This window comes from Humitalea sp. 24SJ18S-53 (assembly GCF_050632385.1).
GTDB lineage: Bacteria > Pseudomonadota > Alphaproteobacteria > Acetobacterales > Acetobacteraceae > Humitalea.
Genome location: NZ_CP192599.1, coordinates 1,062,369 through 1,286,934, shown reverse-complemented (window position 1 = coordinate 1,286,934; position 224,566 = coordinate 1,062,369). Strand labels below are relative to the sequence as shown.

Below are 224,566 nucleotides of genomic sequence, written 5' to 3'. Positions count from 1 at the left end.
GCGATCGTGCTGGTGATGCTGCCGCAGGCGCTGCGGGCGACCGTGGCGCCGCTGGCGTCGAACGCGCTGGAACTGGTCAAGGCGACCTCGGTCGCGGCGCTGGTGTCGCTGCCCGACCTGCTGCGCAGCGCGCGGGTCGCGCAGGAACAGACCTACAACCCGACGCCGCTGATGGCCGCGGCGGCGATCTATTTCGTGCTGCTCTGGCCCTTTGCCCGCATGGTCGGGCGGCTGGAACGGCGGATGCTGGCAAGGGGAACCACGTGAGGCTGAAGAACCGGGTCGTCCTGATCACCGGCGGTGCATCGGGCATCGGCCGCGCCATCGCCCTGCGCTTCTGCCGGGAGGGCGCGCATGTCGTGATCGGCGACATCACGACCGAGGTGCTGGAGGGCGGCACCCCCACCCATGAGATCGCGACGGCCGAGGGCCTGTCCTGTTCCTGGCTGCGCTGCGACGTCTCCGACGAAGCCGATTGCGAGGCCGCGATCGCCCAGACGATCGCCCGGCATGGCCGGATCGATGTGCTGGTGAACAATGCCGTGGCGCGGCTGGGCAAGCCTCTGCTGGATGTCTCCCGCGCCGAATGGGATCGGATGATGGCGGTCGGGCTGACCGGGGTCTTCATGATGACCAAGGCCGCGGTGCGCGCCATGGTCGGGCAAACGCCGCCCGAAGGCGGCCTGCCCGACGTGCGCGGCCGCATCGTCAACATCAGCAGCCAGCACGGCATGGTCGCGAGCCCCGAGGACATCGCCTATGGCACCGCCAAGGCCGGCGTCGTCTACATGACCCGCCAGGTCGCGGTGGACTATGCCAAGGCCGGTATCGTCTGCAACGCGGTCGCACCGGGCAAGATCATGACCGGCAAGGGCGGCCGCGCGATCGAGCCGCGCTGGGTCGACTACAGCCATTCCCGCACCCCCTGGCCGCGCCTGGGCACGCCGGAGGATGTCGCGGGGTCCGCGCTGTTCCTCGCATCGGATGACGCGGCCTATGTGACCGGGCACAATCTTCTCGTTGACGGCGGATGGATGGCCTTCTGATGACCTACACGGTGCAGCGCGATTTCATCGGCTATGGCCGGACCCCGCCGGACCCGCAGTGGCCGGGCGGTGCGAAACTGGCCCTGAACATCGTCATCAATTTCGAGGAAGGCTCCGAGCCCTCCATCGGCGATGGCGATCCGGCGACCGAGCAGGGCGTGTCCGACGCGCAGGGCATGAACCGCGGCGTGACCGGACGGGATCTGGCGGCCGAGGGCATGTTCGAATACGGCGCCCGCGCCGGTTTTTGGCGGCTGATGCGGATCCTGGCCAACCAGGGCGTCGCTCCGACCATCTTCGCCTGCGCCCTGGCGTTGGAACGCAACCCGCCAGCGGCGGCGGCGATCCGCGAGGCGGGCCTCGACATCTGCTGCCACGGCTGGCGCTGGGAAAACCATTTTCACCTGACCGAGGAAGAGGAACGCGCCCGGATCGCGCGCGCCGTCATCAGCCTGAAGCAGACGCTCGGCGTCATGCCCGACGGCTGGTACTGCCGCTACAGCCCGTCGGAGAACACCCGCAGGCTGGTCGTGGAGCATGGCGGGTTCTTGTACGATAGCGATTCCTACGCCGACGACCTGCCGTTCTGGACGCAGGTCGGCGACACGCCGCATCTGGTGGTGCCGTATTCGCTGACGAACAACGACGGCAAGTTCACCAGCACCACCGGCACCGCCGATGACTGGTTCGGCTTCATCCGCGACGCCTTCGACATGCTGCTGTCGGAAGGCCGCGCCGGGCAGCCGAAGATGATGAACATCGGGCTGCACATGCGCATGATCGGCCAGCCGGCGCGCGCCATGGCCCTGGTGCGCCTGCTGGACCATATCGATCGCCACCGGTCGGAGGTCTGGATCGCCCCGCGCAATGCCATCGCGCGCCATTGGGCGGCGGTGCATCCGGCGCCGAAGTAGTCAGGACACAGGGGGTCGGCACGCCTCCGTGTCCCTTGGGCGCGGCGTGAGAGACCGGCTTCATGATCCTGCACCCAGGGCGCCCGTCCTGCCCATGGGCGAGGACGCCAGCGGTCAGGGGAGCAAGGTCGCCTTCAGCGTGACCTCGGCCTTCAGCAGCTTCGAGACGGGGCAACCTGCCTTGGCCTTGGCGGCGAGGTCCTGAAACACGGCATCCGTCACGCCCGGGATACGCGCGTCCAGGGTCAGGTCCACCCGGGTGATCGCAAAGCCGTCGGGTTGCTTCTCCAGCGAAACCTCGGCCTTCGTGGTCATCAGCTCGGCGGTGAAGCCGGCCTCGCCCAGGATCAGCGACAGCGCCATGGTGAAGCAGCCGGCATGCGCGCCGCCGATCAATTCCTCAGGGTTGGTTCCCGGCTTGCCTTCGAAGCGGCTCGCGAAACCGTAGGGGTAGCTGGACAGCGCGCCGCTGTGGGTCGAGATCGCGCCCACGCCATCCTTGATACCGCCCCGCCAAACCGCCGTTCCGTTGGTCTTCATGTCTGTTTCCTCAAAAGGATCGAACGGCCGCCGGCAGGATGCCACGGCGGCGCTGCGATCCGGGCGACATCCTGGCACAGATCATCCGCGTGCGGCGCGTGCCGCCAGCCGGCCAGATGACGGCGTCCGATCGCCGAGCGCAATCATGCTTTCGTAGAGGGCAGGCCTCACTCAGGCCGACGCGAAGGCCAGCAGATCGGCGTTGAGTTCGTCGCGTCGGGTATCGGCCAGTGCGTGGCTGCCGCCCTGGTAGATCTTCAACACCGACCCCCGCACCAGCTTCGCCGAGACTGGACCGGAGGCGACGATCGGCACGATCTGGTCGTCGTCGCCGTGGATGACCAGCGTGGGCACGTCGAATTTCGCCAGGTCCGCGGTGAAATCCGTCTCGGAAAAGGCCTTGATGCAGTCGAGCTCACTCTTGAGCCCACCCATCATGCCCTGGAACCAGAAGGCGTCGCGCATGCCCTGGCTCACCTTGTGGCCGTCGCGATTGGCACCGAAGAAGGGCGTGGTCAGATCCTTGAAGAACTGCGAGCGGTCGGTGGCGACGCCCTTGCGAATCCCGTCGAACACCTCGATCGGCAGGCCGTTCGGATTGGCCGCGGTCCTGAGCATCAACGGCGGCACCGCCCCGACAAGCACCGCCTTCGACACGCGCGCGGTGCCGTGGCGCCCGATGTAGCGCGCGACTTCTCCGCCGCCGGTGGAATGGCCGATCATGATCGCGTCGCGCAGGTTAAGGGCGGCGAAAAGCGCTGCCAGGTCGTCGGCATAGGTGTCCATGTCATTGCCCGACCACGGCTGGCTGGAACGGCCATGGCCGCGGCGGTCATGCGCGATGCAGCGAAAACCGTTCGCGGCCAGGTGGACCATCTGCGCGTCCCAGGCGTCGCCGCAGAGCGGCCAGCCGTGGCTGAAGACGACAGGCTGACCGGCCCCCCAGTCCTTGAAGTAGAGCCGGGTGCCATCGGCGGTGGTGATCGTGCTCATCGGTTGCATCCTTCTGCTGGGGTGCTCGTTTCCGCGGCGGCCGTCGCGACCTGTCCGCCGGTCACGCCGGCGCGCCGATGGCGGCGCCAGGTGCTGGGCGTGCAGGCCTCACGACGGCGGGACTGTCGCGAAAGATGCGCCCGGTCGGCAAGCCCGCAGACGATGGCGACCGCTGCCGGGGACCGTTCGGACAAGGAGCGGGCCTTGCTTCGATCGGCCGCACGGCGCGCGCTGCAGCATGCCCGGACGATGCGCCTGGGATGCCCCAACGGCGTGATCTACGTAATCGAGCGCCCGCTGCCCCGCCGATGCGTGGAGGTTTCCGCACCCCACGCCCGAAATTGCTGCACTGCGGCCAAATGCATGGCACGCTGTATTCGCACGGGGAACGATCACCCAATCCCCCCCCATCCCGCGGACGATGATCGCAGGCAGGGCCAAACCTCCCCACGCACAGGAGTTCCGACGATGTTCGACATGACCACCCTGACTGTCCTGCATACGGCGATCAGCCTGATCGCGACCGCCGCAGGGTTCGTCGTCGTCGCGGACCTCATGCGGGCACGATCCTCCGCGGCCTGGTTGCCGGTGTTCCTGGTCACCGCCTTCATCACCAGCGCCAGCGGCTTCCTGTTCCCCTTCAACGGCGTGTTGCCATCGCATGTGGTCGGCGTTCTCGCGCTGGTGACTCTGGTGCTGGTCGTGGTCGCGCGCAGGGCCAGCCCCCCCTGGCGTGGCGTCGAGGTGGCGGGGCTGGTGGCCAGCCAGTTCTTCCTGGTGTTCGTGGGTGTCGCACAACTCTTCACGAAGGTGCCCGCCTTCCAGCAATTGGCGCCCACCCAATCTGAGCCCCCCTTCGCCGTCGCGGTGCTGCTGGTGCTGGGCAGTTTCGTCGCGGTCGGCATTGCCAGCATCAGCGCGCTGCGGCGGGCGTCACGTGGCTTGACGGCCTGACGATCGGGCCCGCTTTTTCCCCGCCTGCTAAACCGCGATGCGTTCGCATTCGCTCACACATCGCGGTCTAGCTTGTTGTTCTGTCGCGTGATTCAGCCCTGCGGCGCATTCGCGCCTACGGCCATCACGCTCTAGCTTGTTGCTTTGTCGCGTGATTCAGCCCTGCGGCGCATTCGCGCCTACGGCCATCACGCTCTAAGCTTCCTTCGGCGTCTTCACCTTGGCGGCATCGGCCGCGCGCCACAGGTACCAGGCGGCGGTGGAGCGAAAGGGCGCCCAGGCCTCACCGATCGCGGCCAGGGCGCGGGGTTTGGGCTGTTCGTCCAGCCCGGCGCAGACGCGGAACCCCTCGCGCACACCGAAATCATCGACGGGCAGCACGTCCGGCCGCCCCAGGGTGAAGATCAGCAGCATCTCCACCGTCCAGCGGCCGACACCGCGAATCGCGACCAGGCGTTCGATCAGGTCGGCATCGCTCAACCGCGCCGCCGCGCGCCGGGTCGGCACATGGCCGCCAGCGGCGTGGTGCGCGATGTCGATGATCGCCGCGACCTTGGATCCGGAAAATCCGCAGGCCCGCAGCGCGCCGTCGGGCATGGCCAGGATCGCGGTCGGCAGCGGGAAATCCTGCCCGGGGAAATGCGCCAGCAAGCGACCCAGCATCGCATCGGCCGCGCGGCCATGGACCTGCTGGTGGGCAATGGCGCGCACCAGCGCCTCATAGGGTTCGCGCTGCACGGTTTCCAGCGCGCAGCGCCCGATGCGGGGAATCAGCGCGGCGAAGATCGGGTCGCGCAGCAAATGCGCACGTGCGTCACGGATGGCCATGGGTCAGGCTAACCGCCAACGGCCTGGCGCATCAACGCGACGCCCACCCAGCCGACGCACAGGATGGCGGCGAAGGACGGCCAGAGCAGCCGCCAGACCTGCACAGGGCGGGTGCCGTCGCCGAGCAAGCCGCAGATCAGCGCAACCACGGCAAAGCCCATGCCCGAGGCCGCGGCCCCGGCGAAATTGTGCAAGGCCGCCGCCGGCAGGGCCGGCAGCCCCGCCGCCGCCGCCAGCGCCACCTGCACCGGCAGCAGCGCCGAATTGCTGCCGACATTGCTGCCGGTCACCAACCCCGCCAGCAACCCAAGCGGCGGCATGGCAAAGGGCGCCAGCACGCCCAGGGACGCCTCCAGCGCATGCGCCAGCCCCGCCGCCGCCCCCGATCCCGCCAGCCAGCGCGCCAGAAGCACGTACAGCAGCATGGCGACGACCGGCCGCCGCGCCCGGCCAAGGGCGGCCCGCGCGCGCAAAAGCCCGTCGGGAAGGCGCAGCAGCAGCAGCCCCGCCGCACACCACAGCACCACCGCGACATGGGTGACCGGCACCGAGGGCAGCGCCGGATAGGGCCGCCAGGCCGGCGCCCCCTGCCACGACCGCGCCAGCAACAAGGCACAGGCCAACCCCGCCCAGGGCGCGAGCACGGTCACCGCCGCCCGCCAGGCCGCGGCATCGCGCGGCGGGTTCCGGCGCCATAGCGCCCAGAGCAGGATCGGGCCGGTGGCGAGGATCCCCGCGGCCTCGAACGGCCCCGCCACATGGGCCGCCAGCAGCAAGGCACCGAGCAGCGCCATCATGGCCATCTGGGCCACCGCCTCGGCCGGGGTCACGACCAGGCCCGCGCGGCGCATCAGCCCCCAGCCGAGCGGCACCAGCATCAGCAGCCAGGGCACCTGGAACCAGCCCGTGACGAAAGCAAAATCCTGCGCCGGCTGCCCGGCCAGCGCGGCCCCCAAGGCCGTGCCGGGCCCCAGCCCACCCCATGGCACCAGGCACAGCGACAACAGCGCCAGCGCGCCCGCGACCGGCCCCCGCACGCCCATCCCGCGCAGCGAGGCCAGGGCGAAGACCGCCCCCACGGCAAAGCCCGTGACGCTCTCGACAAAGGTGCCGCCGAGAAAACAGGCGACGAAGACGCCGCGCGCATCGGCTGGCGACTCGGATTCACGCGGTGCATCGGCGGCGGCGGCGTGGAACAGCAGCCCGCCGGTGACCACGCCGATCGGCTGGGCCGCCAGGAACAGCGCGCGCAAGGCTTCCTCACCGAGAAAGCCGGCCAGCCCGCTGCCTTCGGGCAGCGACACCGCCACCGCCGGAATCGCGGCGACCAGCGCCACCAGGCAGGCGACCGCCGGCGAGGCACGGCCCGACAGGAGCAATGCCAGCAGAAGCAAGAGCGGCGTGGATTGCAGGGCTGTGATCATCGGGGCGATCCTTGCCGCGCAGCGCGGGCTTCGCCACCTTTGGCAGCGCATGACCGATACGCTCTACGCCGCCTATGGCTCGAACCTGAACCGCACGCAGATGGCCGCGCGGTGCCCCGCGGCCGTTTCGGCCGGCGGCGTGCTGGTGCCCGGGTGGCGCCTGGCCTTCAACAAATGGGCGCTGATCGAGCGCGACCCGGAGGCCGAGGTCGCCGTCGGGCTATGGACCGTAACGCCGGCCTGCCTCACGTCGCTCGATCGGTTCGAGGGCGTGCCGCATGCCTATGTGCGCGACCTGTTGCCCTTGCCCGATGGTCGGCAGGCCGTGGTCTATCACGACGTGGCCGCCCGCCCCGGCCCGCCCAGCCTTGCCTATGTGCAACGCATCCGCGCCGGCTACCGCGATTTCGGTTTCGACCTGTCGGGGCTGGCGGCGGCCTTGGCGCGGATCGACTTTCGGCGTTAGAGCGTGATGGCCGTAGGCGCGAATGCGCCGCAGGGCTGAATCACGCGACAAAACAACAAGCTAGACCGCGATGCGTGAGCGAATGCGAACGCATCGCGGTCTAGCCGCGCCGGATCGCGCGGGCCTCGGCGATCGTGATGATCACGGCGCCCGCCAGGATCACCGTCGCCCCCGCCCAGGCGACCGCATCCGGCACCTCGCCCAGCACCATCCAGCCGAACAGCGCGACCATGGGCAGCCGCAGGTATTGCAACGGTGCGACGGCCGAGGCTTCGCCCGCCCGATAGGCCTCGGTCAGCAGCCAGATGATGCCAGGCGTCACGCAACCGAAGACCAGCAGGATGGCGGCATCGCCCAGGCCGATCGGCTGCCAGTACCAGATCGCGAAGGGCAAGGTGCCGCAGGTCGTCACCAGCCCGACCCAGGCGACCACGGTCTGCGTCCGCTCGGTGCGGGTCAGGACGCGCGAGGTCAGGGTGATGCCGCACCAGGCGATGGCCGACCCGATCGCCAGCGCCGCGCCGAACGGGTCGATGCCTGTCCCCGGCCGCAGCATGATCGCGACCCCGGCAAGGCCCAGCAGCGTGCCGGCCCAGCGCGCCAGCCCCACCCTTTCGCCCAGCAGGGGTGCGGCCAACAAGGTGGTGAACATCACGTTGGTGAAGGACAGGACCGTTCCCGTCGCCGCATCCAGCCAGACGAAGGACAGGAAATACAGGCCCCAGCAGATCAGCGAACAGGCGCCACGGAAGACATGCATGGCCGGGCGCCGGGTGCGGAACAGTGCCACGCCCCCCGCGGCCAGCGCGGGCAACAGCCAGACGAATTGCCCCGCGCTGCGCGCGAGCAACTGCGTCGCGATCGGGATGCCGCGGGCATTCATCCAGCGGATCGCCAGCACCTCGGCGGCGAAGATGAAGGCGGCCAGGCCCATCAGCACCATGCCGCGCAGATTGCCGTGCAGCCCCGCCCAGGCCGCACGCAGTCGGGCCTGGGTCATAGGCGCGGCGGCACCGCCCTCATGCCGCCACCAACAGCCCGGCCAACAACCGCGCCCGGGGCACCAGGCTGTCCAGCCGGATGTGTTCATCCAGCGTGTGGTATCCAGCCCCGAGCACGCCCAGCCCATCCAGGGTCGGCACCCCCGCCGCACCCGTGAAATTGCCGTCCGACCCGCCGCCGGCACTGGCATGCGGCAGCGCATGGCCCAGGCGGGACGCCAGGGATTCGGCCAGGGCATGCAGGGCCATCGTACCGGCATCGGGTTCCCAGACCGGGCGGGTGACGCCACGGGTGACGGCCAGGGACACGCCCTCGGTGCCGCTGCGCAGGGCGAGCATGGCCTCGACGGCGGCATCCAGGTCCGGCTGGCGGCGCGCCATGGAAAGGGACTCGGCCTCGCAGGTCGTCGCGACGCAATTCACCCAGGTGCCGCCGCGGATGACGCCCACGGAAAAGCTCGCGGCCTCGGTGGTCATCGCATCGATCAGCGGCACCAGGCGGCACATTTCCCGGATCGCGCTGCGGCCTTCGCCGGGGGTGGAGCCTGCATGGCTCGGCCGGCCGGTGGTGGCCAGGTTGAACCGCGCGATGGCGTAGCGGCCGGAGACGACGCCCCCCATCGCGGAACCGCCGGACGGGCGGGCCGGTTCGGGCACCAGCACCGCGGCATGGGCGGCGGCCTCGGCCTCGATGATCGCGCGGGTGGAGGGGCTGCCGATTTCTTCATCGCCGGTCAGCAGCACGGTGACCGGCAGGCGCGTCGGGATGCCGGCGGCGGCCAGCGCCAGCAGCGCCGCGACGGCGAGGTATGTGCCGCCCTTCATGTCGCAGATGCCCGGACCCCAGGCACGTTCGCCGTCGCTGCGGAACGGCAGCGCGGCCAAGGTGCCGACCGGATGCACGGTATCCAGGTGCGCCATGACCAGCAGCCCCGGCACGCGGCCGCGATCGGGGTGGGGCAGCGCGATGCGGCGGGTGTCGGCCAGGCCCAGGGTGCCGGGGAAGCGCGTGACCTCACCCAACAGCGGGGCCAGGTCGGCGACCGCCAGGTCCAGCATCCGGTTCACCGCGCCCGCATCGAAGGTGGGGCTTTCGCACAGGACCCAGGGGCGCAGGCCCGCCAGCAGGGCGGCGGTGTCGAAGGGCAGCGCCAGGGCGCGGTCTGTGTCTTGCATCGCACCAAGGTGGCTGCCGGGGGGCACGACGTCCAGCGGCGCCGATTTGCCGCTTGCCGGACAGGCGGCAGATGAAGACAGTCGCGTGACACTATCTGGAGGACCCGCAGTGCCATGAGCCTTGCCCAGACCACCGCCCCCCATCGCTTCAGCCACCCCGACCTGCCCTGGGCGACACGGCGCCTGGGCACACGCGTCGAGGGCATCGACCTGGAAAACCTGTCGGATGCGGATTTCGCCAGGGTCGAAACCGCCTTGCTGACCCATTCGGTCATCGTGCTGCCGGACCAACAATTGTCGGTGCCGGGCCAGGTGCGCTTCACCGAACGCTTCGGCGAGCCGGAGATCAGCCTCTACACCGAATTCACCCACCCCGAATTCCCGGCGCTGCTGACGCTGTCCAACGCCAAGCGTGACGGCAAGGCGGTCGGTGCCGCCCGCGTCGGCAAGCATTGGCACACCGATTTTTCCTTCATGGAACGCTGCGGCTACGCCACCATCCTCTACGGCATCCAGGTGACGCCCGAGGGCGGGCAGACCGCCTTCGCCGACATGTATGCCGCCTATGACGCGCTGGACCCGGAGATGAAGGCGCGCGTCGACCAGATGGACGTGCTGCATTCCTACCGGCTGCGCTATCGCAACGGCGGCATGTCGGCGGAAAAACTGGCCCGCACGCCGGATGTCGTGCACCCGCTGGTGCGCACCCATCCCGACACGGGGCGGCGCTGCCTGTTCCTGGGCTGCACCGAGAGTTCCTTCGCCATCGGCATGGAGCTGGAGCCAGGCCAGGCGTTTATGCGCGCGCTCATTGCCCATGCGACCAGCGAGCGGTTCCTGCACCTGCACAGCTGGGCGCCGAATGACGTGCTGATCTGGGACAACCGGGCGCTGATGCACACGGCGATGCCCTTCGATGAGGAAAAATACGACCGCATCCTCAACCGCACCTCGACCATCGGCGACCGGCCGTTCCGTGGCGGGGCGCCGGCGGCGCAAATCTGACGCAGGCTGCATCCGGTGGGGTGCCTGGCGCGTAACGCCCAGGCATCCGCCAGCCCGGCGGTTCAAAAGGGAATCCGCCACATGTCCGAGCGCATGCTCAACACGGCCTCGGTCCTGCTGCTGATCGCAGCCCATGCCATGGCCGCCGAGGATTATGGCGCCTGGCCCACGTTGCAGCCCCTGTTCCCCAGCACCGGCGGCGGCGGCATCATGATCGGCGAATACGACCCGGTTATCTTTGGCGACCGCTGCGTGACGGCGTTCACCGCGATCGAGCCGAACGGCACCGTCCACCGCAACACCGTGGCGTTCGAAGCGGTGCCGGAACAGGGCGGCATCCTGTGCACCAACGGCCGCTGGCGGTCGGAGGATGGCACCGCGACGGGGACCACCCCGTTCCGCGTGTTTATCCGCGACGGGGTGAAGCGGGGGTCGCCTTAGGACCCCACCTTCAAGGTCGCGGTCAATCCGCGCAGGCAGGCCAGGATCGACAAGGGCGTGATCTTGCCGGTGCGGGGGTTTTCCTCCGTCGGCACGTTCTCGATCGTCATGGTCAGGCGGGCGGCGGCGGCTTCCACGCGGATCGTGTGCGTGTTGCGGGTCACCGACGGGTCGGCCCAGATTTCGACCATGGTGCGCTCCGGCCCGATGCCGGCCAGGGCCAGGGCGGCGGCGACGTTCACATTGGCCGGGAAGCCCTGCGCGGCGTCGAAGGCATTGCCCTTGAAGACCAGCGTCTTCTCGGTCATCGACGCGACATCGATGCCATGTTGCTCGAGGTAGGGTGCGCCCACCAACCCGCGCGGCGGCTTGCGGGTTTCGATGGTGATGGCGGAGACATCGCCCTCGGCCGCGGCGCGCACCGCATCCAGCCCCAGCAGCGCGCCGGTCGGCACGATGATGCGCGCGCCGGTCTGTTCGGCCCGGGCGACCAGGTGCATGCGCGGCAGCAGGGCGCCGACGCTGGAGGGGATGAAGATGCGCCCCGCCTCGATCGCGGCGGCAGCGACGGTTTCGAAGACGGCGGCGGGCGCGGCCTCGACCACGACATCGGCTTCGGCGAGGTCGGCCAGGCCGACCAGGCGCGGGGGGCTGCGGAAGCCGGCCAGGTTGGCCGCGGCTTTTTGCTGGTCGCGCGCGGACACCGCGATGAGGCGCAGGCCAGGCACGCCGGCATCCAGCGCGCGGGCCAGATGCAGCCCGATGGCGCCAAGGCCCGCAATCCCGACCGTCAATTCCCGCGCCATGCGATGTTCCCCTGCGAAGCCAAGCGGGCTTAGCAGCGGAGAGGACGCTGGGCTACTGGCCCGCCATGGCGCGCGTGGCGGCATCCCGCGTGGCGACCAGGGCCGCCAGCATCAGCCCCGCCTGCTTCACCGCGGCGGGTTCGCTGGTGTCGGCGTCGGCCACCTGTTCCTCGGCATTCTCCACGCCGGCGACGATCTGTTCGCGCAATTCGCCCAGCCATTCCTGGGTCTCGGTCGGGTCGGCCTCGGGGGCGATGCGCCAAGCCGCGGCGATCGCCTCGACCTCCCGCGCCATGCGGCCGGGCGCGACGCCTTTGCCGGCCAGGTCCATCAGGCGCCGCAGGGCGGCATCGACCGGGCGGATCCGGGCCGGTTTGCGGGCTGCCATGGTGATGTCGACTCCGGGGAATGGCGGGTTAATTCTCTTTTTGTTCTCACTCGCCCCGCCATGCGATGCAAGCCCCAAGTCCAGGGCCTGCATCAAAAACCCGTCAGTACCGCTTATAGGACAGGAACTTGCCAGTCATGGTGATCTTCACCCGGTCGCCCTTCTGGTCCGGCTGGCATTCCAGGGTCATGTCGTAGTCGATGGCGGACATGATGCCGTCGCCGAATTCCTCATGGATCATGTCCTTCCACGAGGTGCCGTAGACCAGCACCAATTCGTAGAACCGGTAGATCAGCGGGTCGGTCGGCGGCATCGGCACCGCACCGCGATAGGGGATTTCGCAGAGGGTCGCGGCGTCATCCTCATCCAGCCCCAGGATATCGGCGATGCCGGCGGCATGGAGCGGTTCGGCGCTCATCTGGCCCATGCAGAGGGCGCAGGTCCAGACTGGGCTCATCCCGATTCGGGCGGCGATATCGCTCCACTTCAGGCCGAGGGATTTCTTGATCTTCAGGATCTTGTGGCCGAGGGCGGTTTTCGCGTCGTTCATGATCGTCCTTCCTTACAGCCGCACTTCCGGCACCGCGCGCGGCGACCAGTTGGCGGGGGGTGCGTCGGCCCGAAAAGCCTTCGACCGGGTGATGAGAAAATCCAGCACATGCTCGCGCAAGGGGTGATAGCCCGCCATGTGGTGCAGCGTCGCCCTGGTGCGCGGCTTGGGCAGGGTGTTGACCACGACTTCGGCGATGCGGGCGCCGGGGCCGTTGCTCATCAGCAGGATTCGGTCGGCCAGCAGGATCGCCTCATCCACGTCATGGGTGATCATGAAGGCGGTCTGGTCGGTTTCAGTGACGAGGCGCGCGACCTCCTCCTGCAAGGCACCGCGGGTCAGCGCGTCCAGCGCCGAAAAGGGTTCGTCCATCAGCAGCATTTTGGGCGCCAGCGACAGCGCCCGGGCGATGCCGACGCGCTGCTTCATGCCGCCCGAGAGTTCGGACGGCTTTTTGTCCCCGGCCTGGGCCAGCCCGACTTTCTGCAGCGCGGCCAGGGCCGCCTCCATCCGTTGCGCCCGCGACCAGCCGGGGTGTTTGCAGCCCTGGGCAAAAGCGACGTTTTCCGCCGCGGTCAGCCAGGGCAAAAGTGCGTGGGACTGGAAGATGACCGCCCGATCCAGCGACGGTCCGGACAGTTCCTGGCCGTCCATGATCAGCACCCCGTCGTCGGGGGGTTCCAGCCCCGCCAGGATGTTCAGGATCGTGGTCTTGCCGCAGCCGGAATGCCCGACGAGGCAGACGAATTCGCCGCGCTCGATGCCGAACCAGGCATCGGCGAAGATCGTGGTCGCGCCGTAGCGGCGGGCGATGCCCTCGACCGAAACATAGGGCTTCTTCACTCCCGCCACCCCACCGCCGCCTGGACCCAACCGAGGGCACGGTCCAGCAGCAACCCCACGATCCCGATCAGCAGGATCGCGATGATGATGTCGGCGATCGACAGGTTGTTCCACTGGTTCCAGACCCAGTAGCCAATGCCGGTGCCGCCCACGAGCATCTCCGCCGCCACGATCACCAGCCAGGCGATGCCGATGGAAATCCGCATGCCGGTGACGATAGTGGGGGCGGCCGCTGGCAGGATCACGCGGATGGCGGTGCGCCAGGTGCCGGCTTCCAGGGTGCGCGCGACGTTCAGCCATTCGCGCCGCACGCTCATCACGCCAAAGGCGGTGTTCAGCAGCATCGGCCAGAGCGCGCAGATGAAGATCACGAAGATCGAGGAGATCGCGCTGTCCTTGATCGAGTAGAGCGCCAGCGGCATCCAGGCCAAAGGCGATACCGGTCGCAGCACCCGGATATAGGGGTTCAGCGCCGCGTTCAGCAGCGGCGACATGCCGATCAGGAAGCCGAGCGGCACCGCGACCAGCACCGCCAGGCCGAAGCCCAGGGCCACCCGCCCCAGCGAATAGCCGATCTGGATGCCAATGCCGCGGTCGTTCGACCCCCTGATGTAGAAGGGATCGGACAGCAATTCCCACAGGCGCACGGCGACCGCGCCCGGCCCCGGCATCGGGGTGGTGCCACCTTGCGCCGCCGCCTGGCCGAGCAGGGCCGCGTATTCCGGATCCATCGCCGGCCCCGTCGGTGCCGACGGCAGCACCGCGATATGCCAGGCGGCCAGGAACAGCACGAACAGCGCCAGCGCCAGCGACAGCGCCGCCGCCCGCCAGTTGAGGCTCATCGCTTGATGGCGAAACTGTTCAGATAGGCCTCGGGTTCGGCCGGGTCGAAGCGCTTGCCCAGGATCATCGCCGGGCGCTGGGTTTCGGTCGGCACCGGCAGGCCGAGGTCACGCATGGCGCGCCCTGCCTCCATGGTCAGGAAGACTTGGCGGGAAATGGCCTGGTAGTCGACGTCGCCGCGAATCTGCCCCCAGCGCTTCATCTGGGTCAGCATCCAGATGGCCATGGATTGCCAGGGGAAGGGTTCGAAGTTGATCCGGTCCGGCACCCGCCGCACCTGGCCGAGGCCATCGGCGAAGGTCCCGGTCAGCACCTGTTCGACCACCGTCGCCGGCTGGTTCAGGTAGTTCTGGGCGCTGATCGCCTGCGCGACCTCCCGCCGGTTCTCGGCCTTGCTCGCATAGGCCGTCGCCTCGACGATCGCCCGCATCAGGGCGGCGAAGGTATTCGGCTGGGTGTCGATCATCGCCTTGGGCACGGCGAAGGCGCAGCACGGATGGCCGTCCCACATCTCCTTGGTCAGGATGTGGATGAAGCCCACCCCGTCGAAGACCGCGCGCTGGTTGAAAGGGTCCGGACCCAAAAACCCGTCGATGTTGTCGGCCCGCAGGTTGGCGACCATTTCGGGCGGCGGCACCGAGCGGATCGAGATGTCGCGATCCGGGTCCAGCCCCGCCTCGGCCACATAGGCACGCAGCAGGTAGTTGTGCATCGAATAGTCGAAGGGCACGGCGAAGCGGAAGCCACGCCAGTCCTTGGGGTCGCGCTTCTCGCGGTGCTTGTTGGCGAGCGTGATCGCCTGCCCGTTGGTGTTCTCGATGGCAGCCACGGCAAAGGGCTGGGGTGCTGGGATGCCGACGCCCATGCTCATCGCCAGCGGCATGGGGGAGAGCATGTGTGCCGCGTCGAATTCGCCGGCGATGGCGCGGTCGCGGATCACGGCCCAGCCCGCCGTGCGGATGACCTCAACATTCAACCCATGGCGCTGATAGAAGCCCATCGGATGCGCCATGATGATCGGGGTGGCGCAGGTGATGGCGATGAAGCCGATCTTCAGGTCGCGCTTTTCCGGGGCGGCCGGGGCCTGGGCGAAGGCTTCCCGCGCATGGTCCAGCGGGAAGACGCTGGCGACGGCGCCCAGCACCGCGGCGGCGCCGTAGCGGGCCAGCATCGCGCGGCGCGTCGCCTCATGCGGCAGGACGGCGCGTAGCACGGCGGCGTCGGCGGCCTCGGTGAAGGCGGCTTCGGTCGAAACAGGGGCTTCGCAGGTGAACCCGGCGTGGTTCCGGCCACAGGCGCAGGGGGCGAAGGGATCGGCGTGGCGCATGTCGTGTTTCCCGGCCTGTTTCCGGTTCGGCCAGCAATCGCCGTGCCGGGGCGTTTTTGGAAGCGCTTGCGGGGCGCACGTACCGGTGGTCCGGTGCGGAGGCGACAACCAGGGATTGTGCCCAATGCTTTATGCCACGCTGATGCTTCTGACACTGGCGGGGCTTTGGGCGTCGTGGCGCGGGCACGGTGCCGCCGTGCCGCTGTTGCTTGTCGTGATCGCCTGGACGGTGATGGCCTTTGCGCTCGACATCACCATGCCGCTGACGATTTCGCTGTGAGCCGGCTCTACCTGGCGGCCGCCGCAGCCAATGCCTGGGTGCTTTTGGCGATCCTGGCGGGTGCGTTCGTCATGCAGTTCATCGCGGGAGACCCGCCCTGCCCGCTCTGCATGATGCAGCGAATCGCGATGCTGTTGGCCGCGGTCGGATGTTGCCATGTGTTGGCAGCGGGGCACCGGGGCGTGCTGACCGCGCGCGATATCGGTGTCGGCGCGGGGATCACCTTGCTGGCCTGCCTGCTGGGTGGGGCGATCTCGATCCGCCAGGTGCTGCTGCACATCCTGCCCGGCGATCCCGGGTTCGGGCCGGCGGTGCTGGGGTGGCACACCTACACCTGGGCCGCCGTCATCTTCGCCTGCAACCTGGTCGCGACCGGGCTGCAATTGGCGAGCCTGGCCTGGTTCACCGAGGCGCCGCCGCGCCCCCTGCCCTTGGCGCGGCCCACCATGCTGGCGGTGGCCGCGATGCTTGTGGCCAATATCCTGTCGGTCGTGGCCGAATCAGGCTTCGCCTGGACCCTGCCCGAGAATCCGGTCGGCTACCTGCTGTTCCGGTAACGCGACCTGCGGTCAGACGACCGGGGTGCGGCCGCCATCCAGGTTGATGGCCGTGCCGGTCGTGTAGGCGGAGGCATCGGAGGCCAGGAAGGTCGCGAGATTGCCGAATTCCTCGGCCTTGCCCATGCGGCCCAGCGGCACGGCGCGGCCGGCTTCGGCCAGCCAATCCTCCCAGGACTGGTTGCTGCCGGCGGCCACGGCGGCCGCGTGGCGGCGGCGCCATTGGTCGCTTTCGATGATGCCGATCAGGATGGCGTTGACCAGGATGCCGACCGGCGCGCCTTCATTGGCCAGGATCTTGGTCAGCGACAGGCCGGCGGCGCGGGACACCGCGGTCGGCGCGCCATTGGCCGTCGGCACTTTTGCCCCGGTGTTCAGCGTGTTGATCACCCGCCCCCAGCGACGCTCCGTCATGCCCGGCCAGACCAGGCGGGTCAGCCGGATGGCACCGAAGAGCTTCAGGTCGAGGTCGGCCTGCCACATCTCGTCGGTGACGCTGGGGAACGGGCCGCGCGTGCTGGTGCCGGCGTTGTTCAGCAGGATGTCGATGCCGCCGAAGGCAGCCTCGGCCGCGGCATAGGCGGATTTGCAGCCATCGGCGGTGGCGACGTCGGCCGCCACGGCGATCACGGGGCCGAGGGGCGACAGTGCCTCACGCGCGGCTTCCAGGGCCTCCGCGCCACGGGCGACCAGGGCCACGCTGGCGCCGGCCTTCAAGAAGCCCTCGGCGGCGGCGTAGCCCAAACCCTTGCTGCCCCCCGTCACCAGGGCGCGGCGGCCAGAAAGGCTGATCTGCATGGGGGGCTCCGTTCGGGAGAATATTGATGGGGCGACCAACGGGGCTCGAACCCGTGACATTCGGCACCACAAGCCGACGCTCTGCCAGCTGAGCTATGGCCGCCACATGGCGTGCGGAATAGGGCGTGTGGGGCGCCCCCGTCAACCTATGCGACCTGGGAAGCGGTCCCGCCGGCGCGGCGGCGTTGCAGCCAGGCCCCGATCCGCGCCAAGGCCTCGTCCAACAGCGCATCCTGCTTGCAGAAGGCGAAGCGGGCGTAATGCGCCGGCGCGTCAGGCCCGGCGTAGAAGGCCGAGACGGGGATGGCCGTCACTTTGGCTTCCACCGTCAGCGCCTGGCAGAAGGCGACGTCATCGCCGTGGAACCCCACCGGGCGCACATCGGCGGAGACGAAATAGGACCCCCTCGCCTCCAGCACCCCGAATCCGAGGGCGGCCAGGCCGGCGGCCATCCGGTCGCGCTTGGATTCCAAGGCGGCGGACAGGCCCGCGAAATAGGCATCGTCCTTGGCCAAGCCGATCGCGACCGCGCGCTGCAGGTTGGGCGGCGTGGTGAAGGTCAGCAGTTGGTGCGCCTTGGCGACCGTGCCGGCCAGCGACCGATCGGCCGTCACGTAGCCGATCTTCCATCCGGTCAGCGAAAACGTCTTGCCGGCGCTGCCGATGCGCATGCAGCGTTCCCGCATCCCAGGCAGGGTCATCAGCGGGATGTGGCGCCAGCCGTCGAAGGTCAGGTGTTCATACACCTCGTCGCAGATGGCGAAGCAGTCGTGGCGCTGGACCAGATCGGCGATGAAGGCGAGTTCGGCGGACGTAAAAATCTTGCCGGTCGGGTTGCCGGGGGAATTGAGCAGGATCGCCTTGGTCTTCGGCCCAAAGGCGGCAGCCAGTTCCTGGCGCGGCAATTCCCACTTCGGGGGCGTCAGGCGCACCAGCTTGGGGATCGCGCCGAGCATTTTAACGACGGGCAGGTAGGTGTCGTACAGCGGTTCGATCAGGACGCATTCATCGCCCGGGTTCAGCACCGCCATCAGGCAGGCGGTGATCGCCTCGGTCGCGCCGGAGGTCACGACGACCTCGGACGCCGGATCGACGGTGATGCCGTAGAAGCGGGCATTCGCCGCGGCGACCGCCTGGCGCAATTCCAGCACGCCGGTCAGCGGCGGATACTGGTTGCGCCCGTCGAACAGCGCATCGGCGGCGGCCTGGAGCACGTCGCGCGGCCCGTCCACATCCGGGAAGCCCTGGCCGAGGTTGATTGCCTGGTGCTCCGTCGCCAATGCCGACATCACGGTGAAAATGGTTGTGCCGGTGCTGGCCAGGAGCGTGTTCTGCGACGGCATGGGGCGGTTCCAGGATAGGCCAGAAGCGGCCCGACAAGGGGGGCGGACCCCCCGCCCCGGCCTCGGGCAGCCCGACAAGATGCGATCGGCGGCCAAATCCCGCAATGCCCAAACCGGGATCCTGGTCGCCCCCTGCCCGCCAAAAAGGCAGGTTGCACCCGCCATGGGCGCGCCGCGCGGCCGGCTTCGGCATTTTCCCCCGTGGCTGGCGTTGCCGCGCCGGCACGGAGCATGCAACACAGGGACTGCACGGACGCGAAGGGTCGGCTCGGCCACTGCGTGCGACCGTCACCCGGCAAGGAGATCGGAACGCGCATGAAAAAGATCGAAGCCATCATCAAGCCGTTCAAGCTGGATGAGGTCAAAGACGCATTGCACGAGATCGGGCTGCAGGGCCTGACCGTCGTGGAAGCCAAGGGATTCGGGCGCCAGAAGGGCCATACCGAGCTCTACCGAGGCGCCGAATACGTGGTGGACTTCCTGCCGAAGGTGAAGATCGAGGTGGTCTGCAGCGACGACCTCTGCGAACGCGCGATCGAGGCGATCACCGCGGCCGCCCGGACGGGGCGCATCGGGGACGGCAAGATCTTCGTGTCGGACATCAACGAGGTCATCCGCATCCGCACCGGCGAACGCGGCGAGGAAGCCGTCTGACCCACTTCGGCCGCGGCCACCCGGTGACGGGGTGCCGTGGCCTTCCCGGGGGCAACCCCGGGGCCCCCTGACGGCAAGGCCGTCAGGACTTCAAGCACCCCTGGCGGCATGGCCGTCAGGACTTCAACCGCCCCCTGGTGGCATGGCCGCCAGGACCGCAATCGATAGTGACGACGAAAGAGACAGGGGAACAGGATGGCGAAGAAGCCCAGCAGCGCACCGGCCGTGCCGGATGGCGTCTCCAAGGTCATGGACATGATCAAGGAGAACAACGTCGAATACGTGGACTTCCGCTTCACCGACCCGCGCGGCAAGTGGCAGCACACGGCGCAGCACGTCTCCACCGTGACGGAGGAAGTGTTCACCGACGGGCTGATGTTCGACGGTTCGTCGATCGCCGGTTGGAAGGCCATCAACGAATCCGACATGATCCTGATGCCGGATACGCTGAATGCCTGCATGGACCCGTTCAGCGCCAAGCCGCAGCTGATCCTGTTCTGCGACATCATCGAGCCCTCGACCGGCCAGCTCTACAACCGTGACCCGCGCGGCACGGCCAAGAAGGCCGAGGCCTACCTGAAGGCGACCGGCATCGGCGACACCGCGTTCTTCGGCCCGGAAGCCGAGTTCTTCATCTTCGACAGCGTGAAGTTCGGCACCGGCGGCAACTTCGGCCACTACAGCCTCGACAGCATCGAGGGGCCTGGCGCCAACATGAAGGACTACCCCGAGGGCAACATGGGCCATCGGCCCCTGGTCAAGGGTGGCTACTTCCCGGTGAACCCGGTCGACAGCGAAGTCGACCTCCGCGCCGAAATGCTCTCGACCATGATGGAAATGGGCGTGATCGGCGAAAAGCATCACCATGAGGTGGCGCAGTCGCAGCACGAGCTCGGCACCAAGTTCGGCCCCCTGCTGACGCAGGCCGACCACATGCAGATCTACAAGTACGCGATCCACAACGTGGCCCACAGCTACGGCAAGACCGCGACCTTCATGCCGAAGCCGATCTATGGCGACAACGGCTCGGGCATGCATGTGCACCAGTCGATCTGGAAGAACGGCAAGCCGCTGTTCGCCGGGACCGCCTATGCCGATCTGTCGATGGAAGCGCTGTATTACATCGGCGGGATCATCAAGCACGCCAAGTCGCTGAACGCGTTCACCAACGCGTCCACCAACAGCTACAAGCGGCTGATCCCGGGCTTCGAGGCTCCGGTGCTGCTGGCCTATTCGGCCCGCAACCGCTCGGCGTCCTGCCGCATCCCCTATGCGACGAACCCCAAGGCCAAGCGCGTTGAGGTCCGTTTCCCCGACCCGACGGCGAACCCCTACCTCGCCTTCGCCGCGATGCTGATGGCCGGCCTCGACGGCATCAAGAACAAGATCCACCCGGGCGACCCGATGGACAAGGACCTGTACGACCTGCCGCCCGAGGAGCTGAAGGACATCCCGACGGTGTGCGGTTCGCTGCGTGAGGCCCTGGGCGCGCTCGCTGCCGACCACGACTACCTGCTGGCCGGCGACGTGTTCAGCAAGGACCAGATCGAGAGCTACATGGAGATCAAGTGGCAGGAGGTGTACCGCTTCGAACACACCCCGCACCCGGTCGAGTTCGAGATGTACTACTCGGTCTGATCTTGCGATCCGATTGAACGGAAACGGCCGCCGGGCAACCGGCGGCCGTTTTTGTATTTGGCGGACCGCCTCGCCCCACGAGGGCCCTGGGCAGCGCCGCATATGCAAGGATACCATCACGTCGCTGCGAGGCGGCGGCTGAGGCTGTTACAGGGCGATCGGCCATTCTGTCGCGATCGTTATGTTGGAAGGCCGGGTGAACGGTCTGCCTCATGTAACGCCGGGTCGCCCCTGTTGCGGTTTGCAGTGAATGATCTGGTTCTGTTGCATATTTCAGAAGGACGACGGCGCCGTAGCCCCTTACCGCAGATGTTACAGCCCGTGGAAAAGCGCTTCAGGACTGTCATCGACGTAATCCTATCGTTAAAGGACACCGCCTCGTGCTGACAAAAGCGACCTTCGCGACCGTGAACGATTGGGGCGCCGGCTTCATTGGCCAGTTCACCCTGACCAATGGTCCCACCGCGCTGAACGGCTGGACCTTCGCCTTCGATGCGCCGTTCGAGATCACCAATATCTGGAACGCGAAGATCGTCAGCCACGTCGGCAATCGTTACGTTGTCACCTCAACCGATGGAACCAACATCGCAGCCGCCGGTGGAACGCTGACCTTCGGTTTCCAGGCAGGCCCGGGCGGGAGCACGGCGCGGGTCGATGCGGTCGACCTGGCCCCGGTGACGACGCCGGTGGAGATCCTGCCAGCCGCCAGCATCACCGATGCCTCCATCGTCGAAGGCGCCTCGGGCACCAAGATGATGGTGTTCACCGTCACCCTGTCGGCACCGGCAACGGGCGATGTCTCCGTGGGCTACACGACCCGGGACGGCACGGCGGTCGCGGGGTCGGATTTCACCGCGCAATCGGGGACGCTCGTTTTCACGGCGGGCCAGACCAGCAAGACCATCAGCATCGCGGTGCTGGGCGACACGCTGGTCGAAGCGAATGAGACCTTCGACATCATCCTGCGATCGCCGGTCGGCATGACCCTGGCGGATGACACCGGGCGCGGCACGATCACCAATGACGATGTCGCGGCCCCGACCCTGTCGGTCGGCGACGCCCAGGTGACCGAGGGCAATGCCGGCACGAAGTTGATGCTCTTCACCGTCACCATGTCGAAGGCCGCGACCGGTCCCGTCACGGTCGGCTACGCGACCGAGGCCGGCACCGCCACGGCCGGCAGCGATTTCGTCGCCGCGAGCGGCACGCTGACCTTTGCCGCTGGCGAGACCAGCAAGACCGTCGCGATCACCGTGAACGGCGACACCACCGTCGAAGCGAACGAGAATTTCAACCTCGTCCTGCGCACGCCGGTCGGTGCGACGCTGGCCGATGCGACCGGACTCGGCACGATCACCAATGACGACGTGGCGCCGCCGAGCCTGACGGTCGCCGATGCCCAGGTGGCCGAGGGCAATTCCGGCACCAGGCAGATGGTCTTCACCATCACCCTTTCAAAAGCGGCAACGGGCGCGGTCACGGTCGGCTATGCGACCGAGGCCGGCACCGCCACGGCCGGCAGTGACTTTGTTGCGGCCACCGGCACACTCACCCTCGCGGCCGGCGAGACCAGCAAGACGGTCGCGATCACCGTGAACGGCGACACCACCGTCGAATCGAACGAGAGTTTCAACCTTGTCCTGCGCACGCCGGTCGGCGCGACGCTGGCCGATGCGATCGGGCTCGGCACGATCATCAATGATGATGTGGCGCCACCGAGCCTGTCGGTCGCCGATGCCCAGGTGGTCGAGGGCAATTCCGGCACCAAGCAGATGATCTTCACCGTCACCCTGTCCAAGGCCGCCACCGGCCCCGTCACGGTCGGCTATGCGACCGAGGCCGGCACCGCGACCGCCGGCAGCGATTTCGCCGCCGCCACGGGCAGCCTGACCTTCGCCGCCGGCGAGATCAGCAAGACGGTCGCCGTCACGGTGAACGGCGATTCAGTCGTGGAGGCGAATGAGGTCTTCGACCTGGTCCTCGGCACCGCGACGGGCGCGACGATCCTGGACGGGCGCGGCCGCGGCACCATCACCAATGACGATACCGCCCCGGTGCCCGCGACCGGCGATACCGTCGCCTACCGCGTCGCCAATAGCTGGACCGGCGGCTTTGTCGGCGAGATGACGGTGGTGAACGATGCCACGGCGATGAATGGCTGGACCGTGGTGTTCAACGCGCCCTTCCAGATCAGCAACATCTGGAACGCCGAGATCGTCAGCCACACCGGCACCCAATATGTGGTCAAGAACGTGGCCTGGAACGGCAGTCTCGGTGCCAATGCGACCGCGACCTTCGGCTTTCAGGCGGCCGGCGATGGCGCGCCCACGGGTCTTTCGGTCAATGGCGCCGCACCGCCGCGCGTGCCGCCAACGATCAGCATCGCCGATGCGACGACAACCGAGGGCGAGGGCCTGAACGGGACCATGCTGTTCACCGTCACCCTGTCCAAGGCCTATGACCAGGCGGTGACGGTCGACTACACGACGACGAACGGGACCGCGATCGCCGGGAGCGACTATGCCAGCGGCTCGGGCCGCGTGACCTTCGCGGCGGGTGAGACCAGCAAGACCATCAGCGTCACCGTCCTGCACGATGATGCGATCGAGACCAATGAGAGTTTCGGCATTGTCCTGAGCAACCCGAGCGGCGCGACGCTGCTGGACGGGACCGCGGTCGGCACCATCCGCGACAATGATGGGGTCGCGCCGCCGACCTCGGCACCTGGCTACTACTCGACCAGCGGCAACCAGATCGTCGACTCCGATGGCAATGCGGTGCGGTTGCAGGGGGTGAACTGGTTCGGGATGGAAACCGGTCGCGGTTCGCCGGACGGGCTGCACGCCCGCAACTGGCAGGACATGATGGACCAGATGCTGGACAGCGGGTTCAACATGATCCGGCTGCCCTTCTGCCTGGACGCGCTGAAGCCGGGCGCGATGCCGAATGACATCAACTACGCCAAGAACCCTGACCTGCAGGGCCTGACCAGCCTGCAGATCATGGACAAGATCGTGGATTACGCCGGCGACATCGGGATGAAGATCCTGCTGGACAATCATCGCAGCGCCGCCGGCGGTGGGCCGAACGGCAATGGGCTTTGGTACGACGGCGGCTATACCGAAGCGAATTGGATCGATTCCTGGAAGATGCTGGCCGCGCGCTACGCGGGCGATTCGACGGTCATCGGCGTGGACCTGCAGAACGAGCCGCATGGCGCGACCTGGTCGGAATGGTCGGCCGCGGCCGAACGCGCCGGCAATGCGATCCAGTCGGTGAACCCCAACCTGCTGGTGATCGTCGAGGGCGTCGGCGCCTACCAGAACGATTACTACTGGTGGGGCGGCCAGTTGGAAGGTGTGCGCGACGACCCGGTGGTGCTGAACGTCGCCAACAAGGTGGTCTATTCGCCGCATGACTATCCGAATTCGGTCTATGCGCAGCCGTGGTTCCAGGCAGCGGACTTCAAGGACAAGCTGGCCGAGGAATTCCGCGAGCATTGGGGCTATATCTACGGGGAGAACATCGCCCCGATCCTGCTGGGTGAATTCGGCACCAAGTTGCAGGATGCCAAGGACATCGCCTGGCTGGACGAGATCACCCAGTACCTGAACGGCGATTTCAACACCGACGGCACCCGGGACGTAGCCGCAAGCAAAGAAGGCATGAGCTTCGCCTATTGGTCGTGGAACCCCAATTCGGGCGACACGGGCGGCATCCTCAACGATGACTGGACCACGGTGAACCAGGCCAAGCTCGACGCGCTGGGGCCGATCCTGTTCTGATCCCGGTCCGGTGATCGTTCGCAGAAGGCGCGACGGTCGCGTCTTCTGCGCCGGCCGGAAAACCCGGGCAGTTCGCATCGCGTGACGGCCGGCGCTATCGTGCATTGTCGAAACCTTGCCCCCCTGGATGACTGCGATCGCCGGATGACCAACATGCCCGCGGTCGGATCAGTGACGGTCGTCGTACAGACCAGGCCCCGCGACGGCGCCGAGGCCGCGTTCGTGCATTGGCAGGCCGAGATCGGCGCCGCCACGGCGGCGCAGCCAGGCTTCCTTGAGCAAACCGTGCAGCCCGCCAATCCGCCCGCGCAAATGGATTGGGTGATCCTGCAACGCTTCAAAGACATGGAAACGGCCGTCGCCTGGCTGAACTCCGCGCGCCGCCTGGAGCTGGTCACGCGGGTACAACCGCTGCTGATCGGGGTGGATGACGTCCATATCGTGTCGGACATCGGCGCCGGCGCGCTGCCGGCACCTGTGTCGGCGGTGTTTTCCACCCGTCTGAAGCCCGGCGCTGAATCGGCGTTCCGTGTCTGGCAGCAGCGCGTCGCGGCCGCGCAGTCGCGCGCCCCGGGTTTCCAGGGCTACCGATTTGAGCCGCCGATTCCAGGCGTACAGGACGACTGGATCGCGATCCTGCGCTTCGACAGTGAACGCAACCTGCAAGGTTGGATGGAATCGCCCGCACGCCTGGCCTTGCTGACGGACGCCGAGGCGCTGGTCGCCACGTTCCACACACGCATCATACGCACCGCCTTCGACCGGTGGTTCGAAAGCGACAGGTCCAACCAGTTGCCCCCGCCCGCCTGGAAGCAGAACCTGATCGTCCTGGCGATGCTCTACCCGGTGGTGTTTCTGTTCGGCCTGACCGTGCAGGCCCCGGTGCTATCGGGCTGGTTCGGTCTGCCAGCCTGGCTGACGCTGTTCATCGCGAATATCGTGAGCGTGCTTCTGCTGAACACCTTGGTTCCCTGGGCGGGGCATCGGCTCGATTGGTGGCTTCATCCGGCGGTGCCGGCGCAGCGGCGTCGGGTCAATCTCTACGGGCTTGGGCTGATCCTGGCCGTCTGCGCGGGCTGGCTGACCCTGTTTTCCTTCCTGGGCTAGGCACTGACGACCTCCACGCAGGCGACCATATGGCCGTCCTCCCCCCGCCTCGGCGCGGGTTCGGCCTCGGTGCATCGCGCCGTCGCCAGGCCGCAGCGCGGTGCGAAACTGCATCCGGGCGGCAGCGCGGCAAGGTCGGGCGGGCTGCCGGCCAGTTCGACGAGGGGTGCCTCGCGGTAGCCACCGCGCACGACGCATCCGAGCAGCGCGCGGGTATAGGGATGCGCCGGCGCCAGCAGGACCTGCTCGGCCGAGCCATGTTCGACGATGCGCCCGGCGTACATCACCGCGACATCATCGGCGATTTCCGCCGCGACCCCGAGGTCGTGGGTGACGAAGACCACGGCCGTGCCGAGTTGCCGTTGCAGGTCGCGCAGCAGCAACAGCACCTGGATCTGCACCGTCGCGTCCAGAGCGGTCGTCGGTTCGTCCGCCAGCAGCAAGGGCGGTTCGCAGGCCAGCGCGATGGCGATCATCGCCCGCTGCCGCAAGCCGCCCGACAATTCGGATGGATAGGCGCGCAGGCGCTGCGCCGCCGCCGGGATCTGCACCAGGTCGAACAGGGCGCGCGCGCGCGCCTGACCCTCGGCCCAGGTGGCGCCGCGATGCCGCACCACCACCTCGGCGATCTGTTCGCCGATGCGGAAGACGGGATCGAGTGCCGTCATCGGTTCCTGGAAGATGAAGCCGACCTCCCGGCCGCGGAAATCCAGCCGTGCCCGCGCATCCATGGCCAGCACGTCACGCCCCATGACCCGTAGCCGGCCGGAGACGCGGGCGCCTTCTCGCTCGGTCAGCCCCACGATGCTGCGCAGGGTGACAGATTTGCCCGATCCGGATTCCCCGAGCAGCGCGAGGACGCGGCCAGGTTCCAGGCGCAGGTCGACGCCGCGCACGACGGGCACGCCGTAGGCGACGGTCAGGCCCTGGATATCGAGGATCGGTTCGGTCATGGCGCGGCGCTGTGGCCGCTGCCGGCGACGTTCATCCAGCAGGCGGCGCGATGGGCGGGGTCGGCCAGGGCGGCAAGGGCGGGTGCACGCGCGGCGCAGATCGCCTCGGCATAGTCGCAACGCGTGCGGAAACGGCAGCCGGAGGGTGGGTCCACCGGATCCGGCGGATCGCCCTGGATGGGTGGCGCCGCGATGCGCCGGCGTGGATCGATCGATGGGCGGGAGGCGAAGAGCGCCCGCGTATAGGGATGCGCCGGATGCGCGAAGATCGTCGCGGCCGGGGCCATTTCGACGACCTGGCCGAGATACATCACCGCGACCTCATCAGCGACGTAGCGGACCACCGACAGGTCGTGGGAGATGAAGACATAGGTCAGGTTCAGCGAGTCACGCAGCCGGACGAGCAGGTTCAGCACCTGCGCCTCGACCGACTTGTCCAGCGCCGAGACGGGTTCATCCAGCAGCAGCACGCGCGGGCGCAGCGCCAGGGCGCGGGCGATGTTCACGCGCTGGCGCTGCCCGCCGGACAGCGCCATCGGTGGGCGGTCGGCGAAGCGGTCGGGCGGCAGGCCCACGGCGTCCAGCATGTCGAGCGCATAGGCGCGCGCGGCGGAGGCGCTGACGCCATGCGCCTCCGGGCCGAAGGCGATGCTTTCGGCGGCGGACATGCGCGGGTTCAGCGATGAATGGCTGTCCTGGAACACCATCTGGACCGCGCGGCGGGGTTCGCGCCCGATGCGTGCGCCGCGGGTCCAGAACGCCTCGCCATCCAGGATGATCTCGCCAGCGTCGGCGGCCTCGATCCCGGCGATCAGCCGGGCGGCGGTGGATTTGCCGCAACCGCTTTCGCCGACGATCCCGAGTGTGCTGCCCTTGGCGACGCTGAAGGTGAGGCCATCGACGGCGCGGATGACGCGCTTGGGCGATAGCGGCCATCCGCCCGACAGTTTGAACCAGCGCCGCAAGCCGGTGACGGACAGCATCGGCTGCGCTGGCCCGCCGCGGTCGGGCAAGGCGGAGAGTGGTGCCCTCATCGGCGGAGTTCCATGGCCCGCCGGATGCCATCGCTGACCAGGTTCACCGACATCGAGCAGATGAAGATGGCCGCGCCCGGCAAGGCCGCGACCCAAGGGTTAACGTAGAGCGCCTGCCGCAATGCGGAGAGCATCAGCCCCCAGTCGGCCTGCGGCGGCGACACGCCGAGCCCGAGGAAACTGAGGCCGGAGGCCGCGATGATCGACACGCTGACCTGGCTTGCGGCGAAGACCAGCACGGGCCCCGCGACATTGTTCACGACATGGCGGCGCAGGATCATCATGACGGGCGCACCCGACAATCGGGCCGCCACGACGTAGTCGTTGCTGCGCACCTGCGTCGTGACGCTTTCCGCCACGCGCGCGATGGGGGCGATGAAGACCAGAGTCAGTGCCGCGATTCCGTTGATCATCCCCGGTCCCAGCGCGCCGGCGATGGCGACCGCGAGCAGGATCGATGGATAGGCGTAGAACACATCCATCACCCGCATGATCGCCATGTTGGTGGCACCCCCGGCATAGCCCGCGAGCAGGCCGAGAAAGCCACCGATCACCAGCGCCACGGCGACGGGCACGATGGCCATCGCCAGGGACACGCGCGCGCCAAAGATCAGGCGCGACAGCATGTCACGGCCCAATTCATCGCCACCCAGCCAACGGCCTGGCGTGCCGATGGCGGCAAGCCGGCGCGCGACGCTGGTGCGGAATGGGTCCTCCGGCGCGATCCAATCCGCACCGAGGGCCGCGATCACGATCGCCAGCAGCACCAGCGCCGCCGCCATCGCGACGGGCTGGCGCACAAAGCGCCGGCCGACATTCGTCCAGTATCCGGTTTTTGGACGCGGCGGTGCCGCGACCATGATGGCGCCGTCCATCAGGCGCGCCGGATGCGCGGATCGGTGGCCGCCTGCAACAGGTCGACCAGCAGGTTCAGCCCAACGAAGAACAGCGACAGCACCAGCATGCTGCCCTGGAGCACCGGCAGGTCACGCTGGAAGATGGCATTGGCCATCAGGAACCCGGTGCCGGGCCAGGCAAAGACCGTTTCCACCAGCACCGATCCGCCGAGCATGTTGCCGAGTTGCAGCCCGGTCACCGCCAGCGTGGTCGGCAGCGCGTTGCGCAGCACGTGCCGCAGCCGGCGCCCCGGCAGCAGCCCCTTGGCGTGCAGGGTGGTGACGAAATCCTGGTCCAGCGCCTCGATCACCGCGGCGCGCATGGTGCGCGCGATCACCGCCATGGGGATGAGCGCGGTGGCGATGGAAGGCAGGATAAGGTGTTGCAGATGCGCCCAGTCCGGCCGCCAGCCGTCCGATGTATCGGGGCCGATGCCGAGCGGCGGCAGCCACTGGTTTTCGACCGAGAAGAAGATGACCAGCAGGATCGCGACCCAGTAGTGCGGCAGGCTGACACCCGACAGGGTCACGAAACTCGCGAGATGATCGGCGAAGCGGTCCCGCGCCAGGCCGGCAACCAGGCCAAGCAACACGCCCAGCACGCAGGCCAGGATTCCTGCGGAGACCGCGAGGATCACCGTATTGCCCACGGCCATGGAAAGTTCGGAGGAGACACTGCGCCCAGATGCGATGGAGGTGCCGAGTTCCCCGACCGCCGCGCGCCCAAGCCAGATCGCGTATTGCACCGGCAGAGGCCGATCCAGGCCGAATTCGCGCCGCGCCTCGGCCACCATCTCCGCACTCGCGTCATCCGGCAGGATGGCGCTGATCGGATCGCCCGGCGCGATATGCACCAGGGCGAAAACAATGAGCGTCACGCCAAGGCAAATCGGCGCGACGTAGAGCAAGCGCCGCAGCAGGTATCGCAGCATCAGCGCAGCGAGAGCGGGGAGAAATCCACATACCAGGACTTGGCGTGCACATGACCCTGCACGCGGCGGGAGATCGCGCGCGGGCCGACGTCATGCACGACCCAGACGAAATAGGCCTGGTCCACGAAGCGCGTGTGGATCTGCGCGAGCAGCCCGGCCTGGCGCACAGGGTCGAATTCCTGCCGAACCTGATCGGCCAGGGCTTCCATCGGCGGGTCGCTGATATTGCCCCAGTTGGTGCCGTTCGGCGGCAGTTCGGACGGGCCGATGAAACGCAGCAGCGCGTTGTAGGGGTCCATCGAATTCCAGGAATTGTTGATCGCCTGGATGCCACGGTTGGCGGCCCCTTGCGCGCCATCGCGGCGGCGGCCGCGCAGGGCCTCCCATTCGAACACCTGCAGGTCCAGGTCGATGCCGACCTGACGCAGGTTCTCCTGCACGAACTCGTTCATCAGCAGCGGATACATCTGGCCGGAGCCGCTGGCCGAGATGGCGAAGCGCAGCGGCAGCCGGCGCTGGGGGCCGTAGCCGGCGGCGGCCAACAGGCGGCGTGCCTCGGCCGGGTCGAAGCGCGGCCGGAAGCTCGGCGTGCCGAACCATGGGTGGTCGGGTGTCACGTTGCCGACGGATGCGACGGCCAGGCCGTTCAGCGCCTGCACCAGCCCGTCGCGGTCGATCGCGAGGTTCACTGCCTGGCGCACGCGGATGTCGTGGAACGGGCTGTCGGGCAGAACGCTGATCGTATAGGGCCACATATGCGGGATGGCGTTGGTCGAGATGTTGAACCCTGCCTGGCGCAGCCGCGGAACGCTGTCAGGTGACGGGCTTTCCGCCCATTCCACGCGATTGGCCAGCAAGGCCGCGGTGCGTGCGGAGACTTCGGGGATCGGCAGGAGGATCAACCGCTCCAGCTTCGGGCGGCGCGCCATATCCCAATAGTCGGTGTTGGGCACCAGCTCCATCCGTTGGCGCGGCACCAGCGCCGCCATGCGCCACGGGCCGGTGCCGGACGGGTTGCGGCGGAAGGCGGCCCAGTCGCGGCCCACGGCTTCGAAATGCACCGGCGAGACGACGAAGAGACGCGTCATCTGGAACGGCAACTGGCTATCGACGCCGTTGGTCTCGATCTCGATCGTCATGTCGTCGACCTTGCGCCAGGCCTTCACGGCCGGGATGAAGGCCTGCAACTGGCGTCGCGCGGAGGCGTCATAGGCGGGATGGTTGCTGTTCAGCGCACGTTCGAAGGTGAAGATCACCGCATCGGCGTTCATCGGCGAGCCATCGTGGAAGCGCACGCCGGGTCGCAGCTTGAAGATCCAGCGCGTCGGATCATCCGGCAGTGGCGCCCATTCCGTCGCGAGACCGGCGCGGAGCTCGGCCGGGCGTTCGGCCTGCGACAGATCCCAGGCCGTCAGCCCGTCGAAGATCGTGATGCCGCTGAAGCGCACGCCCTCCGTGCCCTGGTCCGGGGCGCCATCCGTCAGCGGGATATCGGCCAGGGTCATGGCGATGCGCAGGGTGCCCTGTGCTTCGGCTGGGTTGACCACGGTGGGGGCGGTAAGGCCGATGGCTGCGGCGAATGTGAGCGCGGCTAGGCGTGGAAACGGCACGGTGGCCTCCATGCTGGTGGGGCGGGCGAATCACTCCATCTTGCGTCGATGTGCAGCAAACCCTGGGCCAACCGCGAAACACGTCGTTCCGTGGTGATGTCGGCTCTCGGCGGCGGCGTTGTTGCCTCCGTGACGTGCAGGCAGCCAATTTATCAGCACAATTGACATGTGAGGTCAGGCTCCGCCTCATCTCACCCTTGGCATCGCGCTTGCGTGCCATCCGACGTCATTGCCCGGAGCCACTTGCATGGATGCCCCCCTTCTCGCCGCACCGGAACGCCTGGGGGCAGCCGCCGCGCGGCGTGCGATCGCCGCGGGCAGCCTGACCGCGACAGCGCTGCTGGAGGCCTGCCTGGAACGGATCGCCGCGCGCAACGGCACCGTCGCGGCCTGGGCGTCGATCGACATCAAGGCGGCGCGCGCGCAGGCAAGGGCGCTCGATGCGGGTCCCGAGCAGGGGCTGCTGCACGGGCTGCCGTTTGGCGTGAAGGACATCATCGACACCGCCGACCAGCCGGCGGGCTATGGATCGCCGATCTACACGGGGCATCGGCCGGGGCGGGATGGGGCGACGGTCGCTTCGCCGCTCGCGGCCGGGGCGATCCTGCTGGGCAAGACGGTCACGACGGAATTCGCCAATCGCCATCCCGGGCCGACGCGCAATCCGCATGATGTCGGGCGCACGCCGGGTGGGTCGTCGTCAGGTTCGGCGGCGGCGGTCGGGGATTTCCAGGTGCCGCTGGCGCTTGGCACGCAGACCGGGGGGTCCGTGCTGCGGCCGGCGGCCTATTGCGGGGTGGTCGGCTTCAAGCCGTCGTTCCAGCACTTTGGCAACAGCGGTGTCCGCACCAATACCGAGGCCTACGACACCGTCGGGCTGATGGCCCGCGCGGTCGAGGATATCGCGCTGCTGCGTGCGGCCGTGATGGAGATTCCGCACCGCGCCCCGGTGCCGGCGACAGCCCCCCGCATCGCCATCACCCGCACGGCGCATTGGGGCGATGCCTCTGCCGCGACCCAGGCGGCGATCGCCGAGGCCGCGCGCGCCTTTGCCGCCGCCGGGGCCATCGTGACGGACCTCGACCTGCCGCCGGAATTCGCGGGGCTGCGGGCGGCGCATCGGGTGGTCTGCGGTTTTGAATCGGTGCGCAACTACGCCGATGAACTGAACCGGTCGGGTCATCTTGTCAGCCAGGATTTCCGCGACGAACGCGCCTCGGTCGGTGAGGTCGCGACCCTGGCCCAATTCCGCGCCGCGATCCGCCTGGGCAATGCCTGCCGCGCGCGGATGGATGCGATCATGGTCGAGCAGGGTTTCGACGCGCTGCTGACGCCGAGTGCGACGGACGAGGCGCCGCTGGGCCTGGCCCATACCGGCCAGCCCGTTTTCAACTATCTTTGGACCAACCTCGCCATGCCCTGCATCACCTTGCCCTTCGTGAAGGGACCGAACGGGATGCCGATCGGGGTGCAATTGGTGGCGCGCCGGCATGAGGACGCATCCTTGCTGGATGTCGCGGCCTGGGCCGAACGCGTGCTGGCCGGCTGAGGAGACGCGATATGCTGACCACCGATCTCGATCCCGCGACCCTCACCGCCAGCCAGGCCGCCGATGCGATCGCCGAAGGGCGGCTGACGTCGGAGGCGCTGTTGCGCGCCTGCCTCGACCGCATCGCCTTGCGCGACGATGCCGTCGGGGCCTGGGCCTTCCTCGATCCCGACCTGGCGCTGGCCGCGGCCCGTGCCGCCGATCGCGGGCCGGTGCGCGGGCCGCTGCATGGCGTGCCGGTCGGGTTGAAGGACATCATCGACACCTATGACATGCCGACCCAGTGCAATTCGCCGATCCATGCGGGACGGCGGCCTTACGCGGATTCCGCTGTCGCAGCGCTGATCCGGGCGGCGGGGGGCATCATTCTTGGCAAGACCGTCACGACGGAATTCGCCAATCGCTTCCCGGGTGCGACGCGCAATCCGCTGAACCCCGCGCATACGCCGGGCGGATCTTCCTCCGGTTCGGCGGCGGCGGTGGCGGATGGGCAGGTGCCGCTGGCGTTGGGCACGCAGACCAGCGGGTCGATGATCCGCCCCGCCGCCTACTGCGGCGTGGTCGGCTACAAGCCGAGTTTTGGCGAGGTCAGCCGGGTCGGCGTGTTCCAGCAATCCGGCACCTTGGACACGGTCGGGCTTTGCGCGCGCAGCCTGGAGGATGTGCAACGCCTGCGCGCCGTGGTGTCGCGCATTCCCTATGTGCCGGTCGGTGCCAGCGCCACGGCACCGCGCATCGCATTGTGCCGCACGCCGGAATGGGCGGAGGCCAGCCCTGCGGCACAGCAAGCGCTGACCGAGGCCGCGGCAAGGCTGGCCGCGGCCGGTGCGACTGTGACCGATCTTGAATTGCCGGCCGCGCTGTTCGGCGGCTGGCCCGACGCGCACCGGCGCATCGCCAATTTCGAAGGCGCCCGGAACTTTGGCTTCGAACGTCATCGTCACCGTGCGCTGATCAGCAAGGCATTGGGCGAGGGCCGCATCCGCGATGGGGAGACCACCCCGCTCGACGCCTATATCGCCGCGCAACGTGCCGCCGAGGCGATGCGCGCCTGGGCTGATGAGGCACTAGACGCCGTCGATGTGGTGCTGACCCTGTCGGCAGCCGGCGAGGCGCCGGTCGGGTTGGCCGCCACGGGAAGTGCGACGTTCAACTCGCTCTGGACCCTGCTCTACACGCCTTGCCTCACCCTGCCCCATGGTGCCGGGCCGACCGGGTTGCCTCTTGGCCTGCAACTGGTGTCGGCGCGGTATGAGGATGAGCGCCTGTTCGCCGCCGCTGGTTGGGTGCAGTCGGCCTTGGCCGCGTGATCGTCGGCCAGCCTCGCCAATAGCGCATCCGTCGCGTAGCCAGCATGGATCAGGCAGGATTGCAGCCCATGGATGTCATTCACCTCTCGACCGAGGTCCTGGTCATCGGGGCCGGCGGCGCCGGCATGTACGCGGCGCTGGAGGCCGCCAAACGCGGTGCGCGCGTGCTGCTGCTGGACCGCAGCCTGATCGGGCGCGGCGGCGCTACCGTGATGGCGCAGATGACGGTGGCCGCCGCCGTGGCGCCGGATGGCGAGGATGATTGGCGCTTCCACCTGGCCGATACCCTGGCCGCCGGCCGCGGCCTCTGCGACCCGCGCCTGGCCGCGTTGCTCTGTGAAGAGGGTGCCGAATGCATCCTGGAGATGGAGAAGTGGAAGGTCGGCTGGGCGCGTGACGGTGCGCGGCTGCGGCAGGTGCAGGCACCGGGGCATGACCGGGCGCGCTGCGTCTATGTCGACTTCCTCAATACCGGCCCCGCCGTCTCACGCACCCTGCGCACCCAGGTGCAGCGTGCGGGCGAGGCGATCGAACGCGTGGGTGAGGTCGCGGTTACCGATCTGGTTCTGCAAGATGGCGTCGTCACCGGAGCGGTCGGCGTGCATGTCACGACCGGCAGGCCAGTCAGTATCGCGGCGACGGCGACCATTGTCGCGACGGGTGGCCTGACGCGGCTTTACGCGCGCAACAGTGCCGCCGTGAACATGTCGGGGGATGGCTATGCGCTGGCGCTCCGCGCCGGCGCCTCGCTGATCGACATGGAATTCGTGCAGTTCTTCCCGATCGGGCACTTGGCGCCGCGGCTGGTTGGGATGGACCCGATCATGTGGGATCCGTTCCGCTACAAGCTGGGCGGGCGCTTGCTGAACGGGGCGATGGAGGAATTCGTCGCGCGCTGGGGCGGTGAGGATGGCGGGCGCTATGTCGCGACCCGCGACCTCGTGACCTATGCCATCACCAAGGAAGTCCAGGCCGGGCGCGGTTCGCCGGCCGGGGGGGCGTGGCTCAGTTTCGCGCATCTGGACGAGGCCGCCCTACGTGGGGCCTTTGGGCCCGTCATCGACAAGCTCGCCGCCAATGGCATCGACCTGACGCGCGATGCGGTGGAGGTGGCGCCGATCGCGCATTACCACATGGGCGGCGTGCGGGTGGATGTGCGGATGCGGACCGGCGTGCCGGGGCTGCTTGCCGCCGGCGAGGCCGTGGGCGGCGCCAATGGTGCGAACCGCCTGTCGGGCAATGCCATCACGGAGGCCTTTGCCTTTGGCCGCGCGGCGGGGCGGGAGGCCGCGGCGATGGTGGCGCGCGGTGGTTCGCCGGCCTTCGACACAGACGCGGCGACCGGCGCGCTGGCGCTGCTGCGCGGTGCGGGCGGCGAAGGGGCCAACCCCGCGGCGCTGCTGGCTGAACTGCAACGGGTGATGGGCCAACACGCCGGCCCCTTCCGCACGGCGCAAAGCCTGCGGTTGGCGGAGCAAGGCATCGCGGCAGTACGTGCCGCGATGGGCAGCGTACCGCCGGGCGCGCCTGGGCACGGCCATGACCTGCTGCGCCTGGACTGGTTCGACCTGCGGCAGATGCTGCTGGTGGCGGATTGCGTGGTGACGGCCGGCTTGGCGCGGCAGGAAAGCCGTGGCGCGCACCAGCGCGAGGATTTTCCCGATACGGATGAGGCCTGGACGTTGAACCAGGTGATCGACCTCGATGCGGCGACCGGGCGGCTGGTGCTGTCGCGGGCGGCGGTGCCCGTCGATGCCGAAGCCGCTGCCTGAAGCACGAAGGAACGACGATGCCCACAGCGACATTGCTGATCCGCCGAGGTGCTGCGGGTGAAGCGGCCCGCCATGACAGCTTCTCGCTCGATTTCGAGCCGGGGGAATCCGTGCTCGACGGGCTGCGCCGGTTGCGCGTGTCGCAGGACCCGACCTTGGCGTTTCGCTATGCCTGCCTGAACGCGAATGCGTGCAAGGAATGCATGATGCTGCTGGACGGCAGCGTGGTCTACGCCTGCACGGCCAGGTTGGAGGCGCGGGACATGCGCCTCGATCCCTTGCCGAACAAGCCGCTGGTGCGGGACCTCGCGACCGTCATCGCGCCGCCGGATGAGCGGCTGCGGGTTTAGCCCGGCGGCAGCCGCAGGCCGGAGAAGCGGATCAGCCCGTCCGGCGAAGGCTGAAAGCCCTCCATCCTTGCCCGCATCCCCCAGAACCAGCGGAAGTGGTAGAGGATGAGCATCGGCCGGTCCGCCATCCACTGGTCCATGGCCGCCTGGTAGAAGCCGCGCCGCGTCGCCGGATCGGTCGATTGCCGCGCCGCGATAAACGCCGCATCGACCTGCGGGTTGCGGTATTTCATGCGGTTCAGGAAGCCGTCCGAGGCGATCCAGAGCGCGATATTGCCATCCGGATCGGCCCGCCCCGACCAGATGCCGAAGGCCATGTCGTAGCGGCCGCTGTCGGCCCGCGCGACCATGGTCGAGGCTTCAAGGGTTTCGATCCGGACCCGGAAACCGGCTTCCGCCGCCATCGACTGGATGACCTCGGCCACCTGGGTTTCCATCGGGGCGTTGGGGGTCAGGAGGGTGAAGGCGGGGTTCGGCTGGCCCGCGTCGCGCAGCAATGCGCGGGCGCGGTCGAGGTCGCGCCCGGGGACGGGACGATTGGCGAAGTGATAGGGCGTGCCCGGTGCCTCGGGCTGGTTGTTCGGCACGAAGAGGTTGTCGAGCGCCACCTGGTTGATGATGCCGCGGTCGATGCTGAGTTCCAGCGCTTCACGCAGGCGCGGGTCGCGCAGGGCGCCGCTTTCGGTGTTGAAGTAGATGCCCTGGTAGGCAATCGCGGTGGATTCCGCGATGGCGATCCGCGCATCGCGCCGCGCTGACGCGACATCGGATGGCGCCACGCGCTCGATCAGGTCGAGTTGCCCGGCGCGCAGGTTCAGCAGACGCACATTGCTGTCCGGGATCGGCTGCATGACGACGCGTTGCACATGGATATTGGCGGCGTTCCAGTGGTCGGGGACACGCTCCATCTCGATCCGGTCCTGGGCGACGCGGCGGGTCAGGCGGAAGGGGCCGGAGCAGACCGGATCCTCGCCGATCCGGGCGCCCAGGCGGGCCAGGGCAGTCGGCGACATGATCATGCCGGAGCGGTCGGACAGCACGGACAGCAGCGGCGCGTAGGGCTGGTCCAGCCGGATGATGACGGTCCGCGCATCGGGGGCTTCGACCGCCGTGACCGGGCGCAGTTCCGACTTGCGGACGGATTCCGGCGCGCTGCGGTAGCGGTCGAGGTTGATCTTCACCGCCTCCGCATCGAGCCTGGTGCCGTCGTGGAAACGCGCATCCTCCCGCAGCGTCAGCCGCAGGCTGCGGCCACCGTCTTCCCAGGCCCAGGCCGTAGCCAGTTCCGGCCGGAACGACAGGTCAGGCCCGATATCCAACAGCCGGTCGCAGAGGGCGGTGAAGACGACGCGTTCGACGAAGGAGCCGGAGCGGGCGGGGTCGAGCACGTTCGGGTCGGCGCCGATGCCGATGCGCAGGGTCTGTGCCATCGCGGGTGTGGCGGCCACGGCGAGGACGCAGGCGAACAGGCGGATCATGAGCGGCCTCCATCGACGGAAAGAATCTGGCCCGTGATCCAGTCCGACGCCGGGTCGGCGAAGAACAGCACCGCATGGGCGATGTCCTCCGCACGGCCGAGGCGACGGCGGTGGATGCTTTCGACCAGGCGTGCCTGGCCCTCGGGGCCATAGGCGTCCCACTGGCGTTGGGACGCGGGGTTGGACAGCACGAAGCCGGGTGCGACGCTGTTGGTGGTGACGCCGTGGCGGGCGAATTCCAGCGAGAGTTGCTTGGTCAGCCCGACCAGCGCGTGCTTGGCGGCGGTATAGGCCTGGATGCCGGTCAGGCTAGGGCGCAAGCCGGCGCCTGAGGCGATCGTCACGATCCGCCCCCTCCCCGCCCGCTGCATCACTGGCGCCGCCGCCTGGGCGCACCAGAGGGTGGATTCCAGGTTGGCACCAAAAATCACCTGCCAGTCGGCTTCATCGATTTCGGCCAATGGGCGACCGACCTGACCGCGGACGCCGCCGGCGCAGCAGACGAGGATGTCGATGCCGCCCTCGGCAAGGGCCATTTCCTGGACGACGCGATGCACATCGTCGCGGCGGGACAGGTCGAGCGAGCGCCGCGCGACGGCGCCCGACGCATCGGCCAGGCCCTCGGCATCCAGGTCGAGCGCCCAGACGCGCGCGCCCTCCGCAGCAAAGGCGCTGGTGACGGCGCGGCCGATGCCCTGGGCCGCGCCGGTCACGATCACACGGGCGTCGGCGAATCTTTTCGGCATAGCAGCAGGACCTCGTCGAGGGTTTCCCAGGACTGGATGCGCCGACCATCCTCGATATCGTGGATAAGCGCGACCAGGCGGGCGATGGCGGGCGTGTCGATGCCGCGCGCGGCGCCGAGTTCGGCGATGATTCCGATTTGTGGGTCAACCTCGGTCCGGCGCTTTCGCACGGCGAGGTCGCGCCAGATGCCGGAGTGCGATTTGGCCGTGTAGCGATTGAACTCCGCGAGCAGCGCGATGGATTCTTTCGCGGCCGCGAGCGGCGCGTCCGGCATGAAGGCCCGCGGGTCAAACCCGTTGAAGCCAACCGGGGTCACGCCATAGGCCTGTGCCACGGCTATCACTTCCTGGCCCAATTGTCGCCAGACGGGGAAATACCGGGCGGCGTCAAAATTCTCGGTCATCGAGGCCGGGGTCAGCGCGGTGCCGAAGAGCATGGCGCCATAGGCGAGCTTGCCCCAGAGGTAGCCCCAGATGTTGTCGGTCAGCACCGCGTCGGGTTCGAACAATCGTAGCATCGCGTGCATGTCGCGGGCGCGGTCGGTGATGTGGCCGTCGATCTCACCCACCACCACCGCGCCGCGATTGCCGAACAGAATGCGGCCGGGCGCCAGCCAATCGGCGCCGAAATTGACGAAGCAACCCATGGTGCGCGCGGCGCCTACGGCATCGGCGATGGCGCGTTCGTTCAGCCCGTTCTGGGCGGAGAGGACGAAGCCGTCGTCTGCCAGGTGGGGGCGCAACGCCGCCGCCGCAGCGACCGTGTCCTGCGCCTTCACGGCCAGGATGATGCGGCGAAACTGGCCTTGCAGCGCGGTGGGAGTCGTGGCCCGCACGGCTTGGGTAAAAGTCTCCACCGGGCCTTCGATCGCGAGCCCGGTGTCGTTCATCGCCGCGACATGCGCCTCGACCTGATCGACCAGCAGCACGTTCTGGCCGGCACGGACCAGGTAGGCGCTGAGCGTGCCGCCGATGGCGCCGGCGCCCCAGATCAGGAGGGTGTCGTGGCTCATGCCCAGCCGTCCCGCATCAGGTCGCGGGTTTCCTCGACCGCCACGTTCCAGATGTCGAGCATCTCCTCATCCGGCCGCTGATAGAGGCCGCCAAAATTGCCATCGCCCAGCAGGCGCCGGACGCCATCGGGACCCAGGCTGCGCAAGTAATCGAGATCCACCATCGGCTTCCTGCCCTGCGGCTGCGCCAAATTGGCCAGGCGGGTCCAGGGGAAGTTTTCCATCCAGGAGGCGTGGGAGGCGACGGGGTCGTGATGCTGCACCCGGGCCATGGTGCGCAGGGCGCTCCACCAATTGTGGAAGCGGATGCGGCAGTCGGGGTGTTCCGTCATGAATTCCAGCCCGGCCGTCATCGTGGGCTGGTTCCCGCCGTGGCCATTGACCAGCAGGATGCGGCGGAAACCCGATCGGTAGAGCGACGTCAGCACGTCCCAGGCCACGCGCGCATGCGTTTCGGCCCGCAGCGATACCGTGCCGGGATAGGCCGTGAAGGCCGGGGTGATGCCATAGGCCAGCACGGGAAACACCGGGATGCCCAGGGGCTCCGCAGCCTCGACCGCCACGCGTTCCGACAGGATGCTGTCGACGCTGAGGCTGAGGTAGGCGTGTTGTTCCGTGCTGCCGAGCGGCACCACGGCGCGGTCGTCGGTCGCAAGCCAGGCCTCAACCTGCATCCAGTTCATCTCGGCGATTTTCATCACGGCTCCTTCAGCCCCGGCAGCATGACGGCGGCGCGGAATGAGGCAAGCGCCTTGTCGGGGCCTTGGGCTTGCCGGCGGGCGGCGCGGGCGGCATGCCTGCAACATCAAGGGGAGAGAGATCATGAGCCAGACCATGCAGGCCGCCGTCGTCACCGCCGATGGCGTGGTGGTGCAGGCCATGCCGATCCCAGTGCCGGGGCCTGAACAGGTGCTGGTGCGGGTGCGCGCCGCCTCGCTGAACCGCGCCGATTTGGGTGTCGCGGCGGGCCATGCGCATGGGTCGATGGGCGGGCCGGGCACGATCCTCGGCATCGAATTCGCTGGTGAGGTCGCGGCGGTCGGCGCCGGCGTCAGCGGGATCGCGCCGGGTGACCGGGTGATGTGTTCCGGCACCGGCGGCTATGCGGAATACGCCCTGGCCGATATGGGCCGCGCCCTGCCCGTCCCCGACACCAACATGTCCTGGGAACAGGCATCGACGCTGACGGTGGCGCTTTCGACCATGCATGATGCGCTGGTGACGAATGGCCGGCTGGTTGCCGGTGAGGCGGTGATGATCCTGGGTGCCTCATCGGGCGTTGGGCTCGTGGCCTTGCAGATCGCGCGCCACCTGGGTGCCGGGACGATCATCGGGACATCGACCGATGCTAAGCGCCGGGCGCGGCTGGGCGAATTCGGTGCGGATGTGACCGTGGACACCAGCGTCGCGGGTTGGGAACAGCAGGTGCTGGCGGCGACTGACGGGCGGGGCGTATCCGTGGTGGTGGACCAGATTTCGGGGCCGACGATCAACGCGGCGATGGCCGCGACCGCGATAACGGGGCGGATCGTGAATGTCGGCCGGTTGGGCGGATCGCGCGGGGCCTTCGACTTCGACCTGCATGCGAACCGCCGCATCGCCTATATCGGCGTCACGCATCGCACCCGCAGCGTGGCGGATATCCGCGAGGAGATGCGGGTGATGCGGCGCGACCTGTGGGACGCCGTGCAGGCGGGGCGCTTTGCCCTGCCGATCGACCGCGTCTACCCGCTGGCCGAGGTGCCCGCGGCCTTGGCCCACATGAAGGCGAACCAGCACTTCGGGAAAATCGTGCTGGCGCCCTGAACAGGTCAGCGCGTGGCGGGGACGATATCCATCGCCAGCGTGTCCTCATCCGCCCGCGCCCGCGCCAGATTGACGCGGTCGCGCCGCATCGCCCAGGCCGAGGTGATGGAGGCCAGCGGCAGCGACACGCGTAGTTCGTTGAACCGCGCGCCGGTCTGCTGCAGCAGTTGTTCGCGCCGGGCATCGTTCAATTCGACGGCCGCCTGCTGGATCAGCGTGTCCAATTGCGCATCCGAAAAGCCGCGCCAGTTGAAGGCACCGAGCCTCAGGGCCGGGTTGTTGGTGTGGCCGACCGAGGAATAGGTGTAGTGGGCTTCACCGGTCAGGGTGCCCCAGCCGGCCATCATGGTAGAGAGTTCGCCGCGCGCGCGGGCGGGGAAGACGACGGCGGCGGGTTGGCCGGCCGCCTGAACCTCAAGCCCCACACGGGCCAGCATCTGCGCCATGGCGGTGCCGACGCCGCGATCGCCGGGCAGGCGGTCGTTGGTGAAGTTCAGGGTGAAGCGGAAGCCGTTGGGCAAGCCGGCTTCGGCCAGCAATTGCCGGGCGCGCACCAGGTTGGGCGTTGGGACCGGCAGGGCCGGGTTGAACCCGAAGATGCGCGGCGTGACCATCTGTCCCTGCGGCGTGCCGAGGCCCTCCATCGCAACTTCGGCCAGCACGCGGCGGTCCAGGGCGAGGTCCACAGCCTCCCGCACGCGGGGGTCACGGAAGGGGTTTTGGGCGAGGCGTGAGCCATCCTTTGCCGAGATCTGCGGCGAGGGTTCGCGGAAGTCGAATTCCAGGTTGAAGACATAGACCGTATCGGCCTTGACCACGCGCAGGGCGGCATCGCGTTCGAGGGTCGCGACATCGGCGGCGGGAACGCGGACGATCATATCCACCTGGCCGGTGCGCAACTGGGCGACGCGGGCCGCGTCATTCGGGATTTCGCGCCGCACATGCCGCGCCCAAGGCTGCCGGCCGCCCCAGTAGGTGTCGTTGCGATCAAGGATAAGCTGTTCGCGCGGGGTCCAGGACACGTAGCGATAGGGGCCGGTGCCGGTCGCCGCGCGGCCGCTGTTGAAGGCCTCGTTGCTGTCCTGCGGCGTCAGCCCCGCGGTTGCGCGGGCGGAGGTGATGAACAGGCGGATGAAGTCGTTCGGCAAAGTCGGCGCCGGCCCATCGGTGACGATCTGGATGGTCAGCGGATCGACGATCCGGATGTCCTGCACGCGGCGCACATAGATGCGGGTGGGGTTGGGACCGGACAGCGCCTGCATGCGTCGGATCGAGGCGGCGACATCCTCGGCGGTGAAGGGCGAACCGTCGTGGAAGGTCACGTCGGGCCGCAGCTTGAATTCCCAGGTGGTCGCATCGACGGCGCGCCAGCTTATCGCCAGCCCGGGTTCGAGCTGCAACTGGTCGCCAGACCAGACCAGCGTGTCGAAGACATGCTTCAGCGCTTCGGCCTGCGTGCCGGTCGCGGTGAAATGCGGGTCGATGGATTCAGGCCCGGCCCGGACGCCGAGGGTCAGCGTCTGCGCCATGGCGGGCACGGCGGCCATGATGGCGGCCGTGGCCAGGGCGATACGCCCAAGGGTTAGACTCATGGCTGGTTGTCCCGGATCGGTTTTGCATCTCATGCTAGGAACGGCCTACCGCCCCTGTCCATGCCCGAGTTAGGACCTTGATGCCCGGCTATATCATCCAACGCCTGTTGCAGGCCGTTTTGGTCATGCTGGCCATGTCGGCGTTGGTCTTCGCGGGTGTCTATGCCATCGGCAATCCGATCGATGTGCTGATTTCACCCGATGCGACGCAGGACATCCGGGCGGCGACGATCGCGCATTATGGGCTGGACCAGCCGCTTTGGCGCCAATACTTGGCCTTCCTCGGGCGGCTTGCTTCGGGCGACCTGGGCCGGTCGCTGGTGTTCAACATCCCGGTGACCGAGCTGGTGTTCAGCCGCCTGCCCGCGACCTTGGAACTGGCGGTTTCGGCGGTGCTGATCGGCGCGTTCCTTGGCATTCCGCTTGGCATGTGGGCGGGCTACCGACCGGACAGCCCGGTGTCGCGCGCGATCATGGCCTTGTCGGTGCTCGGGTTTTCCGTGCCGACCTTCTGGGTCGGGCTGATCCTGATCCTGACGTTTGCAGTCCACCTCGGCTGGCTGCCCGCCGGCAATCGCGGCCCGACCATCGAGATCTTTGGCGTCGGCTGGTCGTTCCTGACGCTGGAGGGCCTGACCTTCCTGATCCTGCCGGCGTTGAACCTGTCGCTGTTCAAACTGGCGTTGATGATCCGCCTGGCACGCGCCGGCACGCGGGAAGTCATGCTGGGCGATACCGTGAAATTCGCGCGGGCCGCCGGGATCTCGGAATTCACGATCCTGCGGCATCACGTTCTGCGGCTGATCTCCATCCCGCTGGTGACTGTCTTCGGGCTGGAATTCGGGTCCACCTTGGCCTTTGCCGTGGTGACCGAGACGATTTTTTCCTGGCCAGGCGTCGGCAAGTTGATCATCGATTCCATCACCTCACTCGATCGGCCGGTGATGGTCGGGTATCTCGTGCTGGTGGCCTTCCTGTTCGTGACGCTGAACCTGGTGGTCGATCTGTCCTATGCCCTGCTCGATCCCAGGCTGCGTCGTGGCGGTCGCCAGGCGTGAAGCGTTTCTGGGGCGAATACGCAGAGAACCGGGTGGCGCTGGCGGCGCTGATCACTGTCATCGTGATTGTCGCGGCGGCCCTGCTGGCACCCTGGATCGCGCCGCAGGATCCGTATGACCTCGCGGAACTGGACCTGTCGGATGCGCGCCGACCGCCGGGCACGGTTGGATCGAACGGTATCACCTATTGGCTGGGGACGGATGCTCAGGGTCGGGACCTGTTATCGGCGATCCTGTTCGGGTTGCGGATTTCATTGGAAATGGGGCTTGCGGCCGGTGTCGTCGCGCTGACGATTGGCGTGACGCTCGGCATCCTGGCGGCACATGCCGGGGGGTGGATCGAAACGGGGGTGATGCGCGTCATCGACCTGCAACTCTCCTTCCCGCCGATCCTGCTGGCGCTGGTGCTGGTGGCGCTGCTAGGCCAGGGCAAGGTGCCGTTGATTGTCGCGCTGGTCACCGCGCAATACGCGTATTTTGCTCGCACCGCCTATGGCGCTGCGGCGGCGGAGCGGCAAAAGGACTACATCGAGGCCGCCCGCGCGACGCCGCTGTCGCCCGCCCGCGTGGTCTTCGGCCATATCCTGCCGAATTGCCTGCCGCCGCTGATGGTTGTCGCGACTGTGCAGATCGCGAATGCGATCGCGCTGGAGGCGACGCTTTCCTTCCTGGGCCTTGGCCTGCCGCCCACGGAACCCTCGCTCGGCATGCTCATCGCCAACGGCTTCCCGTACATGATGAGTGGACGCAGTTGGATTTCGGTCTATCCGGGGATCGCGCCGATCGTGCTGATCGTCGCCATCAACCTGGTCGGCGACCAGTTGCGCGACCAGTTCAACCCGCGGCTACGGCGATGAGCGCCAGCCTGTTGCAGGTGCGCGACCTGCGCACGCATTTCCTGACCCGCGCCGGTGCGGTGAAGGCGGTGGATGGCGTGTCTTTCACCTTGGAACGTGGCGAGATCCTGGGCCTGGTCGGCGAAAGCGGATCGGGCAAGTCGGTGACAGGGTTTTCACTCATCGGCCTGGTCGATCCGCCCGGGCGCGTGGTCGGTGGCAGCATCCTGTTCGATGGGCAGGAACTTGTGGGCCTGCCGTCATCGTCGCTGCGTGCGCTACGCGGCCGTCGTATCGCGATGGTGTTCCAGGACCCTGGCGCCACGCTGAACCCGGTGCTGACCATCGGACAGCAGATGGCACTGGCCGTTCGCGCGCATCAAAAACTGTCGGTGGCGGCGGCGCGCGCGCTGGCGGCCGATCGGCTCACGCGGCTCGGCATTCCCGATGCCGTGGCGCGACTGGATGCTTATCCGCATGAGTTTTCCGGCGGCATGCGCCAACGCGTGGCCATCGCCATCGCCCTATTGCACCAGCCAGACCTCATCATCGCCGATGAACCGACAACGGCGCTGGATGTGTCGATCCAGGCGCAGATCCTGGTGGAGATGCGCAGCCTTGCGCGGGAAAGCGGCACCGCGCTGATCTGGATTTCGCATGACCTGGCCGCGATCGCCGCCGTCGCCGATCGCATCATGGTCATGTATGCCGGCCGCATCGTGGAATCCGGCCCCGTCCTCGCCACGCTGCGCGACCCGTTTCACCCCTATACGCGCGGCTTGCTGGATAGCCTGCCGGCGATGGCCGAACCCGGCGAGCGGCTGCAGCAGATCCCGGGCAACACGCCATCGCTGCTGTCCCTGCCCGCCGGCTGCCCCTTCGCGCCGCGCTGCCCGCGCGCCGATGCGACCTGCGCCGAGGATCCCCTCGTCATCACCCGTGACGATCGCAAGGTGCGCTGCCATCACCCGTTGCCTGCATGACCGCGCTGCTGGTGGCCGAAGCCGTGACGCGGCGGTTTACGCGCCGGCCGTCGCTGGGCGATCGCATCGCCGCGGCGTTTGGCGCGCGGCACGATGGGCGCGCGGTGCAGGCCGTCACCGATGTCTCGCTGGCCATCAGCCGGGGCGAGACGCTCGGGCTGGTCGGCGAAAGCGGCTGCGGCAAATCCACGCTGGGGCGTATGCTGGCGGGGATCCTGCCGCCGTCCTCCGGTCGCGTGCTGTTCGACGGTGCCGCGCCAATGCAGTCGGGCCATAAGGTCACGACGCGCATTCAAACCGTGTTCCAGGACCCCTTCGCTTCGCTGAACCCGCGGCTACGCATCGGTGACAGCATTGCGGAAGGCCCCGTCGCGCATGGGCTAGTGTCGCGCGCGGGGCGGGGCGCGCTGGTGGCCGATTGGTTGATGCGCGTCGGCCTCGACCCGGCCTTCGCCCAGCGCTTCCCACATCAGTTTTCCGGCGGGCAACGGCAAAGGGTCGCGATCGCGCGGGCGCTGGCGATGCAGCCCGAGGTTCTGATCTGCGACGAACCGGTGGCCTCGCTGGACGTGTCGATCCAGGCGCAGATCCTGAACCTGTTTCTCGATCTGCGGCGGGACCTGGGGCTGACTTGCCTGTTCATCTCGCATGATCTGGCGGTGGTGCGACACGTCGCCGATCGCGTGGCGATCATGTACCTGGGCCGGATCGTCGAGAGCGGCGAGGCAGCGCGCGTCTATGCCGCCCCGCTGCATCCCTATACCCGCGCGTTGCTCGACAGTTCGCCAAGGCTGGGGCGCGACCAGGCGGTGTCGTTGCGTCCGGTCGCGGGGGAGTTGCCGTCGCCGCTCGCGCCGCCCTCCGGCTGCGCGTTCCATCCCCGATGCCCGCTGGCGACGGATCTGTGCCGCGCGGAGCGTCCGGCGTTGACAGCGCGAGACTCGGGCCGCCTGATCGCGTGCCACTTCGCCTGACTGGGGTTCTACCCCTGCGGGTCGAAGACCTGTCCCCGGGAATCTGGTAGCGCCAGCGCGTCCTCCGCCAGGCAGATGTCCTGCGCGGCATTGCCGAGCGATTTGAACACCGTGATCTCCGACGCATCCTGCCGTCCACGCAGGGTGCCAGCCAGGGCCGCACCGATCTCTCCGACAACATGCGCGGGGTTCAGCGCGCCGCTGGCCAGCGGCATCACCAAGTCGCCGGCACGGGCGCGGCAAGCGGCTTCGCTGTCGCACCAGAACAGCCCGCGCCTGGCCAGGTCATCGTCCGTCTCGCGTGTGTCGGGACGGAAGGCGCCCCCGAGGTTCACATGCACCCCCGGCCGCAGCGCTGACCCGGGAAACACCGGCGTTGTGGAGGACGTGACGGTCGTCACGATATCGGCCTCGGCCACCACGCGCGGGTCATCGACGGCGTCGCAATCCAGACCCGCCGCCCGCAGCGATGCCGCGAGGTCGGCCGCACGCGCCGCGGTTCGACCGACGATCAGCGTGCGTGCGATCGGGCGCACGCTGGCGACCAAACGCGCGCAGGGCCCCGCGAGCCGCCCCGCCCCGATCACCACATGCACCCGCGCGTCTGACCGCGCGAGCAGGCGCGTTGCCGCGGCGATCCCCCCTCCGGTCCGCCAATCCGTCAGGTAATCCGCCGCCAACAGGCCGAGCGGCGCCAAGGTCTCGGTATCGAACAGCAGCACCATCGCGGTGCTCGCAGTCGCCCGCGTCGCGATCACCTTCACGCCAAATACCCGCCCAGGCAGATAGCCCGGCATGGCGAAGACCACGCCAAGCCCGTCGGGGCGCAGGATCTCCGATCGCACCGGCGCGATCATCTCGCCGCGCGACAGCGCCATGAACGCGCGTGCGCTGCTTTCCACCGCCATCGCTGGCGTCAGGATGCGGCGAAGTGCTGATTCGGACAGCAGTTTCATCAATGCGTGGCGAGCAACTGGCCCAGGCTCGGGATGCGAGTCTGATTGCCCACCAGCCGCAATGCGCGCCACAGCAGCGCCTGGTTGGACGTGACGACGGGCAAGCCGACCGCCTGTTCCAGCGCGGGAATGGCGGTGAAACTCGCAAGGTCCGTCGCGAGCAGCACCAGCGCCTCAGCGCCCTTGCGCCCGATGGTGCCGGTGAAAGCCGCAAGGCGTTTCGGCCGGACCTCCGGCACGTCGCGCATCGCCAGGATGTCCAATGTCGCGTGCCCTACCACCGTAATACCGGCGTCGGCGAAAAAGGCAGGCGCCAGCGCATGAATCGCCGCTGGATAGGGGGTGCCGAGCGCGATCCGTCTTACGCCAAGGACCGTCAGCGCATCGCGCAGCGCCGTCCAGGCCGAGGCACATGCCGCCCCCGTCGCCGCGGTAACCGCGGCGGTGCGCCGGTCGTTCCAGCCGGGCTCCATGATGAAACTGGTGACCATATCGGCCAACAACACGACATCCACGCCGGTGGCCGCCAATTCGCCGACCGCACGATCCATGCCGGCTTCCATTGACCGCACGGCAGCCGGCGTCAGATCGCCCTGAGCAAGCAGCCGCGTTGCATACAGCGCGGTGTCATGCGGCAGGACCGACCAGAATTCCGGCTCGATGACCGAGTTGTTCGCCGGCACGACCAGACCAATGCGTCCGCGGCAGCCGAACTGCGGGGCGGGGCCATCGCGCAGTTGCATTTTCCGCCTTATCCTGGATCCATTTATCCACTACAGACCAAGGGACAGGCTGCCGTCAAGCAGTGGCCTCAAGGGATGCCTGATCATGGACACTGCCCCTGCCGATGGCCTTTGCGCCGCATATCTGCGCGAAGAAATCCTGTCCGGCCGTCTCGCGCCTGGCGAACGCATCCGCCCGGAATTGGTGGCATCCCACCTTGGCCTGAGCCGCATGCCGGTGCGCGAGGCGCTGCGCCAACTCGATGCCGAGGGCCTGGTCACGTTGCGCGCAAACCGCGGCGCCCTGGTGACGCGGCATGACCGGGCCGCGCTGGCCGAAATCTTCGAGATGCGGGCGCTGCTCGAAGGGCTCTGCGCCCGCCACGCGGCCCGTGCCGCGACTCCGGCAGACATTGGCGACCTGGAGGCCGACCTGCTGGCGATGCGCCGCGCATTGCAGGACCCCGCCCGCTGGGCCGTGCGGCATGAGGCCTTTCACGATCGCCTCTGCAACCTGTCCGGCCGCCCGCGGGCCGCCGCCGAGGCACGGCGGTTGCGCCAGTTGCTACTCCCTGCCCTGCGCGACTACGCGACTGGGCGCCGGGACCCCGAGACGACGGGGCATGAGCACGAGGTCATCGTGGATGCGCTTCGCGACGGCGATGCACGACGCGCGGAGCGGCTAGCGGTCGCGCATATCTCGGCCAATGCGGCGTCGGTCCTGGGCGCGGCCGAGATGCGGCCACTGGCGCGGCAGCGCTGACGCGCCAGGATGTTCGACACGCTGATTCGTGGTGGCCAGGTCGCGACCGAGGCCGGGTTGCTGGAGGTCACGCTCGCGCTGCGCGATGGAAAGGTCGCCGCCTGGCTGACCCCGGCCGAGGAAGCCGACGCCGCCGACATCGTCGAGGCCGGGGGCCAGATCATCCTGCCGGGCCTGATCGACGCGCATGTGCATTTCCGCGATCCGGGCCTGACCCATAAGGAGGATTTTTTCACCGGCACGGCAGCGGCCGCCGTCGGCGGCGTGACCACAGCGCTGGTGATGCCGACCGATGTGCCGGCAACACTGACGGTCGCCGATTTCCGTGCAAAGCGCGGCATCGCCGCGGGCCGGTTGCATATCGACATCGGCCTGCAGGCCGCCGCCGTCGGGCCAGGTGACATCGCTTGTCTGGCATCGGCAGGTGCCGTGTCGATCGAGGTTTTCCTGGGCGACATGCCACCGCATCTGCTGCTGCGCGACACGGCCGCGCTGGACGCGATCCTGACCGAGGCAGCGGCCGCCGGTATCATTGTCGGCATCACGCCGGCCGATGACACGATCATCGCCGCCGCCGAGGCGCCGCTGCGCCACGCGGGGGGCGATCCGCTGGATTTCTTCCGCTCCCGTCCGCCCGCCAGCGAGGCGTCGGGCACCGCGCGCGCCATCGCTGCCATTGGCAATGGCGCGATCCACCTCCGCCAGATCAGTTGCCGGGACTCGCTGGCACTGGTCGCACAGGCCGCCGCACGCGGCCTGCCCGTATCGGCCGAAACCACGCCGCATTACCTGCTGTTGGATGAGGAGGAGATTCGCCTTCAGGGCGCCTTCGCAAAGATACTGCCTCCACTGCGGGGGGCAGCGGATCGCGCGGCACTTTGGCAGGCCGTGCGACCGGGCGGCGCCATCGCCATGATCGCGACCGACCACGCACCGCACACGCAGGCGGAAAAGCAGACCGGCGACATCTGGTCAGCACCGGGCGGCTTTCCAGGCGTGCAGACCCTGCTGGCCTTGATGCTGCATGCCGTGGCTGAAGGGCGCATCGACTGGGCAGACCTCGTTCGGCTGTGTTGCGGCGCCCCGGCGCGGCGTTTCGGCCTGGCACCGCGCAAAGGCAGCCTTTCGCCCGGCGCAGACGCCGACCTTGTGCTGGTCGATCCGCATCGCCATGCCGAAATCCGCGACAGCGATCAGCTGAGCCGCGCCGGGCGCACGCCGTTCGCCGGCCGCCATACGACCGGCTGGCCGCTGGAGACCTGGTTGCGCGGCCAGGTGGTCGCGCGCGACGGTCGGTTGGCTGGCGGACCGCGTGGCGTCGTCGTCACGCGGTAGCTGAGGAACAGGTCTTGCTATGCCCCCTTCATCATCGACAAGGATGCCGCTCATGCCGTCTCGCCGCCTGATCCTCACTGCCGCCCTCGCCCTGCCCGCCCTGCACACCGCCCGCGCGCAGGATGCCCGGACCCTACGCATCGGCAGTGCGCTCGATCCGCAGCACCCGATCCTGGTTGGCGCGCGGAAGATGGCCGAAGTCGCCGAGGCGGAAAGCGGTGGGCGGTTGAAGATCAACCTCTTCCCCTCCTCGCAACTCGGTTCGCAGCGCGAGATGTGGCAGAATGTGCAGGCCGGCGTGCTCGACGGGGTGATCGATGCCACCGCGAACATGGCCAATTTCGTGCCGCAGTTCGGCGTGCTCGACCTGCCCTATCTGATGCCGGATGAGGCGACGGCGTTCCGCGTTCTCGATGGGCAGGTCGCGCAGGAAGAACTGGTCGGCCGGGGCGCCACCGCCGGCTTCCGCATCGTGAATTTCTGGGAAGTGACCTTCCGCAACATCTACACCCGCAACAAGGCGATCAACGCGGTCGCCGACCTGCGCGGGCTGAAGATCCGGGTCATCCCGAACCCATCCTTCATCGCGCTGTTCCGGGGCCTGGGTGCCGCACCGACACCGATGGCCTTTGGCGAGATCTACACCAGCCTGCAGCAGGGGGTGATCGACGGCGCCGAGAACGACAATGTCACCTTCCTGTCCTCCCGCCATCTGGAAGTCGCGCGCAACCTCGCCCTCACCCGCCACATGATGCTCGTGAACACCTTTGCCATGAGCGAACGGCAGTGGCAGCGCCTGGCCCCCGACCTGCAGGCTATCCTGGCCCGCGCGAGCCTGGCCGGCCGCGCAGCGGTGACGGCGGAACGGTCGACGCGCGATGTCTCGGCGCTGGCCGATATCCGGGCCGCTGGCGTGACCGTGACCGAACCCGACCTCGCGCCCTTCATCGAGATCGGGCGCCGCACCTATGGCCAGTTCGAGGACCGCCTGGGCCGCGACATGGTGGCCCGCTTCGTTGCCGCCGCGCGCTGACCAGCGAATGCTGCGCCCGTTCCTGCTCCGCTTCGACGACCTGGTCGCGCGCGTCGAGGCGGTGCTCATCGGCCTGCTGGTGCTGGCGATGACCGGTGTCACCCTCGCCCAGGTCGTCGCCCGCTATGGCTTTGGCGACCCGCTGATCTGGAGCGAGGAGGCAGCGCGCTACCTCTTCGTCTGGGTGACGATGATCGGCGCCGCACTCGCGATGCAGCAGGGCGGGCACTACGCGCTGGATGCATTGGGGCGGCATCTACCGGCACCGATGCGAAGCGTGGTGCGTTTCGCGGCGCTGCTGGTGACCGCCGGCTTCCTCGCGCTGTTGCTCGGCACCGGCATCGTGGAAGCGCGGCAGGCCGGCATGCAGTTTTCGGCGACCCTGCCGATGGAGATGGACCTGCCCTACCTCGCCATTCCCGTCGGAGCCGCGCTGATGCTGCTGCACCTGGCGGTGTCCTTGCTGCGGCCGTCCGCGCCATGACCGCCGTCCTGCTGGTCTTCGCTGCCTTCGTCGGCATCGGCGTGCCGATCGCCTTCGGCCTCGGTGCGGCCGGGGCGGTCGGGCTGTGGTTGATGGATGGCGTGCCGCTGACGGTCATAGCGTCACGCACGTTTGGCGCCATGGACAGCTTCACCTTCCTTGCCATCCCTTTCTTCATCCTGGCCGGCGAGTTGATGGAAACGGGCGGCATCTCGCGCCGGCTGATCGCCTTCGCCGCCGCCATGGTCGGCCATATCCGCGGCGGGTTGGGCAATGTGGTCGTCGTCGCGATGATGCTCTTCTCGGGCATTTCGGGTTCGACGAATGCCGATGCTGCGGCAGTGGGGTCGGTGATGATCCCGTCGATGAAGGCGCGTGGATATTCCGGCGCACGGGCCGGAGCGATCGTCGCGGCGGCGGCCGGCATGGGCATCCTGGTGCCGCCCTGCCTGACCATGGTGGTCTATGGCAGCGTCACCGGCACCTCCATCGCGGCCCTGTTCGCCGCCGGCTTCCTGCCCGCCTTCGCCATGGCCGCCGCCCTGCTGCTGCACATCCGACTAGAGGAACGGCGTGCCGGCCTGCTGCCCGAACCGCGCCTGCCCTGGCCCGAACGCTTCGCCGCCCTGCGCGCGGCGGGCGGCGCGCTGTTGCTGCCGGTGATCATCTTCGGCGGCATCCTGGGTGGCGTCTTCACGCCGACCGAAGCCGCGGTCGTCGCCGTCGCCTATGCGCTCCTGGCCGGTGCCCTGTATCGGGAGATCACACCCGCCTTCTTCTGGCGCGCGCTGGTCCGCACGGGGGTCACCACGGGGGCCGTGATGCTGATGGTCGCGGGCGCCAATATCCTGGCCTGGGTCATGACGGTGCAGCAGGTGCCGCAATCCCTGGCAGCCGGCATCGCCGCCGTTGGTGGCGGTCGTGTGCTGTTCATGCTGTTCAGCATCCTGGTCTTCCTGATCCTGTTCGCCTTGCTGGACGGCTTGCCGGGCATGCTGATGCTGATCCCGGTCTTCGTGCCGATCGCGCGGGAGATGGGGATCGACCTGCTGCATTATGGGATCGTGATGACAACCGTCATGGGGATCGCTCTGTTCATGCCCCCGCTCGGGGTCGGGCTCTACATCGTGCTCGGATTGTCCGGCGCGCGGATCGGTGAGTTGTCGCGCCACCTGCTGCCCTATCTCGGCACCATGTTGGTCGTGGCGGTTGTCATCGCCTTTTTCCCCGGCCTGGTTTTTGTTGTGCCAACGCTACTCGGGCTCTACGGCGGATGAGCGCAGGTTGGAAAGGCCGATACCGCGGCAGCCTGATTGCCCGCGGCGACAAGTTGCGAACAGCGCAGGTGCTGGTAGTGGCGATCCGCGCATGGCCTTGACCGTCGCGGGGCGCGCCCTGCGCTTCGGCGCATGTGCCGATTGTGCGCCGGTGTCGCTGCGCTTTGCGGCCGATGTCGTCGCCGCCGTGAACCCGGCGCCGGAGGCCCAGGACACCATCCTGATGGCGCCCTTCGCCAATGCGCATGATCATGCGCGCGGGGTGCGGCCAAGCGCGCTCGGTGCCTTCGACATGCCGCTGGAACTCTGGCTGGCCACCATGACCAACACGCCGCGCTGCGACCCTTTTCTGGTCGTGGCGGCGGCGCTGGGACGGCAGGCCTTGGGCGGCTGCGGCAGCATCATGGTGCACTACACTCGTCCGCAGGACCCGGCCCGTGTCGCCGAAGAGTTGCGCGTCGTCGCGCGCGCCGCCAGCTCCGTTGGCGTGCGCGTCGCCATCGCGCCCGCGCTGCGCGACATCAATGCGCTGGGCTATGCCCCCGATGCCGCGATCCTGGCCGCGCTGCCCGCCACCGCGCGTGCGGCGATCGAACAACGCCTGCTGCGCGCACCGGCCACGCCGGCCGACCAGGTCAAGCTGGTGGAGGAGCTGGCCGACGAGATGGCCACGCATCCCCTGGTCACCGTCCAGTATGGACCCTACGGCCTGGAATGGTGTTCCGAGCCCCTGCTGCGGCTGATCGCGGAGCGTTCGGCCATCACCGGGCGGCGCGTCCATATGCATCTGATGGAATCCCGCATCCAGCGCGAATACCTGGACCACGCCTTCCCGCAAGGACCGCTGCACCACCTGGATGAGATCGGGCTGCTGTCGCCGCGCCTGTCGGTCGGCCACGGTGTCTGGCTGCGCCCGGACGAGATGGAGCTTCTGGCCGCGCGCGGTGTCACAGTGTCCATCAACACCAGTTCCAATCTCAACATCCGCAGCGGCATCGCGCCGGTGGCGGAGATGCACCGGCGGGGCGTGGCACTCGCCACCGGGCTCGACGGCTTCAGCCTTGATGACGATGATGATGCGTTTCGCGAGTTGCGGCTGAACTACATGCTGCACAAGGGCGTCGCGTTGGATGAGGGCCTGCCGCTGGACGCGCTGTTCCGCGCGGCCTGCGAGGGTGGGCGACGCGCGGTCACCGGGCATCCGGCCGGCGATTCGCTCGGCGTGGGGGCGGCGGCGGATGTCATGGTGATCGATCGCGCCGCGCTGAATGCCGACGTCGTCGTGGAAAGCAGCGATGCCGCCATCCTGTCGCAGCGCGGCACGAAGGCCATGCTGCGGCAGATGATCGTGGCGGGGCACGAGGTCGTGCGTGACGGTGTGCTCACGACCCTGGATCTCCCGTCGGTCCAGGCCGAGTTGGATGCCCAATTGCGTCATGCGACCGGGGGATACCTCGACTGGCGCGATGTCGCCGGGCAGTGGCGGGATGTGTTGCGGGGCTTCTACGCAGCCGATCAGCATCGGTGCGGCTGAGCGGCGAGCATCCCAAGGCCAGCGGCGACACCGCCCTCAGTTGGTGGAGATATTCGCCTCCCTCACCACCACCTCCCACACGGCACTTTCCTGCGCCATCAGGCTTCCCAGTTCCTCTGGGCTCGTCGCGACCGCGTCGCCGCCAGAGCGGCCGAGTTGCGTGCGGAAGGCCTCGTTCTCGACCAGTTCCCGCACTGCCGCACCCAGGCGTGCGACGACCGGCGCAGGCGTGCCGAGCGGCGCGAACAGCCCCCCGGTCGAGGCGGCGGCGTAGTTCGGCACCCCGGCCTCGGTCATGGTGGGCAGGTCGGGCATCAGCGCGTGGCGCTGCGTGCCGCACAGCGCCAGGGCGCGGATACGGCCGCCCTTCACCTGCGGCTCAGCCGAGGGCAGGCTGTCGAACATCATCGAGATATTGCCCGCCACCAGATCATTCATGGCCGGGCCGCCGCCACGATACGGCACATGGACAATGTCGATGCCGGTGCGGAACTTGAACAACTCGCCGGCCAGGTGGATCATCGATCCAGCGCCCCCTGAACCGAAGGTCAGAACGCCCGGCTGCGCCTTGGCCAAGGCCACGAGTTCCGCCACCGAACGCGCAGGCACCGCGTCGGACACCACCAACAGATGCTCGATCCTGAACGCCAGGGTGATCGGCATGAGGTCCCGCAGCGGATCGAACCCCATCCCGCGATACAGGTGACGGTTCACCGCGATGGCGCCGTTGGTGCCCATCAGCAGCGAATAGCCATCGGCCGGCGCGCGGATGACGTTCTCCATCGCCAGGTTGCCGCCGGCACCGGTGCGGTTTTCGACCAGCACCTGCCGGCCGAGTTTCTCGCTCAGCCCATTCGCCAGGATGCGTGCCAGCACATCGGTGCCGCCGCCGGCCGCGAAGGGGACGACCAGGCGGATCGGGCGTTCCGGCCAGCCTTGCGCGCGGGCGACGGCGGGCGCGGCCAGCACCGCCGTTGCGGCCAGCAGATGACGTCGTGCAAGCATGCCTGTGGTTCCTTCAAACTATGGGCGATTGGTTGGATATTGTCAGTCGTGCTCTCCGCTGGCGTTCCCGATAGTCCGATATCCCCGGGCGTTGTGCGCCGGGTTGTCAATCCGCCAATGCCGCTGTGACGCGGGCAAGGCCATAGTCACGCTCCGCGGCCACCCGGCTTACCTTGCCGTCGCGCAGGTCGGTCGCCAGCGCCGCCAGGCTGCGGTCCGCCGGGGCCCCGCAGCCGCCGCCGCCGGGGGTTTCCAGCCGCACGCTTTCGCCCGCCATCAGCACGAGGTTGGAGGCCTTGGAGGAGAGTTCTTCCTCCTCCGGCGTTCCTGGGTTTCGCAGCAGCCTTGCGCGCCCCCCTTCCTGCCCACCGAACAGGCCTGGCGCGCCGAGGCGGTGGCCGTCCGATCGCGTGGAGAAGACCACGCCATCGCGCGTGGCGCTGATCTGCCGCGCGATGCCGAGCCCGCCACGGAACTTGCCCGCGCCACCGGAACCATCGACCAGCGCATATTCATCGACCAGCAGCGAATACTCGTTCTCCAGCGCCTCGGCCGGCAGGTTGGACGTATTGGTGACATGGACGTGGACGCCGTCCATGCCATCGCCCGTGAAGCGCGCGCCATTCCCGCCGCCCATCGATTCCAGATAGACGAAATGGCCGTCCAGCCGGCGGCGGGGGCCGGAGAAGATGATCGCCGGCACGCTGTCCAGGCTGGCGGCCATCGCGCGTTCCGGCGGCAGCAAGTCCGCGAAGGCGCCGAACAGCGCCCGCGCCACCTTGTTGCAGGTGATGCTGCGCGCGCCCACCGCCGCCGGGTAGCGCGGGTTGAGCAGGCTGCCCTCGGGTGCCCGGATCTCTATACAGGCGGCCATGCCCTGGTTCGGCAACAGCCCCGGGTCGAGCAGCGTCTTCACCGCATAGTACACCGTGGCACGCAGCGCGCTTTCGGCGACGTTCAGCGCGCCGCGGGTCTGCGGGGCGGAGCCGGCGAAGTCGATGAGCAGGCTCTCGCCCTGCACCATCACAGTCGCCTTGATGGCGACGGGATCGCCGCCGAGGCCATCATCATCCATCCAGGCGGTGAAACTGGCGCTGCCATCGGCCATGTCGCGCACCCGGTTGCGCAGCCGCCGCGCGGTATAGGCCAGCAGGTCGTCGATCGCGCCGCTGACGGCGGCGATGCCCATCTGCTGCACCAGCGCCTGCACCAGCCGCACGCCGCGCAGATTGGCCGCGACCTGGACCTTCAGATCCAGCATCCGCTCATCCGGATCGCGCGAATTATGCCCGACCAGGGCCAACAGGTCGTCGTCCAACTCCCCGGCCCGCACCAGGCGGATCACCGGCAGGCGCAGCCCTTCCTCAAAAATCGACCGGGCCGTGCCGGAGATCGAACCGGGCGTCGGCCCGCCGACATCGGAATGATGCCCGACATTGGCGGCGAAGAAGGCCAGCGCACCGTCAATGAACACCGGCGTGACGATCGCGATGTCCGGCATATGGGTGCCGCCCGCCAGATACGGGTCGTTGCACATGAAGGCATCGCCTTCGCGCATCCGCTCGGGCGCATAGGCGTCCCGCACCGCTTTCACACTGCCCATCAGCGACCCGAGGTGCAGCGGGATATGCGACGCCTGGGCAATCAGCCGCCCGGCCGCATCGAACAGCCCGACGGAACAGTCTTTGCGTTCCTTGATATTGGTGGAGAAGGAGGAGCGGATCAGCGTATTGCCCATGTCCTCGGTGATCGAGAGCAGGCGGTTGCTGAACACCTCCATCGCGATCGGGTCGGCGAGCCGTGTCTCGGTCATGCGGCGATCTCCACGAGCAGGTTGCCGGATGGATCCACCACCACCTGCTGGCCCGGTTCGACGACGGTGGTGGAACTCATCTCATCGATAATCGCCGGACCGGCCAGGCGCTGCCCGGCGCCGAGCGTTGCGCGGTCGTAGACCAGGGTATCCACCCATCCGGTATCGAAATGCACCGGGCGCCTGGCGCGCGGCGCGGGGGTGCCGCTGGCGATCTGGGAAAACCGCGTCTCCGGCCGGTCCACCTGGCCGACGGCCTTGAGGCGGCAATTCACCACCTCCACCATGCGCCCGGCGACGTCGTAGCCGTATTCGCGCCGGTGCGCCTCGGCGAAACCTTGCTGGAAGGCGGCGAAGCCCATGGCGCCATCGGTTGGCGGTTTCACCTGCACCTCGTGGTTTTGGCCCTTGTACCGGGCCTCGACGACACGGTGGAAGCTACGCCGATCGGCGGGTACCCGGCTTGCGCCGAGCCAGTCGCGGCCACGGCCCTCCATCTCGTCAAAGCGGGCCAGGATGCCGGGCCAGGCTGCTTCCGTCGCTTCGACGACCTCGCTGCGGACGTAGTCCAGGCTGATGTCGGACATCAGGATCCCGCGGGCGCACATCGTACCCGGTTCCTGCGGCACCAGCACGCGCGCGATGCCGCATTCCTGCGCGACAGCGCCGGCATGCAGCGGCCCTGCCCCACCAAAGGGGAACAGCGCGAAGTCGCCGAGGTCGTGGCCCTTCTCGGTCGACACCGCACGGATCGCACGGCTCATGTTGGCGACAGCGATGCGGATGATGCCGAGCGCCGCCTGCTCCACCGTCAGGCCCAGTGGCCGGGCGATCTTCTCCTCGATCGCCTGCCGGGCGGCGGCTTCATCCACCCGCATCCGCCCGCCCAGAAGCGACACCGGGTCTAGCCGGTGAAGCACGATATTGGCGTCGGTCAGGGTCGGCAGCGTGCCGCCACGGCCATAGGCGACCGGCCCCGGGTCAGCGCCCGCGCTATGCGGTCCCACCTTCAACGCGCCGGCATCGTCGATCCAGGCGATGGAACCGCCACCAGCGCCGATCACATGCACATCCACCATCGGCGTGCGCACCGGATAATCGGCGACAAGCCGGCTGGTGGCGAAGGCCGGCACGCCACGTTCGATCAAGGACACATCGGTGCTGGTGCCGCCGACATCGAAGGTGACGACATTGGGGAAGCCCGCCGCCCTCGCGACCTCGGCCGCACCGACCACGCCGGCAGCCGGGCCGGACAGGCAGGTGCGGACCGGATAGGCGCGCACCGTTTCGACCGACATCAACCCGCCGTTGGAGTGGATGGTATAGGGCGCCGTCGTCACACCGATCGCGATCAACCGCTCCAGGAAGCGGTCCAGATAACGTTCCATCTTCGGCCCGACATAGCCGTTGATGACGGTGGTGGAGAAACGTTCGTACTCGCGGAACTCCGGCAGCACCTCGGCCGAGGTCGAGACATAGACCGACGGCAATCGCGCCCGCACGATCTCGGCAGCGCGGCGTTCATGCGCGTCGCGCAGGTAGCTGTGCAGGAAGCAGATCGCGATGGCTTGCACATCAGCGGCGGCCAGCGCTTCAGCGGCCGCGGCCACCGCCGCTTCGTCCAGCGGCACCAACTCCTCGCCAGCGGCGTTGATCCGGCCCGGCACCTCGATACGCAGGGCACGCGGCGCCAGCGGAGGGGCCTTGTTGATGGAATAGTCGTAGAGGTTCGGCCGGGTCTGCCGGCCGATCTCCAGCACGTCGCGGAAACCCTTGGTGGTGATCAACCCCGTGCGCACGCCGCGGCGTTCGATCACCATGTTGGTCGCGACAGTGGTGCCGTGGCCGACAAAACCGATCTCCGCGGGGCGGATATCGAATTCGGCGATCAACGCGCTCAACCCGGCCTCGATCGCCTCGGATGGATCGCCTGGGGTGGAGGGTGTCTTGAAATACCGCAGCGAGCCGTCGCGCTCGTCATGCACGGTGAAGTCGGTGAAGGTGCCGCCGACGTCGAAACCGATCCGATACATGAGTGTTCCCAAAATCTATCGGCATCCAGCCCGGCCGGACGCATCGCACCGCCTGACCGAAGCACCCACCCCAGAGAATGGCCAATGCAAAAGCGGCTGCCAGTCATCCGGAAAGCTGATATGCTTGGTTGATGCGTCGTTTCATCCCATGCCGCGCTCGCTAAGCCAGCGCGGGTTGCAGGCCTTCCTGCTGACCGTGCTGACCGGCAGTGTCTCGGCCGCCGCCGACACCATCGGCCGGTCGCAGCCGGCGGTCAGCCGGTTGCTGAAGGAACTGGAACACGACGTCGGTTTCCGCCTGTTCGACCGGGTGAAGGGCCGGCTGCACCCGACGCAGGAAGGCCGGTTGCTGTTCGAGGAATTGCAACGATCCTTCACCGGCCTCGACCGGATCGCCTCGATCGCCGGGGAGATCCGCCTGGGGCGGCGCGGTACCATCTCCCTGGGGGCGATGCCGGCCGCGGCGGCCTTGCTGCCGCGGGTCATGCAGGCGTTTTCGGCCCAGCGCCCCGGCACGGCCATCACCTTCCACACCGTGCCATCCGAAGCGGTGGTGCATATGCTGCTTACCCAGGGCTGCGACCTCGGTTTCATCAGCGGGGCCGCGGCGGCACCCGGGTTGCGGACCGAACGGCGCTACGTCCTGCCATGCTACTGCGTGCTGCCGCCCGGCCACCACCTGGCCGGCAAGCAGCGCCTGCTGCCGGAGGATCTGGCCGGCGAGGCCCTGGTGACCATGGCGCCCAGCACCCGCATCGGCCAGCAATTCGCCGCCATCCTGGAGCAGCACGGGGTGGACAAGCTGACCCGCGTGGAAACGCACCTGTCCTATATCGTTTCGGATCTGGTGATGGCGGCGGTCGGTATCGGCGTGGTCGATGCCTTCACCGCTGCTGCCCATGTCGCCAAGGGTGGGCTGGTGCGGCCGTTCGAGCCGGCGATCACCTTTGAGGTGAAGGCGGTCCATGTCGCTGAAACCGAACTTTCGGCGACCCTCGCCCTGCTGCTGACGCTCTGCGACCAGGTGTTCCGCAGCCTGCCGGACCTCGGCCTGCCCGCGACCAGGTGACGGCGCATCAGGAATACGCATACCCCCGGTCGGGAAACCAATTTGACGCGACGGACCCGGGGCTCGACCCTGGCGCCAACGCGAGCCCCGGGGAAGTACATGATTGAAACCTATGATGCCGCGATCCTCGGCGGCGGCCTGGTCGGCACCGCCGTCGGCATCGGCCTCGCTGGCCAGGGGCTGAAGACCGCGATCCTGGACGAGGGCGACATCGCCCATCGCGCCAGCCGGGGCAATTTCGCCCTGATCTGGGTGCAGAGCAAAGGTCTCGGCATGGTCAGGTACTCGTCCTGGACACGCCATTCGGCCGGACTCTGGCCGGGCTTTGCCGCCACGCTGCGCGAGGAGTCAGGCATCGACGTCTCACTCCAGCAACCCGGCGGCTTCACCCTGGCGCTTGGCGAGTCCGAGTTGGAACGCCGTGCCGCCTTCATGGAACGCTTGCAGGCCCAGCCTGGGTTCGAGCGCTACCCGCATGAGGTTTGGGACCGCTCCCAACTGCGCCAGATCTTCCCCGAGATCGGGCCGGAGGTCGCCGGCGCGATCTACTGTCCCTTGGATGGCCATGTGAACTCGCTGCGGCTGTTCCGCGCCCAGCATGTCGTTTTCGCCCGGCGCGGCGGCACCTATTTGCCAAACCTGCCGGCCGACGCTGTCACCCCCCTGCCCGGCGGTGGTTTTCGCATCCTGTCCGGCGGCCGCAGCATCGAAGCGGCGCGGCTCGTGCTGGCGGCCGGCATCGCCAATGCCCGGCTGGCCCCCATGGTCGGGTTGGACGCCCCGGTGCGGCCGCAGCGGGGCCAGGCCCTGGTGACCGAAAAGACAGCGCCCTTCCTGACCCACCCCATCGTCACCCTGCGCCAGACCGACGAAGGCGGGGTGATGATGGGCGACAGCCAGGAGGAGACGGGCTTCGACGAAGGCAGCGGCCTCGGCATCCTCGGCACCATGGCCGATCGCGCGGCGCGGATGTTCCCGAAGATCGGGCAGTTGAATGTCGTGCGGACCTGGTCGGCGCTGCGGGTGATGACGCAGGATGGCTTCCCGATCTACCAGCATTCCGAGACAGCCCCAGGCGCCTTCCTCACCACCTGCCACAGCGGCGTCACCCTGGCGGCCGCGCACGCGCTGACGGTCGCGCCGATGGTCGCGGCAGGCAGCCTCGATGCCAGCCTCGACGCCTTCCACCCTCGGAGGTTCCATGTTCCAGCGGCTGCCTGAAGCCAGCGATGCCACGCGTCGCGCGCGTGTCGATTTCACCCTGGATGGCGCCCCGGCGCAGGGTTTCACGGGCGACAGCGTGGCCGCCGCGCTGCTGGCACTGGGCCGCGATGCCTGCCGGGAGACTGCCGTTTCGGGCATGCCGCGCGGTCCCTATTGCATGATGGGCGTGTGCTTCGATTGCCTGGTCGTCATCGACGGCACGGGTAACCGCCAGGGCTGCATGGTGCGGCTGCGTGACGGCATGGTGGTGGAAACCCAGGCGGGCAAACGGGAGATCGGCCGATGATCCGCATCGACCAGTTGGATGCGCTGCGCCCGACCTATGATGTAGTGGTGGTCGGCGCCGGCCCGGCCGGCCTGGCAGCAGCCAGCACCGCCGCAGCCCATGGGTTGGAGGTGCTGCTGGTGGATGAAGCGGCCTCGCCCGGCGGCCAGATCTACCGCGCGATCACCGAGAACCCGGTGCAGGATCGGGCGATGCTGGGCGAAGACTACTGGAAGGGCACCGCCGTCGCCGAGGGAATGTTGGCGAGTGCGGTGCACTACCTGCCCGGCGCCGTGGTCTGGCATTTGGACCGGCAGCGCCAGATCGGCCTGTCGCTGGCTGGCCGTGCGGCGACGCTGACCGCACGCCGCGTCGTGCTGGCGACCGGCGCGCTGGAACGACCCTTTCCGGTCAAGGGCTGGACCTTGCCCGGCGTGATGAGCGTCGGCGCGGCGCAGACCATGCTGAAGGCGTCCGGGATGGTCGCGCAGGGCCGCGTCGCGTTGGTCGGGAGTGGGCCGCTGTTGTGGCTACTGGCCAGCCAGTATGTCGCGGCTGGGCACCCGCCCACCGCGATCCTCGACACCACGCCGGCCGGCAATTGGCGTCAGTCGATGACAGTGCTGCCAGGATTTCTGCGCTCACCCTACTTCCGCAAAGGCCTGCGGCTGATGCTGCGGGTGCGGCGCGCCGTAAAAATCATCTCCGGCATTACGGAATTCGCCATAGAGGGGAGTGAGGCGCATGCTGCCACGATCGTCTATCGCCGTGGCCAGGGCGCGCCGGAGCGCATGGCGGTCGACCAGGTGCTGCTGCACCAGGGCGTCACGCCCAATGTGAACCTGGCGAATGCCGCCGGGTGCGCGCTGGCTTGGAATGACGCGCAGGCCTGCTTCAGCCCAGAGGCCGATGCCTGGGGTCGGTCCAGCATCGACGGCATCGTCATCGCCGGAGATGGCGCGGGCATCGCCGGCGCCGAGATCGCAGCCCTGCGCGGCCATCTGGCGGGGTTGGACGCCGCCTGCGCGCTGGGGCGGATCGGGCTTTCGGCACGCGACCGGCTGGCTGCGCCGCTGCGGGCCGAACTTGAGGTTTATGGCCGGGGTCGGGACTTCCTCGACCGGTTGTACCGACCCGCCGACAATTTCCGCCTGCCGCATGACGAAGCGCTGGCCTGCCGCTGTGAGGAAGTGACCGGGCGGCAACTGCGCGAACTCGCGGCACTCGGCGTGCCTGGGCCGAACCAGATGAAGGCGATGAGCCGTTGCGGCATGGGCCCCTGCCAAGGCCGCCTGTGTGGGTTGACGGTGGTCGAGACGATCGCGGCGGCCCGCGGGATATCGCCCGCGGAGGTCGGCTACTACCGGTTGCGCACGCCGGTGAAGCCGCTGACCGTGGCGGAAATGGCCTCGATGCCGCGGCAGGCGTCGGATGTGAAAGCGGTCATCAGGGTGTGAACGATGGTGAGCGCGTGGCGATAGCGCGCTTCGCCTGAACCCCGGTACCGCGCCAGGACCCCACATCGCCATCACGAAACAAAGCGCTTGACGCTTTGCTCATGCATCGCAATCATTGATCCAGATCAAATACACTGTATTTTTGGAGAATACAGATGGCCGATGGTATGCAGCCGATAGACGACAAGGCGCAGGAGACGGGCGTCCGCCCCCTCACCTCCGCCCTGAAGACGTTGGACCTGCTCGACCACCTCGGCCGCAGCAGTCAGCCGGTCCGCCTGGCGCTGTTGGCGCGGGAACTCGGGGTCGCCCGCGCGACGATCTATCAGCGCCTCGTCACGCTCATCGCGGCGGGATGGGTGGAGCAGACGCCGGAGGGGCATTTCCGACTGACCTTGCGCGCCGCCCGCCTGGCGCAGGCCGCGACCGAACAGGCCGGCCTCGGCATACGCACCCTGCCCGTGCTGGAGGCGCTGACCGCCGAAACCGGTGAAGCCGCGTCGCTGGCCGCCATGGAGGGCGACGAGCCCTGCATCCTGCAACGTGTCGAACCCAAGGGTGTCCTGCGCATCGAAATGCGCGTCGGCGCCACGATGTCGCTGACGGAAAGTGCTTCGGGGCGCGTGCTGCTCGCCTTCGCCGAACCTGAGCGTCGGCACCGGCTTGCATCCGGAGTTGACCCGGCGTTGTTGGAACAGGTGCGGCTGACTGGCCACGCGATTTCCAGCGGTCGCTCGATCGACGGGGTTCTCGCGGCGGCGGTGCCGGTCTTTGATCATCGCGGCGTCTGCATTGCCGCCCTGTCCCTGGTCGCGCCGGTGCAGCGCTTCGCGCCGGATGGCTGGATTGTCCCGCTGCGGGCCGCGGCTGCCAGGCTCGGCGATATCCTGAAAGGTCGTTCGGCATGAGCGTCGCCCTGTCATCGCATGCGGCGCCGCAAATGCGCCCGGCCAGCCTGCTGATGCGGCCCGAACGGCTGGCGGCGATGCAGCCCAGCCGCGTCAGTGCCTCGCGCGCCCTGATGGCGCAGGCAATCCGTGAAGGCTGGCGCATCACCACGCGACGCTTCGATATCGACGCCGCCTCGGCCGGGACCGCGGTCTATGAGATCGCGATGCCGGGCGGCGTGTTCAGTTTCCTCGCCTATTCCAACACGCCGCAGCGCACCGGCCGCACGGGTCGCATCATCGGCCGCGCCTGGGACATGACCGGCGCCCTGGTCGAGGGTGCTGCCGATGACACGACGATCGAGACGACGCGCCAGGAGCTGCCGAAACTCTACGCCGGCCGCGCGACGCCGGGCACGCTGGTCTGGTGCCGGTCCAACCGTAGCATGCGGGTGTTCGACGCGACTGTCGCGGCACTGGCCGCCGGGCACCAGCCGGAACCGTCGTTGGTCGCGCAATCCTGCTACCTGATGCGCAACACCGGGCTGGACGGCAACGGCACATTCGGCACGCGGTCGTTCCTGGCGCTGGAGGCGGACCATCCGCTGCGCAACCCGCTCGCGGCGCAGATGCTCTGCGCCTACATGATGCGGGAATTCGCCGCCGATCTCGCGAACCATCTGGCCCGGCAGCGGTCGCCCGATGCGGTGGCGTTGTCGCCGGAGGTCCGGCGCTTCCTTGGGATCGGCAATGGTTCGGCGTTGGGGCTGATCCTGTTCATCAACAACCATCCCCGGTTGATCGATGCCTGGATCGGCGCGCGGGAAGCCGCGATCGTGGCGGCGAAATCACTGCATCTGGCACCGGGCGATGCGCGCCTGGCGCATCTGGAAGCGCTGGTTCGCCGCGCCGCGACCTTCCGGCGGGAAGACCGCATGGTCTACGACGCCTTCGCCCCCAGCGCGCAGATCGCCGGCGAGTTGGAGAAGGTCGCTGAACTTGTCCGGACGCTGGACACGCAGGCGCCATATCCGCTCGACGCCCTGGCCTCGTTGGTCGGACACCGCTTCCACCCGGAGACGCAAGAGACATTGCTGTCCCTGATGGTCGAACTTGTGCCTGACGAAGCCGACCGCCTGGCGCAGCACCTGATCGTCAGCGAGGAGATGGACGTCCGGCCCGCCATGTCGGCCGGATCCCTGCGCGCCCTGCTGCGCCGCGACTACGCCTGGGCGCTGGAATGGGACATGGCGGCTCCCGGGGCCTATGCCCAGGTCTGGTACAAATCCGCCACGGCCGAGGAACCCCGGCGCGGCCCACGTGCCGAGGCGCCGGATGCGTTCAATCTCGGGCTTGATGTGCCAGGGCTTGTGCAGGCGCTGGACGCCGCCCTGGCCGCGCGCGACGCGGCGGAACCGGTCGGCCGCTTGCTGCTGGCGCGGCCGGATCTTCGGCAGATCGTGGCGCGGGTGCAGGGGCTGGAGGGGCTGGACTACCATTCGCCCCACGCCAACATCATGGGCGATAACTTCATCCCGGCGCATCTGGTGCGCCTGATGAACGTGACTTTGCACGGGGTGGACAAGACGCGGGACTATCTGGCGCGCAACCTGCGTGGCGTGCTGTTCCACGGGGCGCCGCTGGCATCGGAACTCGCGGATGGCCCCGACCCCGACTGGTTCTATCCGCCGGAGCCGCAGGCATGAGCGACGCCCCCGTGACGCTGCTGCCGCGTGAAGTACGGCTGGTGGTCGAACGTATCCTATTGCTGACCCGCCTGCCCGCGGGATCGGTGCCGGCGGTGCGCGATGTCGTGCTGTATTCGGCGGCGGCCGGCCTTGGTGGGCTGCCGTTGCTGCAACGGCGATTTGACGATCTGCGGTCCGTAAACCTCGCGTCCATCCGCATCAGCGAGACCGCGCCGGGGCACCTGGCGGTGGACGCCGGCGGCCAGCACGCCTGGATGGTCCTGCCGTTGCTGCTGGATGCGCTGGGTGAGGCCGTGGCACGCCATGGCGCGGCGCTGGCGACGGTTGAACACGTGCTGGATGCCGAGGAATTGGGCGCCGCTTGTGCGATGGGTCCGCGCGCCGGGCTGACGCTCTTCACCGCCGCGGGCGCCTGTATCGGCCCGGCCAATGGGCCGGACGCCGCCCTGATGCGTGCCGACGCCCCGCTGATCCTGCTGGCCGCGCCGGCGGCCGATGCGACCGATGCCGTGCTGGCCCGCGTGCTGCGCGATGGGCTGCGCGTCGAGGCCCCGCTGTGGTGGGAATTGCACCATCTCTCCAACACCTCCCTGTCCCCCGACACGCCGGAATCCCGCCGGCACGCCGGGCCCGTCATCGTGGAGGCTGACGGCCGCATCATCGGCCGTAGCGACCACGACGACGACACCGACCTGTCCCTGTTGACCGAAGCCCCGGCTGCAAAGGCCACGAAACATGAGGCCGCCTGAATGTTGATCGATGCCCTGCAATGCGGCCATTTCGACGCCGATGTCTTCGCCCAGTTGCGGCGCGGCAATATCAGCGCTGTCACCGTCACCTGCGGTTTTTGGGAGGACCCGCTGGAGTCCTTCGATTCCCTCGGCAAATGGCGCGACCTGATCGCGGAGAACGCGGACACCGTCGCTTTCGCCCGCACGCCCGCGGAGATCGAGGCCGTCGCCGCGACCGGCCGCACCGCCATCATCCTGGGCTATCAGAACACCGATCTGTTCGGCGGTCGTATCCGCCTGGTCGAGATGTTCGCGGAGCTCGGCGTTCGCGTCGTGCAGCTGACCTACAACAACCAGAACGCGGTTGGTGGCAGTTGCTACGAGACTGACGACAGCGGCCTCGCCCGCTACGGGCGCGAACTGGTGCGGGAGATGAATGCCGCGGGCATCCTGATCGACTGTTCCCATGTCGGGGAGCGCACGACCTTGGATGCCATCAAGCATTCGCAAAAACCGATCGCCGTCACCCATGCCAATGCGCGGTCGCTGATCCCGCACTACCGCAACAAGGGCGACGACATCCTGCACGCGCTGCGCGACAGCGGCGGCGTCATCGGCTGTGCGGTCTACCGCAACATCACCGGCGACCACTACTGCGCGTCGATCACCAACTGGTGCGAGATGGTGGCGCGCACGGTGGACATCGCGGGCATCGATGCGGTCGGCATCGGCACCGACTACGGCCACGACAATCGGCCGGAAGACTACGCCTGGATGCGGATGGGCCGCTGGACGCGCGGCATCGACTATGGCGCGGCCTCGGCCGCCAAGCCCGGCAAGGCGCCGCGCGCGGAATGGCTGGCGGATGGCGTATCCGGGCTGGGGCAGATCCCGGACGGGCTGCGCGCGGTCGGCTTCAACCCCGCCGAATTGGACAAGCTGACCCACGGCAATTGGATGCGGCTCTACGGGGCGACGTTCCGTTCCAACTGAAAACCCACGACATGACGGAGGCGAGGATGGCTGACATGGTATTCACCCGACGCACAGCCCTGGCGGCCGCCGGTGGCGTGGCGCTGTCAATGCCGGCGTTCCGCCGCGTGCGGGCGGCCGAGGTGCTGCACGTCAATACCTGGGGCGGCATCTGGGAAAGGGCGGCGATCAAGAACCTGTTCGAACCCTTTACCCGTGACACGGGGATCGAAATTCGTCCGGTCTCGCCTGTGTCCTTCGCCAAGCTCGCCCAGCAGGTGCGCAGCGGCGCCTATGAGTTCGACGTGACGACCCTGGGCGCCGGCGAGATCATTCGCGCCAACCAGGCGAATTTGCTGGAAAACCTGGACAGTTCCGACCTGGTGAAAAGCCCGCCCTTCCCCGGCGCAGCCTTCCAGAACGGGGCGAGCAGCCACGCCTTCGCCACCGTGATGGCCTATCAGAAGGCGCGCTACCCCAATGGCCCGCCGACGGGCTGGGCGGATTTCTGGGATCAGCAGAAGTTCCCGGGGTCCCGCTGCATGCAGCGCTACGCGTCGCGCATCCTGCCGCTGGCGCTGGCGGCGGATGGCGTGCCGACCAATACCCCGTCAAACCAGATCTATCCGATGGACATCAACCGCGCCTTCCGCAGCCTGGACAAGATCAAGCCGAACGTGCGCGTGTGGTGGACCCAGGGGCAGCAGTCGCAACAACTGCTGCGCGATGGCGAGATCGACCTGATCGCCCTGTGGCACGGCCGCACCTTGGAATTGATCGACGAAGGCAAGCCGATCGAGATCGTCTGGAACCAGGGGCAGTTGGAGCGCGCCTATTGGGTCGTGGCGCGCGGCACGCCGCGCCGCGATGCCGCCATGCGGTATCTGGAATCCGCGCTGAAGCCGGAACGCGTCGCCGGCTTCTGCCGGGATTCGCTGAATGGCCCGCTGAACCCGGCCGCCTTCCAGTATCTCAGCGCCGCGGAATCGGCGCGCATGCCGACCTCGCCCGCCTATGCCGACAAGGTGTTCGAGCAGGACATCCTGAATTTCGGCGGCGACGTGAATGCCGTGACCCAGCGCTTCGAGCGCTGGATCGGCAGTTGAGCGGCGCCACGCGATCCTGGCTGCTGCTGACTCCGCTGCTGGCGTTCCTCGCGGCATTCTTCCTGGTGCCGCTTGGACAGGTGGTGGTGATGAGCGTGACGGAGCCGAGTTGGGGGCTCAGCCACTACGCCGATATCGCGACCGACGGCTTCCATCTGCGCGTGCTGCTGGACACGTTCCTGACCGCGCTGCTGGTGTCGGTGTGCTGCCTGCTGCTCGGGTTTCCGCTGGCCTATGCCATGGCTGCGGTGCCGCCTGGCTGGGCCGCCGCGATGATGGTCGTGGTGACCATGAGTTTCTGGACGAGCTTTCTGGTCCGCACCTATGCCTGGATGGTCATCCTGGGCAATCGGGGGCCGGTCGCGCAGATTTTTGGCTGGGCCGGTTTCCCCGCGCCCGACCTGCTGTTCACCCGCTTCAGTTCGACCATCGCGATGACCCATATCCTGCTCCCCTACATGGTGCTGAGCCTGTACGGCGTGCTGCGGAAGATTGAACCTGCCTTGCTGCGTTCAGCCGCCAGCCTGGGCGCGCCGCCGGCCTCGGTCATCCGCCATGTGGTGCTGCCGCTGGCCGCACCCGGCATCGCGAATGGCTTGACCCTGGTCTTCGTGCTGTGCCTGGGCTTCTACGTCACGCCGATCCTGCTCGGCTCGCCGCGCGAACAGATGATCGCGGGCGTGATCGGGCAACAGGTCGAGGAGTTCCTGAATTTCGGCGAGGCCTCGGCCCTGGCCGTGGTGCTGCTGGCCAGCACGCTGCTGGTGTTGGGCCTGTATCATCGACGCTTCGGCCTCGATAAGTTGTGGGGCTAGGGGGATGCGCGTCTTCCTCCTGCTGCTCGGCGCGCTGGTGCTGGCCTTTGTCGCGGCGCCGCTGCTGATCGTGGTGCCGATGTCGTTCAGCACCGCGGCCTCACTGGAGTTCCCGCCACCGGGTTGGAGCACCGCCTACTACGCCGCGTATTTCAACGATGCGCGCTGGACGCGGCCGACGATGAACAGCCTTGGCATCGCGCTGGCCGTGTCTGTCGTGACCATGGTGCTGGTGACGCCGGCGACCTTCGCGCTGGTGCGCCATCGTTTCGCCGGCAAGGGCGTGATGAACCTGCTGCTGATGCTGCCCTTGGCAGTGCCGCATATCGTCATCGCCATCGGGTACTACGCCTATCTCGCGGATTTGCGGCTGTTGCAGACGTTTCCGGGGATCATCCTGGCGCATACCGCGCTGTCGGTGCCGCTGGCGTTCCTGGTTCTCTCGGCCAACCTCAAAGGGTTCGACCGGGGGCTGGAACGCGCTGCGCTGTCACTTGGCGCCAGCCCGGCCAAGACCTTCTGGCACGTCACGCTGCCGGTGCTGTGGCCCGGCTTCATGGCCGCGTCCCTGTTCGCCTTTGTGCAGAGTTTCGATGAAACGGTGGTGGCGCTGTTCATCTCCGGTCGCGAGACCGAGACTCTGCCGCGCAAGATGTTCGACAGCATGCGTAGCCAGGCGGATCCCGTCATCGCGGTCGTGTCCACGCTGTTGTTCACGGCGGTTGTCGTGCTTGTCCTGGCGCCAGTGCTCTGGCGTGCCCTGTCCCGCCGCCGATCGGAGACTGCCCGGTGATCGCGCCCTACCTCGAACTCCGCAACCTGTCCAAAAGCTACGACGGGCACAGCCGCGCGCTGGATGCGGTGAACCTGACGGCCTCGCGCGGTGAGTTCATCACCTTTCTCGGCCCCAGCGGTTCCGGCAAGACGACCACGCTGATGCTGATCGCGGGGTTCGAGGCCGCGACGACGGGCGACATCCTGGTGAATGGCGTGTCCATCGGTAGCGTGCCACCGCATCGGCGCGGCATTGGCGTCGTGTTCCAGAACTACGCGCTGTTTCCGCACCGGACCGCGGTGCAGAATGTGATGTTTCCCTTGCTGATGCGGAAGATCCCGAAGGCCGAGGCAGCCCGCAAGTCGCTTGAGATGCTGGCCCTCGTCGGCCTGGAACGCTATGCGGACCGCCACCCGCGAGAGCTATCCGGCGGGCAGCAGCAACGCGTGGCACTGGCCCGAGCGCTGGTGTTCGACCCTGCCCTGCTGCTGCTGGATGAACCACTCGGGGCGCTGGACAAGAACCTGCGCGAGCAGTTGCAGATCGAGATCAAGCGCATCCAGCGCAGCCTTGGCGTCACCACCATCTTCGTGACGCATGACCAATCCGAAGCGATGGCCATGTCCGACCGGATCGTGGTGTTCGACGGCGGCCGCATCCAGCAGGCCGGCACACCGCTGGAGGTCTACGACCGGCCGGCCAATACCTTCGTCGCCCGCTTTGTTGGTGACAGCAACCTGTTGGCTGCTCGGATGACGGACCCGTCTGCGGGAAAGGTGGACATTGCCGGCATCGGCACCGCCCAAGTGCCGCCGCAGTCCGGCCGACAGACAGGCGAAGCGGTGACGCTGCTGCTTCGCCCGGAAGCTTTCGGCCTGGCAGGTGCCGGCACCAATGACTGCCGGCTGCGGGTGGAGACGGTCGTGCATTTCGGCGACAGTGCACTGCTGATCGGTCGCGCCGGCGATACGCCACTGCGCGCCCGCCTGCCGGGGCACGCCGCGCAGGGCATTGCCGAGGGCGCCGAGATCGCCCTCTCCTGGCGGCCAGACGCCGCGCATATCATTCCGGGAACAGCAATATGATGTGGAAGACATTGGCGTTTCGGGCCTGCGTCCTGGCCGGCCTGGTGCCGGGTGCGGTCGCAGCGCAATCGCTGACCATCGCCTTGCAGACCGACCTCACGGCGCTCGACCCGCATGTGGCGCCGACCTTCACCAGCGCCGGCATGCAGCAGCATGTCTATGGCAGCCTGGTTGCGATGGATGTGCGGCTGAACATCGTGCCGGATCTGGCAACCGCCTGGCGCAACATCGACGAAACGACCTGGGAGTTCGACCTGCGCGAGGGTGTGCGCTTTTCGGATGGCACGCCCTTCACGGCGGATGATGTGGTCTTCTCCCTCCGCCGCGCCGCCACCATCCGAAACCCGGCCGGGACCGTCGCCCCCTATGTTCGCGCTATCCGTAGCGTGACGGCTGTTGGCCCACACCGTGTGCGCCTGGTGACGGCGACACCCTATCCCCTGCTGATCGCCGACCTGACGCGCGTGCGCATCATCCCAGCCCTGCTGGGCGATGACGTGACCACCGAACGCTTCAACCGTGGCGAGGCAGCGATCGGCACCGGCCCCTACCGCGCGGTGCGTTGGACCCCGGGTGACCGATTGGAACTGCAGCGCAACCCCGGCCACTACGGCCCGGCCCCGGTTTGGGAGAATGTGGTCTTCCGCCCGATCACCAGCGACACATCCCGCCTGGCAGCTCTGCTCAGCGGCGGCGCCGATGTCATCGACAAGGTGTCCACGGCCGATGTCGCGCGGATGCGCACCGACGACCGCGTGGTGCTGTTCCCGCACGACGGCAATCGCACCATGTTCCTGGTGCCCGACCTGTCGCGCGACGTATCGCCCTTCGTCACCGCCCGCGATGGCACGCCGCTGGATCCGAATCCGCTGCGCAAGACGGAGGTGCGTCGCGCTCTATCACTCGCCATCAACCGCACCGCGCTGGCGGAGCGGACGATGGAAGGCCTTGCCTCACCGGCCAACCAGGCGGCGCCTCAGGGGATGTTCGGCTACTCCGACCGCATCCCACCCGCGACCTTTGACGCCGTCGGCGCCCGCCGGCTGCTGGCCGAAGCCGGCTACCCCAACGGCTTCCGCCTGACCCTGCATTGTTCGTCCGGCCGATACGTCAACGATCGGCAGACCTGCCAGGCCGTCGGACAGATGCTGAGCCGCATCGGGATCGAGACGGTGGTGGAAGCCGAACCGCCGTCGGTGTTCTACACTCGCATGACACGCTTCGACGCGAGTCTGTTGCTGAACGGCTGGGGCAGCATCGGCGACAACCTGACGGTGATGCGCCAGGCGCTGCATTCGGTAGATGAGAGCCGCGGCTACGGCGGATTCAACCGCGGGCGCTATGCAAACGCCGAGGTCGACCGGCTGATCGAAGCCGCCGCCGGCACCATCGACACCACCCGCCGCGCGGCGGCGCAGCAGGCAGCGATGGAGCAGGCGATGGCGGACCTCGGCGTCATCCCGCTCTATACGGCCAGTTGGGCCTGGGCGACGCGCCGAGGCCTGGCCTATGAGGCCGGATTCGACGAGGGCACCATGGCAACACGGGTGACGCGCCAGTAGCGCGTCAGCCCTTGGCGGCATGCTCCCGCTTCTTCATGTTCTCCGCCCAGCGCCACTTTTCTTCCTCGGAATGCGTGGTCTGGGTGCTGTGCATCGGCGCCCACTCAGGCACCTTCAGCCAGAGGCGCAGCAGGTGCCGCCGACGCTCTTTCTCGGGGAAATCCTCGTAGTCGGTGCGGCCGTGGAAGATCTTGCGGTTGTTGACGAACTGCATGTCGCCAGGCTGGAAGTCCATGTCGAGATAGACGTCCGGCGACATCGCAATCTTGTCCATCCTGTCCAGCGCCGCGATCTGCTCCGCGCTCAGCACCACATCGCCCGCCGCGACCGCGCGACGAATGTAGCCGCGGATGTAATAGACCTCGAGCGCGCCCTGGTTCCGCAGGAAGACCGGCACCTTATAAGGCGTCAGCGCCGCCCGATCGGCGCCCTTCGCATCGGCATTGGTGCTGCGATAGGGAAAGCCCTCGTACAGCGGGGCAAGCAAGGCCGCGTCCTCGGCCAGCAGCATGTTGTGTACGGCGTGCGCACTGGCCAGGCGGCTCGCACCGCCTGATTTCGCGGGGCGCAGGCACAGCAGCGCCACGATGTCGCAACTGTCGGTGTGCATGCCGATATGCCCGCCATTGTGATAGGCGCGCGGCTCGGCCTCCTCGTCGCTGAGATCGATGACATGGCCAAGCTTTTCACCAATCCAGCTCTGCGGCAGGCCCACGCCGAAATGCGTGCCGATACCCCAGAAAATCATGCCGAGTTCGTCGTCGCTGTAGCGTTCGCGCGGCAGGCCGCGAATCATGACGAAACCGCGCCCCTCGGTAATCTCCTGACGCATGGCGGGCAAGGTCGCGGCGAGCGAGGGCAGCGGGAAGTCAGCGGCACCGACCGCTTCCAGGCTCGCGCCGCGCGCGCGCAAGACCCTTACAGCAGCCTCGATCTCTGCCAGGGTCGCGGGATCGAGGTGATGAACCCAGCCTGACTGACCCGCCATCTGGGGACCAGTCCAGACGCTGAAGCCGTCGACGAGTGTAGGGCTGGGGACATTGACCGGTGCGTTCATGGCGCATTCTCCTGCTTGCCTAAGCCATCCTCCATCCTCGATTGTCCGCGCGCAAGAGAATTGACAGGACATTCGGACTTATGTGTAGCCTGTGATCCCTCGCAAGGAGACTGCCATGCAAAGCCCCCTTCCCACCCGCCGCATGGTGCTGGCTGCGAGTTTGGCCGCCGCCACAGTGCCGGCCCAGGCGCAAAGCTGGCCGACCCGCCCGGTCCGCGTCATCGTCCCCTTCCCCCCTGGCGGGGCCACGGATTTCATCGCCCGCCTGGTCGCCGAGGCCCTTGGCCCCGTGCTGGGCCAACAGGTCTTCGTCGAGAACCGCGGCGGGGCATATGGCATGCTCGGCATGCAGGCTGCAGCTACGGCAGAGGCGGACGGCTACACGCTCGCCGCGACAGCACCGGGAGTCCTGGCGGTCAACCAGTTCGTTCTGAAGCGTATGTCCTACGATCCTGAAAGGGATCTCCGCTCCGTCTCGATGATCGCCAGCATTCCTTACGTGATGGTGGTGCCAAGCAGCGTGCCGGCGCGCAGCGTCGCGGAGTTCGTCGACCTGGTGAAGCGCAACCCGGGCCGCTACAATTTCGGCACCTCCGGCATGTCCTCGCGGCTGACGGTGGAACTCTTCCGTGCCTTGGCCGGTGGGCTCGACATGACCATGGTGCAGTATCGCGGTGGCGGGCCGCAGCGAGTGGATCTGCTGCGCGGCGACCTGCACGTGGTCATCGACCAACTGCCCAGCTTCCTTGAGGATTTCGAGAAGGGCGTGCTGGTCCCCCTTGCCATCAGCACCCCGACGCGAAGCCCGATGCTGCCGAACGTGCCGACGATGATCGAGGCTGGCATCGCCGGCTACGAAGCCGCTGCGTGGCTGGCCTATTCGGCACCACGCGCCACACCAACCCCTGTGATCACGCGCCTGAATACCGCGATCGACGAAGTGCTGCGCCGCCCTGAGATTGTACAGCGCCTTGCGACCTGGGGCGCGACACCGGTCGGTGGCTCGCCCGAACACATGGACTCTATCGTCACGGCCGAACGCATCCGGTGGCAGGAGGCTGTTCGTGTGGCCGGAATCGAGCCTGAGTAGCCGCTGAGTTTGGAGCGCTGACCCTTCCGAGGGTCAGCCCGATCGCCTCAAAGATCCGTCACTCGGCCCCGTCAGGACCAGATGCGCCAACTGTCAGGGCGGATGGTCAACCAGGCGGACTGACCTTCCGGAAAATCCTTGTCCTCGACGGGTTGAATGACCTGGATGACCAGATCGCCAATCTCGACACGATAGCGCGCCAACATGCCAAGATACTCCCGCCCGACAATCCTCACCTGAAGGCAGGAAACCTCCTCACCCGGCACCGGGGTCGCGCTGAGCCGCAACTCGTCGGCACGCAGTAGGAAGCGCGTTTCCGCCTCGATCTCGCGGTCGGTGCGGATCAGGACCTGGGCGCCTTCGGCGATCTCAATTCGGGTCAGCGCACCCGACCGTCCGACCGGGCGGCCCAGCACTTCATTGACGTTGCCGAAGAAGCGCATGACGAACTCGGAGCCGGGTGTCCGGTAGATCTCCTCCGGCGTGCCTTCCTGCTGCTTCCGGCCATTGTGCATGACCACGACCTTGTCAGCCATTGACAGTGCTTCGGCCTGATCATGCGTCACGAAGACCGTCGTGATACCCAGCGTCTGCTGGATGCGCTTGATCTCGCCGCGCATCTCGTCGCGCAACCCGGCGTCCAGCGACGACAAGGGTTCGTCGAACAGCAGCAGGTCGGGTTCTATGACGATGGCCCGGGCCACCGCGATGCGTTGCTGCTGCCCGCCCGACATCTGGCTCGGCAGCCGGTCCTCGCAATGCGGCAGGCGCACGATTTCCAGCGCACGGCGAACACGTTCGCGAATCTGCTCCGCCTTCACGCTTCGGTACTTCAGCCCGAAAGCGATGTTGTCGAAGGCCGTCTTGTGCGGGAACAAGGCGTGGTTCTGGAACACCATACCGAAGTTGCGCTTGTGGACGGGCACGTCATTGACCCGACGTCCCTTGACCAGGATATCCCCGCCACTTGGCGTCTCCAGCCCAGCCAGCATCCGTAGCGTCGTTGTCTTGCCGGACCCAGAGGAACCCAACAGCGCGACGAACTGACCCTCCGGCACCTGGAGGTCGAAGTCCTGCACGGCACAAACGGATCCATACCATTTGGCAGCCTTGCGAATATCGATGGCAAAGTTGGTCATGTCACGGATCCGGAAGTGCGGGCGACCAACGCCGGTGCTGCATCATCCGCGACCGGCCGAGGACGGCGACGCGTCGTCGCGAGGTAGAGCAACAGCATCGTCGTCAGCGGCACCGCCGTGGAGAAGGCAATCAGCGCCGCGGCCAGGGCATTGAGTTCCTGGCTTATGGAGTTCTGCAACTCCGACAACACATAGATCGGCACAGTGTCGAAGTTCGCCGGCCGCCAGAACAGCGTGGCGGTCACCTCATCGAAGGAACTCATGAACGCGAAGACCATGCCGGTGATGATGGCCGGCAGCGCCAGCGGCAACGTCACCTCGCGGAAGGTGTGCCAGCGGCTGGCACCCAAGGTGCGCGCCGCTTCCTCCAGATGGATGGGGATGGCCTGCAACCGGTGCTGCGTGGTCAGGATGACGAATGGCAGCGTCAAGGCCACGTGCCCCACCACCATCAGGGTGAAGCTCTTGGACCATCCCAGGACGCGGAAGGCGAGCAGCAGCCCGACGCCGAGGATAAGGTGCGGCACAAGCAGCGGCAGCGTCAGCAGGGTCTGCACCACGCCCTGGCCGACGAAGCGGTAACGCACCATCGCATAGGCAGCCGCCGTGCCGATGACAGTGGAGATCGAGGCCGCCAGCGCACCGAGGATCATGGAGGTCCGGATGGCCTCGACGACGGCGGGGTTGCGGAACAAGCCTGAGAACCACCGCAAGGTCAGTCCGGTCATTGGAAAGCTACCAAACTCCGGCGGATTGAACGCAAGCAACACGACCACCGCGACGGGTAGCAGCTTGAAGATGTAGATCAGCACCGTGAACGCAGCGAGCAAGCCGAAGGCCAGGCGTGGCGGCATCACGCGGCCCGCTTCGTCAAATGCGACAGCCCGACGATCCGCGCATAGACCAACAGCACGGCGACCAGGACCAGGATGAACACAAGCGCGAGTGCCGCGCCGAAAGGCCAGTCAAGCTGCGGCACCATCGCCTCATAAATCAGGTTCGGGAAGTAGATATTGCCCGGTCCACCCAACAACATCGGCGTGATGTAGCTGCCGGACGCCAGGATGAAGCACAATAGGCAACCCGCCGACAGGCCCGGCAGCGACAGCGGCAGCGTCACGGCCAGGAACGCCTGCCAGTCACTAGCACCCAGGGTGCGCGCGGCATCAACCACGTTCCGATCCACCGACTGCAAGCCGATGTAGATGTTCAGGATCATGTAGGTGATGACGTAATGCACCAACCCGATGTAGATCGCGAAATCGTTGTATAGCAGAGGCAACGGTTCGAAGATCAACCCCATGCGCTGCAACGACATGTTCACCAGGCCCGTCGGGCCGAGCACATGCAGCCACGACATGGTACGCACGACGAAGCTGATCCAGGACGGCAGGAACAGCAGCAGGATCAGCGCGGCGCGCCAGCGATCGCCCATGCGACTGAGGGTGTAGGCAACCGGATACCCCAAAAGCGCCGCCGTCAGCATCGCCAGCAGCGACAATCGGATGCTGCGCCAAAGGATCAGCGCGTAGAAGGAGTCGCCAAAGAACTCCCGCCAATTGTCCAGCGTGAACACCTGTTCGACGATGCCGATCGGGGAACGCTGCCAGAAAGAATACACCCCGACCGTTACCAACGGCATCACGATGAACATCGCCACGCAGGCCAGCGCTGGCGCCAGGAGCAGCCAGGCGGGCCATTCAAACCGTCGGTCGCGTGGGATCGCTGTCGTGCTCATGCTGTGCCCTGGCTTGTGCGACGGCGGCTCAGCCGCGCGCCATGACCTGTTGATACCGGCGCTGCCAGGCGATGGCGTTCTGCGTCCAGTAGACGGGATCGACGAAGGTGCCGAGACGCAGCGTCCCATTCTCGTCATAGCCCGGCAGGTTGGCGCGGAGCGATGCCGGGATCTCCACCTTTGTCGGGTCGTAGAGCGGCGTATTGCCCTCATCCTCCGCCAGCACGAACTGGACCTCGGGCCGCAGCAGAATGTCAAACATCTCATAGGCCGCATCCATCGGCGTCCCTTTCAGGACGAGAATCCCGCCGGTGTCCGTGTAGATGCCGTTCGGAAAAGCGATGTCGATGGGAAAGCCCTGCTTGCGTAGATGAAAAGCGCGCACGCCCCAGCCATCGCTGACGACAGCGGTGCCATTGGCCAGCAGGCTCATCTGCTCGGCACCGGAGCTCCAGTACTTTATCACCATCTGCCGGCTCTGACGGATCTTGTCCCAAACGGCATCCATGTTCGCGATGGCATTCGGATTCTGGCCAGTTTGCAGCGCGCCGTACCAGATGCGCTTGAGCCAGTTGTTCTCACCGGAAATCTTACCGCGAAACCGCGAATCCAGCAGGATGTCGGCGCCCTTCTGCGCCACCTCCGCCGATGGCAGCAAGTCGCGGTTGTACAGGATGCCAACCGTGGTCAGGATCGACGGCACGGCGCAAAGCTTGCCGTCCGACAGGATCTTGAAGCCATCGATCGCGCGCCGATCCATGGTCGCCAGACGCGGAATACGTGTTTCGTCCACCGCCTCGCACAGCCCGAAGTCATAGAATTGCTTGTAGGCCAGGCGCGTATTCAGCGAGGCCAGATTGTAGTCTCCAGGCGATCCCGCGCGCACCTTGGTCAGCAATTCCTCCATCGAACCGAAGGAGCCCTGGCGCACCGCGGTACCGGTCTTTTCGGTGAACGGGCGTAGCACCAGCCTGTCCATGGCCTGCTGCGCCACGCCGCCCCAGCCATCGAAGCGAATGCCATCAGCAGCCTGTGCGTGGCGGGTCAACCCGGCGATGCCGGCCCCCGCCAGCCCCACGCTGGCCGCCGCCATGCCCAGCAGCCCAAGGAAACCTCGCCTGCCGAGGTCGCCATTGCCATGACGCTCGATCAGATGCTCGCAACGGGATTGCATGTTCATCGCCATTCTCCATAGCGCGACGCGCGCGTGTCGATCAGCAGAAAATCAGCCTGCACGCGTGGATCGCGGCACGCCGGTGTGATGCGCGGGCCGGCGCAGTCCGAGATTCTCGCGCAGCGTGCGCCCCTCGTACTCTGTCCGAAACAGGCCACGACGTTGCAACTCAGGCACCACGAGTCGCAGCACGTCTTCCAACCCGTCGGGGTAGTAGGGGAGCATCATATTGAAGCCGTCGCAGCCGCCCCCCAAGAACCAGGCCTCCATCTCATCCACGATCGTCTTGGCCGAACCGACGATCTGATAGTGCCCGGAACCGCCCGACAGTCTGGTGTAGAGCTGACGGATCGTGAGCCCCTGCTCCCGCGCCAACCGCAGCGTCTTGCCGGAGATCGACTTGACCGGGCCGTCACCGGTCAAGTCCGGCACAGGGCCGTCCACCGGATAAGCGGAGAGGTCGCCGACCGTGCGCTCCAGGATGCCCATGCCGATCTTGGGGTGGATCAACGCTTCCAGTTCCGCCAACTTATCCCGTGCCGCCTCATCGGTCTCACCGACGACAATCATGGCGCCCGGCATCACCAGCATGTCGTCCGGCGATCGGCCATAGGCGGCGAGGCGACCCTTTACGCTGGCGTAGAAGGCTTGCGCCTCGGCCAAGTTCTGCTGGGCAGTGTAGACGAGATCCGCGGTGCGCGCCGCAAGATCCTGCCCCGGCTCCGAGGAGCCGGCCTGCGCGATCACCGGATAACCCTGCACCGGCCTTGCGATGTTCAACGGGCCACGCACCGAGAAATGCTCACCCTTGTGGGCTAGCACATGCATCTTCGCGGGATCGAAGTATCGCCCACCCTCACGGTCGCGCAGGAAGGCGTCATCCTCCCAGCTGTCCCAGAGCCCAAGGACAACATCGAAGAACTCCTCCGCCCGACGATAGCGAACGGAATGATCCAGATGTTTATCGCGGTTGAAGTTCACCGCCTCCTGCTCGCTCCAGGAGGTGACGACATTCCAGCCAACGCGGCCCTCACTGAGATAGTCCAGCGAAGCGAACTTGCGCGCGACGGTGTAGGGTTCGTTGTAGGTGGTGGAAGCCGTGGCAATCAGCCCAATGCGCTCCGTGACGGCAGAGATCGCGGCCATCAACGTCGTCGGCTCGAACTGCTCGATCCGTCCATTGTAGCTTAGATCATCATCACTCTTGGCATTGATGCGGACGGCGGCGCCATCCGCCCAGAACATGAAATGGATCTTCGCCGCTTCCGCAGCCTGGGCCATGCGTTTCCAAAGCTTGAAGTCGAGCGCACCACCCAGTGGAGAGCCGGGATGCCGCCACGCCGCGAGATGCGTGCCGTTCTGGACCATGCTCAATCCGAGCTTCATCTGCCGACCCATACCGCGCCAATCCTTGCTCAGCAAAACGCAGACTGCAAAGGCGGCCGATCCAAGATTCGCGGCCCCGCCTCAAACCGTATAGTGAGTATACGATCTATTTTATCCGCTGCAACGCGAATCTACGTCAAACACAGATCAGCTTTCCGGCAGGCGCAAGGTTGCACGACCTAGGCTGTTGCTTGCCGTAATCATCAACATCACCAGTTCCAGAAAGGTCTCTCGCTGACTCTCGTTCAGCGGGCCGAGCAGCCGCTCCTGGATGCGCTTCAGCCGCTTCGCGCCTTCGGCTGCCAGCTTCATGCCTTCCGGCGTCAGGAAGACTTCCTTGAACCGGCGGTCCCGTTGCGACACCTCGCGGATCGCCAGGCCGTTCTTGATCAGGCGCACCACGACATCCCCGACGTTGACGCGGTCCAACCCGAGCTCCTCACCGATCATGGACTGTTCGATGCCAGGCCGATTGGCAATGACCGTCAGCGCACCAAACTGCACTGGCGTCAGGCTCAGATCCTGCATCTCCTCTAGAAAGATCGCGACCGAGATCTGGTGCAAGCGACGGATCAGGAAGCCCGGACGGCCCCACAGATCGATCGATCGCTCAAGCGTCGAGACATTGGCGGGGCGGGCGGTGCGGGTTCGCGAAACCTTGGTCATGCAGGCGCTTCTGCCCTTCCGACGCGTGACACGTCCAGTGCCAATTCAGCACGATCGATGGATCACGGCCGAATGCCGATGAACTTCAGTTGTGACATCTCCTGGATGGCGTACCGGATACCTTCCCGTCCGACACCACTGCTCTTCACGCCCCCGAAGGGATACATGTCCAGGCGAAAGCGGCTCGCCTCGTTGATCCATAGCGAACCGACGTCGATCGCATCGGCCAGGCGCAACGCCGTCGCCAAGTTCGCAGTGAAGGCCGCAGCCTGCAAGCCAAAGGGTGAGTCATTCGCCATGGCGATCGCCTCATCCACCGTATCGAACGGCAAGACGACGATGACGGGCCCAAAGATCTCCTCATGCCACAGCCGCATGGCGCTCGTGACGTCAACCAGGATGCCAGGCGATACCAATGCACCGTCGCGCACCGGGGGCAACAGCGCGCGGGCGCCCTTTGCTTGGGCATCGGCCACCAGCGCCATGACCCGTTCGGCCGAGGCCAATGTCACCATCGGGCCGATATCGGTCCTGGGGTCGCCAACGGCGCCGACATTCAGCGCCTTTGCGGCCTCGACCAGCAAAGGCAGAAAGGCCTCCAACGCCGCCCGCTGCACCAGGACGCGTTGCGCGGAGATGCATTGCTGACCGCTCGCCTCGAAACCCGCGGCGGCAATCTTCTGTGCGGCGACCTTCAGATCAGCATCGGCGAAAACGAGGTTCGCGGCGTTGGAGCCAAGCTCCGCCAGGAACTTCTTGGCACCTGCGGCGCGTGCCAGCGCCTCGCCCGCCGCCGTGCCGCCAGTGACACTGACGGCCCGCACCAGGGGGTGCACGACCAGTGACAGCGCCGTCGCGCGATCGCCAGAAACGACGTTGAACAACCCGTCGGGCCAACCGGCGGCGGAAAAAATCGCGGCCAGTTTCAATGCCGTCCGCAGCCCCGCCGGCGCAGGCTTGACCACCACCGTGTTGCCGGCCGCGACGGCCGGGGCGAGTTTCTGCACCAGCAGATTGACTGGTGCGTTGAACGGCGCGACGGCGGCGACAACGCCAAACGGCACATGGCGCACCATGCCGAGCAATCCAGCACCGTTGGTCGCGGAATCCAGCGGCAGGATCTCGCCGTTCAGATTTGGCAAGGCCGCGGCGCAGCCTTCGATGAACTCAACACCGCGCTTCACCTCGCCACGCGCCAAGCGGATGGGCTTGCCCACGTCCTCCGCTATGATCTGCGCGATTTCCTCCGATGCCGCGGACAAGGCAGTCGCCGCTGTCTTCAACCAGGCAATGCGTTGGTGCTGCGGTGCACCGCGCAAGCGGTCGAACGCAGCAGCAGCGGCGGCGACAGCCGCCTCGACACCGGCATCGCCAGCTTCGAGGATGTCGCCCGTCGTGGCGCCATCCTCAGGCCGAATCAGCGTCAGGCCAGGGAGCCCAAAGGCCGCAGACTTGCCGTCGACAAAGGAGCGGATGTGCATGCCTAGGCCTTCTTGCGCAGTTGCTGCAGCTGCATGTTCGCAAGGAACGGCACCAACGGATGCGTGCCCATCGCAACCATGGCCGGCAGGTCGAGTGCCACGAGCGCCGCACCCTGTTCCGGCGTCAGTTTGAAGCGCGACGCGTAGGCCGCCGGATCGGAAACGTAGGCCTCACGCGCCGGTGCTTCATGTGCCAAGGCGTGCAGGGCGGTGACCAACTCGACCAGTTCCGGCTTGGTCGCGGGGTAATGTGGCGCGCCAGGATCACGACCAGCGTTGAACCAGCCGAGAGAGGCATAGTTATGGTGCCAGCTCGGGTCCATCTGCAGGACGTCAGGAACGCGCTCACCCAACGCGCCGGCAGCGCAGGCCCAACAGCGCAGCTCGATGTTGCCGGTGTCGTCCAGCTCGCTTTCGTGCAATCCGATCAGGCTCTTCAGATTGCCCTCGCGCAGCTTCGCGAGCACAGCCAGGTCCCAGTCCAACTCGGGGTTGGAATAGCGATCCGTCCCCGGAAAATGCGACATGCCGCCGCTGGCCAGAACGACCGTGCGCAGCCCGAGATTCGTCACCGCCCGCGCCACAGCCTGGCCGAAGGCGTAGCAGCGCTCCATCGGCGGTTGCGGTGGCAGGTAGGCGTTTACATAGATCGGCAGCACCGGCGCCGTATGGCCCAAATGCGTCAACGGAATACCGATGGCGTAGTCGATCTTTGCCGTACTGCTGAAGGCCGGATCGAACCCCTGCTGATACAGGCTTCGCACCAACTCCAGCCCCACCTCGCCAGGAATCGGCCAATGGAAGTCGCGACCGGCGAACCGACCCCGCCCCTCACCGCCGACATGGATGGTGAAGGCCGGCGCAGCCTGGTGAAAGAATTGCTCCGCGTGATCGTTGGAGAAGATGATCCAAAGATCAGGCTTCAGCGCACGCAGGCTTTCGCCAATCTCGGCCCCGACGCGCTGGACCTTGGCAATGGTCGCCTTGTCCTCCGTGTCCGGCTGAGTGAAGAACTGGGGCGCGTGCGGCAGCATCGCTCCGCCGACAATGCTGGTCCGCATCGAAACCTCCTTTGATCAAACGACCCGGCGCAGTGCCGCGTCGGGAATGAAGCGGCCATCGAAGATCTGCTCGACAGTCGGCGGGGTCTGGATCTGGAAACCCTCCGCGATGATCTCGATCCCCTTACGCAGGCGTTCGATGTTCATTGTTCCGAGGCCATTGGCCCGGACGTTCGGTGTCAGCACGAGCCTGTCCAGCACCCATTTGAGGCGAGCCAACTCCACGGCACGGTCCGACAGCGGCTCCCGCCGCACGACAGCATCCGTCGCACCTTCCGGGTCTTGCGCAGCCCCCAACCAGCATCGCGTGATGGCGATCGCCATGCGGCGCGCCAAATCCGGCGACCGCTGCAGCACGTCATTGTTCACGATCAGGCCTTGGCCAAAAAAATCAAAGCCGTTGTCGGTGAAATAAACGAGACGCGTGTCGTCCAACTTCACGCCACCGCCAAGCAGGTTGAACAGTACCGTATAGTCGAAGCCGACCACCGCATCGACGCGACGCTGAATCAGCATGGTGTCGCGCAGCGCGACATCCACGGTCTGCCGGTTGATCGACTGGATATCGATCCCCTTCAGCCGCAGCAGAGCCGGCAGAATGCGTGACGGCGCATCCGCCGTCCCCGTGCCCAGCGTACGGCCGCGCAACCCCTCCAGGCTGGTAATGCCATTGGGCTGGATGCTGACGATGGCCGCGGCGAAGCGGTCATATATGGGCATGATCAACTTCGGTGCCGCGGCGGGATTACGGGCGGTAAACTCCACCAGGGTGCTGGCGTCGGCACAGCCGAATTCATAGGCGCCGCTGGCAACGCGGCGCACGGCATCCGCCGAGCCGGAAGATCCATCGACCCGCGCATCGATGCCGACGTCGCGGAAGAAGCCTTTCTCAACACCATAGATGAAGGGCGCGGTCCCACCGTAGATACGGAAGTCACACGAAAACCGTACGGGCTCCAACCGCGGCTGCGCGATCGCGGGCCGGGCGAGTCCACCGACCACGGCCGCGGCCAGCAAGCCGCGTCGTTGTACCTGTGCTGTCTGATCGTTAGGCATCGTCATCTCCGTTTGGCTTCGCGTGTGACGGACCTCTCCCCGGTTTTTTCTTATCAGAGCCGCAATAGCCGGCGCGCGTTGGTCTCGAACATCATATGACGCTCCGCATCGGTGACCTGAAGCTCATCCAGAATCTTGATAGTCTCCCGGATGAACATCGAACCACCTTCCGGATCGAAGGGACAATCCGAGGCGAAGAGCGAACGCTCCACACCGAAGAAATCAAGCCCACATCGCGTACCGGAAGCCGAGCCAAACAGCGCCGTGTCGGCGTAGAACATGCGGAAGTAGTCGACAGGGCGCTTCTTCAGCGAGGCGAGCAGGGCGCCGTAATCCTCGTCGGACGTACGTGTGCCGAGTTGGTCCTGGCCTGGCCCGACCCGCCCTTCGAAGAAGGGGACCATCGCACCCATGTGATGGGCGATAATCTTCAGGTTCGGCAGGCGGTCGAACAGCCCCGAGAAGACGATGCGGGCCATCGCGGCGCTGGTCTCATACGGCCAGCCGAAGGTCCACCAGATCTCGTATTTGGACTTCGCTTCGGTCTTGTAGTCGGCAAAGGCTTGGCCGCGCGCGGGGTGCAGCCAGATCGGCAGGTCGTGATGTGCCATGCGGTCAAAAATCGGCAGGAATTCCGGCAGATCGAGCGGCTTGCCAGCGATGTTGCTGAAGATCTGCACACCGCGCGCGCCCATCCCGACGGCGCGATCGATCTCCTTGACCGCCGCTTCCGGATTGTTCATCGGCAATGTCGCGATGAAGGCTGGGAAATGGTCCGGCCGCTTCGCGCAAAGCTCGGCAAATCCGTCATTCGCCATGCGCGCCAGCTCGGCAGCAACCTCCGGCGTCGCGACCTGTTCCAGCGGCGGCATCGTATTGGCCAGCACCTGTTGATAGTCGCCGAAGCCGTCGATCATGCGCATGCGCGCCTCGACATCCCACAGGGTCGGCAGTGTCACCCAACGCTTCACCGTCCCCTTGTCGGGCACCAGTTCGATCACCCTGTCCATATAGCCGCCGGGTGGGAACAGATGGGTGTAGATATCAAGACGCATGAGTGCGGGATCCTTCGGTCTTGTTCATTCAATCGGCTGCGGTGTGGCAGCCAGCTCGGCGCCGGCGCAGCGAATGGCCTCGACGATGCCGACGTAGCCGGTGCAGCGACAGATCTGCCCCGCCAGCTCCCGGCGGATCAACGTCTCATCAGGCGCGTGATGACGGCGCAGGATGTCACGTGCGGTGATCAGCATGCCCGGGGTGCAAAAGCCACATTGCAGCGCATGCGCCTCATGAAAGGCCTTGCGCAGCAGCACCATGATCGCATCATCGCGCAACCCCTCGATGCTCTGCACCTCACGCGCGTCGGCGGTCACGGCAAGGACGATGCAGGACCGCACCGGCTCACCATCCAGCAGCACGGTGCAAGCACCGCAGGCGCCGTGTTCACAGCCCAGGTGCGTCCCGGTCAGTTGGCAACCATCACGCAAATACCCTGCCAACGTGTCGCGCGGCAGGACAGTGCTGGTCCGCGCCTTGCCGTTCAGGATCAGGGAGATCGTCGTCATGACTGCTTCATCTGTTCGATGGCCCGGAAGACCGTCGCCGCATGGCAACGCAGGCGATAGACATCCGTCGTATCGTCGGCCTCGGCAACGGCGTGCAGAATGATGTCGCGTAGCGTGGCCTGCGATTCACCGCCACGCACCGCGGCCGCGACACTCGGTAGCAGCCTCGCCCCTCCCGCTGTCGCGCCCAGTACCACGACGGGTGGCGCATCCATGTGCGCCTGAACGACGGCGCAAAGGGAATCCGCAAATGCGCCCTGCTTGCGGGCCAACTTGCTGAACCCCCAGCGCGCACAATCCGGCAACCGCGGCACGTCAATGGCGCGCAGGATCTCACCCGGTGCCAGCGCCGTCGCATAGGCGCCATGGATGAAATCCGCGACAGCCACATGACGCTCGCCACCTGGCGTCGCGATGACCACGGTGGCGCCCAGGGCCATCAGGCAAACCGGCCAATCCGCAGCGGGATCGGCCAACGCCATGGAGCCACCGATGGTTCCCAGATTCCGTATAGCGCGATATGCGATCCCGCTGGCGACACGCGCCAGCATGCCCCGCGACGGATCGGGAATTCGCCCGTCCTCGATCATGGCATGACGCGTCGCGGCGCCGATGCGCACCGCATCTCCCATCGGCTCCACCAGTGTGAGTTCCGCCAAGCGCGAGACATCCACCAGGCTCTGCGTCGCAGCTACGCGAAGGCTGAGCATGACAACCAGTGATTGCCCCCCGGCGATGGGGCTGGCTACATCATCTTCCCGCAACACGCGCAACGCGTCGGCCAGGGAGTCCGGCCGACGATAGCTGAGGTCTGGCGGCCTCATGCCACATGTCCGGCGCGAAGCACCGCCTCGTCCAGGGCGGCGATGACGCGGCGCGGTGTGACCGGTGTCTCGTTCATGCGCAGCCCCTCGGCCCGAAAGGCGTCGGCGACGGCATTCGCGATGGCGGCCGGCGGCGCGATAGCCCCGCCCTCGCCCATGCCCTTCACGCCGTATTCCGTGATCTCGGACGGGGTGACCAGGTGTGCGATGCGGATCTTCGGCATCTCCGACGCGCAGGGCATGTGATAGTCGGCAAAGGTTGTCGCCAGCGGCTGCCCCGATGCGTCGAAAGGAATCTCCTCCAGCAGTGCCGTGCCGATGCCCTGCACGACGCCGCCCATCACCTGGCCATCGACGATCATCGGGTTGATCATCGTGCCGCAATCCTCGGCGACCACATAGTCAAGAATCTCAACCATACCGGTATCGGGATCCACCGCGACGACCACACCATGCGCCGAGTAGGAGAAGGTACCCGCCGATTCCGCCGGCTCGTAGGTCGCCGTCACGTCCAGCACCGGATCAACGCCGATCGGCATCATCTCCTGCCGCACATGCGCCGCTCGGGCGATCTCGGCATAGGGCACCGCGCCGGACGGACCATGCACCTGGCCCTCGGCCAGGCGCGTCGCCGCGGCATCGACCTGTAGCAGATGCCCACCGATGCGCTTCAGCTTCTCGGCCAGGATACGGCAGGATCGCGCGACAGCACCGCCAGCGAAGACCGTACTGCGGGATGCAAAGGTCCCGAAGCCGAAAGGGCTGACATTGGTATCACCATGGCGCACCGCGATGCGCGCGGGGTCCATGCGCAACTCCTCCGCCGCGATCTGCGCGAGCGTCGTCTCCAACCCCTGGCCGTGGCTTTGGATGCCGACCAGCAGTTGGACCGATCCATCGGGCAGCATCCGCACCGTGCAGGTCTCGTAGCTCGGCATGACCCGCGCGCCTCGGCGCGCCCATTCCTTCAATCCGTGGCCGCTCTGCTCCGTGTAGATAGCGAAGCCGACGCCGATACGACGTCCATCATCCTCTCCGGCTGCCTGACGTGCGCGCAGCGCCGGCAGGTCCACCATCCCCATGGCTGTGGTCAAGGCCTTGGCATAGTCGCCGTTGTCCAACCGCATGCCACCTGCAGTCACAAAGGGCATCTCGTCGGGCGTCACCAGATTGCGGCGGCGCAGTTCGGTTGGTTCCAACCCCAATTCCCGCGCCATCTCGTCAACCATGCGCTCGATGGCAAAGCAGGCGCCCGGGCGCGCGACCCCACGATACGGCCCCATCGGAGATTTGTTGGTAGCGACGGTAAAGTTGCGAAACTGGATGTGTGGAATACGATAGGGACCGGTCAGGTTGCGGACCGCCATGCTGGCCTCAGCAAAAGCACCGGTCGGCCACAGCGGATAGGCGCCCGCGTCGATATGAACATCGCCTTCAAGCGCCAGCAGGCGGCCGTCCCGATCGGCGTGCAGCGTCAGGTCGTAGACATGCTCCCGCGCATGAGGCGAGGCGATCAGGTGTTCACGCCGATCCTCCACCCAGCGGATCGGCGTGCGACGTTTCAGCGCCAGGGCGCAAACCACGATCTCCTCCGGCGTCAGCCGGTTCTTGCCCCCGAAGCCGCCACCGACATCGGGGGCGATGACATGCACCTTGTTCTCCGGCAGGCCCAGCGCCTGGGACAGACCGAGGCGCATGACATGCGCACCCTGCGTGGACAGGTAGACCACCAGCTCGTCGAGCCGATCGTCCCAGTAGGCGAGGACAGCGCGCCCTTCCAGCGGCACCGTGGCCTGGCGGTTCATCCGCAGCCGACGAGTAACCCGAACGGTGGATTGCGCCACGCCGGCTGCAAGATCGCCCCCGGTCGCACCGCTGACGATAAAGGCGTTGTCCGGCCAATGCTCGTGGACCCTGGGCGAACCCGCCGCCATGGCGGCGACGCAGTCGACCACAGCCGGCAATTCGTCCAGATCGGCGATCACCTGCTCGACGATGTCCTCCGCGTCACCCCGTGTGGGGGCGACGCAGGCGGCGACAACCTGGCCGACAAAACGCACGTGGTCACGCGCCAAGGGCGGATAGGCCACGTTGCGGTAGTTCGCGATATCAGGTCCTGCTGGCAGTTCCACGAAAGGGCCAAGGTCGCCGGCGGCATAGACATCACCCTCGAATCCCGCGGGCTTGGCAACGCCCTTCAGCACGGCATGCGCCAGCGGGCTACGAAAGAAACAGACTTCCTCGATGCCGTGCATCTGGATGTCGCTGACATACTGCCCCTTGCCCAGCAGGAAGCGGGCGTCCTCGCGGCGCGGCAGGCGCGCACCGATCCAGGAAGTTTGCTCGGCCGGGGCGTCCATCACAGCACGGCGCTGGCCGTGTTGAGGCTGTCAATCAGGGAGCTGCGGTAGAGAAACTTCTTGTGCAGCTCCAGGTTCTCCGAAATGCGGCGCAGCCCGTTCAGGTGTTCTTTCCGCTTCACCGGATCACGCTCGCTCAAGGCCTTCTTGTTGGCGACCGACTGTGCCTGCACGAAATCGATCTGCGCCGAACGGCGCTGACGCGTGTACCGGTCCAGCACGTCCATGTCGGCGGCACCGGTGCGGATCGCATCGAGCTTCTCCGCGAGGTTCATCGCATCGTGGATGCCGCCATTCATGCCCATCCCGCCGATCGGGTTATTGACATGTGCGGCATCGCCAACCAGCAGCACCCGCCCCTGATTGAAACTGGCCGCGACGCGCTGATGCACCTTGTACAGCGCGTGATAGGCGATGGCGAAGTCGCCCGTTTTTGGCAGGAATTTCTGTAGGCGACGCTGAATTCCCTCATCGCTCAATGCAATCTCGTCGGGCTCTTCAGGCGGCACCGGAAAGATACCCCGCCAGATTCCTGGTTCGCCGGGGCCCTTCACCTTGAACAGGTTCAGCCACTCATCGGGATCGGAGAAATAATTGCGCGTACAATAGCCGCGGCCCGATTCCAGGAAGTTGTGCGTCGTGCCGATTTTGATGAAGCGCTCCGGCCAGGTGAAGCCTTCGAAGTCGATGTCCGCCATCTTGCGGACGGTGCTGCGGCCTCCGTCAGCGCCGATCAGCCACGCCGCGCTCATCGTGGTGGCTTCGCCATCGACCTCGACCTGAAGGGTCACGTGATCCGCATCCTGGCTGAACCCGATCAGCTTTGTGCTGAAACGCGTTTCCAGCAGCCCGGTCTCCTTGGCCTTGTCCAGGGCAGCCAGGACCAGCTTGTACTGTTCCCATTGCAGCACAAAGGGGTAGGGCACCTCGCCTTCCAGCACACCGACGTCGAAGATCGCGACCAGATCGTCCGTGACGCGGTCACGATAGTGGAAGATCGGCGACAGCAGTCCGCTCGCCCAGGCAGCGTCCTTCAAACCCAGGCCGACCAACATCTCCACCGTGGGCGGATGCACGGTCGCTGCACGCTGATCCTCGACCGGGCCTGGTTCGGCTTCGATCAAGGTGACAGGAAATCCGCGCTGGCAGAGCGCCAGGCTGACAACAGCCCCGACCGGTCCCGCGCCCACGACGACGACACGGTTGCGATCTTGGGCGTCGAGTTGGGGCATGGGTATGGCGTCTCTGACTAGGATGGGCTGACTATTGATAAGTATACTCATCGATAGGCTTGCCCCGTCAAGACCGAATTCGCGCGTCGGCCCGTTCCGGCCATTGAGCGGAAAAGCTGACTGACGCCGCCTCGATGGAAAGGTATCGGCGATGATGGCCACCCGATCATTCCGGGGCAGATGCCAATTTCGTCGTCCGAGGCGCGGTTTCAGATCCCCCGCTGGGGGCAATGGCTGGATTCTGCCAGGAACGGCAGCTAGCCGGCACAGGTCGGCTCCAGCCTCAATCCACGAAAGGACCCCCGCCGTGGCTGACCGCGACGCCGCTTTCGGCATCGAACAGATGCATGCGCTGCGGGTCAAAGGCCAAGCGAACACCATCGCCAGCCGCCAACGCATCGGCGCGTGGGTCGGCGCGCACCACCACTTCCGCCGCATCCCGCCCTCGCACGGTCAGGAACAGGTCCGCGCCGGCCAGTTCTGCCAGGATGATGCGGGCCTCCGCCGAAGGGTCGGGTAGGGCGGTGATCGCTTCCGGTCGCGCACCCAAACGCAGCTTGCCGCTTCCAGTGACAGTAGCCGGCGGCCGCCCCAACGAGATGACGCCGAAAGCCGTGGCGAACGCCAGCGTCCCGCCTTCCGCCACCGGCGTTCCATCCAGGAAATTCGTTTCCTGCTCACCAACAAAATTGGCGACGAAGGCATTGACCGGTCGGCCGTAGATCGCCGCTGGCGGCGCGTATTGCTGTAGCTTGCCAAGGTTGAACACGGCAACACGCGTCGACAGCGTCATCGCCTCCGACTGGTCGTGGGTGACATAGACGATGGTCGATCCCAGCGCCTGGTGCAGAGCTTTCAGGTCGCGCCGCATGCGGATGCGTAGCCGCGCATCGAGGTTGGACAGCGGCTCATCCAGCAGGAACACTTTTGGGTCGCGCACCATGGCGCGGCCGAGTGCCACGCGCTGCTGCTGGCCGCCGGAAATCTCCTTCGGGTAACGCGCCAGCAGGTTCCCGATACCGAGCGTAGCGGCCACCTTTTCCACCCGCGTGCGGATGTTCGCCGCGTCCGGTCGCGGTTTCCGGGCTTCGAGCGGGAAGGCGATGTTCTCGAAGACCGTCAGATGCGGGTAGAGCGCGTAATTCTGGAACACCATCGCGATGTCGCGCTTCTCCGGCGGCAGTTGGGACACCTCGCGATCGCCGATCATGATGCTGCCGGCATCGGCGTCCAGCAGCCCGGCCAGCAGGTTCAGCGTCGTGGATTTCCCCGAACCGGACGGCCCCAGCAACGACACGAATTCGCCTTCCCCGACATCCAGGTCGAGTGCATCCAGCGCCACGGTCGCGCCATAGCGCTTGGTGACGCCGCGAAAGGTCACAGTGGACATCAGGCAATTACCCCTTCACGCCGCCGCCGGTCAGGCCGGACATGAAATACCGCTGCAGGAAAATGAAGACGGCAAGAATCGGCACGATCGACACCAGCGACGCCGCCAGCAACGGGCCCCATTCCCGGCCGTAGAAGCCAAGGTAGAAGTAGATGGCAACGGGGAAGGTGCGCGTTTCCTGCGAACTGGTCATGGTCACCGCCACGACAAAATCGTTCCAGGCAAAGACCAGCGCGAACAGCGCTGCCGCCACCAGGCCGGGCTTGGATAGCGGCAGCACCACCTTCCACAGCGTCCGCAACGGCGAACAGCCATCGACACGCGCGGCGTTCTCCACCTCGACCGGCAGCGACATGAAGTAGCCGTAGAGCATCCACATCGCCGCCGGCAATTGGTAGGCGCTGTAAAGCAGCACTAGGCCGAGCCGCGTATCGAACAGCCCCACGGCGCTCAGCAAGGTGAAGGTCGGCACCAGCAGCGACGCAATAGGAATGCTCATCACCCCGATCGTCGCCATCATCACGGCGCTGCGGCCGCGGAAGTCGAAGCGCGCCAGCGCGTAGCCGCCAAAGGCCGCCAGGCTGATCGTCAGCAGGATCGTCGCCGCCGAAATCAGGATGGAATTGCCGATGTAATAGGCCGCGCCGTCCTGGAAAATTCGCACGTAGTGTTCGCCCGTCGGGGATTCCGGCAGCAGCCGGGGCGGGAACTCGACGATGTGGTCGGCGGGCTTCAGCGACGACGACAGCCCCCAGAGGATCGGGAACAGCGCGAAGACCGCGATTAGCAGGTTCACCCCAGTCCGCAGCATGCGCCGGCGCAGAATGGCAAACTGCATCAGATCCGCCCCGCGCGCCGAAACAGCGCCAACAGGATGCCGACCAGCACCATGTTGGCCAGGAACACCAGCAGCGCCAGGGCATTCGCCTGGCCCAGCACATGATCGGCAAAGCCCAGCCGAAACACCTTCAGCACCACCACCTCCGTCGCATTGCCAGGACCGCCGCCGGTCAGGATCAGCGGGAAGGTCAGGATGTTCACGAAATGCACCAGCAGCCGGACCAGCGTGATCAGCATGGGGATGCGCAGCAACGGCAGGGTGATGCGGCGAAAGCGCATCAAGGCGCTGGCGCCGTCCACGCGCGCGGCCAGGTGCAGTTCCGGAGGAATGGCCTTCAGCCCGGCCAGCAGCATGATCATGGCGAAGGCGCTGTCGCGCCACATCGCGTTAAACACCAGCGCCGCCATGGCAGTGCGCGGTTCCGCCAGGATCGAGACGTCGCCAAGCCCGAAGGGGCCGAGGGCCAGCGACGACAGCCCTGCCTCCTGGCTGAACAGCCATTTCAGCAGCATCGACCCCACCAGCATGGCGATCATGTAGGGCACCAGGACCACTGCGCGCATCACCGTGGCGAAGCGCCCGTCACGCTCCAGCCACACCGCCAAGGCAAATCCCAGCACGAAAGTCAGCACCAGCGCGAAGATGGAAAACACCGCCGTCACCCAGAGCGCCGACAGCACCTCGGGTGATTCCAACGCACGGGCGTAGTTCTCCAACCCGACAAAGCGCCGGATCTGGAAGAAACGCACATTGTGCAGGCTGTAGTAGAAGGCGATCACCAGCGGCCCCAGCACCAGCGCCGTTTCCAGGAACAGCGCCGGCGCCAGCAACCGCCAGGGTACAAAGCGTTCCGCGCGACGCACCTACTGGCGGTCCTGCGTCGCCCGTTCGGCAATCCGCATCGCCGCCATCGCATCCCGCTGGCCGAGAACCACCTGCTGCGTCGCCAGGTTGAAATCGGCCAGGGTCCGACCCCAGGCGCATTGGCTGGGCATCGAGAAACCGGATGCGGCGAAGAAGTTTGCGATCTGGGTCAGATGCGCATTCTCCGGCAGTTGCATCTCTGGCCGTGCGACGAGTGATTTCAGCATCGGCACCTGCATCCCCGGCAGGTTCCACAGCGCCATCGCTTCGGCATTGGCCATGTGGTCGATGAACCGCGTCGCATCCCGCACCCGGGGCGACGCGCGCCATGCCGTGGCGAACCAGCCGGTGGTCAGGGTTGGCCCAGGCCGATCGGCCGTCCAACCCGGAATGGGTGCCAGGCCGAGGTCCGCCTTGTTCCAGCCAGAGGCCGTGCGCTGGATCTGGTCGAAGCGGGCGTTGGAGATGACCTCCATCGCGTAGCGCCCGGCGGCGAACTGGTCGATCGCGTCATCGGAGGTCATCGCGACCGCCTCACGCGGCGTCACCCGATGCTTCAGGATCAGGTCGGCCTGCCATTGCACGGCGCGCGCGGCCTCCGGCGTCGCCAGCCGCGCGCGGCATTCGCCGTCGAACAACTGCCCCTGCAACCCGATGGCGGCCAGCACCGCCGGGGTGACGGAAAACCGTTCTGTCCCCAGGCCAAGGCCCATGCCCCAGATATCCGGCTGGCCATCGCCATTGATATCGCGCGTCATCGCCTTGGCGGCGTCCACCAGCCCATCCCAGGTCTTCAGCGCATCGGTCGTCAGCCCGGCGGCAGCCAGCAGGTCCTTGCGGTACATGAGCACGAAGGTCGTCGCCATCAGCGGCATGGCGATCAGCTTTCCGTTCTGCGTCGCCGCCTGCAACGCCGCCGGCAGGTTCTGGTCGGCGCGGCGCGCCGGGCTCCAGGCATCGACCACGGGCTTGAGGTCCGCCGCCGCGTTCGATGCCCCCAGCAGCGCCAGATTGTTGTCGTTGACCCAGGAAATGTCGGGCGCGTTGCGGGCATTGGCGCCCAGCACGAAGCGCTCCGCCATCGTGGTCCAGACCTGCGGTTCCACCCGGATGCGCAGGGTCGGGTTGGCGCGCTCGAAACTTTCGATGATGGATTTGAGCGCCGATTCCCGGCCACCCGGACGACTGGGATCGAGGAAGGTCCACATGGTGATCGTCGTGGGCTGCTGCGCGCCGACCAGGACAGGCGCGGCCAGGCCGCCCAGCGTGGCGGCGAGCGTGGCTCGGCGGGTGATGGTCTGGTTCATTTTTCTTGTCCTCCCCCTGTGCTGCCTTTGGTCGGCTATTCCTTGGGATCGAAGTAGTTGCGCCCGACGCGGTGGAAATGCGCGTCCATCAGGGCGCGCGCTGCGGCGCCGTCCCGCGCCTCCAGCGCATCCATGAGCTGCGCGCGAAACACCAGGCCGGCGCGCCAGCTTGCCTTGTTCTCGACCTTGCGGCGCAGGGTCTCCCACATCGCCCCCTGCCGGGCGCGCCACAGGTCCCGCACGGTGCGCGAAAAAATCTGATTGTGGGCAGCATCGACCAGCAGCAGGTGGAACGCTTCATGTTCCTCGGCGGGGCTGGTGTCGGCTTCGACCAGCGCGGTCATCCGCGCCAGGCAATCGCGCAGCGCGGTGCGCTGGTCGGTCGTCGCGCGGGTCGCCGCAAGTTCGGCGGCGGCGCATTCCAGCGCCCGGCGCGCCTCGAACTGCTCCAGCGTCCCGGGGCCGAGGTCGCCGGCCGCACTGAGCGGGAAGATGGGGGAACCGCCGAGGTCCTGGCGCACATAGGTGCCGTCGCCCATCCGCGTCTCGATCAGCCCGGCGGTTTCCAGCGCGATCAACGCCTCCCGCAGGGATGGGCGACTGACTCCGATGCGTTCGGCCAATTCGCGCTCGCCCGGCAGGCGGACATTGGCGGTGAAGGTGCCGGCGCGGATCAGCGCCTCGATCTGCTCGGCGATCTGCTCATACATCCGCTTGGGGCGGATGAGCTTCAGCGTCGGGAAATCCTGGTGCGCCTTGACTGCCATGGCGGAAGGCTAGGGCTCGGCGGACAGACCCGTCAACTGGTCAGACCACTTTACCTTGACCTTCGCCCAACGCCGCGCCTAGCCTTCGCTGGTTCGTGGGAGGACACAACGATGCTGGACCATGTCGGCAGCACCATCCGGGTGCGCCCCAGTGGCCGCGCCCTGGGCGCGGATATCGAGGGCGCGGACCTCGCAAATTTGACCGATGCTGATTTCGCCGTGCTCCGCCAGGCTTGGCTGGATCATTTGGTGATCCGCCTGCGGGGGGTCGATATCGACGACCCCACCCATGTCGCCCTGTCGCGCCGCTTTGGGGAGCTGGACTTCAATCCGGGCACGCGGCTGACCGGCAAGGTCTATGTCGAGGGCATTCCGGAGATCGTGAAAATCTCCAACATCGTCGAAAACGGCAAGCCGGTCGGTGAACTCGGCGCCGGGGAAGCCGATTGGCATACCGACATGTGCTTCGTCGATACGCCGCCCTCGGCCAGCCTGCTGCGGTCGCTGGAGATCCCGGCGGCCGGTGGCGACACCAGCTATCTGAACATGGAAGCAGCCTATGCGGCGCTGCCGGAAGCGCTCAAGGCGCGGGTGGCGGGCCGGAGCATCAAGCATGATGCGGTCTATGTGTCCTCCGGCAAGCAGCGGCCGGGCACCGTCGCGCCGGCCAGCGGCGATATCCGCGACATCGCGGGCGCGGTGCATCCCATCGTCCGCACCCATCCGGAAACCGGGCGGCCGTCGCTGTATCTGGGCAAGCGCAGCAACGCCTATGTCTTGGGCCTGGAGGTGGCGGACAGCGAGCGCCTGCTCGATGCGCTATGGGCGCATGTGCTGGGCGGCGATTTCATCTGGACGCAGCAGTGGCGGCTGGGCGACATGCTGATCTGGGACAACCGCTGCACGATGCACCGGCGCGAAGCCTTCGAAAGCACGGAGCGGCGGTTGCTGCATCGCTGCGTGGTGAAGGGTCAGAAGCCGGTCTGACGACGCAAATGTGGACGCGCTATGGGGCGGGAAATTCCTCCACGCCTCGATGAGCCCGTGTCGCCACATGCGCGCGGGCTTCCAAGCGCGGCTTGGCTCCCTCTATCCAATCACTTCGTCTGGCGTGCCATCACCAATAATCCTGCCCCCCTCCATACGGATCACTCGGGTGCACCATCGGCGGACGACAGCCATGTCGTGCGTCGCGATGACCATGATTTCCGATCCCTGCACGAGTTGCGCGAGCCGTTCTTCTGCCTTCGTCATGAAATCGGCGTCGCCGGCGAGGAACCATTCGTCCATCAGCAAGATGGCGGGCTGCATGGCGGTCGCCATGGCGAAGGACAGGCGCACGGCCATGCCGGCGGAGTAGCCTCTGATCGGCACGTCCAGAAATTCGCCTAGACCGGAAAACGCAGCGGCCTCCGCCTCAAGCTCAGCGGCCGCGGCATCGTCCAACCCTCGGTAGAGGGCGCGCAGACGGATATTCTCCCGACCGGTGCTGTCGGGATCCATGCCTGCCCCGGGATCGATCAGGCTGCCGATCTCCCCATCCACGCGAAGGGATCCCGCAACAGGTTCAAAAATTCCCGCAAGAACCCGCAAAAGTGTGGTCTTGCCAGCGCCGTTCTGCCCGACGAGGGCGACACGTTCGCCTTGCCGAATTTCAAATGACAGATCGTGCAGGGCCTGCACAACGACCCTGTTGCTCTCGTCGGTGCGAACGCGAATTCCAGCCTTGGACAGTAAACGCTTTTTCAAGCTGCGTGCTGGCGCGTGATAAAGTGGAAACGCGACCGCCAGGCGGGTTGCCTCGATGTGAGCAGCCATTTCAGATCAGACCCAAAATGCGATGCGCGAACGAAAACGCGCGAAAAACATGAAGGCGATAGCGCAGTTCGCGCTCGTGAAAACCAAAGCTGCGAGCCAAGCCAGCGGGGCTCCGCCGCCTTCCACCAAGGGACCCCGAAGTGTTTCCAGCAGCGCATAGAAAGGGTTCAGCGGCAGCCACACTTTGATATCGCCAAGCATATCCGGCTTCCACATGATGGGCGTCAGGAAAAATGCGAGCTGCAATACATTTCCAATAATGTGGCCCACATCGCGAAAGCGGGCACAAACCATTCCAAGAAAAATACAGGACGCAAACCCATTTACGCACAAAATAGCAATTCCAGGAATAACGAGAAGCGCACTCCATCCCGGATTATGACCCAGAACAACGAACACCAACACAATCAATGGAATCTGATGAAGCGCAGTAAGCGCATTTCGCAAGGTGCAGCGCAGCGCGTGGACAGTATATGGTAAACGAACTTGACGTATTACACCTTCGACACCAGTCATACACGCTACGGCATCAGTTATAAGTCCGGAGATCATCTGCCAGACGATCAAACTGACTGCCAGATGGGGAAGATAATCAGTCAAATTTATCTTAAATAGCTGAGAATACAGGAGTCCCAGCCCGGCGACCATCACAGCAGACGACAGTGTAAACCAAAAAGGGCCAAGTACCGACCCACGATAGCGATTGCGCAAATCGAGCCGCGCAAGCGCGAGCGACAATCGCCATGCGCGAAAACCTTCCTTGAGATCATCAAGCGCCCGGCCCGTGTAGTCTGGGTGATCGGCAGATGTCACAATGAGAGTCGATGAGGATGGTGCCATGGCCTTCATACGGCGGAGCGTATAGCCGCATGGTCGGGGCCCCGCCAGCCGTGGCAACGCCCTTCCCAAGACAGACGCGTAGCCGCCCAAACACGCCGTCAAATGATCGACGGAGCACCGTGAGCATGTCTGATTCGGCGCGATGCCTCTGAAACAAGGGCATCCCGGTCGTGTTCTGGCCAGAGCGGGTCCCATTTACGACGCCGGGCGATCAGCCTCCACCTTCCCGATGGCCAGGCAGACATCCCCCTTCGGCTACGCGAAGCGGCCGAACGTGAACGCGTCCGCGAATGCCCGCCATCGCAACGGCCAGGCGGTCAGCAACGCCACGTGGCGCAGCGACGGCGCGCCCTGCTGCAAGTGCGACGAGGTCACGCCGCGCCAATACAACCAGCAGCGCTGCCGCCAGCGCACCGCCTGCCACGGTGCAACACGGCAGCGCTGCCAGCGCGGAACGCGCCAGATCTCGCAGCACGGGACCTGCGACACTGGGGTCCACCATGACGCTGTGCGGCGACAGCCCATGTCTGGCCAGTGCATCGACCGGCAGCAGGCAGCGCCCCTGGGCGGCATGGGCGCCAACGCTGCGCAACACGCCGGCCTGCCCATAGGCGGCGCCCATCGCCTCAAGACACGGCATCACGGTCCCTGGGGCTGCCAGGACGCGCCCGGTCAGCACCGCCAGCCCGCCCGCCGTACCACGCAGATAGGCACCGAAGGCGACGCTGCTCGAGATGCCATCCTCGTCGATCTCGATTTCACGGGCGTCAATCAGTGCCGTAAGCGCCTCCGCAGGAAGCCTCCCGGCACGGATTGCCGCATGAAGCGGCTCGGCCACCTCATGCCGGCGCGGCGCGGCGCCCGCAGCGGCTTCGGCCACAGCGTCTCGCCACCATTGCAGCCTGATGAGGGCAGCCATTGGATTGCGCGCAGCCGTGCGCGCCCGCGCCAACTCGTAGTTGAACGCCATCAAAAGACACAAGGTTTCCCGCACTGCGGCAGGCGCGAAGAGGGTGCAAAGAAAGCGATCAGGATCCGCTCGGCGGGCGAATGCCATGATCGGCGATATGTCACGGGGCATGTCGCGACTTATCCCAAGGTCTCGCATTGCACCATCTTGGACGACCGGTTGACGCTGCCAGGACCTCCCCCTACCTCGGTTTAGCCTTTGGCATCGGAGACACCGCACATGGCTTTCACCCTCCCCCCCCTTCCCTACGACCCTGGCGCGCTCGCGGCCTCCGGCATGTGCCAGGAGACGCTGGAACTTCATCACGGCAAGCATCATCAGGCCTATGTCACCGCGTTGAATGGGCTGATCGAGGCCAAGGGCCTGGCCGGCAAGAGCCTGGAGACCATCGTCGCCGAAGCGGGGCGCGCCGGCGCCGATGGTCTGCCGGTGTTGAACCAGGCCGGGCAACATTGGAATCACACCCTGTTCTGGCAGGTCATGAAGCCCGGTGGCGGCGGTGACAGCTTGCCAGCGAAGATCGGCGCAAAGATCACGGCCGACCTCGGTGGCTTGGCGCAGTTCAAGGAGGCCTTCAAGCAGGCCGGCGTCACCCAGTTCGGCTCCGGCTGGGCCTGGCTGATCCTGGACCCGAGCGGCAAGCTGAAGGTCACGAAGACGCCGAACGGCTCCAATCCGATCGCGACCGGCGAAGGCACGCCGATCCTCGGCGCCGACGTCTGGGAGCACGCGTATTATCTCGACTTCCGCAACGTGCGGCCGAACTACCTGCAGAACTTCCTGGACAAGCTGATCAACTGGGAAGTCGTGGAATCCCTGATGGAAAAGGGCGGCCTGTCCAGCGGCCAGACGGCCTGATCCGCTTTTGAAGTTTCTGAGCGTTTGGGCCGCCGGCGAGAGCCGGCGGCCCTTCGCATTTCAGGGGTCCTCGAAGGTTAGATGCCGCGGTGCGGCACCGAACGCCGCGACGGGGCCCGCGAGTGCTGCAGGCCAGGGTGCCCGGCGTGGAGGCACCTGTAAAACCAATGATCCATCCCGTGTCAGCAGCAGGAAGACCCGCGCCGCCGTCACATCGAAGCCGAAGAAAACGCCATCCGTCGAACATCCCGCTTCAAGGCAGGCGTGCGCGAAAAGGTAACGCCCGTCGGCGAGTGCGATCGGGGGGCCAGGAGCACGCAAAGCAGCGGCCAAAGCCCGTTGGTGACCTCCCGAGACCTGGCGGAGCAATGCACCCACATCGGGATGCCCCGCCAGCGCTAGGACAGGACGACCGACATAGTAAGACGGCGCTTCGTCCGGCTCCCCCATCGCGGGCGTGGCGGCGCAAAGCAGCAGAATCAGTAGCCGGCGCACGGCCGATCAGTCGTTCACGCCTTTACCGGCGTCGTGTCGTTGGCGGCCTCGGGCCGAATCACACTGGCGATGGTCCCGCGGACGATCTGCACCTTCACGTTCGGTGCGATCTCGACCTCGATCTCTTCAGAGCCTTCCTTGACCGAGGCGATCCGCCCAACGATGCCGCCAGAGGTGACGATCTTATCGTTGCGCTTCAGCTCGCCCAGCATCTTACGATGGTCCTTCATCTTCTTTTGCTGAGGCCGAATGAGCAGAAAGTAGAAAACGACGAAGATCAGGATCAGTGGCGCGAGCTGCATCACCATGCCACCGGCCCCGGCAGCGTCTTGGGCGTAGGCAGGCGAGATGAACATGGGATGGAGGCTCCAGCTTGTGAGGTTTCGCGGCGGAACCTAACCTCAGGCCCCTTCCCGTCAATCCTGGAATTCTGCCTTGGACTCGCTTCTGCTTACCCGAATCGCCGAGGCACTCGAGCGACTCTCCCCGGTGGCCCCTCCGCCGCCCTCCCCTATCGGGGCCGACGCCTTTGTTTGGCACCCGTCGCCTGCTCGCCTTTCCCCGGTTCAAAAGGTCGCGGCCGTCGACATCGGGCTTCTCAAGGGTATCGAAAGCCAGAAGGCACTCCTGGTGGAAAACACCATGCGATTTGCTCGGGGACTGCCAGCGAACAACGCCATGCTATGGGGCGCGCGCGGCACCGGCAAATCATCGCTTGTCAAAGCAGCACATGCGTCGGTCATCGCCGCTGAGCCAGGCAGTATTTCTTTGATTGAGATCGCCAGGGAGGATATTTGCACCCTGCCTGAGCTGTTGAATCACTTGCGAAATCACAGCAAAAAATGTTTGGTTTTTTGCGACGATTTATCTTTTGAGCGCGAGGACGCAGACTACAAAGCTTTGAAATCAGTTCTCGACGGGGGAATCGAAGGCAGGCCGAAGAACGTCATTTTCTATGCCACGTCAAACCGTCGCCACCTTATGCCGCGTGACATGATCGAAAATGAAAAATCGAGCGCAGTAAACCCAGCGGAGGCAGTAGAGGAAAAAGTTAGCCTCTCCGATCGATTTGGTCTGTGGATTGGATTCCACAATTGCGATCAACCCACTTTCTTCGCGATGGTGGAATCTTATGCAACCGCTCTAGGCATCCAGGTGGACCCCGACACGCTGCGCCGGGAAGCACAGGCTTGGCAGGTCGGTCGCGGCGCCAGGTCGGGACGTGTGGCCTGGCAGTTCGTTTTGGACTTGGCCGCGCGCCACGGCGTGAAGGTTGATTCTTAAACCGGTAGGGGCGTGGAAAGTGCCTCGCAGCCCACGCACGTCACGTTGCGGTCGCCTGCCATCCAGCATGTGCTCCGACCGCATGCGTGATGTGACACGCGAGAATCAATAGGGTGGCGAGCATGGGTACTGCGATCCGTCTCCTTCGCCATCTATGGGCTCATCCCCTTGCTGGCAAAGCGCCGTGGGCTGCCTTGTGCCGCGTTTTGCGATGGCAAGTGGCATCCCGTGTTGGCGGGATGCCGATGATTGGCCGCTACGTCGGTTCAACGCGCCTGATCCTGCGACGCGGCCTGTCGTCCGCCACAGGTAGCTACTACGTCGGACTGACCGATCCAGGAGAAATGGGCTTCCTTTTGCATCTCCTTCGGCCCAACGACCTTTTCATGGACGTCGGTGCGAACATCGGTATCTACACAGTGCTCGCGGCAGGCGTCTGCGGTGCGACGGTTTGCGCAGTGGAGCCCGCAAACGCGGCATTGCCGCATCTGGCGGACAACCTACGATTGAATGAAATCGAGGCTTTGGTGACCACCCATCCCGTCGCGCTTGGCGAGATAAATGGCACTGCACGGCTTTCCGCGGGGCTGGGCACCACAAACCGCATCATATGCCACGACGTCCCCCAGGAAGCGGCCACCGTGGCGATGAGCACACTCGACGCCCTTCTTGGCGGAGCGGTTCCCCTCCTGCTGAAGCTGGATGTTGAGGGGCACGAGGCGCAGATCCTTCGAGGCGGTCCGCGGACTCTCTCCGCGTCCACCCTGCGCGCTGCTATTATCGAAACCAACGGCAGAGGTGCCGTCGACAGCGGCGGCGACTCGGTCGTTCATGCCGCAATGACGGAGGCAGGTTTCTCCGCCGCCGTTTACGATCCGACACGGCGTTCTCTGACGCTGCTTCAGAGTCCGACATTTCCCAACACGCTGTACGTACGCGACTGCAAATGGCTTAAAATGCGACTAGCTGAAGCTGCTAGCTACGAGGTATTGGGCTGCCGCTATTAGGTGGCTGCTGAAAAATCCCTCGCGGCGTTGATTTTGACGCGATTCTCTATCCCTGGCACTTGCCTGTGACGGTGCGCGATGCCTGGATCGGATCAGTTTGGCGCGTGGGCCTTGTTCAGCCATGCTGGAGTTGTCCCCGTCAAACCGGACAGTCGAGAGAGTTGGCCGACGTGCTCGCCAGGATCGCCGACCACCCGGTCTCCCGGCTGGACGAATTGCTGCCCTGGAACTGGAAGAGCGGCCAGGCCAAAGACGCCGCTGTCGCATAACTCTCACCGCGCCGCCGCCCTCGGCGGATGCTTACGTCTCACACGGCCTTTCCGGCGGAGATCCGCTCCATTCCGCCCATCCACGCCCGCAAGACCGGCGGAACGAGGACACTCCCGTCCGCCAGTTGATGGGTCTCGAGTACCGCAATCAACGCCCGGCCAACCGCCACGCCACTACCATTCAACGTATGGACGAATGCCGTTCCTTTCTGCCCATCCGGGCGGAAGCGCGCGCCCATGCGCCGCGCCTGGAAATCATGGCAGTTCGAGCAAGATGATATTTCACGCCATGCCCCCTGCCCCGGTAGCCAAACCTCAAGATCGTAGGTCTTGGCAGCCGAGAAGCCAGTGTCGCCCGCGCAGAGCAACACTCTACGCCAAACCAGCCCCAATGCGGTCAGCACCGCCTCAGCGCATGTCGTCATCCGCTCGTGTTCGGCTTCACTCTCGTCCGGCAGAGTGATCGACACCATCTCGACCTTTTGAAACTGGTGCTGCCGCAGCATTCCGCGCACGTCGCGGCCGGCGCTTCCGGCTTCCGCGCGGAAGCAAGGCGTCAATGCTGCCACCCTGATGGGCAGTTCCGACTTCGCCAGGATCGCACCGGCAACCAGATTGGTCAGCGGGACTTCGGCTGTCGGGATCAGGAAACGCCCGTCCGTGGTCTGAAACAGATCGTCCTTGAACTTCGGCAACTGACCGGTGCCACGCACCGCCTCCGGGTTAACCAGAAGCGGAGGGGCAACTTCCATATATCCGTGATCTTCCGTCTGCAGGGAAATCATCCATTGGCCGAGAGCACGCTCAAGTCGTGCCAGTAGGCCGCGCAAAACGGTGAAACGACTGCCAGAAAGCTTTGCCGCCCCAGCGAAATCCATGAAACCCAGGGCTTCGCCGATGTCAAAATGCTGACGCGGCGTGAAGCTCCACTCCTGCGGAGCACCATGCTGGTGCACGACCACATTCGAACGTTCATCGGAACCATCCGGCACAGCCGGATCCAGCGCGTTTGGCAGCTCCTCCAGCGCTTCGGTCAGAGCGGCCTCGCTCACCGTCACGGCGGTCGTGGACCCTGCCTCATCCGCCGCGATCTCGCTGATCAGCTTATTCGCTGCGTCGTGGTCACCCGCAGCCTTCAGGCTGCCAACATCGCGGCTGAGGGCATTCCGTTTTTGCCGCCAGGCTTCCGACCGCGTGATCGCTTCCCGCCGGGCATCGTCAAGCGCCAGAAGCAATGCGGCTGACGGCGAAAGCCCACGACGCGCCAAATCAGCGTCGAATCTGACGGGATCCGACCGTACCGATTTGATGTCGTGCATCAGGTGTTCTCTTTCTCACGCTTCGCTTTGTCGCGCTCCATCATGACCGCAGCAAGAATAGATATTTCGTACAGAAGAATGAGCGGTATCGCGAGACCGATCTGGCTAATAATATCTGGCGGAGTTATGATTGCCGCCACAACAAACATGCCGACAATCGCGTATCGACGCCCCTTCTTCAGTCCATCCGCGCTAACAATGCCAACTTTCGCCAACAAGGTCAGCAAAACTGGAAGCTGAAATGCGATACCAAACGCCAGAATCATATGCATGACCAGAGACAGATACTCGCTAACTTTTGCCTCAAGTTGCACCGGCAGCGCATCGCCGCCTGGTGGCGTTTCAAATGATATAAAGAATTTCCAGGCGAGTGGAAAAATGAAATAATATGCAAGAGCAGCGCCAGCGACAAAAAGAAATGGCGAAGCAACAAGAAAGGGCGTGATCGCCCGCTTCTCACTCCGATAAAGCCCTGGCGCGATAAACAACCAAAGCTGCGTCGCCCATATTGGAAAAGAAATAAACGTGGCGCCAAAAAAAGCGACTTTTAGATAAGTGAAGAACGCCTCATAGAGAGCCGTAAAAATCATCCGACGCTCGCCACCACCTTGCTGATGCAAGATATCGGCCAGCGGCTTTGCAAGAAATCCATAAATCGCGGATGAAAAATAATAGCAAATCCCAAAAGAAATCAGAAATGCGCCAGCCGACCACATCAGCCGCGTACGCAACTCCATGAGATGCTCGAGCAGCGGCATCGGCTTGTCGTCGATGGTGTCTTCCGGGTCGCGCGGCACAGTCTATCGTCCTGTCGTTCTCGGGATACGCGCGTTGATCAGGTAGGCGGCGAAACTGCGGCCGGCCGAACTGTGGCGTTCGCTGTTGTTGGCGATGAAAGGTCTGTAGCGGCGGGCATCGCATCGGTGCCCACCGAGGGGACATTCATGTCCGGTGCAGCCGAAGGGACGACGCCAGGCGGGACAAAGGCGGGCGCATCATCCAGCTTCGGTTCGGTCGCCGCAGGACGCTGAATATAGGGCGCAGTCGCCGCTGCAACGCCTGGCGGCACAAAAGCCGGAGCGTCAGCGCCCTGGATCGCATCATCGCTAGCCGGCGGCGTCCAGGCCGGTGAGGGCGGCAGGGTATCTGGCGACAGCGGATTCTGTGAAAACGTACTTCTTAGGTCACCGTCGCGATCAACAGCTTTTTCGATCTGTCCCTTGATATCGAAATTACGGATCTCGTTGATCGACTGCCGGAGTTCTTGCACCCCGGCGTCTTTGGCGACCTCGTCCACCTGCGTTTGGAACTCGCCCGCCATGCGCCGGAGCTTCTGAATCGCCCGCGCGACGCCCTTCACCGCATCAGGCAGGTCCTTCGGCCCGATGACGACGAGTGCCACGACGGCGATCAAGGCGATCTCTGACCAAGCTAGGTCGAACATGCGCTCCTACGGGGCTGAGAGTCTGAGGCCGGGGGTTAGCAGAAGCTGGGCCCTTCGCCAATGTGGGGTGCAGTCACCTTGGCGGGGAGGCCTCGGCACGTATGAATTCCGCCTGCTTGATCTCAGGTGGGAATGCGAAAGCACGATCCGGATCGGCGGACAGGTGAACGCGCGCCCCACGCGGCAGGACTGTCCCGGCCGGCAGCCGCGCGTGGACATGGTGCACCCCACCGGCCCCGTCGACGACCGTCAAATGGACGAGCGTCGTGGCTCCCAGCATCCGGCACGCGTCCACTTCAGCCAACACGCCCGTTTCAGCCAAGCCAAGCCCCTCCGGCCGCCAAAACACCTCGGCCCCGCCGTCAGCCAACCCCGGCGCCGGGACAGCGCCCAGCGCGGTCACAGCGACCCCGCGCGTCACCAGAGCCGGCAAGCGATTGACCTCGCCCAGGAAGGTCGCGACAAAACGCGTCACTGGGCGAAGATAAAGATCAGCAGGAGTGCCCAGTTGCTCGATGCGGCCATCCCGCATCAGCGCGATGCGGTCTGCCATGAACAAGGCCTCCTCGGCATCGTGCGTGACCAACAGCGTCGCGATCCCGGCCTCCTGTAGGACGTGAAGTGTGTCGTCGCGCACCTGCTCTCGAAGCCGCGCATCCAGGCTAGCGAAGGCCTCGTCGAGCAGGAGGACCGCCGGACGGGGCGCCAGCGCCCGCGCGAGCGCCACCCGCTGCTGCTGCCCCCCCGATAGCGTATGGGGCCAAGCCCGCGCGAAATCCGCCAACCCGACCCGCGCCAACGCCTCCTGAACACGCGCTCGCCGATCGCCCCGCCCAACACCTCGCAGCCCAAAACCGACGTTGTCGGCGACGGTCAGATGCGGAAATAAGGCGTAATCCTGAAACACGAAGCCGACAGAGCGCTTCTCCGGGGCAATCTCCCGCCCAGGCTCGGCCACCCGCCGGCCCGCAATATCGATCATGCCCGTCTGCAACGGCTCCAACCCGGCAACCAGACGAAGCATTGTCGTCTTGCCGTCGCCCGATGGGCCGAGCAGGCATACAATTTCGCCAGCAGCGACGGTCAAGTCGACGCCACGGAGAACCTTCCGCTCTCCATAGGCGTGATGCACGCCCGTCAGGGCCAGCGTCATTGCGGCTTCGGCAGGAGGCTGCCGGCGCCCGGCAGCAGATCTTCGCGCCGCGGAAGGTCGGCCAGGCTGGCAAGACCAAACTGCGAGAGGAAGGCGGGCGTTGTACCCCAAAGGGTCGGTCGGCCAGGTGCCTCCCGCCGCCCCTTGGGAGCAATCAACCCCATGTCCAGCAACGCATCCAGCGTGTTTTGAGAAAGCGCAGAGCCACGGATGTCCTCAACATCGGCGCGTGTGCATGGTTGGTGCCACGCAATAATCGCAAGCGTTTCGATCGCCACGCGACTCAAGCGCCGCGGGACCTCAACAATCCGGGTTAGCTCAGCCGCGAGATCTGGTGCCGTACGGAACGCATAGCCCCCGGCGATTGCCACGGGGATAACACCCCTCCCCGCGTAACGCTCTCCCAGGGCAGCCAAAACCTCCCGCGCGGACACGCCATTGGGAAGAGCGTTCTGCAAGTGACTCAGAGGCACCGGTTCGCTGGACGCGAACAGGAGCGCTTCAGCAATCCGCAGCGCCGGTTCGGGCATGGCGTTTCCCGCGTCGCTGCCCGGATTGGTTGGCACTAAATCCGCGATCGGAGCGCCGTCGACACCAGCGCTTTCGGCTTCAGGCTGCATGGGACGCCTCATTTTCCCGCAATTTCAGCATGATGGGTCCGAATGCTTGCTCCTGGCGAATGTCCAGCCGCCCGTCACGCGCCAGTTCCAGGCTGGCGATCAAGGTGCTGGCCGTCGCCGCTCGTTGTTCGAAGGGATCCAAGATTCCGTCCGGCAGAAAGCGCGAAAGTATCGCCCAGGACGGCATTCCTCCCAACAAACCGGCTAGGCGTTGGACGGCTTCCTGCACGGTCCAAAGGCGACGGGGCTTTGGGCGATAGGGACGCCGCGCGGCAAGGCGACGCAAGACCGCCGAATAACCGGCCAGGAGTGCCGGCAGGTCGGCCGAAATGCTGTTGCGATCTTCCACAGTGAACGATTCGGGGGAGCCCCGCGCCCAGACCTCTTGCCCAAGCTGTGGTTGGCGATTGAGCCAAAGCGCTGCCTGCCGCATACGCTCCAGTTCCAAAAGGCGCTCCGCCAATTGACCCGCAAGGGCCTCCGGCGTCACCGCATCTTCATCCGCCTCAATTTCGGGAACAAGCAACCGCGACTTGAGCCACGCCAGCCACGCGGCCATCACGAGCCAGTCGGCTGCAAGTTCCAAGCGGAGCGCATGTGCGTCCGCGATGACGAGCAGATATTGATCGACCAGCGCAACGATTGAAAGCTTTGCCAAATCGACTTTCTGCGCACGAGCAAGATCGAGCAGCAGATCGAGTGGCCCCTCATAGCCATCCAGGCGCACCGTCATGGTGGGATCGGCCGTCACGCGTGACCTGCCAGCATCAAGACGGCCCTGAACGCGGCTGCGACCACATTTCTCAATGCCCAACCCACCGGATCCCACCCGCCGGGGAGTTGCGGCAAAACAACCAGGGCGAGAAGGACGATCAGCAGCCCAAACCTCTCCATCCGCGCCAAGGGCAGCGCGAGCGCAGCCGGCAGTACCCCGACAAGAATGCGACCGCCATCCAATGGCGGTATGGGCAGAAGGTTGAACAAGCCAAGCAGCAGATTGGCGAATATGAACAGGACCAGGAAGCGCATCAGCCAGTCTGCGACATCCAACGGAATAGCCGGCGCCACCCACTGCAAGGGGTGCGCCAAAAGGGCCGCCAAGAACGCGAGGACGAAATTCGCTGCGGGGCCCGCCGCAGCGACACGGACCATTCCCCATCTGGGGTCGCGCATCCGAAACGGATCGACCGGAACCGGCTTGGCCCAGCCAAAGAGCGTCTCGACACGGCCGATCGCCAGCAACTGAGACACCACCAGAAAGCCGGGAAGCATCAGCGTGCCCACAGGGTCCACATGTCGCAGCGGATTCAGTGACAGGCGCCCGTTCTCCTTCGCCGTCGGGTCGCCTTCCGCCAAGGCGGCGTAGCCATGCGCCGCTTCGTGCAGGGTGATGGCCAGTATCGCAGCCAGGATTGCGGCCGAGACCTCGGGCAGCCAGTCCATCACGGCGCGCGCGCCGTGGGATCGTCGCTTCGCGCGAAGGGACCAATGGGCCAGTTGGCTGCACCTGTCGTGCCGCGGCATCGTGCCGCAATGATGCGCTGCGCCGAACGTTCGGTAACGCGAGGGCAATCCACAAGCAATGACCGTGTTTCGGCGATCATGCCTGTGCAATGAAGGACCAGATCGCAACCAGCGTCCAATGCTGACCCTGCCCTACGGTCGGCGAGCCCCGCGAGCGCCCCCATTGCGAGGTCGTCCGTGATGAGCACACCATCAAAGCCAATCTCGCCGCGAACAACCTCGTCAATAATTCGGCGGGAAAACGTCGCGCAATGATCCGCATCCCAGGCCGGATAAAGGATATGGGCCGTCATCGCCCACACCCCCGCACCCGCCAGCGATTGGAACGGGATGACGTCTCGACCAAGGACATCCGTTGCGGCCGTTACGACCGGTAGTGCCTCGTGGCTATCGGCCAAGGCCCGGCCGTGACCCGGGATGTGTTTCATAACCGGAACGCAGCCCGAATGCCGCAAGCCCGCGACAACCGCGTGTCCGAGGCGAGCGACCTCATTCGGATCCGCCGAGAAAGCGCGATCGCCAATCACGTCATGAGCGCCCGCCACGCGTAGATCGACAACGGGGGCGCAAACGACGTCGATTCCGGCGGCGTTGCAGACAGATCCCATCGCTGCCGCACTCTCAAATGCTGCCTCAGCCACCTGCCCTTCGAACGCGGCAACAGGTGGAAATGCGGGCCATAGCGGCGGACGAAGGCGCGCAACCCGACCGCCTTCCTGATCCACGAGAATCGACGCGTCAGCGCCGATGCATTCTCGAATCGATGTCGTCAGGGACAGGAGCTGGGCGGGGGTCTGGATATTTCGCCGGAACAGAATGATTCCGACGGGAGGATGGGTGGCGAAGAGTGCTGCTTCTTCGCGCGCCAGACTGGGTCCCGCGATACCCACCACGGCTGCCCGCTGCTCAAGGTGATCAAGCATGGGCATGCGGGCGCTGCTCAACCGCCAACAATGCTGCAAGCGCCACCACGCGCCTTGACACGATCACAGAACGCCCGCGCAGCCTCTGCATCGGCAAGTCCCGTCGCGCGAAGGCGGTACAGCGTCGGCTGCCCCTCCCTGGGGAAGGCCGAAATGGTCGGCTGCCGCCCCTGAAAGTCAGACGGCAACAAACGCGTAAGCCGGTCCCATTCGGCCCGTGCGGCCGTGTCCGATGACAGTGCGCCAAGCTGTACCACGGAACGGCCCGCCGGCCGCGGCACGGCAGTACGTGGTTGCGCAACGGTCGAAGCGCTCTCAACAGGGGCGGTTTGTGGCGCGCGTGCAGTTCCGGCTGGAGCACCGGCGGTAGCAGCCCCCGATGCCGCGGGTTGGGATGCTACGGTCGGCGGCTGAGACGGCGGCGCACCGGCTCGCTGCGCCGGTCCTGTCGCCGGCGGCGGGCTGGCCTGCTGGCGAAGGCGCGCGAGGTCTGGCGACTCAGACTGCGGCGCCAGAGCCGCGGACCGACCTTGAGCCGCAGAATCTCGCTGACGCGCATCGCGATTGAAGATCAATTCGCCCTGATTGGGCACCTGCATACCGCCAGGCTCGGACGGACGCACGCGCATCGGGCGTGGATCAGCCTCAACGAGCGGCACCGATCGCGTGCCGGTCAACCGACTGACGCCGAACACCACAGCCAAACCCACACCGGCCACAGCCAGGATGGCCGCTGCGATCATCAACATTCGTCGAGATGAGCCGAAGCCCGCCCCATCGCCCGAAGATCGAATGCGATACGATGGAATGGGTACGTCGCTCACGGAAAACCCCCTGGCACGCCGTCACGCGCAACCTTTTGCCCCAAAGTCAGGTCGCTCAGACGCGCCGGTGTCAGCGCATCTCCTCGACTGGTTCGACACCCATCACGGAAAGCCCAGATCGGATAACCGTCGCGACCGCCGCCACAAGCGCCAAACGGGACCGTGTGACCTCAGGCTCCTCCTCGCGGATAAACCTCAGTGTCGAATCGTCCCTACCTCGGTTCCACAGTAGATGAAAACTCGACGCCAAGTCATGGAGATAGAAGGCAATCCTGTGGGGCTCTCGCGCGATCGCCGCCTGTTCGACGATCCGCGGCCAGGCCGCCATGCAACGGACAAGGTCCAGTTCGGCCGTATCAACCAACAGGCCCACCGGCGCGTTGGTGAGGTCATGGGGAAGTGGATCACCAGCCGCCCGCAGAACCGACCGGCAGCGTGCGTGCGCATACTGCACGTAAAAGACCGGGTTATCGCGTGATTGCTCAGTAACCTTGTTCAAATCAAAATCCATCTGAGCATCGGATTTTCGCGTCAGCATAGTAAAACGTACTGCATCGCGCCCGACTTCATCGATCAAATCGCGTAGAGTGACGTAAGTACCCGCGCGCTTGCTCATACGGACGACTTCGCCGTCCTTCACGACCTTGACTATCTGGCAAAGGACCACATCCAGGGGAACCGTACCGTCTGACAGGGCGGCAACCGCGGCCTGCATTCGCTTGACATAACCGCCATGGTCGGCCCCCCATACTTGTACGAGCGCCTGCTGACCCCGAAAGATCTTGTCGGCGTGGTTTGCGATGTCATTGGCGAAGTAGGTGTTGGAGCCATCCGATTTGAGCAGTGGCCGATCGACGTCGTCACCAAAATCCGTAGAGCGGAACAAGGTCTGCGACCGCGGCTCCCAGTCATCGGGAACTTTGCCTTTCGGCGGTTCCAGAATGCCTTCGTAGATCAGGCCCTTTGCATTCAGGACTGCCATAGCCCGAGAAACACCCCCGGCCGCGACCAATGCGGCTTCAGAGATGAACACGTCGTGCGACACGCCCAAGGCCGCCAGGTCGATCCGGATCTCGGCCATCATGGCGTTCACCGTAAATTCCCGGCAGATCGCCAGCCTTTCCGCGTCCGGTGCGGCACGGTCGACGGGCAGAAGCGCTAGCCCATGCTTCGCCAACAAATCTTCGCCGATTGGGATCAGATAATCTCCTCCATACTGAAGAGAAATATCGAACTCCCGTTCAACTTGGGCACGAAAATCCGCAGATTCGATAATGCCCCCGCTATCCGATCGGCCAATATATTCGAATTTTTCGTTCAATACCGCCGGAGAAGCGCGCATAATAGATTCAAGATAACGCCAATATGCCGCCCAGGCCAATGCATTCACTTGAGCGCCCGCATCATTTATGTAGTATTCTTTAGTTACCGCGTAACCCGCCTTCGCCAGCAATCGGGCCAACGCGTCGCCAACCACGGCACCTCGGCAGTGGCCGACGTGCATGGGACCGGTGGGGTTCGCTGATACGTATTCGACATTTACGGCTTTGGCCGCGCCGAGAACGCTGTCGCCATAAGCTTCGCCGATGCGGAGCACGGTCGGGATCTGCGTGAGCAGAAATGACGCCGGCATTCGCATGTTCACGAACCCTGGCCCCGCGACCACCGCCGATTGGATATCGGCATAACCGCGCAGCACCGCCGCCAGCGCGTCCGCCAAGGCTCGGGGTGATTGCGCGGCCGGCTTGGCGCAGACCAAGGCAGCGTTGGTCGCCATATCGCCATGCGATGAATCGCGAGGCGGTTCGACCTGGATCCGCCCCAACACTTCGGGCGGCAAGCCCGGGTGCAGGGACAATACGGCTGCAATCACCTGATCGCGGATCGCGGCGAAAATATTGGCTGTCATGCGCCTCCCCTTAGCGGACGTCGCGGGATGCGCGAAGTACGGCTCGCAAAATCGCCCCCTCGGACGTGGGCCGGTGTCACCCGCAGCGGGCGGGAGAGCCTAGAACGCCGGCTGGCTGAGCTTGGCAGCGTGCCCCGTCACGCACCGCCCGGGCCAGATCGATTCACCCAGGCACATCCGGATCGGTGAGCCGACGATTCTCTTCAAGCGCGAACCTGTCCGTCATGCCGGCGATCCAGTCACAGACCGCGTGCGCACATTGCGCACTTCCAGCCTCCCCTGCCCGGACCTGCCATTCCGGAGGGAGCATTTGCGGCCCGCCATGTAACAAGCTGAAGAGTATCTGAACGACACGCTTGGATTTTTGGCTCGTGCGATTCACGCGCCAATGCCGATACATCCTGTTCCACAAGAACTCACGAAGGGGCGCGTTCAGCGCCAGCATGGCGGGGCTGAACGCGACCACCGGGCGCGCTGCGGCACGGATCTCGTCGACGCTTTTCGGTGCCAGGGCCGCGATACGACGCGTTGCCTCGTCAACCACGTCGCCCACCATCCGGTTGATGACCCGGCGTATTGCCTCCGGCGCCAATCGATCCGCCGCCATGTCGGGCTGACCGCGCCGGGCATCGGCCAGCGCCTCACCGAACAAGGGGAGCTGTTCGGCTTCGTCCAGAGAGAAAAGGCCTGCCCGGAGCCCGTCGTCGAGGTCGTGGTTGTTGTAAGCGATATCGTCGGCGATTGCGGCAACCTGCGCCTCTGCGCTCGCATGCGAGGACAGGTCGAGTGGGTGGCGCGCATCATAGGCTGCTATGTACGGAGATGGCCGGCGCAGCGGACCGTTATGCTTGGCCAAGCCTTCCAAAGTCTCCCATGTCAGGTTCAGGCCTTGGAAGGCGCCATACCGGCTTTCGAGGTGGGTTACAGCCTTCAGGCTCTGCGCGTTGTGGTCAAATCCGCCGAAAGGCTTCATCGCGCCATTCAGCGCCTCCTCGCCAGCGTGGCCGAAGGGCGGATGCCCCAGATCATGGGCCAGAGCCAAGCCCTCCGCCAGATCCTCATCGAGCCTCAGCCGGCGCGCGATGGCCCTGGCGATTTGGGCAACCTCAAGACTATGCGTGAGCCTCGTCCGGAAGGCGTCGCCCTCGTGGTAGATGAAGACTTGCGTCTTGTACTGAAGGCGCCTGAAGGCCGTACTGTGAATGATACGATCTCGGTCGCGCGCGTAAGGGCTGCGGGAAAGGTCCGCGGCTTCGGGGTGAAGCCGGCCACGACTCTGGTCAGAGCGGACGGCCCAGGGGGCGATTTGGGCCAGGCCGGCTGAAGGAGGCATCGCCGCATAGGGTGCCAGCAGTCGCTCGAGTCCCGCAATGCGGCATCGCCCGTCGGGCTCAACCCTTTGATTGGGCGGAGCCATACCCTATGTCTCTCAACGAAGGAGTACATCGCCATGTCTGACGGCTTGGAGGACGCGACGGCCCGGCCGACGTTCCGCGCAACGCCCCGTGCCATCGCCGAGGCTGCATCGATCGCCGCGCGCGAGGGAAAGCCAGGCGCACGGCTGCGCGTCGCGGTCGAGGCCGGCGGCTGTTCGGGCTTTCAGTATCGCTTCGAACTGGACGAGGCGGCGCTCGCCCCCGACGACCTCCTTGTCGCGGATCGTGTGGTGGTTGACGCTACATCTCTTGATTTACTGGCAGGGTCGGAACTTGACTGGACGAACGCACTCATCGGCGCCCACTTCGCGATCACGAACCCCCTCGCCACCAGTGGCTGCGGCTGCGGCGCCTCCTTCTCAGTTGGATGACCGCCGCGTGACGGTCCGCCGCGATGTGGCCGCCCGCCTGCCATGCTGATTGCCACGTTCAATGTGAACTCCATCCGTCAGCGGATCAGGCACGTCCACCGTTTCTTGGAACGACACAAACCCGACGTGCTGTTCCTGCAGGAACTGAAATGCAAGACTGAGGAGTTTCCTGGACTTGAGCTCGCTGAACTGGGGTATCGCGTCCACGCGATCGGCCAGACTGGCGGACGAAATGGCGTGGCGGTCGTCGCGCGCATTCCTTTCACGGTTGTCGCAGAGGCGCTGCCGGGCGACCCGGAAGACAGCCAGGCCCGCTACATCGAAATCGCAGTGCAAGGCATGCATTTGGGCGGGCTGTATCTGCCGAATGGCAATTCGGGCGGTGATGAAGGCTACGGCTACAAGCTGCGCTGGATGGAACGGCTCAGGCTGCTTGCCCGGGCGCGGCTATTGGCTGATCAGCCATTTGCGCTGCTCGGAGATTTCAATGTTTGCCCAACGGATGCCGACCTGACACCAGGCGTCCTGAAGCCGACCGATGCGCTGATTCGCGCCGAAACGCGTGCCGCCTGGCGCGCACTCGTACACTTGGGCCTGACGGACGCGCTTCTTGCGACCCATCCAGTCGCACCACCTTGGACCTATTGGGATTATGGCTCTGCCTTCGACACGAATCGTGGTCTGCGCATCGACCACGGCTTATTGTCGGCTGATCTGGCAGAAAGGCTGATGTCGGCAGAGGTGGATACCAAGGCCCGCAGCGAAGAACAGCCATCCGATCACGCACCGGTGATCTTCGGCCTTCGGGACTGAAACGCGCGAATGGCAACCACGGAGGAGACACGGCGTTAGGTCGATACAGGCAGTGCGTGTCGCACGGCCCATTCGATCTGGAGTTTGCCATGACCAACCGTGGGTTTCATCGACGCATGCTGCTCGCTGCCAGCGCCGGGCTGCTGGCATCCCCCGCCATTCTACGCGCACAGACGGCTCCTCGCGATCTCGCCTCCACGTTGTCCGGGAACACCGATACCGCCAGATTCGCCGAGATCGTGGAACGAGCGGGGCTCGGTGACCGTCTCCGCGGCACCCAGCCGCTGACAGTTTTCGCACCGAGCGCCGCCGCATGGCAGGCGGTTCCAAGTCAGCTGATGCAGGATCTGCTCGGCGGGGGCGGGCAAGGCAGCAGCGCAAGCTCCGCCGACCCCGTCAGGTTGGCAGCTTTGGCTGGAATCCACATGCTTGAAGGGTCGCGCATGTCCGCGAGCCTCCGGGACAAGATGGAGGATGTCCGGAGCGTGAATGGCGGGTTGGTCCGCGTCGACGGACGGGCGGTACCGATGACAGTCGCCGTCGCTGCCCCCGAAGGCGGTGTGCGTGGCAACTTCCAGACCGGCGTGGGCGGCTTCAACGTTCAGCCGCCAGCCAAGGTCACGATGGCCGACATCATTTGTTCAAATGGCGTCATCCACGTGATCGACGGCGTCCTGCTCCCATAACGACACATAAAGGCGCGCCGGGAAACCGGCGCGCCTTTACCTTACCCAGGCAAATCGAGAACGTTCTTGGCGATGATGTTGCGCTGAATCTCGTTGCTTCCGCCATAAATGGTGGTCGGCCGCGCGTTGATGAAAATGCCCGCAGGATGCAAATCCCGGTTGCCGTCCATCGGTTCGAGCAGCCCGGCGTTCTCTCCCGCGACCTCCAGGAGTGCATCGGAAATACGCTGAAAGAGTTCCGACTGGATCACTTTCAGCATCGAGACATCCGGCGGCAGGCCCTCACCACGACGCAGGCGCTCGACGTAGGTTTCGTAAAGCGCCTTCAGATCTTCCAAATCAAGCCAGAGACGTGAAAAGCTGTCCTGGAAGGACGCGTCTTCCGACACGCCCATGCGCTCCCCAAGCTGCCGTAGGCGTTGCAATGCATAGGCCGATTGCTTGGGTGATCCGAGGTGTATGCGCTCGAAGCCCAGCAGCGCCTTGGCCATCGTCCAGCCTTTATTGGCCTCGCCGACCAGGTTGGCTGCCGGGACACGCACGTTGTCGAAGAACACCTCGCAGAATTCGTCGTGCAGATCGAGATTCACGATGGGTCGAACGGTAATGCCGGGGCTATCCATGGGAACCAGCAGGAAGGAAATACCCTCCTGCTTCTTGGCAACTTTGTCCGTGCGCACCAGCAGGAATATCCAGTTCGCATCGCTGCCGAGCGTGGTCCAAGTCTTCTGACCATTGACGACGTAGTGATCCCCGTCAAGTACCGCCTCTGTACGCAGGGACGCCAGGTCCGATCCGGCATTTGGTTCCGAATAGCCTTGGCACCAGACGTGTTCACCCTGAAGAATCGCAGGCAGAAAACTCTTCTTCTGTTCCGGCGTCCCATATTTCAATAAAAGGGGGCCGATCATCACGATGCCCATATCGTTCGTCCGAGCACAGCCGTAACGCTCGAATTCTTCGATCAGGATGATCTGTTTGGTCGGCGACAGCGCCATGCCGCCCCATTCCCGCGGCCAGCCCGGCGCAAGCCAACCCTGCGCTGCCAGGATCATGTACCAGGCCTTGTTCTCCGACCAATGCAGCCGCTTGGGCGGATTACGTATCTCGGCCGGGTAGTTGGCTTCGACGAAGCGCCGAACGTGAAGTCGGAACTCGTGATCCGGCAGGAGGTTGAGATCCTCCGGTGGCGTGCCAGCGATCGCGTTCATGCCCTTAGTCTCCGGTAAAACGCGGCGGACGCTTGGCCATGAAGGCCTCACGACCTTCGGCATGGTCGGCCGACAGAAACAGCATGGTTTGGTAGTGGCGTTCGGTCTCCAGCGCCCGGTCCAGGCCATCGGCGAGTAGCGCCTTGGTCAGTGCCATCGGGAGAGGCGCCTGCTCCGCGAGGAAGCGCGCCTTTTCCAACGCCGCAGGCAGAGCCTGCCCCTTGGGTACGACAGCATCGACAAGGCCGATCCGCTCTGCCTCAGGCGTCTTGATCTGGTTGCCGTAAAGCAGAATTTGGCGCGCCCGACCAAAGCCGACACGCCCTGGAAGGGTGAAAGGCAGCCCCAGATCCGGCATCAGCCCGACCTTACCAAACCCGGCCATGAAGGTTGCATCCTCGGCCGCGACGATCGTGTCACAGGCGCACGCCACCGAAAGGCCCGCACCAACGCACCACCCCTCCACGGCCGCGACCACCGGCGTCTTCCCGGTCAGCAGGAGGCGAATGACCCGGTGAACCCTACGTAGCCGCTCTCGCCCGCTAGCGCCGGACACCACATTCATCCCTGAAATATCGCCTCCCGCACTGAAGACGCCTTCACTGCCCGTCAGCACGATCGCCCGAATTCCAGCATCACCCTCGACGCGGTCCAGGATCTCCGCCAACCGCTCCCGCAACGGTAGCGCCAGGGCGTTGCGCCGGGCGGGATAGTCCATCGTCAAGGTCAGGACGGCCCCGGACTGCTCCTCGACAATCCGCATCCGGTCAGCAGGGAGTGGGGCGTCAGTCATCTGCGGTCTCCGGCGCTGCGGCCATGAAGGCGCGGCGGTGCAGCGCTGCGCCACCGAACTGGTTCGCCAGCACCATGGCTTTGCGGAGGTAGAGCCCAATATCGTGCTCGTCCGTGTACCCGATGCCGCCATGCAGCTGAATGGCCTGGCGCGTGACCAGCATCGATGCTTCCGCGGCCCGCGCCTTGGCACGCGCGATGACGGCAGTTCGATGCGGTCCGACAGCCCCTGCATCAAGCGTCGCCGCCGCCGCCTCGACCGAGGCACGGGTGAGCGCAATCTGTATTTTTAAATCAGCGGCGCGGTGCTGCAGCGTCTGAAAGGCGCCGATCGCGCGCCCGAATTGGGTACGCGTCTTCAAATAGTCGAGCGTCATGGCAAAGGCGCGATCCATCACACCAAGCAGCATCGCGGCGGTCCCGAGAGCGGCCTCGCCGAGACCGATCGCCAGAACCGCGGAAGCGTCGTCCATCACCTTCACGCCACCATGGGGACGTAGGGTGCCGAAGCTGCCACCATCCTGCGTAAATTCCAGCGCAAGGTCGGCGCCGTCCGCGGACTGAAGGTAGAGGGCGAGCCCCGCGCCTTCGCGCACTGGCACCAGAAAATGCGAAGCACCGCCCGCCATTGGCAGAAAAAGCCTGGGGGCGCCGTGGGTTCCCGGGACGTCCAAGGTATTGGCACGCTCTTGCCAAGCGGTCAGGACAAGTGCCTTGCCACCCAGCACCGCCGCCAGTGCCTCGCCCGCCTCCCCGCTGCCACGCAGGCTGTCGGCATGGGCCAAGGCCGCAGCCAGCAGACTGGCTGAAAGCGCCGATGCGACGAAAGGCTCCGGCACCAGCCCGGAACCGAGCGCCTCCGCCAGCGCGCAAAACTCACCCATGCCGAGACCGGCACCGCCCGCATCTTCCGGCACCCGCAGGCCCGTCCAGCCGAGGCTGCCCATTTCCGCCCAGACCGCCGGATCAAAGCAGGGCGCCTTGAACCGCCAGCCTCGGATACGCTTAAGATCGCCGCCGGACGGGGCTACGGCGGCGGCGCTGTCGCGAATAAGGCGAATGCTTTCCGCCCGCTCATCATCGCTCGTGGCCATGTTATGGCTCATTCTCGTCGTTTCCCCGTTCCGCGCGCTCAATCAGTCAGGCAGATGAAGTTTGGCGCCTGTGCGCTCCTGGAGCCAGTCGAAGGTGACCCCAGGTGCCATTTCTTGAAGCAGGAAACCCTGCGGTGCCACATCGATGACCGCCAGATTTGTGTAGATCCGCGTGACAGCACGCAAGGCAGTCAGCGGGTAGGAACAGGACCGAACGAGCTTCGGCCGCCCGTCCTTGGTCGTATGCTCCAACACGACCCACAACCGCTTGGCGCCGGCCGCCAGATCCATGGCGCCACCAACGGCCGGTGCCATTTCATTGTCGCTCGTGGCCCAGTTCGCGAGATCTCCATTTTCTGCGACCTCGTAACCACCAAGAACACACAGATCGATGTGTCCTCCCCGGATCAACGAAAAACTATCAGCGTGGTGGACATAGGACCCGCCGGTTCGCAGGGTGATGTAAGCCTTGGAGGCGTTGATGAGCCACGGTTCAATATCAGCCTTGGCTGGCGCAGGCCCGACGCCCAGCACGCCATTCTCGGACTGGAAAATCACCTCCCGCTCTTCCGGGACGTGATCGGCGACCATCGTTGGGATGCCAATGCCAAGATTGACGCACCACCCCTCGGGGATGTCGGACGCCACGCGGGCCGCCATCTGTTTGCGGGTGAGTAGGACAGGAGCAGATGCGTTCATGTCACTTCCCCTCAATCGCTGGATCCCCGTAGGGAATGTGCAAAACGCGATTCACGTAGACGCCAGGCGTCACGACATGCTCGGGGTCGATATCACCGAGCGCACGAATATGCTGCGCCTGAACGATCGTCAGGTCAGCCGCGGTCGCTACGACCGGATTGAAGTTCCGACCGGCCTGGCGGAACGTGAGATTCCCCCAGCGATCCGCTTCCCAGGCCTCGACCAGCGCCACGTCTCCACGCAACGCGGTTTCCAGAACCACGGGGCGGCCGCCAATTTCACGCTGCTCTTTGCCTTGCGCTAGCAGGGTGCCCGCCGCGGTGGGCGTGAAGAAAGCGGGAATGCCGGCACCCGCGGCACGCATGCGCTCCGCCATGGTGCCCTGCGGACATATCTCGAGTTCCAGTTTGCCCGCTTTGTAAAGTTCTTCGAAAACGACGGATCCCGCGCTGCGCGGATAGGAGCAGATGATCTTCCGTACCCGCCCCAGCTCCATCAGCTTGGCCAGTCCCTCACGCCCCGCTCCGGCGTTGTTGGAGACGATGGTGAGGTCGGATGCCCCCTGCTCGATCAAGCCGTCGATCAGCGCGTTCGGCGTGCCCACATGACCAAATCCGCCAAGAAGGACGATGCTTCCATCCTTGATGCCAGCCAACGCCTCGGCCATCGACTGGACGATCTTGTTGATCACCGGCTTGTCCCCCCACGCTAAGTCGCTCTGCCGAAATAATCCCGCGATCGCCGCAGGTCCAGCGGTCAGGCCGCGAAGCGGAAACGCCCATTGCTGATGACCACACGGTCGCGCTCCACCACACGGGCCCGGAAGGCAGCGCCGCCGTCCTGATGCCAGATTTCCGTGCGGATGGTTTCGCCAGGGTACACCGGCGAGGAGAACCTGAGGTCCATCGAGCCAAAGCGTGACGGTTCGCCCCCGCAGATCGACCTCACCAATCCGTGGCAGACCACCCCAAACGTGCACAAGCCATGCAGGATGGGCCGTTCGAACCCGGCGCGTGTCGCGGTCGCAGGATCAATGTGTAGAGGATTGAAGTCGCCATTCAAGCGATAGATCAGCGCCTGTTCGGGCCGGGTGGCCAAATCGATCGACAGGTCAGGCGCCTGATCAGGCTCCGGATGAGGCGCCTTCACAGGTCCAGCAGCGCCGCCGAATCCACCGTCGCCTCGAAGAAAGGTTGTGCTTGTCAGGGTGGCGAATGGGTCACCAGTCTGGGCATCCAGCACGGCGCGCTCGGAATACATCAGCGCCCCCTTACCCTCGCCGCGATCGACAAGGCCGGTGATACGCGTCCGTCCCAGAACGGTCCCGGTCACGGGAAGGGGGCGATGGATGATCAATCCTTGCTCGCCATGAACCAGGCGCACGGCATCGACGCCCGTAGCCGGATCGCCAAGCCAGAAGCCTGGATATCCCAGCACGACCGCCATTGAAGGAAGGGCGATCAGCTGCCGTTCATCCAGGAACCTCAGCTCGCCCTGATCGAGGGGATCATGTCCGACCCCCACCGAAAGGGCGTAGAGGATCACGTCCTTCGCCGTGAGGCTCTGATGCACGTCAGGAACAGGCCAGTTCAGCAGCCTCTGCGGATCAATCGGCACAATCATCTCCCTCGAGTTCAATGACCGCGTCCGCGGCCCAGGCGCCTTGCCCGGCAGGCAGCACCAGCATGGGATTGATGTCGATACCCAGAAGTCGTGGGCCTGCGGCGACCGCGAGACGCGACAACGCCGCAAGCGCCTGTGCCAATGCGGCCACATCCGCGACCGATCGCCCTCGGGCCCCGTCCAGAAGGGGAAAGCCACGCAACGAACGGATCATCGCCCGAGCTGCCGCCTCGTCAAAGGGGCAGCGTCGAAATGCCACATCCTTCAGCACCTCGATGAAAATCCCACCGAGCCCCACCATCGCAATGGGGCCGAAAACCGGGTCCCTTAGAATGCCCATGGCGATTTCTACGCCACCGTCAACCTGCCGAGCCACCAGCACGCCGTCCAGCCTCGCCTCAGGGGCGCCAGCTCTTGCTCGGGCCATAAGCGTTGCGAAGCCCTCGCGCACGGCATTGGCGTCACCGACGCCGAGCATGACGCCCCCGATTTCCGATTTATGCAGAATGTCCGAGGAGACAATTTTCAACACCACGGGGAAGCCGATCCGCTCCGCGGCGGAGGCGGCCGCTGCGGCATCCTCGCACGCCACCTCTGGCACAACGGAAATGCCGGCCTCCGCGAGGATTCGTTTTGCCTGAACCTCGTTCATAGGCGTTGATGGCAGCGCTATCGCGGCGATCGCGGGCGATGGCGCGACGCATTCGGCGAAAGCGTCGCCAAAGCGGCCCATCGCGGCAATTGCGACGGTCGCTCGTGTCGGATCCTCGAAGCACAGAAAGCCGTCCGCCTCGTATTCGACGATTCGTTCAGGCGGCGCCACCACGGAAAGTATCCAAAGTCTTTCGGGATAGTCGTCGCGCACCGCCTTCAACTGGCGGCGCAGTGCGGGCGCGACGGACATCGACGCCCCGACCTGCGTAAAAAACGCAAGCACGGACGTGTAGCCACCATCGCGCACTAGGCTGCGGGCAAAGGCCCCAACCATCGACATGTCGTTAAAAACCTGCGCGGTGCAGTCAACTGGGTTGCGCGGACTACTAAAGGGGATCAATTCGCGCAAAGCTGCCTGGGCGATAACAGGCATCGGTGGCATCGGCAGCGCAAATTCCTCGGCGGCGTCCGAAATCAATACGCCCGCGCCGCCAGAAATAGTCACAACGCCCAGCGTGTTCGATACCGGATAGATGCGGGGGGTCGCCGCGTAGGCGATATCGAGCAACTCCTCAGTTGAACGAGCACGAACCACTCCAGCTTCGCGCAGGATCGCGTTTGTCACCGCATCATCGCCCGCGACCGATGCCGTGTGGCTTCTGGCCGCAGCGCCGCCCAGTTCGCTGTGCCCGACCTTCATCATCACCACGGGCTTGCGATTGGCGCGTGCCAAAGCCAAGGCATCGAGAAAATTCGCGCCACCCCGGATGCCCTCCGCATAGGCCATGATGACGTCGACCTCGGGAGCAGTCGCCATCCAGCCGATTGCGTCGCCCAGGCTGACGTCAGCTTCGTTGCCCGTGGTGATCAAGATCGGCGACCCCATCCTACGGTCGCGCGCAATAGAAAAAAGATGAGTCCCATAGGCACCAGACTGGCTCGCAATACCAACCCGACCACCGTTGACACTGGATAGTTTTGCCCAGCCATTTTCAAAACTGCTGGAGAAAATTGGATAGTAACCAATGGCGGCATTGAACAAACCGAGGCAGTTCGGCCCAAGCATACGCATGCCATGCCGGCGCGCGATGGACACAAGCTCTGCTTGCGCTTCGGCGCCACTGGCGTCGACCTCGGCGTAGCCGGCCGTGAACACGATGGCTGATTTGCAGCCGAGGGTGCCGAGATCCTCAAGCGCTTGCGCGGCAAACTGGCCCGGGACCGCCACGATGGCGACGTCAGGCACCTGCGGCAAGGCCGCGACGCTGCTGAATGCCGGCAGCCCCTGCACGATCTGCCGCTTTGGATTAACGGGCAGAATGGAGCCCTTGAACTTCTGATCGATCATATAAGCGATCGGCCGGCCACCGATGCGCACTGGATCGTCGGATGCGCCGATGATTGCCACAGAGCTCGGCCTGATGAGCGGGTCGAGCGAGGCAAAACGATGCCGACCACCTTCGCCAGGCATTGCGTGGTTCAGCATGACGTTGCCTCAGTGTTTCTCCCAGGTCATGTCTGCCCCTTATGGTGAGGCCAGACAATACCCGCATCGCAACCCAATTGACGGCTTCGACATTCGGCAAGCGAACTTCTATGCTTTCAGAAGATCAACATCGAACGAATAGAGAATCGATTGACGATCATGGCGTCAAAAAAACAGCACCCCGGGTGCGAGAATAATAAACAACCACAGGTAGCCCATCGCGATCATGCGGGCAAAATGCCACCATCAAAAATCGTGACATTTTGCCTATTATGAAAATGATCTACGGGTAGAAAATTCGAAGAAACATCACCCTTCCGGATTGACAACAATACAATTCCCGCGGCCGCGGAGACGCTCACAGGTCTGCGCCGCACCTTCGCGAGACAACCCGGTCACCCGCGCCCGCCAAAGTGTTACCCGACCTTGGGCGACGGGCATGACAACGGGCCGTGCGTTCGCCTGCCCCACCGCGTCTCGCGCTGCAGTGGCAGCGCCTCTGGCCTGCTGCTCGGACGAAAACGCCCCAACCTGGACAGCCCAAGCCCCCACTGGCGCGGCCGCCGCCCGAAGGCCGCCAGGCAAGGTACCCGCCGAGGCCTGAGGCACGAGGGTCAATGTACGAGACGCAGTCGCTGGCGGAGGAACAGACGCCAGCGCGACCCTCGGGGCACCGGACGCCGGCCTTCCGGCCTGGGGCGCCGTCGCCTGTGGCATGGCACCTTGTGATGCGAATGTAGGGGCCGCCCCACGGCGCGCCGCTGCAACCGGATCGCGGACAGCGGTAACCGGGGGTGCAAGTGTCGTGACCTCTACGTGGGAACTCGGCTGCGGCAAGAAGTCTCCAGGACTCACGATCGGATCCATCCGCGTGACCGGCCCGCCATCAAGCGATGCTATCTGAACGCGATCACCACCCGTTGCCGCCGGCGGAGGAAGGTCATTGATCGCATAGGTACTTCCGTCAGGAATCGGCTCCATCCGAACGACAGGTCCCGGGGGCAGGCTGGCGACTTGCACGACGGTCTCCGCTCGCGACCGCTGCTCGCGTAGCGCCATGAGCGTCCCGGCATCCATGCGACGCGGCCCAGCGGGAATCGACAGAGGAATTTCCGCCGCCGCGTAGATCTCGGGCGCCGCGCGACGATTCGGGCGCGCATCGACGATCCGCGGCCCGATGCGCGCGACGTAGTTCCTTGTTTCAGCCGGCAAACCCCGACCACTCCAGAGGTAGTCCTCCAGCCTGCGCGGCCCCGCGTTGTAGGCGGCAAGGAATGCCGGATTTCCATAGAGATCGTACATCTGCCGCAGATAGGCCGTCCCAGCCATGATGCTGTCCCAGGGATGGTAGGGATCGCTGCCAAGTCCGTGCCTGGAACGAAGTTCAGCATAGGTTCCTGGCATGACCTGCATCAGGCCCATGGCACCAACGGGGCTGGTCGCTGAAACACGCCCACCGCTTTCTTGGCGCATGACCTCGCGTATCCAACGCTGCGGGACGTCGAAGCGCTGCGATGCCTCGGAGATGTATGGCCCCCAAGGATCACCCGGCGGGCCAGGTGGGTCGTAAGAGGTCGGCCGCGCGGCGCCAACGGAGTAAACTGGAGCCTGGCGCGGTGTACCGCAGGCAGCGAGCAGAAGAAGTCCGCCCACCAAGCCCAAGCGGAAGCCAGAGCGCATAAAAACGTGAAATCGCAACGGCGACATCCCCTAGTCTCCGGCGGTTGGCGCAAGATCAGCGCAGAAATGTCTCTTCAGCCGCAGTTCAAACACGTGCCACCCCCCGGCGAAGCGTGCATGAATGCGCCTGAGGCTTCGAGACCTCTTCGCTCTCTCGCACCGCAGGAGTATCCGATGCGGGCGGTGGGCCGCAAGTACGATCGTCGACTGTAACATAGGAGCAGGTCTCCAGGCTGCCCGGCCCCTGAGTTCCCATGGCGTGGGCAGACGGATCGCGGTGCGGAGTTCCTCGCCGAACAGGCAAACCGCTGAACGGCTAGGTTGCGCGGGCACCCGCCTCTACAGCCCTCCATGGCCCTGCGCGCGCCCAAATGGCGCGCCATGCGGCCTATGGCCACATCGGCCAGCCCGCGGCAGGTCTTGGTCTTATCGCCCACTTTATCGTCCAGTCGCGCACCATCTCGCGGCTCGACGCGTCGTCGTCACCGGCCATCGCGCCTTTGACTGCGGCGACCATGTCGGGTGGCAGCGTGATGGTCACGCGCGCGATGTTGAACACGGCCGGCCCACGCCGGGGCTTCGTAGCTTGATGCGGCCTCAAGGGGTGTGACAACCCTACCCCACCACCGCCTCATCCCGCATCGCCAAGACCTTATCCACCCGCCGCCCATCCATATCCACGACCTCGAATCGCCACCCCGCCCAGGCAATCCGGTCGCCCTCCTTCGGCACCCGGCGCAACAGCGCCAGCATCAGCCCCGCAACGGTGTGGTAGGTCCCCTCACCCGGCAGATCCGGCAGATCGAGGCGCGCCTTCAACTCATCCGACGGCATCTTGCCATCCAACAGCAGGCTGCCGTCATGGCGCTTCACTGCGACGCCCTGTGCCGCGGCCTCTGTCTCGTCCAACTCACCGACGATCGCCTCCAGCAGGTCAGAGGCGGTCACGATGCCCTCGAACGACCCATATTCATCCATCACCAGGGCCAGCCCAATCGGGTCGTCGCGCAGCCGCTCCAGCGCATCCAGCGCCGACAGCGTGTCCGGCAGCACGATCGGCTGGCGCAGCCCGCGGGCCAATGACAGAGGCGCGCCTTCCAGCATCTGGTCCAACAAATCCTTGGCGGCGACCACGCCGACCACATTGTCCACCCGCCCATCGGCCACGACGAAGCGTGTCCGGCCCGCCTGGCGCAGGGCCGCGGCAATGTCGTTGGGCGACCCGGTGCGGTCGATCCACGCGACATCGGTGCGCGGTGTCATCAACGCGCGCACCGGCTTGTCCGCCAGGCGCAGCAGGCGTTCGATCATGTGGCGTTCGCTGTGGTCCAGCGCCCCATGTTCGGCGCCCTCGGCCAGGACGGCCTTGACCTCATCCTCCGTCACCTGGGTCTCGTGCGGGCGATGCGCGCCCAACAGCCGCAGCACCGCACCCGACGACACCGACAGCAGCCAGACCACGGGTGCCGCGGCACGCGACAGCGCCGACATCGGCCGCGCCATCAGCACCGCAATCTGCTCCGGTGCCCTCAGCGCCAGTTGCTTGGGCACCAATTCGCCCAGGATCAGCGACAGGAAGGTGATCATCACCACGACCAGGGTCAGCGCCGCCTCCTGCGCATACTGGCCGATGACCGGTTCCAGCAGCGGCGCCAGGGTCGCCGCCACCCGCGCGCCACCAAAGGCACCGGCCAAGACGCCGATCAGCGTGATTCCGACCTGCACGGTCGGCAGGAAGCGCTGCGGCTCCTCCGAAAGGCGCAGGGCCACCGCGGCCCCCACACTGCCCCGCCGCGCCATGGCCTGCAGCCGCCCGCGTCGGGCCGAAACGATGGCCAGTTCGCTCATGGCGAAGGCGCCGTTGAGCAATACCATCAGGAGGATCAGCGCGAGTTCGAAAAGCATGGTCATCCGTTCTCTCCACCGACGGCTGGATGCCGCGCGGGGTCGCATTCCCGCCTCAAATGGCCCCGATGCCACGAAAACACCATGCGCGCCGCAACAAGACCCCATTCCGATCCGGCAACCGCCGCGATGGGATGCCGTTATGCGCCTGACCCCGAGACGTGACGCGGGGCAGGAGCGACCCCGCGATGAACGCGATGACCCGTATCCGGACGCCGATGACCCGGCGTCTGGCGAACCCTGGCACTCTCGCCGTCCTGGCGCTGGTTGGGCTGGCGCATCTGGCCCTGTGGTGGGGGCTGAACCGCCCCGTGCCCCTGCCCGATTTCACCGGGCCAGTGGCGGGCCTGGCCTTCGCGCCGTACCAGCGCGGCCAGTCGGCCGAAACCGGCACCGGGCCATCGGCCGAACAGATCACGTCCGACCTACGCCACATCGCGCCCATGACGCGCCGCATCCGCACCTACGGCGTCGAGGGCACCCTCGGGCAAATCCCGACGCTCGCGCAGGGGCTGGACCTGCGCGTGACCCTGGGCGCCTGGCTCGACACCCGCCCCGACCACAACGCCGCCGAAATCCGCCGCCTAGTCACCATCGCGCGCGCAAACCGCAACGTCGATCGCGTGCTGGTCGGCAACGAAGCCGTGCTGCGCCGGGACCAGACCCCCGCGCAGATCATCGCCGCCATGGCCAGCGTCCGCGCGCAGATCCGCCAGCCCGTCTCGACCGCCGAGCCCTGGCACGTCTGGCTCGACCATCCCGAACTCGGCCAGGCCGCGGATTTCATCACCATCCACCTCCTCCCCTACTGGGAAGGCCTGTCGGCCGAGGACGCCAACCGCTTCATCATGGAAAAGCTCGACGCCGTGCGCGCCCGCTTCCCTGGCAAGCAGGTGGTGATCGGCGAGGTCGGCTGGCCGTCCGACGGCCGCGACATCCGCGACGCCCGCGCCAGCATCGTCAACCAGGCCGCCTTCCTGCGCCGCTTCTTCATCGAGGCGCAGGACCGCCGGCTCGACTACTTCGTCATGGAAGCCTTCGACCAGCCGTGGAAGACGGCCTTCGAAGGCCGCGCGGCCGGCTACTGGGGCATGTTCGACCTGGACCGCCAGCCCAAGTGGCCGCTGACGGGCGCCGTGTCGGAAACCCCCGGCTGGGCGCCCTGGGCCGCCGGCAGCACGCTGTTGGCCAGCCTGCTCGGCGGGTTGTTCCTCTCGCGCCGACCGGACATCCGCCTGACCGGCAAGGTCTTGTTCGCGGCCCTGGTGCAGGCTTTCATCACCTCCATCGCGGTCGTACTGCTGGCGATGTCCGACACCTACCTGTCCTGGTCGGCCGCCGCCGTGTGGTTGGCGCTGATCGCCGGCCAGGGCCTGCTGCTACTGCTTCTGGTGGGTGATTCCTTCGAACTCGCCGAAACCGTTTTCGGCACGCGCTGGACGCGCCGCTTCCCCGCCCTGCCCGCGCCCGCCGGCACGCGCCAGCCAAAGGTCTCGTTGCACATCGCCATCTGCAACGAACCGCCGGAGATGGTGGCGCAGACGCTGAACGCCCTGGCCGCGCTGGACTACGCCAACTTCGAAGTCCTGGTCATCGACAACAACACGACCGACCCGCGCCTATGGGAGCCGGTGGAGCGCCATTGCCTCCGGCTGGGCCAAAAGTTCCGCTTCTTCCACCTGGGCAAATACCCGGGCTTCAAGGCCGGCGCGCTCAACTTCGGCCTGCGCCAGACGGCGCCGGATGCCGAGATCATCGGCGTGCTCGACAGCGACTACCTGGCCAACCCCGACTGGCTGGCCCGCATGGTGCCCTTCTTCCAGAACCCCGAGGTCGGCTTCACCCAGTCGCCGCAGGATTATCGCGACGGCAGCGAAAGCGCCTTCAAGCGCATGATGTTCTGGGAATACGCGGGTTTCTTCCGCGCCGGCATGGTCACGCGCAACGAACGCGACGCGATCATCCAGCACGGCACCATGACGCTGATCCGCGCCGCCGCGCTGCGCGATGCCAAGGGGTGGGCGGAATGGACGATCTGCGAGGACAGCGAACTCGGCCTGCGCCTGATGCGTGCCGGCTGGAAGGCCGTCTACGTGCCCGACAGCATGGGCCGCGGCGTGATGCCCGATGATTTCGCCGCCTATCGCAAGCAGCGTTTCCGCTGGGCGCAGGGTGCGGTGCAGATCGTGAAGGGCCATGCCGGCGCGCTGTTCAACCCCTTCAACCGCGATCTGACCCGCGGCCAGCGCTGGCATTTCGTGATGGGCTGGATGCCCTGGTTCGGCGATGCGCTGGGCCTGGCCTTCGTCGCCGGCAGCCTCGCCTGGTCGGCGGGTCTGATCTTTGCCCCGGTGCGGACGGACTTCCCGATCCTGCTGTTCATGTTGCCGTCGCTGGGGCTCTTCGCCTTCAAGCTGGTGCAGCTTTGGATGCTCTACGCTGCGCGGGTGGAATGCGGGGCCTGGGACCGGCTGGGCGCCGCGCTGGGCGGGCTGTCGCTGACGCATACCATCGGGAAAGCCGTCTGGATGGGGCTGATCCACCGCCGCGCGACCTTCTTCCGCACCCCCAAGATGGCTGATGCACCGGCCCTGGTGCAGGGGCTGGTCATGGTGCGGGAAGAGTTGGGCATTCTAGCCCTCCTCTGGGCCGCGATCCTGGGCGTGACCTTGGTCCATGGCGGCGCGACGTGGGAGGCAGCGCTGTGGACCGTGGTGCTCGGGGTGCAATCGATCCCCTACCTGGCCGCGGTTGGGGTCAGCCTGCTGGCGGTGATGCCGGCCAAGACCAAGGCGGTGCCGGTGGCGCATCCAGCGCGGGCTTTCGGCAGGGCTCGCGAAATCGCGTGACCACGATGCGCTGGGCGGGGCAGCGGCTCCGCCCAGCTGCTACCTCTGTCGGGCTGCCGGCCCGCCTGTTCTGGCCTTCGCCCTCGGCGGTATTTTATTCCGATTTAGCAATATTAACCATTTAGAGACGTCTGCCTCCCGTCACGGTAGCCTTCGGTTCACACTTGCCGAAGGAGCAGGCCATGTCCGACGCGACCATCCTCAGCTTCCCCAAAATCCCGCAGGACCGCCTGCGTATCGCTCTGCGGAAGCTGGAAGCGGCGCTGGCCGAACAAGCCGAGGCAGTAGCGGCATTGCGTGGCGAAATCGGCGCGCTGAAGGAAGCGACACAGGGCTTGCAGAAAGGCTTCGCAGAATACCAGGAAAGCTTGGCCGATTGCGCCGTAGCGGTGCATGGGGCGCGAGAAGCGCAGGAGAAGATTGTGCGGACGCTCGAAGGGGCCGCAGCGTAAAACGCGGACAAGGGTACGCAATGACCGAAACCGAGAAACAGTCCCTATTGCGGTCATTCGCCCTCGATGCGCGACTGCGGGATCGTCGATTTTCGGGATGTACTGGCGGGTAACACGTATGAGTGCGCCGACCCGCATGTTGTCGAGGTGGGTTCGAAGCTGCGGGCAGGACTTCATGACGTAGGCCGGCGACGACAACGGCGACAGGACCCGTTCGATGCCGGATGGGCAAATACTGGTCCAGGTCTACGGGATGATAAGAATGGCGGCCTGACGACAGGCTGAATGCAGCTTAGCCGGGCCGTCACACGGTCCGGCGGTACGGACCAATCCGGTCGCTATCGTCCCTAAGCCGCGTTCCACCTGTTCGCCAAAACTCACATCTCAACGACCAACGAGCGGATCCCGACCTACAGTCCAGCCGGGATCTTCATCCCCAGCCGCACCGGAATCGGCCAAACCTCGCTGACAGTGCGTATCCGCTCGAAGCCTGCCGCAAAATACCCCGGCAGCGCGCGTGGATGATCAGCGGTGCAGGTGTTCACCGTCAGGAACCGGCAACCCTCGGCCCAGGCCGATGCCACCGCATGGTCCAGGAACGCCCGCCCCAGGCCCTGGCCGATGGCGACGGGCAGCAGCCCGAAATAGGCGATGTTGATGCTGCGGCCCGACCGGCGTTCCAACTCGTAGAAGCCAACCGGCTGGCCGCCGCGGTACAGCACATGGATGGAGATGGCCGGATGGCCAATGGCAGCGGCGAGTTCGCCATCCGGCGCCACCCGCCGCATCCACCACAGATGCGCCGCCCCGACTGTATCATACAGGAAGCGGTAGAAGGGCACCGAACAGTCCCGCACCCGCGTCACGCGGCACCCGGCCGGCAAAGCCTCCCCCGCGGTGGCCGGCGCCTGGTCCATGCGCAGGAAGGTGACGTCCACCGTCACTTCCCGCACCTCCTCGATCTGATGGACCCGGGCGGACATGTCAGGTTTCGAGGAAGCTGCGCAGTTTGCGGCTACGGCTTGGGTGCTTGAGCTTCCGAAGCGCCTTGGCCTCGATCTGGCGGATGCGCTCGCGCGTCACGTTGAACTGCTGGCCGACCTCTTCCAGCGTGTGGTCGGTGTTCATGCCGATGCCGAAACGCATCCGCAGCACGCGCTCCTCGCGCGGCGTCAGCGACGACAGCACGCGGGTGGTGGCCTCACGCAGGTTCGACTGGATCGCCGCTTCCAGCGGGATGATCGCCGCCTTGTCCTCGATGAAGTCACCGAGGTGGCTGTCCTCCTCGTCCCCGATCGGGGTTTCGAGGCTGATCGGCTCCTTGGCGATCTTCAGGACCTTGCGGACCTTTTCCAGCGGCATGCCGAGTTTCTCGGCCAGTTCCTCCGGCTGCGGTTCGCGGCCGATCTCGTGCAGCATCTGGCGCGACGTGCGGACCAGCTTGTTGATCGTCTCGATCATATGGACCGGGATGCGGATGGTCCGCGCCTGGTCGGCGATGCTGCGCGTGATCGCCTGGCGGATCCACCAGGTCGCATAGGTGCTGAACTTGTAGCCGCGGCGGTATTCGAACTTATCGACCGCCTTCATCAACCCGATGTTGCCTTCCTGGATCAGGTCGAGGAATTGCAGGCCGCGGTTGGTGTATTTCTTGGCGATGGAGATCACCAGGCGCAGGTTCGCCTCGATCATCTCCTTCTTCGCCTGCGTCATGTCGCGTTCGCCGCGGCTGATGACCGCGTGGACGCGCTTGAACTCGACCACCGGCAAGCCGGCCTCGGCCGAGACCTTGGTGATTTCGGCGCGGACCAATTCGACGTCCGGGCGGGCCTTGGCGACGAAGGTCTTCCAGGCCTTGCCCGGCAGCTTCTCCAGCCGTTCGAACCAGGCCGGGTCCAGCTCGCTGCCGCGCCACTGGGCAACAAAATCTTCCTGCTTGACCTTCTGGGCGATGGCCAGGCGCAGCACCTGCCCCTCCAGCACCGTCATGCGACGGTTCAGGCCCTTGAGGTGATCGACCAGTTCCTCGATGCGGTTGTTGTGCAGGTGGACCTTCTGGACCAGTTGGACCAACTCGACGCGCAGCTTTTCGTAGGCCTTCTCGCTCCGGCCGGCCAATTCGCCGCCGGCGGTATAGGCGTCCATACGCTTGGACGACATCTTGGCCAGGCGACCGTAGATCTCGGAAATCGCCTCGAAGGCGGCCAAGGCTTCCGGCTTCAGCTTAGCTTCCAGCGCCGACAGCGACAGGCCGACGCCCTCGCCTTCCTCGCCTTCCTCGAACTCCTCCGGCTCCGGCGGCGCGCCCTCGGGCATGTCGGCGTTGTTGGTGGCTTCAAGGTCGATGACGTCACGCAGCAGCATCTTGGCCGGGACCAGGATGTTGCCCTTGTCGTCGCGCTTTTCCTTCAACGATTCATACCACCGCAGGATCGCCTGGAAGGTCAGCGGGCTTTCGCAGAGCCCGCCGATCATCATGTCGCGGCCGGCCTCGATCCGCTTGGCGATGGCGATTTCGCCCTCGCGGCTCAGCAGTTCGACCGAGCCCATCTCGCGCAGGTACATGCGCACCGGATCGTCGGTGCGGCCCATCGTCTCTTCGTTGACGTTGCCGGCGGGGCTGTCCTCGTCCTCGGCCTCTTCCTTTTCCTCGGCCGGCTTCTTTTCGGCCGCGGCCGGGGCATCCCCGTCCTCGGCTTCCTCATTCTCGATCACGTTGATGCCGCCTTCCGACAGCATCGCCATGGTGTCCTCGATGAGCTCAGAGGAGACCTGTTCGGACGGCAGCGCCTGGTTCAGCTCGTCATAGGTGACGTAGCCGCGCTCCTTGCCACGGGCGACCAGCTTCTTCACCGCGGCCGTCAGCGTGTCGAGCATCACCGTTTCGACCGCCTCATCGCGGGTCTCGATCGTCTCGGTGCCGCCCGCCGCTTTCGTCGCCATGCCGATCCGCTCCGTCTCTCATGTCAGGGGAAAAATACCCCCCTATTAATAGTGAACACGCCACCTAGGCTGCCGGGGAAGCCTGACGCCGTCAGGCGTCCTCCTCGTCCCCGCCAAAACCCTCACCGCCAAACAGGGCCACCTGCGCGCGCCGCAGCCCCAATATCTTGGCCAACGCCTGCTTCTGCACCTGCTCAGCGCCCGAGGGCGCCAAATCAAAATCTCGCTCGGCCGCCTTGAGCGCCGCTTGTATCTCGCCACGCCCCTGCAGGAGCCCAAGCCAATGCCAGAACGCCGAAAAAGCCTCGGCCGGTTGCGCATCCGCCAAGACTTCGGCCGGCAGGCCTGCACGCGACATCGTTGCCGCGGCATCGCCGGCAAGCCCGAGGTCCGTCAAGTGGGCGAGGACTCGCCCCGGGTCAAGGACATCCAGCGTGGCATGCCATGCGAGCAAGGCGGGGCGGAGTCGCGCGGCGGGGCCGTCGGGCAGGTCGAGGCCAGCCAGAGCCTCCTCCACATCGGGTAAAAGGGTCGGGTGGTGCAGCAGCAGGGCGACCAGGCAACGGGCCTGTTCCTGGCGGGTCGCAGCCTCAGAGATGACCGGCCGGGCCGGCATGTCCCAGACACGGGTGGACGGGCCGAAGCGGTTGTTGCGCGCGCGCGCGGCGCGCGGCTGAAAGGCCGGCCTGGGCGGGCGAAGCCGCTGCTTGAATTCCTCGCGGAATTGGTGGGCCAGGCCCTTGTCCGCGATCGAGGCGGCAAACTCGAACAGCCGCCTCTCGCGGGCCGCGGCTGGCCCGGGCCCCGTTCCCGGGTGTTCGGCCTGGACCAGGCGAAACAGCACTGCCTCGATTGGTTCGGACGTATCCAGTACGCGCCGAAAGGCTTCGGGGCCGCCCTTGCCGATCAAGGTGTCCGGGTCTTCGCCCGCCGGCAGGGTGGCGAAGCGCAGCAGCTTTTCCGGGGTTAGCGCCGGCAGGGCTGTCTCGGCGGCACGGGCGGCGGCGCGTTGGCCGGCGGTATCGCCGTCGAAACACAGCACCGGCTCGGGCGCCATGCGCCAGAGTTCGGCCATCTGCTCTTCGGTCAGCGCCGTACCAAGGGGGGCCACCGCGCCACCAAACCCCGCCTGGTGCAGGGCGATGACGTCCATGTAGCCTTCGGCCACCAGCAACCTGGCGCCTTCATGCACCGCGATACGGGCGCGATCGTGGCCATAGAGGTTGCGCCGCTTTGAAAACAGCGCCGTCTCGGGGCTGTTGATGTACTTGGGCTTTCCATCACCCAGCACCCGGCCACCGAAGGCGATCAGCCGGGCGCGACGGTCGCGGATGGGGAACATCACCCGGTTCCAGAAAGCTTCGCGCAGCGGCTTGCCGTCCTCGGCCGGTTTCAGCAGGCCGCAATCCAGCAGCTGGTCGGTGGTGATGCCGCTGTCGCGCAGGTCGGCGACGAGCGAACCACGGCCGGGGCCAGACCAGCCGAGACCGAAGCCGCGGATGGTGTCCTCGGTCAGGCCGCGGCGGTGCAGGTAGTCCAGCGCTGCGCGGCCTTCCGGCAGACGCAGACGGCGGCCAAAAGTCTCGCTGGCGGCTTCCATGACAGCAAAAAGGTCGCGGGCGCGGGATTCGCGGACAACATCCTCGCGCGAGGCTTTCGGCACCTCCATGCCAGCTTCCGAGGCCAGGCGCTCGACCGCTTCGGGGAAGGTCGCGCCCTCGGTCCGCATGACGAAGGCGATGGCATCGCCATGGGCGCCGCAGCCGAAACAGTGAAAACCGTCCTCATAAACGTAAAATGACGGCGATTTTTCATTGTGGAACGGGCAGCACCCTTTCCACTGGCGCCCGGATTTGGCCAGGCGCACACGTCGCCCAACCAGGGCGGGCATGGCGACGCGAGCGCGCAGCGCGTCCATGAAGGCGGGCGGCAAAGTCATTCGGCGGGGTGTCTAGCACGGCCACCCAGCGATTTTCATCCGCCGAGGCGTTGCTTCACCAGCGGCCCGGCCCGGCCCATGTCCAGCGCCACGCCGTGGGCGGCCTTCAGTGCCGCCATCACCTTGCCCATGTCCTTGGGCGTGGTGGCGCCGGACGCGACCACGGCAGCATCGACCGCGGCAGCCAGGGCGGCATCGTCCATCTGCTGCGGCAGATAGGCCTCGATCACCGCGATCTCGGCCTCTTCCTTGGCGGCGAGTTCCGGACGGTTGCCCTGGCGGTAAAGTTCGACCGCTTCTCGACGACTCTTGACCATGCCGCGAAACACGGCGGTGAGTGCGGTATCATCCAGCGGCGGCGCGGGCCGGGCGGCGATGTCGGCGTCCTTGATCTTGGCAGTGATCATGCGAAGCGTACCCACGCGTTCGGCCTCGCGGGCCAGCATGGCGGTCTTGAGGTCGGCGGTCAGCCGGGCGCGTGTGTCGGTCATGGACGTTTCTTGGCATGGCCGGAGCCGATTGGGAAGTGATTTACCACTGGGACCCACTGCTTTCGCTTGCCCCGGGAAAGTATTTCCCGCATTATGCGCTGATGGCCACCGTCGAAGACATCCTCACCTTGCTCGGCGGCGCCGAGGCCGCCGCAACCCGTTGCGGCGTCGGCACCGAGGCCATCCGCAAATGGCGTCAAGCCCGCGCCATTCCGCCCCGGCATTGGCCGCGGGTCCTGGCGGCGACAGGGCTGACGCTGGCCGACCTGCCCCAGACCGAGCCAACGGCCGCGCCTGAGCCCCTCCCGACCAAGGAACCCGCGATGCCCCCCTCCCCTCCCCACGGCGCCACCGCCGCCCTAGTGCTGGCAGATGGCACTGTGTTCTGGGGACGCGGCTTTGGCGCACACGCGACCACGGTCGCGGAGATCTGTTTCAATACCTCGATGACCGGGTATCAGGAGGTCCTGACCGACCCATCCTACGCGGCAGAAAGCATCTGCTTCACCTTCCCGCACATCGGCAATACCGGCTGCAACCCGGACGATATCGAAGCAGCGACGCCTGCCGCGCGTGGTCTGATCGTCAAGGCCGACCCGACGGCACCGGCGTCCTGGCGCTCCACGCTTGACCTGCGCGCCTGGCTGACGCGCCACGGCATCCCTGGCATCGCCGGCGTGGATACCAGGGCGCTGACCATCCGCATCCGCGACGGCGGCCCACCGACGGGGGTGATCCACCACCCGGCCGACGGGCGCTTCGACATTCCCGCCCTGACCGCGATGGCCGCTGATTGGCCGGGGCTGGAGGGCATGGACTTGGCGAAGGAAGTGACCTGCCGCCAAGCCTACGACTGGACCGAAAGCGCCTGGGACTGGGACACAAACGCCTATGGCGCCCAGGCCACGCCGACGTTTCGCGTGGTCGCGATGGACTACGGCGCCAAGCGCAACATCTTCCGCTGCCTGGCCGCGGCCGGTTGCGCGGTCAAGGTGCTGCCGGCCACGGCAACGGCCGAGGATATCCTGGCCCACAAGCCAGACGGCGTGTTCCTGTCGAACGGCCCGGGCGATCCGGCGGCGACCGGTGTCTATGCCGTGCCCGCGATCCAGGCCGTGCTCGCCGCAGGGGTGCCCGTATTCGGCATCTGCCTTGGCCATCAGTTGCTGGCCCGCGCGCTGGGCGCCAAGACGTTCAAGCTCGATCGCGGACACCGCGGCGCCAACCATCCGGTGCAGGATCTGGCGACCGGGCGAGTTGAGATCACCTCCCAGAACCATGGCTTTGCCGTAGACCCGGCCAGCCTGCCGGAGGGCGTGCGGGTGACCCACACCAGCCTATTCGACGGCACCAATGAAGGCATCGCCAGCGACCGCCTGCCCGCCTTCAGCGTTCAATACCACCCAGAGGCCAGCCCCGGCCCGACCGACAGTCATTATCTCTTCGGCCGCTTCATCGACATGATGGGACCCCGCGCATGAACCTGTTCGACCTCAAGGGCCGCGTCGCCGTGATCACCGGCGGCAATGGCGGCATCGGCCTGGGCATGGCGCGCGGCCTCGCGGCCTGTGGCGCGCGCGTGGTCATCGCCGCGCGGGATGAAGCCAAGAACGCGGCCGCCCTGGCCGAACTGGGCGAACACGCCATCGCCATCCATGCCGACCTGACGGCACCGGGTGCGGCGGAGCGGCTGATGGCGCATGTGCTGGACCAGGCCGGGCGGCTGGACATCCTTATCAACAATGCCGGCACCAACCGCCGCGTCCGGCCCGAACTGGTGTCCGACGCCGATTGGGCGGCGGTGCTGGACATCAACCTGACCGCGCTGATGCGCATGAGCCGTGCCGCCCATCCGGCTCTGGCCGCCAGCGGCCGCGGGCGCATCGTGAACATCGGCAGCATGCTGTCGCTGTTCGGCATGCCCTTCAGCCCCGCCTATGCCGCCAGCAAGGGCGCCGTGGTGCAGTATACCAAGGCCTGCGCCACCGCCTGGGCCACCGACAAGATCACGGTGAATGCCATCCTGCCCGGCTGGATCGACACCGAACTGACCCAGGGTGCGCGGCGCGACGTACCGACCCTGAATGACGCGGTGCTGGCGCGCACGCCGATGAAGCGCTGGGGCGACCCATCCGATTTCGCCGGCATCGCCGCCTTCCTGGTAAGCGACAGCGCGAAATTCGTCACCGGGACCTCGATCGCGGTCGATGGCGGGTTCTCGGTCCAGGGCTGATGGACACGGCCGCCCTCCTGGCCTTCGCGGCGCTGTCGGTCGGATTGGCGGCAACGCCCGGGCCGAACATGCTCTACCTGGTCAGCCGCACGCTGACGCAGGGGCGCCGGGCCGGGCTCGTGTCGTTGCTGGGCTGCCAGGCTGGCAGCGGGATCATCATGCTGGGCGCCGCCGCGGGGGTCACGGCGGCGCTGCTGGCGGTGCCTTTGGCCTATGACGCGCTACGCCTCGGGGGGGCGGCCTACCTGCTGTGGCTCGCCTGGCAATCGATCCGGCCGGGCGGCCAGCCGATCTTCGCGCCACGCCCGATGCCGGTGGAATCCGACGCACGGCTGTTCAGCGTGGGTGTCGCGACAGCGGTGCTGAACCCCAAAGTCGCGCTGTTCTACGTGGCGGTGCTGCCGCCCTTCATGAACCCTGCCCTCGGTGGCCTGTTCTGGCAGGCTCTGCTGCTCGGCAGCATCCAGATCATCATCTGCACGCTTTTCGACGCGGCACTCCTGCTGGGCGCGGGCCGCGTCGCGCGGTTCCTGGCAACGCGGCCGGCCTGGCTCTCGGCGCAACGGTGGGTCATGGGCATCGCACTGACGCTGCTGGCGGGCAAGCTGGCCCTCGACGGGAGGCGCTGAATGCTCCCCCTGGCTGCCGAGGTCCTTGTCGTGACCGCCGTACTGCTCGGCGTCTCGCTTCTGGTCCAGGCGGGGCTGCGCCAGTGGATGCCGCGCGTCGTCGCTGCCTTGCTGGCGCCGGTCGCGGCGATGCTGCTGGGCTTCGCCTATGTCGCCGTGGCGGCGCGGCTGATGCCGCCCGACAGCGACACGCTGCACCTGTTGATCCTGATGCCGCCCTTTGTGCTGGCGATCGTCGGGCCGATCATGGCCGGGCTTTTGCTGTGGACATTCTTCGCGCGGGCCCGGGTCTGATGGCGACGGTCCTTGCACTCGGCCTGATCGTCGTCATTGGCATGTTTATCGTGTCCCTGCCGGTCTATGCGGTCTTCGCCAGGCTGATGCCGCGGGTCGTTGCCGCCTTCGCCGCTCCCCTCGCGGTGATGGCTGGCGTCGTCGCCGCCCAGGTCGCGACCATCCGCTCAGATCCCGGGCAGGTCGTCGACATGTCCATTCAGATGACCCTGCTGATGGTGCTCGCTGGCATCACCGCGGGCCTCATCGCCGTCCTGTTGTTCTGGGTCCGGTCCACCGTGCCCCGGCCCAAGAAAACTCCGTAAGGCCCAACCCATGCCCAAGCGCACCGACATCAAATCCATCCTGATCATCGGCGCCGGCCCGATCGTCATCGGCCAGGCCTGCGAATTCGACTATTCCGGCGCCCAGGCCTGCAAGGCCCTGCGATCGGAGGGCTATCGCGTTATCCTGGTGAATTCCAACCCCGCCACGATCATGACCGATCCGGGGCTGGCGGATGCGACCTACATCGAACCCATCACGGTGGAGATGGTCGAGAAGATCATCGCCAAGGAACGCCCCGACGCGCTGCTGCCGACCATGGGCGGGCAGACCGCGCTGAACACCGCGCTGAAACTGGCCGAGGCTGGTATCCTGGAAAAATACGGCTGCGAGTTGATCGGCGCGAAGGCCGATGTCATCGACAAGGCCGAGGACCGGCTGAAGTTCCGCGACGCGATGTCGAAGATCGGCATCGAAAGCCCGCGCAGCGTCATCGCCCACACGATGGAAGAAGCCCGCGCGGGGCTGGAGATCGTAAAACTCCCCTGCGTCATCCGCCCGTCCTTCACCCTCGGCGGCACCGGCGGCGGCATCGCCTATAATCGCGAGGAGTTCGAGCAGATCGTCGCCTCCGGCCTCGCCGCCTCCATGACCAGCGAAGTGCTGGTCGAGGAAAGCGTGCTGGGCTGGAAGGAATTCGAGATGGAGGTGGTCCGCGACACCGCGGATAATTGCATCATCATCTGCGCCATCGAGAACCTGGACCCGATGGGCATCCATACCGGCGACAGCGTGACCGTCGCCCCGGCGCTGACCCTGACCGACAAGGAATACCAGCGGCTGCGTGATGCCTCGATCGCCTGCCTGCGGGAAATCGGCGTCGATACCGGCGGATCCAACGTGCAGTTCGGCATCAACCCGGCCGATGGCCGCGTGGTGGTGATCGAGATGAACCCGCGCGTGTCGCGCAGTTCGGCCCTGGCATCCAAGGCGACGGGTTTCCCCATCGCCAAGATCGCGGCGAAACTCGCGGTCGGCTACACGCTGGACGAACTCAAGAACGACATCACCCGCGTCACCCCGGCGTCGTTCGAACCGACCATCGACTACGTCGTCGTGAAGATCCCGCGCTTCACCTTCGAAAAGTTCCCCGGCACGCCGGCCACGCTGACCACCAGCATGAAGTCGGTCGGCGAAGCCATGGCCATCGGCCGCTGCTTCGCCGAGGCCTTCCAGAAGGGGCTGCGCTCGCTGGAAACCGGGCTCTCCGGGCTCGATGATTTCCCGGTGCCGGGCGATGGCAGCAAGGATGCGTACTTCGCGGCCCTGGCGATCCCCCGCCCCGACCGCAGCCTGGTCGTGGCCCAGGCCTTCCGCGCCGGCCTGACGGTTGCTGAGATCCACGAAGCCTGCCGCTTCGATCCCTGGTTCCTCGAACAGATCCAGGACATCGTGCGCGCCGAGGCCGGGGTCATCGCCCATGGCCTGCCCCGCGATGCGACCGACCTGCGCCGGCTGAAGGCGATGGGCTTCGCCGACCGCCGCCTGGCCACGCTGACCAACAGCACCGAAGCCGCCGTCACCACGGCGCGTGAGGCGCTGGGCGTGATGCCCGTGTTCAAGCGCATCGACACCTGCGCCGGCGAATTCGGCGCCGACACCTCCTACATGTATTCCACCTACGAAGGCGGCTTCGGCCCGCCGGTCTGCGAAAGCCGCCCGACCGACCGCCAGAAGATCATCATCCTCGGCGGTGGGCCGAACCGCATCGGCCAGGGCATCGAGTTCGACTATTGCTGCGTCCACGCCGCCTATGCGCTGAAGGAAGCAGGGTTCGAGACCATCATGGTCAACTGCAACCCCGAAACCGTCAGCACCGACTACGACACCTCCGACCGGCTGTATTTCGAACCCCTGACCGCGGAGGATGTGGTCGCCATCATCCGCCGCGAGCAGGAAAACGGCACCCTGCTCGGCTGCATCGTCCAGTATGGCGGGCAGACGCCGCTGAAGCTGAGCCAGGCGCTGCACAAGGCCGGCATCCCGATCCTCGGCACCAGCGCCGAAGCGATCGACATCGCCGAGGACCGCGAACGCTTCCAGGGCCTGTTGCAGGGCCTCGGCCTGAAGCAGCCGCAGAACGGCACCGCGCGCACACTGGAGGAAGCCGCGATCGAGGCCGAGCGCATCGGATATCCGGTCGTCGTTCGCCCCTCCTACGTGCTTGGCGGCCGCGCGATGGAGATCGCGCACAACCGTGAGCAGTTGATGCGGTTCGGCGCGGAAGCCGTAAAAGTCTCGGGCGAAAACCCGATCCTGATCGACCAGTATCTGGCCGACGCGATCGAGGTCGATGTGGATTGCATCGCCGACCGCCTGGGCAATGTCTACGTCGCCGGCGTGATGGAACACATCGAGGAAGCCGGCATCCATTCCGGCGACAGCGCCTGTTCGCTGCCGCCCTATTCGCTATCCCCCGCCATCATCACGGAACTGCGCGCCGAGACCGAGGCGATGGCCCGCGCGCTGAAGGTCGTGGGGCTGATGAACGTGCAGTATGCCGTCAAGGACGGCGAAATCTTCGTCCTGGAAGTGAACCCACGCGCCAGCCGCACCGTGCCCTTCGTGGCCAAGGCAACGGGTGTGGCGGTCGCCAAGATCGGTGCGCGCGTCATGGCCGGCGCGCTGCTGACCGAATTCCGCCTGGATGACGACGCGGTGTCGCGCCATGTCGCGGTCAAGGAAGCGGTCTTCCCCTTCAACCGCTTCCCCAATGTCGATGTCATCCTGGGGCCGGAGATGAAATCGACCGGTGAGGTCATGGGGCTGGACGCGAGTTTCGAACGCGCCTTCCTCAAGGCCCAGATGGGCGCCGGCGTCAGCCTTCCGACGACCGGCACCGCCTTTGTGTCGGTCAAGGACAGCGACAAGGGCCATGTCGCCACCATCGCCCGGCGCCTGGTGGACATGGGCTTCCATATCCTGGCCACACGCGGCACGGCGGCCAAGCTGCGGACCGCCGGTATTGCCTGCACCGTGGTCAATAAAGTCGCCGAGGGCCGGCCACATTGCGTGGACTCGATGAAGTCGGGCGACATCCAGATGGTCATCAACACCACCGGCGGCGGGCAGTCGGTCAACGACAGCTTCGACATCCGGCGCAATGCGCTGACCCATGGCATACCGCACTTCACCACCATGGCGGGGGCCCGGGCGGCGGTACACGCCGTTGCCGCCCTGCGCGCCGGCACGCTTGATGTGGCCCCGCTGCAGTCCTACTTTACACAATCGTTCTGATGGCGCGGGGCGGGGGGAGGCAACGCTTCCCCCCGTAACGTCGTTGTGTCGCACGATACATTTTATCCCTGATGGGAGAGGAAAGACCGCCTGTGCAAAAGTTTCCGATGACGCCCGAAGGCTTGGCGCGGCTTGAGGATGAATTGCGCCAGCTCAAGGTCGACGAACGCCCGGCCGTCATCCGCGCCATCGCCGAGGCGCGCGCCCATGGCGACCTGTCGGAAAACGCCGAATACCACGCCGCCCGCGAACGCCAGTCCTTCATCGAGGGTCGCATCGCCGAGTTGGAAGGCGTGGTCCCCTCGGTGGAGGTCATCGACGTGACCCGCATGTCGCCCGAACAGGTACGCTTCGGGGCCCATGTGACGATCATCGACGAGGAAAACGAAGACGAGAAAACCTATCGCATCGTCGGCCAGTATGAGGCTGACATGAAGAATGGCTCGATCTCCAACACGTCGCCGCTGGCGCGCGCGCTGATCGGCAAGTCTATCGGCGACACGGTGGAAGTGCCGGCGCCGGGCGGCGCGCGATCGGTGGAAATCACCGCCATCCGCTACGTTTGATGTTGGACGCTTTGCCCGCAGCCGCGGTGACACTGGCCGACATCCAGGCGGCGGCCGGCCGCATCGCCGGCCAGGTGTTGCGCACGCCCTGCATCGCCCCCGCCGCCATCGCCCGGGCCACCGGCGCGACGGTGGTGCTGAAACTGGACAATCTGCAGGCGACGGGTGCCTTCAAGGAACGCGGGGCGGCAAACCGCATCGCTCTGCTGACACCCGCCGAACGGGCCGCGGGCGTGATCGCCATGTCGGCCGGCAACCACGCCCAGGCCGTGGCACGGCACGCGACCCTGGCAGGCATCGCCGCGACCATCGTGATGCCGCGCTTCACCCCGGCGAACAAAGTGCTGCGGACCGAGGCCTTCGGCGCCCGCGTCGTACTGCACGGCGATACCCTGGCCGAAGCCGCCGCCCACGCACATGCCATGGCGGCCGCCGGCGGGCAGGTGTTCCTGCACCCCTATGACGACCCCGCCGTGATCGCGGGCCAGGGCACCATGGCGCTCGAAATGATCGCCGATTACCCCGGCCTCGACGCGCTGGTGATTCCCGTCGGCGGCGGCGGGCTGCTCGCCGGTTGCGCGGTCGCGGCTCGGGGCATCGCCCCCGGCCTGCCGGTGTTCGGTGTGGAGGTCGAAGGCTATCGCGCCATGGCGCAGCGCTTGGCCGGCGTGCCGGTCGAGGTCGGCGGCCCGACCATCGCCGAGGGCATCGCGGTGCGTGATGTAGGGGAAGTGCCGCTGGCGATTCTGCGGGCGCTCGGCACGGAGATCCTGATCGTGCCGGAACGCGCCGTCGAACATGCGATCGCGCTGTTGGCCGAGGGCGCGAAGGTGGTGGCGGAAGGTGCGGGCGCCTCAGGCTTGGCCGCCGTGCTAGCCTTCCCCGAACGCTTCGCCGGCAAGACCGTTGGCACGCCTGTCTGCGGCGGCAACATCGATCCGCGCATCCTGGCCAATGTGCTGCTGCGCAACCTGTTGCGCGACGGGCGCATCCTGCGGCTGCACCTCGACATCCCCGACCGCCCCGGCGTGCTGGCCGATATCGCGACCCGCGTCGCCGCCGCCGGCGGCAATGTCATCGAAGTCAGCCATCAGCGCCTGTTCGCGGCCCCGTCGGTGCAGACCGCCGAGTTGGAACTGATGATCGAGGTCCGCGACGTGGCCCAGGGCGATGCCATCGTGGCCGCGCTGGAAGCCGGGGACTACGTGGTGCGCCGGGGCTGAATCGCCCCTGCCGCCACGGCGGCCAGCGCCATCGACCCCAGCCACCACATCTGCCACGCACCGAACGACAACAGTGCGCTCACCGAGGCCGCGGCCAGCACCCCCAGCCCGGCGACACAGGCCCCCATCGCCGCCGCGACGGCGACGCCGGCGGCCAGGACCGCCCCCGGCCAGCCGAGTTCCAGCCGGACCTGAAGTGCCAAATTGTGAGGATGCAGCGGCATCATCTCCGCGGCGGGATTGGCGAACCATTCGCGGTGCTGCGGGCTGGTCAGGCCGAAACGAGTCAGGGCTTCCGCTGACGCCTGCCCCTTGCCGCCGGGCATCTGGCGTGACGATTCCAACCCCCAGCCCAACATTGGGCGTTCGGCGATACGCGCATCGGCGAAATCCCAGATCAGGAACCGATGCGCGGCCGACACCGGCAGTCGATCGGCCGGTACACCGCGTGCCAGCACGACCCCCAAGGCCACTGGTCCAGCCAGCAGCAGCAACGCCAGGAACCCGGCCATCGCCGGGCGCACCAGACGCGGAACCGCCAATGCGATAGTCAGCGACGCCACCCCCGCGACCGCCGACAGGCGGGCGGTATCGCCTGGCAGCAGCATAACCCCGCCGATTCCCGCCACCGCGACGGCGCAACGTGCCCAAAGCCGCGTCGGCACCATCACCGCCAAAGGCAATAGCAGCGCCAGGACCGAGGCCGCGGGCTTCAGCCCCGTCGCCAGATCGCGCGGCACATAACCCAGGCGAACCACCGCGCGCAGCGCATTGCCAGTGGCGGCATCGGTCAAGGCCACCACCAGTCCCACCAGTACGCCCCAGAATACCCCCCGCCCGACCATGGCGCGATGCTCGGGCGTATCGGCGGCGATGGCGCGGGCGGCGGCCCCGCCCAATAGGCCAAGGCCCGCGACACCCGCCCCCGCCTGCAACGCATAGCCCGGAAGGACCGCCCAGGCCGCCGACAGCATGCCGAACCCACCCAGCGCCAGGACCAGCCAAGCCAAGGGCGCCTTCGGCCAAGGCAGGCCGCGCCCCGCCCGCAGATGCGCCACCACCACCAACGCCAGCGTCACCAAAGCCAAGGGCGCCATCGCCTTGGACTGCAGCACGGCCACCGGGGGCGCGATCGCCAACCCAACGGCCAGCGGAAATGCAGCGCAGCGCCAGGCTGGCAAGGGGGGGCGATCGGTCATGGTCCCAGCGCGCGTATCAGTCGGCGCCCCGCGCGGCAACGTCCCTCCTAGGGGCAGACGTCGGGCTGCGACAGCCGCAGCCGGTGGCGACCCATATCGAGGTCCCGAAACGCGGGGGCGGCCAGGGTAAACCGGCCCTCGCGCAGGGCCTGGGCGTCGCCGGCGCAGAAAATGCTCAGCGTTCCGGCTTCGCGCCATGCGCCGTCGGACGAGGCTTGCAGCAGGATTGCGAACATACCGACGCGGAGCAGGATGTCCTCGGCGCCATCGGCGTCGAGGTCGATGAAAATCGCCTCGCAATGGTTGGCAGTGTCATCGCATCGGAGCGCCCGCACCGCCGATAGCGCCAGCACGTCGTGCGGCACCACGCGACCGGCGGGGAAGGCGGGGATCGCCAACGGAACGGGGTCCGGATCCCGGCGCTGGCGTTGCTGTAGCGCCGCCCCGGCGCCGTCCGCCCCGATCCCGCCACGGGCCTGCAAGCGTTCCAGGGCCTCGATACCCGCGCGGCCGGCGTCGAACCGCAGGAACTGGAAATCGAACGCCTCCGGCGTGACGCGCCCCTGGTCCAGCCGCCGGAGCTGCGCCGCAACCGACATCCGCACCGGATCGGCCAGCGGGGTCAGCAGCGCCAACAGCACCGCGACGACCACGCAGGCGGTTGTAAGGTTGGTCGCCTCCAGCGGCGCCATCCAACGCCCCGGCCGCAAGGCGGCAAACGCATAGCCGGCGTCGCCGCATCCGGCGCCCCATCCTGGTAGGTCGCGTTGACCAGCAGCACCAGGACCGGAACGACGCACAGCAGCGCCCCTGCGCCATGGCCCGTCTGCCAAAGCGGCGCGAGGCCGGTAAAGGGCAGCGCCGCCAGGAACCCCAGAACGATCAGCGCCAGCAGCGGCGAAAGCCAGGCGAGCAAGGTCAACAGGATGACACGGATGCCACGCGCCAGCCCCGCACGCGCATCGGCTAGATGCACCCCGGCCGCGAAGACGGTCGGCGTGGCCGGGACGAAAAATTCCGGCTCGGCCAGGATGCGCCATGGCAGGCCGATGCCAATCGCCGCGAACAGCGTGGCCCCCAGCCAGAGCAGCAACCAGAAGGCGCCAAGGAAGGCGAGCGCCAGCGCCAACAACAGCCCGTTGCGCCAGGCGATCTCGAAATACAGCCCATAGGCCGCGATCGGACCACCCTGCCGATCGGCTGCGGTCACCAGGGCCTGTGCGATGAACAGCAGCGCCGCAGTACCCGCGAAGAACGGCACCGGGTTGCCACCGACCGCGTTCAGCGCGCCATGGACCGCGATGCCGGTCAGCACCACGGCGATGACCAGGACCCACACCGCCAGGGATCGCCCCCGCATATGACCGAGCGCGACCAGCACGCAGGGCGGCAGCATAGCCACGAGCATGCCAAACACGGCCATCACGACCGGCGATGCCGGATGCTCATCGGCCCCGAGCAGGCGCGACAGCATGAACAGCGCGATCCCCTGCGCCAGGCCGACGCCGACCCGGGCCACGGCGGTGCGCCAACCGCCGCCGTCCGTCATCATGTTATGTGCGCCGCCCATCGGGTCGGACCGTTACTGGGCGGCGCTCACTTCCGTCTTAACAGCCGCGTCTGCGTCAGACGGCGGCCAGGCTCTCCCGCCGCAATTCAACAGCCAACTCATCCACGGCATTGCCGAAGCGGGTGAGCATCACATCCACCTCCTCCTCGGTGATGACCAGCGGTGGGCTGATCGCCATACTGTCGCCCGGCGTCATGCGCAGGATCACGCCGTGCTTTTCGCCCAGCTTGACGCAGCGCGCGCCGATCTTGCGCGCGGGATCGAAGTTCGCCTTCGCGGCGCGGTCGGGCGAAAATTCGATGGCGCCGACCATGCCCACGCCGCGAACCTCGCCGACCAGCGGATGATCGCCGAACCGGCGGAACAGTTCGGCCTGCAGATGCGCACCGACACGCTGCACATGCCCGACCATGTCCATCTCGTCGTAGATCTTCAGCGTCTCGACCGCGACCGCCGCGGCGACCGGGTGGCCCGAATAGGTGAAGCCGTGACCCCAGGTGCCGACGGTCTGCGACCCATCCGCCAGGCCCTGGTAGACCCGGTCGCTGACCAGCACCGCGGAAATCGGCAGGAAGGCTGATGACAAGGCCTTGGCGCAGACCAGGATGTCCGGCCGGATATCGTAGGTCTGGCAGCCCCAGTAGTTGCCGGTACGACCGAAGCCGCAGATCACTTCGTCGGCGACCAGCAGGACGTCATACTTGTGCAGGACCGCCTGGATCTTCGCCCAATAGGTGCGCGGCGGGACAATCACACCGCCCGCGCCCATCACCGGTTCCGCGAACATCGCCGCGACGGTGTCCGGACCCTCGCGCAGGATCATCGCCTCCAGATCATCGGCGCAGCGGCTGGCAAAAGCTTCCTCCGTCTCACCCTCCTGCCCGCCGTGGTAGAAATGCGGCGTGGTGGTGTGGAAGATGCCGGCGATCGGCAGGTCGAACAGCTTGTGGTTGTTCGGCAGCCCGGTCAGCGACGCCGCTGCGATGGTGACGCCATGGTAGCCCTTGATCCGGCTGATGATCTTCTTCTTCTGCGGGCGCCCGATAGCGTTGTTGAAGTACCAGATCATCTTCAGCGCGCTGTCGTTCGCCTCGGAGCCGGAATTGGCGAAGAACACCTTGCTCATCCGCTCGCCGCCATTCGCCAGCGGCGCGCGTTCGATCAGCATCTCCGACAGGTCGATCATCGGCAGATGCGAACGGCCGGTGAAGGAATGGTAGAATGGCAGTTCCTTCATCTGCTTCGTCGCGGCGGCGACCAGGCGATCGTTCGAAAAGCCCAGCGACGCGCACCACAGCCCAGCGACGGTGTCGATGTAATCGCGCCCCTGGTCGTCGAACACGCGCACCCCTTCGCCGCGCGCGATGATCAGCGGGCCGCCAGCCTCATGGGCGCGGTGGTCGGTGTAGGAATGCAGCGCATAGGCGACGTCGCGGGCGGCCGGGGAATTGGTGCGCAGCGGCGCGGCGGGGGGTGTCATGGCGGCTATCCTCAGTCTGATGGCGGCGAGACCCTAAACCCCTGCGCGCCCCGCGGCTACCGCCCGCGCAGCCCATCTGCGACCAAACCCGCCCCCGCGACGGCGGCCACGATGCAGGCACCGGGCCAGACCGCCTGCCAGGGGGCTTCCAGCACCATCTCCTGTGCATTGGCCAGCATATTGCCCCAGGACGACAGCGGCGGCCGGATGCCAAGGCCAAGGAAAGAGAGCGTACTTTCCGCCAGGATCGCGCCCGCGACGGTCAGCGCCGTCGCAACCGCGACCGGGGAGGCCAGCGCCGGCAGTACATGCCGCACAAGCACCCGCGCCTCGGACGCACCCAGCGCGCGTGCCGCCCGGACGTATGGCAGCGCCAAGGTACCCAGCGCCGCCGCCCGCGCCAGGCGCGCGACGCCCATCCAGCCGAACAGCGCCAGCACCGCGACAATGCGGATGATGTCGCCGCCCGCAAGGTCCGGCGCCAGCCCGATGCCGGACAAGTCAGCGCCGGCCAGCACCACCAGCAACGGCAGCGCGGGCAGCGCCAGCAGCCCATCGGCCAGCCGCATCAGTGCCGCATCGACGGCCCCACCCCGCCACGCCGCCAGCAACCCGACCAGCGCGCCGAGCGCGGCCGCGACCAGCGCCGTCGCCAGCCCCACAGCCGGCGACACCCGCGCCCCGCGCAGCAGGCGCAACAACACGTCGCGCCCGAGTTCATCGGTTCCGAGCGGATGCGTGCCCGACGCCGGCGCGTAGCGGGCGAACAGGTCGGGCTGGTACGGATCGTGGCCCAACAGATGCTCCGCGACCGGCGCGGCCAGCGCCAGCAACGCCAGCCCGCCCAACAACCCGAGTCCTGCACCAAGCCGCGCGTTCACCCGTCGATCCTGGGGTCGATCGCCCGTTGCGCCGCATCCGCCGCCGCCGTCGCCAGCATGGTCGCCAAGGCAACCAGCAGCACGGCGGCCAGCGCCAACGGATGGTCGTTGCCCATGACGGCTTCGTATAGCAGGCGGCCCATGCCGGGACGGGCAAAGACGGTTTCGGTGACCAGCGCGCCGCCCATCAGCGCGCCGACATCCAGCGCCGCGACCTGCAGGATCGGCACAGCGGCGTTGGGCAGGGCATGGGTCCAGGCAATCCGTGCCTCACCAGCTCCACGGGCGCGGGCGGTGACGATCCAGGGCGCCGATAACACGCCCACCATCGCGGCGGTGGTGTGGCGCGCGTAGGCAGCCAGGTTGGCGATGGCCAGGGTGGCGACGGGCAGCACCAGAAATCGCCAGGCGGCCTGACCCTGGTCGGGCACGCCGCCCGCCGGCAGCCAGCCAAGCCCCAGGGCGAAGCCGATGATCAGCAGGATGCCGAGCCAGAAGGCCGGGACCGCCTGGGCCAGGACGGACAGCGCCTCGACGGCCGGCCCGGAGCGCGGGCGCAGCGCCGCCAGCATGCCAAGGGCGACGCCGCCGCCAACCGCGATCAGCAACGCGATGCCGACCAGCACCAGCGTGCCACCGAGGGCCGGCCCCAGCACGGCGGCGACCGGCCGGGCATACAGCCGCGAATGCCCGAAATCGCCCGCCGCTGCGCGCAAAAACCAGTCCCACCAGCGCGCAATGATAGGCCGGTCCAGCCCATGCAGGGCACGCAGCCTTTCGGCATCCAACGCGGTCATTCGGGGATCGGCTGCAATTGCGAGATCGATTGGATCGCCCGGCATCAGGCCGATGGCCACATAGGCCGCGAAGGACAGCACCACCAACGCAACAGAAATCTGGCCGGCACGCCGGATCAGCGCACCCGCCACTGTTCCACCCACAGCGACGACGGCGCCAGATGCCCCGTCGGCCGCACGCCATCCAGCCACACCGGCCACAGATGCGCATCCGCCCGGTGCCAGAGGGGCAGCACCGGGGTCTGCTCCGCCAGGATCGCCTGCAACCGCGCCCAGAGCGGCAAGCGTTCGGTGGAGTCCTGCGTGATGGGAAGGCGTTCCAACAACGCATCCATCTCGGCGTCACGGAAGCCCGGGTAGTTCTGTCCGGACCAGTTGCGCGTGGCGCGGGGGATCTCGTCGGAATGGAACGTGCTGCGCGGCACGTTCTCGGGCGCCGAGATCCAGGCGTAGAGCGCGAGTCCGGTGAAACGGCGGCGGGACATCGTCTCGCCAAAGAACACGCGGGGGGGTTCGTTGCGGATGCGGACCTCGATGCCCGCGCTGCGCCACTGGCCTTGCAGCACCTGCTGCACCTGCTCACGCCCACGATTGCCGGCGGTGGTCATGAATTCGAAGGACAGGCGTTCGCCGGCCGCGTTGCGACGGACGCCATCCGGCCCGCGCGTGACGAATCCGGCAGCGTCAAGCAGGCGGGCGGCCTCGGCCGGGTCGAAGGGGGCAGGCGCCCGGGTGGAATCATAGCCGGGGTCGCGCGGATGGATCGGCCCGTTCGCGACCGGCTGGCGGTCCTCATACAACCGTTGCGCGATGGTCGCGCGGTCCGAGGCCAGCAGCAACGCCCGCCGCACCCGCACATCCGCCAGCAGCGGATTGTCCAGGTTGAGGTCGATATGCTCGTAGATCAGCCCCGGCTGCACATGCAGCCGCAAGCGCCCCGCCGCGCGCCGGGCCAGCGCGATCCCCTGGTCGAGCGGCAACCCCAGCTCGCCCGCGATCATGTCCACCTGGCCGGTCATCGCCTGGGCCTCTAGGCTTGGCGTGCTCTCGATGGTGCGGATCAGGATGCGGTCGAAGGCCGGGCGGGTGCCCAGCCAGGCGTCGTTGCGCGCCAGGGCCACCGAACTGCCGGGCGTGGTCGCCGTCACGCGATACGGCCCCGACCACAGCCCCGGGTTGGTGCTTTCAGTGTCATAGGCGGTGCGGCTGCGATAAGCGGCGCGATCGGCCTCCCACCGCGGGCGTTCGATCCGCGCGGGCAGCGGCTGGAAATCGCCCATGGAGGCAAAATCGAAGGTCACGCGGTCGAAGCGCAGCGTGATGGTGCGGTCATCGACCACGATCAGTTCATAGGCGCTGCGATAGAACTCGGCGCCACCAAAGCCGGTTTCGAACGCGCGCCCGGCGTCCCAGGCAAAGCGCAGATCCTCCGACGACACCGGGGTCCCATCGCCCCAACGCGCATCGGCGTGCAGTCGCATGGTCAGCCGCAGCCCGTCCTTGCCATCGGGCGTCGTCTCCCGCACCGCCAGCCCGTTATCCAGCGACGGCAGGGTTTCGCAGAGCATGCAGGCCAGGCGCCAGTCTGCGTCGTAGGTGGTCAGCGGCCGGCGAGCGAAACCCAGAACATAGGATTTCGCCGCCATCTGCTCGATATTGGGGTGCAGCGTCGCCGGATACTGGGTGATGCCGATGGTCAGTTGCGGGCGTGTTTGCGCGACGGCCGGCAGGGCCGCGATCAGTGCGACACCGAGAACCCGGCCGCGCGCCAAAAAATTACTCCTCGCCCTTGGCTTCGCCCACCCCGCCGATGCCGCCATGCGCGCGCGACCAGGACACCGGGTCCTCCAGGAACTTGCGCACTTCCTTCAGCGCCGATTCCTCGAAATACGGACGCTCGCGGCAGACCTCCAACACATCCCACCAAGTGCACAGGTGATGCAGCGTCAGGTTCATTTCCTTCATCGTTTCGAAGGCGCCCGGAAACACGCCGTAGAAGAACACGACGAAGGTATGGTCGCAGATCGCCCCGGCATCGCGCAGCGCATTGGCGAAGCGGATCTTCGACCCACCGTCGGTGGTCAGGTCCTCCACCAGCAGGGTGCGCTTGCCCTCGGGCACATCGCCCTCGATCTGCGCGTTGCGGCCAAAGCCCTTGGGCTTTTTCCGCACATAGGCCATCGGCGCCATCATCCGGTCGGAGATCCAGGCGGCGAAGGGAATCCCCGCCGTCTCGCCGCCAACCACGGCCTCGATGGTTTCGTAGCCGATGTGCCGGCCGATCTTCTCCACCGCCAGCTCGCAGATGCGGGCGCGGGCGCGGGGGAAATAGATGATGCGGCGACAATCGATATAGACGGGCGATTTCCAGCCGGAGGTGAACGTGTAGGGTTCCTCCGGGCGAAAGTTCACCGCCTTGATTTCAAGCAGGATGCGGGCCGTCGTCAGCGCGGCATCGCGATCCCAGTCGGAGGCGTGGGTCAGGGCCATGGCGGGTGGGGTTCTCCTCTGGCATCCAGTTAGCCATTGGGCGGCGTGGCGTAAATGACGCAGGACGCGGAAGCGGTCTGGGTCCTGGCCGATCCGCGTGCCGGGACGGCGGCCCAGGCGCTGGGCCTGGCCGAACGGCTGGGCCGCCCGTTCCGCGTCCTGCCGCTGGAATGGGGCCCGCTGGCGGCCTTGCCGATGCCCTGGCCGAGCCTGGCCGGATTGACCCCGGCGGCGCGGGCCCTGATGGTGCCGCCCTGGCCAAGGCTGGTCATTTCCGCCGGGCGGCGCTCGGCGCCGGTCGCCCTTTGGCTTGGGGCGCGCGGGGCGAAGACCGTGCATGCGATGCGCCCGGGCTTCGGCGCCCGGTCGCTGGACCTGATGGTGGTGGGCCAGCACGACGCCGTGCAGCCGGCCGAAAATGTGTTCCCGATCCTGGGCGCGATGCACCGGATGTCGCCGGACCGCCTGGCCACCGCGCGACAGGATTGGGCGGTGCTGGGCGACCTGCCCGGCCCACGCATCGGGCTGCTGTTGGGCGGGCCGGTGCGCGGCGTCGGCATGGCGCCGGGGGCAGCGGCCGCCCTGGCCACGCAGGCCGTGGCGATGGGCGGCAGCGTGCTGGCCAGCACGAGCCGGCGCACCGGCGATGCGGCGGCCCGGGCCGTCGCCGACAGCCTGGCGCCCCATCCGCATCGGCTCTTCGCCTGGGGCGATCCTGGCGCGAATCCCTACGCCGGAATCCTGGCCTGGGCCGATGCCATCATCGTCAGCGGCGATTCGGTGTCGATGATCAGCGAGGCACTGGCGACCAGCGCCGCCATCTTCATTGCGCCGACAGGCGATGCGCCGCGGCATGCCCGGCTGGCCGAAAGCCTTTTCGCCGCAGGCCAGGCGCGGCCTCTGGTGACGGGGTCGCCGGCGGTGCCGCGGCAACCACTGGACGAAACCGGCCGGGTCGCGGCGGAACTGACGCGGCGCAGCATGGTGCCGGCCTAAGGTCTGTGGGGATTCATCTGGAGTTGATGACGGCTGCGGCGAGATAGATCATGGCTGAGAAGCTATGGTCTGTTTTGTCGGCGCGCATGGCGATGCGTTTGAACTCCTTGAGCTTGCAGAAGAAGTTCTCGATGAGGTGCCGCCATTTGTAGAGAGCGCGATCAAGCGGCAGCGGTTTGGTGCGTCGGGAATGCTGCGAGATGACGATGCTGGCGCCGCGGGCGTTGAGGTCGGCGATGATGGTGTTGCTGTCGAAGGCCTTGTCGGCGATGAGACCGCCGAAATCGACGCCATCGAGCAGCGGCTCAACGCCGGCAGTATCGAACCGATGCCCTGGCAGCAGTTCAAAGCGCACCAGATTGCCGAGCGCATCGGTCAGCGCGAGAATTTTGGTCGTCATACCGCCCTTGGAGCGGCCTATGGCCTGGCTTTGAGTCCCCCTTTTGCGCCCTGCCCGTGGCGGTGGACCTTGACGATCGTGGCATCGATCATCGCGTATTCCATATCCGGCTCATCCGAACAGGCTTCGAAAAGTCTCACGAACACGTCCGCCTTGCGCCAGTCGCTGTAGCGCCGGAACGCCGTGCTCCAATTGCCGAACATCGCCGGCAGATCACGCCACGGGCTGCCCGTCCGCGCGATCCACAGCACCGCCTCCACGAAAAGCCGATTGTCGCTCCCGCTCCGTCCCGGATCGGTCGGCTTCCCAAGACAATGCGGTTCCATCTTCGCCCATTGGGCGTCCGTCAGCACATAGCGGTCCATCCACAGCGTGAATCACATCCGACGCCGCAAGGGAATCCTAAATCCCCACAGACCTTAAACCGGCGCCGCAGCCGCCTTGGTGAACTTCCCTTGCCCGTCATAGGGCCAGTAGAGTCCCCATTGTGCGTAGTAGGCGGCGCAGGCTGCCATGCCCTCGATATAGGTCGCCTCCCCTTCGCGGATCGCGGCGAAACGGCCGTCGCGGCTGACGCCGGGGTGCGGGTGATTTACCGCCGGGGTGAAGTCGTCCTGCGCGCCGTGCTGCAATGGGCTGATCAGCCCGGCGTTCAGCCGACGAACCGTCTCCAGCGCCTCACGCGGCCAATGCCCGCGATCGCGCCCTGGAACGGTCGAGGAACAGAAGATCTTCCGATAGCCGCCGCCCCCCGCCGCGACCCACAGGCTCATCATGTCGTAGTCCGACACGAAGATGTTGCCGCCCTCGGGGTGGATGCCGATGCCGGACAGGCCGCTCTTGACCGTATTGCCTTGGGAATCGTGCCCATCGGCCCAGCGCTTGGGGCGAAAGACGCCGTGAAACGCGACCGCACCCTTCTTCGGGCAGCGCAGGATGATGCAGAGCCCATGCGCCCGGGTGGTCGCGCGCAATGCCGCAACATCCTCCGGCGCCATGTCCGTGCTTTGGGCGAAATTGATGTCGGCCGCCGAGACGCCGGCAGCCGCCGCCCCCCGCAGCCGGTTGGCGACCATGATGTCGGCGATCGAAGCCCTCAGTGCCATGTGTGCCCCCAATTGCCGGGGCAGTTTGGGCCGGCGGGGCGGGGCTTGCCAGCATGTGGCGGTCAGGCCGCGAAAATGTGAGCGGCGGACACCGCGCCGGCAGGGTCAACGCGCCCCGCTTGGTGAACCGGCCCACCACCGCGACAGTGGTCAGCCCCGCTCCACCACCAGCACTGCCCGCCACATCGCCTCGATCCCGGCCATCAGGTCGGGGATCTCCATCGCTTCAGCCGGGTTGTGGCTGCCATTGGCGTTGCGGACGAAGGCCATTGCCGCGGGAACGCCCCGCCGGGCGAATTCGGCGGCGTCGTGGCCAGCGCCGCTGGGCATCGAATGGGGTTTGGGCAGCGCATCGGCGATGGCCGCGGCCCGCGTCGCATCCAGCACCACGGGGGCGGCCCGCACGGCGCGGCCAAGGTCAAAGGCCACCCCCCTCCGGGTGCCGATTTCGCGGCAGCGCGCATCCAGAAAACGTTCCACGTCAGCCAATGTCGTGGGGCTGGCGCTGCGGATGTCGAGGGCGAAACCAACCTCGCCGGGAATGCGCGTGGCCGTGGCTTCATCGGCCTCGGTCGCCAGCACGCCGGCGGTGACGACCAGATCTGCGCCTTCCTGTTCCTGTCGTGCCCAGACGTCGTCCAGATCCATCAGCAGGGCCGCGACGGCCATGGCTGGATCGTGCCGCAGATGGCGGGGAACCACGCCGGAATGCCCGGCCTGGCCGATGCAGCGCGCGGCCGGCAGGCGCAAATGCCCGCGTACGGCGCCGACAGCGGCGGCGGGCAGGTCTCGGTGGATCAGCACCGGACCCTGTTCGATATGCAATTCCCAGAAAGCCGAGACCCGAAGGATTTCCGGCAGCGGCACGCCCGCCCCGGCCTGTGCCGGGTCGCCACCCACCGCGGCGATGCAATCGGCCAGTGTGGCGCCGCCCCCGCGCCGGGGCGTCGCCAGCTCAGTCGCGTCCAGCGCGCCAAAAGCCGCGCGGGTGCCGACATAGGGGGCGCCGAACCAGGGGCTTTCTTCCCCCCGCAGCGCCACCGCGCGAAATGGGAGCCCGGCACGGGCGGCGCGGATCGCCAGGATCAGCCCGGCGACGGCACCGGCCGCGCCGTCGAAATTGCCGCCGCGCGGCACGCTGTCCAGGTGCGATCCAGCCGCCGGCGCCGGCACATCGCCCAAACCGGGCGGCGCCAACCACAGATTACCGACCGCATCAGCGTGCGCAGCCAGGCCGTGCAATGCGCCGGCCTCGGCCAGGATGGCGTGGCAAGCGCTTTCGGCAGCCCCCCAGGCGGGGCGGGTGAAGCCACCCGCGGGATCAAGGCCAGCCGAGGCGAAGGCATCGAGCAAGCGCGCGGCCAAAGCGGCTTCGTCGGTGCGGGGCGGGATGGCGTTCATTCGGCGGCCATGGGGCGGGCGCTGGGCAGGGCGCGTCCGGTCAGGTCGGCCGCGCGCAGAACACCACGCCGGGCGCAGAAATCGGTGATGCCTTCGGTCACGCGCAGCATCGCGCCTGGTTGGACAAAGGTCGCGGTGCCGACCTGCACGGCGGCGGCACCCGCCAGCATGAATTCCACCGCATCCGTCCCCGTCGTTATCCCACCGCAGCCGATCACCGGAATGCGGACAGCCTGGGCGCATTGCCAGACCAGCCGCAGCGCGACTGGCTTGAACCCAGGTCCGGAATAACCACCCATCCCAGCACCAAGCGCGGGGGCCATGGTGTCGAGGTCGATCGCCAGCCCCAGGATTGTATTGGCGACGACCAACGCATCGGCGCCAGCAGCCTCGCAGGCACGCGCGACGGCAGCGATATCCCCGGTATTGGGCGACAGTTTCGCCCAGACCGGCAGGCCGGTCGCGGCACGGATCGCGGCGATGGCGACGGCGGCCGGCCCGGGTTCGGCGGCGAAGGCGCGCCCATCCGCCTCCAGGTTCGGGCAGGAGATATTGGCCTCGATCGCCGCGACCCCCGGCACGCTCAATGCCCGCGCGGCCTCGCCGAAGGCAGTGGCCGAGGGTGCCGACAGGCTGACGACCAGGGGGGCGGTGAACCGCCGCCAAACGGGCAGGTCCTTGGCCAGCCAGGCGGGAATGCCCTTGCCCGGAATGCCGATGCTGTTCAGCAATCCCTGGCCGGTTTCGGTCACGCGCGGGGTCGGGTTGCCGCGGCGTGGCTCCGGCGTCACCGATTTGGTGACCAGCGCGCCCAACAGGTTCAGGTCGAACACATCGGCCAGCTCAGGCCCGAACGTGCCCGAGGCCGGCATCACCGGGTTCGCCAGGCGCAACCCACCAATCTGGACGGAGAGGTCTACCATGCCTCGATCGCCTGCAAGTCGAACACCGGCCCCTCGCGGCACACCCGCAAGTCGCGCGGACCGTCAGCGGTTACGATGCGACGCACGCAGGAAAAGCACAGGCCCAGGGCACAACCCATCCGCTGTTCGATCGCAGCCTCACCCGGAATTTCTTCTCGCCCGGCAATCGCCTGAAGCAGCCGCAGCAGGCGGTCGGACCCACAGGTGAAGACCGCGTCGGGCCGGCGGGCGGCGATGTCGCCCTGAAGCAACGCGCCCACCGCATCGGGGGCGCTGGAGCCGTCGCTGTCGAATACGGCGTGGACATCCATCGACAGGTCGCCGGTGAAGGCCGCCTGCATGAGGTCGGCCGGTTCGCGGGCCGAAAGCACCGCGGTCACCGCGATACCCTGGGCCGCCGCCCGCAGCGCCAACAACGACAGCGTCGCCAGCCCGACGCCGCGGGCGAGGATCAGGATGCGGCGCCAACCGGGATCGAGCGTGAAGCCCCGCCCGACCGGGCCCATCGCATCGAGTGCCTGCCCGGGCCGCAAGGCAGCCAGCGCCGCGGTCCCCTCCCCCGCCACGCGGAACAGGAAGCCCAGCGGTTCGCCCGGACCGGCGCGCCACACGCTCATCGGCCGGCGCAGATACACGCCCGGGCACAGCAGGTGACAGAACTGGCCGGGTCGCACCGAGGCAGACAGGGAGGGGGCGTCGATCAGCAGGCGGTGATAGCGCCCGCCGACCGGGTCGCTCGCCAAAACCTCGCCGATATGCGCGACGACGGGGAACAGGCCGTCCATGCAAAGCCTTTGGCCGTGAGGCGGTACGCTGGGGCAACGAGGGCGTGAAAGTCAACGCCCGGCTTGATCCAGGCCGCCTTCGATCGCAGATTGGCCCATCGGATGGAGCAGCCACCATGACCAAGATGCGTATCGAAGGGTCGTTCGTCGCCCTGATCACCCCGTTCAACGCCGATGGCGCGGTCGATTTCGGCGCCTTCCGCACCCTGCTGGACTGGCATGCCAACAACGGCACCTCCGCCGTGCTGATCATGGGGTCCACCGGCGAGGTCTCGATGCTGTCGCCCGATGAGCGCCGCGAGATCGTCCAGAAGACCGCCGCCATGAAAGACGGCCGGATGAAGTTCTTCTACGGCTGCACCGGCTCGTCCACCGAGGCGACCATCGCCTATCTGCGCCACGCCCGCGCCAACGGCGCCGATGGCGCGATCCTGGCCGCGCCCGCCTATATCTGCGCACCCGAGGACGACATCGAGGCGTATTTCGCCGAATGCGCCGATGCGACCGACCTGCCATTGGGCATCTACAACAACCCGCCGCGCGTCAAAACCGACCTGCATTGGGACCATCTGCTGCGGTTGCTGAAGCACCCGAACATCGTCGTGCTCAAGGAAAGCACCACGCGCGTCGGACAGGTGGCGCAAGTGCTGGCGGCGAAGCCGGACGGCGCGGTCATGTGCTGCGACAGCCCCAACCTGGGCCTCGTCGTGCCGACCATGAGCCTCGGCGGGCACGGCACCGCGAACATGACGGGCAACCTCGACCCCGCCGGCATGGCGCTTCTGTCCACGCCATGGAAAGACCCCGCCCAATCGGTGGTGTTCCGCGACACCTACCTGCGGATGCTGCCGTTGCTTCACTTCACCTATTCGGCGATCAATCCGGTCGCCGTGAAGTCGCTGATGAAGGCGGTGGGCCTGCCGGCCGGCGACTTGCGCCGCCCGCTGACGGCGCTGAAGCCCGACCACCTGGCAAAGGGCCTGGCCATCGTGCAGGCGCTGGGCCTGGACCGGCAGTATGGCTGGGGCACGCAGATCCAGGCGCTCGCCGCCGAGTGATCCCCCTCGTCCACGAACGCCCCGGCCATCTGATCCGTCGTTGCCAGCAGATCGCGGTCGGGCTGTTCCTGGAACATTGCGCGCCCTTTGACCTGACGCCGATGCAATACGCCGTGCTGCGCGCCGCCGAGGCGCAGCCCGGGCTCGACCAGATCACCATGGCCGGCCTGATCGGGCTGGACCGGTCCAACGCCGCCCGCTTGGGGGCGGCGCTGGAAGCGCGCGGCCTGCTGCATCGCACGACCGACCCCGCAGATCGCCGCGTGCGCCTGCTGCGCGTGACGCCAGCCGGCGCCGCGTTGCTGCGCGCGGTGGAACCGGCGGTTGAACGGGTGCAGGCGGAACTACTCGCCCCAGTGGCGCCCGACCTTCGACCGGTGCTGCTGGAGGCCTTGGGCGCCATCGCGTCCGCCCATAACCTGTCCTCCCGCGCGCCACAGCGGGTGAAGGCCGCCTGATCGGCCCTTGCGGGGCGGATAGCGTTGCTCCTAGCGTTCCGGCGCAATTCCCGGAGACGCAGCATGACCGACCGCCGTTCCCTGCTCGCCCTCGCCACCACGATGGGCGGCCTGATGATCCCGGGCGCGCAGGCGCGGCCACTCGACCAAGTGCTGTCCACGCGCAGGTTGCGGGCGGGGATCAATCCGACCCTGGTGCCCTTCGGCACCTTCAACGACCGCAACCAGATCGACGGCTTCGATGCCGACATCGCGCGCGAGATCGCGAAGCGGATGAACGTCGAGCTGGAAATCGTGCAGGTCGGCAGCCCCGACCGCATCCCCTTCCTGCAGGCCGACCGTATCGACATCGTGCTGGGCGCCATCACCCGCACGGTCGAACGGGCGCTGGTGATCGACTACACGCAGCCGTTGCACACCCAATCGGTCGTGGTGCTGACCAAGGAAAGCGGCACCGCCAAGCCCATCGCCCGTCTGGCCGACCTGAACGATCCCGCGGTGCGGCTGGTGCAGGTGCGCGGCACGGTCGGCATTCCCTGGATCGCGGCGAACGCGCCACGCGCCACCGTCACGCTGCTGGACAACTACCCCGACACGTTCCGCGCGATGCAACAGGGCCGCGCGGATGCCATGGTCGATGTGTTCGAAAGCGTCGTGGTGCCGATGCGCAATGTCGCGGGCGTGCCGTGGAAGGTGTTGGATGAGGTGATCGCCTCCACCTGGGTCGGCATCGGCGTGCAGAAGGGGAATTACACCCTGCGCGACGTCCTGAACCTGGTCCTGTTCGAAATGCACCGCTCGGGCTTCGTGAACACCACATGGGAAAAATGGCTGGGGTCACCGATGCGGACGCCGATCCCGTTCAACCCGATGTTCTGACCGAATCCTGACCCCGTGCCAGGCTTCGCCTGATGTCGCTGCAATACGGGCAGGTCCTGCACTACCTGCCCGATTTTCTCTGGGGCGCGGGGCTGTCCTTGTGGATCGCGGCCGTCGCCTTCGCCGGCGGGCTGCTGATCGGGCTGGCCGGGGCGGCGGTGTTGACCTATGCGCCCATATGGGCGCGGCTGCCGGTCATCGGGTATGTACGGTTCTTCACCTATACGCCGCAGTTGGTGCAGATCTTCTTCCTGTTCTTCGCCCTGCCTGAATTCGGCATCATCCTGCCTCCCATCGCCGCCGTGTTGATCGGCATGACCCTGAACGCCGGCGCCTACCTGACCGAAATCGAACGGGCGGGGTTCGACAGCGTGCCCCGCGCTGAACTCGATGCCGCCGAGACCTTGGGGTTTTCCCGCGCGCAAACCATCTGGCATGTGATCGCGCCGCATGTGGTGCGGACGCTGTATCCGTCGCTGTCCAACCACTACATCATCATGACGCTCGGCACATCGATGGCCGCGATCTTCGGTGTCGAGGAACTGACCGCGCGCGCGTTGAACGCCAATGCCATCTCCTTCCGCTCGGTCGAGATCTTTTCGCTGACGGCGGGCATCTACATCCTGCTGACGATCATCGCCTCCTTCCTGCTATGGGCCGTCGGGCGCTGGCTGTTCCGCATCCGCGCGCGGATCTTCTGATGTCGGCCTGGCAGATCGTGCTGGCCGAGGCGCCGCGCTTCTTCACCTACTGGAACATGCTCTTCCTCGCGCAGGCCGTGGCGAACACGCTGGTCGCATCGGTCGTCGGCTGCGGGCTGGGCTATGCGCTCGGCTTCCTGCTGGCGGTGCTGCGGCTGCCGCAGGTCGTCCCGCTGGCAGCGGTGCGGGCAACGGCGATCCTTTGGGTCGAGGCGTTTCGTCGCATCCCCTTCCTCGTCCTGCTGCTGTTGGTGTTCTTCTCGACGCAGGCGATGCGGCTGGACGCCCCGCTGTGGTCCGTCGCGGTCGCCGCGGTCGCCATCCGCATGAGCGCGCTGGCGGCTGAAAACATCCGCGCCGGCCTGGACAGCGTGCGCCCGCAGCAATGGGAAGCGGCGCTGACGATGAATTTTTGGCCCCTGACCGCCCTGTTCCGCATCGTGCTGCCGCAGTCCTGGCGGGTGATCCTGCCGCCGTCGATCGTGCATGTCCTGAGCATGGTGAAGGAGACATCCCTCGTCTCCCAGATCGGCTTTATCGAACTGACCTTCGCCGCCAAAATGCTGACGCAGCGCGGGTTCTCTGCCATCCTGACCTATGGCACGGCGCTGGTGATGTATTTCCTGGTATCGTGGCTGCTGGCCTCGCTCGCGCGGGCGGCGGGTAGGAAACTGACGGCGCGGCCTATAATCCTGACGCCCTGAGCGCAACGCGCAGCGCCGCCGCGTCGGACGGCTCGACGGGTGGCTGGGGCGGGCGGACACAGGCGTTGGGGATGATACCGAGTTCACGCAGGCACCATTTGATGCGCGCCGTTGCCCGACCGCCGGGAGGGGCGCCGTAGATCGCCTCGGCCAGGGGTTCCAGCCGTTCATGCAGCGCGCGGGCGGCCAGCAGGTCATTCGCGCGTATGGCGGCGTCCAGGGCGACGATCTCGTCGGGCAAGATATCTGCAAGGGACACGAGGCTGCCGTCGCTGCCATGGACCATGCAGGCCAACAGATGCTCGTCGCCGCTGGCGCAGACAGCGACATCGGGGCGCAGATGCTTCGTCATGCGGCGCAGGGCGTCATAGGCATCGACTTCCCAGCCCCCTTCCTTGATCCCGACGACGGCCGGGATCTCCAGCAAGGCGGCAAGCGTGTCCGGCGTGAATCCCATTCGCCCGGCGCCGTGATGCGCCTGAAACAGGAACAGCGGCATTCCGGGCACCGCATCGGCAATGGCGCGATGATGCAGCACGGACATCGCCGTGGTGTGCGTCATCGCAAAACTGTTCGGCAAGAAAATCATCACGGCATGGGCACCCGCGTCGCGCGCGTCCCGGGCTTCCTGCGCGGCCTCGGCGCTGGATTCCGCATTGACCCCGGCGACGATTAGTCGCTCGCCGACGGTGGCGACTGTGACCTCCACTGCGCGGCGCTTTTCGGCGGCGGTGATGACGTAGTTTTCGCCCGCATGGCCGTTGATCAGCACGCCCGCGATGCCCGGTCGCATCACGCAATGCGCGGTATGCGCGGCGTAGGCGTCCCAATCAGGCGAAAAATCCGCGCGCATCGGCAGCACGGTCGAAGGGTAAATGCCGCCAAATCGCATCACAGCCGCTCCATCGGAAATAACGGCAATTCCGGGGGTTGCCCCGTAATCGCCTGGGCCAGGATCTTTCCCATATAGGGACCACTGGTATAACCCGAATGCACTGAACCGATCGTCCAGGCATTGTCGATGCCGGGCACCGGGCCGATGACAGGAAGCGCATCGGCCGTTTCGGCTTCCAGCCCGAGCCAGGACCGGACCACGCGCGCATCGCGCAGGGCGGGGACCGTGTGCGCGGCAAGGCGAATGTTGCCGAGAAAGCTTTCGGGCTTCACCGCCAGGCCGCCCCGCGCGCGATCGCCAACGCCCTGCCACCCTCCGCCGATCAGCACCGTGCCATTGGCGTATTGCTTCAGGCTCAGCAGCCCCGAAGCGACGCCCAGCACGGTGCGCATCACCGTCGGCATGCGTTCGGTCACCACCAATTGGTTCACCAGGACCTTGATGGGCAGCGACACGCCCAGCCATGCCGCCATGTCCTGCAGCCAAACCCCTCCGGCCAGAACCAAGCGCGTGGCGCTGACCGACCCGGCCGGCGTGGCCAGCTCAAACCGCCCATCCACACCGCCAACGGGCGTGTTCTCCAGCAAGGTGACCCCGGCATTCAGCAGCGCGCCGCGAAACGCCAACCCGGTCAAATAGGCGCTGGTGAAGCCGTCGATCGGGCAATGCCCGGCCAATCGCACGCCATCGGCCAGGCCAGGTTCGATCGCCTGCGCCGCCGTGCCGGAGATCAATTCGATCGGCGCCCCTGCCGCCCGTCGCGCGGTCGCGCGTTCCTCCAGCATCGCAGCCTCATGCGGGGTGAAGGCGACGGACAGCCCCGGGCAGGCGGTCGCCAGCACGCCGCGCCCGTCGCACCATTCGGGCATCCTCAGCCACATCTCATGCGCCCGCAGCGCGTAGGGCACGAGGGCCGCGCGAGTCATCTGCATGGTCAAGGTGCCGGCATTGACCCCCGATGCTTCGCGGCAGATCTCGCCACGGTCCAGCAGCACCACCCGCATCCCGGCGCGCGCCAGAAATAGCGCCGTCGAGCAGCCCATGACGCCGGCGCCAACAATCGCGCAATCGTAAGTCACAACGGCGCCGGTGCGGGCACGGGAATGTCAGCGTAGTCGAAGTCGCCCAAAATCGCGTCCATGGGAACTGGGCGAAGCGGGATGCGCCCTGTCGTAAAACCGACAGCGGCGACGGGCACGTTCCGGCGCGATGCCAGCAGGGCCGACGCGGCTTCTCCACACATCCGCCCCTGGCACGGACCCATGCCGCAGCGCGTGAATTGCTTAAGCTGGTTCATGGTGCCAGCACCGGCATCGGCCGCGGCGTCAATCTCGGCGCGGGTCACGCCCTCGCATCGGCAGACGACGGTCGTGGCCGGGATCGCTTCGATCAGCGCCGGGCGCAGCGCCATCATGCCCGCCATTACCGCGCCAGCCCGCGCCGCCCGGGCAAAGGCCCCGGCAGGATCGGAGCCCTTAGGCGCAAAGCCCAGGTCACGCAGTGCCGCCCGCGCGGCCAGGCGACCGGAGGCCGGGGCCGCCGCGGCACCGCGCAGACCCGCGCCGTCGCCCGCCGCATAGAGGAACGGCACCGAAGTGCGCCGCCCAGCATCCAGCACCGGCACCCAGCCGCCGAGGCCGGGGTCGTGCACATGCGCGCAGCGATAGGTACGGCTGGCCTCGGTCGCCGGCACCAACCCGTGGCCGATGCATAGGGCGTCGGCTTCCATCAGGCGCCCGTTGACCCGTACCGCCGACAGCACGGCATCGCCCGTGGCCTCGGTCACGCGGGCGCCCGTCAGTACCGGCACGCCCGCCGCGGCAATGCGGGCGCGCCAGATTAGCCCGCGTGCCAGCACATCCGGTCGCGCCGCCAGCGCCGGGAGCGCACGCGCCCATTCGGAGGTTGTCGCGGCATCGACCAGCGCCACGACCCGCCCGCCCGCGGCCAGGATCTTGGCCGCGACCGCGTAAAGCAGCGGCCCCACGCCCGCGACCACCACGCGACGGCCGGGCAGGACGCCCTGGGCCTTCAGCAGGATCGTCGCCGCCGCCAAGCCTAGCACGCCCGGCAGGGTCCAGCCTGGAAAGGGGATGACCCGTTCATGCGTGCCGGTCGCCAGGATCAGCGCGCGCGCGGTGACCTCCGCACCCAGGGCCGACACGGTGAAAGGCCCCGCCCCCTCCGCCACCAGCGGCCCGCCGCCGAGACCCCAGACGCGGCGGCCGGCCAGGACCTCGGCACCGCTTTCGGCCAGGGCTGCGCGCAGGCGGTCGCCCGCGCGGCGATCGGCGTCGCGCGGCCCATCAAACGCGGGGGCGCGAAAAACCTGTCCGCCTGGCTGCGGGCTTTCTTCCAACAGCACGGTACGCGCACCTGCGCGCGCGGCCTCGGTCGCCGCTGCCATTCCGGCCGGACCACCGCCCAGGACAGCGATGTCGTGCATCACGTGATCACCTGCCCGGCCGCGACGGGGGTGAGGCAGGCCTGCACCAGCCGGCCGCCCACCCGCACCAGGCATTGCTGGCACACACCCATGTGGCAAAAAGCCAGGCGCGGGCGGTCTGGCGACAGCCCGTCACCAAAGCGCAATTCCCCCGCCGCGATCAGCGCGGCGGCCAGGGATTCGCCCGGATACGCCTGGACCTCGCGACCAAACACCGTGATGGCGACCGGGGCGGGACGGTTCAGACCCTCGATGCGGAGCAGCATGCCGCAAAACATAGCGAAGCCGCGCCGCCGCACCACTCCCCGGCGTCGTGTTTTGCCCTGAACGGCGCTTGACGTTCCGAAGCCCTGCATGAACCATCCGTCATCCTTATCGGGACACGACCATTGGGTTTCCTGTCGATCGAGGGCCTGACCGCTTCCTATGGTGGCAAGACCGATGTGCTCAGCGGCGTGACCCTCTCGGTGCCGCGCGGCGCCGTGGTCGGGCTGATAGGGCCATCCGGCTCGGGCAAATCGACGGTGCTGCGCACGCTGGTCGGGCTGCTGAAGCCCCGCGCGGGCAAGGTGACGGTTGGCGGGCAGGCCGTGGACTACGGCGATCGCGCGTCCCTGCGCGCCGCGCGCGACCGCTTCGCGATCGTCTTCCAGCAATACAATCTTTTCCAGAACATGACCGCACTACGCAACGTTACGGTCGCCCCCACCCTGGTGAAGAAACGCCCGGCGGAGGAGGTCGAGGCCGAAGGCCGCGCCCTGCTCGCCCGCGTCGGACTGGCATCCAAGGTCGATTCCTACCCGGATGAACTCTCCGGCGGCCAGCAGCAACGCGTCGCCATCGCCCGCGCGCTGGCGCTGAAGCCCGAGATCCTGCTGCTGGACGAAGTGACCGCCGCGCTCGATCCCGAATTGGTGGGTGAGGTGCTGGACACCATCCGCTCCCTGCAAAGCGACGGCATGACCATGCTGATCGTCAGCCACGAGATGGCTTTCATCCGCGAAGTCGCCTCCACCGTGGTCTTCATGGACCAGGGCCGCGTGGTCGAGGTCGGTCCGCCATCGCAGATCCTCGACGCGCCGAAATCCGACCGCCTACGCGATTTCACCGCCCGCATCCTGCGCCACTGAAGAAAGCCCAGTCATGACCACAGACCGACGCACGCTTTTCGCCGCGGGCTCCGCCGCCGCCACCCTGTTCGGCATCAGCAGCGCCGAGGCCCGCCCGGTCGAGGAGGTGCTGCGCGGCCAGGAACTGCGCGTGGGCGTGAACCCCACGCTGCCGCCGCGGGCGCTGTTCAACGATCGCAACGTGATCGACGGGTTCGAGCCGGAAATCGCCGCGGCCATCGCCCAGAAACTCGGTGTCCGGCTGGTACTGCAGCCGGTCGGTTCGCCCGAGCGTATTCCGATGGTCGCCGCCGGTCGCATCGATTTCGTGATGGGCGCGATGAGCCGCACCAGCGAACGCGCCAAGGTCATCGACTACACGGTGCCGGTGCATTCGGAGAACTACGGGATCATTTCGGTCGAGAGCAAGAACCTCACGACCATCGCCGCACTCGACAGCGAACAGGTGACGCTGGCCCAGGTGCGCGGCACCACCGCCCTGCCCTTCATCGCGCGCCGCATGCCCAAGGCCCGCGTGCTGCTGCTGGACAACTACCCCGACCGCAACCGGGCCATTGCCCAGGGCCGTGCCGATGCGTCCTTCGATGGCGTGGATGCGGTGCGCTTCTCGCTGCGGCCTTTTGCCAGCACGCGCTGGCAAGTAACGGCGGTGCCGGAATATGGCGTGACCTATTCCGGGCTGGGCGTTGCCAAGAACAATCATTCGCTGCGGCTATGGCTGAACATTGCGCTCTACGAGTTGCACGAGGACGGGTTCATCGAGCGCGCATGGGAAAAGTGGTTTGACGGGCCGATGTTCACCAAGGTGCCGCACTCGCCGTTCTTCTGACCATGTCCTACACGCTGGTTTATGCGCAGATCTGGGGGCACCTCCCCTATCTGCTGGCGGGCGCCTGGCTCAGCCTGCAACTGGCGGCGATTTCCTTCGTTGTTGGGTCCGCGATCGGGTTGGCCAACGCGCTGGTGCTGCGCCACGCAACCGGCGCCGCGCGCTGGCCGGTCGTGGCCTATGTCACCTTCTTCATCAATACGCCGCTGCTGGTGCAGATCTTCTTCCTGTTCTTCGTGCTGCCTGACATGGGCATCCTGCTGTCGCCCTATGCCGCCGTCGCCATCGGCATGTCGCTCAATGCTGGCGCCTACCTGACCGAGATCATGCGCGCGGGCCTGGCCAGCCTGCGCAGCACCGAGATCGACGCCGGGGCCGCGATGAATTTCTCCGGGCCCCAGATGCTCTGGCTCGTGGTGATCCCTCATATCGTCAAGGCGCTTTACCCGGCCCTGTCCAACCAGTTCATCATCCAGGTGATGACCACCTCCATCGCCTCGATCTTCGCGGTCGAGGAATTGACCGGTCGCGCCTACAACATCAACAGCCTGACCTTCCGCTCGTTCGAGGTCTTCTCCATCGTCGCGGTCATCTACGTCGGCCTGACGCTGGTGTGCAGCCTGGCCCTGGCGCTGCTCGGGCGCTGGCTGTTCCGGGTCAGGGCGCGGATCGTCTGATGTGGAACACCTGGCAGGAAGAACTCGCCGCCTTCTTCTCCCTCTATCACATCGCCTTCATGGGGGAGGCCTTCGCCCACACGCTGGCCCTGTCGTGGATCGGCGCGCTGGCCGGGTTCGGCATCGGCTTCTGCCTCGCCCTGTGCCGCCACCCGCGCTTGTTCGCCGCCTGGCCGCAGCGGACGCTGGCGATCGCCTATGTCGAGGTGTTTCGCCGCATCCCCTTCCTGGTGAAGCTGATGTGCGTCTTCTTCGCCTTCCAGTTCGCCGGCATCCGCGTGTCGCTCTTCGCCGTGGCGCTGACCACGGTGGTGCTCTCCGCCGCCGCCTTCTCGGCCGAGATCATCCGCGGCGGGCTCGACAGCATCCCCGGACCGCAATGGGATGCCGCGGAGGCGATGAACATGTCCCGCATCCAGACCCTGCGCCGCGTGGTCCTGCCGCAGGCCTGGCGGATCATGCTGCCGCCGGGCTTCGGCTACGTGGTCGGCTTCATCAAGAGCACCTCGATCGCCAGCCAGATCGGCGTGCTCGAATTGACCTACGCGGCCAAGGTCATGAACACCAAGGGGTTCTCGGCACTGCTGTGTTTCGGTACGGTGCTGCTGTTGTATTTCGCAATCTGCTTTCCGACCAAGATGCTCGGCGAACGACTTGAACGCCGACTCAACCGACCGACAGGACGTTGACCATGCCCCATGAAGCTCAAGGAACGGCGCTGTTGCGCGGCGCCATCGATTGCCACGTGCATTGCGCGCCGCATTTGAATGGCCGCACCGTCAATGTCTTCGATGCCGTGCGCCAGGCGGCCGCGGCCGGCATGCGTGCCATCGGCATCATGTGCAATTTCCAGAACACCTCCGGCTTCGCGGCCCTGGCCAATGAGGAACTTGGCCACCTTGGCTGCGAGGCCTTCGGCGGCGTCATCATGCAGCCCACCGCTGGCGGGGTGACGCTGGAGGTCGCCAAGGCGGCGATCGGCTATGGCTACGGTCCCGGCACGGGCGCGAAGTTCGTCTCACTGCCGACGCATCACACGAGGTACATCGCCGAGCGCGAAGGCCGTTCGCCGACCTTCCTCGAGACGACGTTTTCCGTGCCGAGCAACGGCAAGATCCCCGACCCCGTGCCAGCGATCCTGGACCTCTGCGCCGAGCGCGACGTGGTGTTCGACTGCGGGCATGTCAGCGCGCCCGAGTGCGTGGCCCTGGCCGAGGAAGCCAAGAAGCGTGGCGTCAAGCGCCTGCGCACCCATGGCAGCCGCTACCCGCTGGACGCCATCGCCGAGATCACCGCGCTCGGCGGCTATGTCGAATTGACCTTCTTCATCCTGACGCACGCCACCCAGGTCGGGCTGACGCACGTGGACGAGGAAAAGCACAAGATCAACGGCAGCACGACCATCCAGGATTTCGCCCCGCGCATGCGCGCGGCGGGTGAACGTTGCATCCTCTCGTCGGATGCCGGGGTCTATCTGCTGCCGCCGCCGGTCGAAGCGTTCCGGCAGTATTTGATGCTGACCCAGTCCGAAGGCTTTTCCGACGCCGAGCTGCGCCGCATGTCGCGGGACAACCCGGCAGCACTCTTCGGCATCGCGCTTTAAAGCGTGATGGCCGTAGGCGCGAATGCGCCGCAGGACTGAATCACGCGACAAAACAACAAGCTAGACCGCGATGCGTGAGCGAATGCGAACGCATCGCGGTCTAGCGGGGGGTCCCGATCGGGGCCGCGCCCGGCCCCGACCCAGGCTCACACCCCACCTGTTGACGGCAACTGGAGGCAGCGGCCCCCGCCAGGGCATGGCGCCAGTCCCAATCGGCGCAGCCGCCAAGGGCCAGCGCCAACAGCAGGATCGCACCGCCCCCATCACGCCAGGTCAAGGTGCTGCCTCCGCCGGATGAAGGGCGAATGGACCGGGGCCTCCGGCACGATCCGGCCATCCGCGCCCCATTCCGCCTTGCGGTTGAACGGGATGGCCGCCCGCCCGTCGATGTTCAGCAGATCCGCACGGAACGCCGCGACAATCCCCTTCAGGCGCGCCTCGACGGCGGCCGGGTCTGAGTAGCGCAACCCCGCCTCCACGCCATAGGCGACAAAATGCTCCAGCACCGTGTAGCCCGCGTAGGCGAGGTTGAAGTTCACCGGCCACAGCATGAGGTCGATGTCGCCGCTGCGGCCGTCATGCATATAGGTCTCGCGGCTGGTGCCCACGGTGACCGAGAGCATGGCGCGCTTGCCGGCGAAGCGGCCGTTCTCGAAGCGCCTGGCGCTCGTATAGGCCTCGCCATAGGCCCAGACCCGATCGAACCAGCCCTTCAGCATCGCGGGCGGCATGTGCCACCACATCGGATATTGCAGGACCAGCAAATCGGCCCGGTCCATGCGCGCCAATTCCTCGGTGACATGCGCGGGCAGCGTGCCGTTCTGGGACGCGTGGCGCTGCTCCGCCTGCACATCGAAGCGCGCGGCGTTCAGCGGGGCGGCAAAATGCTCCGATCGCTCGCAGGGATCGAAGCCCATGGCATGGAGGTCGGAGACGCTGGCCGTCCAGCCTGCCGCCTCAAGCGCCGCCACCCCTTCGCGCACCATGTGCGCGTTGAAGGATTGCGGCTCCGGATGGGCGAGGACGAAATGGGCATGCATGGCTTGGCCTTCGACGGTTCGGCAGAGGCTACCCGAGCTTCGCCACCCGGCGAAGGGATCGGCGGCACACGCAGCCCGCGTCACACCAGCGGCGCAACGGCGTCCAGGAAGGCCCGCGCCCTGTCCCGCATCGCCTTGACCTTCTCCGGCAGCATGTTCCGCAACCCGCGCACCGGCATCGCCATCCGCGGGTTGTTTTCAAATCGTTCGGCATGCCGCGCGATAAAGTCCCAGTACAGGAAATTGAACGGGCAGGCGCGCTCGCCCACCGCATCCTTCACGTCATGCGCGCAAGCCCCGCAGTAGTCGGACATGCGGTTGATATAGGCACCGGACGCCGCATAGGGCTTTGACGCCATCATCCCGCCATCGGCATGGATCGCCATGCCATGCGTATTGGGCAGTTCCACCCATTCATAGGCGTCGGCATAGACCGCCAGGTACCAGTCGTTGATCGCGCCCGGCGCGATCCCGGCCAGCAGCGCGAAATTGCCGGTCACCATCAGGCGCTGGATGTGGTGGGCATAGGCCAAGTCCCGCGTCTGCCCCACCGCCGCCGTCATGCAGGCCATGCCGGTCGGCGCCCCCCAATAGAAATCCGGCAGCGACCGCACAGCCCCCAGCGCGTTCGTATCCCGATACGCGGGCATCTTCAGCCAGTAGATCCCGCGCACATATTCCCGCCAGCCGAGGATCTGGCGAATGAACCCCTCGACCGCGTTCAGCGGCGCCTGGCCCGCGTGGAACGCGGTCTCGGCGGCGCGGCAGGCCTCCAACGGGTCCAGCAGCCCGCAGTTCAGGCTGGTGCTGATCAGCGCATGGAACAGCGTCGGCTGGCCGCGTGCCATCGCGTCCTGGTAATCGCCGAACAGCGGCAGCCTGTCACGGATGAAGCATTGCAGCGCGGTGCGCGCATCCTGCCCGGTCACCGGCCAGTTGAACCCGGCCAGCGTGCCGAAATGATCGGGGAAGCGGGCGGCGACCAGGTCCAGCACCTCCTGCGTGATCGCGTCGGGCGGGAATGCGGGGGGCCCCGGCGGCGCCACGCCCTTGGGCAGGGGCTTGCGGTTGTCCGCGTCGAAATTCCATTCCCCGCCCGCAGGCACGCCATCCGCGTCCAGCAGCAACCCGTGGTCGCGGCGCATCTCGCGGTAGAAGAACTCCATGCGCAGCGATCTGCGCCCCGCGGCCCAGCCGGCGAAGCGGGTGTGGGTGCAGAGGAAGCGCGTATCCTCGCGCATCTCCACCGGCACGCCCGTGGCCGCTTCCCAGCCGGCGATATCCTGTGCCACGCGCCATTCGCCGGGTTCGGTCACCACGATCGCCGCCGGGCGGTGGCGCCGCGCCGCGCGCAAAACCTCGCCGGAGAAGCTGCCGGTATTGGCCGGGTCGTCCAGCCGGATGTGGTCCACGCGCACGCCGCGGGCCGCAAGGGCACGGGAAAAATGCCGCATCGCCGACAGGATCAGCGCGATTTTCTGGGGATGGTGGGGGACGGTGGTGCATTCCTCCAGCACCTCCATCAGCAGGACGGTGTCCTGCGCGGGGTCCAGCCCGTCCAAGGCGGCGATGCCCGGCGACAATTGGTCGCCCAGCACCACGCGCAGCACGCCACCCGTCACGCGGGTTGGTAGACGATCGCGCTGCCATCCTCACCGCGCGTGGAAAACCCGGTCCATGCGCCGTCGGGGCTGGCATAGGTCGCCTCGCCGCCCGGATCGGCGGTGACCGACCAACGCAGCCGCGCGCCGTCCAGCGGGGTGCGGCGTGGCGGGGCGGCGACCAGCGCGCCGGTCGCGGGGTCGAACAGCGGGCCGCGCATCGATGTCTCCCGCCACCAGGTCAGCGGCGCCGCATCGGCCGGCAGCCGGCCATTGCCGCCCGTCGCCTGGAACGCCAGCCCCTGCGCATCGGCGCGCACCACCATGCTGTTGGGCTGGCCCTTCTTTTCCGACCGGGAATCGGCCGAAACCAGCCGCCCGTCGCGCCAGACCTCCTGCGCCTGCACGCGGTAGCTGAACACGGTGAAGGACATCACGCGCACGATGATCTCGATCTCGGCCACGGCGCGGGTCGTGGTGCCGTCCTGCGTCACGGTCACGCGGTGGAAGCCGACCTCCCGTCCCTCGCGCATCACCTTGAACCGTACCGTGGCCGGGGCGGCGGCGGCGGGGCGGGCCAGCAGGCCGAGGGGGAGGCACAGCGCGGTTCGGCGGGGCAGGTGCAGCATCATGCGGACATTCCTACGCCTGATGCCACGAAGCCGTCATCCCTCGCCCGGCCTGCCCCACAAGACAGCGCCGGCCGAGCATGCGAGGATAAGGCCATGCGCCAACTACTGCTGCTTCGCCACGCAAAGTCATCCTGGGATGATCCACGCCTGTCGGACCACGCGCGCCCGCTCAATGCGCGCGGCCGCAGGGCGGCGGCGGCGATGGCGCGGGCGATGCGTGACCTCGGCCTCGCACCCGATGTCGTCATCGTCTCCTCCGCCCGCCGCACCCTGCAGACGCTGGAGGCGCTGGCCCCGCTGGATGGTCCGCCGGTGGTGGTGCCGATGGACGACCTGTACCTGGCCCCCTGGACCGGGCTGATGGAAACGCTGCGCCGCTTGCCGGAAACCGCGCGCAGCGTGCTGCTGATCGCGCATAATCCTGGGCTGCACGATCTGGCGCTGGCGCTGGCCGGCACCGCCTCGATGGCGGCCGGGGGCGATGCGCTGCGCCTGGCCGAGGCCTACCCGACCGGGGCCCTGGCGGAATTCGCCCTGGCCGTGCCCTGGGCCCGGATCGAGGCAGGGTCGGGCCGGCTGATCCGCTTCCTGGTGCCGGCCGACCTGCCGGAAATGGCCGCCTGATGCCGACGCGCCATCCCGCCGTGCCGCCCGACGCCGATCCGCCGGAGGATCCCGCGGCAAGTGACCCGCGGGAGGCACCGGCCGCGGCCACCTTCGCGCTGGAACTGGACTTGCCGCCGGGCCGTGCGGGGCGCCTCGCCCGGCACCCGGCCTTTGCCGGGCGCACAGGCCGCGCCCGCGGCAGCGCCGAAACCCTGATTTGGCTCGACACCGCGGAGGGCGCCTTGGCGGCCGACGGGCTTGCCCTGGAAGCCCCCGCCCGCGGCGACCGCCGGATGATCCACGGCCTGGACCGCGGCGCCGAGCCAGGCGCGCCACCGCGCGTGGCCGATATCGAAGCGCCGCCCGAACCGCTGGTCCCGATCGCGGCCTTCGACGGCCGGCGCATGGTCTGGCGCCTGGCGGGTGATGTGGTGGCCACGCTGCGCCATGGCCGGTTGCGCAGCGTCGCCGCCGAAGCCGAAGCCGCACGCCTGCTGCTGGAAGGCCCGCCCACGGCCGTCCTGGCCCTGGCACATGCCCTGGCCGCGGACCTGCCCCTGCTGCCAGCCACCGTCAGCCTGGCCGAAGCCGCCCGCGCCCTGGCCCATAACACCGCCCCGCGCGACCGCCGCCGCGGCGCCCCGGTCCCCACCCCCGATGCCAGCCTGGCCGACGCGCTGGCCGCCGCCATCGGCCACCTGACCGATGTGCTGCTGATCCAGGCCCCCCGCGCGCATGACGGCACGGCGGTCGAGGGCGTGCACCAGATGCGCGTCGCCGCCCGCCGCCTGCGGTCCTTGCTGCGGGTATTCCGCCGCGCCATCGACGGCCCCCCCCTGCGCCGCCTGGACGCAGGTCTGCGTGACGTCGCGGGCCGTCTCGGGCCCGCGCGGGATTGGGACGTCTTCCTCGGCGGCATCGGCGCCGGCCTGCATGAGGCCGCCGGCACCGACAAGCGTGTCGCCGCATTGCTGCGCCGGGCGGCGGCCGAACGCGATACCGCCTATACCGCGCTGCGGGCGACCCTGGATGGCGCCGACTGGCGGCACCTGACGCTCGACCTCGTGGCTGCCGCCCGCTTGCCCGACTGGCGGACGGAGGTCGCCGATCCCACAATCCTGGACGCCCCATTGCCGCCCTTCGCGGCCGAGGTTCTGGCCCGCCGCTGGCGCGGCCTGAAACGGGCGGCGCGCGACATCGAAACCCTGTCGATGACCGAACTCCACGCGCTGCGGCTCGATGCCAAGCGGGTGCGCTACGCCGCCGAGTTGCTGGCGCCGCTCTGGCCGGAGCGCGCGACCAAACGGTTTGCCAAGCGGCTTGCCGCCTTGCAGGAAGCGCTCGGTCTGGCGAATGACGCGACCGTGGCGCGTGACTTGGCCATGCGCCTTTCCACCACGGCCAAAGGCGCGTCGAAAGCCGTGTCGCCCTGGGCGATCGGCTTGCTCGAAGGCTATGCGCTGGCGCGCGCAGCGGGGGCACGCGAACACGCAATCGCCGCCTGGGAAGACGCGAGAAGCGCGCCTATTTATTGGAAAAATCCACCAATTCAATAGGTTATGAAATAATTTCAAGGCGACATATCACGTCAACTCGCCCATGGACTCACGCTCCCGTGCTCTGGTAGGGACGTTCTGTGCTGCACCGTCGTCGCATCTTCCGCCACGCCTCCACACCCCGCCGCTGGCGTGGGGTGGCCACATTGCTGTGCGCCGGCGTGCTCGGCGCGGCGCTCACCGGGCTTGGCCTGCCGTCGGCGCTGATGGGCAGCGCCCCGCGCGAACAGGACTGGACGGCCCTGGCCGCCGACGTCCGCGTGGTCGATGGCGACACGCTGCGCCTGCGCGACCGCACCGTGCGCCTGATGGGGCTGGAGGCGCCGGAGCGCGGCCTGCGTTGCGTCGACCCAACCGGGCGCGGCTTCGATTGCGGGGTCGCGGCGGCCGAGGTGCTGGCCCGCTTGCTGGTGGACCGGGACGTGACCTGCCGCGTGCGCGGGCGGGATAATTTCGGCCGCGCGCTGGGCGTCTGCGCCGCGGGCGGCGTGGAGTTGAACGCGGGCCTGGTCACCGCGGGCTTCGCCCTCGCGGAGGCCGGTGGCGCGTCAGTGCTCGGCGCCGCCGAGGCCTCCGCACGGCGCGATGGCCGTGGGCTATGGGCGCCGGGCTTCGCCGGCCCCGAGGGCTGGCGGCGCCGCAACTGACGCCGCCCGCCGGGGCAACCCGTGCCGCCGATTCACCCCCGGCGCGACGCGATTTCGCCACACTCGACAAATCCCGCATCCGGCGCCATCGACAAGCCGCGCCTCTGGCGCGATGTATTGCGTCGCAACATGCGAGCGGGTCTCAGAGCCCCGCAACGCCTGACCGATAGGAAACCCGATGACCACAACGCCCAAAGGCTCGCTGACCGTTACTCATGACGGGACCAATCGATCGGTCACCCTGCCGCTGCTGGGCGGCACCATCGGGCCGGAGGTCGCGGATATCCGCAAGCTTTACCCGGAACTGGGCGTCTTCACCTACGACATCGGCTATGGCGGCACCGCCGCGACCGAAAGCAGCATCACCTACATCGATGGCGATGAGGGCATCCTGCTGTACCGCGGCTACCCGATCGAACAACTGGCCGAAAAGAGCGATTTCCTGGAGGTCGCCTACCTCCTCCTGAACGGCGAACTGCCGAACAAGGCCGAAGCCGCCGAGTTCAACTACGGCGTCACCCGCCACACCATGCTGCACGAACAGCTGCGCCGCTTCTTCGAGGGCTTCCGCCGCGACGCCCACCCGATGGCCGTGATGTGCGGCGTGGTCGGGGCCCTTTCGGCCTTCTACCACGACAACCTCGATACCTCGGACCCCCGCCAACGTGAGATCGCGGCCTTCCGCCTGATCGCCAAGGTGCCGACGATCGCCGCCTGGGCCTACAAGTATCGCGTCGGCCAGCCGTTCATGTATCCGCGCAACGACCTCGGCTACGCGGAAAACTTCCTCTACATGCTGAACGCGGTGCCGACCGAGCCGTACAAGTCCAACCCGATCCTCGCCAAGGCGATGGATCTGATCATGATCCTGCACGCCGACCATGAGCAGAACGCCAGCACCAGCACGGTGCGCCTGATCGGCTCGACCGGTGCCAACCCTTATGCGGCCGTCGCCGGCGGCATCGCGGCCCTCTGGGGCCCCGCGCATGGCGGCGCCAACGAGGCGGTGCTCAAGATGCTGGCCGAGATCGGCAGCGCCGAGAACATCCCCGAGTTCATCTCCCAGGTGAAGGATAAGGGCAGCCACACCAAGCTCATGGGCTTCGGCCACCGCGTGTACAAGAACTTCGACCCGCGCGCGAAGATCATGAAGGAAACCTGCCACGCCGTCCTGGCGGAGCTGGGCATCAAGAACGACCCGACCCTGGCGATGGCCATGGAGATGGAGCGGATCGCGCTGTCCGACGACTATTTCGTGAGCCGCAAGCTGTATCCGAACGTCGATTTCTATTCGGGCATCATCCTCAAGGCGATGGGCATCCCGACCGAGATGTTCACCGTGCTCTTCGCGGTGGCGCGGACGGTCGGCTGGGTCAGCCAGTGGAAGGAAATGATCGAGGATCCGTCGCAGCGGATCGGCCGCCCGCGGCAGGTCTATACGGGCGCGGTGCAGCGCGACTACGCGGCCCCCGACACGCGGGGCTGACCGGGGGGGGGCCTCGCCCCTCACGTATCCGTGAGATCATTCGACCGCCGCGGGGCAGCCCGCGGCGGTTTTTGATTCGGCTTTCGTGAATTCTTTACGTCTGGCGAGAATTTTAGCTCACCCCCTGCGATGCCGGAGAGCAGCCCCGGCGTAGTTCACGGCCCGGTTCAACCGGATGGGTCAAGGTGCTGACTCCATGGGTGATGTATCAAATCGCAACTTTGTCGCTCACGTTATTTTTCGGTTTTGCAAGTCATGGACCGGCCAGAACACGGCCGGAACACGCGTAAAGAACGAAAGAATCTTTTGGTTCCAGCGTGCTTGGCCCTTGATAACATTTTCGTGAGCATGTTTTCTGCGTCTCGTAGGTTGCAGAGGTAGTCTTTCATGCGCGTCCAGGGCGAATTGCTTCACGTCCCACCATCTTCTCCATCGCTGGACCGCCAGGTCCGCACGCGACTTGGGCAATGGCCGCAACGACCGCCCGGCTCGGTGCCCAGCGCCAAGCAACCCGGAACCTGGCTGCGTGGGCGGCCGGATCCCTCCCCCGTGTTGCAGCCCTTCCTGAAGTATCCGGGCGGCACCCATATGCGGACCCTGCCCGACGGGCTCTGGCTGCACTTCGGGCCCGATCCGCAGGAGCCCTACTGCGACATCCTCTGCGTCGAAGCCTGCTCCTCGATGACCAACCTGCTCGACAAGCGGTCCCGCTTCGCGCCCAACACCTCGTCGCTGCTGGCGGTCTGCCCCCTGGCCTGGCTGCTGGCGCCCTCCCAGCCCGATGACGACGTGCCGCGCTGGCGCCAGATCGGCCTGTTCCGCCAGGAACCGGTCCGCAACCTCAGCCTGCCGGTGCGCGACATCCGCGTGCTCTATGGCCTGACGCCGCGCCACTACCGCGGCTTCGCGGCCAATGCGATGCCGCATCCGCATGAGTATTTCTGCCCGATCGACGCGCTAATCGACGCCAAGGGCGAGGAAAACCCGGCGATGCGCGCCCTGATCGAACGCGCCAGCGCCTCCTCGTCCTTCATGAGCCTGCCGTGAGATCATCGAAACTTCACAATCCCCCCCTGCCGGGGCCGCCCGGCAGGGGGTAGAGGCCGCTTTTCAGATCGCCGGACCGAGAAGCCGCATGACGCCGTTCCCCCTGATGTTCCGCCGCACCGCGCTGATCGCCGCCGCCGCCCCCCTGGCAGCCGTCGCCCAAACCCCCGCCATCTCCGGCACGTTGGTGCTCTACACCTCCCAACTCGAACCCGACGCCGCCCAGACGGTCGAGGCCTTTCGCCGCCGCCATCCGGCCGTGCAGGTCGATTGGATCCGCGGCGGCACCAACCAGATCCTGCCCCGCCTGCGGGCCGAGATCGCCGCCGGCAGCCCGCGCCCCGACGTCCTGCTCCTGGCCGATGCCCTGACCTTCGAGGCGCTGAAGGCCGAGGGCCGCCTGCGCGCCTCCCCCGATGTCGATCGCGGCGCCACGCCCGCCGACCGGCATGACCCCGACGGCACCTATTTCGGCACCAAGCTGATCACCACCGGCATCATCGCCCATGCCCGTGCGCCTTTCGTGCCGCGCCGCTGGGCCGACCTGCTGGACCCGCGGGCGCAGAACATGACCGCGATGCCCTCGCCCGCCGTGTCCGGCGCCGCCGCGATCCATGTCCTGGCCACGGCGCAATCGCCCGACCTCGGCTGGCCCTACCTGACCCGCCTGGCCCAGGCCGGGTTGCAGCCGCGTGGCGGCAATGGTGCCGTGATGCAGGCGGTCGCCGCCGGCGAACGCGCCTTTGGTATCATCATCGACTACCTGCCGATCCGTGAGGCGGCGCGCGGCGCCCCTGTCCGCTTCATCTTCCCCGAGGATGGCGTCTCCGCCATCACCGAACCCGCGGCGATCCTGTCCACCGCGCGCAACGTGCCGGCGGCGACCGCCTTCCTCTCCTTCCTGCTGTCGCGCGAAGGCCAGGATCTCGCCTCCCGCCAGGGCTTTTTGCCGGCCGATCCCGCCGTCGCGCCACCCCAGGGCTTCCCCGATCCCGCGTCGATCCGCATCCTGCCCCTCGATGCCAAACGCGCCCAGGCCGAGAGCGAGGAGACCCTGCGCCGGTTCGGTGCCCTCGTCGGCCAATAGCCGGCTTTTGAGCAACCCGCCTTGACCCCGGCCGCCCCGCGCGGCGCGGTCGGCTTTGCCCTGCCGTGGCTTGTCCTGCTCGCGGCCATTCCCCTCGCGCGGTTGCTGGCCGAGGTCCTGGGCACCCCTGCCCTGTCCTCGCTGGCGACCGACGCCGCCGTGTGGCGGGCGACCTGGCGCAGCCTGGCACTGGCCTTCGGCGCCACGCTCCTGTCGGTGCTGCTGGGGGTCGCGCTGGCCGCGGCGCTGTTGCTGCGCGATATCCCGGGCCGGCGCCCGCTGCTCTTCGCCGCCATCCTGCCGCTGCTGGTGCCGCCGCAGGTGATGGCGCTGGCCGTCGCCCAGGTGGGCGGCCCGGCCTCGCCCTTGCTGCTCGCCCTCGACCTGGCCCCGCCGCTCGGCAGTCCGAACCGTGCCTATGGGCCGGCGGGGATGATGCTGGTCCTGGGGGTGCAGGGGGCGCCGCTGGTCCTGCTGGCCCTGGCCGCCCTGGTGCGCCGCGTGCCGATGGAGGCGGTGCAGGCCGCCCGCTCCCTCGGCTGCACCCCGGCGGCCGCGCTGCGGCGGATCGTCTGGCCGCTCCTGCTGCCGGGCGTAATAGCGGGCGCGGGCCTCGCCTGGCTCGCGGCGTTGGGCAATTTTGGTGTCGCGGCGGTGCTGGGCATACCGGCGCGTTGGACGGTCTTGCCCGTGCTGCTGTGGCAGCGGCTCGGCGCGGGCGGCGCGCAGGCGCTGGCCCAGGCGGCCGCACTGGCCGTGCTGCTGGCCGTGCTGGCGCTGCCGGGGTTGCTGGCGCAGGTGGTGGCCGCGCGCGCGGCGCCACTGCCGGACGGGCGGGTCTTCGCTCCGCTGCCGCTACGCCATGGCTGGCTGCTGTCGCTGCTGGTCGGCGCCTGGTTGCTGGCGGTGCTCGGCGTGCCGCTGCTGTCGCTGGGCGCGACCGCGCTGGTCCCGGCGCTGGGAATGCCGGTGTCGCCCGAAACGCTGACCTTGCGGCATTTCCTCGCGGCCCTTTCCCCCGGCGCGCAGACCGGGCGCGCGGTCGGCGTATCGCTGATGCTGGCGGGCGGCGCCGCGCTGGTGCTGGCCGCCGCCGCGGTGCCGGTCGCGCTGGCGCTGCGCGCCAGGCCGGTGCGGATCGCCGCCGGCATCGCCGACCTGCCCCAGGCGCTGCCCGGCGCCTGCACCGCCATCGCCGCGATCCTGGTGGTGCTGGCCCTGCCAGGGGGTGGCGCGCTCTATGGCTCGGTCTGGCTGATCGGCCTGGCCTATCTGACGCGGTTCCAGCCCCTGGCCTTGCGGCCGGTGGCAGCGGCCGCGGCGCGGCTGGACCCACGCCTGGATTTTGCCGCGCGGGGCATGGGTGCGGGGTTGCTGTGGCGGGTGCGCGCGGTCTGGGGGCCGCCCCTGGCGCCGGCGCTGGCGGCGGGGGCGCTGGTCGTCACCCTGCTGGCGGTGAATGAGGTCACCGTCTCCGCGCTCCTGATCGGGCCGGGCGCGGTGACGCTGGGCACGCTGGTCTTCAACCTGCAGGATGCTGGCCAGGCGCCCCTGGCCGCCGCGACCGCGCTGTTGGCGCTGGGCCTGGTGGCGGGGCTGATGCTGGCCGCGACCCTAGCGGGCCGAGGCTTGCCGGCCGGGACTTTGCCCTGGCGACCGTGACCGATCAGGTCACCCTTCCCTCCGCCGCCAAAAAGTCCAGCAAGGCCCGCACCCGCGACGGCAAAGGGCCACCCTGCCCGACGTAGATCGCGTGGACCTCCTCCCTGTCGCCCGGGTTCAGGTCCTCCAGCACTGGCACAAGCCGTCCGGCCGCGAGATCCGCGCGGATGGTGAACCCCGCCAGGCGCGCCAGCCCGGCGCCGCCCAGCGCCAGGTGGCGCAGCGCCTCGCCATCGCTCACCTGCACCCGGCCCGTGGGCGGCACGACCAGCACCCCACCCGCATCCCGCAGCGGCCACCCCTTGGCACTGCGCACATAGCCGAAGCCCAGGCAGTTGTGGGTATCGAGGTCGCCCGCCGTCCGCGGCCGGCCAAAAGCCTCCAGGTAGGATGGCGCCGCGACGATCATCAGCGGCGAGTCCCCCAGTTTGCGCGCGACCAGGCTGGAACTCTTCAACGGCCCCGCCCGCACCGCGACATCCGTGCGCTCCGCGAGCAGGTCGATCACCAGATCCGTCTGCACGATGTCCAGGGTCACGCGCGGATAACGGGTCAGGAACCGGGGCAGCACCGGCGCCAGCACATGCATGCCGTAGGATGCGCTGGTGTTCAGGCGAATGCGCCCGACCGGAGCCTCGCCACTCGCGGCGCCACGTTCGGCATCCTCAAGGTCGGCCAGGATCCGCGTCGCCCGCTCGTAGAAGGCGCTGCCTTCCGGCGTGAGCAGGAATTTGCGCGTCGAGCGATTGACCAGCCGCGCCCCCAGCCGCGCTTCCAGTCGGGCGATCAGTTTGCTGACCGCCGAGGGCGTCATCCGCCCGGCGCGCGCTGCCGGCGAAAACCCCCCCGTGTCCACGACGCGGACAAAAACCTCCATCTCACCGGATCGATTGACGTCGGGGCGTGCCATTGTGACTTCATCTCACAGATGATGTTCCTTGCGGCCTTCTATCTCACGTCACCCGCGCGATCCATCTTCGCCGCATCGCAAGACAATGGGATCGATCATGCCTTTGGCTCTCTACGCGCTGACGGCCGGTGCCTTCGGCATCGGCGTCACCGAATTCGTCATCATGGGGCTGCTGCTGGAGGTGAGCGCCGAGTTGGGCGTCTCCATCGCCTCCGCCGGGCTGCTGATTTCCGGCTATGCGCTCGGCGTCGTGGTCGGCGCCCCGCTGCTGACCGTGCTGACCGCGGGCATGCCGCGCAAGGGCGTGCTGATCGGGCTGATGGTGATCTTCGTCATCGGCAATGCCGCCTGCGCGCTGGCGCCGACCTACGGCACGCTGATGGCCGCACGGGTCCTGACCGCGCTGGCACACGGCACCTTCTTCGGGGTCGGTGCCGTGGTGGCCACGGGGCTGGTCGCGCCGGACAAGCGCGCCATGGCGATCGCGACGATGTTCACCGGGCTGACCGTCGCCAATATCCTGGGCGTGCCCTTCGGCACCTGGCTCGGCCAGGTCTTTGGCTGGCGCGCGACCTTCTGGGCCGTGGCCGCCGTCGGCCTGGTGGCGCTGGCCATCATCATCGCACTGGTGCCCAGGGAACGCGGCGTGCCGGAGGCCTCCGGCTGGCGCGCCGACCTGGCCGCCATCGCCCGCCGCCCCGTGCTGCTTGGCCTGCTGACAACCGTGCTCGGCTACGCGGGCGTCTTCACGGTCTTCACCTATATCGCCCCGGCGCTGACCACGATCACCGGCTTCCCCGCCACGGCTGTCGCCCCCATCCTGCTGGTCTTCGGGGGCGGGCTGATCCTGGGCAACCTGCTGGGCGGCAAGCTGGCCGACCGCAACCTGGTCGGGACCGTCCTCGGCAGCCTGGCGGCGCTGGCCGTCGTCCTCGCGTTCATGACCGCCGGCCTGCACCAGCCCATCGCGGCCGTGGCATTCGTCGGGCTGCTCGGCGTCGCGGGCTTCGCCACGGTCGCGCCCTTGCAGATGTGGGTGCTGTCTAAGGCACAAGGCGCCGGGCAAAGCCTCGCCTCCAGCTTCAACATCGCCGCCTTCAACCTGGGCAATGCCATCGGTGCCTGGACCGGCGGGATGGTGATCGACCACGGCCCAGGCTTGGGCATGGTGCCGCTGATCGCCGCCCTCTTCCCGGCCGCCGCCATCGTGACGGCCCTGCTCGCGCTGCGCGCGGGCCGGGTCGCCACCGCTCTCCGGCCAGCCCGTTCGGCGATCTGACGCCCTGGGTCCATTTTTTCTCGGCCCCCATGTCACATCGGGCGCGGCCGCCTCGTCTTGGGTCTGAAGCATCGGCGGCCATCCTGGCCGGCGCAGACCAAGGCGGAGTCTTTCATGAAGATCGTCATCATCGGTGGCACAGGGCTGATCGGCTCAAAAACCGTCCGCATCCTGCGCGAAAAGGGGCATGAGGTTGTCGCCGCCTCGCCCAACACCGGCGTGAACACCATCACCGGCGAAGGCCTCGCCCAGACGCTCGCCGGTGCCGCCGTGGTGCTCGACCTCGCCAACTCTCCCTCCTTCGCCGACCAGGCGGTGATGGATTTCTTCGAGACCTCTGGCCGCAACCTCATCGCCGCCGAGATCGCCGCCGGCGTGCGCCACCACGTCGCCCTGTCGGTCGTCGGCACGGAAGACCTGCAGGACAGCGGCTACTTCCGCGGCAAGCTGGCGCAGGAACGCCTGGTGAAGGCCTCGCCCATCCCCTTCACCATCGTCCAGTCCACCCAGTTCCTGGAATTTCTGGGCGGCATCGTGAAGTCGGCCGTCGATGGCGACACCATCCCCCTGTCCACCGCCTTCGTGCAGCCCATCGCCTCCGACGACGTGGCCGCGGCCATGGCCGAGGTCGCCCTCGCCGCCCCGCGCAACGGCACCATCGAAATCGCCGGCCCCACCCGCTACCGCCTGGCCGAACTGGTCGCGCGCTATCTGCTGGATACGGGCGACCGGCGCACGGTCGCCGCGGACCCCGCCGCCCTCTACTTCGGCGCCCGGCTGGACGACGGCTCGCTGGTCCCGCGCGGCGAGGCCAGCCTCGGCATCGTCACCTACGACACCTGGCTCCGGCAATCCCGCGCGGCCGCCTGACGCCCGCGCAATTGCATCTCCCGCCCACGGCGCTCACCCTCACCACTTGGACCCTGTCATGACCCCCAGACTTGAGAACCCCCACCGCCTCGCCCCCGAGGCGATCAAGGCGATGATGGCGTTGGAAGGCGCGATCGCGGGCAGCGGCCTCGACCACATCCTCATCGAACTGGTCAAGCTGCGCGCCTCGCAGATCAACGGCTGCGCCTTCTGCATCCACATGCACGTCACCGACCTGCGCAAGCGGGGCGAGAGCGAGATGCGCCTGCACATGCTGAACGCCTGGCGCGAATCCACCTTCTACTCGCCCCGCGAACGCGCCGCGCTGGGCTGGTGCGAGGCCCTCACCCGTGTCGCCGAAACCGGCGCGCCGGATGGGGATTACGCCGCGCTGAAGGCCGTGTTCAGCGATGCCGAACAGGTGAACCTCACCCTCCTCATCGGCGCCATCAACGTATGGAACCGCCTGCAGGTCGGCTTCCGCGCGGCACATCCGCCCGATGCCATGCTGCGCCATGCCTCCTGAAGCGGCGACGGACCTGTTCGAGGCGCAGCGGACCCGGCTGCTGCGCCTCGCCTACCGCATGCTCGGCAGCCGCGCGGCGGCCGAGGATGTGGTCCAGGACGCCTGGCTGCGCTGGCGCCAGGCCAATCTCGCCGAGGTGCGCACCCCCGCCGCCTTCCTCTCCCGCATCGTCACCCGGCTTTGCCTGGATGAGATGAAATCCGCCCACGCCAGGCGGGAAACCTACATCGGCGCCTGGCTGCCCGAACCGCTGCTCGACACGGAGCAAGACCCGCTCGGCGCCGATGACCTGACCCTCACGCTGATGATGGCGCTGGAACGCCTGTCGCCGCTGGAACGCGCGGCCTTCCTGCTCCACGACGTCTTTGGCCAGCCGCTGGACGAAGTCGCGGCCGCCCTCGACCGCGAAGCCCCCGCCGTGCGCCAACTCGCCTCCCGCGCCCGCAAGCACGTGCAATCCGCCCGCCCCCGCTTTCCCGTCGCGCGTGAGGAAGGCGACCGGATCGCCCGCGCCTTCTTCACCGCCGCCCATACCGGCGACGTCGTCGCCCTGAAGTCCATGCTGGCCGAAAGCGTCGTGATCCAGGCCGATGGCGGCGGCAAAGTGACCGCCTTCCGCAACCCGATCGTTGGGCTGGCGCGCGTGCTCCGACTCTACGCCGGATTGCTGCGCAAGTTCGGCGGGGATTGGTCGCGGATGATCCAACCCACCTGGATCGACGGACTGCCGGGCTACATCAGCCGCGAACGCGGCGGCATCCTGCAAACAACCGCACTCGAAATCGAAGACGGCAAGATCGTCGCGGTCTACATGACCCGCAACCCCGACAAGCTGGCCCAGGTGCTCGCCCTGGTCGGCGATACTGGCTCGCGCCCGCAGTAACGACCGGGTGCTGTGCTGTGATATGGAAGTGGCACCTTGGGAGGGGCTTTGCCCCTCTCAAACTCTCCCCACCAGGGGCCGCCGCTACCCCGCCGCGGCCGCGATCATCACGCCCGACACCATGCCATAGGCGGCGGTCCAGGCGGCTTCGACTTCCGGAGTAAAGGCTTCACCCAGTCCTTGCCCCAGCGTCCAGAGCAGGGCGGCGCCGACGGTCGTGTACTGTGCTTCGGTCACGCCGTAGCCGACATGGCGCCGCGCCAGCGCCTGGGCCGCGGGGATGATGGTTTCCGGCCGCGACAATCCACCGACGACGATACCGAGTGTCGCCATCAGCTTCTGGCCCTGCTCGGCCATATCGGCCTTGCCGAACAGGGGCTTGGCGGTCGGGTCGATCTCGAACAGGCGGCCGTAGAACAGCGTGGCCGCGGTTTCCTTGATCGGCACGACCTGGCGGAAACTCTCCTGCACGAGGACAAGCTGGTCGGGCGTCATGAAGATCCCCTTTCGATACCGCACCAGTCCAGACGACCGCGCCCCATCACCGCAACGGGAAAATGCCCGCCCCGAGGCTAACCGATCACCGACCAGATCATCCGCACCGAGGTAATGCCCAGGAAAACCGCAAACGCCCGCTTCAGCAGCAGCGGCGGGATGCTATGCGCCAGATGCACGCCCCAGGGGGTGGCGATCAGCGATGCCGGCACGATCAGGGCGAAGCCGATCATGTTGACGTAGCCCAGGCTGAAGGGCGGCACCCGCGGGTCGCCCCAGCCGCCATAGATCATCCCGATCGTCGCCGGGATCGAGATGATGATCCCGAAGACCGAGGCCGTCGCCACCGCCGCCCGGATCGGCGTGCCGAACATCGACAGGATCGGCACGCCGACCGTGCCGCCGCCGATGCCCATCATCGCGCTGACCGCGCCGATGAATCCGCCCAACCCCTGCCGCGCGATCCCGGTCGGAAAGCTGTCGCGGATCTTATGGTCCACGGCGGTGAAGCCCATGTTCACCGCCACCGCCAAGGCGACCACGGCAAAAATGGCGCTATGCACCGGCCCGCGGACAAAAATGGCCAGCACGGTGCCCAGCAGCACGCCAACTGCCATGCTGGGCCAGATCCCGCGCAACAGCGCCTCATCCATCGCGCCCTTCATCCGGTGCTTGCGCGCCGATTGCAGCGAGGTCGGGATGATGGTGGCCAGCGACGTGCCGACCGCGAGCTTCATCTGCACCGCCTCGTCCACGCCGAAGAACGGGAAGACCATGAACAGCACGGGCACGATCACGATCCCGCCGCCGACGCCCAGCAACCCGGCCAGGGTGCCCGACAGCAGCCCCGTCAGCGCCATCGCCGCGGCCAGGCCCGCCAGCCAGGCCGGATCGTTCATGTGTTCCATCGACGGGGCTTTCCATTCGGCGCGCGGGGCTGGCGCGTCATATTGCAGTGCGGCAAACAGGCCCCTGCCCTACACGCGGCACCCGGCCGCGTCACCGGCGCATGGGGCGCCAATCCATGCATTCCACGCAATACTGACGCTTTTCACGCCAGAGGCTGCCCGCCCGTGCTGATCACCGACCCCCTCTTCTACGCCCTGGCCATCCCCGCCTTCCTGCTGACGGGGATGAGCAAGGGCGGCTTCGCCTCGGGCGCCGGCAACCTGACCGTGCCGCTGCTGTCGCTGGTCATTCCGGCACCCCAGGCGGCGGGGATCGCGCTGCCGATGCTCTGTGCGATGGACCTGTCCGGCCTGCGCGCGATGTGGGGCAAATGGAGCACGCGGGAAATGCGCGCCATGCTGCCAGGCGTGGTGATCGGCATCACCCTCGGCGGCCTGGCCTTCGGCGCGATGCCGGAGCGGGTGGTGAAGGGGATGATCGGCCTCGTCATCCTGGCCTTCCTCTCCCGCACGCTGTGGCAAAAGACGCGCCCCGTGGCGCCGCCCCGGGCCACACCATCGCGCCTGCGCGGCGGGTTCTGGGGGATGTGTTCGGGCTTCACCAGCACCATCGCCCATGCCGGCGGGCCGCCGGCGGCGATCTACCTCTATCCGCTGGGGCTGGAGCGCCAGCAATTGATGGCGACCACCATCGTCTTCTTCGGGATCATGAACTACCTGAAGCTGATCCCGTATTTCCTGGTGGGCCAGTTGAACGCGGCCAATCTGATGACTGCGCTGGTGCTGCTGCCGCTGGCCCCGATCGGGGTCTATTTCGGCATCTGGCTGGGCAAGCGGATCAATGACCGGGCCTATTACCGGCTGCTCTACACGCTGCTGGCGATCACCGGGGCGAAACTGCTTGTCGATGGGGTGATGGGATGATGTTGGGTATTCTGGGTGGTATGGGGCCGCTCGCTGGCGCGCAGTTCCTGGCCAGGCTGACCTTGTTGACCCCGGCCGAGCGCGATCAGGATCACCTGCCCTGCGTGCTGTGGTCCGACCCGCGCGTGCCCGACCGCACCGCCGCGCGCCTCGGCACCGGCCCCGACCCCCTGCCCGCGCTGCTGCGCGGCTTGCGGGCGCTGGAGGCCGCCGGCGCCACCGCCATCGCCATCCCCTGCAACACCGCGCATGGCTGGTTCGACGACATGCGCGCCGCCTGCCCGCTGCCGATCCTGCATATCGTCGATGCCGCCGCCGCCGACCTGGCGCGCCAGGGCGTGGCACCCGGCCCAATCGGCCTGCTGGCGACCGAGGGCACCCTTGCCATGCGCCTCTACCAGCAACGGCTAGAGGCCGCGGGCTGGGATGTCCTGGTGCCGGATGCCGCGACCATGGCCGATGTCGTGTCGCCCGCCATCGCCGCGATCAAGGCCGGCGCCGTCGGTCCGGCCGGGCTGCCGCTGCGCGCCGCCGCGGCGGGGCTGGTCGCGCGCGGGGCGCGGGCTGTGGTGCTGGGCTGCACCGAAATCCCGCTCGGCCTGCCGGAGGGGCCGCTGCGCGACTCGCTCGGCGTGCCGGTGGTGGATACGATCGATGCGCTGGCGCTGGCGGCGATCGGCTGGGCGCGGGGCTGACCAGGCTCAGGGATAGAACTGCTCCGCCTGCAGCACCTCGTAGCTCTGGCCGGCATGAAGCCCACGACCGTGGTGCCGTACATATTGGTCACGACATCGTTGAACCGGGCCAGGTTCTGGTGGCGCGCCGCATCGCGCATGTAGCGCGCCTTGAACAGCGAACCGAGGTGGGCCGAGCCAGCATAGCGCTGCGCCACGGCATTGGTGTGCAGCAATTGCTTCGTGGCGATGGTGCCCGGCAGTTCAAACCTGCCATCCATCCGCTGCTCGGCGGTGCCGGTATAGGCCGCGCCCTGCCGATTGGCATGGCAAACGACCAAATCGCCATCGGGCGCCTGGTCGATAAAAATGGAACACCCCGAAAGATTGTCGGTGACAAAAGTGCGGGCCGCCGTGCCGATCTTGACCGAGCAGATATTGTTGGCGAGGAAGGGCAAGTAATAGCAGTTGCGGTGCCCATTGGCATTGGGCGGGCCGAAGCTCATCGTCCGCATGGTCGGCCGGGTCTGGGCCAGCGCATAACTGTAGATCGCGGTATTGGTATAAAAGTGCTGATTCTGATCGTCGGGCTGGATCTGCGCCACGGCGCCATTGCCCGGTTCGCGCAGCGCGGGGCCAGGAACAGCGGTCCCGGCAGGGTTATAGCCGCCAACCGTGATGGCGGTTGCGCGCAGATCGGCACGATGTAGCGCCATGTCGCCGCTCCCCTTGTTGATTTTTGGGGAAGGCTAATGCGGCAGGCCGCGATTCAGAAAAAAATAAGCGTGATCGACGCCTAGTCGCACGCGCATCCATCGGTCGGCCCGGCTTCTTCCCGCACCACGTGATGGTCGATCCATTCCGACACCAAGCGCCGCGCCTCGTTCACCGAGGCTTCCGGGTGGTGCACCCGATACAGCGTCGTGCAGGCGCGGAAGGACGAAAAGTCGTCATTCCCGATGTCGCGCAATTCACGATAGGCCGTAACGACCGCACGTTCGCAGCGTCGGGAGATGTGGCTGACGTCATAACCCATGAAACATGCTCCGGCCGCTGCTGCGAGGCAGTTGCGAATCATTCGCAGCGGCAATTGGGAACATAGCGGGGTGTGCCCCCTAGTTCAAGTAATCACACGCGCTACCCAGCCGCGACCGCCTCGGCCAGCGCCCGGCCGACATCCTGGGTGCTCGCCTGGCCACCCAGGTCGCGCGTGCGCGGCCCGCCTTCCGCCAGCAGTTTTTCGATCGCGGTCAGGATGGCGGCGGCGGCGGCGTGTTCGCCCAGATGCTCCAGCATCATCGCCCCCGACCAGATCTGCCCAATCGGGTTGCAGATATTTTTCCCCGCGATATCCGGGGCCGAGCCATGCACGGGCTCGAACATGCTCGGGTGCACGCGCTCGGGGTTGATATTGGCCGATGGCGCGATGCCGATGCTGCCGGCGACAGCCGGCCCCAGGTCCGACAGAATATCGCCAAACAGGTTGCTGCCCACGACGACATCGAACCACTGCGGATTCTGTACGAATTGCGCGCACAGGATGTCGATATGGAACTGGTCGGTGGCGACATCCGGATAATTCTTCGCCATCTCGGCAAAGCGTTCATCCCAATACGGCATGGTGAAGGTGATGCCGTTGGACTTGGTGGCGCTGGTCAACTTCCGGCGCGGGCGGGTCATCGCCAGTTCAAAGGCGTATTTGATCACCCGGTCGCAGCCGACGCGGGTGAACACGCTGTCCTGGGTCACGAATTCGCGATCGGTGCCGGGGAACATGCGCCCACCCGTGCTGCTGTATTCGCCCTCGGTGTTTTCGCGCACCACGATGAAGTCGATATCCGCGGGGCCACGCCCGGCCAGCGGCGTCTTGGTCCCCGGCATCAGCTTGCACGGCCGCAGCGAGATATACTGGTCGAACCCGCGCCGCATCGGAATCAGCAGGCCCCAGAGCGACACATGGTCCGGCACCCCCGGCCAGCCCACCGCGCCCAAAAACACCGCATCGCTGTCGCGCAACTGGTCCAGCCCATCCTCGGGCATCATCCGCCCCGTCGCGGCGTAGCGTTCGCAGGACCAGTCGTAATCCGTGCGGGTCAGCGAAAAGCCGAAGCGGGTCGCCGCGGCCTCCAGCACCCGCATCCCCTCGGGCACGGTCTCGCGGCCGATGCCGTCGCCGGGGACAAGTGCGATGCGATGCGTGCGGGCCATGTGCGGGGCGTCCTTCTTATGCCGGCGGCAGGGTGCGATCGCCCTCGCCCAATGATTTCTGCATGTTCACCACATCGACCCAGCGACCGAACTTGTAGCCCGTGGCCTTCAACGTGCCGGCGTGACGAAAGCCGAGCGAGACATGCAGCCCGATAGACCCGACATTCTCGGAATCGCCGATCACCGCGACCATCTGGCGGAAGCCCACCGCCTCGGCCCGCGCCAGCAGCGCCGCCACGATCGCCTTGCCGACGCCCTGGCCGTTCACGTCGGGGCGGACATAAACGCTGTCCTCCGCGGTGAAGCGATAGGCGCTGCGGTCGCGATACTGCGCGAAATAACCGTAGCCGAGCACCTCGTGCGATCCCTCGTCGCCGTCCTTCTCATCCACCGCGACCAACCAGGCCCAGCCGTGGCCCTGGATGCGGGCGATGCGGATGGCGACATCGGCGGCATCGGGGGGCACTTCCTCGAAGGTCCCGGTGCCGGTGCGCACGTGGTGCGCGTAGATGGCCGCGATGGCGGGTGCGTCGGCGGCGGTGGCGTCACGAAGGATCATGGATCGCGCCTAAGCGTGGCGGCGCGCAGGGTCAAGACGCGGCTTGCGGTTGCTGCGCCGCATCATGACGTGCCGATCCTGCGGTACAGCGGGCGCAGCATCGCGGGGCTGAGGAACAGCGGAAACTGGCACAGCGCGAAGAACAGCAATATCCGCGCATCGGTCGTGGTCGGCAGCACCGCCAGGAACAGCGCCATGTTGCGATTGCCCGACAGCAGCCCGGCCGACAGCGCCAACCTGCGCCCCTGCCCCGCAAACACCGCGGCCGTGAGGATGTTCAGCCCGAAATTGCCGGCAAAGGCCAGGGTCACCCCACCGATCACCCAGGCAGGGTCGGCCAGCAGCAGCGCCAGCATCCCATCCATCACGCCAAAGCCGTACAGAACCACCATCCAGACCACGGCCCCATCCACCGCCGGGCCGAAGGCGCGCAGCCTCTCCTGCCCTGCGATGCGGCGGATCACGATGGACACCGCCAACGGCAGCAACACCACCAGGCACAGCCGCCCCATCAGCGCCGCCACCGAAATCGACAGGTCGATCCCCAGCAACCCCAGCGCGATCGGCGGCGCGGTGAACGGCACCAGCAGGGTGGTGATCACCGCGACCACCAGCGACACCTCTCCATCCAACCCCACCATCCGGGCGAAGGCGGGGGAGGAGGTCGCGGCACAGCCCGCCGCCATGATGACCAGCGCCGCCCCCAGCGGCCCGTCCAACCCCGTCGCCCAGGCGACGCCAAAGGCGATCACCGGCGACACCAGCAACAGGAAGCCGCAGAGCGCCACCACCAGCATCGGCCGGCGCAGATAGCCCAGCACCTGCACCGGATCGACCCGCAGCAGCACCAGCGTCATCAGGGTCGCGACCGTGACCGTCACCACGTCGCGAAAGACGGCGGCCAGCGGCGGCACCAGCAGGCCCACGAAGATGCCGACGCCCAGCAGCAGCCCCCCGCTACGCGCCGACCAGCCCAGGAAGACCAGGATCGGCGCCATTCAGCGCGGGCGGGCGGCGGAAAGGGGGGCGGCGGGCAAGGTGCGGTTCCACGTCGGTCAAGGCGCGAATTCGGCCCTGGGCGTTCGGCCGTCAAGCCATCACACCCTCGGACGCGACCCCGCATTGAATCATTCCGTTACATTTTCCCCGTTGCAGCGGAGTCGACGGAGATCGTTTGATCATCCCGTCGAGGCCCCTGGCTGAGACCAAGTCCCACCAGAACGGACCTGCGCCCACAGCGGCGCCAACGAATGTCCACAAGGACCGGAGGGAAAAACCGTGAAACGACATCTGCGCTTCGTGGCGCCCGGCCTGATGCTGGCCGGTGCGACCCTGTTCGTTCCAGCGCCGGCCCAAAGCCAGGGCCAGAGCCCGAGCCAGCCCTCGGCGGCTCCCGGCTTGACCAGCACCACCATCGTCTCTGGCCGGGAGTTCACCTGGGACATGGCCTTCCTGCCGGATGGTGCGATGTTCTTCACCGAGAAGTGCCGCGGCCTTTCGGTGCGGCTACCGAACGGCACCATCAATGCGCTGCTCGGCATGAAGGACAGCCGCGGCTACCCCGACGCGGCGGCCGATCTGTTCTGCGACGGCCAGGCCGGCATGAGCGGGGTTGCCGTCGATCCCGACTTCGCCTCGAACCGCTTCATCTACGTCTACTCGGCATCAAGCCTGACGGCGCCGGGGACCAATCGCGTGCTCCGGCTGACGGTCAACGCCGATCTGACGCGCGTCGCCAACCGCACCGACATCGTCGCCGACATCCCCTACAAGTCTGCCCCCAGCAACCATCCGTTCGGCGATTCCGGCGCGCATAACGGCGGGCGCCTGCGCTTTGGCCCGGCCGATGGCTTCCTCTACGTGACCACCGGCGACACCCACAACGGCGTGGTCCCGCAGAGCCCGACGCTGCTGGGCGGCAAGGTGCTGCGCATCGACCGGGACGGCCGGCCCGCGGCCGGCAACAACGCGCCGCAGGGCTTCGATCCGCGCATCTTCACCTACGGGCATCGCAACCCGCAGGGCATCTGCTTCCGCCCGGGCAACAACCAGCCCTTCACGGCGGAGAACGGCCCCTGGCACAGCGACGAGGTGACGCTGCTGGCACCCGGCGGCAATGGCGGCTGGGATCCGCGGGCGAATGTCAACGGCCGCGGCGACTGCCCCGACGGGTATTGCGGCTATAGCCCGAACCAGATGGGCGCGATGCCGAACGCGGAACGGGCGGCCTTCATGCCGATGACCGACACCCGGGCCTTCCCCAATGCGATGCGGCCGGCCTGGAACAATGACGGCATGTCCCAGGGCATGTCGTCCTGCACCTTCCTGAATGGTGCGCAGTGGCGGGGGTGGAACGGCCGCATGGTCGTTTCGCTGATGGGCATCGGCATCCACGGCACGCCGGTCGGCAACCGCCTCGACGTGCTCGACATCCCCGCCGACGGCTTGTCCGCCACGCGGTCAACGGTGTCGCTGCCGATACCGGCCGGTCGTTTCCGCTCGGTCGTGCAGGGGCCGGATGGCAACCTGTACATCGCCGTCGACCAGGGCGAGATTTACCAGTTCAGGCCCGACTAGGCCTGGCGGGCAGCGGCCGCGCCGCCCCGGCGGGCGGTACGGCCGGCTGCGATGCCTGTTCCGTCGAACGTCGGCATCCCATCGCGCGTTTGCGCATGCGCGGCACTGGATCCGGCCTTCTCGTCGATCTTGTCGTGCCGCCGTTCCCTGGCCGCGACCACCCTGCCGCGATGCCGTCCGGCCCGGATGGCCCCAACTGAAACCAGAACGAAAGCCCCGCCAATGCTCGATACGCGCCGCCTCATCGTTCTGCTCGGCGCGATGCTCGTGCCAGGCGCGGCCTTCGCAAGCGCCGACCTGGCGCGGAGCAAGAACTGCGTGGCCTGCCATCACACCGAACGCCGGGTGATCGGCCCCGCCTTCACGGCGATCGCCGGCCGGTATGACAATGACGACGCCAACGTCCGGATCCTGAGCGAACGAATCATTGCGGGCACGGGCGGACATTGGGGTCCGACGCCCATGCCCCCGCAATCGAGCCTGTCGCAGGAGGAGGCCGAGGCGCTGGTCAGGTGGATCCTGTCCCTCCGGTAGGCAGGGCTCGATCGATCCGCCGCGACTGTCGCGCATCGACGTCAGCGCGGCGTTTCACCAGGCCGCCGGTGCCGCCCGACGCAGGCGCGACTGATGGCCGCCAACACGCATTCGGGCGGGACAATCCGGCAGGGCGATGCGGCGCCGCCCGGATGACGCACCAACCACAGCCCGCCGGCCGTCCTCCCTGCGCGACCGGCGCCGCGACGCCGGGTTGGTCAACAGGGCGCCGCGCTCTATATCGGGCGGGTGCTCTCCCTCCGATCGATCCGTCTGCCGGCAGCCCTGCTGGCCGCGCTGTTGCTGGCCCCCCCGGCCATGGCCGGCTGTTCCGATGCCGCGGCTCCTGGCGTGGACTGGCGCCGCTGCCTGGCCGATGGGCGCGACATGGCCGGGGTGGACCTGACAGGAGCCATCCTGCGCGATGCCTCGCTGTCGCGCGTCAACCTGACCGGCGCCATCCTGCGCGACGTGGAGGGCCCCGACGCCCGCTTCGTCTCCTCCGACCTCAGCAACGCCGACCTGACCGAGGCGCGGCTGCGATCGGCCGATTTCACCCGCACCAACCTGGCCGGCGCGATCCTGGTGCGGACCGACCTGCGCCGCGCGCGCTTCTTCCGCGCCAACCTGACCGGCGCGGACCTGACCGGCGCCATGATCGCCGGCACCGACCTGTCCACCGCGACCCTGGATGGCGCGCTCTGGACCGATGGTGTCCGCCGCTGCGCCGCCAATAGCGTGGGGGAATGCCGATGAGTGACGACTACCTCGCCCGCCTGAACCCCGAACAACGCGCGGCGGTCGAGGCCGTGGACGGCCCGCTGCTGGTCCTGGCCGGCGCCGGCACCGGCAAGACCCGCGTGCTGACCACCCGCTTCGCCCATATCCTCAAGACCGGCCGCGCCCAGCCCTGGCAGGTCCTGGCCGTCACCTTCACCAACAAGGCCGCGCGGGAGATGCGCGAACGCGTCTCCGCCATCATCGGCGCGCCGGCCGATGGGCTATGGCTCGGCACCTTCCACGCGCTCTGCGCCAAGATGCTGCGGCGCCACGCCGAAGCCGCCGGGCTGACCTCCTCCTTCACCATCCTCGACACCGACGACCAGACCCGCCTGCTGAAGCAGGTGATGGAGGCCGAGCGCATCGACCCCAAGCGCTGGCCGCCGCAGGCCGTCATGGGCCAGATCCAACGCTGGAAGGACCGCGGCCTGACCCCCGCCCGCGTGCCGCCCGGCGATGCCGGGGATCTGGCCGGCGGCCGCGCCCTGGCCCTCTACCAGGGCTACCAGCAGCGCCTGCTCGACATCAACGCCGCCGATTTCGGCGATTTGCTTTTGCACGTCACGGAACTGCTGCGCGCGCGCCCAGAGATCCTGGAACAATACCACCGCCAGTTCCGCTACATCCTGGTCGACGAATACCAGGATACCAACCAGGTCCAGTACCAGTGGCTGCGCCTGCTCGCCCAGGCGCGCAAAAACATCTGCTGCGTCGGCGACGACGACCAGTCGATCTATTCCTGGCGTGGCGCGGAAGTCGAAAACATCCTGCGCTTCGAAGCCGATTTCCCCGGCGCGAAGATCGTGAAACTGGAAAGCAACTACCGCTCCACCGCCCCCATCCTCGCCACCGCCTCCCACCTGATCGCGCATAACGAGGGCCGCCTGGGCAAGACCCTGCGCACCGGCCGCAACGATGCGACCGGCGACCGGGTCAAGGTTTTTTCCCTGTGGGATTCGGTGGAAGAGGCCCGCACCGTCGGCGAACAGATCGAACAGGCGCAGCGCGAGGGCATCTCCCTGAACGAGATGGCCGTGCTCGTCCGCGCCGGCTTCCAGACGCGGGCCTTTGAAGAACGCCTGATCGTCCTCGGCGTGCCCTATCGCGTGGTTGGCGGATTGCGCTTCTACGAACGCGCCGAAATCCGCGACGCCATGGCCTACCTCCGCCTGGTGCACCAACCCGCCGACGACCTGGCGTTCGAGCGTATCGTGAACACCCCCCGCCGCGGCATCGGCGAGGGCGCGCTGGCATCGATGCACATGGCCGCCCGCGAACAGCGCATCCCGCTGATGGCCGCAGCCATGGGCATCACGCCCACGCTGAAACCCAAGCCCCGCGCCGCGCTGACCGAACTCTTCCACGGCTACGACCGCTGGCGCGCCATGATCGACACCCACGGCCATGTCCGCACCGCCGAGACGGTGCTGGAGGAATGCGGCTACATCGACATGCTCAAGGCCGATAAATCGCCTGAAGCGCCGGGCCGGCTGGACAACCTCAAGGAACTCACCCGCGCGATGGGCGAGTTCGAAAGCCTCGCGGGCTTCCTCGACCACACCGCCCTGGTGATGGAGAACAACGAGGAAGCCGGCGCCGAACGCGTCTCCCTGATGACCCTGCACGGCTCCAAGGGGTTGGAGTTCGACGTCGTCTTCCTGCCGGGCTGGGAAGAAGGCGTGTTTCCGAACCAACGGTCGTTGGACGAGACGGGCGGCAAGGGGTTGGAGGAGGAACGGCGCCTCGCCTATGTCGGCATCACGCGCGGCCGCAAGCGCGTCATCATCAGCCATGCCGCCAATCGCCAGATCTATGGCAATTGGTCGGCGGCGGTGCCGTCGCGCTTCCTCGATGAATTGCCCGAAGCCCATGTCGAACGCGAAGGCGCCACACGCGCCCGCGTCACCGACGGGCCCTCCGTTTTCACCGGCTACAATCCGCTGGCCGCCCGCCGCCCGCGCGTGATCGACGCCCCCGGCTGGGAGGTCGCGACCCGCCCCGCGCCGACGTCAAAGATGTCCAAGGGCCAGCGCGTGTTCCACCAGAAATTCGGCTACGGGATCATCACCGGCGTGGACGACAATCGCCTCGACATCGACTTCGAAAAGGCCGGGCAAAAACGCGTGATGGACAGCTTCGTGGAGCTTGCATGAACCTTTACGACGGCCCGCGCGCCCGGCGCACCGTGGCCCTGGAATGCGTCTGGATCGACGACCTGCCCCATGCGGCGCTGGAACCCTATGAGGCCGCCTTCACCGCGACCTGCAAGACCGTCGCCTTCTTCTTCGACGAGGACGCCGATACCTGGCGGATCGAGGGCGTGCGCGAACAGGGCGCCGACCACGCCGCCCTGCTCTCGGGCCTGGCCATCGCCGCCCTGGTCTCGGGCTTCGCCGCCCCGCCCCCCGGCGTCGCCCCGGTCGAGGCCGAGGGCTGGCTCGCCCGCACCGCCGCGGCCTTTCCCGAACAGCCGATCGGCGACCGCTTCCTGATCCGACCGACCCATGCGGCCCCCACCCGCCGCTGGGACCGGATCGTGCTGACCCTGGATGCCGGCGTCGCCTTTGGCAGCGGCGAACACGCCAGCACCCAGGGCTGCCTGATGGCCTTTGCCGCCATCGCGCATCGCCGGCCGCGCCGGTTGCTGGACCTCGGCAGCGGCTCCGGCATTCTCGCCATGGCGGCGGCCAAGATCCTGCACCGCCCCGTCCTGGCGACCGACATCGACCCCTGGTCGGTGCGCGTGATCGACGAGAACGCGGCCCGCAACGGCCTCAAGCCCCTGGTGCGCGGGCGCCTGGCGGATGGCTGGCGGCATCGGCGCGTGGCGGCCGAGGGCCCCTATGACCTCGTCTTCGCCAATATCCTGGCGCGGCCCTTGTGCATGATGGCCAAGGAGTTGGCCGGCGCCCTGGCCCCGCGCGGCACCGCCATCCTGGCGGGGCTGCTGACCACCCAGGCGCGGCGCGTGCTGGCGGCGCACCAGCGCTGCGGCTTGCGGCTGGAACGCCGCATCGTGGTCGGCGCCTGGACCACGCTGGTGCTGCGCAAACCCTGAGACGGTGCTTGCGCGCGGGGCCGCCATGCGGTTGATTCGTATCGTCGCCAGACGGAAGCGGCCAAGAATGCCGTAACGACCGAATCCCGACGGGGCGAGGAATGACAACGCCATGAGCAAGCCACCCAACAGGGTGATCGCGCCCCCGTCCCGTTCGCTGGCCTGGTTGCTGGCGCTGGCCTTCGGTGGCGCCAGCGTCCTGACCCCCCAGGGCCCGGGCGTCTTCGCGCAAGCCGCGCCGCCCGCGGCCGCGACCCCGGCCGCCATCCCCAATGCCGGCGATCGCCTGACCCAGCCGCAGATCGAGCAATTGCTGGCCCCGATCGCGCTCTATCCGGACGACCTGCTGATGCAGGTGCTCATGGCCTCGACCTACCCGCTGGAGGTCGTGCAGGCCAAGCGCTGGCTCGGCCAGGGGCAGAACGCGGCGCTGCGCGGGGATGCGCTGGCCCAGGCGCTCCAGGCGCAAAGCTGGGACGCCAGCGTGAAGTCGCTGACCCCGTTCCCCGATGTGCTGACCCTGATGAACGACCAGTTGGAATGGACCCAGCAGGTCGGCGATGCGGTGCTGGAACAGCAGGATGACGTGATGAACGCCATCCAGGTGCTGCGCGGCCGGGCGCAGGCCAATGGCGCCCTGGCCAGCGGCCCGCAGCAGACCGTGACGGTGACGCAGAACGTGACGGTGCCCCCCGCCGCCGGCGCCGCCGCCCCCGTGGTCGCGCCGCCGCCCCAGATCATCACCATCGCGCCGACGCAGCCGGACCAGGTCTATGTACCGGCCTATAACCCCGAGGTCGTCTACGGCACCTGGCCCTACCCGAGCTACCCGCCGCCCTATTACCCGCCGCCCGTGGGCTATGGCCTCGGCAATGCGCTGCTGACCGGGCTGGCCTTTGCCGGCGGTGTCGCGGCGGTGGGTTCGCTCTGGGGCTGGGCTTCGCCGAACTGGGGCGGCGGCAACGTCAATGTGGACGTGAACCGCGTCAACAACATCAACGCCAACCGCACCCGGATCGACAACAGCAACTGGCGCCACGACAGCACGCATCGCCAGGGCGTCGCCTATCGCAACCAGGACACGGCCAACCGCTTCCGCGGCGCCGAGGGCGCGAGGGCCGCGCCGAACCGCGACGCGCAGCGCGACCAGTTCCGCGGCCGGGCACAATCGGCGGGGATCGGCGGCGGCGACCGGGCGGGTGCCCGCCCCGGTGCCGGCGACCGGCCGGGGTTGGGGGGTGGCGACCGCCCGGGCCTTGGCGGCGGTGACCGCCAGGGACTTGGTGGCGGTGACCGCCAGGGACTTGGTGGCGGCGACCGCCAGGGCCTTGGCGGCGGTGACCGCCAGGGACTCGGTGGCGGTGACCGCCAGCGCCCAGGTGGCGGCGGCGACAGGCCAGGCCTCGGCGGCGGCGACCGTCCGGGCGCGGGCAACCGGCCCGGCGGCGGCGATCGGGCCGGGCTGGCCGACCGGCCCGGCGCGGGCGGCGGCGGCCGGCTTGGCGGCGCGGATCGACCGGGCGCCGGCGCCCGGCCCGGCGCGGGCGCGGCCCAGCGGCCCGCGGTCGCGCCCAGTGGCCGACCGCAACCCCAACGCCAGAATCAGATGGCCGCGCGCCAGGCGCCACAGGGCCTCCAGGGCGTCGGCGGCCAGGGGCACCAGGCCCGCGCCGCATCCCAACGCGGCCAGGCCAGCCGCCAGGCACAGGCCGCACCGCGCGCACAGGCGCGCCCGCAGGGCGGTGGCGGCGCACGTGCCGGCGGCGGTGGCGGACGTGGTGGCGGTGGCGGCGGGCATCGCGGCGGCGGGGGTAGGCGGTAATGACCATGATCCGAAGCCTTTTCGCGGCCGGCCTCGTGCTCGGCCTCGGCGCGCAGCCGCTGCTGGCCCAGACCAGCACCGAACCGCCCGCGGCGACCGAGGCCCCGGCGGCCCCCACGCCCCCACCCGCCCCGGTCCAGCCCGAAGCCTTCCGGTCTGCCGAAGCCGGCTTCGCCGCCTTTGCCGACGCCGCGCGCCGGCATGATGAACGCCGCCTGCTGCGCATCCTGGGCGAGGCCGGGCGGCGGCTGGTGCGATCGGGCGACCCCGTCGCCGACCGCGCCGCGCGCGACCGCTTTGCCGAATCCTATGCCCAGAAACACGAAATCCTGACCCCCGCGCCCAACCGCGCCGTGCTGCAGGTCGGCGATGATGAATGGCCGCTGCCGATCCCCATGATCCAGCGCGGCGGCGCCTGGCGGTTCGACGCGCGCCAGGGCACTCAGGAAATCATCGACCGCCGCATCGGCCGGAACGAGCTGGACACCATCCAGGCGCTCTACGCCATCGTCGAGGCGCAGGATGAATACGCCGCCACCGTCGGGCGCCAGGGGGCCTTCCGCGCCTATGCCCGGCGCTTCTTCTCAACCCCCGGCACGCATGACGGGCTGTTCTGGGCGACCGGGCCGGATGAACCCGAAAGCCCCCTCGGCCCCTTGGCCGCTGCCGCCAGCACGGGCGGCTATGGCACCACCGGGCGCGGCGACGGCCCGCCGCAGCCCTTCCATGGCTATCTCTTCCGCATCCTCGAAAGCCAGGGCGAAGCGGCGCAGGGCGGGGCGGTCGAATACGTGGTGAACGGGCGGATGATCGGCGGCTTCGGGGTCTTGGCCGTGCCGGCGCAATATGGCGTCTCGGGCATCCAGTCCTTCATCGTGAACCACCGGGGCGTGATTTACGAACGCGACCTCGGCCCCGACACCGCGCGCGTCGCCCGCGGCATCACGTCGTTCAATCCCGAACCCGGGTGGACGGCCGTCACGGACTGATCCGCGACGGCCAAGCCCTTGTTCGGTTGACGGCGAAACGCCCGCGATCAGTTGATCGCGAAACAGTAAAACAGCCCGGCGCCGCCGCTGCTGGCCAATTGCGGCGCGCTGCATCCGCGCGACGGGTGCGACGTGTTCCACGACACCGATTCCGCATCGTCGCGCAGCCCGATCCGGTCCGAATGCCCGACCATCGCCGACCCATCCGTGCTGCTGGTCCAGTTCCGGCAGGTCCGGTCCTCGGCCCCGGCGAAAGCGCGGCCTTCGACGGTGGATCCGGTCAGGATGTCATGCGTGTTCGGCGTGTCGCCCCGCCCGTTCACCGGCGCCCCGGCCTCGGTCGTCGCGGTCGCCTTGGTCAGCCCGGCGGCGTTGCTGTCGTGCAGTTGCGCGACGCTCTGCGCGATCACCGCGCCGCCGCGGTTGCGCCAGGGGCCCGCCCCGATCCGGTCGCGCGCATTCACCGCCCCGTCCCCCTGGGTGCTGAGGTAGGCACGCCAGGTCCTGGCCCCCGCCCCGGCCGCCGTCGCCAGCGCCTGGCAATGCGCGTCCGCACCCGCAAGCCCGCCCAGGTCGGCGCCACGCCCCGGCCCGACACTCGTCACGAAGAAACTCATTTGCGCCGCGTCCTGTGCCGGCGCTGGGGCAGCCATCGCCAATAGCAGCGTGGCGCCCAGCCCGATGGTTCGGATCTTCATCTTCTTGTCTCTCCCTTGGTGGGAGAAGGATGCTGCACCCGCCCCGCGCAGGCTGTCGATGGGTTTACAGCGCCGCGGGCACCCCCGCCTCGGCCAGCGCCGCGGCCTGGCGTGCCGCGAGGTCGCCGGCATGCATGTCGTGGATCAATTCCATGAACATGCGGTGCCAGTTCATCTCCACCTTCAACCGGAAGAACACGCTGCCCAGGCCGATCGCCGCGCGGTCCATCAGCACGAATTCGCGCGGGATGGTGACGCCGCCGGTGCGCTTCAGCCCAGCATGCACCTGTTCCGCCACCCGGCGCCCATGCTGCGGGTCATCCACGTCCTGGATCGCCCGCACGCGGTCCTCCATCAGCGGCGTGTACAGAAACCTCGCCCAAAGCCCCAAAACCTGGATCGTTTCCTTCGACAGGTTCTCGAAGCCCCAGATGCGATAGGCTTCGGCCGCCTTCTCCTCATCATTGTCGCGCACCGCCTCGTAGAGCAGCAGCACGCCGCCGACGAAGGACGGCGGGAAGACCCGGATCGCGCCGAAGTCCAGCAGGTTGATCCCCGCCCGGTCCGGCCGCGCCTGGTAATTCCCCATGTGCGGATCGCCATGGATCACACCAAAACGGTAGAATGGCAGGTAGAAGGCCATGAACAGCCCGCGCGCATAGGCGCGGCGCTCCTCCTCGCCTGGGTCGCCCTCCTCCAGCCGTTTCTGCAGCGACCCGCCATCGAGCCAGGTCATCGTCAGCAGGCGGCCCGTGGTCAGTTCGGGCACGGGAGTCGGGATATGAACCTCCGGCGTGTCCTTCAGCATCAGCCCATGCAGCCGCATCTGCGCGGCTTCGCGCGTGTAGTCCAACTCCTCGCGCAGGCGGGCGCTGATCTCGTGATAGGCCTGTTCGTTCTTCAGCGTGCTGTCCATGCGCTGGTACAGCGACATCGCCAGCTTCACCTGCTTGAGGTCGGCTTCCACCACACTGGCCATATCCGGATATTGCAGCTTGCAAGCGACCTCGGTGCCATCCAGCAAGGTCGCGCGATGCACCTGGCCGAGCGATGCCGCCGCCACCGCCTCATGCGTGAAACTCCCGAACCGCTGCTGCCAGGCCGGCCCCAACTCCGCCGCCATCCGCCGCCGGACGAAGGACCAGCCCATCGGCGGCGCATTGGCCTGCAAGGTCGCCAGTTCCGCGGCATATTCCGGCGGTAGCGCGTCAGGCACGGTGGAGGCGAATTGCGCCACCTTCATCAGCGGCCCCTTCAGCCCGCCGAGCAGCGCCTTCAGGTCATTCGCATGCGCCGCCTTGTCGGTCTTGATCCCAAACAGCCGTTCCCCGGCGACGCGCGCGGCAATGCCCCCGACAGCGCCGGAGGTGCGCGCCATGCGCTTCATCTCACCGAAGAAGTTGCTGCCGCTCATGTGGGATCGGCCTCAAGCTCGTCGATGAAGCCGGAGATCACATCCAGCCCCTTGGCCCAGAAGGCGGGGTTGGAGGCATCGAGGCCGAAGGGCGCCAGCAATTCCTTGTGCCGCTTGGTGCCACCGGCCCGCAGCAATTCCATGTACTTCTGCTGGAAGTCCGGAATGCCGCCTTCGCGGAACACGCCATAGAGCGCATTCACCAGGCAATCCCCGAAGGCATAGGCATAGACGTAGAAGGGCGAATGCACGAAATGCGGGATATAGGCCCAATAAACCGCGTAATCGTCGGAAAAATCGAAGGCCGGGCCGAGGCTTTTGCGCTGGATGTCCATCCAGATCTCGCCGATCCGCTCGGGCGGCAATTCGCCGTTGCGGCGTTCGGCATGGATCGCGGTTTCGAATTCGTAGAAGGCGATCTGGCGGACCACCGTGTTCAGCATGTCCTCGACCTTGCTGGCCAGCATCGCCCGCCGCCGACGCGGATCGGTGGTGGCGTCCAGCACGGCACGGAAGGTCATCATCTCGCCAAAAACGCTGGCGGTTTCGGCCAGGGTCAGCGGCGTGCCGCTCATCAGGTAGCCCTGTTCGGCCGCCAGCACCTGGTGCACGCCATGGCCCAGCTCATGCGCCAGGGTCATCACGTCCCGCGTCTTGCCGTGATAATTCAACAGCAGATACGGATGCGCCGAAGGCACGGTCGGATGGGCAAAGGCCCCGCCCGACTTGCCCGGCCGCGGGGCCGCGTCGATCCAGTCATTGTCGAAGAAGCGCTGGCCGATCGCGCCCAATTCGGCGGAGAAACCGGCATAGGCCTCCAGCACCCGCTTCGTCGCATCCGGCCAGGCGATCAGGCTGTCATCCTGGTCCGGCAGCGGCGCGTTGCGATCCCAATGCATCAGCTTCGGCAGGCCGAGCCACTTGGCCTTCAGCGCATAATACCGGTGCGCCAGGCGCGGATATGAGGTGCGGACGGCGCCGACCAGCGCATCCACCACCTCATCCTCCACCATGTTCGACCGGTTGCGGTACGAACCGGGGCGCGGGTAGTGGCGCCATTCATCGGCGATCTGCTTGTCCTTGATCAGCGTATTGGTGATCAGCGAGAACAGTTTCTGGTTCTTGGCAAAGGCCGCCGAAATCCCTTCCGCCGCCTTCGCCCGCACGTCGCGGTCGCGGTCGGACATCTTGTTCAGCGCTTCGGAAACCGTCAGCGATTTGTCGGCATAAGCGACCCGCATGCCCGCGATCGTCTCATCGAACAGCCGGTTCCAGGCGCCGCGCCCGGTCACGTCCTTCTCGTGCAGCAGCCGTTCCAGCGTGTCTTCCAACTGGTGCGGCCGGAACACCCGCAGGTCGCGCAGCCAGGGGCGGAACCGCGCCAGCGCCGCCGAGGCCGCGAATTTCTGCTCCAGCGCCGGTTCCTCGATCCGGTTCAATTCCAGCGTGAAGAACAACAGGCTGGAGGAGATGGCCGTCACCCTCTCCTGCATCATCTGCATGAAGCGGCCGCGGGCACCGTCCTCGGCATTCTCGCTGAAGGACAGACCGGCGAAGGACATCACCCGCCCCAGCACCTCCTCCATCCGTTCATAATCCAGGATGCAGGCGGCCAGCACATCGCCCGACAGCCCCGCCAGCTTGCCCGCCTGCGCATCGCGGAAGGCGGCCGCATCGGCCTCCACCCGGTCCAGATCGGCGACCAGGGCCGGGTCCTCGAACCCGGCATAGAGGTCGGACAGGTTCCAGGCCGGCAAGGCGGCGGGCGTCCCCCCCGACACTTCGGCATCGCGGGGGATCGGCAGGCTGCGAGGATTGGTCACGGCGGGTCTGGCATCCGATGAGTGTTACCCCCGATATAAGCGGGCGACGGCTGGGGCCAAGCAGGGGGAGACAGATCGAGTGGCGAAGGATCAATGGGACAGCTTGCCGGCCATGCTCTTCGACCGGGCGCGCGCCTGGCCGGACCGGCCGATGCTGCGCTACTGGCGGGGCGGCGCCTGGCAGTCGATGCCCTGGGGCGCCTTCGCCGAGGCCGTGGCCCGCATCGCCGCCTGGCTGCGCGCCAACGGCGTCCAACCCGGCGACCGGGTGCTGCTGGTGGCGGAAAACCGCCCCGAATTCCCCATCGCCGACACCGCCATCATGGCGATCGGCGCGGTCACCGTGCCGACCTACACCACCAATACCGCCGCCGACCACGCGCATATCCTGAACGACTCGGGGGCCCGGGCCGCCATCGTCTCGACCGCCAAGCTGGCCGAGACGATCGACCGCGCGGCCGCCGAGACCGGGCTGGACCTGCGGCTCTGCATGCAGCCCCATGCCGGCTGGCATGACTGGGCGACCGCCGACGCCACCCCGGCCGACGCCGCCATGCTGATGGCCGAGGCCGAGACCATTCCGCCCGGGCGCCTGGCCTGCCTGATCTATACCTCCGGCACCGGGGGCAGCCCCAAGGGCGTGATGCTGCCGCACCGGGCCATGCTGGCCAACCGCGCCGGGGTCGCCGTGGTCGCCGAACGGCTGCACCTGGATGGCACCTGCTACCTGTCCTTCCTGCCGCTCAGCCATTCCTACGAACACACGGTGGGCGGCTTCCTGCTGCCTTCGCTCGGGATCGAGGTGGTCTATTCCCGCGGCGCCGACCGCATCGCCGGCGAATTCGCCGAAATCCGCCCCAGCGTGGTCACGGCCGTGCCGCGCCTGTTCGAAGTGCTGCGCGCCCGCATGCTGGCCCAGCGGGAAAAGCAAAGCCCGATGGCGCAACGCCTGTTCGACATGGCCGTGGCGCTGGGGCTGCGCCGGATGGACGGGCCGCGCTTCGGCCCCCTCACCTGGGCCGCCGACCGCATCCTGGACCGCCTGGTGCGGCAAAAAATCCGCGACCGCTTCGGCGGCAACCTGCTCGCCATGGTCTCGGGCGGTGCCAGGCTGGATCCCGACCTGTCGGGCTTCTTCATGGCCCTCGGGCTGCCGGTGCTGCAAGGCTATGGCCAGACCGAGGCCGGCCCGGTGATCAGCGTCAACCTGCCCTGGGACAACCACCGCCGCACTGTCGGCCCGCCATTGCCAGGGGTCGAAGCCCGCATCGCGGAGGATGGCGAATTGCTGGTCCGCGGCGCACTGGTGATGGATGGCTACTGGAACAACCCGGCCGCGACCGCGACGGCGATCCAGGACGGCTGGCTGCACACCGGCGATGTCGGGACCCTGGCGGATGGACGGCTGACCATCACCGACCGCAAGCGCGATTTCATAAAAACCCTGGGCGGCGACATGGTCAGCCCGGCGAAACTCGAAACGCTGCTGATGGCCGAACCGGAAATCGCCCAGGCCGTCGTCGCCGGCGAAGGCATGGCCGGCATCGTCGCCCTGCTGGTCCCGGCCGAGGGTGCCAAGGCCGATGTCGCGGTCAAGCGCGTCAACGCCCGCCTGTCGGGGATCGAGCGCATCCGCCACACCACGGTGGTGCCGCCCTTCACGGTGGAGAACGGCTTGCTGACGCCCACCATGAAGGTCAAGCGCCGCGCGGTGATCGAGGCGCATGCGGGGGTGATCGCCGGGATGCGGTAGCGGGTGGGGGGCAGGCCCGCCCCCAGGGCCGAGATTTGCTACAAGACCTCTATTGCCGTGCGCTCCTCAAGCAAGAGCGCTCAGAGATCAGTATCTTCGAGGGGAGCGGTGTAGGCTGCGTGATCGTACCCCCTCGGAAGAACTTGGGAGTGGTTCCAGAAGATTCCTGTCCTAACGACGCGCGCGGGATTTCCGGCCACAACGCAATTGGCAGGCACCTCGCGTGTCACAATTGACGCCGCGCCGATCACGCTGTCGCTATTGACGATGGCACCCTTGAGGACCTTAGCGTCCTCACCAATCCAGACCCTGTCGTGCACGACAATACTTTTCGCGATATTGACCCGCTTCATTGTCTCAAGGTCGAAAATTCCATGTCCATCATTCGTTCGAATGTTAATGCGCGTAGAAAAAAGACAGTGCCGCCCGATATTTATATGCTTATCTCCACCCTGTGCGAATATAAATGTTTTCGCGTGGCAGGTGAGATGGGAGTCTATAACAATAGAAGAACCCGCACCTTGCACTCGAAAGCCATTCTGATCTAAATTAAAATTTCTACCGACGATTATTTTGTTATAATTTCCTATTATGTCTATGCGCGATCCATTACATCGACCAGAACGTCCGAGCGCAATGTAATTGTTATTTCCTTTAAAGGACACCCTGATAGGCGCGGCAATAGATATGTCATCAGGATAATATAAGAAAAAATTTCCCTCCCCTTTGTCGATAACCTGAACCCCTTTAATCGAAAGCGAGCCTGCCGGCAAAATAGCCAGTTTCGATTCGGGAAATGTTACTTGCCAACGCTCCGCCAGATCACAGAGCGAAGATGAACTCACATTGCTGTCCATTGTGTCTCACTTTCCGCATTGATGCCCGAGCGAGTCAAAGTCCCCAAGACTGCCTCGGCCCGGATTCCGCACATATGTCTTGCCGCCGCATTAGGGCGCCGAATTCGCTTCAAGCAGCCTGAGCCTTGGCGAGTTCGCGCTTCTTCTGTTCGACGAATGTGGTGGTCATGCGCACGCCGATCGTCGCAGCCAGCCGATATGACGAATCTGGGATGGCGCGCTCCAAATCACCATCGATGTTCATCTGCAGAATCTCGACCGAGCTCCTAGGAAGCTCAACGGAAAACCCATGAAACTCGAAGATGGTATTGTCGTGTTCTGATAGTGATTTCCAAGAAATCTTCACAGTACCACTCGCGTAAGGGAGCTTATTAATCGGCCTGACGACAAAGGTTAGCTGTTTTTCTGTTGGATCGAAGTATCTCGTACCGGACACGTGCGCAGCCTGGGAGTGGCCGCCGTCGAAGATAATCTTCGCCTTGGTCTGGCTCAGATTGAGTCCGAGCCCAATGATGGCGCCTTCATAGTTCAGGTTAATTTTTGCTTGTCCAGGCCGCTCGAAACGTCGGAAATCAGCGCCAACCAGAGAAGTTTTCCGATGAATATCTTGACCACCCAGATCATTATGAAGCGCGGCCAGTTCGTAGCGGTAGTCGGGGGCCTGCACGAGCGAACGCATTCTGACCGGGCCGGATCGGATCAGAGAATGTAATTGCTCAGCCATCATCATGCCGAGTGACGTGGCGACCCAAGATGTCAGGTGATCCGGATCGCGAAAAAAATCGCTCCTGGGCAAAGATGATATCTGCATCATTTTGCTCAAATATTCATAACCATCAAAGAATGGAATGCCATTGGCCTTAGAAAAATCTAAGTATAGCGACCGCGCCAAGCCCCCCTTCTCGAGTCCTCTTTCGCTGGGCATCACAAGCATAACCGGAATACAATTCGTCGAGGCGAATTGATGTAGTATATATCTTAAACGATCCTCAATTGCAGATCGAAGATTTGCATTCCGCTCGATCAAAGGTTGCTCATTAACAACAAAATCAAAAATGCAAAAATCGAAATCGGCCGGATCAAAACGGCCAAGCGTAAATGGCAGCACCACCGAGGTGCTATGGCCCAGCGAAAAATTGCGGATCAAGGTCACAAGTCCACCGGACTGCATTCCGGAAACGTAACCATTTTTACCGACCGAGTTTGACGTGCCCACAATCGCGATCCGCATGCGTGCTACCTTACATCATAAAATAACAAAGGTTATACGCAAGATGGCCTGATTGAAATGTCTCGGCAATGGGCACTCTATTACATTCATCGTCCAAGATGGTTCACGGGCCAGATTTTGATGGAAAACTGTGCATCCTGAGGCGAACGTGGCTGGCGCCTCCGCAGTTCGGGACCGCCCGCGCATTACACGTCATCTCCTCAGACATTACCCGCATCGCCGGGCTGAACATCCATGGCTTGCCTGTGGGCGGATCACCCCTGCGCCCAGGCGACGCGCCAACCCGGAAACCCGTAGCGGCAGAGGTCAGCGATCGTCGTAGATTAATCGAGCCCAGTACTGATCCTGCTGACGTCGATCTGAACCCGGTCGCCCAGCTGCAGGGGTTCCGTTTCTGCTCCCTCAGCTTTCGAATAGGAAGAATGTAATGGCCTGCCGCAGCCGGGTCTGCGGCCGCTGCGCAGCTCGCCATGCTGAAACGATGCCAGCGAACCTCGCATCACCCATAAAAGAAAAAATACCTATTTCCCGCCACCACTGCTACAACCCTCCCCATGCGCCCCCACACCCCTCCCCGCCCCTGGTCCCCCCTCTCCGACCAGGAATGGGCCGCCCTCTATCCCCACCTCCTCCACCGCTCCCCCGCCGGGCGTCAGGTCGGAGACCTACGCCTGCGCATCGACGCCATCTTCCACATCGCCTGCACCGCCGCCCCCTGGCGCGAGACCCCCGAAAAATACGGCAAGCCCAACACCATCGCCCGCTATTTCCGTCGCCTCACCCATGGCGGCTTGTGGCAATCCCTCCTGCAAACCCTCGTCGCCCTCGACGACGACTCCCACCCGCTGCGCAGGATAGAGTCCTTCATCACCCGCGCCTGCCGCCGCGCCCACCGAATCCTCGGCCTGCAATTCCTCGTCCTGATCCGCCGCCTGGACATCCGATCCGCCCTCAACGGCCCGCCCTGGCTCCTCCCCGATCCCGATTTGTCCCAAATCCTGATTCTCCACAGCCTGCCTGCCTTGCAGCGCCGCGACCTCCCCACCATCCGCCTGCTCCGGCGCGTCCTGCGCACCGTCGCGGGCAAAAAATCCATCCCCCGCAGCGTGCGTCTGGCCTGGCCATGAGGAATACTCCCCCCAAAGCCACACAAGGCGCCCGTCCATGCACCCCGTGATCAAATCCCTGACCGCCGCCCGGGTCGTCCCGGTCATCCGCACCTCCACCGTCGCGCATGCCGCGACGGCGGTGGATTGGTTGATGCAGGCTGGCATCACCACCATCGAAATCACCCTCACCATCCCCGGCGCCATCGACCTGATCCGAACGCTCGCCGCCAACAAGGCGCTGCTGGTCGGCGCCGGCACCGTGCCCGATGCGGCGGCCGCCCAGGCCTGCCTCGATGCCGGGGCGCAGTTTTTAGTCACCCCCTGGACCGACCCCGCCGTCTGCGCCGTCGCCCGCCAGGCCGGCGCCGCCATGCTGCCCGGCGCCTTCACGCCCACCGAGGTCCGCGCCGCCCTGGCCGCCGGCGCCGATGCCGTGAAGATATTCCCCGCCTCCAGCGGCGGGCCGGGCCACCTCAAGGCGCTCTGCTCCGTCTTCCCCGGCGTGCCCTTCTGCCCGACGGGCGGCATCGATCCCCGCAACCTGCCCGAATGGATCGCCGCGGGCGCCGCCTTCGTCGGCATGGGCGGCAAGCTGGCCGACGAGGCCCTCATCGCCGCCGGCAACAAGGCGGCCCTGCAGGCCGCCGCCCGCGCCGCCCTCGGCATCGAATCGATATGACCGACCTCCTCTGCCTCGGCGAGCCGATGCTGGAACTGAACCGCCAGCCGCCCGACGCCTCCGGCCGCGCCCTGTATCTGGAGGGGTTTGGCGGCGACACCTCCAACGCCGCCATCGCCGCGGCGCGGCAGGGGGCATCGACAGGATATATTTCCGCCCTCGGCGACGACCCCGCCGGCCGCGCCTTCCGCGCCCTCTGGACGGCCGAGGGCGTGGACCACACCACCACCCGCACCGATCCCACGGCCCCCACCGGCCTCTACCTCGTCACCCACGACGTGACCGGCCACCACTTCGCCTTCTTCCGCACCGGTTCCGCCGCCAGCCGGCTGCAACCCCACGACTTGCCCGCCGCCGCCATCGAATCCGCCAAAATCCTGCACCTGTCGGGCATCAGCCAGGCGATCTCCGATGCCGCTTGCGATGCCGGCTTCCGCGCCATCGCCATCGCCCGCGCGGCGGGGACAAAAGTGTCCTACGACACCAACCTGCGCCTGCGCCTCTGGCCCGCGCCCCGCGCTGCCGCCGTCATCCACGCCGCCATCGCCCAGGCCGACATCGCCCTGCCCTCGCTGGAGGATGCGACGACCCTCACGGGCCTCACCGACCCCGATGCGGTCGCGGATTTCTACCTGCGCCTCTGCCCCCTGGTGGTGCTGAAGTGTGGCGCGGCCGGGGTGCTGGTCGCCAGTGCCGATGGACGGACAAGAATCCCAGGACACAGGGTGGCCAGCATCGACGCCACCGGCGCCGGCGACACGTTTTGCGGCGCCTTCCTGGCCCGCACCCTGGCCGGCGACGATCCGGCCAGCGCCGCGGCTTACGCCAATGCCGCCGCCGCCCTGGCGACGACGGGCTATGGCGCCGTCGCCCCGATCCCCCGCCCCGATGCGGTCCGCGCCCTTCAGCATTCCTCAACCGCTGGTGGCGCAACATGACCGGAGCAGGAGACCACGGCATGCGCATCGAACACGACGAGAACGGTGTGGCCCGCGTGGTGTCCTACGATCTCGGCGACATGGTTCTCCTCCGCATCGATGAGGGGGGGGAGATGCCGATGGGCCGCGCCGGGGACTGGGGGGCGGTGGTGCAGATCAGCCCGGGCGGGGCGCATCTGGATATCAAGATCGCGGGGCACTCGGCCTCACGCAAATCCACCGTGCGGGGGCTGACCGATATTCCGATCCGGATCGTGCAGCCCTGCGACAGCGCCGGCAAACCCATCCCGCTACCGCACAAGGGGGTAGCGGTCTCGGGCACCCTGCGCGAACGCGGCGGCCAGGGTTGGAAACGCAGTGCGGGCGCGCTTTAGCGCCCCCTTCCCCAGCATCGGCGGGACCGCCGGCCAGGCCGTCCGAAACGTCTCAATCCGGCCGGCGCACCAGCGCGATTTTGTTCCCATCCGGGTCGCGCAGATAAGCGGCGTAGAATCCCTCGCCATACTGCGGCCTTGGCCCGGGCGGGCCTTCGCAGGTGCCGCCCGCCGCCAGCCCCTGGTCATAGGCCGCCCGCACCAGCGCCTCCTCCCCCACGGCAAAGGCCACCATGCCGCCATTGCCGACCGAGGCCGCCCCGCCATCGAAGGGCCGGGCGATGTAGAAGGCCCGCGGCGCCTCGGCCGCCGGGCTCCAGCCCGCCCAACCCGTCTCCGGCCAGGTGCCGGTGCGGACATGGCCCAGCGCGCCCAGCACCGCATCGTAGAAACGGATCGCCCGATCGAAATCGGCGACCCCGACCGAGACATAGGCCAAGATCCCCGGGGCGATCATCACGCGGCCCTCGGCTTCAACCGCAGCCCCGGCCGCAGATGCTTGAACGGTAACACCGATGGATCGGCGACCACCGGGCCGGGCGCGGTGACGATGATCACCCGCTCCGCCAGCGGCTGGAAATCCGCCCGGAAATGCACCGAGGATTTCAGCGCCAGGATTTTTTGCTCCGCCGGCTCCACCCCCAGGTGGCGGAAGATCGCCTGGTCGTACGCCTGCATCTTGCGGCTGGTGACGATGACGCGGACGCGGTCGAAGGCGATCAGCGCCGACGGCCCAAGGTCCGCCGCGTTCCCGCCCGTCATCGGCCCGGTGCAGATGAAGCGCCCATCCGACAGCCGCAGCACCCGCGCGGTGCCGGTAAACGGCACCCCGTCGCTGCGCCCGCCCAGGGTCAAGGACAGGGTCGCTCCCTCCCTGGCCGCGTGGCAGGCGGCGGCGGCCAGGTCGTCGTTGATCAGCGCCAGCACGGCGTCCGCCCCCTGCGCGACCAACTCGGCCAGCAGCCCGGTGGTGTCGCCATGACCGCCGCCGCCGGGGTTGTCCTGCGTATCGGCCAGCACGACGGGGCGGGAGGATTGGATGCGCAGCGCCTCGGCCACGCCCTCCGCCGCCGGCATCACATCCAGGACGAAGGAGGTCTCGTGATCCTCCAGCCAGCCGGCGAGCCCATCGGCGGCGGCATCGGCGGCGGCCTGGGTCTCGGCATAGGCAAAGACCGCGACGCCGCAGTCGGGGAAATCGGCATAGGGAAACCCAAAGCACAGCCCGAGTTCGGCAACCGCCTTCGCCAACCCGGCACGCACACCCATCGCATCAGCCATGGGCGGCACCAGGGTGCACATGCCCGGCAGCGGTATCCAGAAATCCAACTGGCGGAAGGCCCGGGCAAAAGGCTTGCCGTGCTTGATGCGGGCGAGCAGCAGGGCGACGGCCCGCGCGCCGGCCTCCTTCATGTCGACATGGGGATAGGTACGGAACGGCGTCAGCACATCCGCCCGCCGCACCATCGCCGCGGTCAGGTTGCAATGCGGATCCAGGCTGGCGGCGATCGGCAAATCCCCCGCCACGGCACGGATGCGGCGCAGCAACTCGCCCTCCGCATCGGGAAAGGTGACGTTCAGCATCGCGCCATGCAGGTCGAGGTAGAGCCCATCCAGCGGCCCCGCGGCCTCAAGGTCGCTGACGATCAGGGCGCAGATGCGTTCGAAGGCATCATCGGTCACCGGCCCCGCGGGGTTGGCAAAGGCCCAGGTCAGCGGGACCAGGGTGACGCCCGCGGCCTCCGCCGCCGCGATGGCGCCGGCCGCGGGGACGGCGGTGTGGCGCAGGTGGTGGATCATCCCGGCCGGGCGCTGCAGCGGCGGCCAGCCGCCGGGGGCCAGGAAATCCTGCCAGCCGGTCGGGTGGGCGGCGAAGGAATGGCTCTCGTGCAAAAAACCGGCGATGCCGATGCGCATGGGTCAGGCGACCTTGGCGGCGGCCAGCACGGCATCGGCCAGGACCCGCAGCCCCGCTTCGGCCCAGTCCTGGGTGATGCTCTCGGCCTCGTTGTGGCTGATGCCGCCATGGCAGGGGACGAAGATCATCGTCGCCGGCAGGCGGCGGGCGACATAGACGGCGTCATGGCCGATGGCGGTCGGCATCTCCTTATGCGGGATGGCCAGGCGCCTGGCGGCGTCGCGCACATGCCCGACCAGGGCGGGATCGAAGGGCGTCATCGGGCAGAGCCAGAAGGTATCGACCTCGGCGGCCACGCGGCGACGGGCGCCGACGGCCAGGGCCTCGGCGCGCAGGGCCTCGCCCATCGCGGCCAGGGCGGCCTCGTCGGAGTGGCGGAAGTCGACGCTGAACCAGATTTTCGACGGCACGACGTTGCGGCTGTCGGGGGTGACGGTCAGCCGGCCCACGGTGCCGCGCCCGGGCTCACCGGAGGGTGCGAGGGTGGTCAGTGCGATGCGTTCGACCGCCAGCACAAGTTCGGCGGCGCCCATCATGGCATCGCGGCGCCCGGCCATGGCGCTGCCGCCATGCGCGTCGTCGCCGGTCACGGTGACGTCGAACCAGGCCTGGGCAAGGGCGTGGGTGACGACGCCGATCGACAGGCCCTCCCGTTCCAGCACCGGGCCTTGTTCGATGTGCACTTCGAAGTAGGCACCCAGGTTCTGCAGCGCCGCGGGATCGTCGCCGCCCGCCCAGCCGATGCGGGTCAGTTCATCGCCGAAGCGGAGACCCTCGTGGTCGGCCTGGGCCAGGGTCGCGGCTTCCTCGAAAAACCCCATCGCGGCGCCGCTGCCCATCATGGGCGGCGAGAAGCGGGCGCCTTCCTCGTTGGTCCAGTTGATCAGCATGAGCGGCGCTTCGGTTTCGATGCCGGCTTCGTGGACGGCGCGCAGCACCTCCAACCCCGTCAGCACGCCCAGCACGCCATCGTATTTCCCGCCGGTGGGCTGGGTGTCGAGGTGACTGCCAATGGCCACCGGCTTCTTCGACGGATCGCGGCCCGGGCGGGTGAACGTCATGTTGCCCAGCCGGTCCAGCCCCGGCGTCAGCCCAATGGCGGCGCACCATTCGGTCAGCAGCGCGCGGCCCTGGCCGTCGAGATCGGTCAATGTCTGGCGATTGCAGCCGCCCTTTGGCGTGCCGCCGATCGCGGCCATCGCCATCAGATCGGCCCAGAGACGGTCGGCGGAAAGCGGCAGGTTCATCGGATGGACTCCACGCCGCACCATGTCGCCATGGTCAACGCGATGGTGGCGGTGATGTCGTGAATGCTGTCCAGGCCGACGCTTTCGTCGATGCCATGGATCTCCTGGGCATCCGGCCCGAAGCAGGCGACCGGGGTGTTCTGGTAGAGTTGGAAGAAGCGGCCGTCGGTCAGCCCCGTCGCGGGGTAGTGGCGCAGGGTCTGGCCCGAGACATCGGCGAAGGTCTGGGTGGCCAGGCGCACGATCTCCGCCTCGGTATCGAAGACGCAGGGGTCGGCCATGAAGCCCTTGAACTCCAGCAGGAATTTTGCCCCGGCCGTGGCGGGGTCGTGGCGCGCGGCCTCGACGATGGCTTCGATATCGGCGCGCACGTTCAGGGCGGTATTGCCCATCATGACGCCGACGCGCATCCCGAGTTTGGCGCGCGTGGGCACGCTGCTGTTCCACTCGCCGCCTTCCAGGGTGCCGATGTTCACGTTCACCGGGTGGTTCACGCCGCGGAAGGCGGGGTGGATTTTTTCGCCGCGGTTCTGGTCGTCTTCATAGGCCTTGAACCGGGCGGCGACAGACATCGCGGCCTCGATCGCGTTCACGCCGGCCTTGATGTCGCGCACATGCGCGGGGCGGCCGGTGACGGTGACCCAGGCCCAGACCACGCCGACCTCAGCCGTGTAGAGCGCCGGCAGGCCGGGGCCGGGTTCGGGAATGATGACCGCATCGGTCTTCGGCATCGCCACCATGCAGGCCAGCGCGCCATTGCCGCTGCATTCTTCTTCGATCACCGACTGCATCTGCACCTCGGCGGCGGGTTGCAGCCCCGCCAGGCGCAAAGCCTTGAAGGCGGTGACATAGGCGATGATCCCCGCCTTCATGTCGCCGGCGCCGCGGCCATACATGCGGCCGTCGCGGATGTCGGGCTCGAAGGGCGGCGTGACCCAGATATCGGCAGCCCCTTCGGGCACCACATCGACATGCCCCTGCAAGGTCAGCGACCGGCCGCGTTTTTCGCGCGGGGTATGGACGGCGACGACATTGTCGCGACCCTCATACGACATCAGCGGCGGCGAGAATCCGGGATGCGAGGCCAGCGCCAGCGGATCGGTCGGCACGCGGCGCGGGGCGAGGCCCAGGCTTTCGTAGACCCGCGCCATCTCGTCCAGCGCCGAGGCTTCGTTGCCCAGCGTGGACTCGCAGCGCACCAGGCGCTTGAGGTTCTCCACCCCATCCTCGCGCAGGGCCGTGACCGCTTCCAGGATGGCGCGACGGGCGCCGGGGTCGAGTGTCATGCAACCTCTCCAAGATCCGGCGGCGTCCAGGCGCGGCCGGGAATACTGTCCAGCAGTTGCTGCGTATAGGGGTGGGCCGGGTGCGCAAAAACCTGGCCGACGGGCCCCTGTTCGACAATGGCCCCCCGCTGCATCACCGCGATGTGGTCGCAGACCTGGGCGGCCACGCGCAGGTCATGGGTGATGAACAGCATGGTCAGGTCTTCCCGCGCGCGGATTTCCGCGAGCAGGGCCAGGACCTCCGCCTGCACCGACACATCCAGCGCGCTGACGGGTTCATCGGCGATCAGCAATTCCGGCTTCATCGCAAGCGCCCGGGCGATGCCGATGCGCTGGCGCTGGCCGCCGCTGAATTCATGCGGGTAGCGGTCCATCGCCGAGGGATCCAGGCGCACCGTCGCCAACAGCGATTTGGCCCGGTCCAAGGCCTCGGCGCGCGGGGTGCCGTGGGTGATCGGGCCTTCGGCAATGATCTCGCCGACTTTTTTCCGTGGATTCAGCGAGGCATAGGGATCCTGGAAGATCATCTGCACGCGCTGGCGATAGGGCTTCATGGCCGCGCGGGACAGCGGGCGCAAATCGTCGCCGTTGAAGAGGATCTCGCCCTTTTCCGGCGTCACAAGGCGGACGACGCAGCGCGCCAGGGTGGATTTGCCGGAGCCACTCTCCCCCACAAGCCCCAGCGTCTCGCCCCGCGCCAGGGTGAAGTCCGCGTCATGCACCGCGCGCACGACCGTGCCTGCGGAAAACCAGCCGCCGCGGCGATAGGTCTTTTCCACCCCGGTGACCCGCAGCAGCGGCGGCCCGCGTTCGATGCTGGCCCCGCCGCCCCTGGGAAAGCCGGGCACGGCGCGGATCAGCGCCTTGGTATAGGGGTGTTGTGGTTGGTTCAGGATGTCAGCCGAAAAACCTTGTTCGACGATGCGGCCGTGTTGCATCACCGCGACGCGATCGGCAATTTCCGCGACCACGCCAAAATCATGGGTGATGAACAGCACCCCGGTGCCGCGTCGCTGCTGGATCTCGCGGATCAGGCGCAGGATCTGCATCTGGGTCGTGACGTCCAGCGCCGTGGTCGGTTCGTCGGCGATGAGCAGCGCCGGTTCCAGGGCGAGCGCCATGGCGATCATCACCCGCTGGCGCTGGCCACCCGACAGGCGGAAGGGATGGCTGCGCGCGATGGCGGCGGGGTCGGGCAGATTCACCGCGCCCAACAATTCCACGACGCGGCCGCGGTCGGCGACACCATGGACGGCCAGCGCCTCGCCGATCTGGTCGCCGACCTTCATCAGCGGGTTCAGCGCCGTCATCGGTTCCTGGAAGATCATCGCCATGCGTTGGCCGCGCAATTGGCGCATGGCCTCCGGCGATTGGGCGCGCAGGTCGATGCCGTCGAGCAACATCCGTCCCGCACGCAGCGGCAGGCCCTTGGGCAGCAACCCCATCACGGCATTGGCGGTGATGGATTTGCCCGATCCGCTTTCGCCGACGACGCAAAGGATTTCGCCACGCGCAACGTTCAGCGACACATCTTCGATCGCATGCGGCCGGTCGGCGCCGGGCGGGAGTGCGACGGTCAGTCCCTCGATGGTCAGGATACTCATGCACGACCCCGGGCGAGGCGGGGGTTGAGCGCGTCGGACAGGCCTTCGCCGACTAGGTTCAGGGCGAGCACGGTCAGAAAAATCGCAACGCCGGGGAAGACGCTCATCCACCAGGCGATGCGGATCACGCTGCGGCCGGAGCCGATCAGGAAGCCCCAGGTCATCAGGTTCGGATCGCCCAGGCCCAGGAACGACAACGCGGATTCCAGCAGGATCGCCGTCGCCACCATCAACGACGCCAGCACGACGATGGGCGACAGCGCATTCGGCAGGATATCGCCCACCATGATGGCGATGCGAGATTTGCCGAGGCATTCGGCCGCCTGCACGAATTCTCGCGAACGCAGCCCCAGGAATTCGGCCCGCACCACCCGCGCCACCGGCGGCCAGGAGACGATGGCGATGGCGAAGACGATCGACGAAATCGACGGCGAAAAAATCGCCACCAGCAGGATCGCCAGGATGAAGGAGGGAATGGTCTGGAAGAATTCGGTAAAGCGCATCACCGCATCATCCACCCAGCCCCCGGCATAGCCGGCGATGGCGCCCAGGGTAACGCCGATGCCAAGGGCCGCGACGGTGGACACCGCGCCGACCATCAGTGACACGCGCGCCCCATGCGCAATGCCGGACGCGACGTCGCGGCCGAGGCTGTCGGACCCCAAAAGCATCCCCATCTCGCCCGGCGGCACGAAGGGGGCGGCGGCCATGTCCCAGGGCGAGCCTGGGAAGATGACGGGCGCGAGGGCCGCCATCAGCATGACCAGCAGCAGGATCACGAGGCCCACGACCGCGCCCCGGTTGCGCGAAAAGCGGCCCCAAAACTCCCTCATCCCTGGACCTCCACCCGCGGGTCGACCAGCGCGTAGAGCAGGTCGGTGAAGATGTTGAAGATCACGACCATCGCCGAGGTGCAGAAGAAGACGCCGAGCAGCACCGGGTAGTCGCGCGCCAGCAGGGCCTCGAACGCCAGCCGGCCGATGCCGGGCCAGGCGAAGACGGTTTCGACCAGGATGGACCCACCCACCAACTGCCCGGCCTGGATGCCGGCCAGGGTGATGACGGGCAGCAGCGCGTTGCGCAGGATGTGGCGGCGCAGGATGCGGCCTTCGGGCACGCCTTTCGCACGGGCCGTCTTGACGAAGTCCTGGTCGGCGACTTCCAGCATCGTTGCGCGCGTGAGGCGCGCGTAAACGGCGAGGTAGAACAGGCCAAGCGTCAGCGCCGGCAGGATCAGATGCTTGCCGACATCCAGCACCGCCACGATGCCGGTATAATCGGCGCCAACCGTGTTCATGCCAAAGGATGGCAGCCAACCCAGCACCACCGAAAACAGCAGCACCAGCATCAGCCCGACCCAAAAGATCGGCGTGGCGTAGAAGGTCAGCGCCAGCACGGTGATCGCGCTATCGGCCCAGGTGCCGACCCGGCGCGCGGCCAGCGCACCAAGGGTAACGCCGCCGACCACGGCGAAGACAAAGGCGGCTCCGGTCAACAATAGCGTCGCCGGCAGCCGCTGCGCGATGAGTGCCGCGACACCCATCTGCTGGCGGTGCGAGTAGCCGAGGTCAAGCGTCAGCACGCCCCGTACATAGATCCACAATTGTTCCAGCAAGGGTCGGTCGAGCCCGAACTGCGTGCGGAGTTGCGCGAGGTAGCGTTCGTCCGCCGCCCCGGACTGCCCGGCGATCACGCTGGCCGGGTCGCCCGGGGCCGCATGGATCAGGAAGAAATTGCAGACGACGATCGCCAGGATGACGATCGCCGCCTTGATGATCCGCCGCAGCAGGAAACCGGGCAGCCGCTGCGGATCCATGGCTCAGGACGCCAGGAAGACGTCGTCGAAGCTCTTGTGGATGCCGGTGCCGCCGGTGATGACGTTGCGCAACCGGCGGTCGGCGATGGTCGGGAAGGCCATTTCCATCAGCCAGATCTGCGCCATGTCATCGACCAGCAGTTTCTGCACATCCGAGAAGGCCTGGCGCCGCACGGCGGGATCCGCGCTGCCCCGCGCCTGTGCGAAAAGCTCATCCACCCGCGGGTTGGAATAGCCACCGGTATTGGTGAAGGTCACCTTCTGGATATTGGAGGAGACATAGGTCCGCTCCACGCCGAGGGTCGGGTCGCCGAACTGATAGACGAAATTGACCGAGGTTTCGTATTCCCAGGCGCCGATGCGCCGCGCCCAGGAGCCGGCATCGGTGCTTTCCAATTGCAGGTCGATGCCGACGCCGCGCATCGATTGGCGCAGGTATTCCGCCAGGCGCGACCAGACCTCGCCATAGGGCAGCACCAGATGCTTGATCGTGGCGCGCACCCCCTGCGCATTGGGGCGCAGCCCGGCGGCGTCGAGCAGTTGCATCGCGGCGCGTGGGTCGAAGGGCGGCAGGGTGACGCTGGGGTCGTAGAATTTCGTCGTGCTGGCGACGGGCCCGGTCGCTGGCTTGTTGATGCCGAACCACAGGCGCTGGGTGATGAAGTTGCGGTCGATCGCCTGGCTCATGGCCCGGCGCACGCGCACGTCGTTGAGCGGGGTGACGCGGTGGTTGGTTTCGATCCAGGCGAGTGGCGAAAAATATTCCCAGCCGGCGGTCATCACTTCCAGGTTGGGGCGGCCGCGCAGGGCGGGGACGTCGAAGGGTTCGATGTCGTTCGAATGCGCCAGCACGGCCTGGCCGGTCTCCATCGCCAGGCGGCGGCTTTGGCTGTCGGGGACGATGCGGAAGATGATCGCGTCGAGGTAGGGCTGGTTCGGCTTCCAGTAATCCGCAAAACGTTCCAGGCGGATGAAGTTGCCGCGCTGCCATTCGACGAAACGGAACGGTCCGGTGCCGATGGGCCGCTGCACGGCCGGCGCCTGACGGTAGTCCTGGCCGTCGAACAGCGCCTTGCTGACGATGGCGCAGGCGGTGACGTCGAACATCAAAAGGAAGGGTTCGAAGGGCTGCTTCAGCGTGAAGACCACGGTCAGCGGATCGGGCGCCGTCGCCGTGTCGATCAGGCTGAAGATGGCGCGGGCACGCGGCGCCAGTTCGAAGTGGAATTTCGTGACCGAGAAGATGACGTCATCTGCCGTCATCGGCGTGCCATCGTGGAATTTTACGCCAGGCTGAAGCTTGAACGTATACTCCTTGCCATCCGGGCTGATGGTCCAGGACTGCGCCAGTTCCGGCTGCGGTTCCAAGGTGGGGCTGAACTTCAGCAGGCCCTGGAAGATCTTTGACGCCGCGATCAGGGTCGGCCCCTGCTGGTTCACGCCGATCTGCAAGACAGGCGGCTCCGGCGTCAGCATCGTCGTCAAGGTGCCGCCGCGCCGCGGGGCGACGCCCTGCGCGATCGCGTCATCGACCTGCATCAGCCCAACCGATGCCAGAAATCCGCCCGCAGCCGAAGCCGCCGTGAATCCACGACGCGAAACGCTCATTGCATTGTCTCCCAGACTTGCAGGATGGGAGGCTACGCCGCGCGGCCAAGTCTCGACAACCCGCGCATCGCGGGCGAGGTTGTGGGGATGCGGACATTCCACAACATCTCCGAAGCGCTTCACACGCCGCGCTTTTTCCTCATGCGCGGGGCGGTGCGACAGAACTACGAAGTGCCCGCGCGGGCGGCGGCGCTGCGCGAGGGGCTGGCCAGCCTGGGGCTGGCGCCGGAGGCGGCGCTGCCCGCCAGCCTGGCGACGCTGCTGACGGTGCATGACGGGGCCTACCTGGATTTCCTGGCCAATGCCGCGAAGGATTGGGCGGCATTGCCGGAAGCGGGGCCGGAGGTGGTGGCGAATATCCACCCGAGCCCGGAGATGCTGGCCCAGGGCGGCGTGCCCTCGGCCAGCGTCATCAGCCGGACGGGCTGGTTCACCGCCGATTGCGCCTGCCCGATCGGGCCTGGCACTTGGGAGGCTTCGGTGGGGGCCGCCGGGGCCGCGCTGGCGGCAGCGGGCGAGGTTGCGGCGGGGCGGAATGCCTATGCGCTGTGCCGTCCGCCGGGCCACCACACCTACGCCGCGCGGGCGGGCGGGCATTGCTACATCAACAACGCGGCGCTGGCGGTCGAACACCTGCGCGCGGCAGGGGCGGCGCGGGTCGCGGTGCTGGACATCGACAGCCACCACGGCAATGGCACGCAGGGGATCTTCTGGGATCGGGCGGATGTGCTGACGGTCAGCCTGCATGCCGATCCGGGGCGGTATTACCCATGGTTCGTCGGCCACGCGCGGGAAACGGGTGGTACGCCCGATGGCAACCTGAACCTGCCGCAGGATTTTGGCGTGGGCGATGATGTGTGGCTCGCCGCACTGGATGATGGGATCGCGGCGATCCGGCGCTTCGGGGCCGATGCGCTGGTCGTGCCGCTGGGTTTCGATGCGTCGGAGGATGAACCGCTGGCGGCGCTGAAGGTCACCGCCGACGGGTTTGCCCGCGCGGGGGCGGCGATTGGGGCGATGGGGCTGCCCACCTGCATCACGCAGGAAGGCGGCTACAACGTCGACGTCATCGGCGGGCTGCTGGCGCGATTCCTGACCGGGTTTGGGGACGCCACAAGCGCGTGATCTCCCGCGTCGCGACCTTTGCCTTCACCGGCATGGAGCCCCAGCCGGTCGAGGTGCAGGTGCAGATCAGCGCCGGCATGCCGGCCTTCACCCTGGTCGGGCTGGGCGACAAGGCGGTGGGCGAGAGCCGGGAGCGTGTGCGTGCGGCCCTGGCATCGCTGGGCCTGTCGCTGCCGCCCAAGCGGGTGCTGGTGAATCTGGCACCGGCGGATCTGGCCAAGGAGGGGTCGCACTACGACCTGCCCATCGCGCTGGCCCTGCTGGCGGCGATGGAGTTGTTTCCTATCGAGGACCTGGCCCGCTTCGCCGCACTGGGCGAATTGGCGCTGGATGGCGCGCTGCTGCCGGTGCCGGGCGTGCTGCCGGCCGCGCTGGCAGCGGCTGGGCGCGACCTTGGGCTGATCTGCCCCGCATCGCAGGGGGGTGAGGCTGCCTGGGCCGGCCCCGTGGAAGTCCTGGCGCCGCCGAACCTTGCCACTCTGCTGGCCCATATGCGCGGCACGCAGCCGCTGATGGCGCCCAAGCCTTCGCCGCCGCTGGACCGTGCCGCCGATGCGCTGTGTCTGTCGCAGGTGAAGGGGCAGGAGACCGCCAAGCGCGCCCTGGAAGTGGCGGCCGCCGGGGGCCACAACCTGATCCTGTTGGTGACAAGAGCCCCGTCATTTGGCGACTTGGCGGACTGCGGGGTTGCTGTCGCGGTGGCCTGCCGTCGCTGTGGGTGGCGTTGCGGGTTGGATGCTCGGTTGGAGGAGCGGCGGGGGCGCGGACACCTGGGTGCCCTCTCGGTGTCTGCTCCCTGCGGCCGTTGCGGTGGGATTGGGGGGGAGATGCTCTTTGGTGGGTTGGGTTGGTACGCTGGTCCTGTCGCCGTCCCGTGCGCGCCTGGTGTCCTCCCCTACGTGCGCCTGGCGTACTTCGGCCCGCATCGTCGCCCGCCGCCGCTCCCGTGGACCCGCCCGGCGCCGCTGGTCCTCGAGCCTTCTGCTGGTGGTGCCGTTTAGTGACCCCCCCTGGCCTGTTTTGAGACCGACTTCGAAATCTCGGCTAAAGGTCGGTGTCGTTGTCGCTCTTTCCTGGCGCCCTTCTTGGGGGCCTCGGCCCGCCCTCCGCTCTCGCCCCGGATAGACCGTCCGCCGTCTGGTGCGTACGTTCGGTACCGCAACGGGGGGGAACCGCGATGGTGATCGAGCAGCGCGACGGTCTAGTGGCGGTGGACCTTGAA

The 224,566-nt window shown here is 67.0% G+C and carries 216 protein-coding genes, 1 tRNA gene and 2 pseudogenes (2 of these 219 only partly in view); 100 read left to right on the top strand and 119 right to left on the bottom strand.

The annotated features are described in order from the left end of the window. The 3 genes in view from ACQW02_RS06265 to ACQW02_RS06255 are tightly spaced (each overlapping or abutting the next) and all read left to right on the top strand, a layout consistent with a single transcriptional unit that may run on beyond the window. A protein-coding gene (locus tag ACQW02_RS06265) for an amino acid ABC transporter permease (protein ID WP_431284413.1) crosses the window boundary here: on the top strand, nucleotides 1-267 show its 3' portion. It extends 417 nt beyond the left edge of the window; the window shows 267 of its 684 coding nt (coding positions 418-684); the start codon falls outside the window, past its left edge; the stop codon is at nucleotides 265-267. Beyond that, nucleotides 264-1,046 carry an SDR family NAD(P)-dependent oxidoreductase gene (locus ACQW02_RS06260; protein WP_431284412.1) on the top strand — a complete coding sequence of 261 codons (783 nt, stop codon included), beginning with the start codon at nucleotides 264-266 and terminating at the stop codon, nucleotides 1,044-1,046. The genes ACQW02_RS06265 and ACQW02_RS06260 overlap by 4 nt, the downstream gene beginning before the upstream one ends. Next, complete coding sequence (locus ACQW02_RS06255) at nucleotides 1,046-1,960, top strand: polysaccharide deacetylase family protein (protein WP_431284411.1); 915 nt, start codon at nucleotides 1,046-1,048, stop codon at nucleotides 1,958-1,960. Before ACQW02_RS06260 ends, ACQW02_RS06255 begins: the two co-directional genes overlap by 1 nt. A 114-nt stretch (nucleotides 1,961-2,074) precedes the next feature. Here ACQW02_RS06255 and ACQW02_RS06250 read toward each other — a convergent pair whose 3' ends face one another. Both ACQW02_RS06250 and ACQW02_RS06245 read right to left on the bottom strand, forming a co-directional pair. Then, entirely contained in the window at nucleotides 2,075-2,500 is a 426-nt protein-coding gene (locus ACQW02_RS06250) for an OsmC family protein (RefSeq protein ID WP_431284410.1), read from the bottom strand. Between the two features lie 171 nt (nucleotides 2,501-2,671). Next, nucleotides 2,672-3,493, bottom strand: a complete 822-nt coding sequence (locus tag ACQW02_RS06245) for an alpha/beta fold hydrolase (protein ID WP_431284409.1) — start codon at nucleotides 3,491-3,493, stop codon at nucleotides 2,672-2,674. A 468-nt stretch (nucleotides 3,494-3,961) separates the two neighbouring features. Between ACQW02_RS06245 and ACQW02_RS06240 the strand changes: the two genes are divergently transcribed. Beyond that, a complete protein-coding gene (locus ACQW02_RS06240; RefSeq protein WP_431284408.1) occupies nucleotides 3,962-4,447 on the top strand; it encodes a hypothetical protein in 486 nt (161 codons plus the stop codon). A 195-nt stretch (nucleotides 4,448-4,642) separates the two neighbouring features. On the opposite strand, the gene ACQW02_RS06235 is transcribed toward ACQW02_RS06240, so the two are convergent. Further along, nucleotides 4,643-5,275 (bottom strand): DNA-3-methyladenine glycosylase family protein, encoded by a 633-nt coding sequence (locus tag ACQW02_RS06235; protein WP_431284407.1) that lies wholly within the window; start codon nucleotides 5,273-5,275, stop codon nucleotides 4,643-4,645. Between the two features lie 8 nt (nucleotides 5,276-5,283). Next, the gene (locus tag ACQW02_RS06230) at nucleotides 5,284-6,699 is read right to left on the bottom strand and encodes a hypothetical protein (protein ID WP_431284406.1); all 1,416 of its coding nucleotides are present in this window, start codon (nucleotides 6,697-6,699) and stop codon (nucleotides 5,284-5,286) included. Between ACQW02_RS06230 and ACQW02_RS06225 the strand changes: the two genes are divergently transcribed. Continuing rightward, a complete protein-coding gene (locus ACQW02_RS06225) occupies nucleotides 6,692-7,165 on the top strand; it encodes a gamma-glutamylcyclotransferase family protein (RefSeq protein WP_431284405.1) in 474 nt (157 codons plus the stop codon). The two genes, ACQW02_RS06230 and ACQW02_RS06225, sit on opposite strands and share 8 nt — an antisense overlap. Nucleotides 7,166-7,265: 100 nt before the next feature. Here ACQW02_RS06225 and ACQW02_RS06220 read toward each other — a convergent pair whose 3' ends face one another. Together ACQW02_RS06220 and ACQW02_RS06215 are read right to left on the bottom strand one after the other, a co-directional pair. After that, on the bottom strand, nucleotides 7,266-8,165 hold the full coding sequence (locus tag ACQW02_RS06220; protein ID WP_431284404.1) for a DMT family transporter: 900 nt from the start codon (nucleotides 8,163-8,165) through the stop codon (nucleotides 7,266-7,268). Nucleotides 8,166-8,184: 19 nt separating this feature from the next. After that, a complete protein-coding gene (locus ACQW02_RS06215) occupies nucleotides 8,185-9,342 on the bottom strand; it encodes a M20/M25/M40 family metallo-hydrolase (protein WP_431284403.1) in 1,158 nt (385 codons plus the stop codon). 114 nt (nucleotides 9,343-9,456) lie between these two features. Here ACQW02_RS06215 and ACQW02_RS06210 point away from each other — a divergent pair, with 114 nt between their 5' ends. Together ACQW02_RS06210 and ACQW02_RS06205 are read left to right on the top strand one after the other, a co-directional pair. After that, on the top strand, nucleotides 9,457-10,347 hold the full coding sequence (locus ACQW02_RS06210; RefSeq protein WP_431284402.1) for a TauD/TfdA dioxygenase family protein: 891 nt from the start codon (nucleotides 9,457-9,459) through the stop codon (nucleotides 10,345-10,347). Between the two features lie 81 nt (nucleotides 10,348-10,428). Further along, a complete protein-coding gene (locus ACQW02_RS06205; protein WP_431284401.1) occupies nucleotides 10,429-10,788 on the top strand; it encodes a hypothetical protein in 360 nt (119 codons plus the stop codon). On the opposite strand, the gene ACQW02_RS06200 is transcribed toward ACQW02_RS06205, so the two are convergent. From ACQW02_RS06200 to ACQW02_RS06175, 6 genes are all read right to left on the bottom strand, one after another. Beyond that, complete coding sequence (locus tag ACQW02_RS06200; protein WP_431284400.1) at nucleotides 10,785-11,594, bottom strand: aspartate dehydrogenase; 810 nt, start codon at nucleotides 11,592-11,594, stop codon at nucleotides 10,785-10,787. The genes ACQW02_RS06205 and ACQW02_RS06200 overlap by 4 nt on opposite strands. 52 nt (nucleotides 11,595-11,646) lie before the next feature. After that, complete coding sequence (locus ACQW02_RS06195; RefSeq protein WP_431284399.1) at nucleotides 11,647-11,982, bottom strand: hypothetical protein; 336 nt, start codon at nucleotides 11,980-11,982, stop codon at nucleotides 11,647-11,649. Between the two features lie 103 nt (nucleotides 11,983-12,085). Beyond that, the gene (gene cynS / locus ACQW02_RS06190) at nucleotides 12,086-12,532 is read right to left on the bottom strand and encodes a cyanase (RefSeq protein ID WP_431284398.1); all 447 of its coding nucleotides are present in this window, start codon (nucleotides 12,530-12,532) and stop codon (nucleotides 12,086-12,088) included. A gap of 12 nt (nucleotides 12,533-12,544) precedes the next feature. After that, on the bottom strand, nucleotides 12,545-13,375 hold the full coding sequence (locus ACQW02_RS06185; RefSeq protein ID WP_431284397.1) for an ABC transporter ATP-binding protein: 831 nt from the start codon (nucleotides 13,373-13,375) through the stop codon (nucleotides 12,545-12,547). Further along, the gene (gene ntrB / locus ACQW02_RS06180) at nucleotides 13,372-14,217 is read right to left on the bottom strand and encodes a nitrate ABC transporter permease (RefSeq protein WP_431284396.1); all 846 of its coding nucleotides are present in this window, start codon (nucleotides 14,215-14,217) and stop codon (nucleotides 13,372-13,374) included. Before ntrB ends, ACQW02_RS06185 begins: the two co-directional genes overlap by 4 nt. Beyond that, the gene (locus ACQW02_RS06175; RefSeq protein ID WP_431284395.1) at nucleotides 14,214-15,545 is read right to left on the bottom strand and encodes a CmpA/NrtA family ABC transporter substrate-binding protein; all 1,332 of its coding nucleotides are present in this window, start codon (nucleotides 15,543-15,545) and stop codon (nucleotides 14,214-14,216) included. The genes ntrB and ACQW02_RS06175 overlap by 4 nt, the downstream gene beginning before the upstream one ends. A 124-nt stretch (nucleotides 15,546-15,669) precedes the next feature. Here ACQW02_RS06175 and ACQW02_RS06170 point away from each other — a divergent pair, with 124 nt between their 5' ends. Continuing rightward, nucleotides 15,670-15,825: a hypothetical protein gene (locus tag ACQW02_RS06170; protein ID WP_431284394.1), complete on the top strand. Its 156-nt coding sequence runs from the start codon at nucleotides 15,670-15,672 to the stop codon at nucleotides 15,823-15,825. Continuing rightward, nucleotides 15,822-16,382: a disulfide bond formation protein B gene (locus tag ACQW02_RS06165; RefSeq protein ID WP_431284393.1), complete on the top strand. Its 561-nt coding sequence runs from the start codon at nucleotides 15,822-15,824 to the stop codon at nucleotides 16,380-16,382. The genes ACQW02_RS06170 and ACQW02_RS06165 overlap by 4 nt, the downstream gene beginning before the upstream one ends. 12 nt (nucleotides 16,383-16,394) lie before the next feature. Here ACQW02_RS06165 and ACQW02_RS06160 read toward each other — a convergent pair whose 3' ends face one another. From ACQW02_RS06160 to ACQW02_RS06150, 3 genes are all read right to left on the bottom strand, one after another. After that, nucleotides 16,395-17,180, bottom strand: a complete 786-nt coding sequence (locus tag ACQW02_RS06160; RefSeq protein WP_431284392.1) for an SDR family oxidoreductase — start codon at nucleotides 17,178-17,180, stop codon at nucleotides 16,395-16,397. 27 nt (nucleotides 17,181-17,207) lie between these two features. Then, nucleotides 17,208-17,283: transfer RNA gene (locus ACQW02_RS06155), tRNA-His, on the bottom strand. Nucleotides 17,284-17,326: 43 nt separating this feature from the next. Continuing rightward, on the bottom strand, nucleotides 17,327-18,523 hold the full coding sequence (locus ACQW02_RS06150; protein WP_431284391.1) for an aminotransferase: 1,197 nt from the start codon (nucleotides 18,521-18,523) through the stop codon (nucleotides 17,327-17,329). A 315-nt stretch (nucleotides 18,524-18,838) separates the two neighbouring features. On the opposite strand from ACQW02_RS06150, the gene ACQW02_RS06145 reads away from it, so the two are divergent. The 4 genes from ACQW02_RS06145 (at nucleotide 18,839) to ACQW02_RS06130 (ending at nucleotide 25,707) form a co-directional block, all read left to right on the top strand. Then, nucleotides 18,839-19,177: a P-II family nitrogen regulator gene (locus ACQW02_RS06145; protein WP_431284390.1), complete on the top strand. Its 339-nt coding sequence runs from the start codon at nucleotides 18,839-18,841 to the stop codon at nucleotides 19,175-19,177. 195 nt (nucleotides 19,178-19,372) lie between these two features. After that, nucleotides 19,373-20,815 (top strand): type I glutamate--ammonia ligase, encoded by a 1,443-nt coding sequence (glnA, locus tag ACQW02_RS06140; protein WP_431284389.1) that lies wholly within the window; start codon nucleotides 19,373-19,375, stop codon nucleotides 20,813-20,815. Between the two features lie 380 nt (nucleotides 20,816-21,195). After that, on the top strand, nucleotides 21,196-24,600 hold the full coding sequence (locus tag ACQW02_RS06135; protein ID WP_431284388.1) for a Calx-beta domain-containing protein: 3,405 nt from the start codon (nucleotides 21,196-21,198) through the stop codon (nucleotides 24,598-24,600). 144 nt (nucleotides 24,601-24,744) lie between these two features. Continuing rightward, nucleotides 24,745-25,707, top strand: coding sequence for an antibiotic biosynthesis monooxygenase (locus ACQW02_RS06130; protein ID WP_431284387.1), 963 nt, complete (start codon nucleotides 24,745-24,747; stop codon nucleotides 25,705-25,707). Here ACQW02_RS06130 and ACQW02_RS06125 read toward each other — a convergent pair. Genes ACQW02_RS06125 through ACQW02_RS06105 form a run of 5 tightly spaced genes read right to left on the bottom strand, consistent with a single transcriptional unit; the run spans nucleotide 25,704 to nucleotide 31,132 of the window. Then, the gene (locus ACQW02_RS06125; RefSeq protein ID WP_431284386.1) at nucleotides 25,704-26,660 is read right to left on the bottom strand and encodes an ABC transporter ATP-binding protein; all 957 of its coding nucleotides are present in this window, start codon (nucleotides 26,658-26,660) and stop codon (nucleotides 25,704-25,706) included. The genes ACQW02_RS06130 and ACQW02_RS06125 overlap by 4 nt on opposite strands. Continuing rightward, entirely contained in the window at nucleotides 26,657-27,694 is a 1,038-nt protein-coding gene (locus tag ACQW02_RS06120) for an ABC transporter ATP-binding protein (RefSeq protein WP_431284385.1), read from the bottom strand. Before ACQW02_RS06120 ends, ACQW02_RS06125 begins: the two co-directional genes overlap by 4 nt. Beyond that, nucleotides 27,691-28,569, bottom strand: coding sequence for an ABC transporter permease (locus ACQW02_RS06115; protein WP_431284384.1), 879 nt, complete (start codon nucleotides 28,567-28,569; stop codon nucleotides 27,691-27,693). Before ACQW02_RS06115 ends, ACQW02_RS06120 begins: the two co-directional genes overlap by 4 nt. Then, nucleotides 28,569-29,522 (bottom strand): ABC transporter permease, encoded by a 954-nt coding sequence (locus ACQW02_RS06110; protein ID WP_431284383.1) that lies wholly within the window; start codon nucleotides 29,520-29,522, stop codon nucleotides 28,569-28,571. The genes ACQW02_RS06115 and ACQW02_RS06110 overlap by 1 nt, the downstream gene beginning before the upstream one ends. Further along, the gene (locus ACQW02_RS06105) at nucleotides 29,522-31,132 is read right to left on the bottom strand and encodes an ABC transporter substrate-binding protein (RefSeq protein WP_431284382.1); all 1,611 of its coding nucleotides are present in this window, start codon (nucleotides 31,130-31,132) and stop codon (nucleotides 29,522-29,524) included. The genes ACQW02_RS06110 and ACQW02_RS06105 overlap by 1 nt, the downstream gene beginning before the upstream one ends. 247 nt (nucleotides 31,133-31,379) lie before the next feature. On the opposite strand from ACQW02_RS06105, the gene ACQW02_RS06100 reads away from it, so the two are divergent. From ACQW02_RS06100 to ACQW02_RS06085, 4 genes are all read left to right on the top strand, one after another. After that, the gene (locus ACQW02_RS06100; protein ID WP_431284381.1) at nucleotides 31,380-32,681 is read left to right on the top strand and encodes an amidase; all 1,302 of its coding nucleotides are present in this window, start codon (nucleotides 31,380-31,382) and stop codon (nucleotides 32,679-32,681) included. 11 nt (nucleotides 32,682-32,692) lie between these two features. Continuing rightward, nucleotides 32,693-33,991 carry an amidase gene (locus tag ACQW02_RS06095; protein WP_431284380.1) on the top strand — a complete coding sequence of 433 codons (1,299 nt, stop codon included), beginning with the start codon at nucleotides 32,693-32,695 and terminating at the stop codon, nucleotides 33,989-33,991. Nucleotides 33,992-34,059: 68 nt separating this feature from the next. Then, nucleotides 34,060-35,763, top strand: coding sequence for an FAD-binding protein (locus tag ACQW02_RS06090; protein ID WP_431284379.1), 1,704 nt, complete (start codon nucleotides 34,060-34,062; stop codon nucleotides 35,761-35,763). A gap of 17 nt (nucleotides 35,764-35,780) precedes the next feature. Next, nucleotides 35,781-36,113 carry a 2Fe-2S iron-sulfur cluster-binding protein gene (locus tag ACQW02_RS06085; protein WP_431284378.1) on the top strand — a complete coding sequence of 111 codons (333 nt, stop codon included), beginning with the start codon at nucleotides 35,781-35,783 and terminating at the stop codon, nucleotides 36,111-36,113. Here the strand turns inward: ACQW02_RS06085 and ACQW02_RS06080 are convergent. Genes ACQW02_RS06080 through ACQW02_RS06065 form a run of 4 tightly spaced genes read right to left on the bottom strand, consistent with a single transcriptional unit; the run spans nucleotide 36,110 to nucleotide 40,048 of the window. Then, entirely contained in the window at nucleotides 36,110-37,591 is a 1,482-nt protein-coding gene (locus tag ACQW02_RS06080) for an ABC transporter substrate-binding protein (protein ID WP_431284377.1), read from the bottom strand. The genes ACQW02_RS06085 and ACQW02_RS06080 overlap by 4 nt on opposite strands. Next, complete coding sequence (locus ACQW02_RS06075) at nucleotides 37,588-38,337, bottom strand: SDR family NAD(P)-dependent oxidoreductase (RefSeq protein WP_431284376.1); 750 nt, start codon at nucleotides 38,335-38,337, stop codon at nucleotides 37,588-37,590. The genes ACQW02_RS06080 and ACQW02_RS06075 overlap by 4 nt, the downstream gene beginning before the upstream one ends. Continuing rightward, nucleotides 38,307-39,350, bottom strand: a complete 1,044-nt coding sequence (locus ACQW02_RS06070; protein ID WP_431284375.1) for a ketopantoate reductase family protein — start codon at nucleotides 39,348-39,350, stop codon at nucleotides 38,307-38,309. Before ACQW02_RS06070 ends, ACQW02_RS06075 begins: the two co-directional genes overlap by 31 nt. Further along, complete coding sequence (locus tag ACQW02_RS06065; RefSeq protein WP_431284374.1) at nucleotides 39,347-40,048, bottom strand: creatininase family protein; 702 nt, start codon at nucleotides 40,046-40,048, stop codon at nucleotides 39,347-39,349. The genes ACQW02_RS06070 and ACQW02_RS06065 overlap by 4 nt, the downstream gene beginning before the upstream one ends. A 124-nt stretch (nucleotides 40,049-40,172) precedes the next feature. Here ACQW02_RS06065 and ACQW02_RS06060 point away from each other — a divergent pair, with 124 nt between their 5' ends. Then, a complete protein-coding gene (locus ACQW02_RS06060) occupies nucleotides 40,173-41,156 on the top strand; it encodes a quinone oxidoreductase family protein (protein ID WP_431284373.1) in 984 nt (327 codons plus the stop codon). Between the two features lie 5 nt (nucleotides 41,157-41,161). Here the strand turns inward: ACQW02_RS06060 and ACQW02_RS06055 are convergent, their stop codons facing one another. Then, on the bottom strand, nucleotides 41,162-42,748 hold the full coding sequence (locus ACQW02_RS06055) for an ABC transporter substrate-binding protein (RefSeq protein WP_431284372.1): 1,587 nt from the start codon (nucleotides 42,746-42,748) through the stop codon (nucleotides 41,162-41,164). Nucleotides 42,749-42,828: 80 nt separating this feature from the next. On the opposite strand from ACQW02_RS06055, the gene ACQW02_RS06050 reads away from it, so the two are divergent. The 4 genes from ACQW02_RS06050 to ACQW02_RS06035 are packed head-to-tail and all read left to right on the top strand — an operon-like array spanning nucleotide 42,829 to nucleotide 46,599. Then, a complete protein-coding gene (locus ACQW02_RS06050; protein WP_431284371.1) occupies nucleotides 42,829-43,806 on the top strand; it encodes an ABC transporter permease in 978 nt (325 codons plus the stop codon). After that, on the top strand, nucleotides 43,803-44,663 hold the full coding sequence (locus ACQW02_RS06045; RefSeq protein ID WP_431284370.1) for an ABC transporter permease: 861 nt from the start codon (nucleotides 43,803-43,805) through the stop codon (nucleotides 44,661-44,663). Before ACQW02_RS06050 ends, ACQW02_RS06045 begins: the two co-directional genes overlap by 4 nt. After that, the gene (locus tag ACQW02_RS06040) at nucleotides 44,660-45,625 is read left to right on the top strand and encodes an ABC transporter ATP-binding protein (protein ID WP_431284369.1); all 966 of its coding nucleotides are present in this window, start codon (nucleotides 44,660-44,662) and stop codon (nucleotides 45,623-45,625) included. Before ACQW02_RS06045 ends, ACQW02_RS06040 begins: the two co-directional genes overlap by 4 nt. After that, nucleotides 45,622-46,599 carry an ABC transporter ATP-binding protein gene (locus tag ACQW02_RS06035; protein ID WP_431284368.1) on the top strand — a complete coding sequence of 326 codons (978 nt, stop codon included), beginning with the start codon at nucleotides 45,622-45,624 and terminating at the stop codon, nucleotides 46,597-46,599. The genes ACQW02_RS06040 and ACQW02_RS06035 overlap by 4 nt, the downstream gene beginning before the upstream one ends. Nucleotides 46,600-46,607: 8 nt before the next feature. On the opposite strand, the gene ACQW02_RS06030 is transcribed toward ACQW02_RS06035, so the two are convergent. Both ACQW02_RS06030 and ACQW02_RS06025 read right to left on the bottom strand, forming a co-directional pair. Further along, nucleotides 46,608-47,555, bottom strand: coding sequence for an ornithine cyclodeaminase family protein (locus ACQW02_RS06030; RefSeq protein WP_431284367.1), 948 nt, complete (start codon nucleotides 47,553-47,555; stop codon nucleotides 46,608-46,610). Then, complete coding sequence (locus tag ACQW02_RS06025) at nucleotides 47,555-48,298, bottom strand: maleate cis-trans isomerase family protein (RefSeq protein WP_431284366.1); 744 nt, start codon at nucleotides 48,296-48,298, stop codon at nucleotides 47,555-47,557. Before ACQW02_RS06025 ends, ACQW02_RS06030 begins: the two co-directional genes overlap by 1 nt. Nucleotides 48,299-48,383: 85 nt before the next feature. On the opposite strand from ACQW02_RS06025, the gene ACQW02_RS06020 reads away from it, so the two are divergent. The 6 genes from ACQW02_RS06020 (at nucleotide 48,384) to ACQW02_RS05995 (ending at nucleotide 54,703) form a co-directional block, all read left to right on the top strand. After that, nucleotides 48,384-49,040, top strand: coding sequence for a GntR family transcriptional regulator (locus ACQW02_RS06020; RefSeq protein ID WP_431284365.1), 657 nt, complete (start codon nucleotides 48,384-48,386; stop codon nucleotides 49,038-49,040). Between the two features lie 9 nt (nucleotides 49,041-49,049). Beyond that, on the top strand, nucleotides 49,050-50,375 hold the full coding sequence (locus ACQW02_RS06015) for a dihydroorotase (protein WP_431284364.1): 1,326 nt from the start codon (nucleotides 49,050-49,052) through the stop codon (nucleotides 50,373-50,375). Nucleotides 50,376-50,427: 52 nt separating this feature from the next. Continuing rightward, nucleotides 50,428-51,408 (top strand): TRAP transporter substrate-binding protein, encoded by a 981-nt coding sequence (locus ACQW02_RS06010; RefSeq protein WP_431284363.1) that lies wholly within the window; start codon nucleotides 50,428-50,430, stop codon nucleotides 51,406-51,408. 7 nt (nucleotides 51,409-51,415) lie between these two features. Further along, nucleotides 51,416-51,892: a TRAP transporter small permease gene (locus ACQW02_RS06005; protein WP_431284362.1), complete on the top strand. Its 477-nt coding sequence runs from the start codon at nucleotides 51,416-51,418 to the stop codon at nucleotides 51,890-51,892. After that, nucleotides 51,889-53,169 carry a TRAP transporter large permease gene (locus tag ACQW02_RS06000; protein WP_431284361.1) on the top strand — a complete coding sequence of 427 codons (1,281 nt, stop codon included), beginning with the start codon at nucleotides 51,889-51,891 and terminating at the stop codon, nucleotides 53,167-53,169. Before ACQW02_RS06005 ends, ACQW02_RS06000 begins: the two co-directional genes overlap by 4 nt. 91 nt (nucleotides 53,170-53,260) lie before the next feature. After that, the gene (locus ACQW02_RS05995) at nucleotides 53,261-54,703 is read left to right on the top strand and encodes an amidohydrolase family protein (RefSeq protein WP_431284360.1); all 1,443 of its coding nucleotides are present in this window, start codon (nucleotides 53,261-53,263) and stop codon (nucleotides 54,701-54,703) included. Between the two features lie 36 nt (nucleotides 54,704-54,739). On the opposite strand, the gene ACQW02_RS05990 is transcribed toward ACQW02_RS05995, so the two are convergent. The 3 genes from ACQW02_RS05990 to ACQW02_RS05980 form a co-directional block, all read right to left on the bottom strand. After that, a complete protein-coding gene (locus tag ACQW02_RS05990; protein WP_431284359.1) occupies nucleotides 54,740-55,708 on the bottom strand; it encodes a Bug family tripartite tricarboxylate transporter substrate binding protein in 969 nt (322 codons plus the stop codon). 106 nt (nucleotides 55,709-55,814) lie between these two features. Continuing rightward, complete coding sequence (locus tag ACQW02_RS05985) at nucleotides 55,815-57,521, bottom strand: hydantoinase B/oxoprolinase family protein (RefSeq protein ID WP_431284358.1); 1,707 nt, start codon at nucleotides 57,519-57,521, stop codon at nucleotides 55,815-55,817. Next, on the bottom strand, nucleotides 57,518-59,554 hold the full coding sequence (locus tag ACQW02_RS05980) for a hydantoinase/oxoprolinase family protein (protein WP_431284357.1): 2,037 nt from the start codon (nucleotides 59,552-59,554) through the stop codon (nucleotides 57,518-57,520). Before ACQW02_RS05980 ends, ACQW02_RS05985 begins: the two co-directional genes overlap by 4 nt. Nucleotides 59,555-59,702: 148 nt before the next feature. Here ACQW02_RS05980 and ACQW02_RS05975 point away from each other — a divergent pair, with 148 nt between their 5' ends. The 13 genes from ACQW02_RS05975 (at nucleotide 59,703) to ACQW02_RS05915 (ending at nucleotide 73,211) form a co-directional block, all read left to right on the top strand. Next, nucleotides 59,703-60,623 carry a LysR substrate-binding domain-containing protein gene (locus ACQW02_RS05975; protein ID WP_431284356.1) on the top strand — a complete coding sequence of 307 codons (921 nt, stop codon included), beginning with the start codon at nucleotides 59,703-59,705 and terminating at the stop codon, nucleotides 60,621-60,623. Between the two features lie 99 nt (nucleotides 60,624-60,722). Next, the gene (locus ACQW02_RS05970) at nucleotides 60,723-61,844 is read left to right on the top strand and encodes an NAD(P)/FAD-dependent oxidoreductase (protein WP_431284355.1); all 1,122 of its coding nucleotides are present in this window, start codon (nucleotides 60,723-60,725) and stop codon (nucleotides 61,842-61,844) included. Continuing rightward, on the top strand, nucleotides 61,825-62,133 hold the full coding sequence (locus tag ACQW02_RS05965; RefSeq protein WP_431284354.1) for a (2Fe-2S)-binding protein: 309 nt from the start codon (nucleotides 61,825-61,827) through the stop codon (nucleotides 62,131-62,133). Before ACQW02_RS05970 ends, ACQW02_RS05965 begins: the two co-directional genes overlap by 20 nt. After that, on the top strand, nucleotides 62,130-63,569 hold the full coding sequence (locus tag ACQW02_RS05960) for an FAD-dependent oxidoreductase (protein WP_431284353.1): 1,440 nt from the start codon (nucleotides 62,130-62,132) through the stop codon (nucleotides 63,567-63,569). The genes ACQW02_RS05965 and ACQW02_RS05960 overlap by 4 nt, the downstream gene beginning before the upstream one ends. 155 nt (nucleotides 63,570-63,724) lie before the next feature. Next, a complete protein-coding gene (locus ACQW02_RS05955; protein WP_431284352.1) occupies nucleotides 63,725-64,477 on the top strand; it encodes an IclR family transcriptional regulator in 753 nt (250 codons plus the stop codon). Continuing rightward, nucleotides 64,474-66,162, top strand: a complete 1,689-nt coding sequence (locus ACQW02_RS05950; RefSeq protein ID WP_431284351.1) for a hypothetical protein — start codon at nucleotides 64,474-64,476, stop codon at nucleotides 66,160-66,162. Before ACQW02_RS05955 ends, ACQW02_RS05950 begins: the two co-directional genes overlap by 4 nt. After that, entirely contained in the window at nucleotides 66,159-66,914 is a 756-nt protein-coding gene (locus ACQW02_RS05945; RefSeq protein WP_431284350.1) for a hypothetical protein, read from the top strand. The genes ACQW02_RS05950 and ACQW02_RS05945 overlap by 4 nt, the downstream gene beginning before the upstream one ends. After that, on the top strand, nucleotides 66,915-67,889 hold the full coding sequence (locus tag ACQW02_RS05940) for a dipeptidase (protein WP_431284349.1): 975 nt from the start codon (nucleotides 66,915-66,917) through the stop codon (nucleotides 67,887-67,889). A 26-nt stretch (nucleotides 67,890-67,915) separates the two neighbouring features. Further along, nucleotides 67,916-68,974, top strand: a complete 1,059-nt coding sequence (locus ACQW02_RS05935; RefSeq protein ID WP_431284348.1) for an ABC transporter substrate-binding protein — start codon at nucleotides 67,916-67,918, stop codon at nucleotides 68,972-68,974. Then, a complete protein-coding gene (locus ACQW02_RS05930; protein ID WP_431284347.1) occupies nucleotides 68,971-69,789 on the top strand; it encodes an ABC transporter permease in 819 nt (272 codons plus the stop codon). The genes ACQW02_RS05935 and ACQW02_RS05930 overlap by 4 nt, the downstream gene beginning before the upstream one ends. Before the next feature lie 4 nt (nucleotides 69,790-69,793). Beyond that, nucleotides 69,794-70,582: an ABC transporter permease gene (locus ACQW02_RS05925; RefSeq protein WP_431284346.1), complete on the top strand. Its 789-nt coding sequence runs from the start codon at nucleotides 69,794-69,796 to the stop codon at nucleotides 70,580-70,582. Then, complete coding sequence (locus tag ACQW02_RS05920; protein ID WP_431284345.1) at nucleotides 70,579-71,649, top strand: ABC transporter ATP-binding protein; 1,071 nt, start codon at nucleotides 70,579-70,581, stop codon at nucleotides 71,647-71,649. Before ACQW02_RS05925 ends, ACQW02_RS05920 begins: the two co-directional genes overlap by 4 nt. Then, complete coding sequence (locus tag ACQW02_RS05915) at nucleotides 71,646-73,211, top strand: ABC transporter substrate-binding protein (RefSeq protein WP_431284344.1); 1,566 nt, start codon at nucleotides 71,646-71,648, stop codon at nucleotides 73,209-73,211. Before ACQW02_RS05920 ends, ACQW02_RS05915 begins: the two co-directional genes overlap by 4 nt. 4 nt (nucleotides 73,212-73,215) lie before the next feature. On the opposite strand, the gene ACQW02_RS05910 is transcribed toward ACQW02_RS05915, so the two are convergent. Next, a complete protein-coding gene (locus tag ACQW02_RS05910) occupies nucleotides 73,216-74,268 on the bottom strand; it encodes a TauD/TfdA family dioxygenase (RefSeq protein ID WP_431284343.1) in 1,053 nt (350 codons plus the stop codon). Between the two features lie 115 nt (nucleotides 74,269-74,383). Between ACQW02_RS05910 and ACQW02_RS05905 the strand changes: the two genes are divergently transcribed. After that, on the top strand, nucleotides 74,384-75,358 hold the full coding sequence (locus tag ACQW02_RS05905; protein ID WP_431284342.1) for a Bug family tripartite tricarboxylate transporter substrate binding protein: 975 nt from the start codon (nucleotides 74,384-74,386) through the stop codon (nucleotides 75,356-75,358). A 71-nt stretch (nucleotides 75,359-75,429) separates the two neighbouring features. Here ACQW02_RS05905 and ACQW02_RS05900 read toward each other — a convergent pair whose 3' ends face one another. From ACQW02_RS05900 to ACQW02_RS05810, 19 genes are all read right to left on the bottom strand, one after another. Further along, complete coding sequence (locus tag ACQW02_RS05900) at nucleotides 75,430-76,497, bottom strand: ABC transporter ATP-binding protein (protein ID WP_431284341.1); 1,068 nt, start codon at nucleotides 76,495-76,497, stop codon at nucleotides 75,430-75,432. Beyond that, a complete protein-coding gene (locus ACQW02_RS05895; protein ID WP_431285868.1) occupies nucleotides 76,494-77,351 on the bottom strand; it encodes an ABC transporter permease in 858 nt (285 codons plus the stop codon). The genes ACQW02_RS05900 and ACQW02_RS05895 overlap by 4 nt, the downstream gene beginning before the upstream one ends. Then, nucleotides 77,351-78,235 (bottom strand): ABC transporter permease, encoded by an 885-nt coding sequence (locus tag ACQW02_RS05890; RefSeq protein ID WP_431284340.1) that lies wholly within the window; start codon nucleotides 78,233-78,235, stop codon nucleotides 77,351-77,353. The genes ACQW02_RS05895 and ACQW02_RS05890 overlap by 1 nt, the downstream gene beginning before the upstream one ends. 28 nt (nucleotides 78,236-78,263) lie before the next feature. Next, on the bottom strand, nucleotides 78,264-79,415 hold the full coding sequence (locus ACQW02_RS05885; RefSeq protein WP_431284339.1) for an extracellular solute-binding protein: 1,152 nt from the start codon (nucleotides 79,413-79,415) through the stop codon (nucleotides 78,264-78,266). Nucleotides 79,416-79,460: 45 nt separating this feature from the next. Next, nucleotides 79,461-80,807: an LLM class flavin-dependent oxidoreductase gene (locus tag ACQW02_RS05880; RefSeq protein WP_431284338.1), complete on the bottom strand. Its 1,347-nt coding sequence runs from the start codon at nucleotides 80,805-80,807 to the stop codon at nucleotides 79,461-79,463. A 135-nt stretch (nucleotides 80,808-80,942) separates the two neighbouring features. Further along, the gene (locus tag ACQW02_RS05875) at nucleotides 80,943-81,461 is read right to left on the bottom strand and encodes a MarR family winged helix-turn-helix transcriptional regulator (protein ID WP_431284337.1); all 519 of its coding nucleotides are present in this window, start codon (nucleotides 81,459-81,461) and stop codon (nucleotides 80,943-80,945) included. A gap of 62 nt (nucleotides 81,462-81,523) precedes the next feature. Further along, the gene (locus tag ACQW02_RS05870) at nucleotides 81,524-82,942 is read right to left on the bottom strand and encodes an aldehyde dehydrogenase family protein (protein ID WP_431284336.1); all 1,419 of its coding nucleotides are present in this window, start codon (nucleotides 82,940-82,942) and stop codon (nucleotides 81,524-81,526) included. A 2-nt stretch (nucleotides 82,943-82,944) separates the two neighbouring features. Beyond that, entirely contained in the window at nucleotides 82,945-84,003 is a 1,059-nt protein-coding gene (locus tag ACQW02_RS05865; protein ID WP_431284335.1) for a hypothetical protein, read from the bottom strand. Between the two features lie 15 nt (nucleotides 84,004-84,018). Then, nucleotides 84,019-85,020, bottom strand: coding sequence for an ABC transporter substrate-binding protein (locus ACQW02_RS05860; RefSeq protein WP_431284334.1), 1,002 nt, complete (start codon nucleotides 85,018-85,020; stop codon nucleotides 84,019-84,021). A 92-nt stretch (nucleotides 85,021-85,112) separates the two neighbouring features. Then, nucleotides 85,113-86,114, bottom strand: coding sequence for an amidohydrolase family protein (locus tag ACQW02_RS05855; protein WP_431284333.1), 1,002 nt, complete (start codon nucleotides 86,112-86,114; stop codon nucleotides 85,113-85,115). A 24-nt stretch (nucleotides 86,115-86,138) separates the two neighbouring features. Further along, nucleotides 86,139-86,624, bottom strand: a complete 486-nt coding sequence (locus ACQW02_RS05850) for a (2Fe-2S)-binding protein (RefSeq protein ID WP_431284332.1) — start codon at nucleotides 86,622-86,624, stop codon at nucleotides 86,139-86,141. Further along, a complete protein-coding gene (locus ACQW02_RS05845) occupies nucleotides 86,621-87,448 on the bottom strand; it encodes an FAD binding domain-containing protein (protein WP_431284331.1) in 828 nt (275 codons plus the stop codon). Before ACQW02_RS05845 ends, ACQW02_RS05850 begins: the two co-directional genes overlap by 4 nt. Further along, entirely contained in the window at nucleotides 87,445-89,808 is a 2,364-nt protein-coding gene (locus ACQW02_RS05840) for a xanthine dehydrogenase family protein molybdopterin-binding subunit (protein ID WP_431284330.1), read from the bottom strand. The genes ACQW02_RS05845 and ACQW02_RS05840 overlap by 4 nt, the downstream gene beginning before the upstream one ends. Next, entirely contained in the window at nucleotides 89,808-91,040 is a 1,233-nt protein-coding gene (locus ACQW02_RS05835) for an FAD-dependent oxidoreductase (protein ID WP_431284329.1), read from the bottom strand. Before ACQW02_RS05835 ends, ACQW02_RS05840 begins: the two co-directional genes overlap by 1 nt. Before the next feature lie 283 nt (nucleotides 91,041-91,323). Beyond that, on the bottom strand, nucleotides 91,324-92,430 hold the full coding sequence (locus tag ACQW02_RS05830; RefSeq protein ID WP_431284328.1) for an ABC transporter ATP-binding protein: 1,107 nt from the start codon (nucleotides 92,428-92,430) through the stop codon (nucleotides 91,324-91,326). Between the two features lie 7 nt (nucleotides 92,431-92,437). Further along, nucleotides 92,438-93,268, bottom strand: coding sequence for a carbohydrate ABC transporter permease (locus ACQW02_RS05825; RefSeq protein WP_431284327.1), 831 nt, complete (start codon nucleotides 93,266-93,268; stop codon nucleotides 92,438-92,440). Continuing rightward, nucleotides 93,268-94,134: a carbohydrate ABC transporter permease gene (locus tag ACQW02_RS05820; RefSeq protein WP_431284326.1), complete on the bottom strand. Its 867-nt coding sequence runs from the start codon at nucleotides 94,132-94,134 to the stop codon at nucleotides 93,268-93,270. Before ACQW02_RS05820 ends, ACQW02_RS05825 begins: the two co-directional genes overlap by 1 nt. Next, nucleotides 94,135-95,442, bottom strand: a complete 1,308-nt coding sequence (locus ACQW02_RS05815) for an ABC transporter substrate-binding protein (RefSeq protein WP_431284325.1) — start codon at nucleotides 95,440-95,442, stop codon at nucleotides 94,135-94,137. 35 nt (nucleotides 95,443-95,477) lie between these two features. Further along, entirely contained in the window at nucleotides 95,478-96,209 is a 732-nt protein-coding gene (locus ACQW02_RS05810; protein WP_431284324.1) for a FadR/GntR family transcriptional regulator, read from the bottom strand. A 111-nt stretch (nucleotides 96,210-96,320) separates the two neighbouring features. Between ACQW02_RS05810 and ACQW02_RS05805 the strand changes: the two genes are divergently transcribed. After that, nucleotides 96,321-97,196 carry a TauD/TfdA dioxygenase family protein gene (locus tag ACQW02_RS05805; RefSeq protein WP_431284323.1) on the top strand — a complete coding sequence of 292 codons (876 nt, stop codon included), beginning with the start codon at nucleotides 96,321-96,323 and terminating at the stop codon, nucleotides 97,194-97,196. 102 nt (nucleotides 97,197-97,298) lie between these two features. Here ACQW02_RS05805 and ACQW02_RS05800 read toward each other — a convergent pair whose 3' ends face one another. The 3 genes from ACQW02_RS05800 to ACQW02_RS05790 form a co-directional block, all read right to left on the bottom strand. After that, entirely contained in the window at nucleotides 97,299-98,027 is a 729-nt protein-coding gene (locus ACQW02_RS05800; protein ID WP_431284322.1) for an ABC transporter ATP-binding protein, read from the bottom strand. Between the two features lie 6 nt (nucleotides 98,028-98,033). Then, the gene (locus ACQW02_RS05795; RefSeq protein WP_431284321.1) at nucleotides 98,034-98,876 is read right to left on the bottom strand and encodes an ABC transporter permease; all 843 of its coding nucleotides are present in this window, start codon (nucleotides 98,874-98,876) and stop codon (nucleotides 98,034-98,036) included. A 202-nt stretch (nucleotides 98,877-99,078) separates the two neighbouring features. Further along, entirely contained in the window at nucleotides 99,079-99,948 is an 870-nt protein-coding gene (locus tag ACQW02_RS05790; protein ID WP_431284320.1) for a squalene/phytoene synthase family protein, read from the bottom strand. A gap of 108 nt (nucleotides 99,949-100,056) precedes the next feature. Between ACQW02_RS05790 and ACQW02_RS05785 the strand changes: the two genes are divergently transcribed. After that, entirely contained in the window at nucleotides 100,057-100,695 is a 639-nt protein-coding gene (locus ACQW02_RS05785; RefSeq protein ID WP_431284319.1) for a superoxide dismutase, read from the top strand. Between the two features lie 509 nt (nucleotides 100,696-101,204). Here ACQW02_RS05785 and yajC read toward each other — a convergent pair. Then, complete coding sequence (gene yajC / locus ACQW02_RS05780; protein WP_431284318.1) at nucleotides 101,205-101,546, bottom strand: preprotein translocase subunit YajC; 342 nt, start codon at nucleotides 101,544-101,546, stop codon at nucleotides 101,205-101,207. A gap of 79 nt (nucleotides 101,547-101,625) precedes the next feature. On the opposite strand from yajC, the gene ACQW02_RS05775 reads away from it, so the two are divergent. The 3 genes and pseudogenes from ACQW02_RS05775 to ACQW02_RS05765 all read left to right on the top strand — a co-directional run. After that, nucleotides 101,626-102,474 (top strand): ATP-binding protein, encoded by an 849-nt coding sequence (locus ACQW02_RS05775; protein ID WP_431284317.1) that lies wholly within the window; start codon nucleotides 101,626-101,628, stop codon nucleotides 102,472-102,474. Between the two features lie 245 nt (nucleotides 102,475-102,719). Further along, nucleotides 102,720-103,481: an FkbM family methyltransferase gene (locus tag ACQW02_RS05770; protein WP_431284316.1), complete on the top strand. Its 762-nt coding sequence runs from the start codon at nucleotides 102,720-102,722 to the stop codon at nucleotides 103,479-103,481. A 161-nt stretch (nucleotides 103,482-103,642) separates the two neighbouring features. Next, nucleotides 103,643-103,750, top strand: a pseudogene (locus tag ACQW02_RS05765) (transposase domain-containing protein); the annotation flags it as partial. A 38-nt stretch (nucleotides 103,751-103,788) separates the two neighbouring features. Here ACQW02_RS05765 and serS read toward each other — a convergent pair. From serS to ACQW02_RS05710, 11 genes are all read right to left on the bottom strand, one after another. After that, complete coding sequence (gene serS, locus ACQW02_RS05760) at nucleotides 103,789-105,069, bottom strand: serine--tRNA ligase (RefSeq protein WP_431284315.1); 1,281 nt, start codon at nucleotides 105,067-105,069, stop codon at nucleotides 103,789-103,791. Beyond that, a complete protein-coding gene (gene tatC / locus ACQW02_RS05755; RefSeq protein ID WP_431285867.1) occupies nucleotides 105,069-105,827 on the bottom strand; it encodes a twin-arginine translocase subunit TatC in 759 nt (252 codons plus the stop codon). Before tatC ends, serS begins: the two co-directional genes overlap by 1 nt. 77 nt (nucleotides 105,828-105,904) lie before the next feature. Continuing rightward, the gene (gene tatB, locus ACQW02_RS05750) at nucleotides 105,905-106,513 is read right to left on the bottom strand and encodes a Sec-independent protein translocase protein TatB (protein ID WP_431284314.1); all 609 of its coding nucleotides are present in this window, start codon (nucleotides 106,511-106,513) and stop codon (nucleotides 105,905-105,907) included. 73 nt (nucleotides 106,514-106,586) lie between these two features. Next, nucleotides 106,587-107,666, bottom strand: coding sequence for an ABC transporter ATP-binding protein (locus tag ACQW02_RS05745; RefSeq protein ID WP_431284313.1), 1,080 nt, complete (start codon nucleotides 107,664-107,666; stop codon nucleotides 106,587-106,589). Next, on the bottom strand, nucleotides 107,663-108,286 hold the full coding sequence (scpB, locus tag ACQW02_RS05740) for an SMC-Scp complex subunit ScpB (protein ID WP_431284312.1): 624 nt from the start codon (nucleotides 108,284-108,286) through the stop codon (nucleotides 107,663-107,665). The genes ACQW02_RS05745 and scpB overlap by 4 nt, the downstream gene beginning before the upstream one ends. Beyond that, nucleotides 108,276-109,037: a segregation and condensation protein A gene (locus tag ACQW02_RS05735; protein ID WP_431284311.1), complete on the bottom strand. Its 762-nt coding sequence runs from the start codon at nucleotides 109,035-109,037 to the stop codon at nucleotides 108,276-108,278. The genes scpB and ACQW02_RS05735 overlap by 11 nt, the downstream gene beginning before the upstream one ends. Then, the gene (locus tag ACQW02_RS05730; protein ID WP_431284310.1) at nucleotides 109,034-109,729 is read right to left on the bottom strand and encodes a site-2 protease family protein; all 696 of its coding nucleotides are present in this window, start codon (nucleotides 109,727-109,729) and stop codon (nucleotides 109,034-109,036) included. Before ACQW02_RS05730 ends, ACQW02_RS05735 begins: the two co-directional genes overlap by 4 nt. Beyond that, the gene (gene nagZ / locus ACQW02_RS05725) at nucleotides 109,729-110,739 is read right to left on the bottom strand and encodes a beta-N-acetylhexosaminidase (RefSeq protein WP_431284309.1); all 1,011 of its coding nucleotides are present in this window, start codon (nucleotides 110,737-110,739) and stop codon (nucleotides 109,729-109,731) included. The genes ACQW02_RS05730 and nagZ overlap by 1 nt, the downstream gene beginning before the upstream one ends. An 11-nt stretch (nucleotides 110,740-110,750) precedes the next feature. Beyond that, on the bottom strand, nucleotides 110,751-111,332 hold the full coding sequence (locus ACQW02_RS05720; protein ID WP_431285866.1) for an SPOR domain-containing protein: 582 nt from the start codon (nucleotides 111,330-111,332) through the stop codon (nucleotides 110,751-110,753). 295 nt (nucleotides 111,333-111,627) lie between these two features. Beyond that, complete coding sequence (locus tag ACQW02_RS05715) at nucleotides 111,628-113,466, bottom strand: arginine--tRNA ligase (RefSeq protein WP_431284308.1); 1,839 nt, start codon at nucleotides 113,464-113,466, stop codon at nucleotides 111,628-111,630. Between the two features lie 163 nt (nucleotides 113,467-113,629). Beyond that, on the bottom strand, nucleotides 113,630-114,799 hold the full coding sequence (locus tag ACQW02_RS05710; protein WP_431285865.1) for a deoxyguanosinetriphosphate triphosphohydrolase: 1,170 nt from the start codon (nucleotides 114,797-114,799) through the stop codon (nucleotides 113,630-113,632). A gap of 117 nt (nucleotides 114,800-114,916) precedes the next feature. Here ACQW02_RS05710 and ACQW02_RS05705 point away from each other — a divergent pair, with 117 nt between their 5' ends. The 3 genes from ACQW02_RS05705 (at nucleotide 114,917) to ACQW02_RS05695 (ending at nucleotide 116,772) form a co-directional block, all read left to right on the top strand. Further along, nucleotides 114,917-115,273, top strand: a complete 357-nt coding sequence (locus tag ACQW02_RS05705; protein ID WP_431284307.1) for a HesB/IscA family protein — start codon at nucleotides 114,917-114,919, stop codon at nucleotides 115,271-115,273. A gap of 42 nt (nucleotides 115,274-115,315) precedes the next feature. Then, entirely contained in the window at nucleotides 115,316-116,086 is a 771-nt protein-coding gene (gene xth / locus ACQW02_RS05700; RefSeq protein WP_431284306.1) for an exodeoxyribonuclease III, read from the top strand. 89 nt (nucleotides 116,087-116,175) lie between these two features. Beyond that, complete coding sequence (locus tag ACQW02_RS05695; protein ID WP_431284305.1) at nucleotides 116,176-116,772, top strand: fasciclin domain-containing protein; 597 nt, start codon at nucleotides 116,176-116,178, stop codon at nucleotides 116,770-116,772. A 41-nt stretch (nucleotides 116,773-116,813) separates the two neighbouring features. Here the strand turns inward: ACQW02_RS05695 and ACQW02_RS05690 are convergent, their stop codons facing one another. The 10 genes from ACQW02_RS05690 to ACQW02_RS05645 form a co-directional block, all read right to left on the bottom strand. Next, entirely contained in the window at nucleotides 116,814-117,983 is a 1,170-nt protein-coding gene (locus ACQW02_RS05690) for an acyl-CoA dehydrogenase family protein (RefSeq protein ID WP_431284304.1), read from the bottom strand. A gap of 4 nt (nucleotides 117,984-117,987) precedes the next feature. Beyond that, the gene (locus tag ACQW02_RS05685) at nucleotides 117,988-118,776 is read right to left on the bottom strand and encodes an enoyl-CoA hydratase/isomerase family protein (protein WP_431284303.1); all 789 of its coding nucleotides are present in this window, start codon (nucleotides 118,774-118,776) and stop codon (nucleotides 117,988-117,990) included. After that, the gene (locus ACQW02_RS05680; RefSeq protein ID WP_431284302.1) at nucleotides 118,769-119,881 is read right to left on the bottom strand and encodes an acyl-CoA dehydrogenase family protein; all 1,113 of its coding nucleotides are present in this window, start codon (nucleotides 119,879-119,881) and stop codon (nucleotides 118,769-118,771) included. The genes ACQW02_RS05685 and ACQW02_RS05680 overlap by 8 nt, the downstream gene beginning before the upstream one ends. A gap of 30 nt (nucleotides 119,882-119,911) precedes the next feature. Further along, the gene (locus ACQW02_RS05675; RefSeq protein ID WP_431284301.1) at nucleotides 119,912-120,568 is read right to left on the bottom strand and encodes a 3-oxoacid CoA-transferase subunit B; all 657 of its coding nucleotides are present in this window, start codon (nucleotides 120,566-120,568) and stop codon (nucleotides 119,912-119,914) included. A 1-nt stretch (nucleotide 120,569) separates the two neighbouring features. Further along, a complete protein-coding gene (locus tag ACQW02_RS05670; protein WP_431284300.1) occupies nucleotides 120,570-121,259 on the bottom strand; it encodes a 3-oxoacid CoA-transferase subunit A in 690 nt (229 codons plus the stop codon). A 65-nt stretch (nucleotides 121,260-121,324) separates the two neighbouring features. Continuing rightward, nucleotides 121,325-122,191, bottom strand: a complete 867-nt coding sequence (locus tag ACQW02_RS05665) for a MaoC/PaaZ C-terminal domain-containing protein (protein ID WP_431284299.1) — start codon at nucleotides 122,189-122,191, stop codon at nucleotides 121,325-121,327. After that, the gene (locus ACQW02_RS05660) at nucleotides 122,175-124,331 is read right to left on the bottom strand and encodes an acetate--CoA ligase family protein (RefSeq protein ID WP_431284298.1); all 2,157 of its coding nucleotides are present in this window, start codon (nucleotides 124,329-124,331) and stop codon (nucleotides 122,175-122,177) included. The genes ACQW02_RS05665 and ACQW02_RS05660 overlap by 17 nt, the downstream gene beginning before the upstream one ends. A gap of 309 nt (nucleotides 124,332-124,640) precedes the next feature. Next, on the bottom strand, nucleotides 124,641-125,804 hold the full coding sequence (locus ACQW02_RS05655; protein ID WP_431284297.1) for a transglycosylase SLT domain-containing protein: 1,164 nt from the start codon (nucleotides 125,802-125,804) through the stop codon (nucleotides 124,641-124,643). Nucleotides 125,805-126,399: 595 nt separating this feature from the next. Beyond that, the gene (locus tag ACQW02_RS05650; RefSeq protein ID WP_431284296.1) at nucleotides 126,400-126,570 is read right to left on the bottom strand and encodes a hypothetical protein; all 171 of its coding nucleotides are present in this window, start codon (nucleotides 126,568-126,570) and stop codon (nucleotides 126,400-126,402) included. Nucleotides 126,571-126,626: 56 nt separating this feature from the next. Next, nucleotides 126,627-127,922 (bottom strand): hemolysin family protein, encoded by a 1,296-nt coding sequence (locus ACQW02_RS05645; RefSeq protein WP_431284295.1) that lies wholly within the window; start codon nucleotides 127,920-127,922, stop codon nucleotides 126,627-126,629. Between the two features lie 182 nt (nucleotides 127,923-128,104). Here ACQW02_RS05645 and ACQW02_RS05640 point away from each other — a divergent pair, with 182 nt between their 5' ends. Both ACQW02_RS05640 and ACQW02_RS05635 read left to right on the top strand, forming a co-directional pair. Then, nucleotides 128,105-130,765, top strand: coding sequence for a glycosyltransferase (locus ACQW02_RS05640; RefSeq protein ID WP_431284294.1), 2,661 nt, complete (start codon nucleotides 128,105-128,107; stop codon nucleotides 130,763-130,765). Nucleotides 130,766-130,947: 182 nt separating this feature from the next. Further along, nucleotides 130,948-131,217 carry a hypothetical protein gene (locus ACQW02_RS05635; RefSeq protein WP_431284293.1) on the top strand — a complete coding sequence of 90 codons (270 nt, stop codon included), beginning with the start codon at nucleotides 130,948-130,950 and terminating at the stop codon, nucleotides 131,215-131,217. 410 nt (nucleotides 131,218-131,627) lie between these two features. Here ACQW02_RS05635 and ACQW02_RS05630 read toward each other — a convergent pair whose 3' ends face one another. The 4 genes from ACQW02_RS05630 to ACQW02_RS05615 form a co-directional block, all read right to left on the bottom strand. Beyond that, nucleotides 131,628-132,200 carry a GNAT family N-acetyltransferase gene (locus tag ACQW02_RS05630; RefSeq protein WP_431284292.1) on the bottom strand — a complete coding sequence of 191 codons (573 nt, stop codon included), beginning with the start codon at nucleotides 132,198-132,200 and terminating at the stop codon, nucleotides 131,628-131,630. A gap of 1 nt (nucleotide 132,201) precedes the next feature. Then, complete coding sequence (rpoD, locus tag ACQW02_RS05625) at nucleotides 132,202-134,160, bottom strand: RNA polymerase sigma factor RpoD (RefSeq protein ID WP_431284291.1); 1,959 nt, start codon at nucleotides 134,158-134,160, stop codon at nucleotides 132,202-132,204. 91 nt (nucleotides 134,161-134,251) lie between these two features. Then, nucleotides 134,252-136,099 (bottom strand): DNA primase, encoded by a 1,848-nt coding sequence (dnaG, locus tag ACQW02_RS05620; protein ID WP_431284290.1) that lies wholly within the window; start codon nucleotides 136,097-136,099, stop codon nucleotides 134,252-134,254. Between the two features lie 35 nt (nucleotides 136,100-136,134). Next, nucleotides 136,135-136,590 carry a GatB/YqeY domain-containing protein gene (locus tag ACQW02_RS05615; RefSeq protein WP_431284289.1) on the bottom strand — a complete coding sequence of 152 codons (456 nt, stop codon included), beginning with the start codon at nucleotides 136,588-136,590 and terminating at the stop codon, nucleotides 136,135-136,137. 98 nt (nucleotides 136,591-136,688) lie between these two features. Here ACQW02_RS05615 and carA point away from each other — a divergent pair, with 98 nt between their 5' ends. The 8 genes from carA (at nucleotide 136,689) to ACQW02_RS05575 (ending at nucleotide 145,096) form a co-directional block, all read left to right on the top strand. Then, the gene (gene carA / locus ACQW02_RS05610) at nucleotides 136,689-138,071 is read left to right on the top strand and encodes a glutamine-hydrolyzing carbamoyl-phosphate synthase small subunit (protein WP_431285864.1); all 1,383 of its coding nucleotides are present in this window, start codon (nucleotides 136,689-136,691) and stop codon (nucleotides 138,069-138,071) included. Continuing rightward, the gene (locus ACQW02_RS05605; RefSeq protein WP_431284288.1) at nucleotides 138,068-138,823 is read left to right on the top strand and encodes an SDR family NAD(P)-dependent oxidoreductase; all 756 of its coding nucleotides are present in this window, start codon (nucleotides 138,068-138,070) and stop codon (nucleotides 138,821-138,823) included. Before carA ends, ACQW02_RS05605 begins: the two co-directional genes overlap by 4 nt. Further along, entirely contained in the window at nucleotides 138,823-139,452 is a 630-nt protein-coding gene (locus tag ACQW02_RS05600; RefSeq protein WP_431284287.1) for a LysE family translocator, read from the top strand. Before ACQW02_RS05605 ends, ACQW02_RS05600 begins: the two co-directional genes overlap by 1 nt. After that, nucleotides 139,453-139,746, top strand: a complete 294-nt coding sequence (locus ACQW02_RS05595) for a hypothetical protein (protein ID WP_431284286.1) — start codon at nucleotides 139,453-139,455, stop codon at nucleotides 139,744-139,746. Beyond that, the gene (locus ACQW02_RS05590; protein WP_431284285.1) at nucleotides 139,746-140,051 is read left to right on the top strand and encodes a hypothetical protein; all 306 of its coding nucleotides are present in this window, start codon (nucleotides 139,746-139,748) and stop codon (nucleotides 140,049-140,051) included. Before ACQW02_RS05595 ends, ACQW02_RS05590 begins: the two co-directional genes overlap by 1 nt. Nucleotides 140,052-140,061: 10 nt before the next feature. Beyond that, nucleotides 140,062-143,307 (top strand): carbamoyl-phosphate synthase large subunit, encoded by a 3,246-nt coding sequence (gene carB / locus ACQW02_RS05585; RefSeq protein WP_431284284.1) that lies wholly within the window; start codon nucleotides 140,062-140,064, stop codon nucleotides 143,305-143,307. A 92-nt stretch (nucleotides 143,308-143,399) separates the two neighbouring features. Next, on the top strand, nucleotides 143,400-143,873 hold the full coding sequence (gene greA, locus ACQW02_RS05580) for a transcription elongation factor GreA (RefSeq protein WP_431284283.1): 474 nt from the start codon (nucleotides 143,400-143,402) through the stop codon (nucleotides 143,871-143,873). Next, nucleotides 143,873-145,096: a threonine ammonia-lyase gene (locus ACQW02_RS05575; protein WP_431284282.1), complete on the top strand. Its 1,224-nt coding sequence runs from the start codon at nucleotides 143,873-143,875 to the stop codon at nucleotides 145,094-145,096. Before greA ends, ACQW02_RS05575 begins: the two co-directional genes overlap by 1 nt. On the opposite strand, the gene ACQW02_RS05570 is transcribed toward ACQW02_RS05575, so the two are convergent. The 8 genes from ACQW02_RS05570 to ACQW02_RS05535 all read right to left on the bottom strand — a co-directional run bounded on the left by ACQW02_RS05570 (nucleotide 145,075) and on the right by ACQW02_RS05535 (nucleotide 153,513). Further along, nucleotides 145,075-146,295 (bottom strand): O-antigen ligase family protein, encoded by a 1,221-nt coding sequence (locus ACQW02_RS05570; protein ID WP_431284281.1) that lies wholly within the window; start codon nucleotides 146,293-146,295, stop codon nucleotides 145,075-145,077. The two genes, ACQW02_RS05575 and ACQW02_RS05570, sit on opposite strands and share 22 nt — an antisense overlap. 47 nt (nucleotides 146,296-146,342) lie before the next feature. Continuing rightward, nucleotides 146,343-146,987, bottom strand: coding sequence for a hypothetical protein (locus ACQW02_RS05565; RefSeq protein ID WP_431284280.1), 645 nt, complete (start codon nucleotides 146,985-146,987; stop codon nucleotides 146,343-146,345). After that, nucleotides 146,918-147,847 (bottom strand): hypothetical protein, encoded by a 930-nt coding sequence (locus ACQW02_RS05560; RefSeq protein ID WP_431284279.1) that lies wholly within the window; start codon nucleotides 147,845-147,847, stop codon nucleotides 146,918-146,920. Before ACQW02_RS05560 ends, ACQW02_RS05565 begins: the two co-directional genes overlap by 70 nt. Nucleotides 147,848-147,920: 73 nt before the next feature. Beyond that, a complete protein-coding gene (locus ACQW02_RS05555; RefSeq protein ID WP_431284278.1) occupies nucleotides 147,921-149,345 on the bottom strand; it encodes an aspartate aminotransferase family protein in 1,425 nt (474 codons plus the stop codon). 56 nt (nucleotides 149,346-149,401) lie between these two features. Then, a complete protein-coding gene (locus ACQW02_RS05550) occupies nucleotides 149,402-150,226 on the bottom strand; it encodes an ABC transporter permease (RefSeq protein ID WP_431284277.1) in 825 nt (274 codons plus the stop codon). Then, nucleotides 150,223-151,155 carry an ABC transporter permease gene (locus ACQW02_RS05545; protein WP_431284276.1) on the bottom strand — a complete coding sequence of 311 codons (933 nt, stop codon included), beginning with the start codon at nucleotides 151,153-151,155 and terminating at the stop codon, nucleotides 150,223-150,225. The genes ACQW02_RS05550 and ACQW02_RS05545 overlap by 4 nt, the downstream gene beginning before the upstream one ends. Then, on the bottom strand, nucleotides 151,140-152,795 hold the full coding sequence (locus tag ACQW02_RS05540) for a peptide ABC transporter substrate-binding protein (protein ID WP_431284275.1): 1,656 nt from the start codon (nucleotides 152,793-152,795) through the stop codon (nucleotides 151,140-151,142). The genes ACQW02_RS05545 and ACQW02_RS05540 overlap by 16 nt, the downstream gene beginning before the upstream one ends. 4 nt (nucleotides 152,796-152,799) lie before the next feature. After that, nucleotides 152,800-153,513 carry an orotate phosphoribosyltransferase gene (locus tag ACQW02_RS05535; protein WP_431284274.1) on the bottom strand — a complete coding sequence of 238 codons (714 nt, stop codon included), beginning with the start codon at nucleotides 153,511-153,513 and terminating at the stop codon, nucleotides 152,800-152,802. Nucleotides 153,514-153,567: 54 nt separating this feature from the next. Between ACQW02_RS05535 and ACQW02_RS05530 the strand changes: the two genes are divergently transcribed. After that, nucleotides 153,568-154,509, top strand: coding sequence for a mitochondrial fission ELM1 family protein (locus ACQW02_RS05530; protein WP_431284273.1), 942 nt, complete (start codon nucleotides 153,568-153,570; stop codon nucleotides 154,507-154,509). A 13-nt stretch (nucleotides 154,510-154,522) separates the two neighbouring features. Here the strand turns inward: ACQW02_RS05530 and ACQW02_RS05525 are convergent. The 5 genes and pseudogenes from ACQW02_RS05525 to ACQW02_RS05505 all read right to left on the bottom strand — a co-directional run bounded on the left by ACQW02_RS05525 (nucleotide 154,523) and on the right by ACQW02_RS05505 (nucleotide 159,124). Further along, nucleotides 154,523-155,235 (bottom strand): annotated as a pseudogene (locus ACQW02_RS05525) (IS5 family transposase). Nucleotides 155,236-155,328: 93 nt separating this feature from the next. After that, nucleotides 155,329-156,015, bottom strand: coding sequence for a hypothetical protein (locus ACQW02_RS05520; RefSeq protein WP_431284272.1), 687 nt, complete (start codon nucleotides 156,013-156,015; stop codon nucleotides 155,329-155,331). Between the two features lie 150 nt (nucleotides 156,016-156,165). Next, the gene (locus ACQW02_RS05515; protein WP_431284271.1) at nucleotides 156,166-157,416 is read right to left on the bottom strand and encodes a hydantoinase/carbamoylase family amidase; all 1,251 of its coding nucleotides are present in this window, start codon (nucleotides 157,414-157,416) and stop codon (nucleotides 156,166-156,168) included. After that, the gene (locus tag ACQW02_RS05510; RefSeq protein ID WP_431284270.1) at nucleotides 157,413-158,339 is read right to left on the bottom strand and encodes a dihydroorotate dehydrogenase; all 927 of its coding nucleotides are present in this window, start codon (nucleotides 158,337-158,339) and stop codon (nucleotides 157,413-157,415) included. Before ACQW02_RS05510 ends, ACQW02_RS05515 begins: the two co-directional genes overlap by 4 nt. Continuing rightward, nucleotides 158,333-159,124 (bottom strand): dihydroorotate dehydrogenase electron transfer subunit, encoded by a 792-nt coding sequence (locus tag ACQW02_RS05505; protein WP_431284269.1) that lies wholly within the window; start codon nucleotides 159,122-159,124, stop codon nucleotides 158,333-158,335. The genes ACQW02_RS05510 and ACQW02_RS05505 overlap by 7 nt, the downstream gene beginning before the upstream one ends. A gap of 116 nt (nucleotides 159,125-159,240) precedes the next feature. Here ACQW02_RS05505 and ACQW02_RS05500 point away from each other — a divergent pair, with 116 nt between their 5' ends. From ACQW02_RS05500 to ACQW02_RS05480, 5 genes are all read left to right on the top strand, one after another. After that, nucleotides 159,241-160,182 (top strand): 4-hydroxy-tetrahydrodipicolinate synthase family protein, encoded by a 942-nt coding sequence (locus ACQW02_RS05500; protein ID WP_431284268.1) that lies wholly within the window; start codon nucleotides 159,241-159,243, stop codon nucleotides 160,180-160,182. Beyond that, nucleotides 160,179-160,640, top strand: coding sequence for a MarR family winged helix-turn-helix transcriptional regulator (locus ACQW02_RS05495; protein ID WP_431284267.1), 462 nt, complete (start codon nucleotides 160,179-160,181; stop codon nucleotides 160,638-160,640). The genes ACQW02_RS05500 and ACQW02_RS05495 overlap by 4 nt, the downstream gene beginning before the upstream one ends. A gap of 63 nt (nucleotides 160,641-160,703) precedes the next feature. Then, nucleotides 160,704-161,519, top strand: a complete 816-nt coding sequence (locus tag ACQW02_RS05490; protein ID WP_431284266.1) for a transporter substrate-binding domain-containing protein — start codon at nucleotides 160,704-160,706, stop codon at nucleotides 161,517-161,519. Between the two features lie 32 nt (nucleotides 161,520-161,551). Continuing rightward, nucleotides 161,552-162,220 (top strand): amino acid ABC transporter permease, encoded by a 669-nt coding sequence (locus ACQW02_RS05485; RefSeq protein ID WP_431284265.1) that lies wholly within the window; start codon nucleotides 161,552-161,554, stop codon nucleotides 162,218-162,220. Further along, on the top strand, nucleotides 162,220-162,924 hold the full coding sequence (locus tag ACQW02_RS05480; protein ID WP_431284264.1) for an ABC transporter permease subunit: 705 nt from the start codon (nucleotides 162,220-162,222) through the stop codon (nucleotides 162,922-162,924). The genes ACQW02_RS05485 and ACQW02_RS05480 overlap by 1 nt, the downstream gene beginning before the upstream one ends. Here the strand turns inward: ACQW02_RS05480 and ACQW02_RS05475 are convergent. Genes ACQW02_RS05475 through ACQW02_RS05460 form a run of 4 tightly spaced genes read right to left on the bottom strand, consistent with a single transcriptional unit; the run spans nucleotide 162,905 to nucleotide 166,531 of the window. Beyond that, nucleotides 162,905-163,816, bottom strand: a complete 912-nt coding sequence (locus tag ACQW02_RS05475; RefSeq protein WP_431284263.1) for a dihydrodipicolinate synthase family protein — start codon at nucleotides 163,814-163,816, stop codon at nucleotides 162,905-162,907. The two genes, ACQW02_RS05480 and ACQW02_RS05475, sit on opposite strands and share 20 nt — an antisense overlap. Beyond that, complete coding sequence (locus tag ACQW02_RS05470) at nucleotides 163,816-164,898, bottom strand: NAD(P)/FAD-dependent oxidoreductase (RefSeq protein WP_431284262.1); 1,083 nt, start codon at nucleotides 164,896-164,898, stop codon at nucleotides 163,816-163,818. The genes ACQW02_RS05475 and ACQW02_RS05470 overlap by 1 nt, the downstream gene beginning before the upstream one ends. After that, nucleotides 164,895-166,265 (bottom strand): NAD(P)/FAD-dependent oxidoreductase, encoded by a 1,371-nt coding sequence (locus ACQW02_RS05465; protein ID WP_431284261.1) that lies wholly within the window; start codon nucleotides 166,263-166,265, stop codon nucleotides 164,895-164,897. Before ACQW02_RS05465 ends, ACQW02_RS05470 begins: the two co-directional genes overlap by 4 nt. Further along, nucleotides 166,265-166,531 (bottom strand): (2Fe-2S)-binding protein, encoded by a 267-nt coding sequence (locus ACQW02_RS05460; protein ID WP_431284260.1) that lies wholly within the window; start codon nucleotides 166,529-166,531, stop codon nucleotides 166,265-166,267. Before ACQW02_RS05460 ends, ACQW02_RS05465 begins: the two co-directional genes overlap by 1 nt. 123 nt (nucleotides 166,532-166,654) lie before the next feature. Between ACQW02_RS05460 and ACQW02_RS05455 the strand changes: the two genes are divergently transcribed. From ACQW02_RS05455 to ACQW02_RS05435, 5 genes are read left to right on the top strand one after another with little or no spacing between them, the layout of a single operon-like run. Next, nucleotides 166,655-167,395 (top strand): amino acid ABC transporter ATP-binding protein, encoded by a 741-nt coding sequence (locus ACQW02_RS05455; protein ID WP_431284259.1) that lies wholly within the window; start codon nucleotides 166,655-166,657, stop codon nucleotides 167,393-167,395. Nucleotides 167,396-167,408: 13 nt separating this feature from the next. Further along, entirely contained in the window at nucleotides 167,409-168,224 is an 816-nt protein-coding gene (locus ACQW02_RS05450; protein ID WP_431284258.1) for a transporter substrate-binding domain-containing protein, read from the top strand. A 2-nt stretch (nucleotides 168,225-168,226) separates the two neighbouring features. Next, nucleotides 168,227-168,901, top strand: a complete 675-nt coding sequence (locus tag ACQW02_RS05445; protein WP_431284257.1) for an amino acid ABC transporter permease — start codon at nucleotides 168,227-168,229, stop codon at nucleotides 168,899-168,901. Then, the gene (locus tag ACQW02_RS05440) at nucleotides 168,901-169,590 is read left to right on the top strand and encodes an amino acid ABC transporter permease (protein ID WP_431284256.1); all 690 of its coding nucleotides are present in this window, start codon (nucleotides 168,901-168,903) and stop codon (nucleotides 169,588-169,590) included. The genes ACQW02_RS05445 and ACQW02_RS05440 overlap by 1 nt, the downstream gene beginning before the upstream one ends. Nucleotides 169,591-169,592: 2 nt before the next feature. After that, complete coding sequence (locus ACQW02_RS05435) at nucleotides 169,593-170,504, top strand: DUF6282 family protein (protein ID WP_431284255.1); 912 nt, start codon at nucleotides 169,593-169,595, stop codon at nucleotides 170,502-170,504. A gap of 263 nt (nucleotides 170,505-170,767) precedes the next feature. Here ACQW02_RS05435 and ACQW02_RS05430 read toward each other — a convergent pair whose 3' ends face one another. The 3 genes from ACQW02_RS05430 to ACQW02_RS05420 form a co-directional block, all read right to left on the bottom strand. After that, complete coding sequence (locus ACQW02_RS05430) at nucleotides 170,768-171,544, bottom strand: NAD(P)H-dependent oxidoreductase (RefSeq protein ID WP_431284254.1); 777 nt, start codon at nucleotides 171,542-171,544, stop codon at nucleotides 170,768-170,770. A gap of 80 nt (nucleotides 171,545-171,624) precedes the next feature. Continuing rightward, on the bottom strand, nucleotides 171,625-173,166 hold the full coding sequence (locus ACQW02_RS05425) for a cryptochrome/photolyase family protein (protein WP_431284253.1): 1,542 nt from the start codon (nucleotides 173,164-173,166) through the stop codon (nucleotides 171,625-171,627). Beyond that, complete coding sequence (locus ACQW02_RS05420) at nucleotides 173,163-173,777, bottom strand: DUF6134 family protein (protein ID WP_431284252.1); 615 nt, start codon at nucleotides 173,775-173,777, stop codon at nucleotides 173,163-173,165. The genes ACQW02_RS05425 and ACQW02_RS05420 overlap by 4 nt, the downstream gene beginning before the upstream one ends. A 93-nt stretch (nucleotides 173,778-173,870) precedes the next feature. Between ACQW02_RS05420 and ACQW02_RS05415 the strand changes: the two genes are divergently transcribed. From ACQW02_RS05415 to ACQW02_RS05385, 7 genes are all read left to right on the top strand, one after another. Continuing rightward, nucleotides 173,871-174,401, top strand: a complete 531-nt coding sequence (locus ACQW02_RS05415; protein ID WP_431284251.1) for a SixA phosphatase family protein — start codon at nucleotides 173,871-173,873, stop codon at nucleotides 174,399-174,401. After that, a complete protein-coding gene (locus ACQW02_RS05410; RefSeq protein WP_431284250.1) occupies nucleotides 174,401-175,939 on the top strand; it encodes a CHAD domain-containing protein in 1,539 nt (512 codons plus the stop codon). The genes ACQW02_RS05415 and ACQW02_RS05410 overlap by 1 nt, the downstream gene beginning before the upstream one ends. An 80-nt stretch (nucleotides 175,940-176,019) precedes the next feature. Then, nucleotides 176,020-176,586, top strand: a complete 567-nt coding sequence (locus ACQW02_RS05405; protein WP_431284249.1) for a thermonuclease family protein — start codon at nucleotides 176,020-176,022, stop codon at nucleotides 176,584-176,586. Between the two features lie 178 nt (nucleotides 176,587-176,764). Next, nucleotides 176,765-178,072: a citrate synthase gene (gltA, locus tag ACQW02_RS05400; protein WP_431284248.1), complete on the top strand. Its 1,308-nt coding sequence runs from the start codon at nucleotides 176,765-176,767 to the stop codon at nucleotides 178,070-178,072. A 387-nt stretch (nucleotides 178,073-178,459) separates the two neighbouring features. Then, complete coding sequence (locus ACQW02_RS05395; protein WP_431284247.1) at nucleotides 178,460-179,119, top strand: hypothetical protein; 660 nt, start codon at nucleotides 178,460-178,462, stop codon at nucleotides 179,117-179,119. 88 nt (nucleotides 179,120-179,207) lie between these two features. Next, complete coding sequence (locus ACQW02_RS05390) at nucleotides 179,208-180,206, top strand: ABC transporter substrate-binding protein (RefSeq protein ID WP_431284246.1); 999 nt, start codon at nucleotides 179,208-179,210, stop codon at nucleotides 180,204-180,206. 21 nt (nucleotides 180,207-180,227) lie between these two features. Further along, nucleotides 180,228-181,868 carry an ABC transporter permease gene (locus tag ACQW02_RS05385; protein ID WP_431284245.1) on the top strand — a complete coding sequence of 547 codons (1,641 nt, stop codon included), beginning with the start codon at nucleotides 180,228-180,230 and terminating at the stop codon, nucleotides 181,866-181,868. Nucleotides 181,869-181,872: 4 nt separating this feature from the next. Here ACQW02_RS05385 and ACQW02_RS05380 read toward each other — a convergent pair whose 3' ends face one another. Beyond that, the gene (locus tag ACQW02_RS05380) at nucleotides 181,873-182,778 is read right to left on the bottom strand and encodes a LysR family transcriptional regulator (protein ID WP_431284244.1); all 906 of its coding nucleotides are present in this window, start codon (nucleotides 182,776-182,778) and stop codon (nucleotides 181,873-181,875) included. A gap of 97 nt (nucleotides 182,779-182,875) precedes the next feature. Here ACQW02_RS05380 and ACQW02_RS05375 point away from each other — a divergent pair, with 97 nt between their 5' ends. The 4 genes from ACQW02_RS05375 (at nucleotide 182,876) to ACQW02_RS05360 (ending at nucleotide 186,336) form a co-directional block, all read left to right on the top strand. Further along, nucleotides 182,876-184,057 (top strand): MFS transporter, encoded by a 1,182-nt coding sequence (locus ACQW02_RS05375; RefSeq protein WP_431284243.1) that lies wholly within the window; start codon nucleotides 182,876-182,878, stop codon nucleotides 184,055-184,057. Nucleotides 184,058-184,171: 114 nt separating this feature from the next. Further along, nucleotides 184,172-184,927, top strand: a complete 756-nt coding sequence (locus tag ACQW02_RS05370) for an SDR family oxidoreductase (RefSeq protein ID WP_431284242.1) — start codon at nucleotides 184,172-184,174, stop codon at nucleotides 184,925-184,927. Between the two features lie 58 nt (nucleotides 184,928-184,985). After that, complete coding sequence (locus tag ACQW02_RS05365) at nucleotides 184,986-185,453, top strand: carboxymuconolactone decarboxylase family protein (RefSeq protein ID WP_431284241.1); 468 nt, start codon at nucleotides 184,986-184,988, stop codon at nucleotides 185,451-185,453. Next, the gene (locus ACQW02_RS05360) at nucleotides 185,443-186,336 is read left to right on the top strand and encodes a sigma-70 family RNA polymerase sigma factor (RefSeq protein WP_431284240.1); all 894 of its coding nucleotides are present in this window, start codon (nucleotides 185,443-185,445) and stop codon (nucleotides 186,334-186,336) included. The genes ACQW02_RS05365 and ACQW02_RS05360 overlap by 11 nt, the downstream gene beginning before the upstream one ends. A gap of 84 nt (nucleotides 186,337-186,420) precedes the next feature. Here the strand turns inward: ACQW02_RS05360 and ACQW02_RS05355 are convergent, their stop codons facing one another. Continuing rightward, nucleotides 186,421-186,831: a globin family protein gene (locus ACQW02_RS05355; protein WP_431284239.1), complete on the bottom strand. Its 411-nt coding sequence runs from the start codon at nucleotides 186,829-186,831 to the stop codon at nucleotides 186,421-186,423. Between the two features lie 77 nt (nucleotides 186,832-186,908). Beyond that, nucleotides 186,909-187,739, bottom strand: a complete 831-nt coding sequence (locus tag ACQW02_RS05350) for a sulfite exporter TauE/SafE family protein (protein ID WP_431284238.1) — start codon at nucleotides 187,737-187,739, stop codon at nucleotides 186,909-186,911. Between the two features lie 165 nt (nucleotides 187,740-187,904). On the opposite strand from ACQW02_RS05350, the gene ACQW02_RS05345 reads away from it, so the two are divergent. The 3 genes from ACQW02_RS05345 to ACQW02_RS05335 all read left to right on the top strand — a co-directional run bounded on the left by ACQW02_RS05345 (nucleotide 187,905) and on the right by ACQW02_RS05335 (nucleotide 190,047). Beyond that, a complete protein-coding gene (locus ACQW02_RS05345) occupies nucleotides 187,905-188,663 on the top strand; it encodes a sulfite exporter TauE/SafE family protein (RefSeq protein WP_431284237.1) in 759 nt (252 codons plus the stop codon). Then, the gene (locus ACQW02_RS05340; protein WP_431284236.1) at nucleotides 188,660-189,358 is read left to right on the top strand and encodes an aspartate/glutamate racemase family protein; all 699 of its coding nucleotides are present in this window, start codon (nucleotides 188,660-188,662) and stop codon (nucleotides 189,356-189,358) included. Before ACQW02_RS05345 ends, ACQW02_RS05340 begins: the two co-directional genes overlap by 4 nt. Nucleotides 189,359-189,477: 119 nt before the next feature. Then, nucleotides 189,478-190,047, top strand: coding sequence for a hypothetical protein (locus ACQW02_RS05335; protein WP_431284235.1), 570 nt, complete (start codon nucleotides 189,478-189,480; stop codon nucleotides 190,045-190,047). Nucleotides 190,048-190,133: 86 nt separating this feature from the next. On the opposite strand, the gene ACQW02_RS05330 is transcribed toward ACQW02_RS05335, so the two are convergent. The 4 genes from ACQW02_RS05330 to ACQW02_RS05315 form a co-directional block, all read right to left on the bottom strand. After that, complete coding sequence (locus ACQW02_RS05330; RefSeq protein ID WP_431284234.1) at nucleotides 190,134-190,373, bottom strand: hypothetical protein; 240 nt, start codon at nucleotides 190,371-190,373, stop codon at nucleotides 190,134-190,136. Nucleotides 190,374-190,474: 101 nt separating this feature from the next. Continuing rightward, nucleotides 190,475-191,545, bottom strand: coding sequence for a tartrate dehydrogenase (locus ACQW02_RS05325; RefSeq protein WP_431284233.1), 1,071 nt, complete (start codon nucleotides 191,543-191,545; stop codon nucleotides 190,475-190,477). Nucleotides 191,546-191,561: 16 nt separating this feature from the next. Beyond that, nucleotides 191,562-192,104 (bottom strand): GNAT family N-acetyltransferase, encoded by a 543-nt coding sequence (locus ACQW02_RS05320; protein ID WP_431284232.1) that lies wholly within the window; start codon nucleotides 192,102-192,104, stop codon nucleotides 191,562-191,564. A 62-nt stretch (nucleotides 192,105-192,166) separates the two neighbouring features. Beyond that, on the bottom strand, nucleotides 192,167-193,102 hold the full coding sequence (locus ACQW02_RS05315) for a bile acid:sodium symporter family protein (protein WP_431284231.1): 936 nt from the start codon (nucleotides 193,100-193,102) through the stop codon (nucleotides 192,167-192,169). Between the two features lie 280 nt (nucleotides 193,103-193,382). Between ACQW02_RS05315 and ACQW02_RS05310 the strand changes: the two genes are divergently transcribed. The 7 genes from ACQW02_RS05310 (at nucleotide 193,383) to ACQW02_RS05280 (ending at nucleotide 201,864) form a co-directional block, all read left to right on the top strand. Then, the gene (locus ACQW02_RS05310; RefSeq protein ID WP_431284230.1) at nucleotides 193,383-194,681 is read left to right on the top strand and encodes a PQQ-dependent sugar dehydrogenase; all 1,299 of its coding nucleotides are present in this window, start codon (nucleotides 193,383-193,385) and stop codon (nucleotides 194,679-194,681) included. A gap of 222 nt (nucleotides 194,682-194,903) precedes the next feature. After that, a complete protein-coding gene (locus tag ACQW02_RS05305) occupies nucleotides 194,904-195,215 on the top strand; it encodes a c-type cytochrome (protein ID WP_431284229.1) in 312 nt (103 codons plus the stop codon). A 249-nt stretch (nucleotides 195,216-195,464) separates the two neighbouring features. Further along, nucleotides 195,465-195,971 (top strand): pentapeptide repeat-containing protein, encoded by a 507-nt coding sequence (locus ACQW02_RS05300; RefSeq protein ID WP_431284228.1) that lies wholly within the window; start codon nucleotides 195,465-195,467, stop codon nucleotides 195,969-195,971. Continuing rightward, on the top strand, nucleotides 195,968-198,148 hold the full coding sequence (locus tag ACQW02_RS05295; RefSeq protein ID WP_431284227.1) for an ATP-dependent helicase: 2,181 nt from the start codon (nucleotides 195,968-195,970) through the stop codon (nucleotides 198,146-198,148). The genes ACQW02_RS05300 and ACQW02_RS05295 overlap by 4 nt, the downstream gene beginning before the upstream one ends. After that, nucleotides 198,145-199,053: a 50S ribosomal protein L11 methyltransferase gene (locus ACQW02_RS05290; protein ID WP_431284226.1), complete on the top strand. Its 909-nt coding sequence runs from the start codon at nucleotides 198,145-198,147 to the stop codon at nucleotides 199,051-199,053. The genes ACQW02_RS05295 and ACQW02_RS05290 overlap by 4 nt, the downstream gene beginning before the upstream one ends. A 112-nt stretch (nucleotides 199,054-199,165) precedes the next feature. Next, a complete protein-coding gene (locus tag ACQW02_RS05285; RefSeq protein WP_431284225.1) occupies nucleotides 199,166-200,875 on the top strand; it encodes a DUF3300 domain-containing protein in 1,710 nt (569 codons plus the stop codon). A gap of 5 nt (nucleotides 200,876-200,880) precedes the next feature. Next, complete coding sequence (locus ACQW02_RS05280) at nucleotides 200,881-201,864, top strand: DUF2950 domain-containing protein (protein ID WP_431284224.1); 984 nt, start codon at nucleotides 200,881-200,883, stop codon at nucleotides 201,862-201,864. A gap of 47 nt (nucleotides 201,865-201,911) precedes the next feature. Here ACQW02_RS05280 and ACQW02_RS05275 read toward each other — a convergent pair whose 3' ends face one another. The 3 genes from ACQW02_RS05275 to ACQW02_RS05265 all read right to left on the bottom strand — a co-directional run bounded on the left by ACQW02_RS05275 (nucleotide 201,912) and on the right by ACQW02_RS05265 (nucleotide 205,799). Then, complete coding sequence (locus ACQW02_RS05275) at nucleotides 201,912-202,562, bottom strand: hypothetical protein (protein WP_431284223.1); 651 nt, start codon at nucleotides 202,560-202,562, stop codon at nucleotides 201,912-201,914. Between the two features lie 64 nt (nucleotides 202,563-202,626). After that, nucleotides 202,627-203,976 carry an ABC1 kinase family protein gene (locus tag ACQW02_RS05270; protein ID WP_431284222.1) on the bottom strand — a complete coding sequence of 450 codons (1,350 nt, stop codon included), beginning with the start codon at nucleotides 203,974-203,976 and terminating at the stop codon, nucleotides 202,627-202,629. Then, entirely contained in the window at nucleotides 203,973-205,799 is a 1,827-nt protein-coding gene (locus tag ACQW02_RS05265; RefSeq protein ID WP_431284221.1) for a M3 family oligoendopeptidase, read from the bottom strand. The genes ACQW02_RS05270 and ACQW02_RS05265 overlap by 4 nt, the downstream gene beginning before the upstream one ends. A gap of 79 nt (nucleotides 205,800-205,878) precedes the next feature. Between ACQW02_RS05265 and ACQW02_RS05260 the strand changes: the two genes are divergently transcribed. Continuing rightward, on the top strand, nucleotides 205,879-207,552 hold the full coding sequence (locus ACQW02_RS05260) for an AMP-dependent synthetase/ligase (protein ID WP_431284220.1): 1,674 nt from the start codon (nucleotides 205,879-205,881) through the stop codon (nucleotides 207,550-207,552). A gap of 80 nt (nucleotides 207,553-207,632) precedes the next feature. Here the strand turns inward: ACQW02_RS05260 and ACQW02_RS05255 are convergent, their stop codons facing one another. Continuing rightward, nucleotides 207,633-208,409, bottom strand: coding sequence for an acyltransferase (locus tag ACQW02_RS05255; protein ID WP_431284219.1), 777 nt, complete (start codon nucleotides 208,407-208,409; stop codon nucleotides 207,633-207,635). A 109-nt stretch (nucleotides 208,410-208,518) separates the two neighbouring features. Further along, complete coding sequence (locus ACQW02_RS05250; protein WP_431284218.1) at nucleotides 208,519-209,640, bottom strand: hypothetical protein; 1,122 nt, start codon at nucleotides 209,638-209,640, stop codon at nucleotides 208,519-208,521. Between the two features lie 554 nt (nucleotides 209,641-210,194). Between ACQW02_RS05250 and ACQW02_RS05245 the strand changes: the two genes are divergently transcribed. The 4 genes from ACQW02_RS05245 to ACQW02_RS05230 are packed head-to-tail and all read left to right on the top strand — an operon-like array spanning nucleotide 210,195 to nucleotide 212,740. Continuing rightward, nucleotides 210,195-210,767, top strand: coding sequence for a transposase (locus tag ACQW02_RS05245; protein WP_431284217.1), 573 nt, complete (start codon nucleotides 210,195-210,197; stop codon nucleotides 210,765-210,767). A 37-nt stretch (nucleotides 210,768-210,804) separates the two neighbouring features. Continuing rightward, nucleotides 210,805-211,428 carry a bifunctional 4-hydroxy-2-oxoglutarate aldolase/2-dehydro-3-deoxy-phosphogluconate aldolase gene (locus ACQW02_RS05240; RefSeq protein ID WP_431284216.1) on the top strand — a complete coding sequence of 208 codons (624 nt, stop codon included), beginning with the start codon at nucleotides 210,805-210,807 and terminating at the stop codon, nucleotides 211,426-211,428. Further along, the gene (locus tag ACQW02_RS05235) at nucleotides 211,425-212,366 is read left to right on the top strand and encodes a sugar kinase (RefSeq protein ID WP_431284215.1); all 942 of its coding nucleotides are present in this window, start codon (nucleotides 211,425-211,427) and stop codon (nucleotides 212,364-212,366) included. The genes ACQW02_RS05240 and ACQW02_RS05235 overlap by 4 nt, the downstream gene beginning before the upstream one ends. A gap of 20 nt (nucleotides 212,367-212,386) precedes the next feature. Then, complete coding sequence (locus ACQW02_RS05230) at nucleotides 212,387-212,740, top strand: hypothetical protein (RefSeq protein ID WP_431284214.1); 354 nt, start codon at nucleotides 212,387-212,389, stop codon at nucleotides 212,738-212,740. Between the two features lie 52 nt (nucleotides 212,741-212,792). Here ACQW02_RS05230 and ACQW02_RS05225 read toward each other — a convergent pair whose 3' ends face one another. Genes ACQW02_RS05225 through ACQW02_RS05190 form a run of 8 tightly spaced genes read right to left on the bottom strand, consistent with a single transcriptional unit; the run spans nucleotide 212,793 to nucleotide 222,219 of the window. Further along, nucleotides 212,793-213,197 carry a VOC family protein gene (locus tag ACQW02_RS05225; RefSeq protein ID WP_431285863.1) on the bottom strand — a complete coding sequence of 135 codons (405 nt, stop codon included), beginning with the start codon at nucleotides 213,195-213,197 and terminating at the stop codon, nucleotides 212,793-212,795. Beyond that, nucleotides 213,197-214,657, bottom strand: a complete 1,461-nt coding sequence (locus ACQW02_RS05220; RefSeq protein WP_431284213.1) for a M81 family metallopeptidase — start codon at nucleotides 214,655-214,657, stop codon at nucleotides 213,197-213,199. The genes ACQW02_RS05225 and ACQW02_RS05220 overlap by 1 nt, the downstream gene beginning before the upstream one ends. Nucleotides 214,658-214,660: 3 nt before the next feature. Then, a complete protein-coding gene (locus ACQW02_RS05215; RefSeq protein WP_431284212.1) occupies nucleotides 214,661-215,905 on the bottom strand; it encodes a Zn-dependent hydrolase in 1,245 nt (414 codons plus the stop codon). Beyond that, a complete protein-coding gene (locus tag ACQW02_RS05210; protein ID WP_431284211.1) occupies nucleotides 215,902-217,191 on the bottom strand; it encodes an ArgE/DapE family deacylase in 1,290 nt (429 codons plus the stop codon). Before ACQW02_RS05210 ends, ACQW02_RS05215 begins: the two co-directional genes overlap by 4 nt. Continuing rightward, nucleotides 217,188-218,795, bottom strand: a complete 1,608-nt coding sequence (locus tag ACQW02_RS05205; RefSeq protein WP_431284210.1) for an ABC transporter ATP-binding protein — start codon at nucleotides 218,793-218,795, stop codon at nucleotides 217,188-217,190. The genes ACQW02_RS05210 and ACQW02_RS05205 overlap by 4 nt, the downstream gene beginning before the upstream one ends. Then, nucleotides 218,792-219,628 carry an ABC transporter permease gene (locus tag ACQW02_RS05200; protein ID WP_431284209.1) on the bottom strand — a complete coding sequence of 279 codons (837 nt, stop codon included), beginning with the start codon at nucleotides 219,626-219,628 and terminating at the stop codon, nucleotides 218,792-218,794. Before ACQW02_RS05200 ends, ACQW02_RS05205 begins: the two co-directional genes overlap by 4 nt. Then, nucleotides 219,625-220,611, bottom strand: a complete 987-nt coding sequence (locus ACQW02_RS05195; RefSeq protein WP_431284208.1) for an ABC transporter permease — start codon at nucleotides 220,609-220,611, stop codon at nucleotides 219,625-219,627. The genes ACQW02_RS05200 and ACQW02_RS05195 overlap by 4 nt, the downstream gene beginning before the upstream one ends. Before the next feature lie 3 nt (nucleotides 220,612-220,614). After that, a complete protein-coding gene (locus ACQW02_RS05190) occupies nucleotides 220,615-222,219 on the bottom strand; it encodes an ABC transporter substrate-binding protein (RefSeq protein ID WP_431284207.1) in 1,605 nt (534 codons plus the stop codon). A gap of 87 nt (nucleotides 222,220-222,306) precedes the next feature. Between ACQW02_RS05190 and ACQW02_RS05185 the strand changes: the two genes are divergently transcribed. From ACQW02_RS05185 to ACQW02_RS05175, 3 genes are all read left to right on the top strand, one after another. Further along, nucleotides 222,307-223,344: a histone deacetylase family protein gene (locus tag ACQW02_RS05185; RefSeq protein WP_431284206.1), complete on the top strand. Its 1,038-nt coding sequence runs from the start codon at nucleotides 222,307-222,309 to the stop codon at nucleotides 223,342-223,344. Further along, nucleotides 223,341-224,345: a magnesium chelatase domain-containing protein gene (locus ACQW02_RS05180; protein WP_431284205.1), complete on the top strand. Its 1,005-nt coding sequence runs from the start codon at nucleotides 223,341-223,343 to the stop codon at nucleotides 224,343-224,345. The genes ACQW02_RS05185 and ACQW02_RS05180 overlap by 4 nt, the downstream gene beginning before the upstream one ends. 176 nt (nucleotides 224,346-224,521) lie before the next feature. After that, nucleotides 224,522-224,566, top strand: partial view of a hypothetical protein gene (locus ACQW02_RS05175; protein ID WP_431284204.1) — the 5' end (the start) only. The gene runs 222 nt beyond the window's last position; only the first 45 of its 267 coding nucleotides appear in the window; it begins with the start codon at nucleotides 224,522-224,524; its stop codon lies beyond the right edge, outside the window.

Bases quoted from the DNA above. Each gene is read 5' to 3' on its own strand.
- ACQW02_RS05850 (WP_431284332.1), bottom strand. From the start codon at position 86,624: ATGACGACGATCTCCCTGATCCTGAACGGCAAGGCGCGGACCAGCACT.
- ACQW02_RS06015 (WP_431284364.1), top strand. From the start codon at position 49,050: ATGTTCGACACGCTGATTCGTGGTGGCCAGGTCGCGACCGAGGCCGGG.
- ACQW02_RS05865 (WP_431284335.1), bottom strand. From the start codon at position 84,003: ATGCGGACCAGCATTGTCGGCGGAGCGATGCTGCCGCACGCGCCCCAG.
- ACQW02_RS06215 (WP_431284403.1), bottom strand. From the start codon at position 9,342: ATGCAAGACACAGACCGCGCCCTGGCGCTGCCCTTCGACACCGCCGCC.
- ACQW02_RS05945 (WP_431284350.1), top strand. From the start codon at position 66,159: ATGAGCGACGCCCCCGTGACGCTGCTGCCGCGTGAAGTACGGCTGGTG.
- ACQW02_RS06100 (WP_431284381.1), top strand. From the start codon at position 31,380: ATGGATGCCCCCCTTCTCGCCGCACCGGAACGCCTGGGGGCAGCCGCC.
- ACQW02_RS05515 (WP_431284271.1), bottom strand. From the start codon at position 157,416: ATGAACGCCATCCCGCCCCGCACCGACGAAGCCGCTTTGGCCGCGCGC.
- ACQW02_RS05185 (WP_431284206.1), top strand. From the start codon at position 222,307: ATGCGGACATTCCACAACATCTCCGAAGCGCTTCACACGCCGCGCTTT.
- ACQW02_RS06175 (WP_431284395.1), bottom strand. From the start codon at position 15,545: ATGCGCCACGCCGATCCCTTCGCCCCCTGCGCCTGTGGCCGGAACCAC.
- ACQW02_RS06070 (WP_431284375.1), bottom strand. From the start codon at position 39,350: ATGAGCCACGACACCCTCCTGATCTGGGGCGCCGGCGCCATCGGCGGC.
- ACQW02_RS05645 (WP_431284295.1), bottom strand. From the start codon at position 127,922: ATGACCATGCTTTTCGAACTCGCGCTGATCCTCCTGATGGTATTGCTC.
- ACQW02_RS05600 (WP_431284287.1), top strand. From the start codon at position 138,823: ATGGACACGGCCGCCCTCCTGGCCTTCGCGGCGCTGTCGGTCGGATTG.
- ACQW02_RS05590 (WP_431284285.1), top strand. From the start codon at position 139,746: ATGGCGACGGTCCTTGCACTCGGCCTGATCGTCGTCATTGGCATGTTT.
- ACQW02_RS06060 (WP_431284373.1), top strand. From the start codon at position 40,173: ATGAGCCAGACCATGCAGGCCGCCGTCGTCACCGCCGATGGCGTGGTG.
- ACQW02_RS05665 (WP_431284299.1), bottom strand. From the start codon at position 122,191: ATGATTGTGCCGATTGATCCGCAGAGGCTGCTGAACTGGCCTGTTCCT.
- ACQW02_RS05895 (WP_431285868.1), bottom strand. From the start codon at position 77,351: ATGCCGCCACGCCTGGCCTTCGGCTTGCTCGCTGCGTTCACGGTGCTG.
- ACQW02_RS06110 (WP_431284383.1), bottom strand. From the start codon at position 29,522: ATGCTGCGATACCTGCTGCGGCGCTTGCTCTACGTCGCGCCGATTTGC.
- ACQW02_RS05910 (WP_431284343.1), bottom strand. From the start codon at position 74,268: ATGAACGCACCGGTCAATGTCCCCAGCCCTACACTCGTCGACGGCTTC.
- ACQW02_RS06245 (WP_431284409.1), bottom strand. From the start codon at position 3,493: ATGAGCACGATCACCACCGCCGATGGCACCCGGCTCTACTTCAAGGAC.
- ACQW02_RS05520 (WP_431284272.1), bottom strand. From the start codon at position 156,015: ATGGCACTGAGGGCTTCGATCGCCGACATCATGGTCGCCAACCGGCTG.
- cynS (WP_431284398.1), bottom strand. From the start codon at position 12,532: ATGAACGACGCGAAAACCGCCCTCGGCCACAAGATCCTGAAGATCAAG.
- ACQW02_RS05395 (WP_431284247.1), top strand. From the start codon at position 178,460: ATGCGCGTCCAGGGCGAATTGCTTCACGTCCCACCATCTTCTCCATCG.
- ACQW02_RS06255 (WP_431284411.1), top strand. From the start codon at position 1,046: ATGACCTACACGGTGCAGCGCGATTTCATCGGCTATGGCCGGACCCCG.
- ACQW02_RS05840 (WP_431284330.1), bottom strand. From the start codon at position 89,808: ATGGACGCCCCGGCCGAGCAAACTTCCTGGATCGGTGCGCGCCTGCCG.
- ACQW02_RS05370 (WP_431284242.1), top strand. From the start codon at position 184,172: ATGAAGATCGTCATCATCGGTGGCACAGGGCTGATCGGCTCAAAAACC.
- ACQW02_RS06050 (WP_431284371.1), top strand. From the start codon at position 42,829: ATGCCCGGCTATATCATCCAACGCCTGTTGCAGGCCGTTTTGGTCATG.
- ntrB (WP_431284396.1), bottom strand. From the start codon at position 14,217: ATGAGCCTCAACTGGCGGGCGGCGGCGCTGTCGCTGGCGCTGGCGCTG.
- ACQW02_RS05560 (WP_431284279.1), bottom strand. From the start codon at position 147,847: ATGATGACGGACGGCGGCGGTTGGCGCACCGCCGTGGCCCGGGTCGGC.
- ACQW02_RS05680 (WP_431284302.1), bottom strand. From the start codon at position 119,881: ATGAGCCATAACATGGCCACGAGCGATGATGAGCGGGCGGAAAGCATT.
- tatC (WP_431285867.1), bottom strand. From the start codon at position 105,827: ATGCCGCTGCTCGAGCATCTCATGGAGTTGCGTACGCGGCTGATGTGG.
- ACQW02_RS05190 (WP_431284207.1), bottom strand. From the start codon at position 222,219: ATGAGCGTTTCGCGTCGTGGATTCACGGCGGCTTCGGCTGCGGGCGGA.
- ACQW02_RS05845 (WP_431284331.1), bottom strand. From the start codon at position 87,448: ATGAGGCCGCCAGACCTCAGCTATCGTCGGCCGGACTCCCTGGCCGAC.
- ACQW02_RS06120 (WP_431284385.1), bottom strand. From the start codon at position 27,694: ATGAGGGCACCACTCTCCGCCTTGCCCGACCGCGGCGGGCCAGCGCAG.
- ACQW02_RS05440 (WP_431284256.1), top strand. From the start codon at position 168,901: ATGTGGAACACCTGGCAGGAAGAACTCGCCGCCTTCTTCTCCCTCTAT.
- ACQW02_RS05685 (WP_431284303.1), bottom strand. From the start codon at position 118,776: ATGACTGACGCCCCACTCCCTGCTGACCGGATGCGGATTGTCGAGGAG.
- ACQW02_RS05965 (WP_431284354.1), top strand. From the start codon at position 61,825: ATGTTCCAGCGGCTGCCTGAAGCCAGCGATGCCACGCGTCGCGCGCGT.
- ACQW02_RS05290 (WP_431284226.1), top strand. From the start codon at position 198,145: ATGAACCTTTACGACGGCCCGCGCGCCCGGCGCACCGTGGCCCTGGAA.
- ACQW02_RS05710 (WP_431285865.1), bottom strand. From the start codon at position 114,799: ATGCCTCCTTCAGCCGGCCTGGCCCAAATCGCCCCCTGGGCCGTCCGC.
- ACQW02_RS05255 (WP_431284219.1), bottom strand. From the start codon at position 208,409: ATGGACAGCAATGTGAGTTCATCTTCGCTCTGTGATCTGGCGGAGCGT.
- ACQW02_RS05720 (WP_431285866.1), bottom strand. From the start codon at position 111,332: ATGCAGGTGCCCAATCAGGGCGAATTGATCTTCAATCGCGATGCGCGT.
- ACQW02_RS05295 (WP_431284227.1), top strand. From the start codon at position 195,968: ATGAGTGACGACTACCTCGCCCGCCTGAACCCCGAACAACGCGCGGCG.
- ACQW02_RS06235 (WP_431284407.1), bottom strand. From the start codon at position 5,275: ATGGCCATCCGTGACGCACGTGCGCATTTGCTGCGCGACCCGATCTTC.
- ACQW02_RS05485 (WP_431284265.1), top strand. From the start codon at position 161,552: ATGTCGCTGCAATACGGGCAGGTCCTGCACTACCTGCCCGATTTTCTC.
- ACQW02_RS05240 (WP_431284216.1), top strand. From the start codon at position 210,805: ATGCACCCCGTGATCAAATCCCTGACCGCCGCCCGGGTCGTCCCGGTC.
- ACQW02_RS05315 (WP_431284231.1), bottom strand. From the start codon at position 193,102: ATGGCGCCGATCCTGGTCTTCCTGGGCTGGTCGGCGCGTAGCGGGGGG.
- ACQW02_RS05530 (WP_431284273.1), top strand. From the start codon at position 153,568: ATGACGCAGGACGCGGAAGCGGTCTGGGTCCTGGCCGATCCGCGTGCC.
- ACQW02_RS06075 (WP_431284376.1), bottom strand. From the start codon at position 38,337: ATGCCGAAAAGATTCGCCGACGCCCGTGTGATCGTGACCGGCGCGGCC.
- ACQW02_RS05285 (WP_431284225.1), top strand. From the start codon at position 199,166: ATGAGCAAGCCACCCAACAGGGTGATCGCGCCCCCGTCCCGTTCGCTG.
- glnA (WP_431284389.1), top strand. From the start codon at position 19,373: ATGGCGAAGAAGCCCAGCAGCGCACCGGCCGTGCCGGATGGCGTCTCC.
- ACQW02_RS05490 (WP_431284266.1), top strand. From the start codon at position 160,704: ATGACCGACCGCCGTTCCCTGCTCGCCCTCGCCACCACGATGGGCGGC.
- ACQW02_RS06085 (WP_431284378.1), top strand. From the start codon at position 35,781: ATGCCCACAGCGACATTGCTGATCCGCCGAGGTGCTGCGGGTGAAGCG.
- ACQW02_RS05195 (WP_431284208.1), bottom strand. From the start codon at position 220,611: ATGGATCCGCAGCGGCTGCCCGGTTTCCTGCTGCGGCGGATCATCAAG.
- ACQW02_RS05555 (WP_431284278.1), bottom strand. From the start codon at position 149,345: ATGACACCCCCCGCCGCGCCGCTGCGCACCAATTCCCCGGCCGCCCGC.
- ACQW02_RS05800 (WP_431284322.1), bottom strand. From the start codon at position 98,027: ATGGCTGCTCACATCGAGGCAACCCGCCTGGCGGTCGCGTTTCCACTT.
- ACQW02_RS05305 (WP_431284229.1), top strand. From the start codon at position 194,904: ATGCTCGATACGCGCCGCCTCATCGTTCTGCTCGGCGCGATGCTCGTG.
- ACQW02_RS05230 (WP_431284214.1), top strand. From the start codon at position 212,387: ATGCGCATCGAACACGACGAGAACGGTGTGGCCCGCGTGGTGTCCTAC.
- ACQW02_RS05635 (WP_431284293.1), top strand. From the start codon at position 130,948: ATGTCCGACGCGACCATCCTCAGCTTCCCCAAAATCCCGCAGGACCGC.
- ACQW02_RS06005 (WP_431284362.1), top strand. From the start codon at position 51,416: ATGCTGCGCCCGTTCCTGCTCCGCTTCGACGACCTGGTCGCGCGCGTC.
- ACQW02_RS05435 (WP_431284255.1), top strand. From the start codon at position 169,593: ATGCCCCATGAAGCTCAAGGAACGGCGCTGTTGCGCGGCGCCATCGAT.
- ACQW02_RS06035 (WP_431284368.1), top strand. From the start codon at position 45,622: ATGACCGCGCTGCTGGTGGCCGAAGCCGTGACGCGGCGGTTTACGCGC.
- ACQW02_RS06010 (WP_431284363.1), top strand. From the start codon at position 50,428: ATGCCGTCTCGCCGCCTGATCCTCACTGCCGCCCTCGCCCTGCCCGCC.
- ACQW02_RS06130 (WP_431284387.1), top strand. From the start codon at position 24,745: ATGACCAACATGCCCGCGGTCGGATCAGTGACGGTCGTCGTACAGACC.
- ACQW02_RS05415 (WP_431284251.1), top strand. From the start codon at position 173,871: ATGCGCCAACTACTGCTGCTTCGCCACGCAAAGTCATCCTGGGATGAT.
- ACQW02_RS05460 (WP_431284260.1), bottom strand. From the start codon at position 166,531: ATGCTGCTCCGCATCGAGGGTCTGAACCGTCCCGCCCCGGTCGCCATC.
- ACQW02_RS05595 (WP_431284286.1), top strand. From the start codon at position 139,453: ATGCTCCCCCTGGCTGCCGAGGTCCTTGTCGTGACCGCCGTACTGCTC.
- ACQW02_RS05970 (WP_431284355.1), top strand. From the start codon at position 60,723: ATGATTGAAACCTATGATGCCGCGATCCTCGGCGGCGGCCTGGTCGGC.
- ACQW02_RS05655 (WP_431284297.1), bottom strand. From the start codon at position 125,804: ATGCGCCAAGAAAGCGGTGGGCGTGTTTCAGCGACCAGCCCCGTTGGT.
- carB (WP_431284284.1), top strand. From the start codon at position 140,062: ATGCCCAAGCGCACCGACATCAAATCCATCCTGATCATCGGCGCCGGC.
- ACQW02_RS05815 (WP_431284325.1), bottom strand. From the start codon at position 95,442: ATGAACCAGACCATCACCCGCCGAGCCACGCTCGCCGCCACGCTGGGC.
- ACQW02_RS06000 (WP_431284361.1), top strand. From the start codon at position 51,889: ATGACCGCCGTCCTGCTGGTCTTCGCTGCCTTCGTCGGCATCGGCGTG.
- ACQW02_RS06250 (WP_431284410.1), bottom strand. From the start codon at position 2,500: ATGAAGACCAACGGAACGGCGGTTTGGCGGGGCGGTATCAAGGATGGC.
- ACQW02_RS05975 (WP_431284356.1), top strand. From the start codon at position 59,703: ATGCCGCGCTCGCTAAGCCAGCGCGGGTTGCAGGCCTTCCTGCTGACC.
- ACQW02_RS05640 (WP_431284294.1), top strand. From the start codon at position 128,105: ATGAACGCGATGACCCGTATCCGGACGCCGATGACCCGGCGTCTGGCG.
- ACQW02_RS05225 (WP_431285863.1), bottom strand. From the start codon at position 213,197: ATGATCGCCCCGGGGATCTTGGCCTATGTCTCGGTCGGGGTCGCCGAT.
- ACQW02_RS05885 (WP_431284339.1), bottom strand. From the start codon at position 79,415: ATGAACATGCAATCCCGTTGCGAGCATCTGATCGAGCGTCATGGCAAT.
- ACQW02_RS05890 (WP_431284340.1), bottom strand. From the start codon at position 78,235: ATGAGCACGACAGCGATCCCACGCGACCGACGGTTTGAATGGCCCGCC.
- ACQW02_RS05900 (WP_431284341.1), bottom strand. From the start codon at position 76,497: ATGACCAACTTTGCCATCGATATTCGCAAGGCTGCCAAATGGTATGGA.
- ACQW02_RS06125 (WP_431284386.1), bottom strand. From the start codon at position 26,660: ATGACCGAACCGATCCTCGATATCCAGGGCCTGACCGTCGCCTACGGC.
- ACQW02_RS06040 (WP_431284369.1), top strand. From the start codon at position 44,660: ATGAGCGCCAGCCTGTTGCAGGTGCGCGACCTGCGCACGCATTTCCTG.
- ACQW02_RS05510 (WP_431284270.1), bottom strand. From the start codon at position 158,339: ATGGTAGACCTCTCCGTCCAGATTGGTGGGTTGCGCCTGGCGAACCCG.
- ACQW02_RS06220 (WP_431284404.1), bottom strand. From the start codon at position 8,165: ATGACCCAGGCCCGACTGCGTGCGGCCTGGGCGGGGCTGCACGGCAAT.
- ACQW02_RS05730 (WP_431284310.1), bottom strand. From the start codon at position 109,729: ATGGACTGGCTGCCCGAGGTCTCGGCCGCAATCCTGGCTGCGATACTG.
- ACQW02_RS05325 (WP_431284233.1), bottom strand. From the start codon at position 191,545: ATGGCCCGCACGCATCGCATCGCACTTGTCCCCGGCGACGGCATCGGC.
- ACQW02_RS05835 (WP_431284329.1), bottom strand. From the start codon at position 91,040: ATGCCCCAACTCGACGCCCAAGATCGCAACCGTGTCGTCGTCGTGGGC.
- ACQW02_RS06080 (WP_431284377.1), bottom strand. From the start codon at position 37,591: ATGATCCGCCTGTTCGCCTGCGTCCTCGCCGTGGCCGCCACACCCGCG.
- gltA (WP_431284248.1), top strand. From the start codon at position 176,765: ATGACCACAACGCCCAAAGGCTCGCTGACCGTTACTCATGACGGGACC.
- ACQW02_RS05615 (WP_431284289.1), bottom strand. From the start codon at position 136,590: ATGACCGACACACGCGCCCGGCTGACCGCCGACCTCAAGACCGCCATG.
- ACQW02_RS05715 (WP_431284308.1), bottom strand. From the start codon at position 113,466: ATGACAGCCAATATTTTCGCCGCGATCCGCGATCAGGTGATTGCAGCC.
- ACQW02_RS05205 (WP_431284210.1), bottom strand. From the start codon at position 218,795: ATGAGTATCCTGACCATCGAGGGACTGACCGTCGCACTCCCGCCCGGC.
- ACQW02_RS05275 (WP_431284223.1), bottom strand. From the start codon at position 202,562: ATGAAGATCCGAACCATCGGGCTGGGCGCCACGCTGCTATTGGCGATG.
- ACQW02_RS05365 (WP_431284241.1), top strand. From the start codon at position 184,986: ATGACCCCCAGACTTGAGAACCCCCACCGCCTCGCCCCCGAGGCGATC.
- ACQW02_RS05770 (WP_431284316.1), top strand. From the start codon at position 102,720: ATGATTGGCCGCTACGTCGGTTCAACGCGCCTGATCCTGCGACGCGGC.
- ACQW02_RS05935 (WP_431284348.1), top strand. From the start codon at position 67,916: ATGGCTGACATGGTATTCACCCGACGCACAGCCCTGGCGGCCGCCGGT.
- ACQW02_RS05235 (WP_431284215.1), top strand. From the start codon at position 211,425: ATGACCGACCTCCTCTGCCTCGGCGAGCCGATGCTGGAACTGAACCGC.
- ACQW02_RS05675 (WP_431284301.1), bottom strand. From the start codon at position 120,568: ATGAACGCATCTGCTCCTGTCCTACTCACCCGCAAACAGATGGCGGCC.
- ACQW02_RS06020 (WP_431284365.1), top strand. From the start codon at position 48,384: ATGGACACTGCCCCTGCCGATGGCCTTTGCGCCGCATATCTGCGCGAA.
- ACQW02_RS05355 (WP_431284239.1), bottom strand. From the start codon at position 186,831: ATGACGCCCGACCAGCTTGTCCTCGTGCAGGAGAGTTTCCGCCAGGTC.
- ACQW02_RS05565 (WP_431284280.1), bottom strand. From the start codon at position 146,987: ATGGCGCCGCTGGAGGCGACCAACCTTACAACCGCCTGCGTGGTCGTC.
- ACQW02_RS06090 (WP_431284379.1), top strand. From the start codon at position 34,060: ATGGATGTCATTCACCTCTCGACCGAGGTCCTGGTCATCGGGGCCGGC.
- ACQW02_RS06205 (WP_431284401.1), top strand. From the start codon at position 10,429: ATGTCCGAGCGCATGCTCAACACGGCCTCGGTCCTGCTGCTGATCGCA.
- ACQW02_RS06055 (WP_431284372.1), bottom strand. From the start codon at position 42,748: ATGAGTCTAACCCTTGGGCGTATCGCCCTGGCCACGGCCGCCATCATG.
- scpB (WP_431284312.1), bottom strand. From the start codon at position 108,286: ATGCAGCCTGAAGCCGAAAGCGCTGGTGTCGACGGCGCTCCGATCGCG.
- ACQW02_RS05805 (WP_431284323.1), top strand. From the start codon at position 96,321: ATGCTGGACCATGTCGGCAGCACCATCCGGGTGCGCCCCAGTGGCCGC.
- ACQW02_RS06195 (WP_431284399.1), bottom strand. From the start codon at position 11,982: ATGGCAGCCCGCAAACCGGCCCGGATCCGCCCGGTCGATGCCGCCCTG.
- ACQW02_RS05535 (WP_431284274.1), bottom strand. From the start codon at position 153,513: ATGGCCCTGACCCACGCCTCCGACTGGGATCGCGATGCCGCGCTGACG.
- ACQW02_RS06230 (WP_431284406.1), bottom strand. From the start codon at position 6,699: ATGATCACAGCCCTGCAATCCACGCCGCTCTTGCTTCTGCTGGCATTG.
- ACQW02_RS06095 (WP_431284380.1), top strand. From the start codon at position 32,693: ATGCTGACCACCGATCTCGATCCCGCGACCCTCACCGCCAGCCAGGCC.
- ACQW02_RS05960 (WP_431284353.1), top strand. From the start codon at position 62,130: ATGATCCGCATCGACCAGTTGGATGCGCTGCGCCCGACCTATGATGTA.
- ACQW02_RS06200 (WP_431284400.1), bottom strand. From the start codon at position 11,594: ATGGCGCGGGAATTGACGGTCGGGATTGCGGGCCTTGGCGCCATCGGG.
- ACQW02_RS06170 (WP_431284394.1), top strand. From the start codon at position 15,670: ATGCTTTATGCCACGCTGATGCTTCTGACACTGGCGGGGCTTTGGGCG.
- dnaG (WP_431284290.1), bottom strand. From the start codon at position 136,099: ATGACTTTGCCGCCCGCCTTCATGGACGCGCTGCGCGCTCGCGTCGCC.
- ACQW02_RS05905 (WP_431284342.1), top strand. From the start codon at position 74,384: ATGCAAAGCCCCCTTCCCACCCGCCGCATGGTGCTGGCTGCGAGTTTG.
- ACQW02_RS06150 (WP_431284391.1), bottom strand. From the start codon at position 18,523: ATGCCGTCGCAGAACACGCTCCTGGCCAGCACCGGCACAACCATTTTC.
- ACQW02_RS05690 (WP_431284304.1), bottom strand. From the start codon at position 117,983: ATGAACGCGATCGCTGGCACGCCACCGGAGGATCTCAACCTCCTGCCG.
- ACQW02_RS05925 (WP_431284346.1), top strand. From the start codon at position 69,794: ATGCGCGTCTTCCTCCTGCTGCTCGGCGCGCTGGTGCTGGCCTTTGTC.
- ACQW02_RS06210 (WP_431284402.1), top strand. From the start codon at position 9,457: ATGAGCCTTGCCCAGACCACCGCCCCCCATCGCTTCAGCCACCCCGAC.
- ACQW02_RS05790 (WP_431284320.1), bottom strand. From the start codon at position 99,948: ATGCCCCGTGACATATCGCCGATCATGGCATTCGCCCGCCGAGCGGAT.
- ACQW02_RS05785 (WP_431284319.1), top strand. From the start codon at position 100,057: ATGGCTTTCACCCTCCCCCCCCTTCCCTACGACCCTGGCGCGCTCGCG.
- ACQW02_RS05830 (WP_431284328.1), bottom strand. From the start codon at position 92,430: ATGTCCACTGTGACCTTTCGCGGCGTCACCAAGCGCTATGGCGCGACC.
- ACQW02_RS05380 (WP_431284244.1), bottom strand. From the start codon at position 182,778: ATGGCACGCCCCGACGTCAATCGATCCGGTGAGATGGAGGTTTTTGTC.
- ACQW02_RS05330 (WP_431284234.1), bottom strand. From the start codon at position 190,373: ATGGGTTATGACGTCAGCCACATCTCCCGACGCTGCGAACGTGCGGTC.
- ACQW02_RS05420 (WP_431284252.1), bottom strand. From the start codon at position 173,777: ATGATGCTGCACCTGCCCCGCCGAACCGCGCTGTGCCTCCCCCTCGGC.
- ACQW02_RS05795 (WP_431284321.1), bottom strand. From the start codon at position 98,876: ATGAAGGCCATGGCACCATCCTCATCGACTCTCATTGTGACATCTGCC.
- ACQW02_RS05410 (WP_431284250.1), top strand. From the start codon at position 174,401: ATGCCGACGCGCCATCCCGCCGTGCCGCCCGACGCCGATCCGCCGGAG.
- ACQW02_RS06145 (WP_431284390.1), top strand. From the start codon at position 18,839: ATGAAAAAGATCGAAGCCATCATCAAGCCGTTCAAGCTGGATGAGGTC.
- ACQW02_RS05745 (WP_431284313.1), bottom strand. From the start codon at position 107,666: ATGACGCTGGCCCTGACGGGCGTGCATCACGCCTATGGAGAGCGGAAG.
- xth (WP_431284306.1), top strand. From the start codon at position 115,316: ATGCTGATTGCCACGTTCAATGTGAACTCCATCCGTCAGCGGATCAGG.
- ACQW02_RS05270 (WP_431284222.1), bottom strand. From the start codon at position 203,976: ATGAGCGGCAGCAACTTCTTCGGTGAGATGAAGCGCATGGCGCGCACC.
- ACQW02_RS06065 (WP_431284374.1), bottom strand. From the start codon at position 40,048: ATGAAAATCGCCGAGATGAACTGGATGCAGGTTGAGGCCTGGCTTGCG.
- ACQW02_RS05465 (WP_431284261.1), bottom strand. From the start codon at position 166,265: ATGCACGACATCGCTGTCCTGGGCGGTGGTCCGGCCGGAATGGCAGCG.
- ACQW02_RS05855 (WP_431284333.1), bottom strand. From the start codon at position 86,114: ATGCGTCTTGATATCTACACCCATCTGTTCCCACCCGGCGGCTATATG.
- ACQW02_RS05870 (WP_431284336.1), bottom strand. From the start codon at position 82,942: ATGCACATCCGCTCCTTTGTCGACGGCAAGTCTGCGGCCTTTGGGCTC.
- ACQW02_RS05985 (WP_431284358.1), bottom strand. From the start codon at position 57,521: ATGACCGAGACACGGCTCGCCGACCCGATCGCGATGGAGGTGTTCAGC.
- ACQW02_RS05810 (WP_431284324.1), bottom strand. From the start codon at position 96,209: ATGGCAGTCAAGGCGCACCAGGATTTCCCGACGCTGAAGCTCATCCGC.
- ACQW02_RS05320 (WP_431284232.1), bottom strand. From the start codon at position 192,104: ATGATCCTTCGTGACGCCACCGCCGCCGACGCACCCGCCATCGCGGCC.
- ACQW02_RS05280 (WP_431284224.1), top strand. From the start codon at position 200,881: ATGATCCGAAGCCTTTTCGCGGCCGGCCTCGTGCTCGGCCTCGGCGCG.
- rpoD (WP_431284291.1), bottom strand. From the start codon at position 134,160: ATGGCGACGAAAGCGGCGGGCGGCACCGAGACGATCGAGACCCGCGAT.
- ACQW02_RS05825 (WP_431284327.1), bottom strand. From the start codon at position 93,268: ATGCAGTTTGCCATTCTGCGCCGGCGCATGCTGCGGACTGGGGTGAAC.
- ACQW02_RS05210 (WP_431284211.1), bottom strand. From the start codon at position 217,191: ATGACACTCGACCCCGGCGCCCGTCGCGCCATCCTGGAAGCGGTCACG.
- ACQW02_RS05695 (WP_431284305.1), top strand. From the start codon at position 116,176: ATGACCAACCGTGGGTTTCATCGACGCATGCTGCTCGCTGCCAGCGCC.
- ACQW02_RS05575 (WP_431284282.1), top strand. From the start codon at position 143,873: ATGTTGGACGCTTTGCCCGCAGCCGCGGTGACACTGGCCGACATCCAG.
- ACQW02_RS05220 (WP_431284213.1), bottom strand. From the start codon at position 214,657: ATGCGCATCGGCATCGCCGGTTTTTTGCACGAGAGCCATTCCTTCGCC.
- ACQW02_RS05505 (WP_431284269.1), bottom strand. From the start codon at position 159,124: ATGGACGGCCTGTTCCCCGTCGTCGCGCATATCGGCGAGGTTTTGGCG.
- ACQW02_RS05980 (WP_431284357.1), bottom strand. From the start codon at position 59,554: ATGTATCGGATCGGTTTCGACGTCGGCGGCACCTTCACCGACTTCACC.
- ACQW02_RS05200 (WP_431284209.1), bottom strand. From the start codon at position 219,628: ATGAGGGAGTTTTGGGGCCGCTTTTCGCGCAACCGGGGCGCGGTCGTG.
- nagZ (WP_431284309.1), bottom strand. From the start codon at position 110,739: ATGCCCATGCTTGATCACCTTGAGCAGCGGGCAGCCGTGGTGGGTATC.
- ACQW02_RS05660 (WP_431284298.1), bottom strand. From the start codon at position 124,331: ATGCTGAACCACGCAATGCCTGGCGAAGGTGGTCGGCATCGTTTTGCC.
- ACQW02_RS05215 (WP_431284212.1), bottom strand. From the start codon at position 215,905: ATGAACCTGCCGCTTTCCGCCGACCGTCTCTGGGCCGATCTGATGGCG.
- ACQW02_RS05940 (WP_431284349.1), top strand. From the start codon at position 66,915: ATGTTGATCGATGCCCTGCAATGCGGCCATTTCGACGCCGATGTCTTC.
- ACQW02_RS05955 (WP_431284352.1), top strand. From the start codon at position 63,725: ATGGCCGATGGTATGCAGCCGATAGACGACAAGGCGCAGGAGACGGGC.
- ACQW02_RS06025 (WP_431284366.1), bottom strand. From the start codon at position 48,298: ATGCAACTGCGCGATGGCCCCGCCCCGCAGTTCGGCTGCCGCGGACGC.
- ACQW02_RS06030 (WP_431284367.1), bottom strand. From the start codon at position 47,555: ATGAAACTGCTGTCCGAATCAGCACTTCGCCGCATCCTGACGCCAGCG.
- ACQW02_RS05630 (WP_431284292.1), bottom strand. From the start codon at position 132,200: ATGTCCGCCCGGGTCCATCAGATCGAGGAGGTGCGGGAAGTGACGGTG.
- ACQW02_RS06240 (WP_431284408.1), top strand. From the start codon at position 3,962: ATGTTCGACATGACCACCCTGACTGTCCTGCATACGGCGATCAGCCTG.
- ACQW02_RS05445 (WP_431284257.1), top strand. From the start codon at position 168,227: ATGTCCTACACGCTGGTTTATGCGCAGATCTGGGGGCACCTCCCCTAT.
- ACQW02_RS05950 (WP_431284351.1), top strand. From the start codon at position 64,474: ATGAGCGTCGCCCTGTCATCGCATGCGGCGCCGCAAATGCGCCCGGCC.
- ACQW02_RS05995 (WP_431284360.1), top strand. From the start codon at position 53,261: ATGGCCTTGACCGTCGCGGGGCGCGCCCTGCGCTTCGGCGCATGTGCC.
- ACQW02_RS05500 (WP_431284268.1), top strand. From the start codon at position 159,241: ATGACCAAGATGCGTATCGAAGGGTCGTTCGTCGCCCTGATCACCCCG.
- ACQW02_RS05705 (WP_431284307.1), top strand. From the start codon at position 114,917: ATGTCTGACGGCTTGGAGGACGCGACGGCCCGGCCGACGTTCCGCGCA.
- ACQW02_RS05875 (WP_431284337.1), bottom strand. From the start codon at position 81,461: ATGACCAAGGTTTCGCGAACCCGCACCGCCCGCCCCGCCAATGTCTCG.
- serS (WP_431284315.1), bottom strand. From the start codon at position 105,069: ATGCACGACATCAAATCGGTACGGTCGGATCCCGTCAGATTCGACGCT.
- ACQW02_RS05245 (WP_431284217.1), top strand. From the start codon at position 210,195: ATGCGCCCCCACACCCCTCCCCGCCCCTGGTCCCCCCTCTCCGACCAG.
- ACQW02_RS05450 (WP_431284258.1), top strand. From the start codon at position 167,409: ATGACCACAGACCGACGCACGCTTTTCGCCGCGGGCTCCGCCGCCGCC.
- ACQW02_RS05880 (WP_431284338.1), bottom strand. From the start codon at position 80,807: ATGGGTCGGCAGATGAAGCTCGGATTGAGCATGGTCCAGAACGGCACG.
- ACQW02_RS05915 (WP_431284344.1), top strand. From the start codon at position 71,646: ATGATGTGGAAGACATTGGCGTTTCGGGCCTGCGTCCTGGCCGGCCTG.
- ACQW02_RS05390 (WP_431284246.1), top strand. From the start codon at position 179,208: ATGACGCCGTTCCCCCTGATGTTCCGCCGCACCGCGCTGATCGCCGCC.
- ACQW02_RS06115 (WP_431284384.1), bottom strand. From the start codon at position 28,569: ATGGACGGCGCCATCATGGTCGCGGCACCGCCGCGTCCAAAAACCGGA.
- ACQW02_RS05480 (WP_431284264.1), top strand. From the start codon at position 162,220: ATGTCGGCCTGGCAGATCGTGCTGGCCGAGGCGCCGCGCTTCTTCACC.
- ACQW02_RS05430 (WP_431284254.1), bottom strand. From the start codon at position 171,544: ATGCATGCCCATTTCGTCCTCGCCCATCCGGAGCCGCAATCCTTCAAC.
- ACQW02_RS05990 (WP_431284359.1), bottom strand. From the start codon at position 55,708: ATGCTTGCACGACGTCATCTGCTGGCCGCAACGGCGGTGCTGGCCGCG.
- ACQW02_RS05250 (WP_431284218.1), bottom strand. From the start codon at position 209,640: ATGCGGATCGCGATTGTGGGCACGTCAAACTCGGTCGGTAAAAATGGT.
- ACQW02_RS05605 (WP_431284288.1), top strand. From the start codon at position 138,068: ATGAACCTGTTCGACCTCAAGGGCCGCGTCGCCGTGATCACCGGCGGC.
- ACQW02_RS05340 (WP_431284236.1), top strand. From the start codon at position 188,660: ATGATGTTGGGTATTCTGGGTGGTATGGGGCCGCTCGCTGGCGCGCAG.
- ACQW02_RS05375 (WP_431284243.1), top strand. From the start codon at position 182,876: ATGCCTTTGGCTCTCTACGCGCTGACGGCCGGTGCCTTCGGCATCGGC.
- tatB (WP_431284314.1), bottom strand. From the start codon at position 106,513: ATGTTCGACCTAGCTTGGTCAGAGATCGCCTTGATCGCCGTCGTGGCA.
- yajC (WP_431284318.1), bottom strand. From the start codon at position 101,546: ATGTTCATCTCGCCTGCCTACGCCCAAGACGCTGCCGGGGCCGGTGGC.
- ACQW02_RS06160 (WP_431284392.1), bottom strand. From the start codon at position 17,180: ATGCAGATCAGCCTTTCTGGCCGCCGCGCCCTGGTGACGGGGGGCAGC.
- ACQW02_RS05475 (WP_431284263.1), bottom strand. From the start codon at position 163,816: ATGCGATTTGGCGGCATTTACCCTTCGACCGTGCTGCCGATGCGCGCG.
- ACQW02_RS05350 (WP_431284238.1), bottom strand. From the start codon at position 187,739: ATGGAACACATGAACGATCCGGCCTGGCTGGCGGGCCTGGCCGCGGCG.
- ACQW02_RS05360 (WP_431284240.1), top strand. From the start codon at position 185,443: ATGCCTCCTGAAGCGGCGACGGACCTGTTCGAGGCGCAGCGGACCCGG.
- ACQW02_RS05570 (WP_431284281.1), bottom strand. From the start codon at position 146,295: ATGACCGATCGCCCCCCCTTGCCAGCCTGGCGCTGCGCTGCATTTCCG.